Origin of the sequence: Methanothermobacter sp. KEPCO-1, assembly GCF_008033705.1 — an archaeon.
Lineage (GTDB): Archaea > Methanobacteriota > Methanobacteria > Methanobacteriales > Methanothermobacteraceae > Methanothermobacter > Methanothermobacter marburgensis.
In genome coordinates this window covers 996541-1227226 of the sequence record NZ_CP042937.1, presented here as the reverse complement: position 1 = coordinate 1227226, position 230686 = coordinate 996541, and the positions used below count along the sequence as shown (strand labels likewise).

At 48.1% G+C, this 230686-nt stretch carries 236 protein-coding genes, 7 tRNA genes, 3 pseudogenes and 1 CRISPR repeat array (1 of these 247 cut by a window edge); of the genes and pseudogenes, 117 read left to right on the top strand and 129 right to left on the bottom strand.

Going from position 1 to position 230686, the window contains the following annotated elements; all coding sequences use genetic code 11:
* The first annotated feature begins 54 nt into the window (after positions 1-54).
* Entirely contained in the window at positions 55-1170 is a 1116-nt protein-coding gene (locus FVF72_RS06555; RefSeq protein WP_147671596.1) for an AAA family ATPase, read from the top strand.
* 165 nt (positions 1171-1335) lie between these two features.
* On the opposite strand, the gene hemA is transcribed toward FVF72_RS06555, so the two are convergent.
* The 14 genes from hemA to FVF72_RS06485 all read right to left on the bottom strand — a co-directional run bounded on the left by hemA (position 1336) and on the right by FVF72_RS06485 (position 13015).
* A complete protein-coding gene (hemA, locus tag FVF72_RS06550) occupies positions 1336-2532 on the bottom strand; it encodes a glutamyl-tRNA reductase (protein WP_147671594.1) in 1197 nt (398 codons plus the stop codon).
* Entirely contained in the window at positions 2522-3139 is a 618-nt protein-coding gene (locus FVF72_RS06545) for a bifunctional precorrin-2 dehydrogenase/sirohydrochlorin ferrochelatase (RefSeq protein WP_147671592.1), read from the bottom strand. Before FVF72_RS06545 ends, hemA begins: the two co-directional genes overlap by 11 nt.
* An 11-nt stretch (positions 3140-3150) precedes the next feature.
* Positions 3151-3618, bottom strand: a complete 468-nt coding sequence (locus FVF72_RS06540; RefSeq protein ID WP_147671591.1) for a methanogenesis marker 9 domain-containing protein — start codon at positions 3616-3618, stop codon at positions 3151-3153.
* Positions 3619-3751: 133 nt separating this feature from the next.
* Positions 3752-5344: a methyl coenzyme M reductase system, component A2 gene (gene atwA, locus FVF72_RS06535; RefSeq protein WP_147671589.1), complete on the bottom strand. Its 1593-nt coding sequence runs from the start codon at positions 5342-5344 to the stop codon at positions 3752-3754.
* Positions 5345-5438: 94 nt separating this feature from the next.
* Positions 5439-6200, bottom strand: coding sequence for an MJ0144 family RNA dihydrouridine synthase-like protein (locus FVF72_RS06530; RefSeq protein ID WP_370511825.1), 762 nt, complete (start codon positions 6198-6200; stop codon positions 5439-5441).
* A 44-nt stretch (positions 6201-6244) separates the two neighbouring features.
* A complete protein-coding gene (locus FVF72_RS06525; RefSeq protein ID WP_013296198.1) occupies positions 6245-6994 on the bottom strand; it encodes a GTP cyclohydrolase III in 750 nt (249 codons plus the stop codon).
* Positions 6991-7896, bottom strand: a complete 906-nt coding sequence (cofD, locus tag FVF72_RS06520; protein ID WP_147671587.1) for a 2-phospho-L-lactate transferase — start codon at positions 7894-7896, stop codon at positions 6991-6993. The genes FVF72_RS06525 and cofD overlap by 4 nt, the downstream gene beginning before the upstream one ends.
* A gap of 8 nt (positions 7897-7904) precedes the next feature.
* The gene (locus tag FVF72_RS06515; protein ID WP_147671585.1) at positions 7905-8663 is read right to left on the bottom strand and encodes a coenzyme F420-0:L-glutamate ligase; all 759 of its coding nucleotides are present in this window, start codon (positions 8661-8663) and stop codon (positions 7905-7907) included.
* 14 nt (positions 8664-8677) lie between these two features.
* Positions 8678-9286: an IMP cyclohydrolase gene (gene purO, locus FVF72_RS06510; protein WP_147671583.1), complete on the bottom strand. Its 609-nt coding sequence runs from the start codon at positions 9284-9286 to the stop codon at positions 8678-8680.
* Between the two features lie 16 nt (positions 9287-9302).
* Complete coding sequence (locus FVF72_RS06505) at positions 9303-9689, bottom strand: biopolymer transporter ExbD (protein WP_147671581.1); 387 nt, start codon at positions 9687-9689, stop codon at positions 9303-9305.
* A 4-nt stretch (positions 9690-9693) separates the two neighbouring features.
* The gene (locus FVF72_RS06500) at positions 9694-10533 is read right to left on the bottom strand and encodes a MotA/TolQ/ExbB proton channel family protein (protein ID WP_147671579.1); all 840 of its coding nucleotides are present in this window, start codon (positions 10531-10533) and stop codon (positions 9694-9696) included.
* 127 nt (positions 10534-10660) lie between these two features.
* Positions 10661-11284, bottom strand: a complete 624-nt coding sequence (rnhB, locus tag FVF72_RS06495) for a ribonuclease HII (protein ID WP_147671577.1) — start codon at positions 11282-11284, stop codon at positions 10661-10663.
* 17 nt (positions 11285-11301) lie between these two features.
* Complete coding sequence (locus FVF72_RS06490; RefSeq protein ID WP_147671576.1) at positions 11302-12375, bottom strand: rod shape-determining protein; 1074 nt, start codon at positions 12373-12375, stop codon at positions 11302-11304.
* A gap of 1 nt (position 12376) precedes the next feature.
* On the bottom strand, positions 12377-13015 hold the full coding sequence (locus FVF72_RS06485) for a hypothetical protein (RefSeq protein WP_255503667.1): 639 nt from the start codon (positions 13013-13015) through the stop codon (positions 12377-12379).
* Positions 13016-13277: 262 nt separating this feature from the next.
* Between FVF72_RS06485 and FVF72_RS06480 the strand changes: the two genes are divergently transcribed.
* From FVF72_RS06480 to sucC, 11 genes are all read left to right on the top strand, one after another.
* Positions 13278-13958 carry an archaetidylserine decarboxylase gene (locus FVF72_RS06480; RefSeq protein WP_013296207.1) on the top strand — a complete coding sequence of 227 codons (681 nt, stop codon included), beginning with the start codon at positions 13278-13280 and terminating at the stop codon, positions 13956-13958.
* 41 nt (positions 13959-13999) lie between these two features.
* Positions 14000-14683, top strand: a complete 684-nt coding sequence (locus FVF72_RS06475) for an archaetidylserine synthase (protein WP_147671574.1) — start codon at positions 14000-14002, stop codon at positions 14681-14683.
* Positions 14676-15986 (top strand): DUF515 domain-containing protein, encoded by a 1311-nt coding sequence (locus FVF72_RS06470; protein ID WP_013296209.1) that lies wholly within the window; start codon positions 14676-14678, stop codon positions 15984-15986. Before FVF72_RS06475 ends, FVF72_RS06470 begins: the two co-directional genes overlap by 8 nt.
* Before the next feature lie 53 nt (positions 15987-16039).
* The gene (locus tag FVF72_RS06465) at positions 16040-16966 is read left to right on the top strand and encodes a hypothetical protein (protein WP_013296210.1); all 927 of its coding nucleotides are present in this window, start codon (positions 16040-16042) and stop codon (positions 16964-16966) included.
* 33 nt (positions 16967-16999) lie between these two features.
* Positions 17000-17722: a class E sortase gene (locus FVF72_RS06460; RefSeq protein WP_013296211.1), complete on the top strand. Its 723-nt coding sequence runs from the start codon at positions 17000-17002 to the stop codon at positions 17720-17722.
* A 20-nt stretch (positions 17723-17742) separates the two neighbouring features.
* Complete coding sequence (locus FVF72_RS06455) at positions 17743-18108, top strand: dihydroneopterin aldolase family protein (protein ID WP_147671570.1); 366 nt, start codon at positions 17743-17745, stop codon at positions 18106-18108.
* 170 nt (positions 18109-18278) lie between these two features.
* Entirely contained in the window at positions 18279-18482 is a 204-nt protein-coding gene (locus FVF72_RS06450; RefSeq protein ID WP_147671569.1) for a ferredoxin family protein, read from the top strand.
* Positions 18475-19602 (top strand): 2-oxoacid:acceptor oxidoreductase subunit alpha, encoded by a 1128-nt coding sequence (locus tag FVF72_RS06445; RefSeq protein ID WP_013296214.1) that lies wholly within the window; start codon positions 18475-18477, stop codon positions 19600-19602. Before FVF72_RS06450 ends, FVF72_RS06445 begins: the two co-directional genes overlap by 8 nt.
* 65 nt (positions 19603-19667) lie before the next feature.
* On the top strand, positions 19668-20525 hold the full coding sequence (gene korB / locus FVF72_RS06440; protein ID WP_013296215.1) for a 2-oxoglutarate synthase subunit KorB: 858 nt from the start codon (positions 19668-19670) through the stop codon (positions 20523-20525).
* Position 20526: 1 nt separating this feature from the next.
* Complete coding sequence (locus tag FVF72_RS06435; RefSeq protein WP_013296216.1) at positions 20527-21087, top strand: 2-oxoacid:ferredoxin oxidoreductase subunit gamma; 561 nt, start codon at positions 20527-20529, stop codon at positions 21085-21087.
* A complete protein-coding gene (gene sucC / locus FVF72_RS06430; RefSeq protein WP_013296217.1) occupies positions 21084-22184 on the top strand; it encodes an ADP-forming succinate--CoA ligase subunit beta in 1101 nt (366 codons plus the stop codon). The genes FVF72_RS06435 and sucC overlap by 4 nt, the downstream gene beginning before the upstream one ends.
* Positions 22185-22252: 68 nt before the next feature.
* Here the strand turns inward: sucC and cdhB are convergent, their stop codons facing one another.
* On the bottom strand, positions 22253-22762 hold the full coding sequence (gene cdhB, locus FVF72_RS06425) for a CO dehydrogenase/acetyl-CoA synthase complex subunit epsilon (RefSeq protein ID WP_147671567.1): 510 nt from the start codon (positions 22760-22762) through the stop codon (positions 22253-22255).
* Between the two features lie 81 nt (positions 22763-22843).
* On the opposite strand from cdhB, the gene FVF72_RS06420 reads away from it, so the two are divergent.
* Genes FVF72_RS06420 through FVF72_RS06410 form a run of 3 tightly spaced genes read left to right on the top strand, consistent with a single transcriptional unit; the run spans position 22844 to position 25582 of the window.
* Complete coding sequence (locus FVF72_RS06420; protein ID WP_187239621.1) at positions 22844-24031, top strand: hypothetical protein; 1188 nt, start codon at positions 22844-22846, stop codon at positions 24029-24031.
* Positions 23916-25196 (top strand): 4Fe-4S dicluster domain-containing protein, encoded by a 1281-nt coding sequence (locus FVF72_RS06415; RefSeq protein WP_147671563.1) that lies wholly within the window; start codon positions 23916-23918, stop codon positions 25194-25196. Before FVF72_RS06420 ends, FVF72_RS06415 begins: the two co-directional genes overlap by 116 nt.
* Before the next feature lie 5 nt (positions 25197-25201).
* Positions 25202-25582: a 4Fe-4S dicluster domain-containing protein gene (locus FVF72_RS06410; protein WP_147671561.1), complete on the top strand. Its 381-nt coding sequence runs from the start codon at positions 25202-25204 to the stop codon at positions 25580-25582.
* A 60-nt stretch (positions 25583-25642) separates the two neighbouring features.
* Here FVF72_RS06410 and FVF72_RS06405 read toward each other — a convergent pair whose 3' ends face one another.
* From FVF72_RS06405 to twy1, 3 genes are all read right to left on the bottom strand, one after another.
* Complete coding sequence (locus tag FVF72_RS06405; RefSeq protein WP_147671559.1) at positions 25643-26728, bottom strand: hypothetical protein; 1086 nt, start codon at positions 26726-26728, stop codon at positions 25643-25645.
* A gap of 140 nt (positions 26729-26868) precedes the next feature.
* Positions 26869-27729: a DUF1002 domain-containing protein gene (locus FVF72_RS06400; protein WP_147671557.1), complete on the bottom strand. Its 861-nt coding sequence runs from the start codon at positions 27727-27729 to the stop codon at positions 26869-26871.
* A 175-nt stretch (positions 27730-27904) separates the two neighbouring features.
* The gene (twy1, locus tag FVF72_RS06395) at positions 27905-28816 is read right to left on the bottom strand and encodes a 4-demethylwyosine synthase TYW1 (RefSeq protein ID WP_147671555.1); all 912 of its coding nucleotides are present in this window, start codon (positions 28814-28816) and stop codon (positions 27905-27907) included.
* 587 nt (positions 28817-29403) lie between these two features.
* On the opposite strand from twy1, the gene FVF72_RS06390 reads away from it, so the two are divergent.
* The 22 genes from FVF72_RS06390 to FVF72_RS06285 all read left to right on the top strand — a co-directional run bounded on the left by FVF72_RS06390 (position 29404) and on the right by FVF72_RS06285 (position 46587).
* The gene (locus tag FVF72_RS06390; RefSeq protein WP_147671553.1) at positions 29404-30042 is read left to right on the top strand and encodes a transglutaminase domain-containing protein; all 639 of its coding nucleotides are present in this window, start codon (positions 29404-29406) and stop codon (positions 30040-30042) included.
* Positions 30043-30355: 313 nt separating this feature from the next.
* Positions 30356-31024 (top strand): triose-phosphate isomerase, encoded by a 669-nt coding sequence (gene tpiA, locus FVF72_RS06385; protein WP_147671551.1) that lies wholly within the window; start codon positions 30356-30358, stop codon positions 31022-31024.
* A 10-nt stretch (positions 31025-31034) separates the two neighbouring features.
* Positions 31035-32255 carry a phosphoglycerate kinase gene (locus FVF72_RS06380; protein ID WP_147671549.1) on the top strand — a complete coding sequence of 407 codons (1221 nt, stop codon included), beginning with the start codon at positions 31035-31037 and terminating at the stop codon, positions 32253-32255.
* Positions 32256-32344: 89 nt separating this feature from the next.
* Positions 32345-32418 (top strand) — tRNA-Thr (locus FVF72_RS06375).
* Positions 32419-32425: 7 nt separating this feature from the next.
* Positions 32426-32500, top strand: a tRNA-Pro gene (locus FVF72_RS06370).
* A 44-nt stretch (positions 32501-32544) separates the two neighbouring features.
* Positions 32545-32617 (top strand) — tRNA-Tyr (locus tag FVF72_RS06365).
* Positions 32618-32745: 128 nt separating this feature from the next.
* Positions 32746-32817: transfer RNA gene (locus FVF72_RS06360), tRNA-Asp, on the top strand.
* A gap of 8 nt (positions 32818-32825) precedes the next feature.
* A tRNA-Lys gene (locus FVF72_RS06355) sits at positions 32826-32899 on the top strand.
* A gap of 42 nt (positions 32900-32941) precedes the next feature.
* A complete protein-coding gene (locus tag FVF72_RS06350) occupies positions 32942-33175 on the top strand; it encodes a DNA-directed RNA polymerase subunit H (RefSeq protein WP_013296229.1) in 234 nt (77 codons plus the stop codon).
* Between the two features lie 61 nt (positions 33176-33236).
* On the top strand, positions 33237-34781 hold the full coding sequence (locus FVF72_RS06345; protein WP_147671547.1) for a DNA-directed RNA polymerase subunit B'': 1545 nt from the start codon (positions 33237-33239) through the stop codon (positions 34779-34781).
* A gap of 23 nt (positions 34782-34804) precedes the next feature.
* Positions 34805-36616, top strand: a complete 1812-nt coding sequence (gene rpoB, locus FVF72_RS06340; protein WP_147671545.1) for a DNA-directed RNA polymerase subunit B — start codon at positions 34805-34807, stop codon at positions 36614-36616.
* Between the two features lie 38 nt (positions 36617-36654).
* A complete protein-coding gene (gene rpoA1, locus FVF72_RS06335) occupies positions 36655-39267 on the top strand; it encodes a DNA-directed RNA polymerase subunit A' (protein WP_147671544.1) in 2613 nt (870 codons plus the stop codon).
* 9 nt (positions 39268-39276) lie between these two features.
* The gene (gene rpoA2, locus FVF72_RS06330) at positions 39277-40632 is read left to right on the top strand and encodes a DNA-directed RNA polymerase subunit A'' (protein ID WP_147671542.1); all 1356 of its coding nucleotides are present in this window, start codon (positions 39277-39279) and stop codon (positions 40630-40632) included.
* Positions 40633-40642: 10 nt separating this feature from the next.
* Positions 40643-40939: a 50S ribosomal protein L30e gene (locus FVF72_RS06325; protein ID WP_013296234.1), complete on the top strand. Its 297-nt coding sequence runs from the start codon at positions 40643-40645 to the stop codon at positions 40937-40939.
* A gap of 6 nt (positions 40940-40945) precedes the next feature.
* A complete protein-coding gene (locus tag FVF72_RS06320) occupies positions 40946-41377 on the top strand; it encodes a NusA-like transcription termination signal-binding factor (protein ID WP_147671541.1) in 432 nt (143 codons plus the stop codon).
* 21 nt (positions 41378-41398) lie between these two features.
* A complete protein-coding gene (locus tag FVF72_RS06315; protein ID WP_013296236.1) occupies positions 41399-41824 on the top strand; it encodes a 30S ribosomal protein S12 in 426 nt (141 codons plus the stop codon).
* A gap of 5 nt (positions 41825-41829) precedes the next feature.
* Positions 41830-42390 (top strand): 30S ribosomal protein S7, encoded by a 561-nt coding sequence (gene rpsG / locus FVF72_RS06310; RefSeq protein ID WP_013296237.1) that lies wholly within the window; start codon positions 41830-41832, stop codon positions 42388-42390.
* 17 nt (positions 42391-42407) lie between these two features.
* A complete protein-coding gene (locus tag FVF72_RS06305; RefSeq protein ID WP_147671539.1) occupies positions 42408-44600 on the top strand; it encodes an elongation factor EF-2 in 2193 nt (730 codons plus the stop codon).
* Between the two features lie 110 nt (positions 44601-44710).
* On the top strand, positions 44711-45952 hold the full coding sequence (tuf, locus tag FVF72_RS06300) for a translation elongation factor EF-1 subunit alpha (protein ID WP_147671537.1): 1242 nt from the start codon (positions 44711-44713) through the stop codon (positions 45950-45952).
* A 35-nt stretch (positions 45953-45987) separates the two neighbouring features.
* Positions 45988-46296, top strand: a complete 309-nt coding sequence (gene rpsJ / locus FVF72_RS06295) for a 30S ribosomal protein S10 (protein ID WP_147671535.1) — start codon at positions 45988-45990, stop codon at positions 46294-46296.
* Between the two features lie 82 nt (positions 46297-46378).
* Positions 46379-46463: transfer RNA gene (locus FVF72_RS06290), tRNA-Ser, on the top strand.
* 39 nt (positions 46464-46502) lie between these two features.
* Positions 46503-46587 (top strand) — tRNA-Ser (locus tag FVF72_RS06285).
* 200 nt (positions 46588-46787) lie between these two features.
* Here FVF72_RS06285 and mtrA (FVF72_RS06280) read toward each other — a convergent pair.
* Positions 46788-47333: a tetrahydromethanopterin S-methyltransferase subunit A gene (gene mtrA, locus FVF72_RS06280; protein ID WP_147671533.1), complete on the bottom strand. Its 546-nt coding sequence runs from the start codon at positions 47331-47333 to the stop codon at positions 46788-46790.
* Positions 47334-47475: 142 nt separating this feature from the next.
* Here mtrA (FVF72_RS06280) and FVF72_RS06275 point away from each other — a divergent pair, with 142 nt between their 5' ends.
* From FVF72_RS06275 to FVF72_RS06260, 4 genes are all read left to right on the top strand, one after another.
* Entirely contained in the window at positions 47476-48129 is a 654-nt protein-coding gene (locus tag FVF72_RS06275; RefSeq protein ID WP_147671532.1) for a TetR/AcrR family transcriptional regulator, read from the top strand.
* Between the two features lie 81 nt (positions 48130-48210).
* On the top strand, positions 48211-48684 hold the full coding sequence (locus FVF72_RS06270) for a TIGR00288 family NYN domain-containing protein (RefSeq protein ID WP_147671530.1): 474 nt from the start codon (positions 48211-48213) through the stop codon (positions 48682-48684).
* Complete coding sequence (locus FVF72_RS06265) at positions 48684-49130, top strand: universal stress protein (protein ID WP_255503665.1); 447 nt, start codon at positions 48684-48686, stop codon at positions 49128-49130. Before FVF72_RS06270 ends, FVF72_RS06265 begins: the two co-directional genes overlap by 1 nt.
* 17 nt (positions 49131-49147) lie before the next feature.
* The gene (locus tag FVF72_RS06260; protein ID WP_147671529.1) at positions 49148-49555 is read left to right on the top strand and encodes a transcriptional regulator; all 408 of its coding nucleotides are present in this window, start codon (positions 49148-49150) and stop codon (positions 49553-49555) included.
* Between the two features lie 80 nt (positions 49556-49635).
* Here the strand turns inward: FVF72_RS06260 and pscS are convergent, their stop codons facing one another.
* From pscS to hypD, 6 genes are all read right to left on the bottom strand, one after another.
* Positions 49636-50772 carry an O-phospho-L-seryl-tRNA:Cys-tRNA synthase gene (pscS, locus tag FVF72_RS06255; protein ID WP_147671527.1) on the bottom strand — a complete coding sequence of 379 codons (1137 nt, stop codon included), beginning with the start codon at positions 50770-50772 and terminating at the stop codon, positions 49636-49638.
* Between the two features lie 2 nt (positions 50773-50774).
* Positions 50775-51284 carry an NTPase gene (locus FVF72_RS06250; protein WP_147671525.1) on the bottom strand — a complete coding sequence of 170 codons (510 nt, stop codon included), beginning with the start codon at positions 51282-51284 and terminating at the stop codon, positions 50775-50777.
* Positions 51285-51294: 10 nt separating this feature from the next.
* Positions 51295-52287 (bottom strand): radical SAM protein, encoded by a 993-nt coding sequence (locus FVF72_RS06245; RefSeq protein ID WP_147671524.1) that lies wholly within the window; start codon positions 52285-52287, stop codon positions 51295-51297.
* Between the two features lie 403 nt (positions 52288-52690).
* The gene (locus FVF72_RS06240; RefSeq protein WP_147671522.1) at positions 52691-53983 is read right to left on the bottom strand and encodes a TldD/PmbA family protein; all 1293 of its coding nucleotides are present in this window, start codon (positions 53981-53983) and stop codon (positions 52691-52693) included.
* On the bottom strand, positions 53983-54654 hold the full coding sequence (locus tag FVF72_RS06235) for a phosphoglycolate phosphatase (RefSeq protein WP_147671520.1): 672 nt from the start codon (positions 54652-54654) through the stop codon (positions 53983-53985). Before FVF72_RS06235 ends, FVF72_RS06240 begins: the two co-directional genes overlap by 1 nt.
* A complete protein-coding gene (hypD, locus tag FVF72_RS06230; RefSeq protein ID WP_147671518.1) occupies positions 54654-55709 on the bottom strand; it encodes a hydrogenase formation protein HypD in 1056 nt (351 codons plus the stop codon). The genes FVF72_RS06235 and hypD overlap by 1 nt, the downstream gene beginning before the upstream one ends.
* A 125-nt stretch (positions 55710-55834) precedes the next feature.
* On the opposite strand from hypD, the gene FVF72_RS06225 reads away from it, so the two are divergent.
* Positions 55835-56773, top strand: coding sequence for a calcium/sodium antiporter (locus tag FVF72_RS06225; RefSeq protein ID WP_147671517.1), 939 nt, complete (start codon positions 55835-55837; stop codon positions 56771-56773).
* A gap of 21 nt (positions 56774-56794) precedes the next feature.
* On the opposite strand, the gene FVF72_RS06220 is transcribed toward FVF72_RS06225, so the two are convergent.
* Positions 56795-61231, bottom strand: coding sequence for a carboxypeptidase regulatory-like domain-containing protein (locus tag FVF72_RS06220; RefSeq protein WP_147671515.1), 4437 nt, complete (start codon positions 61229-61231; stop codon positions 56795-56797).
* Between the two features lie 229 nt (positions 61232-61460).
* On the opposite strand from FVF72_RS06220, the gene FVF72_RS06215 reads away from it, so the two are divergent.
* Complete coding sequence (locus tag FVF72_RS06215) at positions 61461-62120, top strand: class I SAM-dependent methyltransferase (protein ID WP_147671513.1); 660 nt, start codon at positions 61461-61463, stop codon at positions 62118-62120.
* A 29-nt stretch (positions 62121-62149) separates the two neighbouring features.
* A complete protein-coding gene (locus FVF72_RS06210; RefSeq protein WP_147671512.1) occupies positions 62150-62503 on the top strand; it encodes a hypothetical protein in 354 nt (117 codons plus the stop codon).
* A gap of 45 nt (positions 62504-62548) precedes the next feature.
* Positions 62549-71689: direct repeats of the CRISPR family, unit length 30 nt; unit sequence ATTTCAATCCCATTTTGGTCTGATTTTAAC.
* A gap of 1112 nt (positions 71690-72801) precedes the next feature.
* Here FVF72_RS06210 and FVF72_RS06205 read toward each other — a convergent pair.
* From FVF72_RS06205 to cas6, 15 genes are all read right to left on the bottom strand, one after another.
* Complete coding sequence (locus tag FVF72_RS06205; RefSeq protein WP_147671509.1) at positions 72802-74004, bottom strand: TIGR02710 family CRISPR-associated CARF protein; 1203 nt, start codon at positions 74002-74004, stop codon at positions 72802-72804.
* On the bottom strand, positions 73997-75073 hold the full coding sequence (csm5, locus tag FVF72_RS06200; protein ID WP_147671508.1) for a type III-A CRISPR-associated RAMP protein Csm5: 1077 nt from the start codon (positions 75071-75073) through the stop codon (positions 73997-73999). The genes FVF72_RS06205 and csm5 overlap by 8 nt, the downstream gene beginning before the upstream one ends.
* Positions 75074-75985, bottom strand: a complete 912-nt coding sequence (csm4, locus tag FVF72_RS06195) for a type III-A CRISPR-associated RAMP protein Csm4 (RefSeq protein ID WP_147671506.1) — start codon at positions 75983-75985, stop codon at positions 75074-75076. It abuts the gene before it with no gap.
* Between the two features lie 5 nt (positions 75986-75990).
* Positions 75991-76695 (bottom strand): type III-A CRISPR-associated RAMP protein Csm3, encoded by a 705-nt coding sequence (gene csm3 / locus FVF72_RS06190; protein ID WP_147671504.1) that lies wholly within the window; start codon positions 76693-76695, stop codon positions 75991-75993.
* Positions 76696-76705: 10 nt separating this feature from the next.
* On the bottom strand, positions 76706-77116 hold the full coding sequence (gene csm2 / locus FVF72_RS06185; RefSeq protein ID WP_147671502.1) for a type III-A CRISPR-associated protein Csm2: 411 nt from the start codon (positions 77114-77116) through the stop codon (positions 76706-76708).
* On the bottom strand, positions 77113-79545 hold the full coding sequence (cas10, locus tag FVF72_RS06180) for a type III-A CRISPR-associated protein Cas10/Csm1 (RefSeq protein ID WP_187239620.1): 2433 nt from the start codon (positions 79543-79545) through the stop codon (positions 77113-77115). Before cas10 ends, csm2 begins: the two co-directional genes overlap by 4 nt.
* Before the next feature lie 217 nt (positions 79546-79762).
* Positions 79763-80026: a CRISPR-associated endonuclease Cas2 gene (cas2, locus tag FVF72_RS06175; protein ID WP_147671499.1), complete on the bottom strand. Its 264-nt coding sequence runs from the start codon at positions 80024-80026 to the stop codon at positions 79763-79765.
* 1 nt (position 80027) lies between these two features.
* Positions 80028-80996 carry a type I-B CRISPR-associated endonuclease Cas1b gene (gene cas1b / locus FVF72_RS06170; protein ID WP_147671498.1) on the bottom strand — a complete coding sequence of 323 codons (969 nt, stop codon included), beginning with the start codon at positions 80994-80996 and terminating at the stop codon, positions 80028-80030.
* A gap of 102 nt (positions 80997-81098) precedes the next feature.
* Positions 81099-81629 carry a CRISPR-associated protein Cas4 gene (gene cas4, locus FVF72_RS06165; RefSeq protein ID WP_255503664.1) on the bottom strand — a complete coding sequence of 177 codons (531 nt, stop codon included), beginning with the start codon at positions 81627-81629 and terminating at the stop codon, positions 81099-81101.
* Between the two features lie 48 nt (positions 81630-81677).
* Positions 81678-84161 carry a CRISPR-associated helicase Cas3' gene (gene cas3 / locus FVF72_RS06160; RefSeq protein WP_147671497.1) on the bottom strand — a complete coding sequence of 828 codons (2484 nt, stop codon included), beginning with the start codon at positions 84159-84161 and terminating at the stop codon, positions 81678-81680.
* Positions 84161-84970, bottom strand: a complete 810-nt coding sequence (cas5b, locus tag FVF72_RS06155) for a type I-B CRISPR-associated protein Cas5b (RefSeq protein ID WP_147671496.1) — start codon at positions 84968-84970, stop codon at positions 84161-84163. Before cas5b ends, cas3 begins: the two co-directional genes overlap by 1 nt.
* Before the next feature lies 1 nt (position 84971).
* The gene (gene cas7i, locus FVF72_RS06150) at positions 84972-86144 is read right to left on the bottom strand and encodes a type I-B CRISPR-associated protein Cas7/Cst2/DevR (RefSeq protein WP_147671495.1); all 1173 of its coding nucleotides are present in this window, start codon (positions 86142-86144) and stop codon (positions 84972-84974) included.
* Position 86145: 1 nt separating this feature from the next.
* Positions 86146-86463 (bottom strand): hypothetical protein, encoded by a 318-nt coding sequence (locus FVF72_RS06145; RefSeq protein WP_147671494.1) that lies wholly within the window; start codon positions 86461-86463, stop codon positions 86146-86148.
* A complete protein-coding gene (locus FVF72_RS06140) occupies positions 86463-88277 on the bottom strand; it encodes a hypothetical protein (RefSeq protein WP_147671493.1) in 1815 nt (604 codons plus the stop codon). Before FVF72_RS06140 ends, FVF72_RS06145 begins: the two co-directional genes overlap by 1 nt.
* On the bottom strand, positions 88274-89044 hold the full coding sequence (gene cas6 / locus FVF72_RS06135; protein ID WP_255503663.1) for a CRISPR-associated endoribonuclease Cas6: 771 nt from the start codon (positions 89042-89044) through the stop codon (positions 88274-88276). The genes FVF72_RS06140 and cas6 overlap by 4 nt, the downstream gene beginning before the upstream one ends.
* Before the next feature lie 673 nt (positions 89045-89717).
* Here cas6 and FVF72_RS06130 point away from each other — a divergent pair.
* Together FVF72_RS06130 and FVF72_RS06125 are read left to right on the top strand one after the other, a co-directional pair.
* Complete coding sequence (locus FVF72_RS06130; RefSeq protein WP_147671492.1) at positions 89718-90041, top strand: hypothetical protein; 324 nt, start codon at positions 89718-89720, stop codon at positions 90039-90041.
* Between the two features lie 25 nt (positions 90042-90066).
* Positions 90067-90264: a hypothetical protein gene (locus FVF72_RS06125; RefSeq protein WP_187239619.1), complete on the top strand. Its 198-nt coding sequence runs from the start codon at positions 90067-90069 to the stop codon at positions 90262-90264.
* Positions 90265-90277: 13 nt separating this feature from the next.
* Here the strand turns inward: FVF72_RS06125 and FVF72_RS06120 are convergent, their stop codons facing one another.
* Both FVF72_RS06120 and FVF72_RS06115 read right to left on the bottom strand, forming a co-directional pair.
* Positions 90278-91042 carry an ABC transporter permease gene (locus FVF72_RS06120; RefSeq protein ID WP_147671490.1) on the bottom strand — a complete coding sequence of 255 codons (765 nt, stop codon included), beginning with the start codon at positions 91040-91042 and terminating at the stop codon, positions 90278-90280.
* Between the two features lie 4 nt (positions 91043-91046).
* Positions 91047-91985, bottom strand: a complete 939-nt coding sequence (locus FVF72_RS06115) for an ATP-binding cassette domain-containing protein (RefSeq protein WP_147671489.1) — start codon at positions 91983-91985, stop codon at positions 91047-91049.
* An 18-nt stretch (positions 91986-92003) separates the two neighbouring features.
* Here FVF72_RS06115 and FVF72_RS09535 point away from each other — a divergent pair.
* The 7 genes and pseudogenes from FVF72_RS09535 to FVF72_RS06085 form a co-directional block, all read left to right on the top strand.
* Positions 92004-92902 (top strand): annotated as a pseudogene (locus tag FVF72_RS09535) (ATPase domain-containing protein); the annotation flags it as partial.
* Positions 92903-93028: 126 nt separating this feature from the next.
* Positions 93029-93673 carry an ATPase domain-containing protein gene (locus FVF72_RS09425; RefSeq protein ID WP_255503818.1) on the top strand — a complete coding sequence of 215 codons (645 nt, stop codon included), beginning with the start codon at positions 93029-93031 and terminating at the stop codon, positions 93671-93673.
* The gene (locus FVF72_RS06105; protein WP_147671488.1) at positions 93670-93927 is read left to right on the top strand and encodes a circadian clock KaiB family protein; all 258 of its coding nucleotides are present in this window, start codon (positions 93670-93672) and stop codon (positions 93925-93927) included. The genes FVF72_RS09425 and FVF72_RS06105 overlap by 4 nt, the downstream gene beginning before the upstream one ends.
* Positions 93924-95951 carry an MEDS domain-containing protein gene (locus tag FVF72_RS06100; RefSeq protein ID WP_147671487.1) on the top strand — a complete coding sequence of 676 codons (2028 nt, stop codon included), beginning with the start codon at positions 93924-93926 and terminating at the stop codon, positions 95949-95951. The genes FVF72_RS06105 and FVF72_RS06100 overlap by 4 nt, the downstream gene beginning before the upstream one ends.
* Positions 95952-95984: 33 nt before the next feature.
* Entirely contained in the window at positions 95985-96332 is a 348-nt protein-coding gene (locus FVF72_RS06095) for a hypothetical protein (RefSeq protein ID WP_147671486.1), read from the top strand.
* Positions 96333-96483: 151 nt separating this feature from the next.
* Positions 96484-97830: a rhodanese-like domain-containing protein gene (locus FVF72_RS06090; RefSeq protein ID WP_147671485.1), complete on the top strand. Its 1347-nt coding sequence runs from the start codon at positions 96484-96486 to the stop codon at positions 97828-97830.
* Positions 97831-97833: 3 nt separating this feature from the next.
* On the top strand, positions 97834-98310 hold the full coding sequence (locus FVF72_RS06085; RefSeq protein ID WP_147671484.1) for a pyridoxamine 5'-phosphate oxidase family protein: 477 nt from the start codon (positions 97834-97836) through the stop codon (positions 98308-98310).
* Between the two features lie 248 nt (positions 98311-98558).
* Here the strand turns inward: FVF72_RS06085 and FVF72_RS06080 are convergent, their stop codons facing one another.
* Complete coding sequence (locus FVF72_RS06080; protein ID WP_370511823.1) at positions 98559-99425, bottom strand: UbiA family prenyltransferase; 867 nt, start codon at positions 99423-99425, stop codon at positions 98559-98561.
* Between the two features lie 84 nt (positions 99426-99509).
* On the opposite strand from FVF72_RS06080, the gene FVF72_RS06075 reads away from it, so the two are divergent.
* The 5 genes from FVF72_RS06075 (at position 99510) to FVF72_RS06055 (ending at position 103653) form a co-directional block, all read left to right on the top strand.
* Complete coding sequence (locus FVF72_RS06075; RefSeq protein WP_255503661.1) at positions 99510-100190, top strand: diacylglycerol/polyprenol kinase family protein; 681 nt, start codon at positions 99510-99512, stop codon at positions 100188-100190.
* Positions 100187-100789, top strand: coding sequence for an AAA family ATPase (locus tag FVF72_RS06070; protein ID WP_242451244.1), 603 nt, complete (start codon positions 100187-100189; stop codon positions 100787-100789). The genes FVF72_RS06075 and FVF72_RS06070 overlap by 4 nt, the downstream gene beginning before the upstream one ends.
* Positions 100761-101540 carry an MBL fold metallo-hydrolase gene (locus FVF72_RS06065; protein WP_147671481.1) on the top strand — a complete coding sequence of 260 codons (780 nt, stop codon included), beginning with the start codon at positions 100761-100763 and terminating at the stop codon, positions 101538-101540. Before FVF72_RS06070 ends, FVF72_RS06065 begins: the two co-directional genes overlap by 29 nt.
* Positions 101541-101576: 36 nt before the next feature.
* A complete protein-coding gene (locus FVF72_RS06060; RefSeq protein ID WP_013296277.1) occupies positions 101577-102437 on the top strand; it encodes a hypothetical protein in 861 nt (286 codons plus the stop codon).
* Positions 102438-102555: 118 nt separating this feature from the next.
* A complete protein-coding gene (locus FVF72_RS06055; RefSeq protein WP_147671480.1) occupies positions 102556-103653 on the top strand; it encodes an inositol-3-phosphate synthase in 1098 nt (365 codons plus the stop codon).
* Between the two features lie 94 nt (positions 103654-103747).
* Here the strand turns inward: FVF72_RS06055 and FVF72_RS06050 are convergent, their stop codons facing one another.
* On the bottom strand, positions 103748-103933 hold the full coding sequence (locus FVF72_RS06050) for an ATP-binding protein (protein WP_013296279.1): 186 nt from the start codon (positions 103931-103933) through the stop codon (positions 103748-103750).
* A gap of 174 nt (positions 103934-104107) precedes the next feature.
* On the opposite strand from FVF72_RS06050, the gene oadA reads away from it, so the two are divergent.
* Complete coding sequence (oadA, locus tag FVF72_RS06045; RefSeq protein WP_147671479.1) at positions 104108-105814, top strand: sodium-extruding oxaloacetate decarboxylase subunit alpha; 1707 nt, start codon at positions 104108-104110, stop codon at positions 105812-105814.
* A 723-nt stretch (positions 105815-106537) separates the two neighbouring features.
* Here the strand turns inward: oadA and queC are convergent.
* The 3 genes from queC to FVF72_RS06030 all read right to left on the bottom strand — a co-directional run bounded on the left by queC (position 106538) and on the right by FVF72_RS06030 (position 108838).
* Positions 106538-107209, bottom strand: coding sequence for a 7-cyano-7-deazaguanine synthase QueC (queC, locus tag FVF72_RS06040; protein WP_147671478.1), 672 nt, complete (start codon positions 107207-107209; stop codon positions 106538-106540).
* Between the two features lie 68 nt (positions 107210-107277).
* Positions 107278-108489, bottom strand: a complete 1212-nt coding sequence (gene larC, locus FVF72_RS06035) for a nickel pincer cofactor biosynthesis protein LarC (protein ID WP_147671477.1) — start codon at positions 108487-108489, stop codon at positions 107278-107280.
* Positions 108490-108505: 16 nt separating this feature from the next.
* A complete protein-coding gene (locus FVF72_RS06030; protein WP_013296284.1) occupies positions 108506-108838 on the bottom strand; it encodes an MJ1244 family protein in 333 nt (110 codons plus the stop codon).
* Between the two features lie 124 nt (positions 108839-108962).
* On the opposite strand from FVF72_RS06030, the gene cobZ reads away from it, so the two are divergent.
* From cobZ to upp, 4 genes are read left to right on the top strand one after another with little or no spacing between them, the layout of a single operon-like run.
* Positions 108963-109796 carry an alpha-ribazole phosphatase CobZ gene (gene cobZ, locus FVF72_RS06025; RefSeq protein ID WP_013296285.1) on the top strand — a complete coding sequence of 278 codons (834 nt, stop codon included), beginning with the start codon at positions 108963-108965 and terminating at the stop codon, positions 109794-109796.
* Between the two features lie 12 nt (positions 109797-109808).
* Positions 109809-110552, top strand: a complete 744-nt coding sequence (cobS, locus tag FVF72_RS06020; protein WP_013296286.1) for an adenosylcobinamide-GDP ribazoletransferase — start codon at positions 109809-109811, stop codon at positions 110550-110552.
* A 26-nt stretch (positions 110553-110578) separates the two neighbouring features.
* Positions 110579-111139, top strand: coding sequence for a tRNA (cytidine(56)-2'-O)-methyltransferase (locus FVF72_RS06015; protein ID WP_048901304.1), 561 nt, complete (start codon positions 110579-110581; stop codon positions 111137-111139).
* Positions 111120-111749, top strand: a complete 630-nt coding sequence (gene upp, locus FVF72_RS06010; protein ID WP_013296288.1) for a uracil phosphoribosyltransferase — start codon at positions 111120-111122, stop codon at positions 111747-111749. The genes FVF72_RS06015 and upp overlap by 20 nt, the downstream gene beginning before the upstream one ends.
* A 283-nt stretch (positions 111750-112032) precedes the next feature.
* Here the strand turns inward: upp and FVF72_RS06005 are convergent, their stop codons facing one another.
* The 4 genes from FVF72_RS06005 to rplJ form a co-directional block, all read right to left on the bottom strand.
* Positions 112033-112530, bottom strand: a complete 498-nt coding sequence (locus FVF72_RS06005; RefSeq protein ID WP_171770415.1) for a fumarate hydratase C-terminal domain-containing protein — start codon at positions 112528-112530, stop codon at positions 112033-112035.
* A gap of 104 nt (positions 112531-112634) precedes the next feature.
* Complete coding sequence (gene mfnA, locus FVF72_RS06000) at positions 112635-113780, bottom strand: tyrosine decarboxylase MfnA (protein ID WP_013296290.1); 1146 nt, start codon at positions 113778-113780, stop codon at positions 112635-112637.
* A gap of 35 nt (positions 113781-113815) precedes the next feature.
* Positions 113816-116086 (bottom strand): phosphoenolpyruvate synthase, encoded by a 2271-nt coding sequence (gene ppsA / locus FVF72_RS05995; protein WP_147671475.1) that lies wholly within the window; start codon positions 116084-116086, stop codon positions 113816-113818.
* A 58-nt stretch (positions 116087-116144) separates the two neighbouring features.
* Entirely contained in the window at positions 116145-116627 is a 483-nt protein-coding gene (gene rplJ, locus FVF72_RS05990; RefSeq protein WP_013296292.1) for a 50S ribosomal protein L16, read from the bottom strand.
* 169 nt (positions 116628-116796) lie between these two features.
* On the opposite strand from rplJ, the gene FVF72_RS05985 reads away from it, so the two are divergent.
* From FVF72_RS05985 to FVF72_RS05970, 4 genes are read left to right on the top strand one after another with little or no spacing between them, the layout of a single operon-like run.
* A complete protein-coding gene (locus FVF72_RS05985; RefSeq protein WP_147671474.1) occupies positions 116797-117579 on the top strand; it encodes an AAA family ATPase in 783 nt (260 codons plus the stop codon).
* A 37-nt stretch (positions 117580-117616) separates the two neighbouring features.
* Complete coding sequence (locus tag FVF72_RS05980) at positions 117617-117853, top strand: KEOPS complex subunit Pcc1 (protein WP_147671473.1); 237 nt, start codon at positions 117617-117619, stop codon at positions 117851-117853.
* 31 nt (positions 117854-117884) lie between these two features.
* Positions 117885-119426 carry a serine--tRNA ligase gene (gene serS / locus FVF72_RS05975; RefSeq protein ID WP_147671472.1) on the top strand — a complete coding sequence of 514 codons (1542 nt, stop codon included), beginning with the start codon at positions 117885-117887 and terminating at the stop codon, positions 119424-119426.
* 14 nt (positions 119427-119440) lie between these two features.
* Complete coding sequence (locus FVF72_RS05970; protein ID WP_147671471.1) at positions 119441-119797, top strand: hypothetical protein; 357 nt, start codon at positions 119441-119443, stop codon at positions 119795-119797.
* Here the strand turns inward: FVF72_RS05970 and FVF72_RS05965 are convergent.
* From FVF72_RS05965 to FVF72_RS05955, 3 genes are all read right to left on the bottom strand, one after another.
* Positions 119794-120936 (bottom strand): sensor histidine kinase, encoded by a 1143-nt coding sequence (locus tag FVF72_RS05965; protein WP_171770400.1) that lies wholly within the window; start codon positions 120934-120936, stop codon positions 119794-119796. The genes FVF72_RS05970 and FVF72_RS05965 overlap by 4 nt on opposite strands.
* A 188-nt stretch (positions 120937-121124) precedes the next feature.
* Positions 121125-121856 carry a peptidylprolyl isomerase gene (locus tag FVF72_RS05960; RefSeq protein ID WP_013296298.1) on the bottom strand — a complete coding sequence of 244 codons (732 nt, stop codon included), beginning with the start codon at positions 121854-121856 and terminating at the stop codon, positions 121125-121127.
* Entirely contained in the window at positions 121847-122944 is a 1098-nt protein-coding gene (locus FVF72_RS05955; RefSeq protein ID WP_147671469.1) for a nucleotidyltransferase family protein, read from the bottom strand. Before FVF72_RS05955 ends, FVF72_RS05960 begins: the two co-directional genes overlap by 10 nt.
* A gap of 35 nt (positions 122945-122979) precedes the next feature.
* Between FVF72_RS05955 and pyrC the strand changes: the two genes are divergently transcribed.
* Positions 122980-124281 (top strand): dihydroorotase, encoded by a 1302-nt coding sequence (gene pyrC / locus FVF72_RS05950; RefSeq protein WP_370511822.1) that lies wholly within the window; start codon positions 122980-122982, stop codon positions 124279-124281.
* 65 nt (positions 124282-124346) lie between these two features.
* Positions 124347-124529, top strand: a complete 183-nt coding sequence (locus FVF72_RS05945) for a CooT family nickel-binding protein (protein ID WP_013296301.1) — start codon at positions 124347-124349, stop codon at positions 124527-124529.
* Between the two features lie 157 nt (positions 124530-124686).
* Here FVF72_RS05945 and mcrA (FVF72_RS05940) read toward each other — a convergent pair whose 3' ends face one another.
* From mcrA (FVF72_RS05940) to FVF72_RS05880, 13 genes are all read right to left on the bottom strand, one after another.
* Positions 124687-126348 (bottom strand): coenzyme-B sulfoethylthiotransferase subunit alpha, encoded by a 1662-nt coding sequence (gene mcrA, locus FVF72_RS05940; protein WP_013296302.1) that lies wholly within the window; start codon positions 126346-126348, stop codon positions 124687-124689.
* On the bottom strand, positions 126348-127145 hold the full coding sequence (gene mcrG / locus FVF72_RS05935) for a coenzyme-B sulfoethylthiotransferase subunit gamma (protein WP_013296303.1): 798 nt from the start codon (positions 127143-127145) through the stop codon (positions 126348-126350). The genes mcrA (FVF72_RS05940) and mcrG (FVF72_RS05935) overlap by 1 nt, the downstream gene beginning before the upstream one ends.
* Before the next feature lie 15 nt (positions 127146-127160).
* The gene (gene mcrD / locus FVF72_RS05930) at positions 127161-127646 is read right to left on the bottom strand and encodes a methyl-coenzyme M reductase operon protein D (RefSeq protein ID WP_013296304.1); all 486 of its coding nucleotides are present in this window, start codon (positions 127644-127646) and stop codon (positions 127161-127163) included.
* Between the two features lie 19 nt (positions 127647-127665).
* Complete coding sequence (gene mcrB, locus FVF72_RS05925) at positions 127666-128997, bottom strand: coenzyme-B sulfoethylthiotransferase subunit beta (RefSeq protein WP_147671468.1); 1332 nt, start codon at positions 128995-128997, stop codon at positions 127666-127668.
* A 452-nt stretch (positions 128998-129449) separates the two neighbouring features.
* Positions 129450-130688, bottom strand: a complete 1239-nt coding sequence (gene mvhB, locus FVF72_RS05920; protein ID WP_147671467.1) for a polyferredoxin protein MvhB — start codon at positions 130686-130688, stop codon at positions 129450-129452.
* Positions 130689-130712: 24 nt separating this feature from the next.
* Entirely contained in the window at positions 130713-132131 is a 1419-nt protein-coding gene (gene mvhA, locus FVF72_RS05915) for a F420-non-reducing hydrogenase subunit MvhA (protein ID WP_013296307.1), read from the bottom strand.
* Positions 132132-133058, bottom strand: a complete 927-nt coding sequence (mvhG, locus tag FVF72_RS05910) for a F420-non-reducing hydrogenase subunit MvhG (protein ID WP_013296308.1) — start codon at positions 133056-133058, stop codon at positions 132132-132134.
* 12 nt (positions 133059-133070) lie between these two features.
* Positions 133071-133496, bottom strand: coding sequence for a hydrogenase iron-sulfur subunit (locus FVF72_RS05905; protein WP_013296309.1), 426 nt, complete (start codon positions 133494-133496; stop codon positions 133071-133073).
* Between the two features lie 168 nt (positions 133497-133664).
* Positions 133665-135182 carry a 5,10-methenyltetrahydromethanopterin hydrogenase cofactor biosynthesis protein HmdC gene (gene hmdC, locus FVF72_RS05900; protein WP_013296310.1) on the bottom strand — a complete coding sequence of 506 codons (1518 nt, stop codon included), beginning with the start codon at positions 135180-135182 and terminating at the stop codon, positions 133665-133667.
* A 114-nt stretch (positions 135183-135296) separates the two neighbouring features.
* Positions 135297-135707 (bottom strand): hydrogenase iron-sulfur subunit, encoded by a 411-nt coding sequence (locus tag FVF72_RS05895; protein WP_013296311.1) that lies wholly within the window; start codon positions 135705-135707, stop codon positions 135297-135299.
* A 10-nt stretch (positions 135708-135717) separates the two neighbouring features.
* Positions 135718-136866, bottom strand: coding sequence for a Coenzyme F420 hydrogenase/dehydrogenase, beta subunit C-terminal domain (locus FVF72_RS05890; RefSeq protein WP_201751529.1), 1149 nt, complete (start codon positions 136864-136866; stop codon positions 135718-135720).
* The gene (locus FVF72_RS05885) at positions 136862-137887 is read right to left on the bottom strand and encodes a molybdopterin-dependent oxidoreductase (protein WP_147671465.1); all 1026 of its coding nucleotides are present in this window, start codon (positions 137885-137887) and stop codon (positions 136862-136864) included. The genes FVF72_RS05890 and FVF72_RS05885 overlap by 5 nt, the downstream gene beginning before the upstream one ends.
* Before the next feature lie 4 nt (positions 137888-137891).
* Complete coding sequence (locus FVF72_RS05880) at positions 137892-138251, bottom strand: hypothetical protein (protein ID WP_147671464.1); 360 nt, start codon at positions 138249-138251, stop codon at positions 137892-137894.
* A gap of 608 nt (positions 138252-138859) precedes the next feature.
* Here FVF72_RS05880 and hmd point away from each other — a divergent pair.
* The 9 genes from hmd (at position 138860) to FVF72_RS05835 (ending at position 146484) form a co-directional block, all read left to right on the top strand.
* Complete coding sequence (hmd, locus tag FVF72_RS05875; protein WP_147671463.1) at positions 138860-139894, top strand: 5,10-methenyltetrahydromethanopterin hydrogenase; 1035 nt, start codon at positions 138860-138862, stop codon at positions 139892-139894.
* A 100-nt stretch (positions 139895-139994) separates the two neighbouring features.
* Positions 139995-141023, top strand: a complete 1029-nt coding sequence (gene hmdB, locus FVF72_RS05870; protein ID WP_147671462.1) for a 5,10-methenyltetrahydromethanopterin hydrogenase cofactor biosynthesis protein HmdB — start codon at positions 139995-139997, stop codon at positions 141021-141023.
* Positions 141024-141149: 126 nt separating this feature from the next.
* Positions 141150-141629 carry a DUF3236 domain-containing protein gene (locus FVF72_RS05865; RefSeq protein ID WP_147671461.1) on the top strand — a complete coding sequence of 160 codons (480 nt, stop codon included), beginning with the start codon at positions 141150-141152 and terminating at the stop codon, positions 141627-141629.
* Positions 141626-142387 carry a DUF1188 domain-containing protein gene (locus FVF72_RS05860; protein ID WP_147671460.1) on the top strand — a complete coding sequence of 254 codons (762 nt, stop codon included), beginning with the start codon at positions 141626-141628 and terminating at the stop codon, positions 142385-142387. The genes FVF72_RS05865 and FVF72_RS05860 overlap by 4 nt, the downstream gene beginning before the upstream one ends.
* A 189-nt stretch (positions 142388-142576) precedes the next feature.
* Positions 142577-143308, top strand: coding sequence for a Nif3-like dinuclear metal center hexameric protein (locus tag FVF72_RS05855; protein ID WP_255503814.1), 732 nt, complete (start codon positions 142577-142579; stop codon positions 143306-143308).
* 23 nt (positions 143309-143331) lie between these two features.
* Complete coding sequence (locus FVF72_RS05850) at positions 143332-143970, top strand: ThiF family adenylyltransferase (RefSeq protein ID WP_147671458.1); 639 nt, start codon at positions 143332-143334, stop codon at positions 143968-143970.
* A complete protein-coding gene (locus tag FVF72_RS05845) occupies positions 143967-144446 on the top strand; it encodes a UPF0254 family protein (RefSeq protein WP_013296322.1) in 480 nt (159 codons plus the stop codon). The genes FVF72_RS05850 and FVF72_RS05845 overlap by 4 nt, the downstream gene beginning before the upstream one ends.
* A gap of 68 nt (positions 144447-144514) precedes the next feature.
* Positions 144515-145270, top strand: coding sequence for a Fe-S cluster assembly ATPase SufC (gene sufC, locus FVF72_RS05840; protein ID WP_048901230.1), 756 nt, complete (start codon positions 144515-144517; stop codon positions 145268-145270).
* Positions 145252-146484 (top strand): SufD family Fe-S cluster assembly protein, encoded by a 1233-nt coding sequence (locus FVF72_RS05835; RefSeq protein WP_147671457.1) that lies wholly within the window; start codon positions 145252-145254, stop codon positions 146482-146484. Before sufC ends, FVF72_RS05835 begins: the two co-directional genes overlap by 19 nt.
* A gap of 134 nt (positions 146485-146618) precedes the next feature.
* Here FVF72_RS05835 and FVF72_RS05830 read toward each other — a convergent pair whose 3' ends face one another.
* The 18 genes from FVF72_RS05830 to mcrB (FVF72_RS05745) all read right to left on the bottom strand — a co-directional run bounded on the left by FVF72_RS05830 (position 146619) and on the right by mcrB (FVF72_RS05745) (position 160408).
* Positions 146619-146885: a PRC-barrel domain-containing protein gene (locus tag FVF72_RS05830; RefSeq protein ID WP_010876775.1), complete on the bottom strand. Its 267-nt coding sequence runs from the start codon at positions 146883-146885 to the stop codon at positions 146619-146621.
* On the bottom strand, positions 146839-147474 hold the full coding sequence (locus tag FVF72_RS05825) for a TIGR00454 family protein (RefSeq protein WP_147671456.1): 636 nt from the start codon (positions 147472-147474) through the stop codon (positions 146839-146841). Before FVF72_RS05825 ends, FVF72_RS05830 begins: the two co-directional genes overlap by 47 nt.
* Positions 147471-148955 carry a methanogenesis marker 14 protein gene (locus FVF72_RS05820; RefSeq protein WP_147671455.1) on the bottom strand — a complete coding sequence of 495 codons (1485 nt, stop codon included), beginning with the start codon at positions 148953-148955 and terminating at the stop codon, positions 147471-147473. Before FVF72_RS05820 ends, FVF72_RS05825 begins: the two co-directional genes overlap by 4 nt.
* Before the next feature lie 107 nt (positions 148956-149062).
* On the bottom strand, positions 149063-149494 hold the full coding sequence (locus tag FVF72_RS05815) for a universal stress protein (protein ID WP_147671454.1): 432 nt from the start codon (positions 149492-149494) through the stop codon (positions 149063-149065).
* Between the two features lie 5 nt (positions 149495-149499).
* Complete coding sequence (locus tag FVF72_RS05810) at positions 149500-150456, bottom strand: calcium/sodium antiporter (RefSeq protein WP_147671453.1); 957 nt, start codon at positions 150454-150456, stop codon at positions 149500-149502.
* Between the two features lie 185 nt (positions 150457-150641).
* Positions 150642-151574: a tetrahydromethanopterin S-methyltransferase subunit H gene (gene mtrH / locus FVF72_RS05805; RefSeq protein ID WP_147671452.1), complete on the bottom strand. Its 933-nt coding sequence runs from the start codon at positions 151572-151574 to the stop codon at positions 150642-150644.
* Between the two features lie 15 nt (positions 151575-151589).
* Entirely contained in the window at positions 151590-151850 is a 261-nt protein-coding gene (gene mtrG, locus FVF72_RS05800; RefSeq protein ID WP_147671451.1) for a tetrahydromethanopterin S-methyltransferase subunit MtrG, read from the bottom strand.
* Positions 151850-152056, bottom strand: coding sequence for a tetrahydromethanopterin S-methyltransferase subunit F (gene mtrF / locus FVF72_RS05795; protein ID WP_013296331.1), 207 nt, complete (start codon positions 152054-152056; stop codon positions 151850-151852). The genes mtrG and mtrF overlap by 1 nt, the downstream gene beginning before the upstream one ends.
* Before the next feature lie 12 nt (positions 152057-152068).
* Complete coding sequence (gene mtrA, locus FVF72_RS05790; RefSeq protein WP_013296332.1) at positions 152069-152785, bottom strand: tetrahydromethanopterin S-methyltransferase subunit A; 717 nt, start codon at positions 152783-152785, stop codon at positions 152069-152071.
* Positions 152786-152797: 12 nt separating this feature from the next.
* Positions 152798-153100, bottom strand: coding sequence for a tetrahydromethanopterin S-methyltransferase subunit B (locus FVF72_RS05785; RefSeq protein ID WP_147671450.1), 303 nt, complete (start codon positions 153098-153100; stop codon positions 152798-152800).
* An 11-nt stretch (positions 153101-153111) separates the two neighbouring features.
* Positions 153112-153915 (bottom strand): tetrahydromethanopterin S-methyltransferase subunit MtrC, encoded by an 804-nt coding sequence (gene mtrC / locus FVF72_RS05780; RefSeq protein ID WP_147671449.1) that lies wholly within the window; start codon positions 153913-153915, stop codon positions 153112-153114.
* Positions 153915-154616 (bottom strand): tetrahydromethanopterin S-methyltransferase subunit D, encoded by a 702-nt coding sequence (gene mtrD / locus FVF72_RS05775; RefSeq protein WP_013296335.1) that lies wholly within the window; start codon positions 154614-154616, stop codon positions 153915-153917. The genes mtrC and mtrD overlap by 1 nt, the downstream gene beginning before the upstream one ends.
* Positions 154617-155504, bottom strand: coding sequence for a tetrahydromethanopterin S-methyltransferase subunit E (gene mtrE, locus FVF72_RS05770; RefSeq protein WP_013296336.1), 888 nt, complete (start codon positions 155502-155504; stop codon positions 154617-154619). It abuts the gene before it with no gap.
* Positions 155505-155587: 83 nt separating this feature from the next.
* Positions 155588-157240, bottom strand: coding sequence for a coenzyme-B sulfoethylthiotransferase subunit alpha (gene mcrA, locus FVF72_RS05765; RefSeq protein ID WP_147671448.1), 1653 nt, complete (start codon positions 157238-157240; stop codon positions 155588-155590).
* A 19-nt stretch (positions 157241-157259) separates the two neighbouring features.
* The gene (mcrG, locus tag FVF72_RS05760) at positions 157260-158009 is read right to left on the bottom strand and encodes a coenzyme-B sulfoethylthiotransferase subunit gamma (protein WP_147671447.1); all 750 of its coding nucleotides are present in this window, start codon (positions 158007-158009) and stop codon (positions 157260-157262) included.
* Between the two features lies 1 nt (position 158010).
* Positions 158011-158607 (bottom strand): methyl-coenzyme M reductase I operon protein C, encoded by a 597-nt coding sequence (mcrC, locus tag FVF72_RS05755; protein WP_147671446.1) that lies wholly within the window; start codon positions 158605-158607, stop codon positions 158011-158013.
* Entirely contained in the window at positions 158608-159045 is a 438-nt protein-coding gene (gene mcrD / locus FVF72_RS05750) for a methyl-coenzyme M reductase operon protein D (RefSeq protein WP_147671445.1), read from the bottom strand. It abuts the gene before it with no gap.
* Positions 159046-159076: 31 nt separating this feature from the next.
* A complete protein-coding gene (mcrB, locus tag FVF72_RS05745; protein ID WP_013296341.1) occupies positions 159077-160408 on the bottom strand; it encodes a coenzyme-B sulfoethylthiotransferase subunit beta in 1332 nt (443 codons plus the stop codon).
* Between the two features lie 305 nt (positions 160409-160713).
* Here mcrB (FVF72_RS05745) and mmp10 point away from each other — a divergent pair, with 305 nt between their 5' ends.
* Positions 160714-161961 carry a methyl coenzyme M reductase-arginine methyltransferase Mmp10 gene (mmp10, locus tag FVF72_RS05740; RefSeq protein ID WP_147671444.1) on the top strand — a complete coding sequence of 416 codons (1248 nt, stop codon included), beginning with the start codon at positions 160714-160716 and terminating at the stop codon, positions 161959-161961.
* Positions 161958-163250: a methyl-coenzyme M reductase glutamine C-methyltransferase gene (locus tag FVF72_RS05735; RefSeq protein ID WP_147671443.1), complete on the top strand. Its 1293-nt coding sequence runs from the start codon at positions 161958-161960 to the stop codon at positions 163248-163250. The genes mmp10 and FVF72_RS05735 overlap by 4 nt, the downstream gene beginning before the upstream one ends.
* A 269-nt stretch (positions 163251-163519) precedes the next feature.
* Here FVF72_RS05735 and FVF72_RS05730 read toward each other — a convergent pair whose 3' ends face one another.
* From FVF72_RS05730 to FVF72_RS05715, 4 genes are all read right to left on the bottom strand, one after another.
* Positions 163520-164089 carry a DUF134 domain-containing protein gene (locus tag FVF72_RS05730; RefSeq protein WP_147671442.1) on the bottom strand — a complete coding sequence of 190 codons (570 nt, stop codon included), beginning with the start codon at positions 164087-164089 and terminating at the stop codon, positions 163520-163522.
* A gap of 132 nt (positions 164090-164221) precedes the next feature.
* Positions 164222-165268, bottom strand: coding sequence for a metallophosphoesterase (locus FVF72_RS05725; RefSeq protein WP_147671441.1), 1047 nt, complete (start codon positions 165266-165268; stop codon positions 164222-164224).
* A 4-nt stretch (positions 165269-165272) separates the two neighbouring features.
* Positions 165273-166187 carry a methanogenesis marker 7 protein gene (locus FVF72_RS05720; protein ID WP_147671440.1) on the bottom strand — a complete coding sequence of 305 codons (915 nt, stop codon included), beginning with the start codon at positions 166185-166187 and terminating at the stop codon, positions 165273-165275.
* The gene (locus FVF72_RS05715) at positions 166172-166702 is read right to left on the bottom strand and encodes a hypothetical protein (RefSeq protein WP_147671439.1); all 531 of its coding nucleotides are present in this window, start codon (positions 166700-166702) and stop codon (positions 166172-166174) included. Before FVF72_RS05715 ends, FVF72_RS05720 begins: the two co-directional genes overlap by 16 nt.
* A gap of 69 nt (positions 166703-166771) precedes the next feature.
* Here FVF72_RS05715 and comB point away from each other — a divergent pair, with 69 nt between their 5' ends.
* From comB to FVF72_RS05695, 4 genes are all read left to right on the top strand, one after another.
* Positions 166772-167425 (top strand): 2-phosphosulfolactate phosphatase, encoded by a 654-nt coding sequence (gene comB, locus FVF72_RS05710; RefSeq protein ID WP_147671438.1) that lies wholly within the window; start codon positions 166772-166774, stop codon positions 167423-167425.
* Positions 167426-167440: 15 nt separating this feature from the next.
* A complete protein-coding gene (locus FVF72_RS05705; protein WP_147672004.1) occupies positions 167441-168133 on the top strand; it encodes a TraB/GumN family protein in 693 nt (230 codons plus the stop codon).
* Between the two features lie 163 nt (positions 168134-168296).
* Positions 168297-168512, top strand: a complete 216-nt coding sequence (locus FVF72_RS05700; protein WP_147671437.1) for a DUF1922 domain-containing protein — start codon at positions 168297-168299, stop codon at positions 168510-168512.
* 8 nt (positions 168513-168520) lie between these two features.
* Complete coding sequence (locus FVF72_RS05695) at positions 168521-170110, top strand: GTPBP1 family GTP-binding protein (RefSeq protein ID WP_147671436.1); 1590 nt, start codon at positions 168521-168523, stop codon at positions 170108-170110.
* Positions 170111-170136: 26 nt separating this feature from the next.
* Here FVF72_RS05695 and FVF72_RS05690 read toward each other — a convergent pair whose 3' ends face one another.
* Positions 170137-171009 carry a TIGR00269 family protein gene (locus tag FVF72_RS05690; RefSeq protein ID WP_147671435.1) on the bottom strand — a complete coding sequence of 291 codons (873 nt, stop codon included), beginning with the start codon at positions 171007-171009 and terminating at the stop codon, positions 170137-170139.
* 11 nt (positions 171010-171020) lie between these two features.
* Here FVF72_RS05690 and FVF72_RS05685 point away from each other — a divergent pair, with 11 nt between their 5' ends.
* Complete coding sequence (locus FVF72_RS05685; protein ID WP_147671434.1) at positions 171021-171323, top strand: MTH1187 family thiamine-binding protein; 303 nt, start codon at positions 171021-171023, stop codon at positions 171321-171323.
* 158 nt (positions 171324-171481) lie between these two features.
* On the opposite strand, the gene FVF72_RS05680 is transcribed toward FVF72_RS05685, so the two are convergent.
* Positions 171482-172570: a DegT/DnrJ/EryC1/StrS aminotransferase family protein gene (locus tag FVF72_RS05680; protein WP_147671433.1), complete on the bottom strand. Its 1089-nt coding sequence runs from the start codon at positions 172568-172570 to the stop codon at positions 171482-171484.
* Positions 172571-172701: 131 nt separating this feature from the next.
* Entirely contained in the window at positions 172702-173601 is a 900-nt protein-coding gene (locus FVF72_RS05675; protein WP_147671432.1) for a CPBP family intramembrane glutamic endopeptidase, read from the bottom strand.
* 291 nt (positions 173602-173892) lie between these two features.
* On the opposite strand from FVF72_RS05675, the gene FVF72_RS05670 reads away from it, so the two are divergent.
* Complete coding sequence (locus tag FVF72_RS05670) at positions 173893-175038, top strand: tRNA (guanine(10)-N(2))-dimethyltransferase (protein ID WP_147671431.1); 1146 nt, start codon at positions 173893-173895, stop codon at positions 175036-175038.
* 38 nt (positions 175039-175076) lie between these two features.
* On the opposite strand, the gene FVF72_RS05665 is transcribed toward FVF72_RS05670, so the two are convergent.
* Positions 175077-175763, bottom strand: a complete 687-nt coding sequence (locus FVF72_RS05665) for a hypothetical protein (protein WP_147671430.1) — start codon at positions 175761-175763, stop codon at positions 175077-175079.
* A gap of 126 nt (positions 175764-175889) precedes the next feature.
* On the opposite strand from FVF72_RS05665, the gene FVF72_RS09530 reads away from it, so the two are divergent.
* The 8 genes from FVF72_RS09530 to cofG all read left to right on the top strand — a co-directional run bounded on the left by FVF72_RS09530 (position 175890) and on the right by cofG (position 181660).
* A complete protein-coding gene (locus FVF72_RS09530; protein WP_370511821.1) occupies positions 175890-176303 on the top strand; it encodes a DUF4013 domain-containing protein in 414 nt (137 codons plus the stop codon).
* A gap of 5 nt (positions 176304-176308) precedes the next feature.
* Positions 176309-176563, top strand: a complete 255-nt coding sequence (locus FVF72_RS09525) for a DUF4013 domain-containing protein (protein ID WP_370511820.1) — start codon at positions 176309-176311, stop codon at positions 176561-176563.
* 153 nt (positions 176564-176716) lie between these two features.
* A complete protein-coding gene (locus FVF72_RS05655) occupies positions 176717-177190 on the top strand; it encodes an Lrp/AsnC family transcriptional regulator (RefSeq protein ID WP_370511819.1) in 474 nt (157 codons plus the stop codon).
* A gap of 31 nt (positions 177191-177221) precedes the next feature.
* Positions 177222-178217, top strand: a complete 996-nt coding sequence (locus tag FVF72_RS05650) for a histone deacetylase family protein (RefSeq protein WP_147671429.1) — start codon at positions 177222-177224, stop codon at positions 178215-178217.
* 12 nt (positions 178218-178229) lie between these two features.
* Complete coding sequence (locus FVF72_RS05645) at positions 178230-178898, top strand: DUF2100 domain-containing protein (protein WP_147671428.1); 669 nt, start codon at positions 178230-178232, stop codon at positions 178896-178898.
* Between the two features lie 264 nt (positions 178899-179162).
* Positions 179163-180119 carry a GTP cyclohydrolase MptA gene (gene mptA, locus FVF72_RS05640; RefSeq protein WP_147671427.1) on the top strand — a complete coding sequence of 319 codons (957 nt, stop codon included), beginning with the start codon at positions 179163-179165 and terminating at the stop codon, positions 180117-180119.
* 8 nt (positions 180120-180127) lie between these two features.
* The gene (locus FVF72_RS05635; RefSeq protein WP_147672002.1) at positions 180128-180565 is read left to right on the top strand and encodes a DUF2120 domain-containing protein; all 438 of its coding nucleotides are present in this window, start codon (positions 180128-180130) and stop codon (positions 180563-180565) included.
* Between the two features lie 21 nt (positions 180566-180586).
* A complete protein-coding gene (cofG, locus tag FVF72_RS05630) occupies positions 180587-181660 on the top strand; it encodes a 7,8-didemethyl-8-hydroxy-5-deazariboflavin synthase subunit CofG (protein WP_147671426.1) in 1074 nt (357 codons plus the stop codon).
* A 114-nt stretch (positions 181661-181774) separates the two neighbouring features.
* Here cofG and FVF72_RS05625 read toward each other — a convergent pair whose 3' ends face one another.
* The gene (locus FVF72_RS05625) at positions 181775-182341 is read right to left on the bottom strand and encodes a DUF429 domain-containing protein (protein WP_147671425.1); all 567 of its coding nucleotides are present in this window, start codon (positions 182339-182341) and stop codon (positions 181775-181777) included.
* Between the two features lie 9 nt (positions 182342-182350).
* A complete protein-coding gene (locus tag FVF72_RS05620; RefSeq protein ID WP_147671424.1) occupies positions 182351-183076 on the bottom strand; it encodes a class I SAM-dependent methyltransferase family protein in 726 nt (241 codons plus the stop codon).
* 144 nt (positions 183077-183220) lie between these two features.
* Between FVF72_RS05620 and FVF72_RS05615 the strand changes: the two genes are divergently transcribed.
* The 7 genes from FVF72_RS05615 (at position 183221) to comE (ending at position 190274) form a co-directional block, all read left to right on the top strand.
* On the top strand, positions 183221-184312 hold the full coding sequence (locus FVF72_RS05615) for a formate--phosphoribosylaminoimidazolecarboxamide ligase (RefSeq protein WP_147671423.1): 1092 nt from the start codon (positions 183221-183223) through the stop codon (positions 184310-184312).
* 207 nt (positions 184313-184519) lie between these two features.
* Positions 184520-185152, top strand: a complete 633-nt coding sequence (gene psmB / locus FVF72_RS05610) for an archaeal proteasome endopeptidase complex subunit beta (RefSeq protein ID WP_147671422.1) — start codon at positions 184520-184522, stop codon at positions 185150-185152.
* Between the two features lie 71 nt (positions 185153-185223).
* Positions 185224-187134: a beta-CASP ribonuclease aCPSF1 gene (locus FVF72_RS05605; protein ID WP_013296370.1), complete on the top strand. Its 1911-nt coding sequence runs from the start codon at positions 185224-185226 to the stop codon at positions 187132-187134.
* 46 nt (positions 187135-187180) lie between these two features.
* On the top strand, positions 187181-188197 hold the full coding sequence (gene purM, locus FVF72_RS05600; protein WP_147671421.1) for a phosphoribosylformylglycinamidine cyclo-ligase: 1017 nt from the start codon (positions 187181-187183) through the stop codon (positions 188195-188197).
* A gap of 10 nt (positions 188198-188207) precedes the next feature.
* Positions 188208-189233 carry an L-sulfolactate dehydrogenase gene (comC, locus tag FVF72_RS05595; protein ID WP_147671420.1) on the top strand — a complete coding sequence of 342 codons (1026 nt, stop codon included), beginning with the start codon at positions 188208-188210 and terminating at the stop codon, positions 189231-189233.
* Positions 189230-189727 carry a sulfopyruvate decarboxylase subunit alpha gene (comD, locus tag FVF72_RS05590; RefSeq protein WP_147671419.1) on the top strand — a complete coding sequence of 166 codons (498 nt, stop codon included), beginning with the start codon at positions 189230-189232 and terminating at the stop codon, positions 189725-189727. The genes comC and comD overlap by 4 nt, the downstream gene beginning before the upstream one ends.
* 4 nt (positions 189728-189731) lie before the next feature.
* Positions 189732-190274 (top strand): sulfopyruvate decarboxylase subunit beta, encoded by a 543-nt coding sequence (gene comE, locus FVF72_RS05585; RefSeq protein WP_147671418.1) that lies wholly within the window; start codon positions 189732-189734, stop codon positions 190272-190274.
* Here the strand turns inward: comE and polB1 are convergent.
* Positions 190271-192040 carry a DNA polymerase PolB subunit 1 gene (polB1, locus tag FVF72_RS05580; protein WP_147671417.1) on the bottom strand — a complete coding sequence of 590 codons (1770 nt, stop codon included), beginning with the start codon at positions 192038-192040 and terminating at the stop codon, positions 190271-190273. The genes comE and polB1 overlap by 4 nt on opposite strands.
* A gap of 772 nt (positions 192041-192812) precedes the next feature.
* On the opposite strand from polB1, the gene FVF72_RS05575 reads away from it, so the two are divergent.
* From FVF72_RS05575 to FVF72_RS05535, 10 genes and pseudogenes are all read left to right on the top strand, one after another.
* Entirely contained in the window at positions 192813-195317 is a 2505-nt protein-coding gene (locus tag FVF72_RS05575) for a pseudomurein-binding repeat-containing protein (protein WP_147671416.1), read from the top strand.
* A gap of 131 nt (positions 195318-195448) precedes the next feature.
* Positions 195449-195838 carry a hypothetical protein gene (locus tag FVF72_RS05570; RefSeq protein WP_255503654.1) on the top strand — a complete coding sequence of 130 codons (390 nt, stop codon included), beginning with the start codon at positions 195449-195451 and terminating at the stop codon, positions 195836-195838.
* A gap of 94 nt (positions 195839-195932) precedes the next feature.
* The gene (locus FVF72_RS05565; protein ID WP_013296378.1) at positions 195933-196169 is read left to right on the top strand and encodes a hypothetical protein; all 237 of its coding nucleotides are present in this window, start codon (positions 195933-195935) and stop codon (positions 196167-196169) included.
* A gap of 77 nt (positions 196170-196246) precedes the next feature.
* Positions 196247-196870, top strand: a complete 624-nt coding sequence (locus FVF72_RS05560; protein ID WP_147671414.1) for a hypothetical protein — start codon at positions 196247-196249, stop codon at positions 196868-196870.
* The gene (locus tag FVF72_RS05555; protein ID WP_222705856.1) at positions 196845-197495 is read left to right on the top strand and encodes a tetratricopeptide repeat protein; all 651 of its coding nucleotides are present in this window, start codon (positions 196845-196847) and stop codon (positions 197493-197495) included. The genes FVF72_RS05560 and FVF72_RS05555 overlap by 26 nt, the downstream gene beginning before the upstream one ends.
* Positions 197496-197522: 27 nt before the next feature.
* The gene (locus tag FVF72_RS05550; protein ID WP_255503652.1) at positions 197523-197882 is read left to right on the top strand and encodes a hypothetical protein; all 360 of its coding nucleotides are present in this window, start codon (positions 197523-197525) and stop codon (positions 197880-197882) included.
* A 125-nt stretch (positions 197883-198007) separates the two neighbouring features.
* A pseudogene (locus FVF72_RS05545) lies at positions 198008-198871 on the top strand (tetratricopeptide repeat protein); the annotation flags it as partial.
* Between the two features lie 85 nt (positions 198872-198956).
* Positions 198957-199019 (top strand): annotated as a pseudogene (locus FVF72_RS09420) (tetratricopeptide repeat protein); the annotation flags it as partial.
* 132 nt (positions 199020-199151) lie between these two features.
* The gene (locus tag FVF72_RS05540) at positions 199152-199538 is read left to right on the top strand and encodes a hypothetical protein (protein WP_255503650.1); all 387 of its coding nucleotides are present in this window, start codon (positions 199152-199154) and stop codon (positions 199536-199538) included.
* An 84-nt stretch (positions 199539-199622) separates the two neighbouring features.
* The gene (locus tag FVF72_RS05535) at positions 199623-199880 is read left to right on the top strand and encodes a hypothetical protein (protein WP_010875709.1); all 258 of its coding nucleotides are present in this window, start codon (positions 199623-199625) and stop codon (positions 199878-199880) included.
* Positions 199881-200812: 932 nt separating this feature from the next.
* On the opposite strand, the gene FVF72_RS05525 is transcribed toward FVF72_RS05535, so the two are convergent.
* Genes FVF72_RS05525 through FVF72_RS05515 form a run of 3 tightly spaced genes read right to left on the bottom strand, consistent with a single transcriptional unit; the run spans position 200813 to position 203540 of the window.
* Entirely contained in the window at positions 200813-201820 is a 1008-nt protein-coding gene (locus FVF72_RS05525) for an AI-2E family transporter (protein ID WP_147671412.1), read from the bottom strand.
* A 12-nt stretch (positions 201821-201832) separates the two neighbouring features.
* Positions 201833-202627, bottom strand: coding sequence for a dihydroorotate dehydrogenase electron transfer subunit (locus FVF72_RS05520; RefSeq protein WP_147671411.1), 795 nt, complete (start codon positions 202625-202627; stop codon positions 201833-201835).
* 4 nt (positions 202628-202631) lie between these two features.
* The gene (locus FVF72_RS05515) at positions 202632-203540 is read right to left on the bottom strand and encodes a dihydroorotate dehydrogenase (RefSeq protein WP_147671410.1); all 909 of its coding nucleotides are present in this window, start codon (positions 203538-203540) and stop codon (positions 202632-202634) included.
* Positions 203541-203591: 51 nt separating this feature from the next.
* On the opposite strand from FVF72_RS05515, the gene FVF72_RS05510 reads away from it, so the two are divergent.
* A complete protein-coding gene (locus tag FVF72_RS05510; RefSeq protein WP_147671409.1) occupies positions 203592-204701 on the top strand; it encodes an NOP5/NOP56 family protein in 1110 nt (369 codons plus the stop codon).
* Between the two features lie 21 nt (positions 204702-204722).
* Positions 204723-205388: a fibrillarin-like rRNA/tRNA 2'-O-methyltransferase gene (locus FVF72_RS05505; protein WP_370511818.1), complete on the top strand. Its 666-nt coding sequence runs from the start codon at positions 204723-204725 to the stop codon at positions 205386-205388.
* Between the two features lie 189 nt (positions 205389-205577).
* Here FVF72_RS05505 and coaBC read toward each other — a convergent pair whose 3' ends face one another.
* The 15 genes from coaBC to FVF72_RS05430 form a co-directional block, all read right to left on the bottom strand.
* Positions 205578-206735 (bottom strand): bifunctional phosphopantothenoylcysteine decarboxylase/phosphopantothenate--cysteine ligase CoaBC, encoded by a 1158-nt coding sequence (coaBC, locus tag FVF72_RS05500; protein WP_147671407.1) that lies wholly within the window; start codon positions 206733-206735, stop codon positions 205578-205580.
* Between the two features lie 10 nt (positions 206736-206745).
* Entirely contained in the window at positions 206746-207243 is a 498-nt protein-coding gene (locus FVF72_RS05495) for a transcription elongation factor NusA (protein ID WP_013296391.1), read from the bottom strand.
* Positions 207244-207457: 214 nt separating this feature from the next.
* Positions 207458-207982 carry a PsbP-related protein gene (locus FVF72_RS05490; RefSeq protein WP_147671406.1) on the bottom strand — a complete coding sequence of 175 codons (525 nt, stop codon included), beginning with the start codon at positions 207980-207982 and terminating at the stop codon, positions 207458-207460.
* 15 nt (positions 207983-207997) lie between these two features.
* Positions 207998-208600: a hypothetical protein gene (locus FVF72_RS05485; RefSeq protein ID WP_147671405.1), complete on the bottom strand. Its 603-nt coding sequence runs from the start codon at positions 208598-208600 to the stop codon at positions 207998-208000.
* A 145-nt stretch (positions 208601-208745) separates the two neighbouring features.
* Positions 208746-209567, bottom strand: coding sequence for a prephenate dehydratase (gene pheA, locus FVF72_RS05480; protein WP_147671404.1), 822 nt, complete (start codon positions 209565-209567; stop codon positions 208746-208748).
* Positions 209567-210703 carry an RNA ligase gene (locus FVF72_RS05475; protein ID WP_147671403.1) on the bottom strand — a complete coding sequence of 379 codons (1137 nt, stop codon included), beginning with the start codon at positions 210701-210703 and terminating at the stop codon, positions 209567-209569. The genes pheA and FVF72_RS05475 overlap by 1 nt, the downstream gene beginning before the upstream one ends.
* 59 nt (positions 210704-210762) lie before the next feature.
* Positions 210763-211581, bottom strand: a complete 819-nt coding sequence (locus FVF72_RS05470; protein ID WP_147671402.1) for a CBS domain-containing protein — start codon at positions 211579-211581, stop codon at positions 210763-210765.
* A gap of 9 nt (positions 211582-211590) precedes the next feature.
* Entirely contained in the window at positions 211591-212427 is an 837-nt protein-coding gene (locus FVF72_RS05465; protein WP_147671401.1) for a CBS domain-containing protein, read from the bottom strand.
* An 8-nt stretch (positions 212428-212435) separates the two neighbouring features.
* On the bottom strand, positions 212436-213377 hold the full coding sequence (locus FVF72_RS05460) for a CBS domain-containing protein (protein WP_147671400.1): 942 nt from the start codon (positions 213375-213377) through the stop codon (positions 212436-212438).
* A gap of 121 nt (positions 213378-213498) precedes the next feature.
* Positions 213499-214317 (bottom strand): CBS domain-containing protein, encoded by an 819-nt coding sequence (locus FVF72_RS05455; RefSeq protein WP_147671399.1) that lies wholly within the window; start codon positions 214315-214317, stop codon positions 213499-213501.
* Complete coding sequence (locus tag FVF72_RS05450) at positions 214310-214873, bottom strand: CBS domain-containing protein (RefSeq protein WP_013296400.1); 564 nt, start codon at positions 214871-214873, stop codon at positions 214310-214312. Before FVF72_RS05450 ends, FVF72_RS05455 begins: the two co-directional genes overlap by 8 nt.
* Positions 214874-214884: 11 nt before the next feature.
* Positions 214885-215619, bottom strand: a complete 735-nt coding sequence (locus tag FVF72_RS05445; protein ID WP_147671398.1) for a 7-carboxy-7-deazaguanine synthase QueE — start codon at positions 215617-215619, stop codon at positions 214885-214887.
* Between the two features lie 5 nt (positions 215620-215624).
* Positions 215625-216101 (bottom strand): 6-carboxytetrahydropterin synthase, encoded by a 477-nt coding sequence (locus FVF72_RS05440; protein ID WP_147671397.1) that lies wholly within the window; start codon positions 216099-216101, stop codon positions 215625-215627.
* Between the two features lie 38 nt (positions 216102-216139).
* Entirely contained in the window at positions 216140-216706 is a 567-nt protein-coding gene (locus tag FVF72_RS05435; RefSeq protein WP_147671396.1) for a DUF366 family protein, read from the bottom strand.
* A gap of 122 nt (positions 216707-216828) precedes the next feature.
* A complete protein-coding gene (locus FVF72_RS05430) occupies positions 216829-217194 on the bottom strand; it encodes a PPC domain-containing DNA-binding protein (protein ID WP_013296404.1) in 366 nt (121 codons plus the stop codon).
* Between the two features lie 135 nt (positions 217195-217329).
* Here FVF72_RS05430 and FVF72_RS05425 point away from each other — a divergent pair, with 135 nt between their 5' ends.
* Positions 217330-218349, top strand: a complete 1020-nt coding sequence (locus tag FVF72_RS05425) for a DNA polymerase subunit beta (protein WP_013296405.1) — start codon at positions 217330-217332, stop codon at positions 218347-218349.
* Positions 218350-218401: 52 nt separating this feature from the next.
* Here the strand turns inward: FVF72_RS05425 and FVF72_RS05420 are convergent, their stop codons facing one another.
* A complete protein-coding gene (locus FVF72_RS05420) occupies positions 218402-220012 on the bottom strand; it encodes an Ig-like domain-containing protein (RefSeq protein ID WP_370511840.1) in 1611 nt (536 codons plus the stop codon).
* On the bottom strand, positions 220009-220530 hold the full coding sequence (locus FVF72_RS05415) for a nitrous oxide reductase family maturation protein NosD (protein WP_013296408.1): 522 nt from the start codon (positions 220528-220530) through the stop codon (positions 220009-220011). Before FVF72_RS05415 ends, FVF72_RS05420 begins: the two co-directional genes overlap by 4 nt.
* Positions 220531-220809: 279 nt before the next feature.
* On the opposite strand from FVF72_RS05415, the gene FVF72_RS05410 reads away from it, so the two are divergent.
* From FVF72_RS05410 to FVF72_RS05400, 3 genes are all read left to right on the top strand, one after another.
* Entirely contained in the window at positions 220810-222081 is a 1272-nt protein-coding gene (locus tag FVF72_RS05410; RefSeq protein ID WP_147671394.1) for a homoserine dehydrogenase, read from the top strand.
* 139 nt (positions 222082-222220) lie between these two features.
* Complete coding sequence (locus FVF72_RS05405; protein ID WP_147671393.1) at positions 222221-222991, top strand: Dna2/Cas4 domain-containing protein; 771 nt, start codon at positions 222221-222223, stop codon at positions 222989-222991.
* Between the two features lie 151 nt (positions 222992-223142).
* The gene (locus tag FVF72_RS05400) at positions 223143-223412 is read left to right on the top strand and encodes a hypothetical protein (RefSeq protein ID WP_013296411.1); all 270 of its coding nucleotides are present in this window, start codon (positions 223143-223145) and stop codon (positions 223410-223412) included.
* Positions 223413-223444: 32 nt separating this feature from the next.
* Here the strand turns inward: FVF72_RS05400 and FVF72_RS05395 are convergent, their stop codons facing one another.
* The 12 genes in view from FVF72_RS05395 to ehbF are tightly spaced (at most 21 nt apart) and all read right to left on the bottom strand, a layout consistent with a single transcriptional unit that may run on beyond the window.
* Positions 223445-224101 (bottom strand): DUF5612 domain-containing protein, encoded by a 657-nt coding sequence (locus FVF72_RS05395; protein ID WP_013296412.1) that lies wholly within the window; start codon positions 224099-224101, stop codon positions 223445-223447.
* 17 nt (positions 224102-224118) lie between these two features.
* On the bottom strand, positions 224119-224370 hold the full coding sequence (locus tag FVF72_RS05390) for an energy-converting hydrogenase B subunit P (RefSeq protein WP_013296413.1): 252 nt from the start codon (positions 224368-224370) through the stop codon (positions 224119-224121).
* 10 nt (positions 224371-224380) lie between these two features.
* Positions 224381-225370, bottom strand: coding sequence for a respiratory chain complex I subunit 1 family protein (locus tag FVF72_RS05385; RefSeq protein WP_147671392.1), 990 nt, complete (start codon positions 225368-225370; stop codon positions 224381-224383).
* 5 nt (positions 225371-225375) lie between these two features.
* Complete coding sequence (locus tag FVF72_RS05380; RefSeq protein WP_147671391.1) at positions 225376-226506, bottom strand: nickel-dependent hydrogenase large subunit; 1131 nt, start codon at positions 226504-226506, stop codon at positions 225376-225378.
* 18 nt (positions 226507-226524) lie between these two features.
* Positions 226525-226971, bottom strand: a complete 447-nt coding sequence (locus tag FVF72_RS05375) for an NADH-quinone oxidoreductase subunit B family protein (protein WP_013296416.1) — start codon at positions 226969-226971, stop codon at positions 226525-226527.
* Between the two features lie 10 nt (positions 226972-226981).
* A complete protein-coding gene (locus FVF72_RS05370; protein WP_013296417.1) occupies positions 226982-227491 on the bottom strand; it encodes a 4Fe-4S dicluster domain-containing protein in 510 nt (169 codons plus the stop codon).
* Between the two features lie 15 nt (positions 227492-227506).
* Positions 227507-228850 carry a 4Fe-4S binding protein gene (locus FVF72_RS05365; protein WP_147671390.1) on the bottom strand — a complete coding sequence of 448 codons (1344 nt, stop codon included), beginning with the start codon at positions 228848-228850 and terminating at the stop codon, positions 227507-227509.
* 21 nt (positions 228851-228871) lie between these two features.
* Positions 228872-229099 (bottom strand): hypothetical protein, encoded by a 228-nt coding sequence (locus FVF72_RS05360; RefSeq protein WP_013296419.1) that lies wholly within the window; start codon positions 229097-229099, stop codon positions 228872-228874.
* A gap of 13 nt (positions 229100-229112) precedes the next feature.
* Positions 229113-229574: an MnhB domain-containing protein gene (locus FVF72_RS05355; RefSeq protein WP_013296420.1), complete on the bottom strand. Its 462-nt coding sequence runs from the start codon at positions 229572-229574 to the stop codon at positions 229113-229115.
* A complete protein-coding gene (locus FVF72_RS05350) occupies positions 229571-229867 on the bottom strand; it encodes an energy-converting hydrogenase B, subunit H (protein ID WP_013296421.1) in 297 nt (98 codons plus the stop codon). The genes FVF72_RS05355 and FVF72_RS05350 overlap by 4 nt, the downstream gene beginning before the upstream one ends.
* Positions 229860-230195 (bottom strand): hypothetical protein, encoded by a 336-nt coding sequence (locus FVF72_RS05345; protein WP_013296422.1) that lies wholly within the window; start codon positions 230193-230195, stop codon positions 229860-229862. The genes FVF72_RS05350 and FVF72_RS05345 overlap by 8 nt, the downstream gene beginning before the upstream one ends.
* A gap of 11 nt (positions 230196-230206) precedes the next feature.
* Positions 230207-230686 carry the end of an energy conserving hydrogenase EhbF gene (gene ehbF / locus FVF72_RS05340; protein ID WP_013296423.1) on the bottom strand. The gene runs 1017 nt beyond the window's last position, so 480 of the gene's 1497 nt are visible here — the last part of the coding sequence; its start codon lies beyond the right edge, outside the window; it ends in the stop codon at positions 230207-230209.

The window sequence follows — 230686 nt, the reverse complement described above, 5'->3', positions numbered from 1 at the left end:
ATTTCTTGATTATATCACAGTATCAGAACTTGTTTCTGAAGAACAGGTGATGTGGTGAAATTCAATAACATAGTCTATGACCCCCAGCTAACAGATAAAAAGTTCCCTGTGAAGGCCTCTGATCCTGAAAGGGAGGCAAAACTTGTTGTTCTCCAGCCGGTTGGATACCCCTTCGTATGCAACCTGATGGAGTCCCCGAGGATAGACGCCGTTAACAAGGAACTCTTTGAGATCTATGCAAGGGACCAGTGGGAGGGTTTCAGTGCAACTGAGGGTTCCTATCTATTTGACCAGAAACTGCTCCCTGACTATGCATTCAAAATAATAAGGGCCCACCCTGACGGTTCAAAGATAACCAGGAACACCTCCATTATACTGCTGGAGAACGAGAGGGAGGAGTTCCATGAGGTGAAAAGTGATATCACCATGGACGATGTTATCGGTCAGGAGGACGCCAAGATAAAGTGCAGGATAATCATGAGGTACCTTGAGGACCCGGACAGATTCAGGGACTGGGCGCCCAGGAACGTCCTCTTCCATGGAAGCCCGGGTACAGGTAAGACAATGCTTGCAAAGTCCCTTGCAAATGAACTCAGGGTACCCCTCTACCTTATAAAGGCCACAAGCCTCATAGGTGAGCATGTGGGTGACGGTGCAAGGCAGATACATGAACTCTATGAACTGGCATCAAAAACTGCCCCATCAGTTATATTCATAGATGAGATGGACGCAATTGGCCTCGACCGGAGATTCCAGTCCCTCCGTGGGGACGTCTCAGAGGTGGTTAACGCACTCCTGACAGAGATGGATGGTATAAATCAGAACTGGGGTGTTGTAACCATAGGCGCCACCAATAACCCTGAACTTCTTGATAATGCAATAAGAAGCCGTTTTGAGGAGGAAATAGAGTTCAGGTTACCTGGGGATGATGAGAGGCGGATGATGCTTGAGAAATACATTGAGACCATGCCCCTGGATGTGGATTTCTCTGTGGACAAACTTGTTAAACTGACAAAGGGAATGTCAGGAAGGGACATAAAGGAAAGGGTGCTTAAAACAGCCCTCCACAGGGCACTGGCAGATGAAAGTCCAAGGGTGGAGCGTGAACACATAGAATATGCTCTTAAGGAGCGTGAACTGAAGGGCGAACCCAGGCACATGTTCGCCTAGATCAATTTTTTAATTTATAAAATCCGTTTAAACTTTAATTTTTTTAGTGGTTAAAGAACTCCATGAGCACAAAACCCAATTCTCTACAGTCTTTTCCTGGTTAAAGGACTCCATGAGTACAAAAACCAGATTCTCTACATGAAGAGATCAGAAAATCCAAAAAACCTAAGATTCCTCACAATCAAAGAGCTCAGAACACATCCTCAAGAACTCTTTATCATCCCTCTCTGCAGCATCCCTGATTTTCAGAGCGATATCATGGAATATCTTATCAACTATTGACCTTGTGAGGCCCTCAACAACCCTCTCAGGGTCCCCGCGGTTTTCAATTTTCTTAATTGCCTTACCTGCCTCCCTCTGCCTGAGGGACTCCATGCGCCCCCTTATCTCAGCAAGAAGTGGCTCCACCTCCCTGTGCTTCATGGCCCTCAGGAGGAGTTCAAGTTCAGACCTCACTATTTCCTCGGCCTCTCTTGCCTCAGCCTCCCTCCTCTTCCGGTTCTCCTCGGCCACGCCCCTGAGGTCATCGATTGTGAATAGCCTGACTCCAAGTTCCCTCACGGATTCCTCTATATCCCTGGGGTTGGCTATGTCCACCATTACAATTCTGGACCTCCTCTCAGGTGGTATCGCCTCCATGACACGCTCACGGGTGAGTATGTAGTGGGGTGAACCTGTGGCACTTATAACAACATCTGCATCCCTGAGGGCCCTGTTGAGCTTGTCGAAGTGTATTGCATCACCGCCGAGTTCACATGCAAGCTGGTAGGCCCTTTCATATGTTCTGTTTGCAACCATTATTGCCTTGAGGTGTTTTTCGGCGAGGGCGCGTGCAACCAGTGTCCCCATTTTACCGGCCCCTATAACAAGGACCTTCTTGCATTTTAGGTCCCCATGTATTGACTCTGCAAGATCAACAGCCGCTGATCCTATTGAGACGGAACCCCTGTTTATCTTCGTCTTCCGCCTCACGGTCTGTCCCACATGCACCGCCTTGGTGAACACCATATCAAGTAGGGGCCCACAGGTGCCCTCACGCAGGGCCTGTAGCCTTGCAGCCTTTATCTGTCCAAGTATCTGGTCCTCCCCGATTATCATTGATTCAAGACCTGAAGCCAGCCTCAGAAGGTGCAGAAGGGCATCCTCATCTTTTTCAACTGTAAATCCATTAAAATCAAATTCAGGTGGGACCCCTGTGACATGAAGGTAGTACTCGACCCTGTTGCAGGTCATCAGGGGCACCTTCTCGGTCACGGCTCCAAGGGCCTCAAGTTCACCCACAATCTCCTCTATCCTGCCTGATGCTGTCTCCATTGTCTTCACATCAGAGGTCTTGTGGTCAAGCCTTATGTTAAGAATCACCTGAAGCCCCCCTATCCATGATTATGTCCCGCGCCCTTCTTATGGCACCCTCCAGATCACCAGCTTCAAGTTTTTCCTGTACCATTTTATCCTCTGAGATCTCATAGAGAATTCTGCGCCTCTTTCTGTGATCCGGGACCTCTTCCATTAGCATGCGGCGGGATACATCCTGAACCTCAATCATTAGTATATCCTCTGGTTTTATGACCTCCTGGATCCTCCTGCGGAGGTATTTTGCCATAAGTGGACTCTTTTTTCCTGTAAATACTGAGATTGAAACATCCGCTATTTTGAATGTCGATGGGACAACCACGTTACCCCTTGATGGGTCATCTGCCCGGTTAAGGAGTTTGCCCCCTGCAAGTTCAGTTACCCTTTCATTGAGGCTTCTATCGGGACTTGCGGCAACTATGAGGTCTGCCTTCTTAATCCACTCCTCAAGTTTTTCCTCGGCTATTGAAACAGCGCCTTCAACTTCCTGTCCAAGAACCGCAACCTCTGCGCCGGCATCGATGAACCTCATCGCCCTTCTTCTTCCAACTTCACCTGAACCCACCACGAGTACCCTCTTACCTTCCATGTCAATGTAGAGGGGTGTGAGGGACATTTTACCATCCGTCAGAGGGATTTCATTCTGAGTATCTTCATGGCTGTTCTGAGGTCATTGTCTGCCTCGGCAAGGGCCTCCCTGGCCTCATCAAGGGATACCTCAAAGGCTTCTGCCAGGGCCTTCACGCTGTCGGTGTCAGGTTCAGATGTGCCCACAAGTTCCTCTGAGAGCCTCTTTTTGAGTTCCATGTACTCCTCGGTTGTCATGTTGATCCTCTTCATGGCCATGTCCCTCAGTGGACAGGGCTTTGAGGGCTTGCAGCACCAGACAAGTGAACCGAAGCATGTCCCCTGGCCCTCTCCGAGCCTTGTATTTCTTGCGAATGACTCCTTGATTTCAATGTAATCCTGTGGTGTCAGTCCCGCCTCTTCGAGTGCTATCATTATGGGGCAGGGCTTCACCGGTGGGCAGCAGAATGTAAGCGCCCTTTTATCACCACCCCTGCAGACATGGGATGGTGCGTCGCTCCATACCAAATACAGTCCTCCTTTATTAATTATGTTTATTCTGTTAATAATGATTCATTACATGGTGGCTGAAATAACACCACGTAATGCCTTTAACAGCTTTTTTGATAAATAAATTGTGGTTTGCAGATAATAAAGGGGGTTATTCCCTGAGCATCCCCCTCTTCTCATCGGGTGTGAGGTCCCCGACGATTGACTCGGGCTCACCCGTCTTGAGGATTCTGCCTCCCCTCATGAGGGATGCCCTGTCACAGACATCAAGGACGAAGTCCATGTCATGTGAAATTATCAGGAAGGTCTGATTCAGTTCCTCTCTGGCCTTAAGTATTGAATCTGTAACCTGCACCCTGGTTATGGGGTCCATGGTACCTGTGGGCTCATCAAGTATTATTATCCTTGGCTCCCTGATGAGGACCTGGGCAAGGGCGACCCTGTGTCTCTCACCACCTGAGAGCTCGTCAGGGTACTTGCCAAGGAGGTTCTCTGCGTACTCCTCATCAAAGCCCACGGCCTTGAGGACATAGATTGCCTTCATCCTGGCAAATTCTGCCGGAAGTTCAAGGCTGATGGCCTCTGTGAGGTTACCCAGCACATCCCTGTGGGGGTAGAGGCTGTACTCCTGGTGGAGTATCCCAAGGTAGGGCGTTACACGGCCACGGCCAAGGGGCCCCTTCTCGGTCATATCTATCCATTCATCACCCAGCCTCACGCAGACCTTCCCGCTGCTTGGCTCGGTTATTCCTATTATTATCCTTGAGAGCGTCGTCTTACCGGCCCCGCTGAGTCCCACGACACCAAAGATTTCCCCCTCATAGACTGTGAGGTCAACACCGTCAACCGCCTTTACAACACCCCTGTCAATGGAGTAGTAGTGCTTCTTAACATCAACCATCTTTATGATGGGGGTTTCCCTTTCAAACTCCTTCACCTTCTCAGGTGCGGGCACCTGTTCCATGAACCTGGCAACCACGTCATCAGGGTCTCCCTCCTCGATTATCTCACCCTTCTCGATCCATATGGCATAATCAGAGAGGTCCCTCATGACCTCGGGCCAGTGGGAGGTTATGATCATGGTTATTCCCTTATCCTTGACACCCTCAAGGAGTGCGTCGTGTATGAGCTCAGCTGTCTGGGGGTCAAGGGTACCTGTTGGCTCATCAGCCAGGAAAACCATTGGTTCCTTGGCCAGCTGCCTTGCAAGGACAACCCTCTGCTTTTCACCACCACTGAGATCCCTTGCAATGTGGGTTATCCTGTGGCTCATCTGAACCATTTCAAGGAGGTCAAGGGCATGGTAGAGGGCTGTTTCATATTCAAGATCTGGCATTGACTTTATGACGTTATCGATTACCGTGTCGTCCTCATAGAGGGCAAATGTCCTCTGGAGCATTATGGCTATTCTTCTCCTGACGGCGGCGAAGGTCTTCTTGTCACAGTTCCAGAAGTCCACCTCCCGGACTGAAAATTTTGAGCCGCATCCACATACCTTACCCTCAAAGGAGGGGGGTTCAACTCTGAGGCATTCAGGGCAGATTGCCACATTGTAGATGACACGGCCGCTGTCGGGCTTGTATTCCTTCATACCCCTCAGCATGTTTATGAGAACAGATTTTCCTGCCCCACTTCTTCCCAGTATCCCCAGGACCTTGCCCTCATCGATTTCAACGCTGATGTTTTTTAGAACCTCGACACCCTTAAACTTCTTTGTGACATTTTCCAGCTTTATGAAAGACATGTGCTCACCCTCAGTTGCTAAAATTAACGTTACCCGTGAAAGATGAATCTGTATTATTCTTTTGATAAAGGAACTATTAAAATTTTCTAAATTTTTAGTCTGGATTAAATCTGATTTCCCTGAGATTGAAGTTTATTTTACCAGAGATGGCGGCCCTTGCAATTGATACTGCATCTGCACCAGCAGCAAACATTTCAAAGGCAGATTCAGGGTCTCTCACTGAATTGTTACCTATTAGGACCGCATTCCTTAAGCTCTGTGAAACTTCACCCACAAGTTCAAGGTCGGCCCTGTCCTTACCGGGCTTCATGGCGTCCAGGTGAATGTAGCCTACCCCAAGGTCATCAAGCATTCCCGCAATTGCAACCGTATCAACTCCAGGCACATTTCCCCGTATCTTGACAGAGACCTCTGCATTGGCACCCTTCACGACCTCAGATGTGAAGTCCTCCATGAATTCATGGTCATGGAGCATCGCCTGTCCGGCACCCAGAGAGGTTATCTCTGGCTGCCTGCAGTGTGCATTTATCTCAACAATATCCACTTCCCTGATGGATGATATCTCCATGATGGGTTCAGGGTCAAGGGCCCTGAGGTTCACAGAGACCAGCACCTCAAAACTGTCCTTTATCCTTGATGCCTCAGATTCTACTATGGATTTAAGTTCAGAAGAGTCAAAATCAAATTCAGGTCTGCCCCTCTGGGCTATTAGCCTTCCAGCCCTGGATGTTTCCTCATCTGCATTGTAGCCGCCCAGTGTAACAGCATCGAAACCATAGGGGATAAGTTTCATGCAGAATTCTGCATCGGTTATACCTGCCATTGGGGCCAGGACAATTATGATATCAGCAACCATAGGTTTTTGGTTAGAAAATCTTGATAATGCGGGACCTCATCCACCTATTCCTTCATCACATGGACCAGGTCATATGTGAAGCCGCCCCTTATCTCCTCGAGGGCCAGGTCTGCCAGGTTGGCTGCCTTCTCAGCTGTTGGTGCCTTACCGATACCTGCCTTGAGTGCAACGTTTATCTCGTCATCTATTTCATTGAGTATGCGAAGCAGACCCTGCGGTTCGAGGCCGTTGCAGGGGGACATGAAGTTATCCCCACCTATGAAGAATAGAAGGGCGCCCTCCTTTATGAGTTTCTTCATCAGAAAGTGCTGGACTCGGTTAACAATGAATGATGTGTCATAGGCTGGCACAATGTCGGTCATGGTCTCTGTGATGCCATTTATATCAATATGTGCAATCTGCACATAACCCTCATCCACAAGACCATCTATGGCAAGGACCTCCTTCCTGTCCTCTGACTGGGCTCCCCCATGGCTCTGAAGAGCCCTTGAAGCGTTTCTCTGGGCATCATAGGGTGTCTCAGCGGCCCCTACACCCATACTCACGGTTATGGGGTAACGGTTACCTATGGACCTCTGTATCCTTCTGTGGTCCTCCACTCCTATACCATTGGTGATGGCGAGCATATTATCGAATCTTGTGAAGAAAACAAGTCCCTGACGGGCAGCAAACTGGCGCTGAAGGTCAGCGTAAAGTTCTGCCTGGAGTATCTGAAGATCAGCCTCATTACGTGGGGCTGGTGTGACTGTCCATGGCCCATAATTGTCTATCTGAATTAAGGTCATCTGTATCATAATATTTCACCCAAAAGTATTCTGGCCAACATTATTTTATCCCCTATGTTTTCCATGATGGTCTTTGTTATCGTTACCTCTTTTATTAGTTTTTCTATTTCCGTCTTGAGGTTTGAGTCGACCTCATCAATCACCAGCATGTCAAGAAAATCACTGTACATCTCTGCAAGGCCGAGACTTGAGGCCTCATAGCCTTTAGCTTCCATGAATTTCCCTGCTGGCCCGCTGAATGGCCTCCTGCCTATAAATGGTGATACTGCAGATACCTCTGCATCTCTGAGGGCATCCCTAACACCCTCTGTTTTGAGGATGGGTCCTATGGATGTCACAGGATTGGATGGTCCCACTATGACCCTTTCGGCAGACTCAATCGCCTCTAAAACACCAGGTGCCGGTTTAACCCTGCTGAACTGAACATCCAGGACCTCAGGCTCTGACCTCCTCTCCACAAGGAACTCATGGAACCCCATCTCACCCTCATCTGTAATTATCCTGATATCGGATTCCTGGTTGCTCATGGGGATAACCCTTGATTTCACACCCAGGGCCCTGCACTGGTGTTCCACCGCCCTGTGGAGTGGCATTTCCCTTAAAAGGAGGGTTTTCTGTATCTTGAATGCCCGGTCAAGGTCGCCTATCCTCAGGAGCTCCGGGCATCCAAGTTCATGGAGCCTCTCATGGGTTATGAATGTGTCGTCCCGGACCCCATACCAGGTCTCCTCGTTTATTATCCCTGCAAGGGTGTAGATAACTGTGTCGATGTCAGGTGCGACGTAGACTCCCGAGAAATAGTCGTTCTCAACCGTATTAACTATCACCGTAACCTCAGAGGGGTCCACAACCCTCACAATGCCCTGCAGGAGTTTTGGTGTGCCTGTACCCCCAGAGAGGACTGTTATCATTGAACCACCTAATCCCTGAAGACGTCAAGTTTCCGGGGCCTTAAAAGTTCCATTGCGCTGCCAGTGGCGCGGAGGTGCCCCCATGGGTAACCCCTTACTATGACGGCGGGTACGCCCTCATCTGCCTGTCCCATCACAAGGGAGGCTGCGGCTGCCAGCTCATCTGCAACCGCCACCCTGGTTGTCTGGAGGCTCCTGCCATAAAGGTCCAGTTCACCCTTCCTGTCCCACACCGGTGAAATGCCAGCGACTCCAACTGCAACACCGACAGCCCCCTCCCTGAAGGGCCTTCCCTGTGTATCAGAGATTATGACAGCCACTTCCCTCCCTGTGAGTTCCTGAAGACCCTCAAGTATCCTTCTGGCGCTTCTGTCAGGGTCCTCTGGGAGTGGGGTTGCCAGTCCATCCTCAACATTTGACTCGTCAATACCTGCATTGGCGCATACAAATCCGTGCCGGGTTTCGGATACTATGAAGTCATGGCCAACCTTCAGTATCTCAGTGGACTCCTCAAGGATTGCCTCAACGAGTCTGGGGTCCTTACCTGTCCTTGATGCTATTTCAAGTGCCTTTCTGGATGGTTCAATCCTCCTGAGGTCAACGGTGTTGCCCTCTGCCTTTGCCACCAGTGTTTCAGCGATTACTACTATGTCACCATCAAGGAGTTCCATGTTCGAGGATTTCAGGGCGTCCACTATAAGGGCTGCTATGTCATCACCCTCTGAGACAAGTGGTAGACCTTCCACTCCAGTTAGGGTTATCTGCATTTAAGCACCGGAATTCATTTTTCTCCTGTCGCCAGCTTCCAACCGTCTCCTCTGTTGAATGCCGCTGCCGAGGTAACAGGGTGTGTGAATGCCGCAAAATCTCCGCCGCCCAGTATGAACTCTGCAGCCTCCTCTGCATTTCCAGCTTCAAAGGTGGTTTCTGCTGGTTCTGTCTGCTCATAGGTTGATATGTACATTGAAACGCCTTCAGGGACCCTTCTGACATTTATCCCATCCTCTGTAACTATTCCTATGAACGCATCCGAGTCATTGATTGCCGCCGCGATTCTTGGGGTGTTGAGTTCATCCTTCTCATAGTCCATTGTAAGGAGCGAGAAGCCCAGGGCATCCTTCAGATTCATCCCGAGGGATATCTTATCTGCAATGGTATCTGTATGGGAACCGTTGGATACAACCGCAGTCCCATCAACTATCCTTATGCAGTTGTATGCTATGTAGGGGTTTTTGAATACGTCACCCTCACAGCCCTCAACTGGTACAATCGCAACCCTCTCGTCAAGGAGCCTTGCAGTCCTGTTTGGGAAGGATCTGCTTGAGACCCTGTAAGCCACGAAGGATCCGCTGCTGTTTCTTCCAACTGCCAGTATTCTTCCAAGATACATCATATCACCTGCAAAATTATGATGGTGTTTTAACCGCCCTGTCGACCGGAAGGTCAGGTGGTGCTGTTATGATTATTGCCCCCTCCCTGGGCCTTATTATTATTTCACCCTCATCTATGACCCTGGTGTGGACCGCCACCGCACTGTTCTTTATGTGGCTGGACATGTCAATGCCATTAACCGTTACCCGCCTCAGGCCTGCGACAGGTATGAGGTAGTACTCTGATGGCCCGGTGTTTTCACTTATCTGGGGCTTTCCTGATGCCTCACCTGCCCCTCCTGAAAAGGTGGTTGTTACCACAAGGAAAATCAGTATTGTGAAGAGTATATCGATGAAGGGGACCATGTTAAACTTTGGCCTTCCATGGACCTTGTTCCTGTACCTCTCTGTATCCAGGACCATTTTATCACTGCCGCAGCTTACTTTCAATGATCTCGGCGCTCTTACCGCACCTTTCGAGTATTATGTTGTTTATGCTCTTCTCAAGCATGCTGGGCTTGAATGCCACCACAAGGTTTGCCTCAGGGTCATCAACCGTCCTCACGCTGACAACACCATCCGATTCCATGAGGGCCTCGACCACATCATCGACGTCTCCATCAACCCTTATCCTCATGATGGCGTACCCCCAGTTTGTCATCTTCTTTATGAGTTCAATCTTGTCTATCTCATCGTCTATCCTGCCTGTTATGTAGGAGTAGAGGGGCATGAGGATTATGGCAACTGCCAGTCCAAGTATCGTGGTTATAAGTGCAACATAGATCCCCTCAGCCATTGCAGCAGGATCAGCGTTAACACCCAGGGCCCTGAATGTGTACCATATCCCTATGACGGTCCCTATAAGACCCAGCATTGGGGCGACCTCTATTATTGTCCTGAGAGTCCCGAGACCCTTTGTCATGTTGCTCATCTCAACAATGAAAACACGTTCCATCGCATCCTCAACCTCTGAACGGTTCCTGTAGCCTATCTTAAGGGCCTCTGATATTATCTTTGATACTGGATTCTGGTACTGCCCTATCTCCCTGAGTGCCTCAAGTGCTCCGCCCTTCTCCATGGATTCATTGACCTTGCCTATTATCTGGGGTGTGCTAACACGCGAAATCTTCCTTAGGTAGTGTATTTTCTCAATGGAAGTGATAAAACCATAGATGCCTGTGATTGCTATTATGTATGTTATTACACCGCCACTGCGGAACATTTCAAGTACTGTCCCAAAGAAGTTGAAGACTGGTTCGAGAAACATTTTTCTGCCTCACCTGATGGGTATTTACCGGAGAGGATATATTTAAAAATAGTGGTCTGGCTGTATTATGATTAAATCAGTTTTTTCTCCTCTTCTGGACCGTGGCCCATGACTTTCTCTGATTAAATCAGTTTTTTCTCCTCTTCTGGACCGTGGCCCATGACTTTCTCACGAAGTCCGGGAGTTCATCGTAGCTGAGTGATTCCAGAAAAGCCCTGGTGCGGGGGTCGCTGGGATAACCGGAACCCATGTCCCCCAGTTTTCTGTTCAGCTTCTGTATCCTCTCTATTTCAAGGTCCCTTTCAACCTTGGCGATTATTGAGGCCGCTGCAACGGGGTAATACTTTGCATCTGCACCGTGCTCGGCCTTCACCTCGATGTCCCCGAAGTGGGACCTTATCTCCTCAGCCAGCCTCTCTGGTTTAACATCCACTGAATCTATTATGACAGAGTCCGGCTGTGCCTCGGCTATTATCCTCTTTATTGCTATCTTCTCTATCTCATTTAGGTTGAAGCCCTTCTCACGCATCGTGTCAATATCCGATGCCGATATCTTAACCGTGAACACCCTTGAGATCCTTCTTATCTTCCGGGCAAGAAATTTTCTCCTCTCGGGTGTGAGCTTCTTTGAGTCCCTTATACCCATTTTCCGGAGTATCGAGAACTTCCTCTCAGGGACCATAACACCCGCCACGACAAGGGGACCTATTACAGGACCCCTCCCCGCCTCATCAATTCCAAGAACCTTCATCAGATCAGAAAAAATAATTATTTCATTGCCTTGAGCCTTACCTCAGGTTCAAGTGCCCTTGGTTCTGCAGCAACTATTGCGGCTCCCTTGGCAACCACTGTCATGGGGTCATCTGATATCTCGGCAGGAATGCCAACCTCGTCCAGTATCCTCTCCCTGAGGCCCCTGAGCTGTGAGGTTCCACCCACAACAACAGTCTTGTTGTAGACCCCTGAGATGAGTTCAGGTGAGAGCCTTTCAAGTACCGCTGCTATGGAATCCACTATACCCTTTACAACAGGCTCGGCAGCCTCTGCAACCATTTCAGAGTCAATTTCAACCTTTTTAGGTTTGTTTGTCTCCATGCATTTGCCTATAACCACTGTTTTGAGGTTTTCAAGGTCCTCATTACACTTGACCATCCCAACCTCTATCTTTGCCTTCTCTGCCTCATGGATGCCTATCTCAACATTGTACTTCTCCTTCACCAGTTCAACAAGGTTGGTGTCAATATCATCCCCGCCGACCCGGATTGTCTCAATGTCGGTTATGCCTCCAAGGGATATCACGACAATGTCACTGGAACCGGCCCCTATGTCAACAACCATGGTCCCTGACGCCTCTGCTATGGGCAGCCCGGCCCCTATGGCAGCTGCAAGGCCCTCACTTATAACCAGGACATAATTTGCCCCTGCCTTCCTTCCTATCTCCTCAACGGCGTTTCTTTCAACCTCTGAGGCATCCCCGGGTATACCTATAACTATCCTGTCAATGGAATCAGAATCTCCTGCCCCCATCTCCATTGCATATACAAGGAGTGCCTCTGCCTGTGCAACGCTCTCAATAACACCCTTCCTCAGTGGTCTCACAGCAATTATGTCCTCGGGAGTTCTTCCGAGCATCATCTTTGCCTCTTCACCCACTGCAAGGACATATGATGGGTCCTCCTTCTTGACGGCCACCACAGAGGGAATCTTGTAGATATCAAATTTATCCCCTGCGGGTTTGGCAACCACGGTGTTGAGGGTACCCAGGTCTATTCCGAGTGTATTGGTGATTGCACTCTTCCTTTCCTGTTTTTCTTCAGATTTCTTCTTCCCAAATGAAAACATGCTACTCCTCCTCAAATATGTCTCTAAAGTCAACTGCAAATATGTTGTTGCGGGATGCTATCTCATTTATCCTCTCAACATCCCCTGATTCATGAACAGAGATAAGCAGTGTCACTAGGACAACGTCTGTAACCTTGAAGAGGGGGTCGATTATGTTCCTTATAAATCCCGGGAGCCTCTCTGTAAGGTAGACATCTGTCTCTATAAAACCGCTCGTTCTGTCCTCAAGGATGAAGGAAAAACCTATTTTATTCTTTTCAGCCTCCCCTGCAAACCTTTTCATATAGTTCTCAGGGGCGACAAGAAGCACAAGGTTGGGCTCGTTCTCAACGTAATATGGGGCTATCTTTATATAGGCCCCTCCCTTTTCCTTGCATATAAGTGAAAGATCTCTTATTTTGTTGCTTTCGCCATAAAGCATTATCAAATCAAAGCGTTTTCTTAAAAAGGAATCCTTGATGGTAACGTGTTCCCTGAAGAGTATCTTTACAAGATCCCTGGATGTGATTGCTTCATATGCCACAGAGTTGACCATCTCCTCATTACCTGCAATCACACACCACAGCCTGTCTGAACTCTGGGCTGTTGAAACCTGTGCTGCCTTTCTGAGAACCTTTATCTTACTCTCTATCATCACCATCACATCTACTCTAAAAGGAACTTAAAAGAAAGTTCCCCTGCTCCAGAGGAAAACACATGCATATCAATCACAGATTACATTTAATCTTCAGCACATGACTATATATATGTTTCACTAATAATTATTCAACATCCAGTGAGGTGCTGATTTCCTGAAATACCACAGCCCTGTGAGGTTCATTACAGTTACTGATGAGTGTAAAACAGAGTGTTACTCTGCAAAAGGGTCTTCATGCGCCTCTACAACATAATAGGTGAATTGTGTGTTTGTGAAGGGCGTTGCAAAAAGAGCCAGTTTCCTCATAAGTGTGGCCACCATTCCATTTCTCCTGGGCTACCACGCGGTCAGTATACTCATGTTCAGCCTCATAGCATTCATGATGCAGTTCTTCAGGGACCCTGAAAGAAATATTCCCTCTGAAGATAACATCATCGTTGCCCCCGCAGATGGTAGGCGTTTATCCGGCAAGATAGACCGTATAAAAAGGGTAGGGTCCGATTATCCCCTCATTGACAGGATATTCCCCAATGGTGGTGAGGCTATTCTCATAAGCACCTTCATGTCACCATTTGATGTTCATGTGAACCGGGCCCCTGTTTCGGGAAGGGTGATATACACAGAGCATACTGACGGTAAATTCAGGGTTGCACGTTCACGTGTCCTCACCGAAAATGAAAGGAACCTGATCGTGATAGAAACAGAGCATGGCAATGTTGGGGTGGTGCAGATAGCAGGGTTCATTGCACGGAGGATCGTTCAGTACGTCAATGAGGGAGACTATGTTGAGCGGGGGAGCCGTATAGGTATGATAAGGTTCGGCTCAAGGGTAGACCTTATACTGCCAGAAAACTGTGAGGTGCTTGTGAAGACCGGTTCAAGGTCTGTTGCCGGGGAGACCGTGGTAGCAAGGTTCGTAAAGCCTAAATCAGACCGCAAAAATTAATTAGTCAGACACAACCATATACAACTCTGCAGGTGGCGCTGATGAATGACAAGAAGATAACATCCTTCATATCATTACCTGATGTTTTATCGATTTTAAATGCCTCTTCAGGCTATTTTTCCATTTTAATGTCCATTCAAGGGGCTTTTAGTGCTGCATCTATTCTGATGCTTTCGGCTGTCATTTTTGATTCACTTGATGGGTGGGTCGCACGCCGAACCGGTAGAGTTGATATTCATGGATTTGGCAAAAACATGGACTCCCTTTCAGATGTAATCTCATTTGGTGTTGCTCCAGCCATTTTTATCTACCTAACAAGTGCCCATTTTCGATATATTAATATATTAGTAGGTCTCTTAATAGTAATATGTGGCATACTGAGACTCTCAAGATTCAATGTTCTCACAGGGGGTGGGAAGAACTTCACGGGACTTCCAATACCCGTGGCGGCGGTTGTTGTATCATCATTTTATCTCACAGGATTCTACAGTGAGAAGGTTGTGGGGGCAATGCTGCTCGCTGTCGGTATCCTCATGGTCAGTAGCATTGAATACCCTCGTGTGGGGGGTAAAATGGCCTCTATTGCTTTCATACTCATAACAGCAGCAATTGTAACAGGCATAACTGAAATTCTCACTGTTCCCACAGCAATCATGCTTTTTATGGCCACTGTGGCATACATTGCAGTGCCTATAACACCAATGAGACGTGATCTGAATGCTTGATAAGATTAAAGGTAATGAAAAGGGGAATAAGAATAATCCTCCTGATCTCCGGAAAAACAACAGAAAAGGTGACTCAAAAATTGGAGACAAACTCAAGGGACTTGTGGGTAAATTCGGTGGCGGTGAGGGCTCGGACAAGAAAAAACCCAGACCCATGCCAAAACCCAGGCCCCGGCTGAAAACCCCTGAAGAGCCAAAGGCCAGAAAAGCCCCTGAAAAACCTCTCAGGGGTGGTGAACAGCCTAAGCCCAGACTTACACCACCACCCAAACGACCTGGAGGCCCATCAGGAGGTATAGGTCGGAAAATTCCAGATGAGGACCAGAAAACCCTCGTTGGTGCCCTTGTCTTTGGTGTTATTCTAATGGTCCTTGCTGGTGCAGGCTACTACTTCTTAGTCTACCAGCCATACCAGGAGGTGCTGCAGAACGCCAAGGCCACAAAGATCGCTGAGGTGGACGCACTCTTCAAGGGCCCCCTTGCAACCGACCCCCAGAAGCAGGCCATACTTGCACAGATAGATGCCGCTGTTACACCCGAGGAGGCCCTGGCGGTTGATGTTGTGGGTCCCGCAACACAGTCATGGCGTACCTATCAGAACCAGCAAATAAATATAAAAAAGGACCGTGTTGGCAGGGTCATGGTTAATTACACAGATAACGACCAGCAGAAGCGTGTGATAATGAAGGTTGCTGATGCAAAGAAATTTGTGAGCCAGGCCGATGCAACCGTGCTTGCAAATACACAGATCCAGACCCCTGATACCGTTGCTGTGCCAATAATGATCACGAGACTGCAGGCGGCAGGCGGCCTTATAAGTGTGGGTAACATGGTCGACGTCTACCTCAACCAGAACGCCACCGAGAACAATACATCAGCTGCAGCATCAACACCAAGAATAAGCGGGGCTACTGTACTTGCAATTCTTAGATCCAAGGACAGCGGTACAGTGGACGCGCGCATACTAAACACTCAGCGGTTAACACTAAACACAATAACCTCACAGAGCGAAAATGAAAGAACATCATCAACAGATGTGGAGCAGCTCCTGCGGGCGGCTGCCTCAGGTGGTCTGAATGAAGCCGAGATCAATGCCATACTCCAAAACTACGGTATAAGGCTGTCCAACTATGAGAGGTCATCAAATCTGGGAGAGCTTGATGCCAACTACCTCATAATACTCGAGGTCCCAAGGGAGGATGTCCTCTTCCTGATACAGAACATGAACAGCATCGTTCTGACTGTGCCAACACAGAACGCCCCTGACTGGATGATCAGGGAGCTTCAGAGCATATACGGCTGACTAAGCCAAAAAATTTATTAAATTTTTATTTAATATTCTAGGTGGGGATGTTTATGAAAAAATGGGTGTATGTTGTTATAGCTGCTGTGTTCATGCTTTCCATTCTGGGAGTCTCTGATACAGGGTCAGCTGCCAAGGAGACATGGGTTTCTGAAAAACCATCTGCAACCAGTTTCAGGTTGAAGGACCTGACCGCTGTTATAACCGTAAAGATAAAGAACAATGACAACAACGTCCAGTACTTCAAGATAGGGCAGGTATACCAGGGAAGCCTTTCAGAGAACAGTACAATTAAATGGCTCATCCAGTGGACGAATCCAGCGGCGGTTAAAATGGTCAAGTCAAGGACGCCTGAACTGGGGGGTGACTACGGCTGGAAGGTGAAACCTGGGGAGACAAAAACAGTGTCATTTGGCCTCAGGGCCACGGGGGATATGGGTGAGATACCCAGTTACATCGTTAATGTTGAGTCAGATAACAGCAATTACTGGCCACTTATAAATGAGCCTGGCCTCATGTCCTCATGGTTCATGCCCAATGAGATAGAGGTCCTAAACCCATCACTGGATCTCAGATACTGGAAGGGGACCTTTGGGTTCACTCTGATCAACATCGATGAAGAGAAGGTTTCAGGTATCGTGAGGGCCCCCATTGCCCCTGCAAACTCAAAACTAGTGTACAGTTCACCCAAGGCATTTGTGGATGATGACCTCTTTGTGAGCACACAGGTTGCTGCATGGGATGTCACAATGGACCCGGAGACCTCACAGAGGTTCGTATACACCTACGAATGGCCCGCTAAGGTAAGCGGAGGTAACGGTTCAACCAGTGGTGGAGGCTATTACCCGCCAGGCACTCTTCAGGGGACAACCGGTTCATCATCTGTTCCAGGTGCTAAGACAGGTGCCCCCTACGGTCCACTGGTGATAGGTGTGCTTGTGACTGCAGCCGCAGTTGCCTACACAAAGATCATACGTTAATCATCCCACCTTAACTTTTTTATGGGGACATTCATGAGGCTGGCAACTTTTCTGATAATTGCAGGCATGTTCATAGTGTCGCTCTACGCCCTTCTTGAGGTGAGTTTCTATTCCTCACAGGTAATTGTTCAGAACCCTGACATCAGGGCTCCGGTCATTGAGATACCATCCATTAACCTTGAGGAGACCATCAACAACCGATCCGTTTTCTATGGAGTCTACCATGAACCCATGTCCTACCTCCCTGGTAACAGAACCGTCATACTCTTCGGACACAGGACACTCTACGGCTCACCCTTCCTGAACCTTGATAAGTTGAAGCCGGGGGATGAGGTCAACCTTAACTGGCCAGGGGTTGGCCTTGCGACTTACAGGGTTAATCGATCATTCATCGTGCCAGCATCCTACCAGATATCCGTGAATCAGGGGGCGAGGCTATTTCTCATCACATGCCACCCCCTTGGATCAACAAGGGAGAGACTGATAGTTGAGTGTAAACTTGAAGGCATAAAGCCCTACCAGAGAAACCTCAAGGTTGAGAACCCCAAGAGGTACTATGCGCTACTCATAATACTCGGATTCCTTGGGGCTGGTCTTCTGATCACCAGACTCTATCCTGTTTATGAAGATAGGAGACTTCTCCTTGCAGCGGTAATCAGCCTCACACTCTTCCTGCTGCTGGGTTACATCTTCCCGATCCCCCCAGAGTTCATATCAGAGAAACTCATTGAATTCAACAGCATATTTGGACTTTAGTGAAGCTTAAGGTGTTTAAAATGAGAGAACCTGGAGAAGAGTACTTTTCAAATCTGTCAGACAGGGAAAGGGCCATATTTGAGGGCGGCATAAGTATGGGTGCCCTCTTCCACCAGTTCGTTGGAACCCCTGTTAACCTTGAAACCGTTGAAGTCCTTGAGGGTGCAATTGCCGAATCAATAAAGCTCCAGCCGGCAATCAGGGATGCAGAGGTCCATATAGACAGAGGCATGGTAAGGGAGGCTACTGGAGAATTTGGTTATGTCTCCCTCACCGGTGAGATGCTAAGGGTGAGGTTAGACGTTGAATATGGTTCATCAAGGATAACGATCTGCCTCGAGTACCTCGATGAACTGAGGTATCCCCTCATGTATGTGAAGGATTGATGTTGTAATGGCTGCGAATCTGCATCCAGCTGCATGAGGTGTCCCTCATGTATATAAAGGATTGATAGTGAAACTTCAGGGTCCGCACTGATGGACCAAAAAATCTATCTTGATTAATTATTTAAATTCTGAAAGCAAAGCTATGATAAGAACATTGATGGAAGATTACCATGATAAAGATAGATTCAGATCTCTGTAAGGGATGTGACATATGCAGGGAGTTCTGCCCTGAAGGTGTCTATGTCAGGTCAGAGGAACTCAACAGGAAGGGAGTGCATGAACCCATCCCTAAAAATCTGGATAAATGTACGGGATGCAAGCTATGCATGCTAATGTGTCCTGATCAGGCGATAGTGGTGTATGACGATGACTGAGGAGTACTTTATTCAGGGAAACGATGCCTGCGCCCGTGGTGCCATAAGTGCCGGCTGCAGGTTCTTTGCAGGTTATCCCATCACACCATCAACAGAGATAGCTGAAGAAATGGCTGTTCTCCTTCCAGGGGAAGGTGGAGTCTTTGTTCAGATGGAGGATGAGATAGGTGCCCTCGGGGCAGTTATAGGTGCTGTGTGGGGTGGTGTTAAGGGAATGACCGCCACCTCAGGGCCGGGCTTTTCCCTCATGCAGGAACATGTGGGATACGCTGCCATGACAGAAACCCCCCTTGTGATCGTTGATGTCCAGAGGGGTTCACCCTCAACAGGACAGCCAACAATGGCATCCCAGAGTGATATGATGCAGGCACGGTGGGGTTCACATGGGGACTATGAAATAATAGCCCTCTCACCATCCTCTGTGCAGGAGTGCTTCGATTTCACTGTGAGGGCATTCAACCTTGCAGAGGAATACAGGGTGCCTGTGGTGGTCCTCAGCGACGAAATAGTTGGCCATATGAGGGAGAAGATAACCATACCCGACAAGGTGGAGATCAGAAAGAGAAAGTCGCCCACAAGTCCCCCCGGTGAGTTCATCCCATTCAAACCCCAGGGAGACTTCGTCCCTGAGATGCCAGCCTTTGGGGATGGTTACAGAGTACCTGTGACGGGACTCACGCATGATGAGAGGGGTTACCCTGATGCTTCAAACCCTGAGGGCCATGAGAAACTCGTGAAGAGACTCTGTGACAAGATACTGAATCACAGAGATAAAATAGTGGATGTCCAGAAGGGCTGGACAGATGATGCAGATATAACAGTCATCTCATATGGTGCCCCCTCACGTTCAGTTGCAACCGCAGTTAAGATGGCAAGGTCCGAGGGTGTGAGGGCAGGTTACATCAAGATAAACACGCCATGGCCGTTCCCTGAGACTGAAATTCGGGAAGCCGCTGAATCATCAAGGAAGCTTCTGGTTGTTGAAATGAACCTGGGGCAGATGTTCTATGAGGTTCAGAGAGTTGCCTCAGGCATGGCCGAGGTGGAACTGCTTCCAAAGATTGGTGGTGAGATCCACCGCCCCGATGAGATCCTAAACAAGATTATGGGGATGAAATGAAGGGTGCGCAGATGAATGTAAGAAACAAGCCCACCACTATAATGATGAAATGAAGGAGTGTCCAGATGAATGTAAAGGAAAACCCATACCTCAAGTACCTCAGAAGGGACAGGCTCCCCCACATATTCTGTGCAGGCTGCGGTAACGGGATAGTGCTCAACACTTTCTTTAAGGGCATGGAAATGGCTGGAGTTGACTTTGACAGCATTGCAATGGTTTCAGGTATAGGCTGCTCATCAAGGATCCCTGGTTATGTTAAATGCGACTCGCTCCACACAACCCATGGTCGGCCCATAGCCTTCGCAACCGGACTCAAACTTGCCAACCCCTCCCTGAATGTTGTGGTGTTCACAGGGGATGGTGACGCCGCAGCCATCGGCGGAAACCATCTCATACATGGGGCAAGAAAGAATATTGACCTCACAGTGATCTGCATAAACAACAGCATATACGGAATGACCGGGGGGCAGATAAGCCCCACATCCCCGGAGGGGAGTTTCGGTACCACAGCCCCATACGGTGCACTTGAGGACCCATTTGATCTCTCTGAACTCGTCAGGGCCGCAGGTGCAAGTTACGTTGCAAGGTGGACAGCTGCCCACCCGCTGCAGCTTGCAAACTCCATAAAGAAGGGACTCAAGAACAGGGGTTTCTCATTCATAGAGGCTGTTTCACAGTGCCCAACCTACTTCGGAAGAAAGAACAGGATGCGTTCCCCGGTTGAGATGATGAAATTCATGAAGGAAAACAGCATAAACCGGCGGAAAGCCCTCAAAATGGATCCCGAAGAGGTCGAGGGAAAACTCATCATCGGTGAATTTGCTGATGCCCCACGCCCTGAACTATGCGACAGGATCTATGGAATGATTGAAGAGAAATCAGGAAAAATTGATATAATCAAATCAGCCTACAGAGATGATTGAAGTGAGGAAGGAAATCAGAATTGCTGGATTCGGTGGTCAGGGGGTCATACTTGCAGGAATAGTTCTGGGTAAAGCTGCAAGTTTATATGATGGCCTTTACGCTGTACAGACCCAGTCCTATGGACCCGAGGCAAGGGGTGGCGCCTCAAGGGCTGAGGTTGTTATAAGTGACGAGGAGATAGACTACCCCAAGGTCCAGAGCCCTGACATACTCGTTGCAATGTCACACCAGGCACTTCTGACCTACATGGATGATCTCAAAGCCGGCGGAACCCTCATCGTCGACCCTGACATGGTCATCGAGAATGAAATCCAGGACTTCGTGGAGGAGAGGAACATCAGTTACTTCCGTGCACCTGCCACTAGGACAGCCGAGGAAAAGGTCGGTATAACCATCGTGGCCAATATGGTGATGATAGGGGCCCTCACAGAGGCCACCGGAGTTGTAAGTGTCAGGGCAGCTGAGGAGGCCATAAAGAACAGTGTGCCTCCAGGTACTGAGGAGAAGAACATCATGGCATTCCAGGCAGGTCGTGAACTCATCATGGAGGGACAGAAATGAAGTTTTACGAGTACAGCGCCAAGGAACTCTTCAGGAGTGAGGGCATACCCGTCCCAGAGGGATCCGTTGCCAGGACCCCCCAGGAGGCATCGGAGGTCGCTGAGAATATTGACTCAGAGGTGGCCATTAAGGCACAGGTCCTAACCGGTGGCCGGGGAAAGGCGGGGGGTATAAGATTTGCAAAACCAGAAACTGCGGCTGATGTTGCTTCTGATCTCCTCGCATCCCGGGTTAAGGGTGAGGAGGTTAAATCTGTCCTGGTTGAAAGGAAGATTTCCATCGACAGGGAATTCTATGTGAGCGTCGTTATTGATAGGGCGGCCAGGATGCCCCTTATAATGGCAAGCAGTGAGGGCGGGGTTGATATTGAGGAGCTTGCAGCAGAATCCCCCGATAAGATAGTGCGTTACCATGTAAACCCCCTTGACGAGTTCCTCCCCTACGAGGCAAGGGAGATCGCAAGGAAGATGGGTCTTGAAAGTGAACTCATACCAAAGGTGGGGGCTGTGATATGGAAGCTCTACCATCTCTTCAGGAAGTACGATGCGAGGCTTGCCGAGATAAACCCTCTTGTACTTTCAGGTGATGATGTTATTGCAGCAGATGCAAAGCTTGAGGTGGATGATGACTCCATCTACCGTCACCGTGAATTCATGGAACTGGATGAGTATGAACCGGAGGAATTCGCCTTTGTTAAACTTGACGGTGATATTGCAGTGATAGGGAATGGTGCTGGCCTTACCCTCACCGCCATGGACCTCATAAAACTGAAGGGGGGTGAACCCGCCACCTTCCTTGATATAGGTGGTGGTGCCTCAGAGGACATCATAAGGAGGGCCATAAACCTGGTAATATCCCACCCTGATGTGAAGGTGGTGTTCCTGAATGTGCTTGGCGGTATAACAAGGGCAGATGATGTTGCAAGGGGTGTTGTGAATGCCCTGAAGGATGCCGAGAGGGATGTGCCCCTTGTAATAAGGCTCACAGGAACCAATGAGGAGGAGGGTCAGAGGATACTCAAGGATGCGGGGATTCCCTTTGAGACTTCCCTTGAGAGGGCCGCTGAGAAGGCTGTTGAAATATCAAAGGCCCTCTGAAAGAATATTTAATTTTTCATGACCAGGCTGCAATATTCAGATACACCATCTAATTTAATTTCCATGAGCTACTGCTCCAGGGCATCTATGAGTTCATCGAGCCATCTGAGCCATTCAGTGTACTTCATGCTGGGGTATGACATGTCTGCATTTGGATGCATGTACCTGCAGAGGGTCACTGTTTTAAGGTGGGGTGCAAAGGCCTTGAGGGTTGAAAGGCCCTGTGAACCTATGTAATATGGGACACCTATGAAGCATACAAGGTCATAGTTGCCATTTCCATCGAAGCCCTCCCAGTCAGGATTTTTGAGGTTGTTTACAAGTTCGATTACCCCTATTATGTTTTTCCTTCTCAGTTCATTTAGCCTGAGACCTGATCCTCCGGTTAGGGCAACATCCATTTTCCCTTTTTTTATTATTTTAACTATCCTGTCCAGTATATCATGGGGAAGGTCATTTACCAGTGACCCCACCACCATGAGTGGTCTTTCAGACTTTTTTATGGCCGATGCAACCATTTCAGGGGGCATGACGGTCGCATTCCTTATTGATGTTAGAGCTGGATTCCATGCGGTCATGCTTTCACAACATTTAAATACTTCCTTTACAATTATAATGATTAATAATGATATTTATAGTTGATGGCATATGGTGACAGCATGCCCAGAGCATCAAAGGATATAATAAATGTTAAGGGATTTCACCTTGAATTCGGTGAAATTGACGAGTACCTCAAAAGAAAGTCATACTATGGCAAGAGGGTATCTGTGGACTACGATGAGCTTAGAAAATGGGACCTCAATCTCCTATCCTATTTCAAGCCATTCTATGCACCCCTCTGTGACCTATGCTGCATGTGCACCTACGGCAAATGCGACCTTCTAGGTAAGAAGGGTGCCTGCGGTATAAACCTCGAGAAACAGCAGGCAAGGGAGGCCCTATCAACTGCAGTTATAGGTGCATCGGCCCATGCAGCCCATGCAAGGCACCTCGTTGACACCCTTATCGAGAAAAAGCCCACATCAGAACTCCATTATGATAGTTCAATAGACATAAAGACACCAATATCCACCACAGTAACCGGTATAGAGCCTGAAACACCAGAGGACCTCGACAGGATAATGACATACATAGAACGGGAGCTCACAAATCTCATTGCCTCAGTTCATACCGGCCAGGAGGCTGAAGTAACCGATTTCGAGTCAAAGGCCCTCCATGCTGGTATGTTAGATACCATGGCGCTTGAACTGGCCGATATAGCACAGATAAACCAGTATGGACTCCCCACAGGTAAAGCAGATACACACATGCTGGAAATTGGAATGGACGTTATAGACAGCACAAAACCTGTCATACTCTGCATAGGACACAACATAGCGCCCTCAGCTGAGATAATAGACTACGCAGAGGATATCGGTGCTGAGGAGGAAATAGAGATCTGTGGCCTCTGCTGCACAGCCATGGAGATGGGAAGGTACTCAAAATCATCGAAAATAGTTGGGCCCATATCAAGGCAGCTCACCTTCCTCAGATCAGGCATTCCAGATGTGGTTGTACTGGATGAACAGTGCATACGCTCAGATGTATATGAGGTGTGCGGTGAAATGGGGATGGTTGTGATCGCAACAGGTGACAAGTGCAGTATGGGCCTTGAGGATATGAGTGAAGAGAACCCCTACAGGATAATAAACCGGATACTGCAGGAAAAAATACCAGGGGTTCTTATAAAGGATGGAAAAAAAGGTTGCCATGGTCGCTGTGAACCTTGCACTTCAGCTTACCCGTGGCAGGGACCCCGAAACATCAGGCCGTTTCAGGGTGAACTGTGTGAGGTGCTCGCCCTGTGATTCAAACTGCACGCCATCCAGGAAACCCGAAAAACAGAAAGATATTGACCTGAATTCAGTGCTGGGATACTGTGAACTCTGTGGGGAATGCAACCGTGTCTGTCCGGCAATGCTGCCCATCATGGAGGCAATAGATGATGCAAAGAATGGTGGCCTCCGCGCCATAGGGACCCTCTATGAAAGCTGCAGTGGCTGCGGCCGGTGCATGGAGGTATGCCCTGTGGGAGTGCCAATCCTGGATATCATAAGAGAATCACGTGGAGAAACCCCTGAAAGATTCCTCATAAGGGCCGGCAGGGGGCCGGTACAAGATATAGAAATAAGGAGGGTTGGTGCCCCTATAGTTTTCGGTGATATACCCGGCGTCATATCACTTGCAGGATGCTCCAACTACCCCTCAGGTGAAAGGGATGTGCAGATAATCGCTGAGGAGTTTCTTAAGAGGGGCTATATAGTACTTGCAGCAGGATGTGCGGCCATGGATATAGCCCTCACACATGATGATGAGGGCAAAACACTCTATGAAAAATACCCTGGAGACTTCGATAGGGGAGGACTTCTCAACCTCGGCCCATGTGTCGGGAACTCCCATGCAATTGGAAGCGCCATAAAGATAGCCAATATATTCGCAAGGGTGCCCATGAAGGGAAACACCGTTGAAATAGCAGATTACATACTCAACAGGATAGGTGTCTGTGTGATAGGATGGGGTGCCATGTCACAGAAGGCATTTGCAATAGTCACAGGTGCAAACAGGTGGGGAATACCCGTCGTCCTGGGACCCCACGCATCAAAGTATCGCAGGCTTTACCTGGGTGAATCCAGCCCAAGGGTGATAAGGGATAAATCTGATGACAGCATGGTCCCATCTGAACCGGCCCCACCCCACCTCACCTACGCGGCGGAGAGTATCAACGAATGCCTTGTAATGGCTTCAAAGATGTGCATAAGACCCAACGACACACCCCGAGGGCGAATGGTGAAGCTAAGCAACTACGTTGACCTCCACCTGAAATATTACGGCGATCTACCCGCAGATATTGACCTCTTCGTAAGGAATGAGAGGGAGATCCCCTACAAGCATAAAGATGATATACTGGAGATACTGAGGAAAAAGAACTGGAAACCACGTGAGCCGGTAAAGGAGCCCACAATCATCAGGTGAATCCCATGGGCGGAATAGTAATTAAAAATGAGCTGATGTGCTCAGGCTGTGGCCTCTGTGTCAGGGCCTGCCAGCAGGTTCATGGCAAGAAAAAAATGAAGTACGCAGAAAAACCTGTGTTCTGCAGACAGTGCAGCGACGCCCCCTGTTTAAGGGCCTGCAGGGTTGGCGCCTTTAAGATAATAAATAAGATTCCTGTCATTGACCCTGAAAGGTGTGTTGGCTGCAGGCTCTGCCTTGAGGCCTGTCCTGAAGGATGCATAATATTTGAAGATCTGGTGGCAGACAAGTGCGTCCTGTGCCTTGATGCTGACGTTCTGATTCCGGCATGTATTGAGGCATGCCCCAGCAGTCTTCTCAGAGTGGAAATCAGCAAACACCACTGAATGATCCTCTTCACAGCCTCATGGGAGTTGAATGATAGGGGGACCATGTCATCGCAAAGATCACTGAATGGTCCTCTTCACAGTGACGGTATGTGCCATTACCAGGGCGGATATTATTATATAGGTGAGCAGGGCCGATGAGTTAAAGGACCTGTTGAATATGAAAAGGCCCACCAGGCTCTGTGAGAGAAACGCTGCGAGTGAACCTATGAGAAGGGCCTCCCTTCCCAGGTACATTCTGCTCCCATTGAGCCTCTGCTCCTGGTATTTTTTAAGAACCCTGAGGCCAGAGAAGGTGACTATCATGACCCATCCTAGGAGGAAGAGCAGACCAAAGAACCCTGCATCAAAGGCCACCGCAAATATACCTGGCAGCATGTAGTCTATGTAGTCCTTCTTTACAACCAGAACACCATAGAATATGTGGTAGGGGAGGCCAAGGTTCTGTATCATGGTAACTGGAAGTGTGATGTAACCATCGGCGCCACCAAGGCAGGCTGATTTCCAGTAACATGACCCCTGGACATGCCCCCAGAATGTGGTATTCTTAAGTACCAGCGAAAGGCTTGGGATGGTGTTCTCCTCAAGCCTTGTGATCCTGAGCATGGGGCTTAGAACACTTTTATGGAGAACCTTCGATAGGAACTCCATCAGTGCAAATGCTCCTGCACCTGCAAGAACAAATGATAGAACCGATTTTTTGGTTATCCTTGTGCTTCTCCTGAAACTCTTTGACATGAGCAAGTACCCGAAAGCCCATCCGAGGAGCCATAAAACCAGGAAGGAGCGGTGCATGAGTCCCCCTGCAATTGCTATTATGAAGAAGAGGAGCAGGGAGAGTTTCTTAACCGATGTAGACCTTATACCTGCCTCTGTGAGGAGATTTGATGATGCCACCATTGTAACCCAGAATAGAACCGCAAATGGGCCAAAGGGGTGTGTGAACTCGTGGTGTGAGAGGAATGGAAGGAGGAGAAAGGCGGCGTCAAATGAGAATATTAGAGCCAGTATAACCGTTATTACCGTTCCAAGGAACATCACAAGACTCAGAGGCACTGCAACCACATTGAAGAGGAGTATTATGCCAACGTGGATTATCACTGCAACTTCAAGTATGAACTGAAGGTTATTCTGAGCTATAAACATGATATGGATATTGTATTAACCTACAATATATATCATTCTCCGATGCGGCCATCTGAATTGATGGATCACCAGGCCATGGACAGAGAAAGTAACTGAAATGATGCCATCCCCTTGATCAGTGAGCATGAACAAAAAAGAGTTTATGGGGACGTCATCCCCACAATGTAGTCATAGATGCTCTGGAGAAATGCATAGATCTGATCAAGGATCCCTGATCCTCCAAACTGCTGACTCACACTTTCAAGCCTTTGTTTAAATTCCGTGAGGTTTCCCTGAACCCTCTGGGATGCTGAAACCGAATCTGCAACCTGCTGAACTTGATTTTCTGTTAGGTTGATATTCATCTGCTGTGAAACATCAACGACAATGTTCTTTATCTCATCAGGGTTCTGAAGGTTCTGATCCTGTGTTCTGTTCTTGACCTCATCAAAGAGCTGTGCCACCTCATCACCGGTTGCGTTGGTTTCATTCACAAGCCTGCTCTGGAGGTAGATCTCCTCAACAGATGCCTTCTTGGCCTCTTCAGGTATTTTTTCACCCACAGCAACCTCATATGACTTCAGGACACCTGCAAGGGCTGCCTCCCCTGAGGCAGGTACCGGGGATGTTACAACCACGTAGCCGCGGTCAATACCAGATGACCTTAGGGCACTGGCATACATCTCAGGGGTCACGACCCTTATTTTACTGGTATCCACAGAAACCTTGATTCCCTCTGAGTATGAGAGGTCAACCATGGCACAGGAAAGTATCTGTGATGGCGAATATACACGACCTGTAACTCCTTTAGAAACCTCATTTACCTCAGATGCTGTTACAATCTTTATATTTGCGCTATTGATATCCTTATCGGTCTTTGACTTGAAGTAGTCCATCACCGCGTTCCGGTATGATGGGTTGCTGTCTGTTGCCTCCCCGAGTGTCACAGAGAACCCTGAGACCGCGAACACCGGTGCGGTTACCATGAATGTAACCAAAAGCGCAATTATAAGTCGTCTCATAACAATACCTCCAGTTATTAATTAATACCTGAGGAGATATTTATATGTATTAATCTGTGGCCACAGCAAGCACTTACTACATAACAAGCGCCAAATAAAGCAAAAACGCCAAAAATAAAAATAAAGCCCTTATTACACGATAAGCAAAAAAGTCAAAGCAGAAATGTAAAAACCACTATGCCAGGAGAACAACCCTGCTCTCCCTTGACTCATCAACGATCTCCATTCCACAGCTCTCTGCAATGCTATCTGCAAATTCATGAACCTCATAGAAGAGGGGCATGTTGTCAATTTCAAGTCTTTTCCTTGAGTACCCGATATACATGTAGGCCTTGACCTCAACAAAATCTGGCTGGGCCCTTTCTATCATCCTGGCGAACATTTCAGGTTTCTTCATGTTGATGTCCCTGACAGCTGTTATGCGCAGAACCTTCCTGCAGTTAAAGGATGGCATGATCTCAAGGGACCTGTTGAGAAGATCCCATGCGTCAGGGATCTGGGGTCTGCAGAGTTTCTCATAGGTTTCCCTGTCAGGGGCGTCAAGTGATATGTAGAGCTGTGTTGGCTCAACAGAGAGTGCCTCAAGATTGCTGGATGCAAGGCCGTTTGTTACAAGGAACGTTGTGAAGTTCCTCTTATGGAACTCTGCAAGGAGCCCATCCATGTCAGGGTAGAGGAGGGGTTCGCCTGCAAGGGATATTGCAGCGTTCGTGGGATCCTGCGCCTCAAGGACCTTTATCTTATCTGCCCTTTCATTGCCAAAGTAACCGCAGAGAAGTTTCCTCTGGGCCTCAATCGCCCCCTCAATTATATCTGCCGGCTCATCATGGGGGCCATTCCATGCCGTTTCTGTTGAAGAGAGGTCCCTCCAGCAGAAAAGACATTTTTGCTGGCAGAAAGGTACACTGGGAGACATCTGAAGGCATCTGTGACTTCTGATACCATAGAACTTCTCCTTGTAGCAGACCCCCTCATTGATTATGCTTTTCTTTGTCCAGAGGCAGGTTTTAACTGCTGAATGCCTGTTCTCACCTACAAAACGGTATCCCATTTTTTCCATTCTTCTCTGAGATTTTTCCGCATACATTGCCAACCCATCTCAAACGATCCTTGCTGGTACAATGTTAATTTTCGTTGTGATTTATGTAATATATATTATAAGATTGATCCTGGATGTGGGTCACATGAACTGATAGAAAAATGCTTCATAACTTAATACTTGTGCCCACATCAATATTAAATATCTGTGATCTTTAACAGTATCTTAAAATTCCATTCATACATATACGCCTTTTTAAGCCGTTTTAAGAGTACTGAATGGTTTAAAAGAAGCATATTCCCTCTAAAATTATTGAACAGATTTAAAAGCCATTCAATCATTTTTAAGCCATCAGAATTCCTTTTTGGATGAAATAAAACATTTAAGAAAAGAATTGGAGACCCGCAATCAATTCTTTACCAGATGCTCCCAAATCCAGAAATAAGCCATATATAAGCCTTTTTGTCTTATTCGGGAAACAAAAGTTTATATATATGCTTGATGTGATTAAGGTCCATGGTAAGGTCCGGCGGGTATAGCCTGCCATTATCGGAGGCGGTAAAATTAAGAGACACTCGCGTTATCTCGCTCTACTTGCACTTGCAGTAGCAGTGAGTACCATACCATTTGGACAGATGGAATTTCTGGAATCCGGTGGCGAAAAGATAAAGACAAAATCAGCATCCACCCCAAAGGTTGATGCGGCCTCAAAGTACAGTAAATACAGTAAGGTCTACGCCAAATCAAAGAAAAAGATAAAGAAGAAGTACAGGACAAAGGCAACCTACACCACAACAACAAGGAAAAAGTACAGGACAAGGGCTACCTATAAAACCACAAGTCACAAGAGGTACCGTACAAAGGCAACCTACACCACAACAACAAAGAGGGCATACACAAGGGCGGCGAGTTCCGAAGATCTGGATGATCTCCAGGGCGATGAGGGACTTGAAAAACTTGCATCATACATCAACAGAAACTTCAACCATCGATCTGGAGGTCCTCACACCGCTGAGGGTGTTGAAAGGACAGGATACGGAGACTGCTGGGGACTATCTGACTGGTCAGCAAAGAAACTTGCTGCAAACGGCTACAAGGTGAAGGTAGTCCAGGGAGCCACATCTGCATCATCAAGACACAGATGGTTGCACGTATACTCTGAGGGAAGGTGGACAAGCTTTGAACCGTCACTGGTAACCAAACGTTATGGAAGTAAACATTATACTGCAACCTGTGGGCGCGCAACAACTGTTGTGAAAACCTACAACATGTAGTATAATGTTTACTGCCTTTTTTTATTCCCGGCAACAATTTCTAAACCAAGATCCATCATGAGCTCCACATACCCCTTTTATTCCCGGCAACAGTTTCTATGTAATTTCTAAACCAAGATCCATCATGAGCTCCACATACCCCTTTTATTCCCGGCAACAGTTTCTATGAAACCTGAAGATTCATTTATACATTCTACCCTGCTCTTTCATTCCAGAACAGAAGTCCCCAGCAAAATCCATGGATGGCATATTTTTATAACACATCAACCATACCTATGAAACATCAGGAATCATAGCGGAGGATTTGGAGTTGATGGAAACACCTATCGTCATACTGAATTTTAAGACCTACATTGAGTCCACAGGTGAAAGAGCCCTTGAACTTGCAGGTACCTGTCAGGAGGTTGCAGATGAAACAGGCGTTAACATCGCAGTGGCACCCCAGCATATGGACCTCCAGCGGGTGGCTGAGGCCGTGGATATACCTGTACTGGCCCAGCACATCGACCCCATAGACGCCGGGGGGCACACCGGAGGCGTCCTTGCAGAATGTGCCCTGGAGGCAGGGGCAGCGGGTACCCTCATAAACCACTCAGAGAAGAGGATGAAGCTTCCAGACATTGAAGGTGTCATATCCAGGACGAGGAAACTTAAAATGGCTTCAGTCGTATGCACCAATAATGTAAACACCACAGCGGCCGCAGCAGCCCTCAAACCCGATTTTGTTGCTGTTGAACCCCCTGAACTCATAGGGTCAGGCATACCTGTTTCAAAGGCAGAACCCGGGGTTATAACAGGAAGCGTCAGTGCAGTGCGTGATATAAACCCGGATGTCAGAGTCCTCTGTGGGGCAGGAATATCCACCGGTGAGGACATGAGGGCAGCCCTTGACCTTGGGGCTGAGGGTGTTCTTCTTGCATCTGGCATCATACTCGCAGAAAGCCCCGGGGACGCACTACGGGACCTTGTAAGCAAACTGTGACGGTGATCCTGTGTCCTTCAAATTCAGAACCATGGATGACCTTGAGGTTGAGGGGAAAACTGTGCTTGTACGTGTTGACATAAACTCGCCGGTGGATCCCCAGAGCGGCTCAATACTTGATGACACAAGGATGAGGCTCCATGCTGAGACCATAAGGGAGCTTTCAGATAGGGGTGCCAGGACAGTCATAATGGCCCACCAGAGCCGGCCAGGAAAGAAGGACTTCACAACCCTTGAACAGCACTCCCATAAGCTCTCAGAGATACTTGGAAGGCATGTCAGGTACGTGGAGGACATATTCGGATCCGCAGCAAGGGAGAACATCAGAGATCTGAGGAACGGCGAGATACTCCTCCTTGAAAATGTAAGGTTCTACTCAGAGGAGGTGCTTAAGAGGGACCCCGAAGAACAGGCTGAAACCCACCTTGTGAGGAAACTCACACCCCTCATTGATTACTTCATAAATGACGCCTTTGCAGCTGCCCACAGATCCCAGCCATCACTGGTGGGCTTTGCCCTTAGGGTACCATCAGCGGCGGGCAGGGTTATGGAGCGTGAACTCAGAACACTCAGGAGTGCCCTTGAAAATGTTGAAAGACCCTGTGTCTATGTGCTGGGTGGTGTGAAGGTGGACGACTCCATCATGGTCATGAAGAACGTCCTTGAAAATGGCAGCGCAGACCTTGTACTCACAACGGGCCTTGTTGCCAACATATTCCTTGCAGGCTGTGGTGTTAAAATCGGGAAGGTGAACATGGAGTTCATCAGAAACAGGGGCTACTGTGACTTTATAAAGGTGGCGAAGAAGCTGAAAAAGAGGTTTCCCGATAAAATACTGGTTCCCGTTGATGTTGCAATCAGCAGGAATGGAAAACGGGTGGATGTGCCTGTGAAAAAGATACCCAATCATCCCATACAGGATATAGGTATGGAGACGATAAAACTTTATGCTGAGAGGATACGTGAGGCCAGGACCCTCTTTGCAAATGGTCCTGCAGGTGTATTTGAGAACCCTGACTTCAGCATAGGCACCGAGGATATACTCAATGCCATCTCCTCATCTGAGGGTTTCTCAATAATAGGTGGGGGTCACCTTGCCGCTGCGGCTGCCAAGATGGGCTTTGAGGATAATATAGGACACATAAGCAGTGGTGGGGGTGCCAGTATAAGTCTCCTTGCAGGTGAAGAACTGCCTGCTGTGAGGGTGCTTGAGGAGTCCGCACCACCATAACCCCTACGGGAGGTGGTGGACCTCCCCTCAAGGGCGCCCCGGCTATCAACCACAAACTATATAAATGAGTAGTTACTAACATTGGAAATGCCTCGGTAGCTCAGTCTGGTGGAGCGCGAGACTTGTAATCTCGTGGTCGCGGGTTCAATTCCCGTCCGGGGCTTCGTAAGGGGACCATAGGGTAGCTTGGTCGATCCTTTGGGCTTTGGGAGCCTGAGACCCCGGTTCAAATCCGGGTGGTCCCATCCAAAAAGCTTAAATATACATCACCCCCAATGATGTATATCAACCCGCCTTAGCTCAATTGGCAGAGCATCGGACTGTAGATCCGAGGGTTGCTGGTTCAAGTCCGGCAGGCGGGACTTCACCAACAGTGTGAAAGCTTTAAATACTAGAAAAATAGAACTCATAACATGTATGTCATACAGCAACAGTAAAGTATATAAGCAGGCAACGAGAGAACACAGTAATGCTCTCATTCTGGAGACCTGCCCTGGTGGTGTAGGGGCTATCATGCGGGCCTGTCGAGCCCGCGACTCGGGTTCAATTCCCGGCCAGGGCGTTCCTTCAGGGCCCGTAGCTCAGTCTGGCAGAGCGCTTGGCTTTTAACCAAGTGGTCGCGGGTTCAATTCCCGTCGGGCCCGCTATCTAATTTTACGGTGACTTTTTATCTGGAGGACTAAATTGTGAAGAGGGAAATCTTGAAACACCATCTGGTTCCGGAACACGTGGTTTTAAATGATTCTGAAGCAAAAAGGGTGCTGAAAGAACTGGATGCGCATCCAGAACAGCTTCCAAAAATAAAAACAACAGACCCTGTGGTGAAGGCCATAGGTGCTAAAAGGGGGGATATAGTGAAAATAATCCGTAAGAGTCCAACTGCCGAAGAATTCATTACATATAGACTCGTGCAGGACTAGTTTTTCGGGTAAAAACCGTAAGCTCATAACTCAACCATCTAATTTGTTTTGGAGGAAGTCCATGAAAAAAAGTGCATGGGGATTGGTAGACGCGTTTTTTGATAAATACGACCTTGTGGACCACCACATACATTCCTACAATGACTTCGTGAGTAACCGTATACAGGAGATAATCGACACAAGCGAACCCATAGAGCTGGAACAGGGAAAGTACCGTGTCGAGACAGGCAAGGTGAGCATAGAAAAACCCTTCATCAAGGAGGCAGACGGCTCAAAGAGCAAAATATATCCAACGGAGGCAAGACTCAGGAATTTGACCTACTCGGCCCACATGAGCCTCGAGATGAGACTCATAAAGGAGGGGGGTCCTGAAACAGAATTCGAAAAGGTCTACATCGGGGAACTGCCTGCTATGCTGAAATCAGAGATATGCCACCTGCATGGCCTCAGCAGAAATGAACTCATTGAAAAGGGCGAGGACCCGGCTGACCCTGGCGGCTACTTCATAGTCAACGGTTCAGAGAGATCAATAGTCACCATGGAGGAGATAGCCCCTAACAAGATAATACTTGAGAGGATCGGGGAAGAGGATGAAAACAGGGCCAGGGCAATAGTTACATCTATAAGAAGTGGTTTCAGGGCCAGAATATCCCTTGAATACAGGAAGCCCCGGAAGAGCGGAGTGTTCCTGAGAATATCATTCCCATATGTCCCCGGAGAACTCCCGCTGGTGATACTGCTAAGGGCCCTTGGGCTTGCAACTGACCAGGACATCATAACCAGCATATCAGATGACTTCAACTACCAGATGATCGCCGCCGACGACATACAGGTATCGCTGGACAAGCTGAACCTCAAAAAGGATGAAATGGAGAAACTGGACGAGGAGGGGAGAAGGGAGTACCTTGTAAGGAGCGCCATAAGATACATCGGTAACCGGGTCGCCAAGGGCATGACCGAGGACTACCGCATGAAAAGGGCTGAGGATGTCATAGACCGCTACCTCCTCCCCCACATAGGGACAGAACCAGAAAAGAGGCTGGATAAGGCAATATACCTGGCTGAAATGACCGAAATGCTCCTCCAGGTTATATCCGGTGAGCGGAAGCCCCACGATAAGGACCACTACACCAACAAGAGGCTCAGGGTTTCAGGTGACCTAATGGAGGACCTTCTGAGGGTGGCCTTCACAAGTCTCAGCAGGGACATGAGCTACCAGCTGGAGAGAAGCCTCGCAAGGGGTAAGGAGCCCTCAGTCAAACAGGCTGTGAGGTCAGATGTCCTCACAGAGAACCTCAAACACGCCATAGCGACAGGTAACTGGGTTGGTGGAAGGGCAGGTGTGAGCCAGCTCCTGGATCGGACAAGTTACATGGGTACACTATCCCATATGAGAAGGGTTGTCTCCCCCCTCAGCAGGAGTCAGCCACACTTCGAGGCAAGGGACCTTCACCCGACACAGTTCGGTAAGATCTGCCCCAACGAGACCCCTGAGGGTCCAAACTGTGGTCTTGTTAAGAACCTCGCCCTCCTTGCAAAGATATCCGAGGGTTCAGATGGAAGGGATGTTGAGGAAGTGATCAGAAAAATGGGGGTTCTGAACTAATTTTTCCACCGGGAGGCTGTTAAGTGAGCAAAACCAAGATTTACATTAACGGGAAACTTATAGGGACCTGCGAAAACCCTGAAGAATTCGTACAGGAGATGAGGGAGAAGAGGAGATCTGGAGAGGTCTCACCTGAGATGAACATAACCCATTACCCTGAAAACCATGAGATATATATATTCACAGACCCTGGAAGGGCCAGAAGACCCCTCATCATTGTAAGGGAAGGCGAACCTCTTTTAAAGGAGGAACACCTTGAAAAGCTTGAATCCGGGGAAATGGAATGGGATGACCTCATAAAGGAGGGTATAATAGAGTATCTGGATGCCGAGGAAGAGGAAAACGCCTACATAGCAATGAGTCCAGAGGACCTCACAGATGAACACACCCACCTTGAGATAGACCCCTCCACCATGCTGGGGATATGTGCAGGTATCATTCCATTCGCAAACCACAACTCATCACCTAGGAACACCATGGAGGCAGGGATGACCAAGCAGGCCCTTGGTCTCTATGCATCCAACTACGACCTCAGGACAGATACACGTGCACACCTACTCCACCACCCACAGGTCCCCATAGTCAAGACAAGGATAATAGATGTGACAGGCTACGATGAGAGGCCATCAGGCCAGAACTTCGTTGTGGCCGTAATGTCCTATGAGGGCTACAACATGGAGGATGCACTGATACTCAACAAGGCATCCCTTGAGAGGGGACTTGCAAGGTCATCATTCTTCAGATCATACGAGGCCGCAGAGCGGAGATACCCCGGTGGTCAGGAGGACCGCTTCGAGATACCCGAGAAGGGGGTCCGGGGCTACAGGTCAGAGAGCGACTACAGGCACCTTGACGAGGACGGCATAATAAACCCCGAGGCAGTGGTATCATCCGGTGACGTCCTCATAGGTAAAACATCACCACCCAGGTTCCTGGAGGAAATCGATGAGTTCGGAACCGTGGCAGAGCGTAGAAGAGAAACCTCAGTAACCGTTAGGCACGGTGAGAAGGGCATAGTTGACGCTGTGCTCCTGACAGAAACCGTTGAAGGCAGCAGACTCGCCAAGATAAGGGTGAGGGAACAGAGACAGCCAGAACTCGGTGACAAATTCGCATCAAGGCACGGTCAGAAGGGTGTTGTGGGCCTCATAGTATCACAGGAGGACATGCCCTTCACAGAGGACGGTGTTGTGCCAGACCTCATAGTCAACCCCCATGCCATACCATCAAGGATGTCTGTGGGGCAGGTCCTTGAGATGCTCGCAGGCAAGGCCGCGTGCATGGAGGGCCGCCGGGTGGACGGAACACCATTCACCGGAGAGGACGAGGGGGACATAAAGAAAGCCCTCAGAGACAATGGATTTGAAAGTGCCGGTGTGGAATCACTCTACAACGGAATAACCGGTGAAAGGATAGAGGCGGAGATATTCATAGGAGTGGCCTACTACCAGAAACTCCACCACATGACAACAGACAAGGTATACGCAAGATCAAGGGGTCCTGTACAGGTCCTCACAAGACAGCCAACCGAGGGAAGGGCCAGGGAAGGAGGTCTCAGATTCGGTGAAATGGAAAGGGACTGCCTGATTGCCCATGGAGCAGCGCTTGCCCTTAAGGAAAGGCTTCTTGATGAATCAGACAAATACGAAGCACTGGTATGTACCGAGTGCGGTATGATAGCAATCTACGACAAGATAAGGGATAAGAAGTACTGTCCAATATGTGAGGACTCAGAGTCATTCCCTGTGGAGATATCATACGCCTTCAAATTACTCCTTGATGAGCTTAAGAGTCTATGCATCTTCCCGAAACTCATACTGGAAGACAAGGCATGATTACGGATTTGAGGGAATAAATCAAAGGAGAGAATACCTTGAGTGGAATTTTAAAGAAAATTTCCCGGATAAATTTTGGTCTCATGTCCCCTGAGGATATAAGGAAGATGTCCGTTACCCAGGTCGTGACACCGGACACCTATGACGAGGACGGGTACCCCATCGAGAACGGGCTCATGGACCCGAGACTTGGTGTCATAGACCCCAGTCTCAGGTGCAGGACATGCGGGGCCAAGGGCGGTGAGTGCCCGGGACACTTTGGAAGCATAAACCTGGCAAGACCTGTTATCCACGTGGGATTCGCGGATACAATACACAAGATCCTCAGGTCAATCTGCAGAAAATGCAGCAGGGTACTGCTCACAGAGGTCGAGATTGAAGAGTACAGACAGCGGATACTCGAGGCCATGGAGAAGGAGGAGAGCCTCACACCCATAATAAAGGAAATATACGCAGAGGCCAGACGCGAGAAGTGCCCCCACTGTGAGGAGGAACAGGAGGAAATAAAACTGGATAAACCCGTCTCCATCGTTGAGGGTGACTACAAACTAACACCCAGCGAGGTGAGGGAGAGGCTTGAGAAGATAACCGACGACGACGCACTCATCCTCGGAGTCAACCCGGAGGTTGCAAGGCCCGAATGGATGGTCCTCACGGTCCTCCCGGTCCCCCCGGTCACTGTGAGGCCATCGATAACCCTTGAAACCGGTGAGAGATCAGAGGACGACCTGACCCACAAACTCGTGGATATCCTCAGGATAAACCAGCGCCTCAAGGAGAACATGGAGGCAGGGGCACCCCAGCTAATCGTCGAGGACCTCTGGGAACTCCTCCAGTACCACGTGACAACCTACTTCGACAATGAGGCCTCAGGTGTCCCGCCTGCAAGGCACCGCTCTGGAAGACCCCTCAAAACCCTCGCCCAGAGACTCAAGGGTAAGGAGGGGCGTTTCAGGAGCAACCTCTCAGGTAAGAGGGTTAACTTCTCTGCCCGTACAGTCATCTCCCCTGACCCCAACATAAGCATAAATGAGGTGGGAGTCCCTGAGATCATAGCCAGGGAGGTCACAGTACCGGTCTACGTTACAGAATGGAACATAGACCAGATGAGGGAGTACATAGAAAACGGCCCCGACATCCACCCCGGAGCCAACTACGTTATAAGACCAGACGGCCGCAAAATAAGGATATACAATGAAACCAAGGATGTTGTCCTTGAGAACCTCAAACCAGGGTACATAGTCGAGAGGCACCTCAAGGATGGTGACATAGTCCTGTTCAACCGTCAGCCATCCCTCCACAGGATGTCCATGATGGCCCATGAGGTCCGTGTACTGCCATACAAGACCTTCCGTCTCAACCTGTGCGTCTGCCCCCCATACAACGCAGACTTTGACGGGGACGAAATGAACATGCACGTATTCCAGACCGAGGAGTCAAGGGCAGAGGCCAAAACACTCATGCGCGTCCAGGAACACATACTCTCCCCAAGGTTCGGCGGCCCCATCATAGGCGGAATACACGACCATATATCAGGCGCATATCTCCTTACAAGAAAAAGGGCTGTTTTCAGTGAGGATAAGGTCTTCCAGATCCTCAAAAAAGCAGGACTACCCCTACCTGACAGGAAGGGCCGCGACTGGACAGGTAAAGAAATATTCAGCACGGTCCTCCCTGATGACCTCAACATGGTCTACCGGGCCGAAATATGCAGGAAATGCGAAGAATGCCTTGAAATGGACTGCGAAAACGATGCCTATGTCGTCATAGAAGACGGGAACCTCATATCAGGCGTTATTGATGAGAAAGCCTATGGTGCATTCGCCGGTAAGATACTTGACCATATCGTCAAGGAATACGGCACAGATGAAGCCAGAAAATTCCTTGACTCCGCAACAAAGCTTGCGATTGCAGGTATAATGCATGCGGGCTTTACCACAAGTACCAACGATGAGGAGATCCCTGAGGAGGCCCGTGAAAGGATAGAGGCCCACCTGAAGAACGCTGAGGCCAGAGTCGACCAGCTCATCGAAGCCTACGAGAACGGAGAACTCGAACCCCTCCCCGGTAGAAGCCTTGAGGAGACCCTGGAGATGAAGATAATGCAGGTTCTGGGTGAGGCAAGGGACAAATCAGGAGAGATAGCAGAGAGCTACTTTGACATGGATGAAAACCACGCAGTCATAATGGCACTCACAGGTGCAAGGGGGTCAATGCTCAACCTCACACAGATAACAGCCTGTGTGGGGCAGCAATCAGTCAGAGGTGGACGAATAAGCAGGGGATACGATAACAGGACACTTCCACACTTCAAAAAAGGAGAGCTCGGCGCCAAGTCCCGCGGGTTCGTACACTCAAGTTACAAGGAGGGCCTCGACCCCATAGAATTCTTCTTCCACGCCATGGGGGGAAGAGAGGGGCTTGTGGATACAGCTATACGTACAGCCCAGAGCGGTTACATGCAGAGGCGTCTTGTCAACGCCCTCCAGGACCTCACAGTCAACGAGGACGGAAAGGTCGTTGACAACAGGGGAGTTATAATACAGACAAGATTCGGTGAGGACGGCGTTGACCCTGCCAAGAGCGACTACGGAAAGATCGTGGACCTCGATAAACTCGTAGAGGAAATAAGGCTCAAATCAAAGGGGTAAGGTGATTCTGTGCAGGAAATTACAGCTAAAATAGAGGATTACTCCTCAAAGAACGGGATCCTGCTTCCAGATCCTGTGATGGAATATGTTGCCAGGATCGCTGAGGAGGAAAAACTGAAGGAAGCGGATCTTTATGAAATGGTGAGGCTCTTCAGCAGGATCTCAGAGAGAAACCGGGGTCTTGAAGGAGACGAGCTCCTCGACGCAGTTGAGGACGAATACCAGCGGATCCTGAAGGTCCAGGAACTTGTTAAAAGGAAGAGGGCGAAGTTTCCGCCGGGGCTCATTGAGGAAATAGCCGAGGCAATGAAAAAACACAACCTCAGCGACGATGAACTGGACGAACTCATAAGAAGGGTCAGAAGGGCCTATGAGAGGGCAAAGGTTGAGGCCGGTGAGGCGGTTGGGACAGTTGCAGCCCAGTCAGTGGGTGAACCAGGTACCCAGATGACAATGCGTACCTTCCACTACGCAGGGGTGGCGGAACTCAACGTTACCCTGGGTCTCCCAAGGCTCATCGAAATCGTGGATGCCAGGAAGAAGATATCCACACCAACCATGAGCATCTACTTTGAGGGTGACCTCAGATATGATGAGGAATTTGTGCGCAAAAAGGCCAACAAGATAGGTAAAAGCACCCTCAACGATGTCCTCAAAAACTTCAGCATCCAGTACGCAGATATGGCAGTGGTTGCAGAACTGGACGAGGAGAAAATCCTTAAAAAACACCTTGAATATGATGATATAATAGCAAAGGTGGAAAAAACTTTTAAGAAAGTAGAAATAGATAACAGCATACTGAGATTTGAACCCCAGAAACCCACCATAAGGGAGCTCAGGTTACTGGCTGATAAGGTGAGGAAACTCCAGATAAGCGGGGTTAAAAATATAGGAAAGGTGGTTATCCGTAAAGAGGATGATGAATGGGTAATCCATACAGAGGGTTCAAACCTTGGAGCTGTTCTTAAAGAAGAGGGTGTGGATAAGGTCCGGACGACGACAAACGACATACACGAAATAGAAACCGTTCTGGGCATAGAAGCAGCGAGAAACGCAATAATACACGAAGCAAAGAGAACCATGGAGGAGCAGGGTCTCACAGTGGACATACGTCACATAATGCTTGTTGCAGATATGATGACTGCTGATGGTTCTGTTAAATCCATTGGAAGACATGGTATAAGCGGTGAAAAGGCAAGCGTTCTTGCAAGGGCTTCTTTTGAGGAAACAGGTAAGCACCTTCTGAGAGCAAGTATCAGGGGAGAGGTGGATCACCTCACTGGTATCATAGAGAACATTATTATAGGACAGCCTATACCCCTGGGTACAGGTTCCGTTAGTGTTGTGATGAAAGAAAGAAAATAGGAGGCAGTAGATGGACATAGATAGAGGAATACGAGTCGCTGTAGATACTGGTAATGTTATCCTTGGATCAAAGAGGACAATTCAGGGCCTCAAACTGGGTAAGGGTAAGCTGGTGGTAATGGCCAGTAACATTCCAGAGGACCTCAGAGAGGACATAGAATACTATGCAGAGCTATCAGATATTCCGGTTTACACCCATGAGGGCACCAGCGTTGAACTGGGATCTGTCTGCGGTAAACCCTTCACAGTGGGGGCGCTCTTAATCCAGGATCCGGGTGATTCAACAATACTGGAAATGGTGGGGTAGGTTGCTGTGACCATCAAATTTACCACAAACGAGATAAGATACATTGCACTCTTTGAGAGCATGACCGGTGCAATGGTGAAGGACTGCATTGTGGATGACGAAAACGGCAAGGTAACATTCCTTGTGAAAAAGGGTGATATGGGCCTTGCCATCGGTAAAAAGGGAAGTACAGTGGCCAAGGTTCAGAAGGCGCTCGACAAGGGTGTTGAGGTAATCGAACACTCCAGTGACCCCGTGGAGTTCATAAAGAAACTCATGGCGCCCGCCAAGATAAGGAGCATCAGGATACTCCAGAAGGAAAACGGTGAAAAGATAGCCACAGTGGAAACCGATCCAAAGAATAAGAGAATCGCCATTGGACGCGGCGGACAGAACATTGAGAGGGCCAGGTTACTGGCCAGAAGACAGCACAACATAAGCAATATTATAATAAAATAAATCTTATAGGAGGAATCTTATTTGCCAGGATTATTCGCAGCAAAAAAACTCAAAAGCAAGAGGCAGAAATTCAGATGGAAGGACACCCACTACAAGAGGAGATCACTCCGCCTTGATGTTAAGGCCGACCCACTTGAAGGCGCACCCCAGGCAAGGGGTATAGTGATTGAGAAGGTGGGTATAGAGGCAAAACAGCCAAACTCAGCAATAAGAAAATGTGTGAGGGTCCAGTTAATCAAAAACGGTAAACAGATCACAGCCTTCGCACCTGGAGACGGCGCTATTGGTTTTATTGATGAACACGATGAGGTCGTTGTTGAGGGTATTGGTGGACCATCAGGAAGGTCCATGGGTGATATTCCCGGTGTCAGGTGGAAGGTTACAAAGGTCAACAATGTTTCCCTGCAGGAAATGGTTAAAGGGAAAATAGAAAAACCTGTGAGGTAATCCTTATGAGTTTAGTTTTTGATAAATGGGAACTTGAGGAAGTCAAGGTTGAGGATATGGGCCTTGCAAAGTACATATGCCTTGACAGTATCCTGGTTCCCCATACAATGGGAAGACACGTTAAGAGGCAGTTTGCAAAATCAAAGGTTTCAATAGTTGAGAGACTGATAAACAAGGTTATGAGGACCGAGAGGAACTCAGGTAAAAAGAACAAGGCCTACAAGATAGTGAAGGAGGCCTTTGAAATCATAAACCGGAGGACCAAGGAGAACCCGGTCCAGATCCTTGTAAAGGCCGTTGAAAACACCTCCCCACGGGAGGAGACCACAAGGATCAAGTACGGTGGTATAGGTTACCAGGTTGCGGTTGACATATCCCCACAGAGAAGGGTGGACCTGTCCCTCGGATTCATAACCAAGGGTGCAATGCAGGCGGCATTCAAGAACAAGAAATCCATAGAGGAGTGCCTGGCAAACGAGATAATGCTGGCTGCAGAGTACGACACCAGAAGCTTCGCAATCCAGAAGAAGGAAGAGAAAGAAAGGATAGCCAGATCCGCACATTAAACTTACAGGTGGTTTTAGTGAGCAGACGTGCAAAAATGATTAGCAAGATTAAGGAGCTCATGTACCAGCCGGAATACATCCGTAACATCGGTATAGTGGCGCACATCGACCATGGTAAAACAACCCTCTCAGACAACCTCCTGGCTGGTGCAGGGATGATCTCCGCCGAACTGGCAGGGGATCAGCGTTTCCTTGACTTCGACGAACAGGAACAGGCAAGGGGGATAACCATTGACGCTGCAAACGTTTCAATGGTCCACTCCTATGACGGAGAAGAATACCTCATCAACCTCATAGACACCCCGGGTCACGTGGACTTCGGTGGTGACGTTACAAGGGCCATGAGGGCTGTGGACGGTGCCGTTGTTGTCGTATGCGCAGTTGAGGGTATAATGCCCCAGACAGAAACCGTGCTCAGACAGGCCCTCAAGGAAAACGTTAGACCCGTCCTCTTCATCAACAAGGTTGACAGGCTCATAAATGAACTCAAACTGGACGCCAGTGAGCTCCAGGAGAGGTTCATAAAGATCATTGCCAACGCAAACAAACTCATCAAGAACATGGCCCCTGAGGAATTCAGGGAAAAATGGCAGGTCCGTGTGGAGGATGGAAGCGTTGCCTTCGGTTCAGCATACCACAACTGGGCCATAAACGTCCCTATAATGCAGGAGACAGGTATAAACTTCAACGACATCTACCAGTACTGTACGGATGACAACCAGAAGGAACTCGCCCAGAAGGTGCCCCTCCACCAGGTGCTCCTGGGAATGGTGGTTGAGCACCTCCCAAGCCCTGCCAAGTCCCAGGCATACAGGGTGCCCATCATATGGTCAGGGGACCTTGAAAGTGAGGAAGGACAGGCCATGCTCAAAACAGACCCGGACGGCCCCCTTGCGGTTATGGTTACAGATGTCAGTATAGACAAACATGCAGGGGAAGTTGCAACCGGACGTGTCTACGGTGGTACAATAGAGAAGGGAAGCGAGGTCTTCCTTGTTGGTTCACACAGCAAGGCACGTGTCCAGCAGGTCGGTGTCTACATGGGACCCGAGAGGGTCAACACCGACAAGGTTCCTGCAGGTAACATAGTCGCAATAACCGGTGCCAAAAATGCTGTTGCAGGTGAAACCATCTGTGACACCGGAAGGAAGATAAAGGCCTTCGAGGGCCTCGAGCACATATCAGAACCTGTGGTTACAGTTGCGGTTGAGGCCAAGAATACCAAGGACCTTCCAAAACTCATAGAGGTCCTCAGACAGGTTGGTAAGGAGGACCCAACGGTAAGGGTTGAGATCAACGAGGAGACCGGTGAGCACCTCATATCAGGTATGGGTGAACTCCACCTTGAGATCATAGCCTACAGGATAAACGAGAAGGGTGTTGAGATAGAGACCTCAGAGCCCATAGTGGTGTACAGGGAAACGGTTTCAGGAACCGCAGGCCCGGTTGAGGGTAAATCACCCAACAAGCACAACAGATTCTACATAGAAATTGAACCCGTCGAAGAATCAGTGATGCAGGCGATACAGGAAGGTAAGATAAAAGAGGGCCGCGTCAAGGGTAAAGAAGCCGCGAAAGACTTCATAGAGGCAGGTATGGACAAGGAAGAGGCCAGAAGGGTCTGGGACGTCTATGAGAAGAACCTCTTCATCAACATGACCCGTGGTATCCAGTACCTCGACGAGATAAAGGAACTCCTCCTTGATGGTTTCGAGAGCGCAATGGACAACGGCCCCATCGCCAAGGAAAAGGTTATGGGTGTTAAGATAAAGCTCATGGACGCCAAGATCCACGAGGACGCAGTCCACAGGGGTCCAGCCCAGGTTTTACCCGCCATAAGGAAGGGTATATTCGGTGCCATGATGTCTGCCGAGCCCACAGTGCTTGAACCCATACAGAAGGTGTTCATCAACGTGCCCCAGGACTACATGGGAAGCGCAACCCGTGAAATACAGAACAGGCGCGGGCAGATCGTCAACATGACCCAGGAGGGTGACATGGTAACCGTTGAATCCGTGGTGCCTGTGGCAGAGATGTTCGGATTCGCAGGTGATATCAGGTCAGCCACCGAGGGGAGATGTCTCTGGTCAACAGAGAACGCTGGATTCGAGAAACTGCCAAATGAACTGCAGCACACAATAATAAGGGAAGTGAGGACCAGGAAGGGTCTAAGTCCTGAGCCATACAGGGCAGACCACTACCTGGGTTAACCCCATTAAACTTATATAATTAAAAAGAATATAGGAAATTACCTTAGACAAACAACACGTGTAGGTGTTGAATCTAGATCAGGCTAAATCATCACATATGGAGGTATAATATGGCTAAAGAAAAAGAACACATGAACCTGGCGTTTATTGGACACGTAGACCACGGAAAATCCACACTAGTGGGACACCTGCTCCTCCAGGCAGGGGCAATCGCCGAGCAGCAGCTGGCTGACGGTGAGGACAAGTTCAGGTTCGTCATGGACAGGCTCTCCGAAGAAAGGGAGAGGGGAGTTACAATCGACCTTGCACACGCAAAATTCGAAACAGACAAGTACGAGTTCACCATCGTGGACTGCCCTGGACACCGTGACTTCGTTAAGAACATGATCACAGGTGCATCCCAGGCAGACGCCGCAGTCCTTGTGGTGGCAGTTGACGACGGTGTAATGCCCCAGACCAAGGAGCACGTCTTCCTATCAAGGACACTGGGTATAAACCAGCTCATAGTGGCCATCAACAAGATGGACCTTGTCAACTACGACGAAGAAAAATTCAACGCCCTCAAGGATGAGGTTGCAGCCCTCATCAAAACAGTTGGTTACAAGCCAAGCGACGTTGAATTCATACCACTCTCAGCCTTCGAGGGTGACAACATAACAACCAAGAGCGACAACACCCCATGGTACAAGGGTAAAACACTCGTTGAAGCACTCGACGACCTTGAAGCACCTGAAAAACCTGTGGACCTTCCACTAAGGATACCCATACAGGACGTTTACTCCATCACAGGTGTGGGTACAGTCCCTGTTGGACGTGTAGAGACAGGTGTACTCAAGAAAGGTGAAAACGTCATATTTGAACCAGCAGGTGTCAGTGGAGAGGTCAAATCCATCGAAATGCACCACGAAATGATCGACCAGGCAGAGCCCGGTGACAACATCGGTTTCAACGTCAGGGGTGTAGGTAAAAACGACATCAGAAGGGGAGACGTTGCAGGACACCTTGACAACCCGCCAAAGGTTGCCAAGGAGTTCACAGCACAGATCGTCGTTCTACAGCACCCGGGTGTCATAACAGTCGGTTACACACCTGTATTCCACTGTCACACAGCACAGGTTGCCTGCACATTCCTTGAACTTGTGCAGAAAATGAACCCTGCAACAGGTCAGGTTGAAGAGGAAAACCCTGACTTCCTCAAAACAGGTAACGCTGCTGTCGTGAAGGTCAAACCAACCAAGCCACTGGTCATTGAAAAGATAAAGGACATCCCACACATGGGAAGGTTCGCCATAAGGGACATGGGACAGACAGTGGCTGCTGGAATGTGTATAGACCTTGTACCAGCAAAATAAACCCCATCCCTTCCCTTTTTTAAAGGAGGATTCAGATGCACAAAGCAAGGATTAAACTCACAGGGACAGACCCTGAAAAACTGGCATACGTCTGTGACCAGCTTAAGAAGATCGCTGAGAGGACAGGCGTGGACATGTCAGGTCCAATACCCCTCCCAACCAAGAAACTTGTGGTCCCAACAAGGAAATCACCCGATGGTGAGGGAACCGCAACCTGGGAGAAGTGGGAGATGAGGATTCACAAGAGACTTGTGGGTATAGAGGCCGATGAAAGGGCAATGCGTCAGGTCATGAAGGTCAATGTACCTGACAACGTCAGCATAGAAATAGAACTCAGGAGTTAAGTGGGGTGAAAACCCCTATAACCAAATTCAGGGACCAAAAACTATATAAATAAGAGTTTATCAATCTCTTTTATCTGATGCTGCCGGGATAGCCTAGCCAGGTAAGGCGCGGGACTTGAGATCCCGTGGAGATTCTCTCCGCCTGGGTTCAAATCCCAGTCCCGGCGCTTAAAAACCTTTTTCTGATGAAATTAAAAGCTTATTCTGCCGGGATAGCCTAGCCAGGTAAGGCGCAAGACTGGAAATCTTGTGGAGCTATGCTCCGCCTGGGTTCAAATCCCAGTCCCGGCGTAGAATAAGGATCTAAAATAAAGGAGGAAGAGACCGCCTTAAGGGTGACGGTCCGGACCCCATAGAATAAGGATCTAAAATAAAGGAGGAAGAGACCGCCTTAAGGGTGACGGTCCGGACCCCATAGAATAAGGATCTAAAATAAAGGAGGAAGAGACCGCCTTAAGGGTGACGGTCCGGATCCTTAAAAAAAAAAATAATCAGGTGTTTTCATCGGGTTTCTTTTTATCCAGATCCTCAGAAGGTCTTAAAATGAGGGGCTCCTCATCAATCGCCCCTGAGTCATGCAACACACATTCCCCTATTCTCTCTCTTATTGCAGCGGGATCCTCAACATCCACCATGTCAACAAGTTCCACCTGCCTTCTGAACCTCTCTATGGCCTCATCAGGCATGTTCTCTATGTAGGGGATGGCACCTGTGGCCCCGATTATCCTCCCGGTTTCTCCATCAACCCCGTTGCTATGGAGGGCCTTCATGGTCTGGCCCGTGATGTGACCCATGACCTCTGCACCGCATACAAGGAGGAATCTGAGGTTGGGATTTGCAATCACATTACCAACGACCTTCTCTATTCCAAGGTTCTCTGTGTGCAGTGGACCTGAAATAGCTGCGCCTGCCCTTACAGGCTCATCTTCCATGTGGGACCCAAGGGTGACAACCGCAACCGGACTTTCGGCATCACCAACCACATAGTCCCCAACTATGTGTGGCCAGTCCCCGGGTACCGGTTTCTTGTCAGCCATATAAACACCTCCTTTAACCATCGGTTAATTTTTAACTTCTGGTTAAAATTTAACTTGTAGTTAAACATATATAAATCTTCCGGTAAAAGTCTTTTAAAGCTGCAGAACAGATATCCTACAGATACAGAAAAGGTGAATCAAGATGGCCCCGACTTCCAGGAGAGAACGTGAAAGGCAGAAAAGACAGATGCAGATAATAAGGGCTGCTGAGAAGGCATTCTTCGAGAGGGGCTACGACAATGTGACCATGGATGAAATAGCAGAAAAGGCGGAGGTCAACAAGGCACTCCTCTACTACTACTTCAAAAATAAGGAGGCCCTTTTCTTCGCCGTTAACCTCTACGGTGTAAGAATACTCCACAGGATGTACTCAGAATGTTCAAAACTTGAAACAGACGGTTACGGCAAGGTGAAGGCCATGGTAGACGCCCTTTACAGATTCTCAAAGGAACACCCCGACTACTTCAGGATATACTGCTACAGTGGCACAGAAAGATTCGAGATGAGCGAAGGTGAGGATGCAAGGGAGATAGTGGACCTCCGCACTGGGATGTGGCGGCTCATGGTTGAGGCAATCATAGAAGGTATGAAGGACGGCAGCATTCGCAGTGACCTTGACCCGGTTGAGCTATCCATATACATTCATACACTGGCCATAAATTCCCTGAACCTCGACCTCACATCAAGGATGGTTCTTGAGGCCAGAGAAATCGGGAGGGACAGATTCTGGAGGGACCTTGAGATATTCCTTGAATCGGCCCTGAAAAATCAGAAGCCAGAAAGCAGAGAGCCATGAATAGCAGCCACGACATAAATAACTATATAAGGTTTTAGATACAATCTGTATTTAAAGTAACGATAAGATGTGAGGAAAAGAATGAATATGGATGATGAAGTTAACTTCGTGATAATAGATAACAGCCAGGAAGATAAGAAGAATCTTGGACTCCTGGTGGATGGTCCAAACATGCTCAGAAAGGAATTCTGCTCAGACCTTGACTTTGTTAAGAACCTCCTGGTTGACAGGGGAAACCTCAGGGTGAGTAAGGTCCTCCTCAACCAGTACGCCTCAGATAAACTCATCGAGGCAGTTGTAAACCAGGGATTCTCACCCATGATAGTCGCCGGGGACGTGGATGTCCAGCTTGCAGTGGAGGCCTTTGAACTCATACACAACCCCCATATTGATGTGGTTGCACTGATGACACGAAATGCAGATTTCCTCCCCCTGATAAACATAGCAAAGGAGAACGGAAAGGAAACCCTTGTTATAGGTGCAGAGCCCGGGTTCAGCATAGCACTCCAGAACTCGGCAGATGACTCCATAAAACTCATAAGTGAAGGTGTCTGATGGTGTACCGGAGAATACTGATACCCACAGATGGCTCAGATGATGCCAGGAGGGCAACAGAACACGCATTCAGAATTGCAGAGATGAGCGGTGCAGACATCCTCGGGATAAGTGTAGTTGACACATCCTACAGGAAGGTCTGGGATGAAGATATCAGCAGACGCATTGAAAGGATACTCAGAAAACAGTCAGAGAAGGCAATATCCATCCTCAAGGACGAATTTTCATCAATGCAGGAAAATGGTAGAATGAAGGAGTGCAAACTCGATACCCAGATACTTGAGGGCAACCCTGCAGAGGTTATCCTTGAGACAATGGAGGACGAGGATGTGGACCTGGTCGTCATGGGCAGTTCAGGTAAACACGGCCTCGACCGTATAATATCCAGAAGCATAACACGAAAGGTTCTTAAATCTGCAGAAACCCCCATACTGGTCGTTGGTTAAAACGTGAAGGTGATTCAATGATAGGAAAAAAGACATTAAGTGATGAGAAGCTGGCGCTTATAACCTTCAGCGGCCCCCTAAGCAAAACCCGTGAACTCATTGAAGAGGTGAGAGACTTCATCTCAACAGAGGACCTTGAAATAGCAGGTGACCCGCTGGTGATATTCTACACAAGCCCCCTCAAGGATGATGGCCGATATGATGCCGGAATACCCGTAAAGGGCGAATCAACGGGGGCCGATGACATTAAAATTGTTACGATCCCCGAACACACCGTCATATTTAAAGAATACACCGAAAATCGAAATGAAGCCTATGAGGAGCTCATAGCTTACGCAGAGGAGAACGGAATTGACATAATAGGGGCTCCACGGGAGATATACCGTGAAAAGGTAAGGGAAATACAGTTCCCTGTTATACTATAGGAATCCCTGTTTATTGATTCAATTCCTGTTCTTCTTAAGTAAAATGAGTATGATTTAACTGGATTTCCCATGACAAAAATTCAATTCCTGTTTTTCTCGATGATCTCCCTGAAGGAGTCAATGACATACTGAACCTGCCCATCTGTCATCCCATAGACACTGCACTTGAACCACTTGGTCTGACCCCTTTTTATACCAACAATCCTCCTCTTTTTAAGTTCCTCGTAGAGGAAGAAACCCTTCCTGGGATGTGAAGATGCAATATCATGGAATACGGGGGTTTCAAACCTCACAAGGTCGTGTTCCTTGGGCCTCTTACCAATCTGCCTTATACCCCCCATCTCCTCAAGTTCAGAGACAAGTCTCCGGGTTTTTCTAATCTCATCATCCCACCGGGAAACCCTCTCCACCACATGTGGAAGGGAAGCCATGAGGGTGGCAAGTGGTGCTCCACGTGATGTGCAGCCCAGCATCTCAATCTCCTTCTTCTCATGCCTCTCTGACCTTCTGAGAAGGGTGTCCTCCCATTCAGACCTCATCCCAAGAACACCTATAGGTCCAGAGGCCGCCATGCTCTTGTGCCCGCTTCCAACAACAAAGTCCGCTCCGATTTCTCTGAGTTTAACAGGAAGACGACCCATAGAATAGGCGCAGTTCAGAAGGAGGGGAATACCCATCTTTCTGCATATCCTGGCTACCTCAACTGCATCGGTGAGGTTACCGTAATTACCATCAACGTGTGTTAGAACCGCAAGTTTAACATCAACCCTGTCAGATACCTCCTCAAGGACCTCCCTGTAGGCCTCAGGTTTTATCTCATAGTCAGGGTATCCTGTTGATGGGACCTCAACAATCTCAAGGTTGTTTCTCTCTGCAGCGAGGTGTGTTGTGTAGTGTGCGTTTCCATCTGCAACGATGGTATCACCAGCCTCGCAGAGGGCATGCATCACCGCAAATTTACCCTCCCTTGCCCCATGAACCGTCCTTACAGCATCGGCTTCTATGAAATCTGCAAGGTCCTCCAGGAAGCTGTTCACAGCTGGCCTTGTAACCTGGTCCAGTCTTCCAGCGCAGTAATCACAGACACTGTAGCCATCCCCAAATTCATAGAGGGCCTTCCTGGCGGCTGCAGGTAAAACACCGCCTCTCTGGAGGGGGTTGAGGTTGAGGTTGTCCCTCTCAAGTTCCCTTGTAATACCATAATCAGCGCATTCCATAATCAATCACCCAGTAAATCAATGATCCTCCGATAAACATGATCACGACTCTCAGGAGCCACAACAAATACTCTTATGTCACCCCTCTTTCTTATACTTTGAACAAGTTTTCTGTGGACCGCTGCAACCACAGGAACTTCTGAATCCAGCGCCTCCTCCACAGCCCACCTGAACTCCTCACTCTTAAGTTCCATTGGCGCTATCTCATCTATCAGGACCCAGTCGTCCTCCCTAAGAGCCCTCATTATCGCCGGAACAGCGATTTCATCAATCACATCAACGTTCACACCGTACCTTCCAACCCGCGGCCCCCTGCTATCCACTGAGGCAAGAAGACCCCTCCTACCTGATTTTATGTCCACGACCTCAAAGCCAACCCTTGATGAGCCTTCCCTTACCTCCGGGGTGAATATGCCCCCAGTAGAAAAACCTGAAAGTTCCAGGTGATCCTTTATTCTCTCAATAAGGGTGCTCTTCCCGCTTCCAGGCCTTCCTGTGATTAAGATCTTCAATGAAATCCCCTCAGATAAGGTTTTCAATACCCTCCCTCAAGGCCCATCGCCTTGCCCCTTCAAGTTCCTCCATGGAGGGGTAGCGGTTCAGTTCAGGGTACCGTGATGCCCTGTAGAGGGGCCTGTACTGGCCCATGATGTTCATTACGGTGTCTTTTCCCAGGTTATCTGCGACCCACGATATGATGGGTTTTGTGCAGCACTCAAGGTGCCCTGGAATCACCAGGTGCCTTATTATCATATCCTCACCCCTTATTCTGAGGTGATTCTCTGATACGACCTCAAAGTAGTTCCTTACGCCGGCAAGTTTCAATGCGCAGTCACTGTTGCCAAATTTGAAGTCGGTGAGGTAGAGGTCCACGATGCCTTTCAGGAGCCTCATGGATTCCTGTGAGAGGTACATGTTGCTGTTCCATACCACGGGTACGCTGATGGAAATTTGCTGAAGGACGCGTAAAATGTAGGGTAGTGCGGGTGTCGGGTCTCCCCCAACGAAGTTGACGTTGGCTGAACCCATCCGCCTCCTCTCCTCTATGAGGGCTGCGAGTCGGTCCTCAGGGATGCTGACACCCACAGATGGGTTCTGTGATATGTCCCAGTTCTGGCAGAAGACACAGTTCATTGTGCAGCCAGAGAAGAAGATCGTGTGACTGGGCACCAGCGGTGCCTCCTCACCGTAGTGCAGGAACTCCGATGCAACCCGGGGTGATGTGACACCGCATCTTCCAGGTTTCAGGTTACGATCAACACCGCATCTCCAGTGGCACAGTGAACATTTCCTGAAAATCCTCTCTGCAATTTCAATTTTCAGATCAAGGAATGATTTCCTGCACTCCCCTGAACACTCAAAGCCCTGCTCTATTCTTTCATGTTCCCGCCAGAGTTCACTGGTCTCTGACTCCCTGCTGAATGATGCTGGAGTGGCCTTTGCCTTAAGAAATCTTGCATCCTTCCTTCCATCCCTCACCTCAAGGTAGTGGCCAAGAGCATCTTTCAGTGACATCTTAACACCGTCAACCCCACCAGACCGGATGAGAACCCTGATGGCCAAGAGCATCTTTCAGTGACATCTTAACACCGTCAACCCCACCAGACCGGATGAGAACCCTGATGGCCAAGAGCATCTTTCAGTGACATCTTAACACCGTCAACCCCACCAGACCGGATGAGAACCCTGATGGCCAAGAGCATCTTTCAGTGACATCTTAACACCGTCAACCCCACCAGACCGGATGAGAACCCTGATGGCCAAGAGCATCTTTCAGTGACATCTTAACACCGTCAACCCCACCAGACCGGATGAGAACCCTGATGGCCAAGAGCATCTTTCAGTGACATCTTAACACCGTCAACCCCACCAGACCGGATGAGAACCCTGATGGCCAAGAGCATCTTTCAGTGACATCTTAACCTGTTACATGGATACCATCAACAATGAGGGGTGCTGTTACAAAGTCTCCAATCTGCCTTCTCCCAAGGTCTGTGGATGAGACGTTCTTCATGAGCTCGAATATGTTACCAGAGAGCATTGCCTTCTTTATCGGCATGAATTCGCCACCCTCCACAAGGAAGGCGTTGTTGGCCTCAACCGAGAAGTCACCTGAGATTGGGTTTGCTGTGTGGGCACCCAGCACATCAGTCACGTATATCCCGCTGAAATCATCAGCCGAAACCTCATCCCCAAATTCAAGTACGAAGTTTGTGGTTGAAACCAGGGGTATGTCAGAGTAGCTTCGCAGCCCATTACCTGTGCTCTCACATGAACCCCTCGATGCAGTGTAGATGCTGTGTATGTAGCCCTCAAGGACTCCATCAGCGACAAGGAGTGTTCTCTGGGATGGTGTGCCCTCCCCATCAAAGGGTGAGGATCCAAGACCCCCCCTCAGTGTACCATCATCGTATATGCTGAGGTCAGGGGATGTTATCTCAGTGCCGATCCTATCAGCCAGGATGGATCTCCCCCTCTGAACGTTATCTGCACTGAATGCAGCGGCAAATGTGCCAAGCAACCCTGCAGCTGCATGGTAGTCAAGCACAGCTGACATCCTTCCACTCTCAACATTTTCACCGCCAAGGGAATCCCTCGCTATCCTGCAGGCCCTTCCCGCTATCCATTCAGGGTCTATGTCCATGCTGCATGATGAATCAGACTCATATGCTGTTGTCCTATACCCGTTTTTCTCGGCATTAACCGATATATATGCTGAGAATCCCGTTGACTTTGATGAAGCCTCAACGCCCTCCGAGTTCATGATGAATGTTTCAACCAGGGATGCTGAAAACCCCCCACTTGTTGGTCTGCAGCCCTCATCAAGTGTTTTATCAACCATCACCTCTGCGATGCTGGCAGATTCCCCGACGTCCAGTTCCATGAATGATCTGTCAAAGATCTCCTTCACCGTGGGGTAGCTGGCTGGCGCGGAGAATCCAAAATTTTCATCTGGATCAGCCAGCCTGAGATTCTCTGTGGCCATTTGAACGGCTAGCTGAAGATTCGATGGATCTGAGGTGTATGCAAAGCCCATCCTACCCCCCTTAAGTACCCTTATACCTATACCCGTCATGGACTCTATCTTTCCAAAGTCTATGAGGTCCCTCTGAACCTGCACCTCAATGGTATGTTCCCTTTCAATGTAGACCTCAGCCATCTCAGCATTCCTTAAGGCCATCCTGAGGGCCTTTTCCGCAAAATCAAACATCAGATATCCACCCCTGCAAATTTATGGATGGCTTCCCTAACTCCATCGCCATATTCCCCTGCAGTAACATAATCTGCCATTTTCCTGAGCTCAGGGGCTGCATTGGCAACTGCCACGCTTAAGCCCGCCCTTTCAAGGAATTCCATGTCGTTTTCACTGTCTCCTATGGCCATGACATCAGACATTTCAATTCCCATTGACTCTGCCACAATTTTGAGGGAAGAGCCCTTATTTACCTGGGGGTCTGTAAGGTGCACCGCAAAGCCCGTGTCATAGACCTCAACATCAAATCCATCAAGGGCATCCCTGATTGCCTGAACAGGAATCTCCCTGGTGATTGCAACCTCAGATAACCTTAGATCAGAGAACTGGACCTTCCTGACAGGGTAAATCTCTCTGAGGTGATTGTAGGCTGCTTCGGCCTTCCTGATATCACCCAGGACCTTTATGTCTCCATCAGAGTATATCACGCCGCCATTTTCAGCCACAACACCACCACCTGTCCCTATAAGGACTGATGCTGCCATTGCAAAGCACAGGACATTCCCTGTCACGATTATGACAGGTATTCCTTTTTTTTCAGCGCCCCGAAGGGCCCTGAGAGCGCTAATACAAAGTTTTCTGGAGCTGTCGGTTATGGTGCCATCTATGTCAACTGCAATGGCCCTCATCACTGCACCCTGAATGAACTGTAGCGGTAGGCTATGTTGCAGGTCCCCTCCCTTGAAACCATACAGGCTCCCACGGGGTTTGTGGGCGTGCACCGGGTCTTAAAGAGTGAACATTCCTCCGGCCTTGCAACGCCCCTCAGTACTGCGCCGCATATGCAGCCAGTGGGCACCTCAACGGCATCAGCAACATCAATATCAAATTTTTCCCTTGCATTGAACTCTGAAAATTCATCCCTGATCTCATATACAGATTCAGGTATGACAGGAAATCCCCTCCACTCCCTCTCGGTTATGCGGAAAACCTCATCCATCGCCTGCTGGGCCTTGATGTTACCCTCAGGTTTCACCGCCCGCCTATATTCATTCTCAACCTTTGCCTCGCCCCTTTCGATCTGCCTGAGTATCATGTACACCGCCATGAGTATGTCAAGGGGGTTGAAGCCCGCTATGACCTGAGGTATTCCGTAGTCCCTTGAGAAGGGCTCATAGGGTTCCATGCCGATTATGGTTGATACATGGCCTGGCTCTATGAGGGCGTTGAGGTTAACCTCCCCTGATTCTATGAGGAATTTGAGTGCTGGAGGTATCAGCCTGTGGCAGGATAGGACTGAAAAGTTCTCTGGTGGCCCTGCCAGTATCTCCGATGCTGTTGTTGGTGCGGTGGTCTCAAAGCCGGCAGCCATGAAGACGACCTCCCTGTCAAGTTTCCTTGCTATATCCACAGCGTTTCCCACTCCGTAGACTATCCTGACATCGGCGCCCTCTGCCCTGGCATCAGCAAGTGACCCCTCTGAACCAGGGACGCGGAGCATGTCACCGAATGTTGTGATTGTAACGCCCTGCCTTGCAAGTTCAATGCACTCGTCTATCTCCCTTGCAGGGACGCAGCAGACAGGGCATCCCGGTCCGGCCACCACCTCAACCTCATCCGGGAGGAGTGATCTTACTCCATGCTGCATTATAGTATGTTCATGTGAACCGCAGACATGCATTATTTTAACAGGACGTGATATTTCATGTATCCTTGAAACCAGTTCCCTTGAAAGATTTTTCATAGGCTACCACCAAGTTACAGTTAAGGTCTATTTATCATGATCCATATATATAACTGGCAGTCAGTGAATGAAATGATGTCAATGATAATACTGATATTTCTCAATCAATTAAGGACGGGAAAACCATGTCACCTATCATATTAACATTAATCTTCTGCGCCTCACTCATTGGTGTTATAAGATCCGCGGACATCTTTGTGGACAGAATCGTTGACATCGGGAGGGCGCTTGGAATATCCCAGATAATACTGGGGGTTACGGTTGCAGCTGCAGGGACATCTCTCCCGGAATTCGGATCCGCCATGATATCCGTCCTTACAGGTAGCCCTGAGCTCGGTGTGGGCGTGGTGATAGGTTCAAACATATGGAACATAGCAGGTATCATAGGGATATCTGCCATTCTCTCCTGTGCTGTTACAACAAACAGGGACGAGATCCGAAGGGATGGATTATTCGGGCTTCTCAGCATCCTGATACTTTCATCTTTCATGCTCATGGGGTCCATCGGTCCACTTACAGGTGCCGTTCTCATCAGCCTCTATGGTGTTTACCTTCTAATTCTTATAAAGAAGCAGAGGAAATATTACACAAGCCACATAGATGGTGGTGATGCTGGCTGGAAGACCATTGTAACTGCAGTTTTAAGTTTCGCCGGACTTGTGGTGTTCTGCAGGGTACTGGTTTACAGTGCAGTTGAAATTGCCGTGGCTCTCCACATTCCTGAGATGATAGTCGGCCTGTTTGCCCTCGCCATTGGAACAAGCCTTGCTGAACTTGTTGTCGCTGTTAACTCCGCAAGGAAGCACATGTGCAGCCTCTCACTGGGTACTGTACTTGGAAGCAACATATTCAATATCCTCATAGGCATAGGGGTTCCCTCATTATTCGTGAAAATCCCTGTTGAGCCCCTCTCAGTGGTACTTGATGCCCCCATTCTGATAGCTGTGACTTTTATTGTAATGTACTTCATGTGGACGGATATGGAGCTTAGAAGAGTGGAAGGGGTCATTCTTATCATTATATACATAATTTATGCTGCCTTAAGAATAGCAATCACAGGGTAAATAAAAAAAATAAGAAATGGTTTATTTTCTTCTGGATATAGCTGAACCTGCTGCCACAAGAAGCAATCCTGCAACAAGTGCAGCTAAAGGTGCTCCTGTTGGCTTCATCGGTACAGTTCCCGGTCCTGGTTGAGGTCCTGGTTGAGGTCCCGGGGATGGTTCAACATCGATCTCAACTTCTGTCGTGTTGTTGCCCCCGCTTGATGAACCTGAACTCACGGTTGCAACGTTCACAAATGTGCCGCGCCTTATGAGCTGGACCACCATTTCAAGGACAGCGCTTGAGCCTGCTGGGAGGTCGCCTATCATCCAGACACCGGTTGACGGGTTGTATGAACCGACGGTGGCGCTGGAGGATATGTACCTCATGGCATCTGGCAGTCTGTCGGTAACCATTGTGTTGAGTGCTGTGTCGGGTCCATTGTTGGTTACTGTTATGGTGAACCTGACGTTCTGACCCACGCGCACAGCCCTTCGATCCGCTGTCTTGTTAATTGTAAGCTCCGCCCTCGGGTTCACTGTTACGGTGGCATTTGCACTCGTATCAGGGTTCGGGTTGTAGGTATCCGCCTTTACATCCGCAACGTTGATTAGGGTCGTGTTACTCACAGCAACCCCTGCAACAATATCCAGAGCAGCAACAGCACCCTTAACCAGTGAACCAACCAACCAGACACCCGTCAAGTTATCATAGGTTCCCTGGGTGGCACTGTAACTCAGATACTCAAGACCAGCTGGAAGCAGATCCGTAACAACAACACCCACTGCAGTATCAGGACCCATATTCATCACTGAAACCGTAAACCTCACAGTATCAGTGGAGTTAACCACTGTAGCATTGGCCACCTTATCTATCACAAGGTAGGCTGCAGGTGGTATGTTAACCGTCACCTCTGCAGTGTTGTTCTCAGGATACGGATCAAACTCTTCACCAACAGCAAGGACCCTGTTTACAACATCACCCGTTGTATTCACAAGCATGGTGAAGTTCAGAGTCGCTGATGAACCAGCTGCAAGATCCCCGACTATCCATATGCATGCAAGTGGATAGCATACTCCCTGTGATATCACATGGGACACATATACAAGTCCCTCAGGTGGTTTCTCTGTTAAAGTGACCCCTGTCGCATTATCAGGTCCATTGTTCCTAACAGTCACATAGAAGGTTATCTGATCACCGAAATTCGGTGATGAGTTACTTACCGTCTTCGTGACTGAGATGTCCGCAGATGGGTTCACATTGAGTACCGCTGTGGCATTGTTGTTTGAGATTACGGGATCAGACTGGTCGGCTGAGGCATTGACATAATTTGTGAAGATACCTGCAGCATTTGCGAGTACCTCAAGCATGAGAGTTGCTGATGCCCCATTTGCCAGGTTGCCCACTGTCCAGACTCCGCCAGCGAAGGTTCCCTTGGATGGAGTTGCGCTGATCAGTGAGAGTCCTGCGGGAAGAATATCCTCCACAGTGACACCCGTCGCATCGTTTGGCCCGTTATTTGTGACTGTTACCGTGAAGTTGGTGCTCTGCCCATTGTTGATGGGTGTTAAGAGGACCGTCTTCTGAACCGCGATATCTGCAATTGCCTGTCCATTAAGGGCGCATGCTGCGTGGTTGTTGGTCATGTCAGGATCATATTCATTGGATGTTACTGATACTGTGTTTATGAATTCACCGGTACCGTTAACAAGGACCGTAAGGTTTAGTGTCTCTGATGCGCCCGGTGCAAGTGAATCAACCGTCCAGACGTTGAACTCTGGGAAGTAGATCCCCGCAGATGCCTCATGGGACTGATAGACAAGGCCTGCCGGTAGTGTATCAACTGTCCTCACAACTGTGGCCGTGTCCGGTCCAAGGTTCGTTACTGTGATGTAGAAAACGACGGTTTCACCGAAGTTCGGTGATGTGTTGCTAACGGTCTTGGTGATCTTAACATCCGCTGATGGCCTCACATCGACTGTCACTGCATCCACGTTGTCCTGGGGCAGTGGGTCAGGAAGCTCTGATGATACATTGACAATGTTGGTCTGGAATCCTGTCTGGGTTGCCCTGACAACGAGCGTCAGGGTTGCCTGGAATAGCTCTGGAAGTGATCCCACATTCCATGTTCTGGTTGCCTCACTGAAGGTTCCCTGTGTGGCCGTGTAGGATATGATGGATAGACCTGCAGGGAGAAGATCCGTTACAACCACGTTGGATGGTGTGTCAGGACCAGCGTTCTTCACGGTTATGGTGAAGATTGCTGTTTCCCCGTTATTTATAACGGGCCTGTCAACGGTCTTCTGGATGTTCAGATCGGCTGATACCGCATTCAGAAGTGATACTGCATCATTATTTGTCCTATCAGGGTCTTTTTCATTGCCGGTTACTGATACCGTGTTGTTGGAATCTCCTGTAGTATTAACAAGGACCGTGAGGTTCATCAGGGCTGATGCAGCTGCATTAAGCGTTCCTATCGTCCATACACCTGTCAATGGGTTGTATGAACCCTGTGTAACCGTGTGGCTCAGGTAGACGAGTCCAGGTGATAGGACGTCAGCGACATTCACTCCGGTGGCCGTGCTCGGACCAAGGTTCGTAACTGCAACTGTGAACGTTACATTGGATCCGAAGTTGGGCCTCGGGTTGTTGACGTTCTTTATGATACGGAGATCCGCCACGGGGATTCCGGTCACGTCGCAGGTATCGTTGTTGTTATCCGGGTTGGGGTCAAAGTTCGGTGATGTTATATTTGCAAGGTTTGTTAGCAGGCCTGTGGCATTGACCTTTGCAAGTATTGTTAGTGTTGCCACCTCAAGGTAGTTGAGTGTCCCAACATACCATGTGCCGGTGGTGTAGGTACCCTTGGATGGTGTCGCGCTGACCAGTATGAGTCCGGCTGGTAGTATATCCTCCACCAGAACTCCAGCTGCATTATCAGGACCCCTGTTGCTCACCGTGATTGTGTACTGGATGGTATCACCCACATAGGGTTCAGGATTGTTCACGGACTTGTCGATGGTAAGGTCTGATGCTGGTGGAGAATTCAGTGCTGCTGATGCATAGTTGTTCGCCATGTTGGGGTCAAAGATGTCACCGGTCACATTGGCATTGTTGACAATGGTTCCAGTTGCGGTGACCAGTGCTGTGATGTTGAGTGTCACTGTTTCAAAGTAGTTTAGGTTTCCTATGGTCCAGATGCCGGTGTTATTGTTGTAGGTACCCTTTGATGCCACTGCTGATATGAATTCAAGGCCCGGAGGCAGGTTGTCAACCACATAGACTCCTGTTGCATTGTTTGGTCCATAATTCACAACTGTGAGTGTGAATCTGACGGTGTCCCCTATGTTGGTTGCCGTGTTATTGACGGACTTTGCAATTGCAAGGTCAGCCTTCTCAACTGCCCTGATGGTGATATTCTCACCGAAGTCTGAGTTGTAATGGTAACTTGAACCGCTCCTGTCTGTTATAAGCCCAAAGAGCCTTGTTACGCCAGCGCCAGTCACGTTAAATAGCCAGACTGATACAAAGTTCGTCTGACCCGGTGAGTCAAGGCGCACATTGTTGCTGGTGTTGGGCCCATATGTTACTGTTACATTCAGCGGCTGAAGAATGGCGGGGTTGTAGTTTGTAAGTGGAAGGTTAACAACATCATAGGTGGCTGAAGCCGTCGTGGATACAACGGTGACAGCGATCACATCCCCTATGGCTGGTGTGGGATTGCTCACGGTTATGGAGACCACATCGTTACGGTTCTGTGATACAAGTTTCTCCACGTATAGCGTACCGTTTATCGTGTCTGCTGATCCTGTATTGGTGCCCCCAACTGTTACCGTGTAGTTCCTTGATGTTAGATAGGCCAGGCTATTTCTTGAAATCTCCACGAGGTAGAACACGTCCACAGTGGCCCCTGGGGCTATATCCCCAAGGTACTTATTTGCGGTCTCATTTGTAGCCAGATAAATGTATGGATTGGTTGAAGTGAAGGTTAAATTTGCTGTTACATTGTTTGCGGTTGTTAGGGCATTATTCTTAACCCTGATCTGGATGAGGTACTGGTTTGGCCCGACATTCACATTGTTGTGGTCAAGTCCAGTGATATCCCATGAACCCATGGTCAGCTCAAGTGTGCCGAGTCTGAAGTCAGCTGTGGCCCTACCAGATTCATCAAGGGTCACAGTCTTTGATGGTATCACATGCCCTGGAGCAACCGCTGATACCACAAATGTCCTATCAGGTGACTGGAGACTGACAGAGTATCTCCCATCAGCACCTGTTACACCTGAAGCAAGATTAGAACCATTCATGGACGCTACATTTATAACTGCACCCTCAAATGGTTCTGTACTGTTACAGTACGTCACCGTACCGGTTATAACTGAATCTGAGTCTGTCTGGTTGTCAGTGTCTGCGGCGCTTGCAGTTCCAGCTGCAACCATTAGAATAAGAATCGCTAGTGTCAGTGTAAATTTTCTCATTTTTCACCCCCCTTCAGTTTTTTTACACAATTTCTTTATGTAATCCAAGGTATTTATAATGTGCTAAATGATCCCCATTATTACATGAAAATCCTTAAGGTATGGCTTCAAGGTGTAGCTGAAGAAAAATTGGCAGAAAGCACGCATTTCGATTTCATGGTATATATGGGCACGTCAAAATCAGACGATTTTGCATGAATATTTATATAATAAAATTGAACACATATTTATGAAATCAGTACTTCTCCTTGGAAGGGGGCTCTCAGAGTACATCAACATGTTCAACCTTAAGCATGATGAACTTGCAGGAAAGAGAATACTTGACTGTGCCGCCGGTGTGAGTTCCTTCAGAAGCGAAATGAAGAGAAAGGGTTTCGATGTAACTGCAGTTGACCCTATCTACAGTAGAAAACCAGATGAACTTGAAAATCTGGCAGAAGAGAGTTTTAAGAGGCACAGAAGATCCCATTGTGAGTTCTTCAGGGACATTAAGGTCAAGGGTCTGCCACTTGAGGATTACAGGAGGGCGGTCTTCAGGGAATTTATGAGTGACTACCGGGAAGACCCATCGGGTTACATTGCCGGGGAGCTACCTCATCTACCATTCAGTGACCTGCAGTTTGATCTTGTGCTTTCCGCAAATCTTCTCTTCCTCTATGAGGATAAACTGAGTTACAGATTTCATGTTGAGGCGGTGCGTGAGATGCTGAGGGTGGGACGGGAGGTGAGGATATTTCCAGTTACCAACATTCACAGGAGGAGGAGGTCCATATACCTTGAGGGGATACTGAGAGAATTTGCTGATCATGAAATACTTATCCAGCGCGTCCCACACCATGAGGAGACGGGCTGTAATGAAATGTTGATTATAAAATCAATTGCGAGTTGATGATCTGATTCATTAAGGGATGTGTTTCTGTGAGAAGAGTTATCATTGCTGCTTTAATTGTAGCGATTGTTTTCGTGGGGTCTGTGGCCTTAAGTGGATCTTCCTATGGCCTTATATCCTCATCAAAGGCCATCAAGATTGTTAAAAAATCCGTTCCCGGAGATTACAGTAGGTTAAAGCTGAAGGCGAAGCTAATAAAGAAGCCCCCAGGGTACATCTCAGGTTTTAATGCGAGGGGGAAGATTGTCCGTCTTAGAATTAAGAGGCCTGTCTACCATGTCCTGGTGTATGACTGGAATCCCTCCAGTTCCACCTACAGAATGGTGATTGGTGAGGCATGGGTTGACGCTGTAAGTGGAAGGTTTCTCTGTGGGGCCGGATGACCCCCTCTTTTATTCGTTATAGCTATATATTACGAACATGAACCCATTTCAATCCCATTTTGGTCTGATTTTAACTTACAGGTACGGCGTGGACGCCACCCTCACCCACCATGATTTCAATCCCATTTTGGTCTGATTTTAACAAGGAACTCTACCGTATCGTCTCACTCCTCTTCATGATTTCAATCCCATTTTGGTCTGATTTTAACATATAATTATAAAAAAATTTAGTGATTTTAAACAGGAATTTCAATCCCATTTTGGTCTGATTTTAACCCTCAGCGGGGCCTGGCACAGCCTCGCGCCCTACAAATTTCAATCCCATTTTGGTCTGATTTTAACTAGGTTTAGGGTTGATGGCGAGGTCTTCCTAATCAGTATTTCAATCCCATTTTGGTCTGATTTTAACAGGGATGGTGGTGTACCCTCCTGTGAACCATTCCCTCATTTCAATCCCATTTTGGTCTGATTTTAACTTTGTATTATAAGTTCATTTACATAATTTTCATATGTATTTCAATCCCATTTTGGTCTGATTTTAACACACAGACAAAGAGCACAACATCAACTGCCGAACCTGATTTCAATCCCATTTTGGTCTGATTTTAACGTATTCTCGGCGCACTGCTAATGCGACATATGAGTATTTCAATCCCATTTTGGTCTGATTTTAACCGTCCAGGAGGAGATACAGAACCCGAAGAAGACAGATTTCAATCCCATTTTGGTCTGATTTTAACCTCAAGCGGAGGATATGGGGGGGAATATGGTACTATCATTTCAATCCCATTTTGGTCTGATTTTAACAAAGATCATCATTCATTATATTTTGTTTATAAAAAACATTTCAATCCCATTTTGGTCTGATTTTAACTTTTTTTGAAGATTATGACGTCATTGAAATTATTTTTGATTTCAATCCCATTTTGGTCTGATTTTAACTTTTTTTGAAGATTATGACGTCATTGAAATTATTTTTGATTTCAATCCCATTTTGGTCTGATTTTAACGGGGTAAACACGGCCAGACACTTCAAAGTCCCCATTATTTCAATCCCATTTTGGTCTGATTTTAACCTAACCCACACAGAACGACCATAAGCATCATAACGCATTTCAATCCCATTTTGGTCTGATTTTAACAAGTACAATGATAACATGATACTCCGCCGTTTCTTCCTATTTCAATCCCATTTTGGTCTGATTTTAACTTCAGAGAGGAACATGATTGTCTTTGTGTCTGCGTAGTATTTCAATCCCATTTTGGTCTGATTTTAACGCGGCTAGGAGCGCTGAAACCACCACCACAATTGCCCCATTTCAATCCCATTTTGGTCTGATTTTAACTTTAACGTGTAGAGGAGGTAGGACTCCTCGTAGAAGTTAACATTTCAATCCCATTTTGGTCTGATTTTAACGTACCTGTGCGCTGCGGGGAGACGAAGAATTTGGTCATTTCAATCCCATTTTGGTCTGATTTTAACTAGGAGAGAAGCCGCCCGAATTTATATTGATAATTTAAATTTCAATCCCATTTTGGTCTGATTTTAACATGCTCACAGTTGGCAGCTCTGTGGCTTCACTGGCCTATTTCAATCCCATTTTGGTCTGATTTTAACAGACGACGAAGTCCAATTCCGTATCGATGAGATACGCATTTCAATCCCATTTTGGTCTGATTTTAACGCTATGCGGATGAGATTGAGAGACTGGCAGCTGCAGATTTCAATCCCATTTTGGTCTGATTTTAACAAAGCCAGCGGCAGTTACAGTCAGAGCCAGACACAACATTTCAATCCCATTTTGGTCTGATTTTAACCGATTTGAAAGAGTGCATATACAAATTGAGGAACTTATTTCAATCCCATTTTGGTCTGATTTTAACTAATTTAAATAGATGCCAAAGAGGCGGAAGCTACCTAATTTCAATCCCATTTTGGTCTGATTTTAACATGTAATCTGTGAGAAAGGCCTGCAGAACTCCTGCAATTTCAATCCCATTTTGGTCTGATTTTAACGATCATGTCATGGAGGTAGCATCGCCCAGATTCCCCCATTTCAATCCCATTTTGGTCTGATTTTAACCGAAGCCTCCCGGAGGTATCTCGAGAACTTAAAGAGAATTTCAATCCCATTTTGGTCTGATTTTAACCTACCAGGTCCTAGAGGCTGCATGGCACGACCCATGATTTCAATCCCATTTTGGTCTGATTTTAACACATCCCCCTCCCCATACTTCTCCCTGAGAACATCCATTTCAATCCCATTTTGGTCTGATTTTAACGGTTGGTTCTGGCGGTAGTACTTGAGCAGATTTCTAATTTCAATCCCATTTTGGTCTGATTTTAACATGATGTCAAGGAAGTAGAGCTTGTCTAAGAGCTCCTATTTCAATCCCATTTTGGTCTGATTTTAACTCATATCCTCCTCTTCTTATTCACCATCCACATAGCATTTCAATCCCATTTTGGTCTGATTTTAACATGTGTTCGATGCGCTGCACATGCACATCTGTGAGATTTCAATCCCATTTTGGTCTGATTTTAACCCCTGGAAGACAGGGCCTATGAGATCATGGAAGATCATTTCAATCCCATTTTGGTCTGATCTTAACGATAGTACTCGAAGGCTTTCTTCTGCACTGCGCTTTCATTTCAATCCCATTTTGGTCTGATTTTAACCCTGATGAATTGATGACCTGGCGGAGAACATCATTATTTCAATCCCATTTTGGTCTGATTTTAACGAGGCCCACGCCCAGAAACTCATCCAGAGGATTCTGATTTCAATCCCATTTTGGTCTGATTTTAACGCATCAACCCCTCCACTGAAACGCTACTTCCAAGATTTCAATCCCATTTTGGTCTGATTTTAACGGGGTTGGTTCTGGCGGTAGTACTTGAGCAGATTTCTAATTTCAATCCCATTTTGGTCTGATTTTAACTTAGCGTCGAAGACGTTAAATCATTCGCAAGAGACAAATTTCAATCCCATTTTGGTCTGATTTTAACCAGTCCTCCTCCATGAACTCCTGGAGGGTGGTGTGAACATTTCAATCCCATTTTGGTCTGATTTTAACCATATAAAGGATAATCAAAAACAAACCGAAAATCCTATTTCAATCCCATTTTGGTCTGATTTTAACAGAAATGGAGGTGGAATAAATGATACCACTAACCAAAATTTCAATCCCATTTTGGTCTGATTTTAACCTGCTGGGTGGGGTGGTATCCCATTCCCCCTGATCAAATTTCAATCCCATTTTGGTCTGATTTTAACTTATAAGTCACATGGGGGGGATGTGAAGAAACAGAGATTTCAATCCCATTTTGGTCTGATTTTAACCCAAGTAGAGAGGTTATGAAATCAGTAATAGCCTCAATTTCAATCCCATTTTGGTCTGATTTTAACAAACCCGCAGACCCCGCAAGAAAAGGCCTGGGAAGAATTTCAATCCCATTTTGGTCTGATTTTAACATGATATAGAACTCATTCCTTTCTGCTATCTCATCATATTTCAATCCCATTTTGGTCTGATTTTAACTTTTCGGGGTGGTCGGGTGGTATCATGTGGATGATCATTTCAATCCCATTTTGGTCTGATTTTAACAAGCAAATTGGTAGTATTTACATACAAATTCCCCTTTATTTCAATCCCATTTTGGTCTGATTTTAACACACAAGTACCGGAAGACTGTGGATGATGTGCTGAAAATTTCAATCCCATTTTGGTCTGATTTTAACTCGCCTGGGAGATGGCGAAGTCATACGCACTAACATATTTCAATCCCATTTTGGTCTGATTTTAACAGGGCTTGGAGGGTTTCGCTGCGCTTCTCAGCCTCTTATTTCAATCCCATTTTGGTCTGATTTTAACCATTGGTGACATATACGCAGACAAAGCCCTCTACCAATTTCAATCCCATTTTGGTCTGATTTTAACCTAATCACCAAGAACCCCCCAAGCGTCTACTATGAAGATTTCAATCCCATTTTGGTCTGATTTTAACATGTCAGAGGGGGGGTGTGAGGGGATGAACAAACCATTTCAATCCCATTTTGGTCTGATTTTAACCCTCCGAGAGGACCTGAAGGAGAGGATATAGATGATCATTTCAATCCCATTTTGGTCTGATTTTAACGAATTAAGCTGAATAAGTGAATCAATATCTTCACTCATTTCAATCCCATTTTGGTCTGATTTTAACTGGGGGGAGCCTGTGGAAGGTGGAGACCCTCCAGATGATTTCAATCCCATTTTGGTCTGATTTTAACCTACTACGAAAAAGAAACCATAGAAGGCCGCGTGGAGAATTTCAATCCCATTTTGGTCTGATTTTAACACCGTGTACCCGATCTCGCGGAGGATGACAGTGAAGATTTCAATCCCATTTTGGTCTGATTTTAACTGACTCTAGAGGTTTTCAAGGACATGGAGAGGAGATAATTTCAATCCCATTTTGGTCTGATTTTAACATATGCACGCAGATACCAGCTCATGAGCCTCCTCGCTGATTTCAATCCCATTTTGGTCTGATTTTAACTCAAGCACCTGGATTGGGATGGTGTGAAGTGAAAGAATTTCAATCCCATTTTGGTCTGATTTTAACATTTTGGGTTCGCGGTTGTTCTCTTTCTTGAAGAGGTATTTCAATCCCATTTTGGTCTGATTTTAACAATGGGATTGAAATGTGTGTCTGTCTTCGTGTCCGTATTTCAATCCCATTTTGGTCTGATTTTAACTCATCACCGCCCTCAAGGGCTTTTTTTTCTTCTATGAATTTCAATCCCATTTTGGTCTGATTTTAACATGGGCAGTCATTGAACTGCCCATCGACAGCGCAGAATTTCAATCCCATTTTGGTCTGATTTTAACATAAATAACGTAGTATTTCATCAGAGAAACTATGAGATTTCAATCCCATTTTGGTCTGATTTTAACGTTCACCGGTCTGCGGGAGAATGATTTTTCCATAAGATTTCAATCCCATTTTGGTCTGATTTTAACCTTCCTCTGCATCCCTGACCTCCTCTTCTATCAGTATTTCAATCCCATTTTGGTCTGATTTTAACCAAGTCACTGGGGCGGCGTCCGACTCCACCCCGACATTTCAATCCCATTTTGGTCTGATTTTAACTCGATGCGGACCATAGCAGCTTTACGAACGGTTTAAGATTTCAATCCCATTTTGGTCTGATTTTAACACATGGAGCCCCACAGGGGTCCCATCTGATGGAGATAATTTCAATCCCATTTTGGTCTGATTTTAACGAGGAGGAGGCCAAGAAGAGGAGGCGGAACCCCTTCATTTCAATCCCATTTTGGTCTGATTTTAACGGTTTAAGCATCTGGGGTGGGGTATAGTCTCCCCCATTTCAATCCCATTTTGGTCTGATTTTAACCTCTCTGATCTGGCTGCGAGGGCCTCGGTATCCCGTATTTCAATCCCATTTTGGTCTGATTTTAACCCCCTCCCAGCCCTGAAGTATGACTATAAGGGTAGTTATTTCAATCCCATTTTGGTCTGATTTTAACTAAATTAGATAAGAGCATCGTGAACCTGTTAAAAGAATTTCAATCCCATTTTGGTCTGATTTTAACATAACAGTAAAGGCGAGCTATTCGGGTTAGCCCCAGATTTCAATCCCATTTTGGTCTGATTTTAACAGACGGGAATTGATGGGTACACCCTCAAAAAAATAAAATTTCAATCCCATTTTGGTCTGATTTTAACGGAAGGCGAGGACCTCAGTGATGAACTCCCTCCGCCATTTCAATCCCATTTTGGTCTGATTTTAACCCCACTTGTTGTCATTCTCATGACTGCAACATGATTATTTCAATCCCATTTTGGTCTGATTTTAACCGTCGAAACAGAAAATAAAAAGACAGTGACATACAGATTTCAATCCCATTTTGGTCTGATTTTAACGGGTTAAGGTTCATCAGCAGGGCCCCGTGCAGGCGTTATTTCAATCCCATTTTGGTCTGATTTTAACTCTCACGCCTTTATACTCGAATTCATTCAGAAATACATTTCAATCCCATTTTGGTCTGATTTTAACATAGTGGAAGCCCAACCCCCCGTTGCACTATCCAGATTATTAAATTTCAATCCCATTTTGGTCTGATTTTAACTCTGCCTTGCGAGTGCCCCTGAGAGTAGCTGATTTAATTTCAATCCCATTTTGGTCTGATTTTAACAATGGGCGGCACAGCAGCCAGTATAATGCTTTCCTATATTTCAATCCCATTTTGGTCTGATTTTAACGTACAACTATGCACCCTAACGAAACGAAAAAGAATAAATTTCAATCCCATTTTGGTCTGATTTTAACTCATTGAAGAGGAAATCAGAGAACACAGCCCCTATACATTTCAATCCCATTTTGGTCTGATTTTAACAACCTCCTTGTATAGTTTCCTGCTGTAGATCACCAATTTCAATCCCATTTTGGTCTGATTTTAACTGAATATTGAAACGTTCAAGGACATGCTGAAAAGATAATTTCAATCCCATTTTGGTCTGATTTTAACCCCTGAACCCTTGAATGCGAGCTCAACCCGTTTCCATTTCAATCCCATTTTGGTCTGATTTTAACCGGAACCGCCTTGAAGACTGATGATATGCTGAACTATTTCAATCCCATTTTGGTCTGATTTTAACCTGAAACCGGTGCTGGCCTGCCGTGTTCCTGTGCTGAATTTCAATCCCATTTTGGTCTGATTTTAACGTTACTAGGCAGTCTAGGATAATAGCATCCCTGCAGATTTCAATCCCATTTTGGTCTGATTTTAACCCTCTGATTTAACCGTGAATGTCTCCTTAATCGCCCTATTTCAATCCCATTTTGGTCTGATTTTAACACTATGTTGAACTCAGCAGTTTCAACCCGAAAATTGAATTTCAATCCCATTTTGGTCTGATTTTAACCCCGTCTCCTCGACGAGGAGACGGATACATTTGAGGATTTCAATCCCATTTTGGTCTGATTTTAACTAACCACCGGGGGCCTCATCACCTTCAAAATCTCATTTCAATCCCATTTTGGTCTGATTTTAACGCAACTCTTCATATGGTACCCGTACATCACCTTTTAATTTCAATCCCATTTTGGTCTGATTTTAACTAGAACATGATCCTTCACCTTCTCCTGCAAGTCCTATTTCAATCCCATTTTGGTCTGATTTTAACACTTCACTGATTACCTTGGAGTATTCCCTTGCCTGTGATTTCAATCCCATTTTGGTCTGATTTTAACACTCATCAGGCTGTTGCTCATCTCACGTGATGCTGATTTCAATCCCATTTTGGTCTGATTTTAACAAGACGAGGTGGTTCATGATGGATGCAACTGAAAACATTTCAATCCCATTTTGGTCTGATTTTAACCCTCTGCAATCCACGTGTCGCCTTATCGACTATCATTTCAATCCCATTTTGGTCTGATTTTAACATATCAGCCACATGCCTGTACAACCCCCCTGCAGTCATTTCAATCCCATTTTGGTCTGATTTTAACTTAGGAGGGCCTCCCTGAGGCCCTCATCATCATATGATTTCAATCCCATTTTGGTCTGATTTTAACGTAGGGGTAGGAGATGATGTTACCCTCCTGTTTTTGATTTCAATCCCATTTTGGTCTGATTTTAACAGGATAGGATCAGAGTCTCGGAGAAACTGCTCAGGAATTTCAATCCCATTTTGGTCTGATTTTAACGAAATCGGGCTGTGCCCCTGACTTCCCATCTTCTTTATTTCAATCCCATTTTGGTCTGATTTTAACAGGATTTTGAGGGCTTCGGCGTCGTCACCGAAGACCTCAATTTCAATCCCATTTTGGTCTGATTTTAACGAAACTGCTGAGTTCAACATAGTATGACACCGTTGACATTTCAATCCCATTTTGGTCTGATTTTAACTAAAAAGGGGTGATGCACACCATTTTCATTGATTTTTTATTTCAATCCCATTTTGGTCTGATTTTAACCCACGGGCTTCGTTGACACTCCACTCGCATTCTATGATTTCAATCCCATTTTGGTCTGATTTTAACAAGGAGAAGTTATTCGTTAAGGATAATCCGTTTTTAATTTCAATCCCATTTTGGTCTGATTTTAACAATCGTAGCAGTGAGATCGATACTGACCCGTTTTTCAATTTCAATCCCATTTTGGTCTGATTTTAACCAAAAACAAACCGAAAATCCTGCAAAGAACAATAAACATTTCAATCCCATTTTGGTCTGATTTTAACAGAATGATCTTGCCAACACCACGTATTCTGAGTTGAATTTCAATCCCATTTTGGTCTGATTTTAACACAGACGAAAGAAAAGTAGAGCTCCCATACGAAGTAATTTCAATCCCATTTTGGTCTGATTTTAACCCTGGCAAGAACAGGACTGGGGGAGCATACTCATATATTTCAATCCCATTTTGGTCTGATTTTAACTGGATCACGAGGGGAGAAAATACCTCACAGTGATCCATTTCAATCCCATTTTGGTCTGATTTTAACTTATTCGGGTAAATAACCCCTCTTAAATCATTTTCAATTTCAATCCCATTTTGGTCTGATTTTAACATTTGCGTATCAACTCTTCAAATGCAACATAATAACATTTCAATCCCATTTTGGTCTGATTTTAACTCAACCGGATCAGGGACTCCAAGATTCTACACAATAACATTTCAATCCCATTTTGGTCTGATTTTAACCAATATTTTTAGAATAATTTACATTTAATATCCAATATCCATTTCAATCCCATTTTGGTCTGATTTTAACATGCAATAAAAACAGACATATCAATAATAAAATACATATTTCAATCCCATTTTGGTCTGATTTTAACGCTCCACAGTGCATCCGCATCATTCTTATCAGCATCATTTCAATCCCATTTTGGTCTGATTTTAACCAGGAATTGATCAGCGATATAATTGATAGTATAAACATTTCAATCCCATTTTGGTCTGATTTTAACTAAATGACAGCAATAAATATTTAATTAGATTTAGCATTTCAATCCCATTTTGGTCTGATTTTAACTTTTGTTTTTGTTGGTTTTTATTGGTTTTTGTTTTATTTCAATCCCATTTTGGTCTGATTTTAACAGATGACTATTAAGATGCCATCCGCCATCCTTGAGGATTTCAATCCCATTTTGGTCTGATTTTAACAGGGCGGATTTTTTCTTTATTTGACCCCTATCGTTCTGAAATTTCTCCTCTCAGACTTATAAATCTGTCGATCCCCAATAATGCAGTTCATTTATATTGACAGACGACTCCCTGTAAGGCTTCATAAGTAAAAAATAAAGATCATAAACTTTTAAAAAGATTATAATCGAAATTTTAACAGGATAAAAATTCAAAAATCAAATATAAAGTCTTTTAATGATAAAAGAAGCTTAAAATAACATATAGTTATTATAAGACAACGTTGAAAAACCTGTGAAAAACGAACCTCTAAAAAGGCTCTGAATGGAAATAAAAAAGATATAAAGTATTTAAATGATAATTTGAAATTTTATAGCGTGATATAAGTACGATAAAATTTTTAATGTCTAATTTTTATAGTTAAATCTATAAAAAATCATTAAAAATCCTGAAAAAGCCTTATAATGTCTCAAATTATAAATCAGATGATTTAAATGCCCTTAAATAATTAAATGAGATACTGAACCGCTTGAAAGATACGCTACAATAAAAAAGAAGTTTGATGCCTATAGATTCTTTCAAGATGGGCTGTAAATCTACAATGCAAAAACTAAAACTTTCATAGGCCCTCAGAAGCATCCTCATCCATCAGAGCCTACAGATTGATTTTGCATCTACAGTCAGTCACTATGCAGCTTGCCATTGCAGGAAAGCGTTGGAGACTTAATTTTGCATCTACAATGAATCTCTGAGTGCAGCCTTAAACTAAAAGACGTCTTAGATGCCCTGATAGCGTTACCACTACAATGAATCCCTATGCAGCCTAAAACCTCTGCAGGAATAACTGACAAATCATAATCTTGAACTGTGGGTGAATTCTTCTCCGGAAGCCTTTCAACTGCAGGAATAACTGACAAATCATAATCTACAGGTTATATCGACTAATCAATGATACACCATATTATAAATAGCACCAGTAGAATAAGGGCGCCCAGAGGGTTTAAAATAAGAGCAATCAGAAACCCAATTACAAGAGCAGTTTCGGTTTTCACCAACTGGAAATCCTCCAAAAAATTGAATGTATAAATAAACCTCATTCACTTTCTGACCACAGGACCCCCATCAAAAAAATATCAAAGTTCAGGGAAAGTGGCATCCTCTATCTTTGAGTCTATCTTATCATCAATGACGCGTGCATATCCAAGTACCCTTTCATAAAACCTCAGGTAATCATCCTCTGTAACCGAATCAAGACCATGGGCCATTATGGAGTAATTACGTATCTTAAGGAGATCCATTATCTCCTTATCCTCCTTGAAGATCTTCCCAATCTCATGACCTTCACATTCAAGTAACCTGTAGGCATTCTTAAGGGCCACCTGGTTCTTAGCGCCAAGTTTAAGTGTTGACCTTGTACTCAGGCTGTAATTTTCAGGGTTCAGGCTGTCGGTTTCATCACCATACTTTTCCTCAATGACTATCTGCGCTATCAGCTCAAGTGCACGGTAGAGTCTGGCTGCAGCATCATCATAACGCCCCTCAGAGGCTCTGCGCTTAGAATTAGCAAAAAGATCCGGGAGGAATGGTCTGTACCTGAATTTTCTCCTACCGTTACGTGAACTCACAATCGGACCCAGTATCTTTTTATTCCTTTTCAACACATCCTCAAGTTCCTCAAGTTCCTTTACCTCCTCACTTTCGAGGCACTCCATTGCCCTCTCATGATTAAAGAGGTCCCAGTGCAGATACGCCTCTGTCAGCTTGATGTAGGCATCCTTTCTCTCATGCTGAACAATTTCATTGAGGACATCAAGGGCTGTTTTAAACCTTCCAAGGTTGAAGAGTTCCCTGAACCTTCTTATTCTGAGTTTATCATAGATCTGGTACACATTCTGTTTTATCATCGTCTCTGTGCCGCTCTGTACTGTCCCGTTTTTATCCCTGAAACCTGATATCACTGAAAGTTCCTTTTCATAGAGGACTGCCATTATGAAGGCTATTGATGTCATCGTCTTGGTTCCAGAGGTATAGTCGACTATTATCTCATCATCACTGTATTTTTTCATCTGCTGGTCGATACTGCTGAACCACTCGTCCACACGGTCAATATCATTAACCTCAATGAACTCATATTCTGGTAGGTCCTTACCCTCCCGCTCTGCTTCCTCTGATATGTATTCAACTGTTTTTCTGCTCTTATCAGATCCAAAGAAGATGACCCTGTCCGGTCTGTTGTAGTGTATTGAACTTAGAAGTCCATGTGCCAGGCTTCTCACCCTATCCTCAGAGTCCCCGACACCGGTCCCCACTGTCATGAAGAGTATCCTTTTAGTCATTGAAGATCACCTTAACCCAGCCTGGAGGTATTTTACCGTTTATAAGTTTCCTTGTTTTTGGGAATTCGTATGAATATGTTCTTCTTCCTGCAAGTTTCCTTATTGAGTCATAGGTTGATGGGTCCTCCTCCTTGAACCTCAGGGCAATTGTGGTTGCAAGGAATCCGCTACCGTAACCTATCCTCATGAGGGGAGTTTTGGGGGAGTTGATCTTCCTAAGTTTTCTGTAAAGTTTCTCAAGGAAATCTATGCTGTATTTTGACGCAAATTCGATTTCATGTTCAATGTAGTCCCTGCTGAAGTCATATAATGACTCAATTACTGTTTCTGGATCTGCAAGCTTCTTACGATCCCCCAAGCCGATGTCATCATATATCCCTGTGTAAGTTGACCTAATCTCAAATTCCAGTTCTTTGCGGGGGATAAATTCAAGATGGAGCGGGAAATTTTTATATCCAAACGAACCCCTTCCAGCATTTAGAACTTTCATTTCATGTAGATAGGGAGTTTTAACTGTGCTGGTATCAGTGACCTGCAGGAACCTCATTACACTCTTCTTTGCAGCATCTCTGGATTCCGCTGAGAAGAATCCGTTAATGATGCTCTTTAAATCACTGTATCTTCTTCTATTGATGGCATCTGAAATTCTTTCAAGATCCGAGTTCCTGATGTGGTGGTAAAGTATTGCTGTTCTTATGGATCCCTTGATTGATGAGCCTGGAATGTAGAGTTTATCAGAGGTTTTGATGTGTTCATTGACCTCTTTTATCTGACCCGTTTTTGTCTTGAGAATTCCTTTGTATCTTACAGACTCTTTTCCCGCCTTTTTAGCCGCTGGAAATCCTTTAAAGAATCCATCAAGGTTGAACTCAGGTGTTGTCAGATTATGAAGGAACTTCTCACGTGTTTTCTCATCAAGTTTGGAGTATAGCTTGGTGGTATCGACCCGTGTGAAAATATCAAGTTTCCTCTTACCGGACTTACCCTTTCCTGTGTAGAATTCCTGTGGCCCGTATTTTAAACCGTTACCGATGTGAACAGGGGTTATCACCTTAAGAGTGCATTTCAATTAACCACCACCCACTGTAAGCTTGTATGCCAGTCCATATTCCACTGCAGACTTCCCTGCCCTCACTATGGTCCCATAGTACTCCCTTCCTGTGTCCCTGAAGGTTGAGCCCTCCCTGAAGAATCTGACCCGTCTTCTTATCTCACCGTCAGGGCCCCGCCCCCTTTTTGATCCGAGTTCAAACCATGCGTCAGCACCCAGTGCCTTGACCTCATCAGGGGATGGTATGAACCTTGAGAGGGTCAGGAACCTGTCGCCTCCGTTGTCCTGGAGTCTGTTTTCGGCAATTTCAAAGGAGAAGTGTCCCTTCCCTGTTGAGACATCCGGTCCCATACCCCTGTCAGAGAGAAATTTCAGGGCTGATTTAAGGTATGGTCTGAATGATTCATCCCTGAACTTCACAAGGAAGAATCTTCCCATGTTATCATAGAACACCCTTGTCATGTGGAAGATGTTCTCTGTTTTTCTCTCGATTCTGTTTACAACGTTGTGTGGCTCCTCGAATTCCTCTTCACCGAATTTAAGGTCCAGTTCACTGTCAAATAGGAGGCCCCTGTAGACCCTGTAATCATCGATTGACTCCACAATATCTGCCTCTCCGATTTCCCCTGATATCCAGTCAAGAAAGATCTCCTCCTGGATGTGGGACGTCTTTTTGTATTTCTTGAATTTCTGGGGGTCGTATCTCTTCTCTGGTTCTGTTATGATTTTAGGGTAGAATCGCACCCTTTCATCGTCATCGATGTAGGGGAAACTGGATGATACCAGGAAGGGTGGGTCGGAGGTGAAGAGGTCCATTATGTCATCCAGCTCGTCTGGATACAGCTGGCTGAAACTGTGGATGATGGCGCCGAATATGGTGTCCGATGAGAGCTCAGGAAGGGAGGATTCTGGTTTCAGGTAGACGAGCATTTAACTCACTCTTCAGGAAGCTGGATATCTGCAAGGGTTTTGAAGTTCCCCAGGGTGTTTTCACCGGCCTCTCCACGGTAGTATTCAGAGGGTCTTTCTGTGATTGTTATGTCCCTGAACTCCACCTTACCGTAACCCCTGGTTCCGCTACCACCGAGGTAACTATCCTCAAGGAGCCTGAGTCCCTCAAGGACTACGCCAAGGTTGTCACTGTCTCCCTCATATTCGCTTACTATTATCTCAAATTCAAATTTGGAGCCCCTTGGAACCCGCTCCTGGTTTCTGGGATTTGCCCTTGAGGTTATCCTGTCAAGTGAGTTCTCATACTTAAGTTCAGCCCCCTCAACAACATCACTGCTTTCATCCCACATTTTCAGGGTTTCCTCTGTTGGGAAGGAATCCCTTACTATTATCCTTGTAGGGCCTGAAACGCTGATGTTATCTGCGGCACTTCCAAATACCCTGCAGACCTCGCATTTTCCACACTTGCATGGACCCCCATTGGTCACCCTGTCAAGTGCAAGCTCAAGGAGTGCCCTCATCTTTCCCTTGATTGATGAACCTGGTATGTAGGGAAGTCTTGTTACCGGGTCCCTAATTATGACGTTGTCTGAGCCGCCAATTTCAATTGAGTCCTTTGAGCCCCCGATATGGAGACCGGTACTGCAGATGATTTCTCCGGAGATCACATAATTTTTCTGGAATTTCATTTAAACACCCTCATGATGTGTAAAATTTATGATAGGCCACTATTGATTCGAGAAAACTTACAAAGACCCTGAAGTTTTCGAGTTTTTCCTTATCATCTCCCCTGTCAACCTTATCCATGATACTCATCATTATATCATAGAAGCCCTTCGGTATTAGGTCCCTTCCACGGGCGTTTGCAAGCTGGGGCTTTAGCAGGTAGAAGTCAGCCTCTATATTCTCCCAGGAAGAGGCATTTTTCTCCATGTTCCTTATAGCCCCGAAAAATTTTCTGAGCTGTGTGGTCTTGAGATTTTTATTTGCCTGGGCTATGATATCCGCATAGCCCCCTGTATCTGCGTATTTTTTCACCTCAAGGTCGCTGAGCTTTTCAAGCGTACTTATATCTCTTTTAACATCCTCAATGCTCATTGAATTACTCATGGCCTATCACCACTTCTTGTTCTTAAACTGACCCATGAAACGGGTATCCTGATCCATGGGATGAAATTGATGCCCTCCCTGAAGAGCTCCCTTCTGAGCTCCGCATCGGATATGTTTCTGAGTTTATAGACATAGTAGGGCACATAGTCCTTTCTGGAGAGTCTTATCTCCTGGCACCTCAGCCAGCTCTCATCATCCCTGATATCCTCATGGAATGTGGAGTCCCACAGTTTCAGGAGGGAGTATATGAAGCTCTTGGATAATTTACCGTCTTCATGGAGTTTTTCAAGTTTCAGGCCAAATTCAAGGAGGTCGTTGAATCCCTTAAACCTGTCTGTGTCCCACTGGACCGTCTCGCCAAAGAGGGATATTTTACCCCTCCCCAGGTCCTTTGATGTTTTAAGCTGCCTCTCTGCAATTTCAGCTGCCTTTCCTGCAGGGAATTTATGTCCGCCCATGAATATTCCGGCTGAAACATCTATGGATGGATTGGAGCATGTCCACTCCCTGAATTCGTTTCTGAGTCTCCCTGCGAATTCAACAATGTCATCGTACGGCCCGAATACCAGTACATCGTCCCCTCCAGAGTAGGTTATATAAATTGATGGAATGGAGTTTTCCTGGCATCTTTCACATAGACCCCCCCTGTATATTGTCCCGAGAGAACTTTTTATCTCAACGAGATTACCCCTGCAGCTGTCACATGGATCCATTGTGAAGGAGAACTCGGATGCAACCTGGTTTATGTAGCCAAGAAAGAAGATGTCCAGGAATGAACTCATGGTTGAGATCCTTGATACTGACCTGTCCGGGAGGCCCTCTGCGAATATCCTGCCGAGGTTGTCCACGTCCATCTTGAGTGCTGCCAGTTTATCTACGCCCCTGGCTGTGGATGCTATCTCTGTGAAGTCCAGTGCCCTGAATCTCGAACCCTCACTGACAGCCGGGACCGTGTTACCCATTAGGCTGAACCCGAATGACACGTTATCTGCCTGGATTCTATCCCTGATTTCAAGGAAGTCTGTGCTGTTGAGTCTGAGAACATCGATTCTATGATTTTTGGATGCAAGTTCATCTATCCTTGAAATCACTGTTTTGGAGTTTTCAAAGAAGTAGGATATTCCTGCTTCACTGAAATCCGCGTCCACTGTACTGTAGACCCGTATCATGTAATCTGCATTGGCTATCCTCGCCCCGAGTTCCTCATGGGATCTGCATGAGCTACATATTGTGGCGGCTGATGGTAGGGCGCATACAGCGCAGGTACCCTCAGGTGGTTCGGCTTCCGTCCTGAAGTACTCCTCAAGAAGTCCCCTGAACTTTGACCTCTTATTTTTAAGGTTCTCTGCTGCAAGATCATCCAGCACAGCCCCGAAGTCCTTGAGTTCCTCAGGGCCCGTTTCCCTCACCGCAAGTGCAAGGTAGAGTTCCCCGTTGAATGCCTCTATGAACCTCCTGTTAACATCAATGGAAACGTTTTCAATTATCTCCTTCATCCTTTCAGTGTTGGGGAGGGCCAGTGTGAAGTGGCCGCCACCGCAGAACAGTATGTTTGCCTGGGAGAGACCAGCATCAGAGATTATCCTGTTTGCAGCCGCATCTGTTATCAGGCTTATTGAGAGGGATCTTCCCCTCAGCCTCTTGCTCATACCCTTCTGGGCCTCCTCAGGTGACGCCACGCCTGTTATGAAGTTCTGGATACCTGATATATCCCCTGATACTATGAGGTATGGTTTCCCTTCCCCGCCATCCTCTCTGTGGAGGTAGAGGCAGCCAGCCAGTGCAGCGGTGGTTTTGAGGTGGTCGAAGAGTGATATGTCGGGTACGCTCATGTAGACTGCTGATGGCATGAGTGAGGTGTATTTTTTCAGTAAATGGTACATGGTGTTAATATCCATTTTCCCGTGTTCAGCCATCTCCTCCGTGAAGAGGTTCCATAGGCGCCTGTATTCCTTTTCAAGGTTCCAGCCCGACATCACGGCCTTTCTGAATCTCTTGGGTTTTATCATGTCGAGGTTGGAGGGTCTGAGTTCCATGAGAGGAAGATAGTATTCATCCTGTGTTTCCCTTTCCTCTTCTATGCTGACCTGTGAAAACACCGATATGAGGGGGTGTTCCTTAACCTTCCTTTTTGATTCTGATTTACGCCTTTCACTTGCCGAGTGGTGGTCCGCATCCCTTATTATCCTCGCGTACTCTGAATTTCCTGATTTTGATGGGTTGTGGTGGTAGAGTACAAGGTCCTCTATGTCCTTCCCTAATCCATTTTCATCCACGAATGTCGCCGACCACTTGCCATGTGCCCCTGTCTGTCCAAAATCGGACTGGGTGAGGCCTGCATATTTTTCACTGTGAGGTAAAGATGTTCTCTGATAAAATTTACCTATATCATGTAGAAGGGCAGCTAGCTGTATATCCTCAAGTTTCATGTAGAACACCGGAAAGGAACATTTTAATGTAGTTGAAATTATGATAAATATATACTTTCCCATTACACATTAAATGAAAAAGTTTATAAATGGTTTTGTATGGTGCCTTAATCCAGCTGAGACCGGGACCAGCAGATAACCCCCAATTTAACTAAAGTATCACATCAAGCCTGGGCTGTTGCCTACCGTCGGGGCTACAAGCCACCCCCCAATTTAACTAAAGTATCACATCAAGGGGAGATTTTTCCACACCAAGAACATTTCTCTTGACCGCACTCTCTGACCTGAATGAGTATATGACCACTGAGTCCCTATCCTCATCTATGATCCTCTTAAGGTTCATCTCTATGCGTCTGAACTGGCTCCCGGTAACTTCACCCTCAAATACTGAGTTCTGGACCCAGTGAAGTTCTGTCCTCAGGTAAGACTTAACCCTGTTAACCCTCTCCACTCCAACATCATACACTATCAGAAGATACATCCTACCACCACATCACGAAAGGCTCATAATTCTTCTGGCCTATGAGGTGCTTTATCAGTTTATACGCCTCTAGTCTTATGAGGCGCCTGTAGGATACCTTTCTGCCAAGTTCCCTGTGTTTAACCGTTTTTCCGAGTCTCCTGTCATACTCTGCAAGGAATTTCCTTTTTCCTGAGTCGTTGAGAAGACACTGATTCATCCCATGTTCAAAGTCCTCAATCTTAATCGCCCTCTTCTTGATTAAGGAGATTATCATCCTGTCAATTATGGTTGGCTTGAATATCTCACTGAGGTCAAGTGCCAGTGAATACCTCCGTTCAAAGGGTTCGTGGAGATAGGAGATGGTTGGATTTAACTGTGTATTGTAGAGTTCAGTTATGACGGTTGAGTAGAGGAGGGAATTCCCGAAGCTTATCATTGCATTAGTCATATTCTCAGGGGGCCTCCTTGTCCTCCTCTCAATCCTGAATCCCTCAGGGAGTATCCCGTCGATGGCCCTGTAGTAGTCTGATCGTATCCTTGCCTCGACATTCATGACCTCTGTGATTGAGCCTGCTGATTCAAGATCCCCCAGTGTATCGGATATGCCATTCTCAAGGCCGTAGTACCCCAGAACCCTCTTCATGTTGAGTGCGGCCCCGCTTACAAATGATTTTGCAAGTTCCATTCTCCTCTCATGGTCAAGGACGTGTTCAGCCTGTTTAATGATGATGTCCCCTGAGAGCAGTGTTTCACGGGGGTAGAAGCTACCGGTGTAGAATCCATAGCGGTTGAAAAAGTGTACAGGTATTCCCTCCCTTGACAGAAGGTTCAGAACCTGGGAGGAGATGCTGAGAGCCCCATATGCGTATATGGAGTAGATCTTGTTTATTGGCAGGGGTCTCTTTGAATCCTTGTTTAAAAAATACACTGTATTCTCCTTTCTTTTAAGTAACCCGTCCGTTGTCAGGTAATAGTTCCTTCTTGTCATGATACCTCCAGCAGGATCAGAGATAATCCTGGTTATATTCAGATTCAGCTGATAGGAATCAGATCAGCTATTCCTGAGGTTATATTCAAATTTCAGTTGGGATCAGATCCAGCAAAGTTCAAAGTAGGCACAGCTCCTGCAGATGGGTTTCCTCTGGGGCGCTGGAGGCGGCCCCCTTATTATCCCATCGATATCCTTAATCACACTTTTAAGTTCCTCTTCGTCCTCATCACTTAGCGAAACCTCTGTTCTCTTTTTGAGGGCCGGATAATCAATGAATCCCTTCAGATTCTCTATCCCCTTCACATGTTTAAGGTAGAAAAGGTAGTAGAGGAGCTGGAACCTGTGGGCATCCTCCATGGTGTTGCTCTTTTTAACCTCATGGACCTCAAGACAGTCCTTCCTTTTAACGAAGTCGGCGGCTATGAGGTCGTCTATTATGAGTTCCTTCTTCTCACGGCTATATGATTCCTCATGGAGGAGCCTCCCAAGTTTAACGAGCTCAGATTCCCTCTCCATCTGAATGTTGTGGGAGAAGAACCAGAGTTTTGTTCTGCAGATGAAGTAGTAGTTTATCTGCAGCCCCCGAACAGCTGGATCCCCTTCCAGTTCAGAGATCATGGTCATTTCCATCACTGGAATATGATGATTCTACCTGCCAGGGCCAAACTCAGTGGATCACTAGAATATGAATGATGATTCATCCTCACCGAACACACTGTCAAGTCCAAGTTCACCTATGAGTTCAACTTCCTCATCGTCAATATTGCCCCATATGTAGAATCCCTTGAATTCCCCGGTCGTCCTGCTCCAGAAGTCGCTCTTTTCCTCATAGAATACCGGTACATTGATGGAGTACTCATAGAGGACCCTCCGGAGGTCCCACATGGTGGTTTTCTCACCTGTTCTCTCCTCAATCTCAGCCAGTATATCCTTCCAGAGCCTGTAATCTCCCTTTATGAGTTCAGCGAAGGCCAGTTCTATTTCAGATTCTGAGTAACGGAGGACAGCCTCTGGTATGAAGACCTTGTAGCCTGCCATGTTCCTGAAAAGGCGCTGTGCCTGGGTTCTCTTCTCAACCGTGAAGTAGTCCAGATCAGATAGTATCTCATCTATCCTGTTTTCGTAGACCTCTCTGAGGCTAAGGCCATTGAATTCCTCCCTGAAGACGTCTTCAATCATGTTTTTTTCCATCTGATAGTCAAGGGCCCTGCCCTCATATCCCCTGAGAACCCTCCGGGTTGCATCCACAACCTTCTTATCGTATATGAGTGATGTCCTCCTGTCTGTACCTGTGAAGACGATTATGTTGGGCTCAGTGGAGTTATAATCCCGGTCCCTGTTCCTGTAGATCCTGCCCCATCTCTGGATCTGGCTGTCTATGGTTGAGATCTCTGTTATCATGACATCGAAGTCCAGGTCAACCGAGGCCTCTATGATCTGGGTTGATATCACCATGAGGCCCTTATCTTCCCTCTGTTTTTCCTTTATTTCCCTTATCCTCCGTGATTTTTCCTTCTCAAGGAGTCTTGAGTGGAGGAGGTAAACGTGAGGGTCATCGGAGTATTCCCTGTAAAGTTCAACCGCCTTCTGAACATTGTTCACAACTATCAGGATATTTTTACCTGCGTTTTCCTCAATTAGTCCATCAAGTTCGCCTGAAACCTCCAGTTCGTCACTGAAGAGGGGTTCGTCCATCAGTTTGAGGACGTGCCTCCTCATGCTGAGGTTCTTTATTTCATCCTGCCTGTTGATGGTTGAGACGTCAAGTACCTGGAAGTCCATGGCATCAAGGAACCTCCTGAAGTAGGGTGGGAGGGTGGCTGTCATGACCAGTATGCTGCCGTCGAGTTCACTTATCATCTGCAGGGTCTTGATGATAACAGCGGCCATTTCCTCATTGTAGGTCTGCACCTCATCTATAACAATTGAACTGAATGGATAGGCTGAGATCACCTTGTCTGAGCCGAAATAGTTGAGGGAGGTTATCAGGACCTGGTCTGGTGTTGTGAGGAGTACGGGGGATGCCAGGAGCCTGGCGGAGGTGAGCATTCCATCAAGGTCCGTGTCCCGTCCCCTCCTCTCCTCCCGGAGGTACTCTATGAATGCTGTTGAATGGAGTATATCAATCTCATCAGGACGGAAGTATCCGTCGGAGTCCCTCAGTCTCATGAATATATCGTTGAGGGCAACCCTCAGTGGGAGGGTGTAGATGAATTTTCTTCCCCGGCGTGAGGCCCATAGGAGTGAGAACTCTGTTTTCCCGGAACCAGTGGGCGCCACCAGAACAAGTCTCCCTGAATCTCCGAAATCGTTAATTAAACCTATCTGCCAGGGTTCTCCCCCTATTCTTGATTTTATTTTCTCCTCAATATCCTGGAAAACCTCTTCAGTGAACATTTCAATGTCAACGCCGGCACTTGCTGAGTAATCCGCCTTTCTGAGCAGCCCTGATATTACAAGAAAATCCAGAGAGTTTTCTTCAGGTTCATAGAGAACCGCAAAGTCGGATATGTCATCGTCATATTCCCTTATCTTTGTGAGGAGGATCTCTGGCTTATCAAAGTCCATTGTAGTTTTTATCCTTGCCACCGCTGAACCTATGAGGTAAGACGGGATTGAATCCTGAATGTAATCCAGCAGGTCCTCCAGGAACCTCTCAAGTTCATCTCTCCTTTCAATTATGAATGAGAGGTAGGTCTCAAAGGCTTCCCTGTATGTGAATACGAGTTCCATGAGGTCCTTCTCGTTAATGAAGTATTCATTATAGTGGTGGAGCAGTATTGCTGTCCTCATCACAGCGTCATTTTCATCATTCCCCATGAGAAATGTGCTCCATATTATGGAGATTATCTCATGTCTCGGGGACCTCTTCAGCTGTTTGAGTGGTGAGAGGAATTCCTCTAGGACTTCCCATTCACCCTTTTCATCGCCCCTGAGTTTCTTCTGGAAGTTGTAGTCTATCTTTCCAAGGTCATGTATTATTGCAGCCGCCGCAAGGGCCTCAAAGGTTTCCCCTTCAATCCTGTGGGAAAAGTTCTGCATGTTTTCCCGGTAAAAGTTATGGAAGGCGTCCACCCGGGCCGCTGTCTCCATTAGATGATCCTTTAAGAGATAGGAGGGCTGGTCATCAGATTTTGCCCTTATCAGGTCTATCAGTTCCATTATAGCCACCCGAAATCTGCCGGTATTTTGAAGATTGGTCCATCATCAAGTCTGTAGACCTCAGTCCTTATTGTGTCCCTTAAAAAGAGGACCTGATTCATCCCCGTGTAGATAACTGTCTGGAATGAGGGTATCCTTTCGGTTTCAGGACCCAGTTCAGCCTTATTTGATATTATATTATCACCATTCCTGAAGAGGACCCTCTCCGGGATCGAGTAAACTGGAAATTTCTCATTTCTCAGGGGAAAATGTTCATCGCCACTTCTGAGCTTTATATATGTCGGGTATGTGAGCCAGAGGCTCTTTTTAACCTTCTTATCTTCAGCCTCAAAGTCCCTGTGGATACCTTTTATGAATATAATGTCCTCTGATCTTCCAAGGTAAAGCGTCCTGGAGGGTTTCAAGAGGGCCTCCTCTACCTCCTCAAGGATATCCCCGTCACCCCTCAGAAATATATAGTAGTGACCGTTGAAAAGCTCCTGCTGATATGATGGACTTCTCTGTGATTTTTTATTTTCATTGTAGAGTGGATAACCCTTATTCCATAGTTTAAGTTTACTTCTGTGGGATTTAAGTGAGATATCCCCCATTATGAAGCTCTGGTAGTTCCAGAAGGTGCTCTCAAAGAGGCCGTGGATGCTCATGCTGATCCTGCTGATTTCCTGGTCGTAGTATCTGCCTGTCGCATTCTGCAGCATCCCTATTACAGTTGACTTCGGGCTCAGGGGATATGTCTGGGCGTAGTCAAATGTGAAGGGGTTTCTGAACTGGGCGAAGGGCTGAAAGATCTCAACTGCAAGGGTATCCATCCTAATCCCCTGAATTTCTCTTTAACTCTATGGCGGGATCTGTGAAGACGGCCACCTCAGATAATTCACCTTCACCGAATATTTTCTCTACGAATTCCTCCACATTATCCATTTCCCGTGTTTCTGCATCAAGACCGCTTACTTCAAAAACAGGTTTCCTCTGTTTGTTTGTGACATGTTTAACCCTGAGTATTCGGCCCTTATCTGTTTCCTGCTCCTCTATTTCATCGTACTCTTCCTCTGTGTACTCATCGAGAAGGGCTATCCTGTCCTTGAATGTCCTGTAGGGTGAATCCCTGTAGAGTCCAAGGACCAGCAGTTTGGGGGATAGATCCTCATTACGGGCCTTTATTGTTCTTTTAAGATTCATCACAGTCTTTAAAAGGCTCCTGATACGTTCCTTTATCTTTTCCTCATCCTTGAGTCTGTATCTTACCCTGTAAACCTTATCTATCTTCTCAAATTCAAGTAATTCGACCTTTTCTGACTGGAATATCTCCTTTTTATTCTTCTTTCCCTTTTTAAGCTGGATAAGGAGACCATCACCATCGAGGCCTGATATCCTCTCAATTCCTTCAAGTTTGTATTTGCCCTCTGCAAGTGTTACGTCGCTGCCCTCAGCAATGTAAATTTCAATCTCACCTATACTGTCAACATCAACAACAACTGAGTACTGGTAGAAGGTTTCATGTTCCTCTGCTGTGAAGGGGTTGGGCTTCATTTCACCGTGGCGCTTGCGCATGCGGTTCGCAAGACCTATATTGGCGTTGAAGTGGGCATCATACATGAAGGGTGTCATTGAAACCGCGTGACTCACCTTCACCGGGGCCGTCCTGAAGTTCTGTGGGGTTGTTTCGGTTATGAGGTAGCCGAAGAGGTCAAACTCAGGATACTCAAGTATGTCCCCGGTTAGTAGGAATTCTGTGGCTGGCTGTATAACCGTGCTGTCTCCCTTACCTGATTTAATCAGGTTGCTGGCATCTGCAAGTTCAAATAATCCCACCTTCTCTGCGGTATCCAGCATGCTGTACCTGAGGGCATACCTGCTCACCAGTGTGTACTGGCGTCCATCCCACTTAGTTATCTTCTTGAGTTCCTGGTAGTTTCCGCTCCCCTGGTCATAGTTGAGGGAGTTTCCATAGAATACAAGATCCAGTACGATGTGCCTTGACATTTTATTCACCTTTATCTGCTGCCATAATACCAATGATTATTGAGTATGCCACCTTCTCAAAATTTTCAGGATTCAATGGGTAGACCCATTCAAGTTTTCTGCAGAGTTTTCTGACATTTTCATCTCCTTTTTTTGAGTTCAAAGTCCTCAGAAGGAACGAGAAAAAATCTGACTGGTTATTGACCCTTGCCGTGTTCAGAAGTTTATAGACCAGGCGCTGTCTGTAGCTTTCAGAGCCTATATTCTCAAATGCAGACCTTGAATATTTCTTTATCTGCCAGTAGTCCACCTCAGAGAGGGGTTTTAACTTTTTATGCATTATCTGCCTCCTAAAAATCCTGTTAAAAGAGCTGCAGCGTAAATATCCCATGTCTCATCATTCTGAAGGATCCTGTTAAACAGGTAATTCTTGAGCCTGTGAAATGCCTCGTTTTCCTGCATCAGGATCTTCAGAAGAGTATTCACAAAGAGGTACCTGTTATTTCTCCTTAGAATTGACATTAGATGATTTAAGGTATTTTCCCTGGTGTTCCTGGGGATAAGTTCAGTAACATTTCTTCGGGCCGTATTCATCTCCCCATATGCTTCCTTTATCCTTAAGACAACCTCTTGCATTCTCGGTGAAATTTCAATGGGATCCTCGAATATCCTTGGGTTTAAGCCAGAGAACACCTCCGAGTCTATCGCCAGAGCATAGATGAGTGGCTTGATGCTCCTCTGGCTTGTCCTGCCGCTGGCCCTCATCACAAGGTGGCGAATTACCAGTGGCTTCAGCGGTTTATTCTGGATTAAATGCTCAAGAAGCCACACGTACTCTGACTTGCCCAACTGCAATGTATGGTTGATGTTCTCCCTTATCACATCATCAAGAAGGATTGCTGCATGCATCTTTGAGATCCCTATGTACTCAACATCCATGAATCGCTGGGTCTGGCTGTTAACGTCCCTGTACTTTATGATGTACATATTTTCAAGGGCCCACTCAGATTTCAGTTCAATGAGGGAATCTATGATCTCCTGCCATGTAACCCTCAGGAGGACACTCTGGTCTTCTATCTTTGATTTTCTGATTCTGAGTTTCCTGTTGACCCTGTAGGTTACATCAAGGTCGTTTGAATAGAACAGGACATAACCCAGTCTGTTGAAGAACTCGAATGCCCTGTCAAATGATATAAGGTACACAAAGAGGTATTCGCTGAAACTTTTCAGGTGCCTGCTTGTTAAGGGGGCGTAGTAAGTGTTTTCCGCCTTTTTGTAGGATGTTAAAAACTTGTTGATGGTCTTATCCACCTTTTTAAGTACTTCAAGGTCTTCGACCCTGAAACTTATGATATCAAGGAGGCTCTCCTTCTGTTTCTGGTGTGTGGCCGAGTACTGGAAGAACAGGAAGTTCTTATAGAACTTGTTATCTATGGGAAGCCTGTAGAATAGATCAAGGTCCTCTGGAACCCTCTCCTTACCAACAACGTCCCTTTTCCATTTTTCCTCAAGCAAGCCCCTGAGATTCAGAAGACAATCCCTGTACTCCTTAAATGAATATGAAAACTCTTCAGAGAATTCCCTGAGGTCATCATCAGTTACTGAAAGGACTTTAGCAATATCATCAGGTTTGAATCTTTTGGATCTGTGTCCAAGAATCTTATTTAAATCATCTCTGTGCTTCTCAACCAATTTCTTCTCAAGTTCATCAGTATCCTTTTTAATTGAAGTTACAGAATTTCTTAAATCTGGGGGTAATTGATCAACGCCATTCTTCTTGAAGAGCACTGCTTCAACCTTTCTCTCAACCCAGACCTTCATTGCAGCCCTTGTAATATAATTATTCCATGTGAATTCAAAGACTTCCTCTCCAGATTCCCAATCAGAGTTCAGGATTTCACCTTTGAATTCGTTTATCAGATCTTTTGGGACCCTGGAGTGATCTGTGGCCTTCCTGTTTATCTCGCTGCAGATATATGCAAATGGAAAGAGGCCAAAATACAGTATTTCCTTCCTTCTGGCAATTTCCCTGATTTCCTGAAGTTCGATGCCGTATATGTCCTCAAGGACCCTTATAAACCCCAGTATCCCTGAGTCAATGAACCAGTTACCTGTAAATTCAAGTCCGGATTCTTCTCTGAATTCAAAATTCATGATGGAACCACCATTCCAAAACCCATACTGTTCTTTTCACCAAATCCACAATCATAGCCGAACTCTATAAGTCTTGGATCGCCCTCTATCCTGAATTTCATGTGATATGCCCTGTGGTAGGTCTCGGCGTCCTCCTTGGGTATCATGATCCTCTTCCTTTTTATGGACCTCTGGTATGGGATGACCCTGAGGTACTCGTCACCATCGTAGCCGCCATGAAATTCTGTGTATTTTCTCAAAAGGTTTTTCTGGAGGTTATCATAGAATTTCAGGTCATTGGGGTTCACGTCCCACTGCCTCAGCACCCCATCCTCCTCCTTCACCGTCTTTACTATGATTGGTGAGAGTGTCCTGAACTTCATGTTCCTCTGAAATTCTGGTGGATTCAGAAATTCAACATACTCAACATTAACCCTCCTCCTCAGGAAATCAATCTCCGGTTTATCTATGAAGCCCTCCACAAGGCTCTTGATAAGCTCAACATTGGGTGAGGATATGAAGAAATAGAACCGCCCATCCTCTGATAGAAGGAAATTTTTGAAGGCCTTCCTTCTGGGTATGCTGAGCTGGGAGAAGGTGAAGAACTTGAAGCCCCTGCCACCGTGAAGCTGACTTGCAAGGTCAAGATCAGCTATCCTCCTGTAGATGATCGCAGAAACAACATGATTGTAGTTGTAGGGAATCTTAAATGGCCTTTTATCTGATTTTAACTCTATTTTGATCCTTAATTCAATACCCCCTTTGATGTCAATGTCTAGTGTTGACATTATAGTATATAAATTTATCCATTTTTGTTTTGGTAATAATCTCTATGTATGGAATCAAGGACTAACAGAGAGGCTGGACAGACAATGATCAGCTCATGGTAACAGCCTGAAAAGCCAGTATATTTACTGAATTAAAGGGATGTTAGATGTCTTCATTCTATGATCATCCAGAATAGCATGGCTACTGGTTATTCACATCCAGGGTCGACCGTTACTCTGAGCTTAAAAAAATGATGAAGTATTGTGGAGCGCTGATGAGAATGTCAGAAGGGGCGATCTGATTTTTCTTTGCATGGCTGCGCCCCGAAAGGTACTGAATTCATCATGAATGTGACCACAGACCCCTACGATGATCCCGGTATCAGGAAGAGGTGGGGTGACCCTGCAGTAAAACTCAAAAAGATTATAGAAATTCCGAATCCTGTGAAAATATCTGAAATGAAGAAAAGGCAGTTCTAAGTGAATGGATCGGAGTCAAAATCAATATGAGGCGATCCCACTTTAAACTTTCAGAAAAACAGTTTCAAGCAATCGAAGACCTCATTATAGAAAAGAATCCTCAACTGAAAGATGATATAAGACTGGCAGACAGGAGAATATGGAAGGCATCACCCGGTAACTCGGACCTGAGGGAAAAGTTATGGCCAGCCCTTAAAAGGAATGGATATAGGGGATGCTGGCTATAAAGAATTTCGGGAGAAATCCTATACCCGAATATAAAACCTTTGAGTCCCTGAGAAAAAATTCAAGGAGTTTCTGGGAAGACAAGCTGTGGGTACTGTTACAAGAATACAATTTTGTACATGTGATGAGTCCCTTGGACATTATTGTGGCCAGTAATGGTGCCAGCGGTGTTCTGGGAATAGGGATTGTGAGGGGAGATTATATACCCTCCTACGAATCCGCAAAATTGGGTCTCCATGAAATATATGGAATTTCAAGCCACCTGAGGAAGTGGAATGGGTTATTACAGATCCTATATAACCGTTCTTTATGAATCTGAAGGTCGTGAGGGGGCTCTGGTGGGGGATGTTAAGTTCTCACTTACAGATACCGGACTTCCCCAACTTGAATCCGTCTATAATGTTCTGAGTTATGTGGAGGATCCTGGGAAATCCCCCTTGTTCAAAGGATGGGATCCTGAGGGGCTCCTGGTAACCCCGGAATGGTGGACCCTGTTACTGTTCCCCCTCCGAGTGACAGCCGTATCAATAATTTGATGTCTTTAGTAAATTACATTAAACTCTGCTCCTTCCTGTTGAAGAGGAAGGCCGATGCAAGGACGGCTGCAACTGCAAAAACCGATATCACTGCAACGTTAACCTCAAGTGGAAGCACCGAATTTCTCAGTATTGTGAATCTGAGGGCGTCGACTGCATATGTCAGGGGGTTTATATAGACTGCGCCCTGAAGCCATGCAGGGAGTCCGGTTATTGGGAATAGGGCCCCGCTCAGGAGGAATATGGGGAGCACTATGAAACTCATGATGAGATTGAAACCCTCCATGCTGTCTGTGAAGGCCGCTATCATGAGTCCCAGGCCACCGAGGCCCATGGATATTATCAGGGCTATCACCATGCTCACAATGAAACACAGGGGCGACATTGTAACTCCAACTATGAATGACAGGGCCAGGAGGATGGCCGCCTGTATCATCGAGGCAGTGCTTATACCCAGGGCCTTCCCAATCACTATGGAAGGCCTTGATATGGGTGCAACCAGTATCTCCTTGAGGAAGCCGTACTGGCGATCTATGATCACAGAGACCCCTGAGAATATGCTTGTGAAGAGGATGGTCTGGCCTATGATGCCCGGGTAGATGAAGGCCTTATAGCCCCCCTGAACTCCCCCAAACCTCACAGCCGCCCCCAGACCCGTCCCGAATATTATGAGCCAGAGGAGGGGGGTCACCACGGAGGTGACTATCCTGGAACGGTAACGGAAGAACCTCTTCATCTCACGAAGCCATATTGTGTATATACCCTCAATTTCAGCCATGCTATCATGCCTCACTTATAGTCCTTCCGGTGTACCTTATGAACACATCCTCAAGGGTCGGGTGCTCAAGCTCCACAGCCCTCACATAGAAGCCCCTTCTTGCTGCGAGGTTAACTATCTCGGGGACCAGGTTCTCACCCCTCTCAACCATTAACCTGACCTGGTCATCCATGAGGTGTGCCTCCTTAACGTACTCCTGGTTTCCAAGGATATCATGGAATTCCTCTGCACGGTCCACCCTCACGGTGATTGTGTCTGCCCCAAGCTCCCTCTTGAGGTTTGCAGGGCTGTCAGCCTTTATTATCTCTCCACGGCTCATTATGGCCACCTCATCGCAGAGTTTATCTGCTTCCTCCATGTAGTGGGTGGTGAGGAGCACGGTAACGTCCTCCTCCCTGTTGAGCCTCTCTATGTACCTCCAGATACTCTCCCTTGTCTGCGGGTCGAGTCCAAGGGTTGGCTCGTCAAGGAAGAGTACCCGGGGGTGGTGTATCAGGCCACGGCCTATCTCGAGGCGCCTTTTCATGCCCCCTGAGTATGTCTTCACATACTCATCGGCCTTATCACCCAGTGCTATGAGTTCAAGGACCTCATCTATCCTCCTCTCCCTTACATCCCTGGGGACCCCGTAGAGGGCGGCGTGCATTTCAAGGTGTTCCCTCCCTGTTAGTATGTCATCCAGGGCCCTTGACTGGAAGACTATGCCTATGGACTCCCTCACCCTCCTGGCCTCCCTCACTATGTCGTAGCCGTTTACCGTGCCACTCCCTGCTGTGGGGTGGAGTATGGTGCAGAGCATTGATATCAGTGTGGTTTTACCTGCGCCGTTAGGCCCGAGGACACCATAAATTGAGTTTTCAGGGACCTCCAGATCCACGGAATTAACCGCCAGGAAATCATCATATCTCTTGCTTATACCCTCTGTTTCAATTATATTATCCATAGGAACCCCCTTCAGTTGATGCTCAGATCCGATCGTCACAAGTATTTTATGCCTTCAGTGATTAATATAGTATTAAGTGGAAATCCAGAGTGGATCACATCATGGATTGCCCATGAACTTCTACGTGTTCAGAGTCCAAGAGGAGGTCAGAATCCAGCCTGGATCACATCATGGATTGCCCATGAACTTCTACGTGTTCAGAGTCCAGGAGGAGGTCAGAATCCAGCCTGGATCACATCATGGATTTCCCGTGAACTTCTACTCATGAGGGGTGGTTGGTTGAGGTTCAGGTCCATTGAAAAGTCGCCTACCGGCATAAAGGGCCTTGATATGATAACAGGGGGTGGTTTCCCTGAGGGCAGAAACACACTCATCTATGGCGGCCCAGGTACAGGAAAGACATTCATTGCAGTTGAGTTCCTTCTTAACGGTGCATCCTACTATGGAGAACCGGGTGTGCTTGTGAGCTTTGATGAGCCGGCAGAGAATATAGTTGAGAACTTCCAGTCCGATGACAGGGCCCTTGAAAAACTGATTAAGGATGGAAAAATATTTATCGAGGACGTTTCAGGGGCTCCAGATCCCAGTATAGGATCCTACAGTCTGGATGCCCTTAAGATAAGGATCGAGGATGCTGTTAAAACCACCAGGGCCAGGAGGGTTGTCCTTGATAAGGTTGACAGCCTCTTTGATGGTGTATCAGATAGGGGGCCCCTCCACATGGAACTGCGCCACATCATATCCTGGCTGAATTTGATGGGGGTTACAAGCGTATTCACCGCAGGGACTCTGGGGGCAAGCCAACACATGGACTTGAGGACTACATCTCTGACTGTGTCATACACCTCACCCACACCTTCGATGGGGAGGTTGGAACAAGACACATGAGAATAGTCAAGTACCGTGGTTCCAGCCACGGCCTCAACAGGTACCCCTTCCTCATCAATGAGAGGGGAATCTCAATCTTCCCTATAACCTCCCTCAAACTGGATTACAGTGTCAGCAGGGAACTCGTATCCACAGGAATACCCGACCTTGATGATATGCTGGGTGGGGGCATATACAGGGGTTCAAGTGTCCTGATATCAGGTACTACAGGGGCCGGTAAGACCACCATTCTTTCAAAGTTTGCCTATGAGGCCTGCCGCCGCGGTGAACGCTGCCTCTACTTTGCCAATGAGGAGCCCGCAGATCAGGTCATCCGTAACATGGAATCTGTGGGGATCCACCTAAAGGACCATATCGGTGATAAACTCATGATACACGCTGACAGGCCCACATCACTGGGACTTGAATCCCACCTCACTGAAATGCAGGACCTTGTAATGGACTTCAAACCTGATACCGTGCTTGTGGACCCTGTTACCGGCCTTGCAGCTGCAGGTGGCCCCTCCCACAGGGCCAGCAATGCAAAGAACCTCTTCATAAGGTTCACTGATTTCCTGAAGTCACGGGGCGTGACCTCACTCTTCACGTACCTTATAAGGTCACCGGTCACAGCAACCCAGACCGAACTTGAAATCTCATCACTGATCGATACATGGATCGTCCTGGAGCATGTGAGGGCCAACGGTGACTACAAGAGGCTCCTCCGCATACTCAAGAGCAGGGGGATGAACCACTCAAGCAGCGTCGCAGAGCTTAGATTCAGTGAAAGGGGGATTCTCCTCAAGGGGGGATCCTGGTGAGGCTTCAGCTAAGGCTCTACGTTGTGGGTGGGGATTACCTCTCAGACACAGCACTGAAAAATGTCAGGAAGCTTCTGGGGGACGACGCTGATATCGATGTGGTTGATGTTGCAAGATGCCCCCAACTTGCAAGGGAGCATGGTGTTGTGGCCATCCCAACCCTTGAAAGAGTGAGACCGGAACCCAGAAAGAGGGTTATAGGTGACCTCTCAGACAGAGAGGCCCTCAAAAAATTCCTCGGGTGCGGGCAATGAGACGCCTGAATTCAGGGGACAATGTTTATAAAGCCTTTAATCTTGAGTCGACTGGCTACCGGGCTGAGTGGCTTTCCTGGTTAAATCACCGCGACCTCAAGTCACTAATACTTGACATGAAGCAGGGGGATCACCTCTGCCTCATCTATGAGGATGAGGATGAGTGGCTTGGAGTTATGGTCCCCTTCATCAGGGCCGGTCTTGAAGCTGGGGAGAGATGCATGTACATAACATCAGAACATGATGCCCCGCACGTAAGGTCTGTCCTCTCCGATGATATCCCATCCCTTTCTGAGGCAGAGAAGTCCGGCCAGTTTATCATGGTATCTGCAAGTGAAGTTTACACCGCTGGAGGTGTCTTTGATCCCCAATCCATGATCAGTTTCCTTGAATATGAGGTAAGGAATGCCCTGGCCGATGGTTTCAGTGGCCTTAGGGCCACCGGTGAGATGACATGGATACTCAAGGGTGCCCCCGGGAGCGAGAGGATAATAGAGTATGAGGCCCTCCTGAACGATTTCTTCAGTGAAAACGAGTGCATCGCCATCTGCCAGTATCACAGGCCACGATTCAAGGCAGATATCATGAAGGGTGTGCTGCTCACCCATCCACTGGTTCTATGGAACCACAGCGTATACATCAACCCCTACTACATAGACCCCGACACCCTCCTCAGTGGTGGTGGCGATGATGTGGAAGTTGAAAACTGGCTCAAAAACATGGACCGGGAAAACAGACTCATAAGAACCCTGGAAAACCTTGAATACATATATGAGAGCTTCATAAACCACAACCCCAACATAGTGTTCCTTAAGGACTCCAGACTGCGGTACATCGTTGTTAACCGAAAGTTCTGCGACTTTGTCGGAATGGAACCCGAGGAGATCATTGGTAAAACAGATTACGATATACTCGATGAAGAGGTGGCGAGGACATGCCACGATTCTGACCGGAATGCCCTCAGGAATGGCGTTTCACAGACAGAGGAGGTGGTTCATGGAAGAGTATATGATGTACATAAATTTGCGGTTGACCTCCCTGATGGAACCAGGGGCGTGGGTGGATATGCGGTGAATGTAACATCCAAGAGGCTCTATGAGCGAGAACTTGAAATGTCAAGGAACAACTTCATGGGTGTAGTTGAGGGTAGCCCTGGCCCCATAGTAATAGTTAACAGGAATGGGGAGATCCTCTACCTGAACCCCGCGGCAGAGGAATACCTCTCACTGACACCAGGAAATATTGGCATGTCCCTCGGGGTTCCACTCGAAAATTCCATGCAGGAGATACAGGTTTTATCCAAGGATGGATCCCTGAAGACCGCCGAGATGAGTGTAAACCCTGTTACCTGGGAGAGTGAAGAGGCCCTCCTCATAAGAATCCACGATATCACCCGCCTAAGGGAATATGAGAGGTCCCTCAGGAAGTCACTTAAGGAGAAGGAGGTGATGCTCAGAGAGATACATCACAGGGTCAAAAACAACCTCCAGATAATATCCAGCCTCCTTAACCTCCAGAAGTACTGCATTAAAGATGAGAGGGCTGCTGAAGTATTCACCGATAGTGTTAACCGTGTCAAGTCCATGGCCATGATACATGAGAAGCTATACCAGTCAGAGAGCCTGGCTGATCTGCCATTTTCCGATTACATAGTTGACCTGGTATCTGAGATCAGGTCAAATTATCCTGAAAAAAGGATATCTGTGAGTTATGACATGGAGGACGTTCACCTGGATATAAACAGGGCCATACCTGCGGGTTTAATAGTCAACGAGGCCGTCACCAACGCCATGAAGCATGCTTTCAAATCAGAGGGCGAACTCATCATACGCCTCTTTTTGAGGGAGGGCAGGGTCCATGTGGAGGTTGAGGACGACGGACCCGGTCTTCCAGCCGACTTTGATACGGATACCGGCGGTAGCCTTGGTATGGATCTTATGAGAAACCTTGCGGGGCAGCTTGATGGTGAACTCAGAATCAGCGGTGATGACGGCGTGCGTGTGAGCCTTATTTTCCCGCTTTAGAAACTGAATTTTAAGGGAGCTGGTAGTTTGAAGATGGAAGCTGATACTTACACTGCAACCATGGCCTGTGGCCTCGTCGTGATACTCCTAGCGGCCTTCAGTGTGGTGGCCGGGATCCGTGATGTCTCTGCAATACTGTTCCTTGTCGGCGGACTTCTTGTAGCAGGTGGCTTCATGCCCCAGAGATCAGTTAAAGATGAGCCGGCTGTGATGGGGGCGGCATACGGGTGGTATGTGAGCCTTGTTTTCATCTGTTTCTTTGCCTTCGCCATTAGTTACACTGGAAGAACCTTCACTGCTGCTGAGTTACTGGGCCTTACTGCATCCCTCATGGTTATCACAATGCTCCTATCATGGGCGTACCTTTCATGGAGGGGGTGATCTGTGGACCAGAAAGACTTCTTCTGTCCTTGAATAAAAACTGAGCCCTGAAAAAACCCGTTAAAACGCCACAGAGCACTTCACAGAACTATCTGCTTCTTCTGGAAAATGATAAATAAGCCGGTTTACATATTATTATCCGGTGAGGTGCATGATATTTGAGATAATAAAGTCGGAGGGGCTATCCCATAATTCCTATTTTCTTGCATCTGGTGGTGAGGCTGCTGTTGTGGATCCAAGAAGGGATGTGGATGTGTACCTTGAACTCGCAGAGAAAAACAGCGTGAACATCAGGTACATATTTGAGACCCACAGGAACGAGGACTACACCATCGGATCCATGGAACTTGCGCGGTATGTGGATGCTGAGATACTCCACGGGGCGAATCTGGATTTCAGGTATGGTACCTCTGTTGTGGAGGGTGACACCTTCAGGCTGGGAAACCTTGAACTGGAGGTCCTGGAGACACCGGGCCACACCTATGAGAGTATCTCTGTGGCTGTGAGGGACCGGAGCGTTTCAGATGATTATCTGATGGTATTCGTGGGTGATGTGCTATTTGCAGGTGAAACAGGGCGTGTTGATTTCTTTGGACCTGAAAAAATCCCTGAAACCGCCGGGTTACTCTACGATAGCATGCATGAGAAGATACTGCCACTGGGGGACCATGTTGTGGTCTGCCCCGCCCATGGGGCGGGGTCGGTCTGCGGTGCGGACATAAGGGACATGGACACAACAACTGTGGGGTATGAGAGGCTCACAAACCCCTACCTCCAGATGGGAAGGGATGAGTTCATTGAGCACAAGATGTCCGAGAGGCTCTACACACCCCCATATTTCAGAAGGATGGAGGAGAACAACCTTAGGGGTGCTCCTGTGGATAACCCCCACCTTGAGGCCCTCCCTGTCCCTGACTTCAGGGAACTCCTGAATGAGGGGGCCCAGGTGGTTGATGTCCGGAACCCCACAAGCTTCTCATCTGGCCACATACCCGGAAGCCTGAACATCTGGCAGGACGGCTTCGCGGCCTTTGCAGGGTACTTCCTCAACTACGACGACCCTGTACTGGTGGTGGATGATGGGCGTGGCGTTGAATCTGTTAGAAGGTCCCTCATAAGGCTCGGCTATGATAACATGGCAGGTTACCTTGCAGGGGGATTCCCCTCCTGGTACATGGCTGGACTCGAGTTCAATGCCCTAAGGGCCATGAGCGTCCATGAGCTCAGAGAACTCAGGGGTGACCTCTTCCTGCTTGATGTGCGTAAGATCACAGACAGGGAGAGGTTCTACATTGAGGGCTCAGAGCACATCTGGGTGGGGGATCTCCCTGATAATATCGACATGATCCCCGAGAAGGGCGTGGTTATATACTGCGATTCAGGTTACAAGTCAACGATAGCCGCCAGCATACTCGAAAGGCATGGATTCAATGCCACAACTGTACTTGGGGGTATCGAGGCCTGGCTGAGGGCAGGTTACCCCGTCGTGGAGGTGTGAGTGATGGGTATAGTTAAGATTCCCCTCATGAGCAGGGAGGAATATGATGAGTTCATAAGGGACAACTTCATGAGCAGGATAGCCTTCAACGGTGACTATCCATACATAGCCCCCTTCCTCTATGTATTCGATGGGGAGCACATTTACTTCCTATCAACAAGGTATGGCAGGAAGATAGAGCTCCTCAAGAAAAACCCCTATGTCGCAGTGGAGATAGAACACTATGAGGAGGACCTATCAGATTACCGCTTCGTTACACTGCAGGGCCAGATAGTCGAGGAGAAGGACCCATCAACCAGGAAGAGGGTTAAGGGGATGTTCGCTGACCTCATAGAGAAGCACGGCCTATCAAGGAACATCCTGAAGGCCCTCGGTCATTCGCCTGAGGATCCCCTGACATGCCTTGTGGAGATGGACCGTTCCTATGTATGGAAGCTGGTTGATGTGGTTGATATTGTGGGTATAAAAAGCGGGGAGTAGGCCTCAATAAGAATGAAACCTCCTTGGGGATTCTATCGCGTCAATAAGTAATGTGGTTCCAGGTGGCTGGCCACCTGGAACAGGTTAGGGGGGTTAAATGTAGAAAAAGTTTAGGGTGTTGAAGGAGTTAAATGAAGGTTGGGGGGATGAACATCTACTCCTTCACCTACCCTATCCTTTCCTACCATTCACATACACTAAAGGTTTTTTGTGAATAATTTCACCCATTCGCATCTTTTTTGTGACACCTAAAGTAACATGCCAGCCATCCCCGTTACGGTGCCGCTTCCGGCAGCGAATGCCAGGAAAGTCACCGCCATCCCCACCTTTATGAGTCCTGAAACACGTGATGCTGTTTCCCTATCCTGTGCTCTGAGTATCATGAAGGCTGCCCTCAGGAAGAAAAGCACTGCAATAGCAAGGACAGGGATGTAGAGGATTGAGAATATCCCTGTAATGTAAAGGCTTGGGCTTGTGAGGCTTGCTGATAACATGAAAACGGCTGCAAGGATCCCTGAAACCCTCATACCATGTGTTATGGGGAGTGTGGTTGCACCCTCAACCAGGTCCCCCTCAACGTCCTCCATGTCCTTGACTATCTCCCTGGCCATGGTCATGAGGAAGGCGTAGATTCCAAGGTAGATGGACGCAGAGATCTCATCGACAACTATGCCCCCAAAGACGAAGCTCATCCCTGTGAGGAAGGATATGGTTATGTTGCCAACAAGGCACCTCTTCTTGAGGCTCCATGCATAGTATACCATAAGAAGGGAACTTGAAGCCACCACAAGACCCGGTATAGGGCCCAGGTAGAATCCCAGTGCTGACGCCAAAACAAAAAGTAAGGCAGAATAGATACCAGCAACCCCTCTTGTGATCCTCCCTGAGGGTATGGGGCGTGATGGCCTGTTAACTCTGTCAATTTCATGGTCAAAGTAGTCATTTATCACATTACCTGCGCCTGTGGCGGTGAAAACAACGACGCATGCGAGGAGAACATCAACATCAAACCTGCCGGCAATGAGGGCCATGAGTATAACAGTTATTACAGCCATGACAGCGTTTACGGGTCTCAGTATTTCAATGTAAGGGTTCATGCAGAAAACCTCCATCATCTCTTCATATAAAAGGCCACCATACTTGAATTACTCCCAGCTTTTACATGTATCAATCATGATAAATCAAAAGCCACTTATACCTTGAACTACTCCATAATTCCTATGAGCGGCAGTGACATTCTTGGACTTCTGATGGTGTATCTGTATGTTGCGGTTTTACTGATTGTATCTGAGAGGCTCCTCGGTGATAGACCAAACCTGAGCCGGAAATTTGTACATATAATGGTTGGTAACATCCTATTTATATTACCCCTCTTTGATAGCCGCCTGGTTATAACATTCCTGGCGGCGGCGCCATTCATACCCCTCACATTCCTCATAAGCCCCTACTCCCCACTGAAGATAAAACACAGGGCCTCCTCCTATGGCCACGGCCTTGGCCTCGTCTACTACTCCATATCCTGGACCGTGCTGGCCTACCTATTCTTTAACACCCCCTGGGTCACAGGTATAGGGATAGCAGCCATGTCCTATGGGGACGGCCTTGCAAGCCTGATAGGTGAGAGATTCGGCAGGACAACCTTCAGTGTGCTGGGGGATAGGAAGAGCCTGGAGGGCTCCCTGGGTATGTTCCTGACACTCCTTGTGACGCTGCCCGTCGTCCTCCTCTACTACTCACAGAACATAGCCCCGCTGGTCATAGTGGTGGTTGCCCTGGTATCAACGGTACTGGAGGCCCTCACCCCCAGGGGCCTTGACAACCTTACAGCATGCTTCGGGGCAGTTGCAGCCTACATAATCCTCGGGGGAATGGCTGTTTGAGGTTCATAGTCATTGATGGACTTGATGGGGCAGGAAAGGACACCCACGCCGAACTCATAAGAAAGAGGTACCTTGAGCGTGGTGAGCGCGTCATATTCAGGTCCCACCCTGAGGAGGATAACCCCTACGGTAGAAGAGCCAAGAAGGCCCTCCTCATGGGCGGAAAGGTCAACCATATAAAGGCCGCAGTGTTCTATGCCCTGGACGTCATAAGGTCCCTCTGGAAGTACCACTGGCGCTCCAATCCCGGCCCCGACACCCTGATATTCTCAAGGTACCTCATGGGTGTGGCCTACCTCCCGGGGCCCCTGGCATCAATACTGTACCGCCTCCTCTCAAGGGTCCTTCCCACCACGGAGTACATGTTCTTCCTTGACGTATCCCCTGAGGAGTCCCTGAGAAGGTTAAGGGAGAGGGATGAGCATGAAATGTTCGAGAACCTGGAGGACCTCACAAAAACAAGGGAGAAGGCACTCAGACTTGCCAGTGGCTGGTACATAATAAACACAGAGGACCCCATAGCTGATGTGCAGCGAAGGATAGACGAGATACTTGACCTCCTGGATGGTGATGCTTCTGAAAATTATCTGCCTTGTTGAGGACACCCCAAAGGATCCCCTGATGGGTGAACATGGCCTCTCACTGTACATCGAGTCTGACATCAGAATACTCTTCGATATGGGGCAGAGCAGACTCTTTGCAGAGAATGCCAGAAGAGTGGGCGTTAACCTCAGGGAAGTGGATGTGGCAGTTATATCACACGGCCACTATGACCATGGAGGTGGACTCAGGCATTTCCTCGAAATCAATGACTCTGCAGATGTTCTCATGGGGGAGGGGGCATTCACCCCACGCTATGCCATTAATGGTCACTGGAGGTTCATAGGCATTGAGGAAATCCGCGACGACAGGATAAAGTTCATCTCTAAAACTGAGAGCTTTCCGGGTTTCACGGTGATCCGGGACTTTGGAGATCTTTTCGAGAGACCCCCTGGCAACAGGACTCTCTTCGCATGTTTAAATGGCGAACCTGTTCCTGACAGCTTTTCCGATGAACTGGCCATTGTCATTGAAGATGAGGGTCATCTTAACCTAATAACGGGTTGCTCCCACAACGGCATACTCAACATTGTCAGTAAGGCCTATGATATCTTTCATAAACCCGTGGATCTTCTTGTGGGTGGTTTCCACCTTGAGGGACCCTCAGAGGGGGTTGCATCCAGGCTTGGAGAATTTGTTAGAGGTCCAGTCTACACTGGTCACTGCACATCAGAGGAGGCACGGCTCAGTCTTGCTGAGGGTCCAGTTAATGTCAATCCACTCCAGACAGGGACGGAAATCATCACATGAGAGATCTTATTAAAGGAGACGTGCAGATATAATACCATGAAGCGGGCCATCATCCTCATCATACTCTTAATACTCATTCAGGGCGCATATGCACACCAGCCCCGCCTTGTGAGTGATGATGAGGTTACAGTCAAGAACCCAGAGGTGTCACAGGCATTCTATGGTGAACTTGAGGGGGAACCCGTCTACTTCAGGGTTGATTCAGGGAGCCCCTTTAGACTGTATGTTAATATTCTGGTTCCGCTCTCACCTGATGCAGAGGCCGTCTCTGTGGATATAATAAAGGATGGTAAGGTTATAGGGACACTTGATGGTAACCTGAGTTCCTGGAGCCCCTACTTCGAGGAGTTTGGTGGTGACAGTTACTTTAAGGGCCCTGAATTCAACAGGACCGTTGGGGCGGGCACATACTACCTCAGGGTGAGTAATCAGAATAACAGGGGGAGTTACGTCCTTGCCATTGGGGAGGAGGAATCCTTCCCGCCGGATGAGGCCCTGAACGCCATTTTCCTTCTCCCCATCCTGAAGTCAGAGGTGTTCGGTGTTCCCGTACTCCTCAATCTCCTCCAGTTTCTGGGCATGGCCATGGGGATGGGGTCATTCATTGTGCTTCTCCTCCTCTCATGGCGCGGTTACCTTTCAGAGAACGAACACAGGGACATCAGATGGATTCTATGGGCAGGAATTCTTTTAATCGTTACAGGGTGGATACCCACCCACCTCAGAAACCCGCTAAATATAATGGGAAACCTCATTAACCTTTCACTAATTTTAATCGTTATACTTACCTGGAGGTTTGATAGGGGGCTTCCAGAACACAGTAAGTTCAGGGAAAGTGTCCTCCTTGCCTCATGGATAATCCTGATTATTCTAAAGGCCTCAATCGTGAATTGGTGATTCCCACCAGAAAAGGGGCGAAACATTTAATAGTTTAATATGCAAATCTTAAAAAGTAAGTTGATCAATTTATAGCCTTGATTTTATGATTATCACAAATCTCTGAAAGGTGTTTCAATTGGATAAGATAAAGATTGCAATAGTCGGTGTGGGAAACTGTGCCAGCTCCCTGATTCAGGGGATATACTATTACCGTAACAAGGATGCCCGTGATTCAATAGGACTCATGCACTGGGATATTGGGGGTTACAGGCCAGGGGACATTGAGGTTGTGGCGGCCTTCGATGTGGATAAAAGAAAGGTCGGGAAAGACGTGAGTGAGGCCATATTCGCACCCCCTAACTGCACGACGGTATTCTGTGATGATATACCACGGATGGGTGTTGAGGTATCCATGGGACACGTCCTTGATGGTGTGGCGCCCCATATGAAGGATTACCCTGAAGACCAGACATTCGTTGTAGCAGACGCCGAACCCGTTGATGTTGTTGAGGTCCTCAGGGATAGCGGGGCTGAGATACTACTCAACTATCTACCCGTGGGATCAGAGGAGGCTGCAAGGTTCTATGCTGACTGCGCCCTCGAGGCCGGGGTCGCCTACATAAACAACATGCCTGTCTTCATAGCCAGTGACCCTAAATGGGCCGCCAGATTTGAGGACAGAGGGATACCAATTGTTGGTGATGATATAAAGGCCCAGCTTGGAGCCACCATAACCCACAGAACCCTCGCAAATCTCTTCAAAAAGAGGGGTGTCAGGCTTGATCGGACCTACCAGATAAACACCGGTGGGAACACGGACTTCCTCAACATGCTCAACCGTGACAGGCTTGACTCAAAGAAGGAATCCAAGACTGAAGCAGTTCAGTCAATACTGGGTGAGGAACGGCTGGATGAGGAGAACATCCACATAGGCCCCAGCGACTACATACCCTGGCAGAAGGACAATAAGATCTGCTTCCTCAGGATGGAGGGCAGGCTCTTCGGGGATGTACCCATGAACCTTGAGCTGAGGCTGAGTGTTGAGGACTCACCCAACTCTGCTGGATGCGTCATCGACGCAATAAGGTGCTGCAAACTCGCCATTGACCGTGGCGTGGGCGGAACACTTACATCAATATCAGCCTATACCATGAAACATCCGCCGGTGCAGTACACAGATGATGTTGCCGCCGGTATGGTGGATGAGTTCATTGAGGGTAAAAGAGAGAGATAACCCAATAATCTCAATTTCTGGATGGATCCAGAAAAAATCCTCAATCAAACTATTTTTATAAAAGGTTTATAAAAAGGAGTTATCTGGTTGAGGATCAGTCCTCCTCAACCTCTATGCACTCATTGGGGCATACGTCCATGCATACCTCACATTCATTGCACTCCTCAGGGTGCTGGACCTTGAGTTTACCGTCAACTATTATGAGTACCTCCATCGGGCATACATCGACACATTCTCCACATGCATCACATTCATCATAATCTATGATTATCTTTGCCATTTTGATTCTCCCTTAAAATTCGTTGTAAATTTAATGGTTAGGATTAGTATCTCATTCCTTATAACCATTTCCAGCCGTGGGATAAATTCATGGAGAATTAATACATCTGCTGTGTATTTAAGGAAGTTCCTACTATGTATATAAAGAATTAACTGATCTCATGAGAGGGTCACGATGAAAGGGATAAAGGTCGTTGAAACAGCATTCAGGGATGCGCACCAGTCACTTCTTGCAACTCGTCTCCGGACAAGGGACATGATACCCATCGCAGAGGAGATGGACAGGGTTGGCTTCTTCTCACTGGAGGCCTGGGGTGGCGCAACCTTCGATACCTGCATACGTTACCTGAACGAGGATCCATGGGAGAGGCTGCGGGAACTCAAGGAGCACATAAAGAGGACTCCCATACAGATGCTCCTCCGTGGTCAGAACCTGGTGGGTTACAAGCACTACCCCGATGACATCGTAAGGAAGTTCATTGAGAAGTCATATGAAAACGGCGTTGATGTGTTCAGGATATTCGACGCCCTTAATGACCTCCGCAACATGGAATATGCCATAAAGGTTGCCAGGGAACAGGACGCCCATGTCCAGGGGGTTATCTGCTACACCATAAGTCCCTACCATACACTTGAAAGTTACGTGGACTTTGCAAGGGAACTCGAGGCCCTTGAATGTGACTCAGTTGCCATTAAGGATATGGCAGGTTTAATTTCACCCCACGATGCCTACGAACTTGTAAGCACCCTTAAAGAGGAAACAGACCTCATGGTAAATCTTCACTGCCACTGCACAAGCGGTATGACACCCATGAGTTACTATGCGGCCTGTGAGGCGGGGGTTGATATCCTTGACACCGCAATATCCCCCCTATCATGGGGTGCATCACAGCCTCCAACCGAGAGCCTCGTTGCTGCCCTCAGGGACACCCCCTATGATACCGGACTCGACCTCAAGATCCTGAAGAACATCAAGAAGTACTTCGAGGAGATCAGAAAGAAGTACAGCAGCATCCTGGACCCCATCGCCGAGCAGATCGACACCGATGTCCTCATATACCAGATACCGGGGGGCATGCTATCAAACCTTGTTGCCCAGCTAAAGGAACAGAACGCCCTTGAAAGGTACGAGGAGGTACTTGAGGAGATGCCCCGTGTCAGGAAGGACATGGGTTACCCTCCACTTGTAACCCCAACAAGTCAGATAGTGGGTATACAGGCTGTTATGAACGTTCTGAGCGGTGAAAGATACAGTATGGTCACCAATGAGGTGAAGGACTACTTCCGGGGACTCTACGGTAGACCACCTGCACCGGTAAATGAGGAGGTTGCAAGGAAGGTTATCGGCGATGAGGAGCCCATCGACTGCAGACCCGCAGACATCCTAAAACCCCAGTACGAGGAGTGCAGGAAGAGGGGTGAGGAGATGGGCATCATAGGGAAGGAGGAGGACATACTGACACTCGCACTCTACCCTGCAATAGCACCCAGATTCCTGAGGGGAGAGGTGGAGGAGGAACCACTCGAGCCCCCTGTGGAGGAGAGGGCATCCTCCGGTGATGTGCCAACTGTCTTCCATGTTGAGGTGGACGGTGACGAATTCAACGTCAAGGTTGTACCCACAGGGTACATGACCATAGAGGAGGCTGAACCGGAACCCGTGGATGTTGAGGGTGCCGTTAGGTCAACGATGCAGGGCATGGTTGTGAAGCTGAAGGTCAGTGAGGGTGACCATGTGAATGCAGGGGATGTTGTGGCTGTTATTGAGGCCATGAAAATGGAGAACGACATCCAGACACCCCACGGTGGCGTTGTTGAGAGGATATACAAAGTTGAGGGTGAAAGGGTTGAGACAGACGACATCCTCATGGTCATAAAATAAAAATTTTTTTTTAATTGTGCTGTGGCCATAGACACCCCGGGTTCTGCCGCAAGACCTGGGCCACATACCACTGTGAGGTCAGGGGGATTCGCTCTCGTCCCCTTCACTGGCCTTTGGGATTGCACTCATCTATCCCTCAGGACACTCTCTTCCTTTTTATCCTGAACCCAGATATCAACCGATAATTTAAGGACTCATTCTGCCAGAAGACCAGAAGTTTAACCCAACCGATAATTTAAGGACTCATTCTGCCAGAAGACCAGAAGTTTAACCCTAACCCAGCATATCAACCGGTGCTGCAAGCCCCCACAACATCCCATATCCTGAACTCAGCTACGCCAAAGCCCCAAGAATATTCCCTGTACAGGCATGATATCTGATATGGGGATAAAGGCCAGGAGGTTTTTAAGGATTTCTGAAGCACCAAAGCCCCTTTAAGGGTAATTGGCACGCCGCAGGTAGATTTATGCAGAAACCTGGATTAAAGCGGTTAAAATGATAAGAATATAAAATTCAGGTTTCACATCATGCTCCCTTCTCCATCCCCTGACCAGAAGAGCCCCCATCACTGCAATGCCCGGGACTGGTACCACAGTTGCAGAAGACCGCCTTCCATGCTGTCTTCATGATACCTGATGAGAGCATTGAGGACGTATTCCATTGTGCTCCTTAAACCCATACTCAACGCCTTCATGATACCTGATGAGAGCATTGAGGGGCTCTCTATTCAAGGTATCCTGTTGGATCCTCAACACCTGCAAGTCTGAAGGCCCTCCTCCTCCTCATACAGGACTCGCAGACACCACAGTGGACCTCACCTCCACTGTAGCATGAGTAGGTTAACTCGAAGGGCAGACCCAGAGCGGAACCAACCTCAACGATCTCCCTCTTGGTCATGCCTATAAGTGGTGCCCTCACCTCAACGCCCCTCAGCGTACCTATGCCCAGGAGCCTGTTGAATGCATCAAGAAACTCAGAGGAGTTATCAGGGAAGGTCTCGGCCTCCTCAAGATCCCACCCCACGATAACAGCATCTGCATCCAGGGCCTCTGCAAAGGAAACGCCAATGGCTGTGAAGACTATGTTCCTACCGGGTACCCAGACCCTCCTTGCCGTCTCAAGGCACTCCTCCCTATCATCAAGATCTGAAGGTGATGGTATCTCACCCCCCGCTGTGAGGGCAGAACCACCAAGCCTTCCAAGCCATGGGAGATCAATGGTTGTATGCTCAATTTCAAGGTGCCTCGCAAGTTTCCTGGCGTGTTCAATCTCCATTGCAGCACTCCTCTGGCCATAATCGAATGTTAAAGCGTGGATCTCATATTCAGATGCCAGCAGTGCTGTTGCAACTGCAGAGTCCATGCCAGCTGAAAGTATGCTGATCGCCCTACTCATCAGAATCCTCCCTGTGTTCCACCGGTATGGTGATTAACATTATCATCTCAGACCTTCCCCTATCAATGTTATTCTCCATCATTTTCCTCCATGAAGTTTCTGAACTGTTTTTCCGCCATTTCAATGACATCCCTGAGGGGTATCCCTGTTTCAAGGGATATGCTCCTTGCATCCTCGTATTCTATCCTTGCATTCATGACCCTTGACCCCAGGAAGCCAACCTTGAACCTTGCCCTTCTTCTACCCTTTATATCAACCTCGGCCTCAATGACCCTCCTCTCAAGGACGCCCCTGTGAACCTGGGGGAATATCCTCACGCCAAGGGTCCCGGTCTCAGAGAATAGGCGTTTAAGTATCATTTCATGGTCATTTTCCCTGCATATAACCCTTATTAGTTGTCCAGGACGGTTTTTCTTCATTATAACGGGTGTGAGTGTTACATCGAGTGCCCCTGCATCCATGAGGCTCTCGAAGAGGTTGCCAAGGACCTCACCGCTAAGGTGATCCACGTTGGTCTCAAGCAGCGTTACCGTGTCATGGTGCACCGCCTCCGAACCCCTCACCACCCTCAGAACATTAGGGAAGTCTGGATCCATGTCCCCTGCACCGTAACCTGTGGCCTGGATCTCCATTGGAGGGTAGAACCTCCTGTATTCCCTCACCATGTTAACAAGGAGCGCGGCGCCTGTGGGTGTTGCAAGCTCCAGCTCAACCGGGCCTCCGGTCACAGGAAACCCCCTGAGTATCTCAACAGTGGCCGGTGCAGGGAGAGGTATCTTTCCATGGGCACCGCTCACTGTCCCTCCCCCAAGCGCCACAGGTAATGTGTAGACGGTATCCCTGTGAAGGTTGAGGTCAAAATAGGCAAATACCGTCCCCAAGACATCTGCAACTGCATCTGCAGCTCCAACCTCATGGAAGTGGACCTCATCCAGTTTCAAACCATGCACCGTGGCCTCTGCCTGTGCCATGGTATGGAAGACTGCCCTTGCCATTGATAGCATCTCCCCATCAATTGAGGGGTTATCTATCCTCTCAAGGCGTTTTAAAAATTCCATGTAGCCTATGCTTAGGGATTCGTCTGTCCTCACATCCACATGGGTTGCCCGGAGGCCTGACCTCTTAACCTCTGACACCTCCACGCTGGCCCCGCCAAAGTGGGATGCTGCCTCCTCCATGACCTCCGCTGTACGCTCAGGGTGGGCCCCCAGGTCTATGAGGGCCCCCACCATCATGTTACCTGATACCCCTGCAAGCTGGGGGTCTATGACCGTTACCATTCAAGCACCGTTCGGATCACTCTGGTGGTGAATTGACTATTATTCTCCTTATGGGTATCTCTATTATGGTGTACTTCTCATCACCAAGTTCCCTGCTGAACCTCGCCACTATGGGGTCAACGAGCTCCTCGTCAACCACCGAGCATACCAGGACCGCGTCCCTTGCATAGTCATGTATGAGTGAGATTGCTGATTTGGGGTCCTCCTTGATTGAGAATCCCTTCCACTCTGTTGGGGAGACACCCTTGTATTCAACTATGTAGAAACCTGTGACGCCCTCATCTGCCAGTATGTTCATGACGCGACCAAGGTTCTCAACCTCCACGAATACCCGTAGATGCACCTTCATTAATATCACCCTATATAGATATGTGGTGTGTAGATAATAAATCTGATGAGGAATAAAATGGTGCCGGTACCGGTGTCTGGATGATCCCGCTGAGAAAAGGTGCCTATATCTGAAGGTGAAACCCTTGAATGAAAAGTTAAATCTTAACGGTGCAGAAATTGTAATAGAATCTGATCTTGTGAGGGTGAGGGCAGAACCAGGCCTTGTAATTGCCTCCAGAACCATGAAAAAGTCCTCTGATGTTACCCTTGAGCTTTCAGGACCCCCTGAGGTTGCATGTGCCGGTAAAGTGCTCTCGGTATTCTCTGCTGGAGATTTCCCCCATGTAATTGTGGTTTGTGGGGAGCGGTGCGGTGACCGCATACCTGAAATCCTGCAGCTTGCTGTGAGTGAAGTAACATCAGCCCTGGGGTTACTCAGAGAAATCCTGGAGCCCCGGGTAACCGTGGTCTCCATGCCCGGTGATGATGGATTCAGTGCGCCTGACCTGAGGAAGTCCATCAGGCTTTCATCTCAGAACATGCTCCTTGAGGGGCCTGGGGTTGAGGAACTCCTGGCGGGGCATGGTGTGACAGCTGATGCCATGATCGATGCTGGTATGGAGCTAGTGGTTGGGGTTGAGGTCACGGATGAACTGAGGGAGAGGCTGGGGTCAGAGATAAAACGTGCGCTGGGGGATCTGAACGTCCGCGTGCTCCTCGCCGCGGCACTGCATATTGAGGATGACATCAGAAGAAGGAGGATACTTGGAGTGGACCTGACAGATGATCCCGCCTACCTCTACAGTGATGAGGTGATCGGGATGGCGGTTGCGAATCAGGTGGCCGGCACCAAGGCAATATTCAACTTCAAACGCTACGATGAGGAGAAACCCGGGGTGATAGGGGAACTCGGACCCATGGTGGATGATGCGGTGGCGGGGCTCATAGCAGGCTGCATGTCAAGGCTTTTTGAGTGATGGTGGTTTTTAATGGATTTTCTGAGGAAATTCGCTGGTCTCATATCATTTTCAACTGTCTTTCCTGTGGGTTCAGATGCCACCGTTGAGGAGGTGGCCTCCATCACACTCCACTGGCCACTTGTTGGTGCCCTGATAGGGGCCGTTGTGGGTTCAGGAGGTCTTCTAGCGTCACTCATACTCCCCTATCCCGTGGTTGCCTGTGTCGCCTATGCCCTTGCCATATGGTTCACCGGCTTCCACCACCTTGATGGCCTCATAGACATGGGGGATGCCCTCATGTCCCATGGGAGTTTCGAGAGGAAGATAGAGATAATGAGGGATCCCCGTATCGGTACCGGTGGACTGGGACTTCTCATCATAGTCTCCTCACTGACAGTGGCATCAATATACTCCATTCCATCAGATATCATATTCCAGGGCCTTTTAATTTCAGAGGTCTCTGCAAAGATATGCCTGACAGGCTGTGCACTGGTCTCAAGGCCCCTGGACAGTGGTACGGGAAGGCACTTCATAGCTGCAGCCAGGAGCCCCCTGATCGCCCCTGTGTGGGTTATCTGGTCAGCCGCAGCCTACCTTTTACTGGGGATCCCTGGAGCTGCTGGTGTTGCCGTGGCTGCTGCCTCTGGAGTATTCATGGGATTCACTGCAAGGAGAAACTTCTACTGGAGCACAGGTGATGTTCTTGGTGCCTCAAATGAGATTGGGAGGATGATGGGTCTCCTGGGAATTGTTGCAGCCATCCAGTTAACATGATTATTATACTGATTTATGGAGGTCATATAATGGATATCAGGGTTTTAAGGTTAGGTCACAGGAGGTCAAGGGATGCAAGGATCACAACACACGTGTGCCTCACCGCAAGGGCCTTTGGGGCATCTGAGGTTATACTGAGCGGTGAGGAGGACCCGAAACTCATGGAGGGCGTCGATGATGTTGTTAAGAGGTGGGGCGGACCCTTCAGGGTGGGTTACAGGAGAAACTGGCAGGGCGTCATTGAGTCCTGGAAGCAGATGGGTGGGGAGGTTGTGCACCTCACAATGTACGGGCTTCCTGCAAGGGACGTTATACCCGATTTAAGGGAAAGTCCAGCAGGTAAACTCGTGGTGGTTGGAGGTGCCAGGGTCCCCGGGAAGGTCTACAGGCTTGCAGATTACAATGTTGGGGTGACGAATCAGCCCCACTCGGAGGTTTCATCCCTCGCGGTCTTCCTCCACATGCTCCTTGATGGGGGCGAATTCGACCTCAAATTTGAGAACCCCATGATAGAGGTTGTGCCCCAGGCCCACGGAAAGAAGCTGATTGAGAGGGGAGGTGATATCAATGCTCAGGGTGATAGATAACCTTGTTGTAAGGGAGATTCTAACAGGTATAAGGAGGAGGGGGATTGACCCCGCCGGTTTCAGGAAGGGGCTCTCTGATATAGGCCGTTACATGGCCTATGAATTCGCAGATACCCTCAGGTGGCGTAATGTTGATGTTGAAACGCCACTGGGGATTGCCTCAGGTGTTGAGATCACAGATAGAAGCAGAATCGTTGTGCTGAGCATCCTCAGGGCATCATTACCATTCACAGAGGGCGTTATGAGGGTCTTCCCTGAGGCAGAACAGGGTATTGTAGGGGCCTGCAGGTCCGATGATCCCCCCTTCAATGTTTCAGTCGACTATCTGAGGGTTCCTGAACTGGATGGTAAGGTAATGGTAATAGCAGACCCCATGCTTGCAACCGGTAACACGATTATGGGGATACTTGAGGCTCTTGAGGCACACGGCACCCCTGAGAGGACCGTCCTCTTCAATGTTATATCCTCAAGGCCCGGCATTGAGAGGATCCTTGAAATGGATATGGAGGTCTACACCTGCAGTGTTGAGGATGAACTCAACGACAGGGGCTACATAGTCCCCGGGCTGGGGGATGCCGGGGACCTTGCATTCGGAAGACCATCAGAATAGATAAAAATAGATGGCCATGGTGGTGCCAGTCACCTCCCACCACCTGAACAGCTAACAATGAACCGATCAGGGACCAGCCACAATACCAGTACTCCAATGACAATACTGGGTGTGTGGGGACCTGCAAGGATCAGCTGCAAGGCCACAATACCAGTACTCCAATGACAATACTGGGTGTGTGGGGACCTGCAAGGATCAGCTGCAAGGCCACAATACCAGTACTCCAATGACAATACCAGAATGAACCTATCACGGACGAAGTAATGGCTGGATTAACTGATCATCAATCGTGGACTGACCTTCCGCCGGCTGCCGCCACTATACCAGGTATCCCCTCAACCCTGAGCTCAAATATGGCCTCCATACCCTCCTCCTCGAATGCCGCGATTCTCCTTGATTTAATGCGGCTTGTGAGGAGTGCTGCAACAGGTGGTGTTACAATGAAAACCGCCCCAGCATCACCGAGTGCCCTGACGGTTTCATCCTTAAGTTTTCCCTTACCTATATGGACCAGCACCCCCCTTGATGCCAGGTAGGGCATGCTCTCCTCTATGTCCTCCTTGTTGCTGCTTGTGGGGGCTATCCCCGCCTGACTTACGGCCGTGTGCATTATCGCAGCACCCCTCACATCAAATGGCTCCTCACCCCTCTTAAGGGCATCCACAAGTTTAGGGAGCGCGGCATCCCTTCCAGTGTATATGATGCCATCTATGATAACACGGTCCCCGGGGCTGAGCCCCCCAAGTTCACCTCTGGTTGTGGGTGTAGATATCCTCATAATTACCACCATCCAGGATCCATTCTTTAACCAGCTGCAGATATCCTCATAATTACCATCAGGAATCCGCTTTAAGTTTCAGATCTTCAAGATCTGGTTTTAAATTCCTAAATAAGGGTTTTGAGATCATCAAGGAAGAGTTCAATGTGTTCCACCTTGATGTGGGGCATGACAACAACCCTTATGGCTGGTGGGCATGCTGATACAGAGACAGCCCATCCCATCTCCTCAAGTCTGGAGGCAAGTTTCTCTGGACTCATGGATGGGTGATTGAATGCGACTATGTTGAGTTCCGGTTCAATTACCGGTTCATAGCCCAGATCCTTAAGGCCCTCATTCAACCTGGAGGTCACAGCCATCACCCTCAGAGCGAGTTCACGGTAACCGCTGCGTCCCATGTGCCTGAGGACCGCCCATGTTGCAGCTGCAGAGGCCCCCGTCCTTGTGCCGACTATCGTTGACTGCTGCTTCTCTGTGAGGTAGGGGGTCTCTATGCTCATGGCATCGAGGTAGGTTTCGTCCCTGAAGAGTATGCAGCCACTTGGTATCGGGGCAAGGCCCATCTTATGGGGGTCTATGGTGATGGATGAGACACCCGGTAGTTTAAAGTCAAATTCAGGGAGTTTGAAACCTGCATCCCTTAAGAAGGGTATTATGAATCCCCCGAATGCAGCGTCCACATGGAGATGGACGCCCTCCTCAATGCAGATATCTGAGAGCTCCGCTATGGGGTCTATCCTCCCGAGTTCAGTGGTCCCTGCAACCCCAACGATGGCCACGGTGTTATCTGATATCATCTCCCTGACAGACCCCACATCAACACGGTAGTCCCTGTCCAGCTCCGCCTCCCTGAGTTCAAGACCCATTATATCCGATGCCTTTCTGAAGGAGAAATGGGCGGATTTAGGGACGATTACCTCGGGTTTATCCGCTCCCGCCATGTTCCTGGCAGCCCTCATGGCCATGAGGTTGGCCTCGGTGCCCCCTGTTATTATGTGGCCAGCTGCAGCGGGTTCTGACAGGAGCTCCCCCAGCATCCCTATAACACAGGATTCCAGCTCCCTGGTTCCCCTGAAGAGCCCGGGGTCGCCAAGGTTGGACTCCAGGAAGTCACAGTAAACCCTTCGTGCAAGGGGGTGTGATGATGTGCACATGGATCCAAGTATTCTGCCTGAGGTGTAGGTCATGTCCCTTGACCTGAATTCCTCAAGAATTTCGAGGACCCTTTCCTCAGGGAGGCCCTTTTCATCCATTTTTACGCCCAGCAAAATTATGTGAAAAAAAGGTTTTAGAGAAGTTTTCTTGCCGCCTTAAGGAGTAGTCTCTGTTCTGCCCTTGCAACCGTCTTCCTAACCTCGGCAACCGCATCTGTGTTGGCGGATACACTGCTTATCCCGAGCTCCACCAGTTTCTCAACTATCCGCGGGATGCTTCCTGCCTGGCCACAGATGCTGGTTTTAACCCCGGCCTCATTGCATTTCTTTATAACCCTCTCAATGAGTTTGAGGACCGCAGGGTGACCCTCCGTGTAGAGGTCTGCCACATGCTCGTTGTTCCTGTCTATTGCAAGGGTGTACTGGGTGAGGTCATTTGTACCGAAGCTCACAAAGTCCACACCCTCTGCAATGAAGTCCTCGATTATAAGTGCGGCTGCAGGTGTCTCCACCATGATACCGAATTCAACGTCCCTGTGGGGCCTGAGACCCGCCTCCTCTGCTATCCTCTTGGCCTTCCTGAGTTCATCAGGGTGCTGTACGAGGGGTATCATTATGCCTATGTTGGTGTAGCCCTGCTCATGGAGTTTCTTTATGGCCCTGAACTCTGCCCTGAGGATCTCCGGCTCATCCAGCTCCCTGCGTATACCCCTCCAGCCCAGCATTGGGTTGTGTTCGTAGGGTTCATTCTCACCACCCTCAAGGGTTTTGAATTCATCTGTGGGGGCGTCAAGGGTCCTGTACCATACGGGGCGTGGGTAGAATTCATCTGCAACCTTGAGGATGTTCTCTGCGAGGATCCTGACAAGTTCATCCTCACGTCCGTCCTCTATGAACTTCCTTGGGTGGACGCCGGTTGTGAGCATCATGTGTTCGGTCCTCAGAAGTCCAACACCATCTGCACCTGTTGCTGCGGCCTTCCTTGCAGCCTCGGGCATGCTCACATTAACCTTGACCTCTGTAACCGTGAGTATGGGTGATTCCACGGTCACGGATTCCGGGGCAGACTCCTTCTTCTCCTCCTCCACAACGCGGCCCTCGTAGACGAGTCCCTTATTACCATCGATGCTGACAACCTGGTTCTCACTGAGAACCCCGGTTGCATTGCCTGTACCAACAACACAGGGTATTCCAAGTTCCCTTGATACTATCGCAGCATGACAGGTGACACCACCCTCATCTGTTATTATACCGCTGGCCCTCTTCATTGCAGGCACCATGTCAGGGGTTGTCATGACCGTGACCAGGATGTCGCCAGCCTGTATCTTGTCCAGTTCATGGATCTCCCTTATTATCTTGACCTTGCCTGATGCAAGGCCAGGGCTTGCCCCGAGACCCCTGAGTATCACATCCCTTGATTTGACCTCTCCTTCCTCCACGGCTTCCCCGAGGGTTGTTATGGGCCTTGACTGTAACATGTAAACCTCCCCATCCATTATGGCCCATTCGGTATCCTGTGGTGAGCCATAGTGATCCTGTATCCTTCTGCCCATCTCTGAAAGGGCAGCTATCTCCTCATCAGAGAGGACCCTCCTGTTTCGAAGTTCAGGGGGGACCTCCTTTTTCACTGTCCTTCCATCCTCCCTTGTGAACATCACGTTCTTCTCACCAACAGTGAACTCAAGGAGTTTACCTGTGTTCTTATCAACCCAGTAGGTATCGGGGGTCACTGAACCTGAAACAACAGCCTCACCGAGACCCCATGACCCCTCAATGAGGATCTTATCCTCCCCTGTTGATGGGTGGACGGTGAACATGACCCCTGCCTTTTCAGCGTCAACCATCTCCTGGACAACAACCGCTATGTAAACCCTGGAATGGTCGAAGTTGTTCTCCTCCCTGTAAAAGATGGCCCTTGCCTCGAACAGGGATGCCCAGCACTTCCTGACATAATCCATGACATCCTCGGCGCCCCTTATGTTGAGGAAGGTGTCCTGCTGACCAGCGAATGATGCCTCGGGGAGGTCCTCTGCTGTGGCTGAGGAACGTATGGCAACGTACACATCATCCTTTCCTATTCTCTGGCAGAGTGCATTGTATGATTCTATAATGAGTGTCTGTATATCCTCGGGTATCTCTGTGGATGTTATTATATCCTTTATCTCAGCGGATACCCTCTGCAGTTCCTTTGTATCATTGACGTCAAGGCTTTCAAGCATGTCCATTACAATGGGCTGTAGTCCCGTGTCTGTCATGAACTTGTCATAGGTTGCCGCTGTCACCACGAACCCCGGGGGAACCGGTATGCCCGCCTGTGTAAGTTCACCCAGGTTTGCACCCTTTCCGCCGGCGATTCCCACATCATCCTTACCGAGTTCCTCAAAAAACGCCACATACTTAACCATTTTATCCCCTGAACTAGTTGGTGTCTTAAAAATGTGAATGTGAAAAAAAATTAGAATTTTATTTTACGAGTTCCTCGCCCCTGTCAATCACAATCCTGCATGGAACAGGGAACTTCATTGCAGCCCTTCTTAGGGCTTCCTTGGCATCCTTGAAGTTCTTCTTGTTTGTCTCGATTGTGATTATCTTCTGGTTTTTCTTAACAAGGGCCACAGTGCTCACCGGTTTCCCGAATGCCTTCCTCATACCGTCCTGGACACGGTCAGCCCCTGCCCCTGTCGCCATGGGGTTTTCACGGACTATGTGATGGGGGTAGACCCTTATCTTGAGGTGGTAACCCATCCTACCGGCCTTCCTCTGCATGTAACGGTTTGAGGCTATCCTGGCTGCCTCCAGGGCATTGTGGGTTATCTGGGTTGGTGCCTTAACAGCAACGCTCAGTGAAATCGGGAATTCAGCTGAGAGGTTACCCATATCATATTGAACTATCTTTGAACCTGGAATCTTCTTGATGTACTCTCTTCTCGTGTATGCACGAACCATGAATAATCCTCCTGTAATCATGTCCATGAGAATAACTATGAAATGAGTATCTCGGTAACCATTAATAAATATTGTCTTGAAAGCCAAACAGTTAATAAATCCAACCTGAAAAATATAAGGATACATATAATTAGCAGGGATGGTTTTTAAAAGTTTCCATGGTGTCATCATGAAGATAGCCATAACCGGTAAGGGTGGGGTGGGCAAGACAACCATAGCCGGCACCCTTGCCTGCATATTCTCTGGGAAATTCAGGGTCTTTGCCATTGACGCCGACCCCGACATGAACCTTGCATCCAGCATAGGTATAAGTGAGGAGATAACACCCATATCCCGGATGAGGGACATTATAAGGGAGCGGACTGGAGCAGAGCCAGGTTCATCCTTTGGTGAGGTTTTCAAGCTCAACCCAAGGATAAGTGACCTTCCAGATTCACTCTCCATCCAGCACCCCCGGCGACCCAGCCTCCGGGTGATGGTGATGGGTACAGTGGAGCATGGTGGCGATGGGTGTGTCTGCCCTGCATCAGTGCTCCTCAAGGCCCTGCTCCGTCACCTGATACTCAGAAAGGATGAGATGGTGATCCTTGACATGGAGGCCGGAATAGAGCACCTTGGAAGGAGGACCGCAGAGTCCGTTGATCTTATGGTGGTGGTTGTTGAACCCGGCCTCAAATCACTTGAAACAGCATCCCGGATAAAGAAACTCGCAGCCGATATCGGGGTTAAGAGAATAATGGCCATAATCAACAAGGTCTCGGGAAAGGAGGATGAGGAATTCATGCGTGAAAGGCTGGAGGCGGCTGGAATTGACGTCCTTGGCTGTGTACCCTCGGATAAAACCGTTGTGGTGGCTGACATGAGGGGCGAGCCCCTTGCAATGCATCCAGAATCGGCTGCCTTCAGGGCCATAAGAGAAATCTCCGAGAGGATAGCCTCAATGGAGAGCTAAGTGGAATGAGAGTATAGCGTCAGTATGGAGGACTGGAATGAGGATATCAGTAACCATAGAAGCGGAATACGAATCAGGGGAGGAAGCCAGGATAGTTATGAAGGCACTTGAACCCGAAAACAGATCATACGTTGAATCTGAAATTGAAGGATCAAAGGTAAGATTCACCATGGAATCAGATTCCATCGGAACAGCCCTGAACACGGCAGATGATCTCATATTCTCCGAGATGATAGTCGAAAAAATGATGGGCTTTAAATCAGAGCATGAATGAACCGGTTGAATCAGAAGCATGTGGTGATTGGATGAAGTTCAAACTTAAGGGAATAATAAAACTCAGCAAAGAGGTTCCAGAGGCAGAGAAGGACATTGAAGAGTTTCTGAAAGATGCGGAAAAAGACCTTCTCAGGAGGGGAGTCCCTGAGGGTCAGGAGGATGAGGCTTCACATGTAAAATCATGGGAGCTCAGTGGAGACACACTGAAAATTGAGATGGAATCAGGAAGACGTGTCAGGGCCCATGATGGTCTTCTGAGACTCAAAAAGCCCCTGGGACAGCTCCTAGGGCCCCGTTACAGGGTCGGTGTGAGGGGTGTGAAGGTGGAGGACTACACCCTTGAAATGGACGCCCCTGGGGTATCAGAAATCCCTGGCCTCAGGGAGCTGCCATTTGTGGAGGACGCAGATATCTCAGAGGGCACCATAAGGGTGAGGTTCCAGCCCCTTGATGAGTCAGAGCTCAGGAAACACGTTGTGGATAGGGTTGTGAAGCACGCCCTCAGCCTCGTTGAATCCTCACAGGACCTCACAACCAGGGTCACAAGGGCAACCCCCGGGGAGATAGTTGCAAGAAGCGAAAAAAGGGATTTCTTCTTTGATGGAGACCCCACAGAGGAGGCCATGAGGCTGGGGTGGGTTAAGAAGTTTCCAGGGCGTGGACAGTGGTTCTACGGGCCCAAGATAACCGCCCTACACCGTGCCCTGGAGGAGTTCCTCATTGAAAGGATAGTGAAGCCCCTGGGATTCGTTGAGTGCCTCTTCCCGAAGCTCATACCCCTGGATGTTATGAACAGGATGAGGTACCTTGAGGGCCTGCCTGAGGGGATGTACTACTGCAGCGCCCCAAGCAGGGACCCTGAAACCTTTGAGGAATTCAAGAATGAACTCATCATAAACAGGGAGGTGCCAATGGACCTCCTCAAGAGGGGTCTGAAGGATCCCGGTTACGTTATTGCACCGGCCCAGTGCGAGCCATTCTACCAGTTCCTCTCACATGAGGTGGTGAATCTGGATGACCTCCCCATAAAGTTCTTTGACAGGAGCGGCTGGACCTACAGGTGGGAGGCAGGGGGAGCCAAGGGCCTCGACAGGGTCCATGAGTTCCAGAGGATAGAACTTGTGTGGCTGGCATCACCACGGGATACCGAGGAGATACGTGACCGCACCGTTGAACTCTCATATGACGCCGCCGATGAACTGGAACTTGAATGGTACACTGAGGTGGGAGATGACCCATTCTACCTTGAGGGCAGAAGGGTTGAGGAGAGGGGAATAGAGTTTCCTGATGTCCCCAAATATGAGATGAGGCTCTCACTGCCAGGGCAGGAGAAGGGTGTGGCAGTTGTATCTGCCAATGTCCACGGGACACATTTCATTGAAGGATTCTCAATCAGGGAGGCCCGTAACATGAACATATGGACTGGATGCACGGGTATAGGTCTTTCAAGGTGGATATACGGTTTCCTGGCCCAGAAGGGCTTTGATACTGAGAAATGGCCAGAGTTCATAAGGGAGCGGGTTGAGGGTGTTGAGGCCCCCCGTATAGTTACCTGGCCCGGCAGGGACTGATCTGAGGTGGTCATTTGAACTGTGACAGGCACCCTGAACGTGAAGGTGTGGCGTCATGCATAATATGCGGGAGGATACTCTGCGAGGAGTGCCGTCTGAAGCTTGGAGGGAAGAATTACTGTGAGAGGTGTGCCGATAAACTGTTCAGGGAGCGGGTTGAGGTCGGTGAAGAGAAAAGGAAGGGGATGGGTCTCGGGGTTAAGATACTCATTGCCATCCTCATAATCCTGGCTATCCTCTCTGTTCTATCATACCTGATTTACAGTGTGTACCTTGCACCATACTATGGCAGCCCTGAAAACGTGCTCAGGATACTCATGAATGACCCTGAGAGGATAATCAGATTCCTGGGGACAAGGATATCCACCTAAACCCTCCTGGGGTATCTGGGCTCCCTGAACTCTATCATGAATGATGTGCCCCCGGCCGACTCAAAGGTGAGTGTACCGTCAAGCTGCCTCACAAGGCCCCCAACAAGATCCAGACCAAGACCCGCGTTTTCCTTAAGGCTGAAGCCCTCTGGAAGGCCCCTCCCATTATCACTGACCCTGAGAAGGAAGGCATTACCGGTATCCTCGAGGGATACCCTGATGGTTCCGCCATCATCGAATGCATGCCTCAGGCTGTTTGATACAAGTTCATTTAGAATGAGTCCCAGCGGGACTGCCGTTTCAATGTCGAATTTCACATCAACAATGTCCACCTCAATCTGGACACCGGAACTGTGCATGTCGCGCAGGTAGGATAGGAGCCTTTCTGTGTAGGATGCAAAGTCTACTGTGCTGGCCTCTGGATTGGAGAGAAGGAGCTCATGGACCAGGGCCATCGCCCTTATCCGAAGCTGCAGAGCCCTCATGAGTTCACAGAAATCCTGATCCATTCCCCGTGCCTGGAGGTTTATGAGGCTTGAGATGATCTGAAGGTTATTCTTGACACGGTGGTGGAGTTCTGATAGGAGTGTCCTGTTGGCCTCGAGGGACCTTCTTGCTGTCTCCTCTGACCTCTTTATATCGGTGATATCCTCAAAGATTCCCAGGAAATACCCATCAATCCTTCTTATGAGTACCCGTATCCATCCACCCCCCTGCCTTATCATGAACTCCTGACTTTTTCTGAAAGCTGCAAGGTCCTTGTGGAGTTCACCTATAAATCTGTTGTCTGCCGGTTGCCTGAAAATCTCCAGGATGGTGGGATTCGACTCCAGTATCTTCCCATCGGCATCCATGAGGACCACCCCAACCGGGAGTTCCATGAACAGTGACCTGAACTTCCTTTCACTGATCCTCAGTGACTTCTCCTTATCACTCAGTGATCGCAGGTAGAGGCGCAGAACCGCAAAAAGAAAAAGTGATGTCAGTAGTATGAAGAGGGATCCCTTGATGATTGAGAGCTGGACAAGCAGAGGGGGCTTTGCTATGAGATAGAGGATGTGGTCTGATGAGAGTATCCATAGAAGGCTGAAGATTGCATAATAGAGTGCTATCCTGAGCGCATCTCTCTCGGGATCCATATATACTGTTATCTTCAGGGGTCCTAATAATTTTTGGGAAAAGGTGAGTTCTGATACCGGAACATCAGTGAAATGGGGTAGAAGAAGCAATCCAGTCGGGAATAGAAGAAGCAACCCAGTCAAATCCAGAATCCCAGGTGCCCTGAAAGGATAGTTAAGGGAAACAACCATGGTGGATTCTGAGGAGGTTATTCCTCTGAATCCTCCGCAGTCTCTTCCTCCCTCTTCTCAAATACATCAGAAAATTCAACCTTACTGACACCCTCAATGTTCTCCCAGATGTCCTTAGCTATCCTGAACCTTGTGAGGGTAACATCCATGTAGGGCCTGTTATCAAATCGGGTCATCTCATCCATGCAGATCCTCACACGTCCATCATCTATTTCAACCTCTGTCTTGTCGATGTCCATGTTCTGGGAGGGGTAGTGGAGCTGGATCATGCTCTTTACCTTTTCAACATCATCTTTGATTATCTCCTTAACCTTCAGATCGTATTCGAGGGTTTTGCCTGCAAGTTCATGGTTGAAGTCCACCCTCACGCGTCCACCTGAGACGTTAAGGACCCTGCCCTCATGTCCCTCAACGGTCAGTGGCATCCCCGGGTAGGGCTTTATTCCCTGCCTCTTGAATTCGCCCATGGGTATGAGCTGGACAAGTTTAGGGTCCCTGTTACCGAATGCGTCCTCCGGTTCAATCTCAACGTGTTTTTCCTCGCCTTCCTCCATTCCAATAACGGCCTCGTCAAGACCCTTTATGAGGTGTCCACCTCCAACAACGACTGGTATGGGGCCAAAGGTCTTCTTTATCTGAAGTCCGGCCTCCTTAGCCACTTCCTCGTCTGTTGTGTCAAAGACCTCACCGGTCTCCTTGACCTTGCCTGTGAATTCAATTTTTATAAAGTCTCCTTTATTCACTGCCATATCTCTAGCCTCCTGTGTGGTATTCTATCCTTAAATTCTTCAAGGATCTCTTTATCCTTAAATGCAAGAATTCGAATTACAGATGGATAATTTTCTATATATTTATGGACCAGTCCCTTATGAACCTTTGCCTCAAGAACCGAGATTATGCGCTGCCTGTGGTGTCTGCTGAATGATGGGGGTATGGCCTCCTCGACCTCAGCAAGTGAACGGTATGGTCTTTTCCTTACGATTGCAGATGCTGTTAAATCATCCAAGAGGTTGAGAACCTTAAGTTCATCAATTTCAAGGCTGTTTGCGTTTCTGAGTATCCCTGTCGAGAGCCTCAGATCATGCAGGGGTGCCCTTCCCTCCGAGATTTCCCTTTCAAGGACCTCAACCGTCTCAGGGGGAAGCATATGTGTGACTTCACCAATTTCGCCCCTGGATACTGCATCCCGTATTCTGGTTCCGCTCACACCCTCAAGTCTCCTTATGAACATGAACCTGTTTCTGAAGTTGAATCCAATCCTCCCGAGGGCCCCCGCAAGGGATGCTATGACATAGTTGTCCTCCTCAAGTTTACCCTCAAGTACGGTCTCAGAGGTGTCAAGGTCCACTATCCTGTAGGGCCTTGGCACAACCCTGTGGCCCCTTCTGATCCTTTCAAGGACCTCATCAAATCCATCAACCGGCCTGTAGCCGCGGGGTATCCAGTCAGTATCGAGGGCCCTGAACATCCTCGCAAGGCAGAGGGAGTACTGACCTGAACCCATAACACCCATTGGGGGGCCCTCCACCACTATATCAGCCCCCGCCCTGATGGCTATCTCTGCCCTTGCCTGGCGGGTCATTATGTAGGGTACGCCCCTTCCACTCCTCTCAAGGGGCCCCGGTATGATAGCCACAAAGAGGGCGTCTGGTCTGAGCTTCCTGGCCTCCAGCATGCAGTGCCTGTGGCCCCTGTGAAAGGGTGAGTACTCTGTGAAGTCTGCCATGATGCCGGGTTCAGATGCATGGTCACCGTATTCCGGTTTATTAATAGCATCCGCCCTGATGAGTTCAAGGTCCCTCTCAATTACACTCCCTAGAAATTTCTCTGAAGGCATGTTAATTAATATAAAGCCGGGGGTAAATAATTTAAGTGGATGATAGCATGCCAGTTGACCTCTTCATTGAGAACTGCAGAACCGAGAGGGGAACCTTCAATATAGGTGTTGATGATGGTAAGATAGTGAAGATAACCCGTGGGAGAATTGATGCATCTGAGAGGATTGACCTTCGGGGTTATCATGTGCTCCCTGGGCTCATAGATGCCCATGTGCACTTCAGGGACCCTGGGCTGGAGTACAAGGAGGACTTCAGGACAGGTTCAATGGCCGCAGCTCATGGAGGCTTCTCAACAGTTATCGACATGCCCAATACACTTCCACCCACCGACACAGCATCTGAGTTCAAGAGGAAAATACAGATAGGTGAGCGTAAGAGCATAGTTGACTTTGGCCTGCATGCGGGTTACTCTGACCCATCAGAGGTTGAGGGAATACTCAGATTGGATCCGGCCTCATTCAAGGTATTCATGGATTCCCTTACCCTGGATAAGGTTGATGTTCTTTTCAGGAGACTCAGGGATCTTGGATCAATGGTGCCAATCACCCTGCACTGTGAAAACCGTGAAATAATAATGCATTACTGTGAAAATATTGGGGGTGTGGAGGACCCCTACGCCTACTCCATGGCAAGGCCACCCCTCGCAGAGGAGGTCTCGATTGCAGAGGCCACAGCACTCGCATATCATTACAGACACCCGGTCCACATATGTCACCTCAGCACCGGGAGGGCCCTTCGGCTTATTGAACCCTTCAGGGAGTATGTGACCTGTGAGGTTACACCACATCACCTTCTCCTGGACTCAGGGTATCTGAGGAGGTTCGGTAATCTTGCAAAGACTAATCCCCCACTGAGGTCAGCTGGAAGCGGATTATCCGTCGGGGATCTTCCTGATATAGATATAATTGGAACCGACCATGCGCCCCATACACTTCCTGAAAAGAAGAGAGGTGTCTGGGAGGCACCGCCCGGTATACCCAACCTTGAGGTCGTGCTAAGAGTGCTTCTCACTCTGGTTTCAGAGGGCAGGATGAACATTTCAACCATAAGGAGAATGCTGGCTGAGGGGCCTGCGAGGATCTTCGGACTGGGTTCCAAGGGATTCATAAGGGAGGGGATGGATGCTGATTTTACTGTTGTTGACCTTAGGAGGGAGGGAGAGATACGCGCCGATGAATTCTACAGCAGGGCCCATTACACGCCATTTGAGGGTTTCAGGTACAGGGGGGATGCTGTGATGACAATTGTCCGTGGGGCGGTTGTTATGGATGATGGTGAGGTCCTTGAAGGGAGGGGGAGGTATATAGCATGTCACAACCAGAAAGAACATGATTAATAATGAAAAAATTTATATTGGAAAATCAATATACTCCCAAACTCAATACCAATGGAGGCCATGATATGTGTGAATCAAACCTATACTCTGAGGATGGAGACCTCCTAATGGAGGATGTTATACTCATCGAGGTCCTTGAAGATGGAATTAAAGCAACCGATGTCCTCAACTCAACGAAGAAGTTTGAAGGAAAACTCACAAGGCTGGACCTCGATAAACACAGAATTTACATAAAGCAGAAAAAATAACCTTTTTCTTAAATATATATTATTCAATAGATCCACCCAACCAGGTCAGTTAAACCACAGGAACAGGGAATTAGTTTTTGAAAAATTTCTAAATACAGAATTCTCTATCAGTAACTTCTGAAACCTGTTTTTAAAAATAAAAGGTTTTATGCTGGAATTATTTTCCAGCTGGTATGATGAGGTCCCTTTCACCCTCTGGCATGAACTCCCTGAGGGCACCTGCTGCGATTGACTTCCTTGGTGATGTGAAGTCAAAGGCGAGGTCCTTATCTGCAAATGCAACCTTTATAAGTGGGTTTGTACAGAAGGCGTCTCCCCTTGCAGCGTGAGGTGCCTGGGCTATACCAGCGTACTCTGGCTGGTGACCCACGTTCATTGCGTAGTTCGGATAGTTAGGTCCACGGAGTTCGTGTATGAGTCCCTCGTCGCTCCTGATTGAGAGTGAATTGGATGCGCCGCACTGGTCCTGCAGGTCGTATCCGTAGAATCCGAGCCTGCTGTGGGCCTCCTTGTGGAGTATCTGGCTGAGGTACCATCCGTTGATACCTGCGTTTGAGTTTCCGGTTGCAAAGGCTGTTGAACATCCTGCTGCTGCGGCTGCAACAGCTGCCCTCTGTGATCCTCCGAAGTGGTCCTCCAGGAGGGTTGGGTATTCCTCGTACTGTTCGAGGCTGTAGAGTGTGACCTCTGTTGAGATGTCCCTGACGACATCCATTGTTGGTTTAGTTCCGCAGATGCCGTACTTGTCATCCACGTACTCCATACCGTAGTAGACGAAGTCGTCAAGGATGTCGTCGGTGTAGGCTGCTGTTGCGTACTGGGTGAATCCGACACCACCTGACATGTAGGATCCGAGCCAGACCTGGTCGTAGAGTGCTGCTGCACCTGCTATGACCTCAAGTGAAACGTTTGCAGGGTCATCTGAAACCCTTGAGGTCTGGACTATGTCTGCGAATGTTCCGAAGGCAACTCCACCTGGCTCGTTTGGTCCCCTTGCCCTCCTTGCAGGCATTATTGTACCCATCTCGATAACGTCTGCGTGTTTTGCGGCGTATGAGAAGTCAGCGATCGCAGCTTCACCTGCACAGAGTTTGTAGGCGGATATGAAACTCATACCGATCTGCATTGCAGACCATCTTGAGACTGTACCGCCGTCACAGGTCCTCACGACTATTGTTGGGACCCTGTTAACCTGGTATGTCCTGTTTCCAATGTAGCTTTTGAGCTGCTCGGCCTGCTCTTCAGGGAACTCCTTGTTTATGTCTATGAGTATCCTCTTGTCCAGTTCATCTGCCAGGTTGTCGTCTCCTGTGAAGATCTTGGCGTAGCAGTCCTCCACGAGTCCCGGGTGGACCTCCACCATGTGCTCCTGGACCACGGCACCGCCTGGGAGTGCGTGGTTGATTGCCTCCATGTACTCGTTGATTGTCTCAGGGGTTACCTCCACACCCAGCCTCTTCTCAAGGACGGCGTGTGCGGTGTCCATACCCACTATAACTGTCCTTTTTATGTCGTCCACCATCTGCTGGATGGCTGCGTTGTTCACGAAGTGGAGGTCGTCACCTTCAACGTAGGCGTCTGTTCCTGAAACCCTGTATGCCATGAGTTTCCTCTGACCCAGTGGCACACCTATGTCAGGGTTGTAGAATGGTATTCCGCCCCTCTTCTCTGCTGCCTTCTTGGCGTACTCTGTGAATTCTTTTTTACGTGCGGACTGTTCCCATCCGCCGAAGCAGTAGAAGTTTGTATATTTTTCGTCAGGGTCTTCCCCCTCAAACTTCTTCTTTAAAGCCTTAAGGAATAGTTTCTTTTCATCCATTAATCATCACCTAGCCTTTTTCTTAGGTCATCCTTGAATACGTCCATACCGAATCCGCCCAGGGTACGGCCGGTGTGTATGTTTTCAACAACCTCAATTGCCTCTTTATCATCCCTCATAGCGATGTTGTCCTTCCTGTAGATTGTGGTGATCTTCTTGAGTTCATCCTCACCGAGGGGCTGGCCCATGTCCACTGGCTCGTCAAGGGGCCTTCCTACCTGGTCCTTGACGTAGACCACATGGCCCTTCTCCTCATCGAAGACGTACCTCTGGAGGGCGTCGAACATTAGACCGTTTTCATCGAGCCTCAGGGAGTGTCCGTGAACTGTTGCACCCCTTATACCGGTTGTTGCAGGGTCAAAGAGCTCGGTTTCCACCAGTTCCTTTGAGACTCCCTCAAGGTCAAGTTCCCTCATCTCAATGACCTGCCTTCCTGAGAGCGTACCTGTGTCAACACCACGGTACCTCCACATGTAGGTCCTTGCCCTGTCATAGGGCTGGGCAGGTGCATTGTACATGGAGTCTGCAAACTGGATGTACCTGACCCTCACACCTTCCTTTGCACCCTGTATGGGTTCAACCATGTCCCTTACGATGTCCTCCTCGAAGTCCATCTCATCCAGTGGTGGGTGCACTGACTTGTAACTTTCACCGGGGTTTCTGTGTCCCAGGACCTTGACCAGGTCCTCGTCTGATACTTCCCTTAATTTACGGAATTCGTAATCAGGGTCCATGTGTTTTCTTCTGTTTTCAGCTATCTGGGTTTCTCCAGGAGTGTACTGGGCTTTGTAAGACATATCATAACCTCACAATCATTTTATGTTAATAACGGTGTCCTTCACCCTTGAACTTGGATCAGCCATACCTATTATCCTGGGGTCGATTTTGTCCTCAAAGTTGAGACCGTATTTGAGGTAATCGGATATGGTGATGTCCTTCTTTGTGAAGGCACCTATGAATAGCTTATAGGGACAGGGGAGCACTTCCCTCAGGATTTCATCGATTTTCTCCATGTTATCCTCCAGGGCCTCCGGGAGTATCCCGACTATGAGCTCTCCGACCTTAACGCGGAGTTCAACCTCCTCTCCACGCACCCTTATTCTTCTCCGGTCACTGTGTTTAACCTCTGTGCCCCTTGCAGGTCCATAGTAAACCCTGTCGGGTATCGACGGTCCATGAACCAGTACCCTGACTATACCCTCAAGGGCGTAGATGCTGTTCAGCAGTTTCTCAACGGTTTCCGGTTTCAGGAGCCTCTGGGGAAATATCTTCACATCGACGAATCCTGTTTCTGGCATTTCAACTCCCCGTTTAAGCCTATAACTGGTCCTTTACCTCTGCAGCACCTTTTGCAACGTTGACTATTGGTTCTCTGAAGTAGTCTATTTCACTGTAAACTGATCCTATGAGTCCTGATGTCTTTTCAACTGAGAACATCTGTGTTCCTGCGTCAAGACACATGGCTGCAGCCACGCATGGGAGGGCGAATCCCTTACTGTGCCTTGTTACGACGTGGTTTCCGTGGAATATACCTGGACCTCCTCCACCATAGATGGAGTGGCTGAAGAATGAGAATCCCACTGCTGTACCCATGGCCCTTCCGAAGTCCACGCCCGGGAGTCCTGTTTCGTATTCAAGGATGTCGTTGTAGTAGAGCACTGTTGATGCAACGCCCTGGGCTGCCCTTGCTGCTCCCACGTTGACTATTGTTGCTGCAAGGAGTCCTGTTGCTGCGTAGGCATTCCATAGTGCCCAGTCGGCTGGTTCGTAGACCTTGTAGCCTGAGTTCATCTCCCTGGCCACTTTAACGACTCCGTCCTCAACTGCCCTTTCCACCAGTGAAGCTATTACTGTACCTACTGTGCCCTTACCGTTCTCCTTAACCAGGTCAAAGAGAAGGTTGTTGGCGTTGAGTCCCTGGTATGCAAGTCCAAGGAGGTGCATCCTTTCGAATGCCCCGACAGCGTCACCTGTTTCGAACATTGCTGTCTGTTCGAGTATGGATGATAGTGCTGATGCGTTGAGTGTGTTCTTTCTTGTGATGGCAACGACGTGGTTTGCCATTATGTTCCTGAGACCGTATCCAAGTCCCTCAAGGAGCACAGGTGGTCCGAGGAGTGTTGAGAGGTTGGCTCCTGTGAAGTCCACTGTCTGTGGGTATCTTCCCATTACAGCTGTTTTAACTGCATTTGCATCGAACATGTCCACGTCGAATTCGTCGATGATTGCCTGTACAACTGCTGCCCCTGTGACAAGTGCTGAGACGGTGTAGTCTGCTGCTACACCCATCCTTGTTGTTGGGACCTGTACCAGGATCTGCTGGCCGTTGTTTATGAGGCGTATGTTTGTGTCGTCGTCCTCTGAGGTCTGGACGAGTTTTTTGACCTTTTCAGCGATTGCCTCTGCGTTTTCAACAATTGGCAGTTCAACTTCCCTTCCAGGGATGAAGTTGGACTTTCCTCCAAGAGCTGCCTTCTTGAGGCTTCCCTCAATTCCGGCCAGGTTCACTGCAACTGACCTCTTCACGTCGCTTACCAGGTTTGCTATTGTCGGGTTTTTAAGGGGGCTTATGGCTTCAAGAGGAACATCCTCCTCAAGGAGCTTACCATCTGCCCCATAGAGATCTATTCTGTCTTCATACATTGGCATGGTATTCACACCTCTTGGTTTTTATTTATTTATTAATAAAATTTATTAATTTATTATTGAATGTGAGGGGGTTATGGAATCAGGCTTTTAAGTGACTTAAGAGGGTCTCATGGTTTTAACAGTGTTCATCTCAGATCCGATGTCTCGAAATGGACCTTCAGGTTATACCGAAGTTCATCCTCCAACCTCCAGAGCATAGCTCATTATAGAACAAGCCATACTGCACATATCGGTATTAATCTGTATTAATCCAGATATAACCGCTTATGCTTCATTTTCTGGACATCTATGACTCTATTGAATAAGAAAGAAGGATAATATAAATGTTTTCAAAAGAAAAAAAAGAAAAATTTTAAATATGAAAAATAATTTTTCATAAAAATATTATTCTGAATAATAATATGTGGCATGTAAAGTCCAGGATAATCCTGAAAACAAAAAAAGAAGTGGGTTTATTTCAGTGACAGTGCACCCTTCGGACAGGCAGGTATGCACTGGTCACAGAGTATACAGAACCCTTTAAGTGGAACCTTTTCATCGGTGAGTTTCAGCATGTCGTATGGACAGGCTTCTATACAGTCACCGCACTGGTCACAGAGGGCAGGGTTGTACTGGATCCTCTTCCTCTTGACAACCTCACCATCAATGACCTTGTCCATATCCACAAGGCTGAGGGCGCCCTTTGGACAGGCCATGGTACATGCACCGCAGCGTGTACACATGGCGAAGGATGGTTCCTCATCCACCTTCTCATTGTCAGGGAGCTTCATGCCCTCCTTCGTTACAACCCTTATTGCATCGTTGGGGCAGATGTTGGCGCATGCGCCGATGAAGTCACATTTTCCTTCATCCCAGACAAGGCCCTCCTCACTTGCAGGTTTGGCGGGTCCGAGTTCCACCTCAAGGTCTATGGCATCCACTGGGCAGAGCTGTTCACATAGTCCGCAGGCTGTACAGATGGCTGGAAGGTCTACTGTAAGGTTTGATGACTTTGGAACTATGAAGTCACCTGGACAGGCCTCCACACAGGTGTTGCAGCCTATACATGCCTCTTCATCCAGCTCGAATTTCTTGATTTCCTTGGCCCTCTTCTCTGGTTTTTTGCCTGAGATGTAGACAGCGTTCCATGGGCATGTCTGTGCACAGACACCGCACTTTATGCAGGTGTCCTCATCGATCTCTATGACTCCACCTACCTTTTCAAGGGTTATGGCGTCCACAGGGCATTCAGGGACACACATTCCACAGCCAACACAGTCAGCAATGAATATGGGTCCTTCGATTTCCAGTTCAATCTTAGCTGGTTCCTTGATGCCCTCAACGCCTATGACACCCACAGGGCAGATGTCAACGCACTTCTGGCACATGACACAGAAGCCCTGGAGCGGAATCTTCTTGACCTTGCCTTCGTCAAGTTTGAGGATCTGTGGAGGGCAGACCTCCACGCAGTCCCCGCACTCATTGCACTTGTCAGGGTTGAAAACTATCCTGCCCTGTGTGTTACCAGCCTCGTCAACCACCAGATCCTCAATTTTGAGGGCGCCTGTTGGGCAGGCATCGACACACTTGGGTTCCCCGCCGCAGATGTCACAGTAGATAACATCCTCCGGTGTTACCTCAATGGCTGCGGTAGGGCAGGTCCCCTGGCAGGCACCACACCTTATGCAGTCCTCTTTGTTGACAACTATCATTTTACCACCTTTACCCGGGTGAAATTAGATCCTTTTTACAAGGTCGCCTTCACTGTCGTATACTTCCAAGGTGGCAAGTCTCATCTGACTGTCAATGGTGTGTGTTGCGCAGGAGAGACATGGGTCGTATGCCCTTATGACCATCTCCATGAGGTTGAATATCTTATCATCCACTTCAACACCAGGTTTGATGTAGTCCTGGGCAACCTTCTGGATACCCATCTCCATGGCAGGGTTGTTCTGGATTGTTGCAACCACGATGTTTGCCTTGGTTATGAGGCCGTTCTCATCACAGGTGTAGTGGTGTGTGAGTGTTCCCCTTGGTGCCTCAACTATACCCACACCGTCGCCTGCCTGCCTTTCAAGTGAATCAGGGAATTTTTCTCCGGATAGGTCTCCTTCAAGTGCATCGGCTGCACATTCGGCACATGCGAGGACTTCTATGAGCCTTGCCCAGTGGTACAGGAGTGTCTGCTGTGCGTATCCAAATTTGTCCTGGAACTCCTTGAAGTAATCCTGTGCCTTTGGAGCTGCATCAGGCATCTTATCTGCGACGTTGAGCCTTGAGAGTGGTGAGACACGGTAGACACCATCAGGGTATCCAAGGTCCTTTATGTATGGGAATTTGAGCCAGGAGTATGGTTTAACATGTTCAGCGATGGTGTCAGCGTAGTCTGCTGGTTTGAACTCCCTGAACAGGTTTCCTTCCTTGTCCTTTATCCTCACTATACCATCGTAGACGTCCCATACGCCGTTTTTAACAAGACCTGTGTGGTATGTCTCGATGTTGCCCAGTGAGTTCACGAGGTCAATGTTCTCCTCGAATATTGGAACTGCAAGTTCCAGGGTGGCCTCTGCCAGTTCAACGTTCCTCTGGGCCTTCTGAAGGAGGTCCTTCTGTGTTTCATCGTCCAGTTCTGTTGATATACCTCCTGGTGTTGAGGAGGTTGGGTGAATTGGCCTTCCGCCTGTGGCCCTGACGATTTCCAGAGCATTTTTACGTAACTCTATGGCCTGAAGAGCAACATCAGGGGCGTCCTTTATTATCTGGAAGACGTTCCTTGTCTTTCTGTCCTTACCTGCTATGAAGTCAGGGGCTGCAAGGAAGTAGAAGTGCAGACCATGGGAGTGCATGTATGAGCCCCAGTTCATGATCTCCCTCATCTTGTAGGCTGCAGGAAGGACATCATCTGGTTCAAAACCAAAGCAGGCGTCAACAGCCTTTGCGGCTGCCAGGTGGTGCTGCACGTCACAGATACCGCAGATCCTTGGAACTATCCTTGGGGCTTCCTCTATGGGTCTTCCCTGGAGGAACTTTTCGAATCCACGGAATTCCATAACATGGAGCCTTGTGTCCTCAACATTACCTGCATCATCAAGGTGTACGGTAATCTTGGCGTGACCTTCAATACGGGTCACAGGTTCCATTGTGAGTTTAACCATCTATTTACCCTCCTTCTTTATTTTCATTGGTATGAGTGCTGCTGGAAGTGTGAATGTGTAGAATGTTCCAACAATGTCATCCAGCTGTTCAGCCACTTCCTCAGGGTCGACGGTTTTGTCCTCTTCGACCTTGTAGTCAGAGGCTATGGCACTTATCATTTTGGCACCCTGGTCCTCGACACGTGCTGTTGGACCATAGCAGCCACGGCATGGTATGGCTATGCTTGGGCACTCTGCACCGCAGATTGATACAGTTGCTGGGCCCATGCAGATGAGTCCCTGTGGTATGAGACAGAGGTCATCCTCTGGTTTACCAACCTCGAACTGCCTCTTTATGAAGTCCATTGCAAGGCCTTCTGGTGGTTTTTCCCTTGGGCAGACTTCACAGAGGTTTGTGCTTGGCAGTTCTATTTCTTCACCTTTGAGGAGTGCCATAACGACCTCAGCAGCAACATCTGACCTTGGTGGGCATCCTGGAACTTCAAAGTCAACGTCTATGACTTCACCCAGTGGTTTGACCCTTCCCTCAAGGTGTGGTACGTCTTCAGATGGTATGACGCCCTCTTCGTTTGGTGTTGTTATGGAGTTGATGTAGGCTTCCTCTATGACCTCATCCTTGTCCCAGAGGTTCCTGAGACCTGGTATGCCGCCGTATACAGCACATGTACCGTAACTTATGACAAATTTGGCCTTTTCCCTTAGTTCCTCTGCGAATTCCCTGTTTTCATCGTTTACGATTCCTCCCTCAATGACCACAACATCGAGTTCAGGGATTTCATCGTATTTTGTGTCCATTAAAACAGGGCTGAACTCGAAGTCAGCGTGTTCCATGACATCAAGGAGCTTTTCATGGAAGTCTGCAATGGACAGGTGACAGCCGGAGCATCCTCCAAGCCACATTGTTCCGATCTTTATTTTTTCAGCCATTTAACATCCTCCTTATGCTTCAGCTAGCTGTTTCTTGATTGGTGATGGACCAAGGGCCCTTATCCTGTCAACCATCATCTTGACGGTTTCGGCGAATTTTTCACCTTCTGATGCGGATATCCAGTCGTGGTGGATCCTTTCCCTGCCAATTCCAAGTTCATCTGCCAGTTTGTAGATCAGTCTCATTCTCCTGTCGAGCTTGTAGTTTCCTGCGTCGTAGTGGCAGTCACCGTGGTGGCATCCTGTTACGAGAACACCGTCAGCGCCTTCCCTGAATGCCTTGAAAACAAACTGTGGCTCTATCCTTCCTGAGCACATCACACGGATAACCCTAATGTTTGTAGGGTACTGCATCCTTGCTGTTCCCGCAGTGTCCGCTCCACCGTAGGAACACCAGTTACAACAGAACATCACAATTTTTATGTCATCTTCAGCCATAGAGTTTCCTCCTTGCTTGGGTTGTACTTATAATTGTACTTGGTATATGGTTTAGGAGTGGCAAGTATAAAGGTTACTTATGAAACAATTTCGAAAATTTTATATGTGTGGTTAAAATTTTTATTATTTTTAATACTGCCATCCCCCCATTAAACCGTTAAATGACGTTCATACAAGGGTCACAGCGTCTCTGAATTTCCCAGAAATTTTTGCAGCGATCTCCGGGATGGTTGTGGACACTATGGCTGAATCAGAATCCCTGTATGCATCCGCGTCACTGGAACCGCCGCATCGGACCTCGGTTTTAATTTCTGATCTGAGGTTGTCCACGCTAACCCATTCAACCCACGGGTCGCTGTCCACAAGTACGAATTCATCCACCATTCCATCAAGTTTCTTTGCAATCACCCATGATACGAATCTTGCGCCGAAGATTGCCACTGTTCCATGTATGTCGCCGTTTCTGGTCATCTCAGCAAGCGTATCCACGTCCCTCTCTATATTCACCCTTTCATAGAGTGGAGTTGAGGGGAGGCATGCCCAGTGGGCGTCACCCACATATGTATGCCCGATGGTTTCTGGATAAACATTCTCTCTTCCTGAAGCCTTCACTGCAGCTGCAAGGGCCTCAAGCTGGGGCTTCTGTACTGGAACAGGTGTTAGAGCAGCCTCAACCTCCTCCCTCATTATCTTCATGACCCTTGGGAGGCCAAACTTACCCCTTCTTGCTGTGCCTGGACTGTAACCACACATGTAACCATGGTGGTTCTTTGGGAATCCTGTTATTATGGCGTTCAGCCCTGCCCTTAGTCCTATGCGGCACTCGTCCTCATATGCACCGTTGGTTGCAACAATTCTGCCTGGTGTGAGGATCCTTGCTGCAGCAACGGCCCCTGCAAAGGCGTCAAGTCTATCAGATGCAAGGTTGAAGGGGCCGCCCTCCAGTACGAAGACATCGACACCCATATCAAGTCCTGCCTCAAAGCCAGATATGAGGTCATCGTATCCGTCTCCAACGAACATTATGGCCTCAACACCCTTACCATGCTTTCTAGCAAGTTCAAAAACCTCGCGTGCCTCATCAAGGGGTGCTGCATGGGTTTCAGCCCCCTGAACCGGTGTCAGGTTAACCGCCACAGAGGAGGCGAGTTCAACCCATTCGTCCCTGTCAGGCAGGCCCTCCCTTTCCTTTTCAAGGAGTCTTGAATGTATTCTTTCGCGGGGACAACCCTCAAATGGGGGTCCCTCAAGGTAACACTGTCCTCCGCATCCGGTTATTGATCTGGGGAACCTCATGGGACCGTATCTTCCAAAGTGGTCAAGGTCCAGGGGGACCTCTGTGGTCTCCCGCACCTCCCTCATGAGCTCCACAGGCCTCATACCGTAGTTCTCGGCTATATCTGCGAATGCATAGGCACATACGTGTATTGTTGCACCTATCGTGTCTGAAAGGATGCAGTTTCCAATAAGGTCCATCCTCTCAAGGTCAGATGCGCAGGTGCCCACGATGATCTCTGTGAGGTCACAGCCCAGGGGGAACCTCTTGAAGGTGGCCCCCAGCTTAATCTTATCCTCCCTTGAAAGGTCAGAAATTGCATCCACCACCTCGGTGACATCCCTGTCCATTTTCATGATTTCCCATGCAGCTTCAGGATTATCCACTGCTTCCCTGATGATATCGTGCATATTGTTTCACCTTTTAGGTCACTGTGATTCACTCTGATACTGGATGTTATAAATTTTGACAAAAATTATGGGTTAATAAGAAAATGCTGCTTTAACCCATAATTTTAATACCCGTTATTTTCCTGCCCTCTTCAGTGGCCCAAGGTATTTTACAGTCTCATAGAACTCCTGCATTGTCTTCTGAAATTTTTCACCCTCCGATGCCGATATCCACTCCCACCTGAATCTTTCCTTATCTATGCCAAATTCAGGGAGTATGTCCTCAATGAACCGGGCCCTTCGTTTCCATTTGTAGTTACCTGAATCATAGTGGCAGTCCCCTATGTGGCATCCTCCCACAAAGACGCCGTCTGCACCCTCACTGAAGGCCTTTAGTATCATCGAGGCGTTGACACGGCCTGAACACATCACCCTTATGATACGGACGTTGGGTGGGTACTGCATCCTCGCTGTTCCCGCGGTGTCTGCTCCGCCATAGGAGCACCAGTTGCAGCAGAATCCAACTATCTTTGGCTCGAAACTCATCATATCACCCCTAATCCTTCTCCCCGCTGTACATTGGGGGCAGTTCTTGGCTCACCCCTGCTGTGAATCCTGTTCTGTCACGGTATTTTTTCTGTATCCTGTGGTAGATTCTTGCAATGGGTATGTCCATTGGGCAGACATCCTCACACTGACCGCAGTTTATACAGCTGAAACCCATGTGCGAGAGCCTCACTCCCTGGAATGTAAGGGGGTCCGGTGCCTTTTCATCTGATTCCAGGAGGTAGTCCTTTTCAAGTTCACATTCCCTGCAGAAGCATACCGGACAGGCATCCCTGCAGGCAAAGCAGTTTATGCAGCGCTTCCAGTACTCATCCCATTCATCCAGTGAGGGGTATTCCTCATCAAGGTATTTATCCTGAAACTTCCTGGCCATGCTGATCATTGCATTTTCAATTTTCTCCCTTATCTTCACCATCTTCTCAGAGGGTTCCCTCGCCTCAATGTATCCGCTGCTGCGGGCACCTTCAATGATCTCCTGACCTCTTTCAGTGTTAACCTCTATGAAGGTCCATCCGTCATCTGCACCCCAGTTTCCACAGGCTAGGTCAGCGTTGCGTGGGACCATTATTTCGCATCGCTGACAGTTTTCCCGTCTGCCGAAACCCTCCTCCTCAAGGTAATCGATTGATATCTCCCTGTGACTTCCGTCCCTGAGTTCCACTATGAATTTACCCCTGTCGATCTCCTCACTCACAACATCATCAGGGTCCATCTCATAGAAGGTCTCTATCATCTCCCTGGCAGATACAGGGGCAAGGGTTCCGCCGCAGTTCAGTCCTATCTTATACACCTTATCCGGGTCTATCTGGTGCCTCTTCTCAAGTTCCCTTATGGCCATTGCATCACAGGGTTTTACAGCGACAGCCAGCCTCATGTCACTTAGATAGCGGGAGATGAGGTCCCCAAACATGGTGGGTGCGCAGTGAAGGGAACCGCACGTTGACGCTATGCCTGAAGAATCCTCAAGCAGGACTGGGACTCCATCGTAAACATCATCTCCCCTTTCCAGTGTTAGCACCGCATCCACGACTCCCTTATCCAGCATGTATTTGAATATGGCGGTCACCGCTCCGCCACATTCTCCTCTTCTCTGAATCTCCTCATCTGTAGCCCTTGCAAGGAGGTACTTCATCCTAATCACCTGCCGTGAGTATTCTTTCAAATATTTCCATGTCTGCGAGGACCCCTTCGGGTGCCTGCAGTGCGGGTTCCAGTTTCACCGTGTATCCCGCTGTGCTGGTGTATGAACCCGATTTTTCACACCATGCTGCCGTTGGAAGGAAAATATCAGGTATCAGACCTTCGGTTCTTATGGACTGGAGAATGAGTTTTCCTGATACCTCCACTGGCTCTGCAGCTGCACCGGGATCTATTAACCAGACAGAATCAAACTCTACTTCATGAACCGGGGGGAGGTGCTGCATCACACCCCTTGTGTTGAAGTCCTCAAAGATGGGTAGAACATCAAATTCATTTTCAGATGAGACCTCAAGAACCGGCCCTATGATTTCCGGTATTTCATGTGTTATTATAATCAGAGACCCTCCTGGAAGTTGCTGGAGATCATCCAGGAGCTCCCTGTCCTCTGGAAATGTTCTGTGAAACCCTGAATTTACCGCCATCCTTGTGTCATCCCTTCTGTCATATGATCTCACCTCTGCCCCGGCGGCCATCGCATGGAATATCCTCCTACCTATGAGTGGGGCGCAGTTTATGGCATCTCCTATGACTGCAATGTTATCATAGTCTCTGATCTTTCTGATATCAATTTCAGGGTAATCAAATTCAGGGAATACTGTTATTAAACCTGATTTTTTTACATCAAATTTTTCTATGATTTCCCTGAGTTTAAGTGCCTCCTCATTGGTGAGGGTTCCCGTTGTCAGGATGGATATGTCTGATGAAAGAAGTTCCTTTAGGTTATCCAGTGCCTCATCCCAGTTCACTCCACTCAGTTTCCCTGATTTTTTAACTCCAGGGGATGTTACTCTGTCCCTCAATGGGATTTCATAGCAATCCCTGCCACTCCTGCAGGTCTTTCCCTCATTGACCGGGTGTCTCCTGTAGGGGTAGGTTCCCACAGGTGTTCCGCCCACATCCACAAGATTCACGCCACAGCCTGCACTGCAGGAAGGGCATAAAGTGTGTTTCACCATCATTTATCTACACCTCCAGATTTTTCACCTTGCCCCGGAACTCGTCAATACTGAAAAGCTCATTCTGGACGCTGACGATCCTATCACGGGTTATGTTGAACAACTCAACCATGATGTTAAGCCCCCGATCGAGCAGAAGTTCTGATAGGTTTCCGGGCAGTTTTTCAGAATCCTCAAGAACAACCTTTCCCTCTATTTTGAATTTCAGTGGTATTCCGCTCCCTGATTCCACATAAAATATGTATCCCACCGAGTTATTTCCAAAATCTGTGTAGTCAATTTTCCAGTCCATGTCAAGACTCAGGGTACACGATTTTGGATTTTTCTCAGGGCGAAAAAGTCCAATCCTCTGAATCTGGATTTCCATACTTTCACCACAACCTCCGGTTTTATGTTTATCATAAGTATCTGCTAATAAGTATTACATATATAAATGTTTCTAAAATAAAAAAGTGTTTAAAATGGCTCAAAAAGGATTATATAAGATTTTAATGTTTATTTTTTTAATTGAATACTTTTAAAACGATTAAAAATCATAAAATAACGTTTGAGTGAGTTATAAACCTGGAATTAATATTTAAATCCATTTAATTAATTCATAATAAATGTTTATTTTTTATTATTTATCCTGTTAGCGAGTAGAATACTGCAAAATAAGGGTTCAGCACCCCACTTTAACCTTAAGGATGCCTTTTTGATCTTCTGAATGAAATTAGAACCCAGGATTTAGAAAATTCTAATATTAATATTTTAATAATTATGAATACCGTTGGTCTGCCCCAACTAAAAAACACTGAATAACGTTCCTGTGGAATTTAATCTGGGACCCACAGGTAACGGTTGCCCCTCCAGATAAAATAATTCTACTTATAAGCTTTTTGGTTTAAAAATTATCAAAAAATATATTTATAGTGGGAACCGATTAATCTGTACTACTAATAATATGAGTAGTATTACAGAAATGGAGTGATAGATATGAAACTTGCAATACTAGGTGCAGGATGTTACAGGACCCACGCGGCCAGTGGAATAACAAACTTTTCCAGGGCCTGCGAAGTCGCTGAAATGGTTGGAAAACCAGAAATAGCCATGACCCATTCCACAATAACAATGGGTGCTGAGCTTAAAGAACTCGCAGGTGTCGACGAGGTCGTTGTTGCAGACCCTGTATTCGACAACCAGTTCACAGTCATAGACGACTTCGCCTACGAGGACGTCATAGAGGCCCACAAGGAGGACCCTGAAAAAATAATGCCACAGATCAGGGAAAAGGTCAACGAAGTCGCCAAGGAGCTACCAAAACCACCAGAAGGTGCAATACACTTCACACACCCTGAAGACCTTGGATTCGAAATAACAACAGACGACAAAGAGGCCATCGCAGACGCAGACTTCATCATGACCTGGTTCCCAAAGGGTGACATGCAGCCAGACATAATAAACAAGTTCATAGACGACATAAAACCTGGCGCAATCGTCACACACGCCTGCACAATTCCAACCACCAAGTTCTACAAGATATTCGAAGAAAAACACGGCGACCTAGTAACCAAACCTGAAACACTCAACGTAACATCCTACCACCCAGGTGCCGTTCCTGAAATGAAGGGACAGGTATACATTGCAGAGGGCTACGCCTCAGAGGACGCTATAAACACCCTCTTTGAACTCGGACAGAAGGCCAGGGGTAATGCATACAGGCTACCAGCAGAACTCCTCGGACCTGTCTGTGACATGTGCTCAGCACTGACAGCAATAACCTACGCAGGTATACTCTCCTACAGGGACTCAGTTACACAGGTACTCGGCGCACCAGCAGGTTTCGCACAGATGATGGCCAAGGAGTCCCTCGACCAGATAACAGCCCTCATGGAAAAGGTTGGAATAGACAAAATGGAGGAGCACCTCGACCCTGGTGCACTCCTTGGTACAGCTGACTCCATGAACTTCGGAGCATCAGCAGACATACTCCCAACCGTCTTTGAAATCCTTGAGAAGAGGAAGAAATAACTGGGCAGCAGCCCAAAAAATTTATTTATTTTTTTAACCAACTGATTTATACTGATCCAACTGACTTTTATATTCCCAAGCAGCTGAAACTGGTGTTAAATTGATGGATGAAATACTCAAAAAGGCGGCTGAGGGATACCCCCTCGATGATAACGAGATTATACAGCTATTCCAGATAAATGACCCGAAAGATTTTGCCCTTCTCATGGAAACAGCATTCAGTATCATGAAGGAGCACAGGGGGGTTATCAAGCTCACATCCACAGTCCACATAACAAATATCTGCCAGGTGAGGCCAAGGTGCAGCTACTGTGGCTTTGCCGCTGGAACATCACGTAGTGGATACTACACTTCATTCTTCAAAACCGATGATGAAATCCTTGAAGCCGCCAGGATAATAGAAAAATCTGGAATACCCAGGGTCAGCTGCTCAGGCGCCCATGGATTCAAGGGTGAACACGCCGTCAAAGCGGCGGAAATAGTGAAAGAGAACACCTCACTTGAACTGCTCATAAACGTTGGATCCGACCTTAACAGGGCTTCAGTGGAGAAACTTGCGGATTACGGCACTGATACTGTATGCTGTAACCTTGAAACAGTCAACAGGGAACTTTTCAGGCGGGTTAAACCAGGCGAGAGGATAGAGGACAGGATAAGAGTCTGTGAACTTGTATGTGAAAGTGGAATAGAATTATCAAGTGGTCTGCTTATAGGTCTTGGTGAGAGTTACGCTGACCGCCTTGCGCACCTAAGGTTCCTTGGTGAATTTGAAACACTTGGAGAGATACCTATCATGGGATTCAACCCCTACCCCGGCACTCCCATGGAGAACCATCCTCCCTGCCCCCTTGAGGAACAGATGAAGACCATAGCCATCACACGTATCATGTACCCGGATATAAGGATAACGGTTCCAACACCCACCATAGGTCCCGAAAATGTCCGCTTCTCCCTCATGGCAGGGGCAGATAACCTTGCAACGGTTATACCCGACGGTTACCCCCATGATGTTAAGGGGGTCGGGTCCCCAAGGTACGGAAACCTCAATGATGTGCTGAGGGTTGTGGATGAACTGGGACTGAAGCCCCAGATATCAGCGAACCCCGCGGCTGATGGGGTTGCGATCTGATTTATTAATACGAACGGGTTTAGTCATCAGATAGCCTGTGCATACCCTTAATCTTATCAATACAGTGGTCTGGTCTTTAATAGCCCTTGAATACCCCTTAGTCTTATCATATACAGTGGTGTGGTCATGTTAGAGGATATAATAGCCAGTGCATACCTTGAGTCTGCAGAGGATCGTCGCAGAGGAGACCGTGAGGAGGAAGTTAAAGCTGTAAGAGACTATATCCGTGGCGCTCAAAGGATTGTAGTGCCAAATTGGAACCGGGAAAAGGTTGATGTGATAAATGAGGTCCTAAGATCCTTCAACCTAAGGGAAGCAGAGCACCTTCAGTTCAACACCAACTGTGCGGACCTCACAAGGATGCCTGCCGTTACAAAGGCCCTCATGGCACTGGACATATCAGGGGCAGATCTTGTTATTGCCCGCGGACGGCTGGGGGTTCCGGGTTCTGGATCTCTCCTAGTGATCATGGACTCACGGGGAAGGATCCTTTCAGCAGCCATGTCCCCTCCACACGTTATACACGAAATGGAAGTTCAGGATGCCGTTAGATCCGAGATGACCCATGCCCTTGAGCGTATAGGCTTCAGCAGAGGATCAGAATGAAACGCCATGAAACCGGTATAACCGAGACGGTTAGAACATTCTTCTCAACCTACAGGGTACATGACATAATCATGCACATATCAGCAGTTAAATCGGCCGCTGTTATCGAATGGCTCACTGAAATCGACATAAACCCTGAAAGTGCCCTTATAATCGGCTCATACTTCACAGGTGCAGCGATTGCAGGTTCACTTGACTGTGATGTGACCGTTGCAGATATAAACCCCCAGACACGTTTTATCCTAGATGATAAAGTGAATTTCCAGGAAGGCATTATGGACCTCAGGGGTCACTGGGACCTCCTGGTTGATACAACGGGTCTCGGGGGTGTCACCGAGGGTGAACTGGGGGGCATCACTGCGGAAGCGTTCATCGTTGAGGACCCAACATCGGATGGCAGCGATGATACGATAAGGAAATTCAACAGGACATATGAAAGGCTCAGGATGGTTGAATCTGACATTGCAGGGGCCCTCCACACCTATGGCATTGGCGCCAAGACCTCGGGTACAATGACGCTTACAGTGGAGGTTCTGAGGAGGTCGATGGCCGATGCACTTGAATTTGAGGGCGTGCTCTATGCGACAGCAACCCTTGAATTCTTTGAGAGGATACTCTTTAAGGACAGGAACCCTGAGAGATTTCTGAGGCGTCTTGAATCGCCTGCCCTTGTGGTTTCATCACTTGAAGATCTGGACTGTGATGGGATCATAGAAGGGAACCTTGAGATGATAAAATCAAGGATAATTCCTGAATAACAGGTGATACCTCTTTAGCCTACTTGAAGGTGATAGAGACTAACCCGATCCAGACCACATACTTCCACCCATCATGTTCAAAGGTGATAATATCAGAATAGAATCAACGACTTCCTCAGTGCATCCATAAGCACCTAAAAAGGTCCAAAGGTGATAATATCAGAATAGAATCAACGACTTCCTCAGTGCATCCATAAGCACCTAAAAAGGTCCAAAGGTGATAATATCAGAATAGAATCATTTATAGAGTTCATGGAGAGCCTGGCACCGCCTGAACTTGCACTTCCAGATGACAGGATAGGGTACCATGGCCCTGAAGTTGAGGTTGAATCTGTCCTGGTGCTCATGGATTACCTGGCTGATGTGCCTGTGGATGGATATGACCTCCTGGTCCTCCACCACCCACCCCAGGTTGAACCTCCACTTCCCTACTATGTTGCACATTCCAACTGGGACGTTGCCGATGGTGGTGCCTGTGATACCCTCGCAGATGCCCTTGGACTGGACGTTGAATCCTTCCTTGACCCTGAAACCGGGCTGGGACGCATATGTCGTGGGGACCTTACACTCGAGGAGCTCATGGAAAGAATATATGATCTGAGGCCAGGGGTGGTGAGGGTCGTAAACCCCAGAGAATACCTGGACAGGGTGGCGGTTGTATCAGGTTTCGGTCTCTCAGACAGGGACCTCATAAAAAGGGCCTTCTCTGATGGAGCCCCTGTTTACCTATCAGGTGACCTCACCCATGCCTCAGCGGTTCTTGCAAGAAACCTCAACATGACACTCATTGATGCAGGTCACCATGCAACGGAAATGCCGGGACTCCTGAGGCTTCGCGATATGATAGAGGACCTCGGCTTGGTGGTGGACATTATTGATACAGGTACTCCCTGGACAGAGTACCGCTATGAAACATTCTAGTAGTGCACAAGCGGGTGATATGATTGGAGATTTCTAAACTTGAAGATAAAAAGGTGCCCCGTGGAGAGGTCACACTTGTCGGTGCAGGGAGGCTGGGCTTTCGCACCGCCCTCAACCTCATGCAGATCCACCGTGGGGGCCCTGAAAGGATAAAGGTCATCGACGGCCAGAAGGTATCTGCAGATGACCTGATATTCCGCCTCATGGGGGCGAAGATAGGTGAATACAAGGTGAAGTTCATTGAATCCCTCGCCTGTGATGGCTTTTCAAGGACCGTTCAGGGCATACCCGAGTACATCACAGGGGACAACCTTAGACTCATAGGAGGGGATGTGGTCTGTGTGGAGATTGCGGGGGGTGATACCCTGCCCATCACCACAGAGATAATCCGGTATGCCCAGGAGAGGGGGGCAGCCACCATCAGCACCATGGGAGTATTTGGGATAGGTGAAGAGGACGTCTCAGTGGTGGATATAGATGAAGCTGACCCTGAAAACCCCATTGCAGCATATCTGCAGGCTGAGGGTATCCACGAGCACGTCCTTGTGGGTACAGGTAAACTCATAAGGGACTGGGAGCCTGTAACACCCCACGTCCTGGACAGGGTCTCAGAGGTTATGACGGCAGAGATACTCAAACTCCTTCGGGGTGCTCAGAGATGATAAGGGTTGCCACAGCAGAGTGCTTCACCCATGGCATCGTTGCAAGGGAGATACACGCCTACTCCATGGGTTACCCCATGAACTACCTGTGGAGGGTTGACGCTGAGGTCTCACTCGTGGCTGGCCTCTTCATACCCACACTTTCAGGTGTGCGGAGCATCCTCAGATTTGAGCCTCCAGAACCCTCTGCCACCCTCAATGACATAAAGGTTTACACTGAAAAGGAGGATGAAAGGGTGGCCCTCATGATGGCCCGCTCTGTCAGAAGGCTGACAGGCGCGGATATAGGTATAGGTACAACCGCTGGTACAGGGAGGGGTGGTATTGCTGTTGTATCAGATGACAGGGAGGAGGTTATAAACTCTGATGTGGAGGCAGACCTCAGATTTTCAGGGGCAAATGAGATTCTTGCAAGACAGGAATCAGGGATAAGGAGGGCGCTGGAGTTATTTGAATCCTTTATCAGCCCCCCATAATATCAGAAAGTTATTTATTGTATCCACGTTATACTATCCTAAGGGAAAAATAATAGGTGGTGGTTTAACTGCTTCTTGAAATAACCGACCTTGCGGTCGAGGTTAGCGGAAAACAGGTCCTCAGGGACATAGACCTCTACATCGACAGGGGCGAAACACATGTCCTTCTGGGACCCAACGGCTCAGGGAAGAGCACCCTCTTTATGACAATCCTCGGCTTTCCAAAGTACAGGGTCACAAATGGCCAGATACTATTCAAGGGAAAGGATATAACCGATATGAGTACAACCGAGCGGGTGAGGATGGGTATCGGTGTGAGCTTCCAGAACCCCCCATCCATAAGGGGTGTAAGGCTCATGGACCTCCTCAAGGTTGAAAGTGGCCTCAACACAGAGGATGATCTGACACCCGAACTCAGGGAACTTGCAGCGCGGATGAAATTCGATGAGAGCTTCCTTGAAAGGGATGTTAACCTTGGATTCTCAGGGGGTGAGGTGAAGAGGTCCGAGATCCTCCAGCTACTTGCACAGAAACCCGACTTCATAATGTTTGACGAGCCCGACTCAGGTGTGGACATAGAAAACGTTGAACTCCTTGCAGAGGAGATCAACGTCCTGCTGGACAAGGACAAGAAGCCGGGTATGAGGGAAAAGGCGGGGCTCCTAATAACCCACCTGGGCTACATACTGAACTTTGTGAATGCCGACACCGCCCATGTCCTCATGGACGGCCGTATTGCATGTTCAGGTAACCCCCGGGAGATAATTGATGATATAAGGAAGGATGGATTCAAGGGGTGTGTTGAATGCTGCGGGATACACTGAAGAAGGCTGAGAAGGCAAAGGACAAGAAGGCGCTCTACGGTGAGGACATCGACCTTGAAAGGTTCATAAGGGAAGAGGCTGGTGAACACGAGGAGGTGACAAGGGCCAAGGAGGTTCCAAAGGAGGTCCAGGAGACCCTCCTGAGGGTTGGTGTGGACCCTGAGGAGAGGGAACGTGCAGGTACATTCATACAGATTGACCAGTCAGGCATCTGCACAACATGCGCCTCAGAGTCAATCGAGATCATGGGCATGAATGTTGCCCTCGATAAGTACAGCTGGCTCAAGGACTACATGTGGAAGGCCGTCGCAGTTGACACCGACAAGTACACAGCCACAACGGCCCTCAGGGAGGCTGAGGGAGAGATGGGGGGCTACTTCATAAGGTCAAAGCCCGGTGCACGTGAGGTATTCCCGCTTCAGGCATGCATGTTCATAGGCGACGAGCGGGTCATGCAGACAGCCCATAATATAGTGATTGCCGAGGAGAACTCTGAGCTGCACATAATAACAGGTTGTGCCACCGGTGAGGATGTTAGTTCAGCACTGCACGTTGGTGTATCTGAATTCTATCTGAAGCCGGGTGCCAAGATAACATTCACAATGGTACACAACTGGGCTGAACAGGTTGAGGTACGCCCACGTACCGGTATAATGGTGGGTGATAACGCAACCTACATAAACAACTACATACTCACAAGCCCTGTGAAGAGCATCCAGTCCTACCCAACGGCCTACTGCAGCGGTGAGAACTCAAGGGTTGTGTTCCAGTCAATACTTGGGGGGCAGAAGGATTCTGTCCTTGATGTGGGATCAAGGGTCATCCTTGAGGGTAAGGGCTCAAGTGCAGAGATAGTTTCACGTGCAGTCTCAAAGGATTCATCCCAGATATACTCAAGGGGTCACCTGGCTGGTCGTGTGCCAGAGGTCAAGGGGCACCTTGAATGCCATGGCCTTGTACTCTCAGATGACTCCATGATATACGCGGTTCCTGAACTTGAGGGAAGTGCGACGGACCTTGAGATGTCACATGAGGCCGCAGTGGGTAAGATAGCCGAGGAGGAAGTCATGTACCTGACCTCAAGGGGTCTTACAGAGGAGGAGGCCGCTTCAATGATTGTGAGGGGATTCCTGAGTATGGATATAACTGGCCTTCCACCTGAACTGGCGGCTGAAACAAAGAGAATGCTTGATATGAGCCTCAAGGGTATGTGATATTGCTGGATCTGTGTCCGGCGATATAACTCATTTTTTAAAGAGTAAATTAAGAGACGAAACGGATAATAAAAACTATCTATTTCTTAAAGAATAAGTTAAGATGGAGGGCTAACGAATCAGATAATATCAACTTATTCTGCGATTATTATGAACTCGCCAACCTTCTCAACCTTCCCGAACGGGACAAGGAGGTAGTCGCCCTTCTTCTTGGCGCCCTTGACTGTCACGTTTCTCCCGCTGTCAACCTTAATGACAACGTCTGTTATTTTTCCTGTTTTATCGTTGATTATGAGCTCCTCAAGCTCCCCAAGGATACGTGCATTGTTGGTTGCAACCTGGTAGCCCTTTATTTCACTCCAGTACTTCTCTTCCCCTTTTATGAGTTTCTTCTCTTCCATCATTCTCACCTAATTTTTCCAGGACATGCAGATCACTGCAGCTATTTATGTTCACTGCCAGCTCCAGCATGGAAACCTCAAGGATCCTCTGATCTTGTACTCTGTTTTTACTCATTAATATATTTACCCCGCAGGGTACTAATCCATCCATTGAATCTGAAAACTCGAGCCCATGCGTTCTGCAGAGTTTTTCAGGTACAGCCACGCAGAGGGCCTCCTCACCACCCGCCAGGTACTCCCCTATTATCCAGTCAATGGTTGATGGGGAGATCAGCGGTAGATCCGCATTTATAACCAGAACAGGTTCATTACGGGATTCCTCAAGGTACGAGAGAACCTCCTGGAGGTCATCAACGTAACCCCTCCCTGATGTCCTGAATACAGCGTACCTACCCTCTACATGTTCCTCTGTGAGGGGTGTATTTGGGCTCGTTACAACCATTATCTCATGGACGCCCCTGGAAGAATCAAGGCTATCAAGGACATAATCTATCATCGGCCGTCCAGATATCTCAAGGAGGGGCTTTTCACATTCAAGTCCCAGACGTGTTCCCTTCCCACCAGCCATTACAAGGGCCAGCATGATCATTCAATCCATTTATCCTCTTTCTTTGACTGGAGCTTTCTCCTCATTCCCAGTATGCATGGGCCGTTCTGCCTTCCGCCGAGTGGAGTGTGGGGTGTTCCCATGGAGTTCATGCACCTCGCCATGACAGCCGCCCCGAGTGCAAGGGCATCGGATACAAATATGCAGTCCTTGAAGCGATTGCCCACATATTCCAGTATGAGTTTGGGTTTTGTGCCTGTTATACCTGCCCTTCCTGTAACCCCAAGGACCGAGCCCTCCTCGATGACACCCTCATCAAATGCCTCATCTATCAGCCTCTTGACTATCAGTGCACTCACATGGTCCAGTGTGGCAAAGAGTGTATGTATGCCGTCCTCCTGGTATATGTTATGTCCAATCTCTGTCAGTTCCTGAAGTTTATCCCCGTTCTTACCGGCGTCGCACCCTATCAGAGTTGTCCCTGCGCTGTATGCAGCCTCTGTATCCACAGGGACTGTACCGAACCTTTTCCTGTTTACGGGCACCTTTCTTATATCGATTATTTCATCGTGTATCATCTCGGCGTGTTTCCTGGCATTCTTCCAGTTGGCTCCCTTCAGCACGGATTTCTTGTAGAGGTCAAGTGCGGCCCCACCCCTGCAGTCCACCATTTCGGTTCCCCTGATTATGGCGTCGGATATTGCACCTGCGAGGCCGCAGAAGTTTCCAATTGTCCTTGCGTAGGGTTCATCGGAATTGACTATTCTGCCTGCAAGGGTTGTCCCGAAGTCCAGGGAGACGCAGGGGTTTCTGTAATCAACAGTTGTCCACTTTGAGCCCACCTTGATACCCGCGGTTACAAGTTCGCCCTCCATCTCATTTGCAACGACCTCCCTTCCTGTTGGGGGTATGACACTTGCAACCGCGCCATCGAATATGACCCTGTCAAGGTATGAGAAGTCCCTGAGGCGTTTGGGGATGTTCTCTATGGAGAGGGCTGGGGCCATTTTCCGTGGGGGTATTCCTGCTGCGAGACAGCCATCTGCAAGGGCTATTATGAGTTTACCCACCTCCTCAGGTGATCCAAAGCCGGCTGTAACACCAGTTGACCTCACCACGAAGTCAAGGTCCTTTTCTATGTCAACCTTAGCCCTTCTGAGGGACTCATGTATTGTGTCCCGCACCAGTTCAGAGACAGATTCCTTTGTGAGTTCAACACCCCATACCGTCTTACCGAATACCTCCTCGCCCTCCTTAGGGGGTCTTATGTCACGGGTCATCTTCACGGTCTTATCAAGGAGGTATGTTCTGCTTGTGTTGAGGTTGGTGGCTATCAGTATACACTTGGTTGTTGTGTTACCCAGTTCAACCGATGCCACGATGTAGTAGACGTCCGGGCGCATTGAGTAACCGGACCCCACGGTTTTCTTTGTGAATGGTGCTGTTTTTGTATCCTCTATGCTTATGAATCTGCTCTTTGCAATAATTGGCTTTGGACCAAATAGTCTGCTCAAAAATGACAACTGATTACCCCCTGATTTAATGTAATATTGTATCTGGGGGGATAATATAAATTTTATGAATAAATCCAGATGAAAAATAATAAAAGGGAGTGTCCTGTGGGATTTAACTAAACCGTCCTCACCAGGTGTATGGTGCAGGGTGCGTAATGTACCACCTTCTCTGACACACTGCCAAGGAGGTGCTTGTCAACCAGACTCTTACCTGTACCCATTATGATGACGTCCACGTCCTCCTCCTCTGCAAGTTTAACTATTTCATCTGCGGGGTCTCCCTCGAGCATGACCCCCCTGAACTTCACGTTGGGGTTCTCCGGAACTGTGAGTCCCTTCTCCATGTCCCTGAGGATCTCCTTACCCCTCTCTGTTAACTCCTTAACCATCATCTCCTTAACCTTCTTTGGGGTGAGGAAGGGTACAGAGGTATCAACCACGTAGAGGCATATAACCTCCGCCTCCCTTCCATGGAGGAGGTCCAGGGTGTGCTCTATGAGTTCGTCCATGTATTCTCCCATTGTTGGAACCAGAATTTTTCTGTACATTTCAATCACGCCAGTACAAAGAGTCTCATGACAACGTATGATATGTATACTGCAAGTAAGATTATGCCTCCACTCCTTTTAAGTTTCATGTCCCCCTGCTTTATAAGTAGCACCAGGAGTGCCGTCACAAGTATCATGATTGGTGCGTCAAATCTGAGTGAGAGAGGTTCAACAGGCACCGGGGCTATGAGAGCAGGGACACCTATACCCACAAGTATGTTGAAGGTGTTGCTTCCAAGTACCGTGCCTATTGAGAGCTCATGGAGGCCCTTCACTGCAGATGAGAGTGTAACCACAAGTTCCGGTATACTTGTACCTATGGCCAGTGTGAAGAGACCCATTATCATGGCTGGTATCCCTGCAATGTCTGCAAGTTCCACACCACTGTATACCAGGATTCTGCAGCCTATAACAAGACCAGTGAAACCTACAACCGTAAGGGCAAGTTTTTTAAGGTCAAGTGGTTCCCTCTGAGTTTCATGGGAATTCTCATCAGAATATGATTTCTGGGCCTTTAGGAGTCTCCAGAGGTAAACAGAGTAAAGAAGCACCATTGCAGCCGCTGCAAGCCTCCCTATATTCCCGAAGAACATGAAAAAGAGTAGTATCAACCCTGTCATGAGGGTGGCGCTGAAGTCCCTTTTCAGTCCATCGGCGTTTGTCTCTATGACCCCTGCAACCAGTGCAGATATCCCGAGTATACCTGCAATGTTCCATATGTTTGAACCTATGACACAGCCAACCCCTATGTCTGTACTGCCTGAAAGTGAGGCTATGAGTGCCGAACCAAATTCAGGCAGTGAAGTTCCAATGGCAGATGCTGTAACACCAAGTATAACTTCAGATATGCCCAGTGAGGATCCAAGATCCACAAGGTTGTCCACAAAGACATCTGCAGATTTTATAACCAGAATCAGTGAGACCACCAGTGCAGCTATAAGAATCAATACATTTCCAAGCAAGTTATCACCACTGAAAAACTTTCTTCCATTCCCTCAAGACCAGTATATTAATTGCATATTGACACTTAAAACTTTGTGTCGGAAATATGTTGCCGTTTTCTTCTATTTAAAACATTCCATTATAATAAAAACAAATTATTTAGTAATAACAACAGTTGAAAAAAAATAATAATTTCTGGCTGCTCCTAGAGCAGCTTGAAGAATGGGTGGTCTTCCACAGCCTCGGTGCCTATGTCCTTGGCTGCTTCGCTTATGAATATGTCGGCCATTGCACAGGCTGGGAATGCCATTTTGGCATTTTCTATTGGGCCGTACAGTACGAAGTCACCACCGGCCATCTGCTGGATCAGGTTGGATCCAACGTCACATACAGGCCACGCTTCTTTGTGTTCCTTCTTGTACTCACGGAGCCAGTCCCAGGCTGATGGCACGTTGTGGATACCGCTACCAACAGGGTATCCCCATTTGCTCTTAACTGCAAATGAGGTCCTCACAGCAACACCTGCACCCTGACCGAGTGGTGTAACTGCAACGTCCATGAGGTACTTGTCGATACCACAGTCGGCGGCCATTTCAAGAAGACCCTTGTCTATTGTACCTGCACCGTCTTCCCAGATTCCAATTTTACCCTCAACTGTGGGGTCCATTGGGTTGAATCCCAGGACGATTGAAGCTGAGAGTTTTGTGTTCTTGAGTGCTTCGAGTTCTGACTCGTCGGCGGCCATGTTGACTGAGTTGTAGATGGCCCTGTCTTCAAGGCCAACTTCACTGGCGTACTCTGCACCGGCGATCCTTGCCTCACCGGATGTTGAGTCTATGAAGAATGGTGCGTCGGTGATGTCACCCACGAATTCAAGGTACTTGACTATTGCCTCAGGTGTCTGACCGAAGGTCTGTACGATGTGTGGGTTACCTGTGACATCTGACATCTCTTCCTGTGTCTTTATGAGGGTCTCTGCCTTGTCCTTGTCAAAGACACCTGCCTTTTCATCTTCAATGATGCTGTGTCCACCATAAAATATTGTTCCTGCTAATACGGTTGGGTACTCTCCTGGCTGACCACCAATTTTGGTTCCAGCTATGTCCAGTACGATCTGTTCCTTATCAAACCTAAACATATGTAAACCTCCAAGCTATAGTCCGAATAGGGATTTTAAAAGTCCTTTTAACAATCCTGCAAACAGTATGTTGGTTACTGCAAGGATAATCAGACCTATCACAATACCATATAAAATACCAATATCTCTACCGATCTGCTGTCCTATGCGCTGTGAGTACTCACCGACAGTGAACTCCACCTTTTCCTCTATTTCATCCAGTTTATCATTGGCCTTGTTGAATTCATCAGCAGAGACAAGTACGCGGGGTATTGTGGTTTTTTCTTCCTCTGACATCAGATCACCCCTAATATGCTCATCATTGCAGGCACACCAACAAGGAGGACAGCCAGGAGGAACCCTATGGCTATACCTGAAATCCTTGTGGCTATGAGACCTGCAAATAACCTGCCATCTCTACCGATGAGCTGGTTTCGGTATTTTATGTCCTCTACAACGTTTTTAATGCCACGTATATTTGGTTTGTTGGATAGTATAATCATCTGGAAGCCTCCCTAGACCAGTAGAAGTATACCCAGTGTCAGGGTGAAGGCAAGACCTATCATTATACCCTGAACCTTACCTGAGTACATACCGGCGAACATTCTGTTGGTGGAACCTATCATTTTAACCTGTGTCTGGATGTTCCTCATCCTGGCCTCAATAAGGGCTGTTTCTGGTGCCACAGGTTTGACCTCTTCGCCTTCCTCTTCTTCTCCGCCTTCCTCGACCTTTATGATCATGGCCTCTTCTTCGAATGCACCTGGGTCCTTCTCGATGCATTCCTTGACCTTGGCCTTGATGGCGTCGGCGTCCTCAACGTCTATGAGGTTGACGATCTCCAGCTGTTTCTGGAACCTCTCAATACCCTCATCAGGTATGTTTTCAATGTATGGAATGGCACCGGTTGCGCCGATGATGTTCCTCTTATCAGGGTCCACACCGTTCTGGTGCAGGGCCTCTATACTCTGACCTGTGATGTGTCCCTGTACCTCTGAACCGCAGAGTATAAGGAACCTGATGTTGGGGTTGGATATGAGGTTTGCGATCATCTTTTCGATTCCGAGGTTCTCTGTCTTGCATGGCCCTGCGATGGCAGCTCCTGCCTCAACAGGTATGTCCTCAATGTGTGAGGCGAGGGTGGTGGCAGCCACAGGACTTTCAGGGTCGCCCACGATGTAGTCACCGTTGACCACAGGCCATCCTTCAGCAGGTGATTTCTTTTCAACCACTTATAACACCTCCTATAAGAGCAGGGCAAACAGGATGATCAGACCAAGTATGAACCCGTAAACCATGTTGGTGAGTTTACCCGCTGTCAGGTATACGCCTTCCCTTCCAGGGTAGGAACCCTCAGGGATGGTTGTGGGGTCCAGTGAGTTAATCAGATCATCTGCTGTAGCCTCTAATGCAGCTATCTGTTCGTTTATTTCGTCCATGGATAATATTATGACTTCCCTTCCAAGGGCAGCCCCTATCATACCGGTGGAAGGATCAAGGGTCAGGTTGTATTCCGGAGCGATCTTAACAAGTGGTAACATTTCCATTTTTAAGCCTCCTAGTGCTCTTCCTCCTTAGGCCAGAGACCTGACCATTTCACGGATGCTGCTTCCTCGAAGGATGCGCTCACGAATGCCCTGAATGCCAGTATCCAGCATAGTGCACCGACAAGTGAAACAACCCACCAGCCAGGGTTGAGCCCTATTCCAAGTAGGCCCACGATGGCCATTGATATGAACCCTGTGGATGCTGCAAGTTTCAGTGTCCTTGTCTGGTTCTCATTTGGTCCAAGACATGCGTTGAATGGGTGCTGGATTGCCATTGTGTTGAGGATGAATAGCAGCCCTATGAATCCTGTTGTTATGACTGATGTGAGCATTGCCTGAAGTGTGTAGCTACCTGCAATGGCTGCTGAGAATCCAAGGACTGAAAGTGCTGCTGCGCCTGAGATCTCCGCGGTGCACTTCTCGAGGATTGGGATTTTCATCTTAACTATCTTCTTACCCAGTACAGCCACAACCACACCGAGTATCATTGCCAGTATCAGTGCAACAACAGGTACTGCGATGGCGGGTACCACAAACACTGATGCAAGACCAGCGACCACGCCAACTATACCTATTGCAACTGACATGTACCCGATTGATGGTACACCTGTACCGAGACCGTAACTTGCAACCCTCCTTATGGCGTCTGCACCCCATACTATTGCACAGACGGCTCCAAGGGATGCCAGGACGGGTCCTATGACCGGGTTAACTGCGGATGCGTATATACCTGCAAGTCCGCCCAGTATTCCAAGTGCCATGAGCCTGCTCTCAGGTATGGCTGCGCCGGCCGGTCCTCCAGCTGCTACTGACATTAGAAGACACCTCCGTATACGAGTAATGTTGAAAGGGCCCCTGCAACAATGGAGGCTATGAGACATGCAACTATTCCCCTGCCGATCCTCTTGAATTTAGGATCGTGGAAACCTTCTATTGTACCTCCAATGTTGTATGATGCAATAACCGCGTTTATGAAGAATATACCCACGGCAAAGATTGCTGCAACACCTGCAGCACCCATTGCACCATATGACAGGGTCTTGAGGGCCTCGTTGAGTGCCCAGTAGATGAGCCCACCACCAATTCCACCGAGGGCTCCTCCTATTATACCGCTGACAAAACAGACCGTTGGAAGACCATGCCCCTCGGTACCTGGGGTGACGTATTTTTCCTGTTCCATGCCTGTGATTGGGTCCACACTGACCTTTGCAGATACCGGGACGGTACCCACACCAAAGACGTAGATCAGGTTACCCACCAGCATGGTGATACCTATCATGAGCATTGAACCAACTGCACCGGCAGCCATTATCATGAGGGGTGACTGTCCGGTCATAGCTGCGGCGGTTATGAGTCCTGTGAGACCCGCACCTGCAGCAAGCATTGCTGTACCGGTACCCACACCTGTGGCTGTTGCCATAGCTGCTGGCGCACCACCCACAGGTACGAAGTGAACACCTCCACCTATGAGTACTCCTCCAGCGGTTATAGCTCCTATCAGTAGTAATGGATCCATTTATTCTTCCTCCTTGTATGGTCCATATCTGTTTCTTGCAAAGACTTCAAGTCTGTTGTTGAGGATTATCAGTAACAAGACTATTATGAGACCGGATATTATTCCGCCGGTTATGCCGAAGACTATTGTGTTCCAGAAGCTGAGGAATACTATTGCACCGAATGCGAATCCTGTTAGGGGTCCGCCGTACTTTGCACAGAAGTGAACAACGTCCATTGAGTTTCTTGCTCCGAGCTCTGCCTTTGTTGTTATGTCACCGTGAATCGCAACAGGTATACCTCCACCGAATGGGTACTGCTGGTACTCCCTTTCAGCACCGTAGTGGACGTCCCCTGTTGATGAACCGATTGCACCTATTGTTATACCCCAGAGCACTGCAAGAAGTGGCAGTGGGAATGGGTGTGCAAATCCAGGGATCGGTAATGTCATGAGATATGATAATCCTACAGTACAGAATGTCACAATAAAGCCATGCCCTGCAATTGGGCCTAAATGCTGAACCAGCATGTCCATGAAGAGTGGCTGGTTGAACTGGGACTGGCTGACAATTCGTCCCATGTGGGATGTTACAGCGTAGGTTGTGTGTACCATTGCGGCAATTACAGCACCGATTGCAATGGCCATTATCACAGGTAGCTGCATTGAATTCATAAGGACAAATGCAACTGAACCAGCAATTCCGCACCAGGTTCCGTAGGCAACGGGTTCCCCTGAAACGGCCTTGTTGATTATTCGGTGCAGGTGTCCCATCTGTGGTGCCAGCTGAACCTGTGAGTTGGGGTTACTCTGGGATCCTACGTCAGACTCTAAGTCCTCTGCGGCTCCTGCTATGGTTGCAGCTGCACCCATGAGAGCTACAACACCTAAACCTGTTATCATAGGGTCCATATTTCTTCCTCCTTTTATTTTTTTGAATAAAAAAAATTAGGTGCATTACACTTAAAAAGTTTGTGTAATGCACCTTCGTTAATCTATTTTGCGGGTGTTATGAGTGCTCTTTCACCGGCTGGTTCGAACTCTCGCAGAGCACCTTTGGCGAATTCGCCACGGACGTTGGTGAAGTCGAAGACGAGGTTGTCGTCTGCAAAGGCTATTTTCACCAGTGGGTTGAACACGAAGGCGTCTCCACGGACGGCGTGTGGTGCCTGTGATATACCTGCGTATTCACCCTGGTGTCCCACGTTCATGGCGTAGTTTGGATAGTTAGGTCCACGAAGCTCCAGTGGCAGTCCCTCGTCGCCCCTTATTGAGAAGACGTTGGATGCACCACACTGGTCCTGGAGGTCGTAACCGTAGAATCCGAGCCTTGAGTGCTGTTCCTTGTGGAGGTACATTGAGAGGTACCATCCGCTGAGACCTGTCTGGGCGTTTGCTGTTGCGAATGCTGTTGAACATCCTGCTGCAGCTGCAACGACTGCTGCCCTCTGTGATCCACCGAACTGGTCCTCGAGGAGTGCTGGGTATTCCTCGTACTGTTCAAGGCCGTAGAATGTGACCTCACTTGCAACGTCCAGGACGGTGTCCATGTTGTTTGGTGCCTCACAGAGTCCATACTTGTCTTCCACGTACTCCTTACCGAAGTAGGTGAAGTCGTCAAGTATGTTGTCTGTGTATGCTGCTGTGGCGTACTGGGTGAATCCGACACCACCTGACATGTATGATCCTAGCCAGATCTGGTCGTAGAGCATTGCACCGGTTGCCACAACGTCCAGTGTCACCCTGACAGGGTCATCATAGTTGACCCTTGAGCTCTGACAGATGTCTGCAAGGTAACCGAATGGTACACCACCAGGCTCGTTTTCACCCCTTGCACGTCTCACAGGCAGGTATGTACCCATGTGTATGACTTCAGCGTGTTTTGCAGCGTATGCGAAGTCACCTGTTGCGGCTTCACCTGCTGCCTGTTTGTAGGCTGAAATCATGGACATACCGATCTGCATGGCGGACCATCGTGAGGTTGTTGCACCGTCACAGGTCCTTGATACTATGGTTGGGATCCTGACGACCTGCCAGATTCCGTCACCAACCTCTGCCTTGAGGGTTTCTGCCTGGTCTTCTGGGAACTGTTTGTTTATGTCTATGACGAATGCAGGGTCGATTTCGTCTGCTATTTCGTCGTTACCTGTGAATACTTTGACGTAACTGTCTGCCACCAGTGCAGGGTGGGTTTCCACCATGTGCTCCTGGACGACAGCTGCACCTGGCATTGCGTGGTTCACTGTTTCAAGGTAGTGGGTTATGGTCTCAGGTGTGACCTCCTTACCCAGCCTCTTTTCTATAACAGCGTGGGCGTGGTTCAGACCGACAATAACGGTCCTCCTTATGTCGTCCCACATCTGCTGCATGGCAGCGTTGTTTACGAAGTGGAGGTCGTCCCCTTCAACATAGGTATCTGTTGTTGAAACCTGGTAGGGCATGAGCACCCTCTGACCAAGTGGGGTACCTATGTCAGGGTTGTACTGGGGTATACCCCTCTTTGCTGCCACTTCTTTACCAGCGTTCACAAACTCGGTTTTTCTTTCTGACTGTTTCCAGCCACCAAGTGTGTAGAATGTGGTTTTCTTCTCTTCAGGGGATTCTTCAAATTTTTTCTTTAAAGCATTTATGAACAATTTGTCAGCCATAATCTACACCTCCCCCGGATTATTCTGGGTTGAACCCTCCTTGTGATCTTAAAACGTGGATTCTCTGCATGATCTCCACGGCTTCCACATCATCACGGTAGGCTTCACCATCCACGCGGTAGATGGTTGTTTTTTCCATCAGGGTTTCTTCATCCAGTGGTTCACCAAGATCCACGGGTTCGTCGAGTTCGTCACCGATCTGGTTTTTGACCATTTCGACTCTGCCGGTGTCTTTGTTGTAGATCTGCCTTCTGAGCATGTCGAACATCATACCGTCCTCATCGAGACGCAGTGAGTGTCCGTGGACAGATTTACCCCTGACACCTGACCTTGCAGGGTCAAAGAACTCTGTTTCAAGGAGTTCCTTGGATATCTTCTCAAGGTCCCTCTCCCTGGTCTCTATGATCTGACGACCTGAGAGTGTACCTGCGTCTGCACCCCTGTACCTGCATAGGTATGCCCTTGACCTCACATATGGCTGGGCTGGGGCGAAGTACATTGAGTCTGTGAACTGTATGTATCTGACCCTGTCACCGGCCTTTGCACCGTCTATTGGTTCGACCATTTCTCTTATTGCGTCCTCTGGTTCATCCATCTCTTCAAGTGGTGGGTGAACACTTGGGTATTCTTCCCCTGGGGCCCTGTGACCCAGAATCTTTACTACATCTTCATCTGAGATTTCTCTCAGTTTTTCAAGTTCGTATTCAGGGTTACAGAAATTCCTTCTGTTCTGAGCAACCTTAGTTGTTCCGGGATAGTATTGTGCCATATCATGCACCTCCTAAAGCTAACTTAACCTTTCTTATAATCTCATCCAGTTTTTCCTGGGGACAGGTTTCTCCTCTAATAACTCCACTCACGATGTCAACGATTGTTCCCTTGGTTTTTGGTTCATCCGGCATTACGGCCCTGGTTTTGACACCTATCTTCGCAAAGTCCTCAAAGTCAACAGGGTATTCGCATATGATTATGCATGGGCGGTCAACGTTTCTGAGTATGAGGCGTGCCTTGTAGGTGATGTGGTTCTTGACTCCGCCAAGGTGCACCACAAGGAGTCTGTGCCGCTTCATCTGCTCGACTTCAGCAGGTGTTAATCCAAAGAGGCTCCCTGCACCGGCACTTGGAGCGTCCTGTGGAACCCCTGCGCCTGCGTTGAGTACCAGGGTACTGGTCATTATGTTTGCTTCCCTCAGGGCAAATGTTATCTCGCAGACAGGCTTGGTTATGTGGCGCCTGCCAGGTGACATTGCCACTGCCAGAACTTCACTTCCGCACTGGGCAAAGGTGCCCCTCTGGGCTATTCCTCCACCTTCACCCATGCCCATTGTCTCTCTACAGTCAACCACGTGAGTGCACTTTCCGATCATCTAATGCTCCTTCTTTCTTTTTATTATTGTGGCCCTTTCACTGAGCCTGGCGTTCTGATCCGTGAGACCGATGAGTTCATCAGGAATCTCATCAAGGTTCTCGCCGTACTTTATCTCGTCTGTGACGGTTTTCTGTGTTCTTATGTACTTGCCGGGAGTAACATCATATCCAAAGGGCAGGAGATCCTCGCAAACCCTCTTGATATCGGTTATTGTCTCCTCGTCCTCCACTTCAAGCAGCACACGGCCAGTTTTAACCTGAAGTTCAAATTCCTGGCCTTTAACGTTGATTATGCGCCTGTCAGGGTGGTCCTCTGGTGGTAGTCTCTGTCCGTGGATCACCATTCGTTTAACGCCGTGGATGTCCTCAAGGCGGTTAAGGAGTTTCTCTGTGGTGTCGGCCCCTAGCAGCCTGTGAGGAAATATCTGAACGTCCATTGGTTTTTTGCCCCCAGTTCTGAGAGATTATTTAGATTTCGTTTTTAATCTCAGCTGCTGCCTCCACAACATATTTGAGTGGTTCTCGGAACTCGTCAACCTGGCTGAATACTTCTTTTATGAGTCCAGAGGTTGCTTCTGGTGAGAACATCTGGGTTCCTGCATCCAGTGCCATTGCGGCTGCCACGCAGGGTATAGCGAATCCCTTACTGTGCCTTGTAACGATGTGGTTTCCGTTGAAGATACCTGGTCCACCACCACCGTAGATGGAGTGGCTGAAGAATGAAAATCCTACAGCTGTACCTTCCACTTTACCGAAGTCAACGCTTGGCAGTCCTGTTTCGAATTCTATGAGGTCGTTGTAGTAGAGCAGAGTTGATGATACACCCTGAGCTGCCCTTGCTGCACCCTGGTTAACCATTGTGGCTGCCATGAGTCCGGCTGCTGCGTAGGCGTTCCACATTGCAAGGTCGTCTGTGCCGTAGACCTTGTAGTCTGTGAGTTCCTTCTCAACCTTTATGACACCGTCTTCCAGGGCCCTTTCAACCAGGTCTGCTATGACTGATCCAACTGTACCTTCTTTACCGTTGGCCTTAACAAGGTCAAAGACCAGGTTGTCAGCGTTCATTCCCTGGTATGCAAGTCCAAGGAGGTGCATCCTCTCAAATGCTCCTACAGCATCACCCATCTCGAACATTGCTGTCTGTTCAAGTATGGTTGATAGTGCTGCTGCCTGGAGTGTGTTTTTGAGTGTGGCTGCAACAACATGGTTCACCATGATGTTCCTGAGTGCGTATCCTGGGCCTTCCAGTTTCTGTGGAATGTCCAGCATTGTTGCTATGTTTGCCCCCATGTACTCCACAGACTGTGGATATCTTCCCAGAACGGCTGCTTTAACCATGTTAGCATCGTACATGCTAACATCAAACTCGTTGATTATGGCCTGGACAAATGCTGTGGCGGTTACGAGTGGTGCTGCAGAGTATTCTGCTGCAACATCGAACCTTGCACTTGGGACCTGTACGAGTGCCCTTTTACCTCCGCCAAGGAGTTCGACGTTGGTGTCGTCGTCCTCAGTCACCTGTATCATTTCCTTTGCAGCGGCTGCTATTGACTCGGCGTTCCCGACAATGTCGAGGTCGAGTTCGCGGCCCATTATCTTACAGGCAGGTCCACCGACCTTCGCTGTCTTCAGGGCGTTTTCTATACCTTCAAGGTTCACAGCCACTGTCCTTTTAATCCCCTGCACTATGCTTTTAATGGCGGGGTTCCTTAATGGACTTAGAGCTTCTAATGGCACCTGTTCTTCGACGAGGTTGCCTCTGTCGTCGTACAAGTCGACCTTATCCTCAAACTTCGCCATTTTTTCCCTCCTAACAATCAGTTCCGTATACTAAACATCCAAGACCCCCCTTTTCAGGAAAGGCAAGAAGGCCCTTGGAGGGTGTTAAAACACCCGTTTTAGTATACGGTGCATATTTAACTTGATCATAATTAATTAAGATTTCTTTCTGAATCAAGTCGAAAGATTTATATGTATCAACACGTTTTCTTCGGGTTTTATGGATTTTTTGTACGGCTGCGTTGATTTTTATGATCATGCACACCGCAGGTATGATGGCCGCAGGGTAATAAATTATATTTAAGGCGCGGCACAGAAAGAGGCACATGCAGATAATAGCAGATTTGGGTGGTATACCTGGCAAGGACTGCAGGGGATTCTGCAGGTACTGTTACTTCAGAAAGGTGGGGGAATTTGAACCCTTCGGCTGCAGGAACTGCTCCCCAGGGAGGGTGGGCTGTGAAACCTGTGGAACTGATGTTGCAGAGAGGGGAAGGGAATTTTTACCCCCATTTCTTGTCATGGGTAATGTGCAGACAACACTTATGATGCAGAACCTTCAGGATAAGGACCTGAAGATAAACATCAGCGGCGGGGGTGATGTGAGCTGCTACCCCCACCTTGAGGAACTGACAGCAGGGCTTAGTGAGTTTGGGATCCCCATACACCTGGGATACACCAGCGGTAAGGGCATGGATGACCCTGAACTGGCATCCAGGCTCATTGGAAATGGTGTGGATGAGGTAACCTTCACGGTGTTCTCAGCGGACCCCCTCCTGAGGAGAGAGTGGATGCGTGATAAGAACGCTGAAAATGCACTGGAAGCCCTCAGGATATTCTGTGAATCCTGTGAGGTCCACGCTGCGGCAGTGATCATACCCGGTGTGAATGATGGTGATGACCTCCTTGAAACCTGCTCCAGACTTGAGGAGTGGGGGGCCAGAGGATTCATAATGATGCGGTTTGCAAACTATGAGCACCAGGGGCTGATACTCGGCAATGGGCCAATAATTGAGGGTATAGAGCCGCACACAGTCCAGGAATTTGAGGACCTTGTCAGGATGGTTGACCGGGAGTTCAATCTAAGGGTTACAGGGACACCTGTCTGTGACCCTGAAAACGGGACTCCATTTGTCCTTGCAGATGACTCAAGCAGGGAGTACCTTGAGATCCTCCCTGAAATCAGGGGCGAGGCAACCATAATCACAGGATCCATTGCAGCCCCCTACATAAGGAGGATAATAAGGAACCTTGGGGCAGAGGACATGGTGAACGTTGTTGGTGTTGAGAAGGACATAGCATGCCTCATCACCAGGAAGGACCTAGAGGGTGTGGACCTCAGCGAACTTAAGGAAACAGTGATAATCCCTGGCAGGGCATTCGTACATGAAATGCAGGCAAAGGAGGTTCTAAGCCGCGACGGTACCGACCGGATAGTCATAAGGGGTCCTGAAAGGCTCACCGTTGATGGGGAGATGAGCGGTACGCTGTCCCAGTATGATGTTATAGAGCGGGAGATGGAAGCATTCTATGAACTTATACAGGCCATAAATTTCTTCGGTGCTTCTGAATGACTCGTGTGGTTGTTTTAACACCAGAGCACTACACCTACGGTTCAATGCTCATTGCCGGTGTTTTGAGGGACCTTGGATACAGCGTTGAACTCAGGAAGGGCCTTGATGGTACCGGCGCAGATGTGGTGTTCATAAGCCTCCAGTCGACCATCCACCTCCTGAGGTACAGGGATATTATTAATAATATAAGGGGCTTCAGGGTGGTGGGGGGTCCCGTGAGCATGGACCCTGAACTTGTACTCCGCCACCTCGACGTTGACCTTGTAATTCAGGGTGAGGGTGAGGATAAGGTGGGGATGGCCATGGAGGTTGCATCTGGAAGTTTGGATGCATCTGAAATGTCTGGAGCAGCATTTAAATCCCCTGAAGGGTTTATAATCAATGACCCGACCCGCTGCTCCATGAAAAGGGCCCTCCCACTTGTGCCTGCAGATATTTCACAGGAGAACATAAGGGGTGCCAGTGTCTACATTGAAACCCACAGGGGCTGCCCCGGTAACTGCACATTCTGCCAGGTCCCGGAATTCTTTGGACGTGAGGTCCGCAGCAGGCCCATGGAGGATATCATAGTGGAGGTCAGGGAACTGAGGAAATCCGGTGCCCGAAGGTTTGCAATAAGCGGGGGAACCGGAACACTCTACGGGAGCAGCAGGTTCAGGGGTATTGATGAGGATGCATTCACTGAGCTCCTCAGGGAGATAAGTGGAATCACAGGGCCCAGGAATCTGACTGTACCTGATATAAGGGTTGATATGGTGACCCCTGAGATCCTTGATGCCATATCAGAGTACACCAATGGCTGGGTGTTCTATGGTATAGAGTCGGGGAGCAGAAGGATCCTCCGAAGGATGAAGAAGGGCATCAAACCCGGGGATGTTATTGAGGCTGTTGAACTTGCCAGGGAGCATAATCTGAAGGTTGCAGGGTCCTTCATAGTGGGGTACCCCGGTGAAGATGAAAGGGACTATGAGGAGACCCTGGAACTTGCAGATGAGCTAATGCTCGACGACTACTTTGTGAGCATCGCTGAACCGATACCCGGCACGGAACTTGGTGATGAGGTTAAGGGCCTTGAAGATGAGGATAACCCTGTATTCATGGAGCCATCAGACAGGAAGTTCAGGAGTCTGGCTGAGGAGAGGGCATTCGGTTTCATGCTTGATTCATACGTATTCAGGAGTATGCCCATCCCTGTGACCGATGAACTCCTGAGGTCACTTAAGAAGGAGGCCAGGGATCAGCAGGAGCATATAGAAACTGTTACACATATGTTGAAGAGGAAACTTTAGGCCACATAACCATGTAGTTTAATTCCTGAGAAGAATAATCTGAGGCATTTAATTGAAAATTCTGGTGCTAGATCAGCTTCATTCGAAATGCGGGTTTTTCTATTATTAATTTTGCAGACATGACATGCTGTTTTTCTAAATAAGAGTTAAATCATCTGCTAATAAAGCGTCAAATCATATATAAAACAAGTTTTTATGTATATCATAGATAAAGGTGGTATTCAGCGTAATTTGATAAATCGCTGAATACGGGTCTTCGCATTAAAGTTTCAGTCGGCTCCACACATTGGTGCGCCGCACTCTGGACATTTCTCCATTCTGCATGGAACTCCAGGTGTTTTTGGTGCCTCGTATCCGCATTCAATGCATTTGCAGACACGTGGTGCCCCACGTCCAGCACCAAAACCTCTTCCGAAGCCGCCCCTTCCCATCCGGGGCAGTGTATCTGCTGATACCAGCGTTATATTTTCTGAATCACAGTCGGGGCACTTTTTGTATTCCTTTTCAGGTGAGATCCACTCAAACTGGCAGTCCATGCACTTGTATCTTCTTCTGTCTGTGATGTAATCACCTCCTTTCAGTATTATTGGTCTGCCCTCGACCAGTGCCTCTGCTATCTTGGCCCGTGCGGATGTCAGTGTCCTGTGAAATGTTGGCTGTGATATACCCATGATTTCAGCAGCCTTTTTCTGTTTTATGTCATGGTAGTCCCTTAAACGGACAGCCTCAAATTCATCGAGGGTTATCTCAACCTCAACTCCTTCTTCGCTGACTTCAGGCGAAAATGCAACCACACGGGGTTCTCCCAGGATTCTTCTGTATCTTCTTGGTCTAGGCATGTTTTGAATATATATTCAAAACTTGTATTTAAAGTTTTTCATCAGGGGTCAGAGACCATGGAAAGCCAGTCCCCCAACCAGACCAGCAATCACCAAAAAACAGCAAAATAATAAATTACATCCAATTCATCCTTAATCCCCATTGAAACCAGGATCAGAGGGTATAAGCTCAATAACTGTGACCTCAGAGGATGATCCTATACGGATAGGGGGCCCCCATGTGCCTGTACCCTGTGAAACATACAGAAAGCGTCCTGAATCCTCATAAAGGCCCCTGATAAAGGGAAACATCATGCCAACAAGGAGGTTGAAGGGATAAAACTGCCCGCCATGCGTATGGCCGGATAGCTGGAGGTCAACACCCCTTTCCCTGGCGTAATCCCAGTCAACAGGAAGGTGATGAAGAAGTATGAGGGGCCTCTTCGGGTCAAATTCCATTATATCAAGGATCGCAGAAAGCGAATGCCTTTCCATCGAATAACCCACACCTGCAACCTGCAAACCCCTGAAATCAACAACACGCTGATCAATACACATTATACCCGCCCCTTCCACTGGAGATCTGAAGTCCCCTGAATAGGTGTCATGGTTGCCAGAAACAAAAAATATGGGCACATCTGCCTGAAGCTCGGAGAGTGTTGACGCTTCAACAGACCTTGAACCATCCAGGAGGTCACCTGTTATGAGGACGGCATCAGGTTCAATTTCAGAAATAAGAGAGGAAACCCTCCTTAGGAAACCACCGGACCTTACAGTCCCCACATGAAGATCTGAAAGCTGCACCAGCCTCAGTTCATCGCTGCAGGGAAATGGGATCCTGACAGCCCTGACCTCAATATTCCAGCCCTTCAACAGCCCATAGGAAACCATTATGATAGATAAGGCCGCCGCAGGGATAGGGGAGAACGGAATGCCTGGAACAAGTGATGCTGCAAAGGTTACCCCCAGGCCAATGAGGATGTAAACAGCCATTCCCACCCATATCATGGAGACCACATAGGCAGCCCTTGAGATAAAGGATGGGTATACCCTCTCGGAGATTATGGCTGCCGGTAAAAGAAATGTAAGCGGGAGGCTCAGAATTCCCATACCAAGAGATTCCAGGACAGGAAAATTAAGAAGATAGTATCCTGAGGAGAAGATCAGGATAAATATCAGGACCTGGAACTCCCTCCTCATGGGATCACAGTATGGAGCTTTCAGGTAGTAACTTAACGAGGATGTAGTCGTACATCATCGACTTCCTTATCTCAGATATGTCGCCCAGCCGGTAATCAGAAACCCTCACATCTGCTATCTCGTCATGGTAGCGGTCATAGTTGAGTTTCACACGGACCCCATCAAGCTGGCTTGTTACAGGTGTGGGGGAGTAGACCTCCTTAACGGCAGGCACCTGGTTCTCAATCTCGGTCTTAACCAGTATTGAGGGGACCAGAGGTGGGTCCGCAGCCATTTCACGCCTCCTCCTGTCAAGTATATCCTCGACCACCTCAACAAGTTTCCTTAGGGCCCTTATATCCTCACCCCTCTTCAGCCTCCGGGGTATCCTCCCAAGGCCCCCAACATAGGCGTCGGCACCTGGAAGCTCGCTGAGGTCAATCTTCTCAGGGGACCCTGTAACCACCACCGGGATGTTTATGTCACTGAAAAGATGGGCCTTATCCTTTATGCACTGCTCAAAGCTTCCAAGGGCAAAAACTGCCAGGTCATGTTCCTCTATGAGCCTCTTTTCATCCTCTGATATCCTGGATATACCCTTACCTGCCCCGCGGGCAAGGCCTATCATGTTATCCTTGGCACCGTACCTCCTGAGGTACTCGGATATATCACAGGCCGAATGGGGTAAATGATGCCTTGCCAGGGTCGGTGAGACGATAGCTATCTCGGTACCCGCCATAGGGGCAACCTTAACCTTCCCCAGGAGCTCCTTGGCCTTTTCCCTCACCTTATCCACGTCCTCGATTGGGACGGCCAGTGTGAGTATGAGGTCCATCTGAAGCATGTTCTCCTGGAGCACAAATCCGCCGAGGTCCTCAATCAGTTCCTTCATCTCCTCATGGCGGTGCACACCGCCCTGATAGGTTAAAGTTTCGTACATAATTTCCTCTCCAGATACATGTACCTGAATAAAGCCCTCTTAACCGGGTCAACTGGAAGGTTTCTGTGTGAGGGGACCCTGATGCAGTCAAGTTCCATGTAATCGGGGCATACAGTGAAATCTTCATTCAAATCAACAATGGTGAATCCCATGTCCTCAACGATCTCTCTTAAGAAATCTGAATAAACCCTTACTTTTATCTTGCTGTTCATCTCCCGCAACCCCGCAGGGTCATGCCACCAGGGGGAGCAGACCTCAAAGTCTATCTCATCAACCGAGGAGTGCCTGAGGCTTGCAGGATCCACCTCCTGAACAGTCCTGAAAACGGTTCCTATGGCTTCCCTTATCTGGGGGAATGTGTTGAGTTTAAGTTTAACCGCCCCGCTAACTGGTGTCTCAGATAGCACAAATAAAATGTCTGCATCCTCATCCTCAGGTTTGCGGGTCACATGGTACCCAATGACGCCTGCAATCCTCAGTATGCCCTCACACATTGGTGTTGTAAGAATCCTCATTGAGTCACCGGTGAAGTCTATAAATACCTCATATGTAAATCTCTCTATAATCATTTATAAGGTGTGCTGATGAGGGTAAGTCTCAGCTTTGAAAAACCGGAGGGCAGTGGACTCTGTATAATGGTGGACCTTCTGAGGGCAAGTGCAACCATAACCGCTGCCCTGGACAGTTTCAGGGAGGTCATCCCTGTTGGAGATGTTGAGGAGGCAATGGAATACTCCAGGATGGGCTATGTGGTGGCAGGGGAGCGTGGTGGTGAGACCCTGCCGGGATTCCTGGCCAACTCTCCCCTTGAGGTGAGGGAACATTCAGGTGATGCCCTTGTGCTAACCACCAGTAACGGTACAAGGATCCTTGAGTCAGTTGAATCACAGGCCCTCGTGGGGTGCCTCAACAATCTGGATGCGGTAGCCTCAGCTGCAAGGAATCTTTCGGATGAAGTTGAGGTGGTCATGGCCGGTGTTAATGGCCGATTTGCAATAGAGGATTTCCTCTGCGCCGGTGAAATAATACGTGCCATTGGTGGTGAGTTTGAAGAGTACGCTGAGGCCTCAGTACTTGCAGTTCGGGACAGGTCCATGGTTGATGATGCCATAAGAAAATCCAGGTCAGCCAGGAGGCTCAGGGAACTTGGTTTTGCCGGTGATATCGAATACTGCCTCAGAAGGAATATAACAGAAAACGTACCCGTATACATGGACGGCAGGATATCGCTGATCTAGGAGGCTGCAGTGGACATGAATCTGGAGGAGCTGAAGATAATAGGTACCGCACACGTATCTGGAGAAAGTGTGGATGAGGTGAGAAGAACCATACTCGAGATGAAACCGGACGTCGTTGCAGTGGAACTGGACCCCGGAAGGTACAGGAGGCTCATGGAAGAAAAAATGGGGATCAAAAGGGATGAACCTTCCCTCAGGGATGCCCTCAGAAGTGGAAACATTGGTGTCATCCTTGCAGGCTGGTTTTTAACCTATTTCCAGAGGAAGATCGGTGAGGATATAGGTGTCAAGCCAGGCAGTGAGATGCTTGCAGCGATAGATGCCGCCCATGAGGTTGGTGCAGGGGTGGCCCTCATTGACCGTGACATAGGGGTGACCATGCAGCGGGCGATCGGGTCCATGAGCCGGCGGGAAAAGCTGAGGTTCTTCCTTGCAATCATGAGATCCTTCATTGGGGGGGAGGATGTGCAGGATATTGAGAGCCTCAAAAGTGACGACACCCTTCTGGAGGTTATGGGGGAATTCCGCGAAATATCACCCTCAGCATACCGTGTGCTTGTTGAGGAGAGGGATGCCTTCATGGCCCACAGGCTCCTCTCCATTGAGGAGGACCGGGTTGTTGTCGTTGTGGGTGCAGGCCACAGGAGGGGGATAGAGCATTACCTCAGAAACCCGCATGAACTCCCCCCACTTGAAGAACTCATGTGAATATCCGGTGATACATCATTCAGACTAATGTCCAGGGCACACCCACAAGGCCCCGAATAATATTACAAGACATCATTCAGAGTAATGCCATGACAGGGAAAAAAATATTCATTAAATACCGGTCCAATAAATATTTACTGTGGAAAGAGCAGTGTGATATGCAATGTACGTCATATTCAGATGTGACTGTGGAAGGGCCCTCTACTCAAAGGAGGGCGCAGATACCCGAAAGTGCGTCTGTGGAAGAACCCTGAAGGTTAAAAAAAGGCGCATATTTGGAAAGGCCGGTAGCTTCCAGGAAGCAGCAGAAATCGTGAGAAAACTCCAGGAAGAAAGGTATGGTACCTGCCATTTCACAAATCCAGTGAAAAGGGAATAGAACGAGATATGATAGAAGATATCCGATCATTCACATCACCCGGTGAGAGGAGAAACATAGAATTCAAGAAGGCACTCTCACCCGGGTATCATCTGAAGATGGACCGGAAGAAGAGCCTCATCTCCCAGATGAAGTACCGTATGGAGAGGGGTGGTGGAAGGGCCGTATACCTCCTTGGCGTGGAGGACAGCGGTGAACCGGTTGGCCTCCCTGATGAGGAACTGAAGGAGTCAGTTGAGGTCCTCAGAAAACTGAGTCAGGAGATAGATGCCATTGTGGAGGAGGTTAACCTCCATGAGGGAACCCACGGCAGGGTTGCCGAGGTGATAATCTCAAGGAAACAGAAAACAGAAAGGGAACACCTCCTCATAGGTGTCGCCGGCCATGTTGACCATGGAAAGAGCACACTCCTAGGTACACTCACAACGGGAACCCCCGACGATGGAAGCGGTAAGACAAGGATATTCCTTGATGTCCAGAAACACGAGATAGAAAGGGGCCTATCAGCGGATCTATCCTTCGCCATATATGGATTCAGGGATGGAAGGGTCATAAGACTCAAAAATCCCCTGGACCGGAAGGAGAAATCAGGGCTCATGGATAAGGCCGACAGGGTAATATCCTTCGTTGATACCGTTGGACATGAGCCATGGCTGAGGACAACAATAAGGGGGATTGTGGGGCAGAACCTGGACTATGGCCTCCTGACCGTTGCCGCTGATGAGGGCCCAACACATATAACAAGGGAGCACCTGGGTATAATGATTGCAATGGAGCTTCCTGTGATCGTTGTGCTCACAAAAACCGACATGGCAACCCCCTCCCAGAGGAGGGGTGTGCGGGCGAAGATATCTGAACTCCTTAAACTGGTTGGGAGGATACCCTTCCATGTGACCGGAAGGGACTCTGCACGGGAAATAGCCGGCAAGATGAACCAGCATATAGTACCCATAATAGAGACATCCTCTGTCACAGGGGAGGGCCTTGAAGTCCTGGATGAACTCTTCCTCAACCTCCAGGTTAAGCGTGACGTCAACGGGGACGAGAAGCCGTTCCTCATGTACATAGACAAGGTATACACCATCAGGGGTGTTGGAACCGTTGTCAGTGGAACCATCCAGCAGGGCCTTGTCAGGAAGGGTGATACCCTGCTCCTTGGCCCCATGAATACCGGGAAATTCAGGGAAGTCACCGTTAAATCCATCGAGATGCACCACTACCGTATAGGCTGTGCAGAGCCAGGACATATAGTTGGAATATCCATCTCAGGGGCATCCGCCGATGAAATAGAGAGGGGTATGATACTGGCCCACCCTGACTATGAACCAGAGGCGGTCAGGGAATTTGAGGCCGACGTGGCCATACTGGTGCATCCCACAACCATAAAGGCGGGCTATGAGAGCGTAACCCACATTGAAACAATAGCCGAGACCACCATACTGGAACCCCTTGATGCAGAGTTCATGTCAGCCGGTGACAGGGGCAGGGTGAGGATGAGGTTCAAGTACAGGCCCCACCATGTGAAGGAGGGTCAGAAGATAATCTTCCGTGAGGGAAGGAGCAAGGGTATCGGCTCAGTTACCAGAATCCTGGAATAAACAGTTTATCAAACAAAAGCCTCTGCCTAACGATCCGCTTCTCCTATAATTTCAAGGAACTCACAGGCCTTACATTTAATCCCTGACGCTGGTTCTCCGCAGATTGAACACTCTCCAATCCCATAATCCTCCGCCAGAGGCTGGAATGTGACCTTTAATGATTTCATGATCATCTCCTTTACACCGGGACTATCTGATTCTATCCTGTTAAGGAAATCCCTTATCCCTGCCCTCATTGATCTGCTGGAGTAGGGACAGGGGGCACTGTGAAATTTCACATCATTGAGCTCAGCCCAGAGCCTGACATCCTCCTCAGGTGTGCTCCAGAGGGGTTTTATCCTCGGTACCATCCGGGGATGTATCCTCTGAAGTTTCGGGCCGAACTTGGAGAACTTCCTCACATCCCCCCTTGCAAGGCTCATGATGAATGACTGAACCTCGTCGTCCATGTTGTGGCCCGTTGCAATCTTTGATGCTCCTATTTCCCTGGCTGTCCTGTTGAGTATCCACCTCCTGAAGACACCGCAGGGGATGCAGGGGCTTCTGAACCCTTCCAGAACATCGTCAAGTTCAAAGTTGAATTCATCCCTGAATGATTTCTCTATGAGTTCAACCCGCCTTATACGGGCGTTTTCCCTTGCTGCGAGAACCCCCTCCCCCCTGTAGCCCTCTATACCCTCATCAACCGTGATGGCTGTGAGTTCAAAATCCAGTTCCTCCCTTAAATCTGAGAGCACATGGAGTGTCAGCACACTGTCCTTGCCGCCTGAAAGTGCCACTGCAACGTGTTCTCCCCTCTCTACGAGTTTATGTGATTCCATGAGACCTCTTATTCTGGCCATGATTCTCCGGTTGAATTCCTGAACATCCATGGAACCTATATATAAAACAGCCGACATATATATCCACCATGATAACCGCAGAGCTCACCATAATACCTCTCGGTACAGGCAGCACTTCCCTCAGCGGTTACGTGGCCGCTGCAGTCAGTGCCCTCGAGAAAATGAACGTGAGGTATGAGATCTCAGGTATGGGGACTCTTGTTGAGGCCGGTGACCTGGATGAACTCCTTGAGGCTGTTAAGGCGGCCCATGAGGCCGTCCTGGAGGCAGGCTCAGAGAGGGTCTACACAACAATCAAAATCGATGATAGAAGGGACACCGGCAGGGGCCTCAGTGACAAGGTTGAATCTGTAAAGAAAAAGCTCCAGTAAGGAAAAATGTTCCTTAATAACGGCTGAGTCTCTGAAACTCCCTTAAGTGTTATTCAGTAGTTTAATTTTTAAATGTACATCCTCATGGGGCGTTACATATAAAAAATAGAATTATGCCAGGTTCTCAACACCACACTGCACCTGAGATAATAAGAATGTTAGTCCTGCCCGAAGAAATCCCTGACAGAATCCACAATCCTTTCAAGGTCCTCATCAGTAAGGGCAGGGTGTACCGGTAGCGATAGGACCTCCTCCGCAGCCTTTTCACTGACCGGACAGCTGGCATTGAAGCCCATCCTCCGGTAGAGTTCCTGCCTGTAGATGGGTTTCGGGTAGTGAATCCCGGTACCTATGCCCCCCTTGTTGAGGAATTCCATGAGCCTGTCCCTTGAACCCGGAACCCTCAGGGTGTACTGGTGGAAGACGTGTTTAACCCCCGCTGCAACGTGGGGTGTTGATACTCCCTCAAGGTCCCTGAGGCTATCTGTGAGGTACTCTGCATTTTTGATTCGCCTTCTGTTGAAGTCTTCAAGTTTTCCTAGCTGGGCTATGCCAATGGCCGCGGCAATATCGGTCATCCTGAAGTTGTAGCCAAGGTAAGCGTGATTGTAGCGCTCTGTCTCCCCGTGGGCCCTCAGAATCCGTGCCATTTCTGCAATTTCCTCATTATCAGTTGTTATCATCCCGCCCTCGCCTGTTGTGATGTTCTTTGTTGGGTAGAAACTGAAGCATGCGGCATCCCCCATTGAACCCACCATCCTCCCATGATACTCTGCACCATGGGCCTGGGCAGCATCCTCAATCACCAGGAGGTCATGATCAGCAGCCAGGTCCAGGATGGGGTCCATGTCGGCGGGCTGTCCGTAGAGGTGTACGGGTATTATTGCCCTTGTGCTGGGTGTTATGAGTTCCTCGATCCCCTCAGGATCTATGTTGTAGGTTTCGGGATCTATATCTGCAAATACAGGCTCAGCACCAACGTATAGGGCTGCGTTTGCCGTTGCAGCGAAGCTGAATGGTGTTGTTATAACCTGGTCCCCTTTTCCAATCCCTGCGGCCAGGAGGGCGAGGTGGAGGGCTGTTGTCCCTGAACTTGTTGCAACAGCGTGTTCCGTACCCACGCAGGATGCAAACTTCTCCTCAAATTCCGCCACCCGTGGTCCCTGGGCAATGAATCCCGATTTAAGTACCTTCACGACTTCCTCTATTTCCTCTTCATCGATTATGGGAGTAGCAACCGGTATCATGTGAACACCTGAGTAAGAGTTACTGAGTTATTAGTTTCTCACTGGAACTTAAAAAGTGATACCCTAACCCTGCAATCAGTTAAAATGTGATAACCCAACCAGGTTACTCCGATTCAGTGGGTTATTAATCCTCATCCACGGTACCTCAGAACATCCAGCACATCCCCATAGCGTCCCCTGAATAGTATGGCCACAAGAAGAGCCGATGCAAGGATCAGTGCCAGTGGGGAGGCGTAGGGATCCGATGGGCTTACCATCAGGGATGGAAGGTTTCCAAGACCGGCCTCCGGGGAGCTGTGTATAACACTGACATAGAGGTTGTTTGCAATATGCACCCCCATGGCGAGTTCCACACCATCATCTGCGAGTGTTATGAGTGCAAGTACCAGCCCAATGATGAATGTGCTTGCTGTTATTGAAAGGCTCATTGTAAGGTTCGTGCCATTCCACCAGTGAAGGATTGAGAATATAAGTGAATTCATGATCATCAGTGGGATGGGCCTCTTAATGATCATCCACATCCCCTGCATGAGGTATCCCCTGAAGAATATCTCCTCAAAGGAAGCCTGCACAGGAAATGCAAGTAATGCAAGTATCAGAAGCCACCAGAATGCTGGTGTGAACTTAAGTCTGACGGAAGACGGATCCATCACAATCGAGATCAGGTCAAGGATCCCGACAATAATAAACCAGGCCACCCCTCCACTGAGTATCCGCCTCCACTCGACACTACCCCTTGAGTTCACGGCTGATATGAAATCACGCCTGTGGATGAACTTCAACCCAACGTAGAGAAAGAACATTGAGGTAGAAAAGGCCACTGCCACCATGATGAGTAAAGCTGGCCAGCTGAAGCCCGGGATGTCCCCAAATGCATCCATTCTCCCTGTGATTATGAGGATGGCCACCAGGAATAACCCCACCATAAAACCGGCGCCCACATTGGACACCACGAAGCTAAGGAGCACCGTCAGCATATAACGCCATGGCTCATTTCTTCCAGTGTAGACTCTGTCCAGAAAATCCCTCATTGATTCACCGGCCCTCCTACTAAATCCTGTCTGAGTATCACAGTAATCACTAAATCATCCGGCACTAATAAACATATTGATGTTAGTCGGGTTGGATGCTGATCCCTGGTATGTAACTGAGATTGATGTGAGTCTCAATGTTGGATGCTGATCCCTGGTATGTGACTGCGTTTCATTAGGGTTGCTCCCAGAGTATAAGAATGTGAATGTTAATCGAGTTTCATTTATTGGATGTAAGTCCCGAACTATAACTGTGGATTATTATCGTGTTTAGGTAGGGAAGTGTTGAATATGATAACCATAAATGAGGGTTCAGTCACAATTGAGGTTCCGGATTTCAGTAAGGTATCATCCAGGGCCCCTGTCTTCTATAACCCTGTGATGGAGTTCAACAGGGATGTGTCGGTGCTTGCGGTTCAGGCCTTTCAGCGGATACTTGATAGGGAGATAAGTGTAGCGGATACATTCTCAGGGAGCGGCATAAGGGCCATAAGGTACCTGGTGGAGGTTGATGGTGTCTCTGAGGCCGCTGCAAATGATATAAACCCCCTTGCAGTTGAATGCATAGAGCATAATTCAGAGCTGAATTCTGTATCCCCCCTGGTCAGCAGGGAGGATGCTGCTATCTTCCTCAGAGGGAACCCCGGCCGCTTTGATGTTATCGATGTGGACCCCTTCGGGACTCCGGCGCCATTCATGGACTCTGCGGCGGCATCCGCCAGGAACAGGTCACTCCTTGCTGTTACCGCCACGGACACCTCGGGTCTCTGCGGAACCTATATAAAACCCTGCCTCAGGAAGTACTCGGCAAGGCCCCTCAAAACAGAGTACTGTCATGAGACAGGGCTGAGGATACTTGCAGGTTTCACTGCAATGAACCTTGCCAGGTACAGTAAGGGTGCATCATTCCTTCTATCACACAGCAGCCAGCACTACATGAGGATCTATGCCCATGTGAGGAGGGGTGCCAGGAGGGCCGATGAAACCCTCAAAAACATTGGCCACATGCTCCACTGCTTCAGCTGCCTTCACCATGAAGATGTGAGGGGCGTGCCTGAAGACAGGAAATGCCCCCTCTGCGGGGCTAAAATGGATGCTGCCGGACCCCTCTGGCTCGGGGACCTGCATGATGAAAAATTCATCGGATCCATGATGGCTGAAGCTAAAAATAAAGCCCTCAATAAATCAGAGGATGTCCTGAAACTGCTCAAGACCTGTATTGGGGAGGTGGGAATGCCGCCCGGATTCTATGACGTCCATGAGATCTGCAGCAAGCTGGGTGTGAGTGCCCCCCCTCTTATGGATGTTATGGGTGGTCTTGGGGAGGCAGGGTTCAGGGTTTCAAGGACCCATATAAGGCCAACCGGCATAAAAACAGATGCAGGGGTCAGGGAGATTGAGGAGATCATAATGGACCTCCACGGTTCCCGTTCGTAGTCCTACAATTCAAATCCCTATTCAACCAAAAACTGTGCTCATTCATAGTTCAGCATGTTGTGGGTGTAGTAGTACTGAAGGGCCCTTGCATTCTTGATTTCAAAGTTCCGGTAGGGGTTGTTGAGGTAAGGGAAGATTATTCCCCTTATAACATAGTAGTATGCTGCGATGGGCCCGTACTCTTCCCTTGCAATTTTGTAGTACAGGGGGAAACCGCACCCCTGGTTTATGAAAATGTCCCCCTCCCTGACAGTCCCGTGGTACACCATTGGTATGGGGCCCGCCTGTCCGTGTTCAGCGGCCCTCTCCTTTATATAAGCCAGTGCCTCATCCAGGGTATCAAATTCCTTACCATCTGAACGGTAGGTCCACTTGTCGTCCGGGACGCCATATATGCCCTCCTGCCAGACCTCATTCCAGTCTATGCCAGGCTTGTACTGCTTTTTCTCTACGTATGCAAGTTCAAGGATGTAGACGTCACCCTCCATGTAGCAGCGGTAATTGGAGCTTCCCCCATAGTGGACCACAAGGATGCACTTTGATCCCCTTTCCCGGGCATAATCTGCAAGTAACTTTGAGTGTATGTGGCCAGGGTACATGTCGGGGTTTGCAATTTTAACGAACCCGAGTCTTCCCAGTGGTTCAAAATCTCCTGAAATGGCTGTGAAGTAGAAGTAGCCCCCAACGATCACCAGCAAAGCAACGATTAGTATCCCCTTCTTCATCCATTCACCCGCTCTTTTGTATTATTAACTGTGCAGCAATTTATATCTTCCTCTAAACAGATTAGGCAGTTTTATATATAATCATTTATATAATTTTAGCTGCGGAAATCCGCGGAGGTGTGAAAATTGGATATAGGTGAAATTGTAAACGACGCCATAAGGTATCCCTCCAGTGACTGGAAGAAGGTCATAATACTCGGTGTCCTTATGATAGCCAGTGTTGTCATAATACCCATCTTCCTGGTCATGGGATACGGCTTCAGGGCCCTCAAGGCCTCAATAGCGGGTTTTGATGAGCTTCCTGAATTTGATGAATGGGGTGAAATGTTCGTTGATGGATTAAAGGTCTTCGTTGTCCAGATAGCATACATGATAGTTCCACTGATAATAATATTTGCAGGTACTTTCGGATCCCTGGCAATGATTTCACCAACCGGCGCTATCACAGACCCCACAGCCTTCACAGGTCTCCTTGGAGGTACTGTGATAATCGGTGTGATACTTGCAATAATCCTTGGGCTCATAGAGACCTCGCAATAGCACACATGGCCTACAATGACAGTGAACTTGGAGCAGCATTCAGGTTCGGTGAAATACTGAATGTGATCTCCCAGATCGGATGGATCGACTACATCATCTGGTACATCGTTATCGGCCTCATCGCAGCTGTTATTGCATTCATTGCGGGTCTCCTGAATTCAATACCCATCATCGGTACCCTAATAGCACTGCTCATAATATACCCATACATCCAGCTCTTCTTTAACAGGGCCCTTGCACTCAGGTACGCCTACGAATAGATTAACCCTTTTTTACTTTTTCCTGTTTCAGCTAAACATTTATAAGGGAATACCTCCTATCTATAAAAGTTAATAACTTCTTCTAAAACAGCATAATTTAAAAAAGTTTATAATATAACTTCCATAGGTATACATTGTTTAGTGGTGATTCCAATGGATGATGATCTAGTCAAAATCGATGATATTGACAAAAAAATAATAGACCTCCTAAATGAGGACGGACGCATGTCCTACAGGAACATCTCAAGGATACTTGATGTCTCGGTGGGTACTGTGCACAACCGTGTTGAGAAGCTGGTCAAGAAGGGCGTTATAAAGAAATTCGTGCCAGTGATAGACCACTCCAAACTTGGATACAAACTCACAGCCATAATAGGTGTGAAGGTGAAAGGTGGAGTTCTGAGGAACTGGGAGACACGGACAGCCTACCACAAAAACGTACTTGCAGTCTACGACGTCACAGGAGAATTCGACGCCATACTCATAGGGAAATTCAAGGATACCGGGGAACTGGATAGCTTCATCAAGGGTCTGCTGAGTGAGGGTGACGTTCAGAGAACCTACACCCAGACAGTCCTCAACATAGTGAAGGAGGACATGACCTCCACCAAGATGATAAGCGATTAATTATTTATTCCCCTGCACCAAAAATTCAACCATGGCCATTATATACTCCAGCACCTATGACCTCCACAACAATGAGGGCCATGTTGAGAACAAAGGGAGGACAGGTGCAATCATTGACGCCCTGGAGTCCTCGGGGCTCCAGCTGAAGTTCATGGAGCCAAGGATGTCAGGTATCCATGATATCCTAATGGTCCACAGCAGCGTCCATGTGGAGTACCTAGAGGTGTTCTCAGGGAGGGGCGGTGGATGGCTGGACTACGACACCTACATGACACCTGAGAGCTTCAGTGTGGCGAGGCTCGCCGCAGGTGGCGCCATGGTCGCGGCTGAGGAGGCGCTGAAGGGTGGATGGGGATACTCCGTTGCAAGGCCCCCAGGTCACCATGCCACCTATGACAGGTCCATGGGTTTCTGCATATTCAACAACATCGCCATAGCCATTGAGCACAGCCGCAGGAACCTCGGGATTTCAAGGGCGGCTGTAATTGACTTTGACGTTCACCACGGGAACGGAACATCAAGCATATTCTACACCGACCCGGAAGTCATGTATGTCTCGGTTCACCAGGACCCCAAGACACTCTTTCCAGGGACAGGCTTCATTGGGGAGATAGGAGAGAGTGATGGTGAGGGCTTCAACCTCAACATCCCCATGCCCAGGGGTTCAGGAAACAGCGACTATATCTGGATACTCTCAGAGGTGCTCCCCCAGGTACTCAGTGAATTCAGGGCAGATATGTTATTCGTATCTGCAGGATTCGATGCCCACAGGCTGGATCCGCTGGCAGATATAATGGTAGATGAGGAGTTCTTCTCATGGATGGGATGGTTCATCCATGAAACAGGGCTGCCCTGCACAGCCGTACTTGAAGGGGGCTATGACCTCCAGGCCCTTGGAAACTCAAATGTCTCATTCATTGAGGGCCTTGAGGGTTCCAGTGTTAAGGTGGGATATGAGAGGTCACCTGCGGTGGCTGAAATCTTCAACGAGATTAGCGATGTGTTTTCACCATTCTTCAATTTCTGAGAGGGTCAGAAGATGGAAAAAATCAGATTTGAACAGGCAGAGGAGCTTATAAGAAAATCATGCACGAATATCAGGAGGGAATCCAGGTTCAGGGACCCCCATGACGGTGTCATAGACACCAGAAAATTTCAGGAGGCCCTGATGGAACTCATTGAAGCCGAGGACCATATATATGCCAGCCTTCCATCCCATGAGCTCACCGGGGAAGATGCATACGATTTCTGCAGGAGGCTCATGGCCGCCAGGGAGGCCATTGACGGCATGCTTGCAGATTTCGGTGTCATTGAACGTGAAGACCCATCTGAAAGGATAAAGGAAGCTTCGAAGGGTAAACTGATACTTGTGAATAATTCCTCAGTTAAAAAGCTCCTTGTTAAGGCCGGCGTTGAGCCGGCGAATATCCTGGTTGCAGGTGTACCCCTCTCAGTGGATGATATGAAGAAGATAAACCCCAGGATCCCTGATGCTGCCCTTAAGGGTATAGAGAAGAAGATAGAGCATCTTAAGAATGACATTGAAAGGAAGCTTGAAGACCTTGGGGAAATCCTCGTTATAGGGGAGCCCGATAAAAGCACAGGCCTCCTTGCATCAAGGGCTGAAGAACTGTATGGTGCCGGTGTGAGACTGGATGAGAATATCAGGGACCTCACCCCTGAGGAGATACTGAAACTCCTCTCATAGATTGATTATTGCCTGAGGTATCTTTTGATGGTAGAATGATGCCTTCAGTCACAGCATGACCCAAGGTTCCGGTACATCCTCCATTATTGCACCATTTCAGAAAAGAATGGACTGCAATTCCATCAAAGAAACCAATCCCCACCTACACTTGACTCCAGTGTAATATTATGTTTCATAGGACTCATAATCACCGGACAAGTATATAAGCAAAGTTTTCATACTATACTTAAAACCTAGGTAACCATTACTTATGGGGTGTAAAATTTGGGTTTAGTTTGTTTTCCAGATACACAGGACAAGATTCCTAGCATCCCCGTTCACCTTACAAGGGTGGGTGTTACAGGTGTTAAGAAGCTTCTGAAGATAGAAAGGGATGGTAGAAGACCCATAATACTTCTTCCAACATTCGATGCATTTGTGGACCTCCCGAGCAGGCAGAGGGGGATCCACATGTCAAGGAACCCCGAGGCCATAAGTGACGTCCTCGAGGAGGTTGTTGAAAACAGTGCCCTTGAACTGGAATCCCTCTGCGCAGAGATAGTCAATGAACTCCTCAAAAAGCATAAATACGCCCGCAGAGCCGAGGTGAGCATGAAGAGCGACTTCATGTTCATGAAGAAATCCCCTGTCACCGCTAAGAAGAGCCAGGAGATGACAAAGATCATGGCAGACGCCATCGGGTACCGGGACGATGACGGTATAGTGATACGCAAGATGATAGGGGCAGAGGTGGTGGGGATGACCGTGTGCCCCTGTGCACAGGAATCGGTTAAGGAAACATCCCGTCAGAATCTCCTGGAATTCCTTGACCCTGAAACAGTTGAAAGGGTTCTTGACTGTGTATCCTTCGCCTCCCACAACCAGAGGGGGCGCGGCATGATAATGATAGAGGTCCCTGAGGACCAGACGATAAGGGCCGAGAACCTCATAAACATCATAGAGAGCTCCATGAGTTCACCTGTCTATGAACTCCTCAAGAGGCCCGATGAAAATGCCGTTGTTGTGAGTGCCCATGAGAACCCCATGTTCGTTGAGGACTGCGTCCGTAACATGGTGCACAGGATAGTCAGCGAGTACCCCCACCTCCCCGACGACACAATAGTCACCGTAAGGCAGATAAACGAGGAGAGCATACACAGACACAACGCCTTCGCTGAGAAGGTTGCGACAATGGGGGAACTTAGATACGAGATAGAGGAACTTAACGGATCAGAGGAGTGATAACCTTGATGAAACTGCACAGGATAGCCGGGGAGATCATGGGTTACTTTGAAGCTTTTGAGGGCTCAAGACCAGCCCTCGACTCAAAGGAGATACTAATAGTTAGGGGAATGTCAAGAAAGAGGATGAACATTGAGGACATGGGCAGGGAACTTGAGGGCCTTATAGAAAAACTGGGTGCAGAGGAACTGGAGCTCATATCCGAGGAGGGCACGGCCCTCATTGGTGTGATGGATGAGCAGATAAGGTCGTGTGTTGAGGTAGGGACAGAAACCGATATCAGAGGCATACACAGACTCAAGGAGGCCCTTGAGGATATGAACTTCAGCGTTGACTACAGGCTCTGCATGACAGAGGATACCGGGCTCTTTGTTGTTCTCTACAGGGACCGGAGTGGTGTGGGACCCTGCTTTGTTGAGGTTGTTGTCTCTGATATTTCAGATTAAACTTATTTTAGCGGTGCTCCCATGGTTCTTGGAAAGGAAGAAATCCTGGAACTTCTCCTTGCTGATGGCCCTGAACTACTGGACCTCATGAAGCGTGTCTGCGAGCCAGGCGAGGTGACCTACTCAAGGAATGTCTTCATACCCCTCACAAGGGCCTGCCGCAACCGCTGCGGCTACTGCACCTTCAGGTCAGATTCCCCCGACCCCCCCATCATTCCCCCAGGGGACGTCCTCAGGGATGTGAGGAAAGCCAGGGATATGGGGTGCACAGAGGCCCTCTTCACCTTCGGTGAGAATGCACATGAGGTCCCTGAGGTGATGGAGAAACTCGAAGAGCTCGGATTCAGTGATATGGTTGACTATGCCCATCACCTCTGCAGCGCCACACTGGACCTCGGTCTCCTGCCACACACAAATATGGGTGTGCTTGGCTACAGGGACCTCAGGAGGCTCAGGGAGGTGAACGCGTCCATGGGGCTCATGCTTGAGTCTGCAAGTCCCCGCCTGATGGAAAAAGAGGCGCACCGTGAAAGCCCGGGTAAGGACCCTGCCTTAAGAATAAAGATGATAGAAGACGCTGGGCGTCTTAAAATACCGTTCACCACAGGGATACTCGTGGGTATAGGTGAGACAGTGGAGGAGCGGGCCGAATCACTCCTTGAACTCAGGCGTATACAGGACAGGTACGGTCACCTGCAGGAGATAATAATCCAGAACTTCCGGGCGAAGCCAGGGATACCCATGGAGAACCACCCAGAGCCCTCACTCCTTGAAATGGTGAGGATGGTTGCGGTGGCAAAGCTCCTCTTTCCCGATGTGAGCATACAGGTGCCCCCAAACCTCAACAGGGAAACAGGTGAGGTCTTCCTGCTTGCAGGTGCAGATGACTGGGGTGGTGTTTCACCGCTGAGCAGGGACTATGTGAACCCGGAGGCCCCCTGGCCAGAGATAGATGAACTTCGAAGGCTCACAGAGTCTGCGGGCTTCACGTTAAAGGAGAGGTTACCGGTTTACAGGAAGTTCATCAACCGTGATTTTTTAAGTCCAAAGGTCATGGAGACAATAGAAAGGCTTTACCCTGAATTCCTTGTATGATGCCTATCTCTGAGAATTTATGGATCACTAAGGGGCTGGTTTATCCAACTGTTTTTAGATTATGGTTCTTCAACCACCGGGGCCTTTCATGCTTAATCTCAAGGTCTGATTTCTTCAAATGTTAGATTGTGTTTCTTCAACATCAGGGAGTATTATGGTTCCCTCAGAGGGATCCCCCAATTCAATGAAATTTCCCTCTGAATAGAGGAGGGCGACCAGTGCAGCCGTGAGGGCGTCCCTCTGGTGTATGCTCATGGTGGAGGTATCACAGAGTTCCATCTGTAGCCCTGCATTTTTCATCATCCCCTCTGCTGTCCTGGGGTGTGTCTCAATAACCTCCACCCCATGGGACTCAAGTGCCTCCCTTATCCTGATACCCCTCATGGTGAGCTCCCTCATCCCCCTCCAGGTCAACGGTAGAACACTGCCATACCTTCTGATCTCAAGGTCAGCCCTTCTGAAGTGGCCATGCCTGCTGCAGCTGCAGTCACTCCTGAGGCAGCAGCGCCCTCTGGGAAGTGAGAGTGGCGCGTCAACCGCCACTGTATCTGCGGATTTCACTGAATGGATTATCTCATCAAATGAGAAGACACTGAACACCTTCACTCTCCTACCATCTATTATGGCAACACCAGTCTCATTTCCATCAGATGCAGCCAGATCAACGCCTGCAACAGACACCGCTACCCCTCAGTGGACCCTTACATCCAGGACAACATGCCAGACACCCGGCGAGTACTTCTTTATAACATGTCTGTCAAGAACAGACACCCTCCGGGGGTGTGCTGCCCTTTCAATCCTCTTAATGGGTCTTGAGAACATTATATTCTCGGGAACAGTTTCATGGTAGTGTAAAACGCCCCCCTCATTGACGCATTCCATTGCAGCTTCAAGGAAGTGATGGGTGGTTCCAACATAACCCATTATAACCCGGTCAGCGTCCAGTTCAGGAGCGATGGAACGGCAGTCACCCAGGTGTGGTTTCACGACCCCCTCAACCCTGTTGAGTTCTATATTGGATTTAAGGAATTCAAATGAGTCAGGGTTTATCTCTATGGAGTGGACCCTCCCGGGGTTTGAGTGAACCGCCACCGGTATCGAAAAGTATCCTATACCTGCAAACATGTCAACAACGGTTTCGCCGTCCTCCACAACTCCAGGTATTCTGGCCCTCTCATTTATGTTACCCCTTGACCACATTACCCTGGAAAGGTCTATCCTGAAAAGGCAGCCGTTTTCCCTGTGTATGGTCTCGGTGCATTCACCTGCAAGGACCCTGACCCTGGGCTTCCTCAGAGGTCCACTTATCTCCTCAACAAGGAGAACACCCCTCACCCCCGGCATTTCAAGGAATCTTTCAGGGTCCTCAACATCCCTGTTTAGAACTATAATGTCCCCTATCCTCACCCATTTCATGTTTTCACTGCTATGGAGGGCTTTCTGAAAAATAAATCCATAAATGTTCTTCTTCATCAAAGTATTTAATGGCTTCTGTTGAAGGCAAAAAAGATAACTAGCATGAAATCCAATCCTTTATATATAAATTTGAGGGGTTTTTTTATGAGTAAGGTAAACCGTGATGAGATACTCAGCATCCTTGATGGATACAGCAGGGAAGACCTAACAGTTGCAACCCTTGGCAGCCACACATCACTTCACATACTCAACGGTGCAAAACAGGAGGGCTTCAGAACCGCTGTGGTATGTGAAAAGGGCCGGGAGGTACCATACCAGCGGTTCAGGGTTGCAGATGAATTCATAATTGTTGATAAGTTCAGTGACATTGTGAATGATGATGTTCAGGACAGATTAAGGTCCATGAACAGTATAATAGTCCCCCATGGATCATTTGTGGCCTACGCAGGCCTTGACCATATCGAAAACGACTTCTATGTCCCCATGTTCGGTAACAGAGACATACTGAGATGGGAATCCGAACGCGACCTTGAGAGGAAACTCATGAAGGAGGCGGGTATAAGGATACCCCTCAAGTACACTGACCCCGAAGAGATAGACAGACCGGTGATGGTCAAGTTCCCGGGGGCCAGGGGTGGCCGTGGATACTTTGTGGCGTCCAGTACAGAGGAATTCAACGATAAAATCGATTCAATGATTGAGAGGGGCTGGATAACCGAGGACGATGTTGATGATGCCCACATTGAAGAGTATGTATCAGGTACGAACTTCTGTATCCACTACTTCTACTCAATCATGAACGATGAAGTGGAGCTAATGGGTATGGACAGCCGCTTCGAGTCAAACATCGACGGCCTTGTGAGGATCCCTGCAAGGGACCAGCTCGAGATAAACCTGGACCCATCATATGTTATAACAGGTAACCACCCTGTTGCAATGAGGGAATCACTGCTTCCCCAGGCATTTGACATGGGCGACCGTATGGTTGAGGCAGCCAGTAAAATCGTGCCCCCCGGTATGAACGGCCCATTCTGCCTTCAGACCATGTGCACAGATAACCTGGAAATCGTTACATTCGAGATGAGTGCCCGTACAGATGGGGGAACAAATACCTTCATGCATGGATCCACCTACAGTTACCTCCTCCATGGGGAGGGGATGAGCATGGGGCGGCGTGTTGCAAGGGAGATAAAGGTGGCCTCAGAGACAGACCGCCTGCCTGAAATCATAACATAGCACCCCCACTTTCATTCTGGATCCATAAAATCCTGAAATGATAACCCCCTTAACCTTATTTTATTATAAAAAAATCGCAAAGTTTAATAAGGACCTCCAATTTATATAAGGTACAGAACTTTTATGTCCTCATGGACAGCCACTTATATCATAAAACACAATTAAGAACTGGAGCTGGTTTTTTATTATTTTTACTGAGGTGTATTTATGAAAGATGAAAAAACGCTGAAAGGCACCACAACTGTTGGCATAACATGCAAAGATGGAGTTGTTTTTGCCACAGAGAGAAGGGCCAGCATGGGCAACCTCATAGCCCACAAGGCCACAGACAAGATCTTTAAAATAGATGAACACATAGCAGCCACAATAGCGGGTTCAGTTGCAGATGCCCAGAGCCTCATGAAATACCTCAAGGCAGAGGCTGCCCTTTACCGCATGAGAAACTCAGAAAGGATAAGCATAGAAGCTGCAGCTGCACTTGCAGCCAACATACTTCACTCATCACGTTTCTACCCATTCATTGTCCAGACACTCCTCGGTGGTGTTGATGAAACAGGTGCAAAGATATACTCCCTTGACCCATCAGGGGGTATGATACCTGACAGGTTTGTATCCACAGGTTCAGGTTCACCTGTTGCCTATGGTGTGCTTGAGGACAGGTACACCGATGAACTCTATGTTGATGATGCGATTGACATCGCCATAAGGGCCATAAAGTCAGCCATGGAGAGGGACACCTATTCAGGCAACGGCATCCTTGTGGCGACTGTCACAGAGGAGGAAGGCTTCAGGATGCTCAGCCCAGAGGAAATCCAGAAAAGGCTTGAAGACCTCAACTGATTTTTTCCTGTTTTTAATCTGCAGTAAACGTCCCGTTTACTGTTGATCCCCTGTTTTTTAGAAGTGATCTTATGGTTTCAGAGATGCTTGAAGAAATCAAAAGGACAATAATGCAGAGACTTCCTGAGAGGGTCCAGGTTGCAAAGGTGGAATTTGAGGGACCCGAGGTCGTCATTTACACCAAGAACCCTGAGATAATAACCGAGAACGGTAACCTCATAAGGGACATTGCAAAGGACATACGTAAGAGGATAATAATAAGGTCCGACCGTTCGGTCCTCATGGACCCTGAGGAGACCATAAGGAGGATCCATGAGATAGTACCTGAGGAGGCGAAGATAACCAACATATCCTTTGACGATGTCACCTGCGAGGTCATCATCGAGGCAAGAAAACCCGGGCTCGTCATAGGTAAATACGGCTCAACATCCAGGGAGATAGTCAAGAACACTGGATGGGCCCCCAAGATACTGAGAACACCGCCAATATCCTCTGAAATAATAGAGAGGATACGCAGAACCCTCAGGAAGAACAGTAAGGAAAGGAAGAAGATTCTGCAGCAGCTTGGAAATAGAATACACCAGAAACCAAAATATGAGAATGACTGGGCACGGCTTACAGCCATGGGTGGCTTCAGGGAAGTGGGGAGATCCTGCCTCTACCTCCAGACCCCCAACAGCAGGGTCCTCCTTGACTGTGGTGTGAACGTTGCCGGTGGGGATGACAGAAACTCCTACCCCTACCTCAATGTCCCTGAATTCACACTGGACAGCCTGGACGCGGTAATAATAACCCACGCCCACCTTGACCATTCAGGGTTCCTGCCCTACCTCTACCACTACGGATACGATGGGCCCGTGTACTGCACAGCCCCAACCAGGGACCTCATGACGCTCCTGCAGCTTGACCACATAGACATAGCCCACAGGGAGGACGAACCACTTCCATTCAACGTTAAACACGTGAAGAAGAGCGTTAAACATACCATAACCCTGGATTACGGTGAGGTGACCGACATAGCACCGGATATACGGCTGACACTCCACAATGCAGGCCACATCCTGGGATCGGCAATGGCCCACCTCCACATAGGCGACGGCCAGCACAACATGGTCTACACAGGGGACTTCAAGTATGAGCAGAGCCGGCTCCTTGAACCAGCAGCCAGCAGGTTCCCGCGAATTGAAACCCTGGTGATGGAGAGCACCTACGGTGGACACGAGGACGTGCAGCCACCAAGGACACGGGCAGAGAAGGAACTTGTGAAAACAATCTACTCCACCCTTAAAAGGGGCGGTAAGATACTCATACCGGTATTCGCGGTTGGAAGGGCCCAGGAACTCATGATAGTCCTTGAGGAGTACATAAGGACAGGTATAATCGATGAGGTCCCGGTATACATAGACGGTATGATCTGGGAGGCCAACGCAATCCACACGGCAAGACCCGAGTACCTCAGCAAGGACCTCAGGGACCAGATATTCCACATGGGCCACAACCCCTTCATCTCAGAGATCTTCCATAAGGTCAATGGTATGGATGAGCGCAGGGAGATCGTTGAGGGAGAACCCTCAATAATCCTGTCAACATCAGGTATGCTGACAGGCGGGAACTCCCTGGAGTACTTCAAGTGGCTCTGCGAGGACCCCAAGAATTCACTGGTATTTGTGGGCTACCAGGCCGAGGGCTCCCTTGGTAGGAGGATCCAGAAGGGGTGGAAGGAGATCCCCCTAAAGGATGAGGAGGACAAGATGCGGGTCTACAATGTGAAGATGAACATAAAGACCATTGAGGGTTTCAGCGGTCACTCAGACAGAAGACAGCTCATGGAATACGTGAAGAGAATCTCACCCAAACCTGAGAAGATACTGCTCTGTCACGGTGATAACTACAAGACCCTTGACCTTGCATCCAGCATCTACAGGACGTACCGCATCGAAACAAAAACACCGCTGAACCTTGAAACGGTGCGTATACAGTGAGGCTAACTATTTAGATGACCTTAAACTATTCTTTAGTGGTGATTGAATGGTAACCTATTCAGAATCCGGCGTGGATATAGACCTGGAGGAGCTGACCGTATCACGCTTAACCTCCCGGCTTAAGGACACACTCAGATACTGTGATGTTATAAGCGGGGCCGGCCACTTCGCGGCCCTGGTCAGGATGGGTGATGTGGCCATAGCCATGAGCACCGACGGTGTCGGTAGCAAGATACTGGTCGCTGAGATTATGAACCGGTACGACACCGTGGGGATTGACTGCATCGCAATGGTGGTAAACGATATACTCTGTGTGGGCGCAAGGCCGGCGGCACTCGTTGACTACCTCGCCGTTGAAGAACCAGACCCTGATGTTGCTGATGAGATAGGTAAGGGCCTTGCAAGGGGTGCTGAAATCGCAGAGGTGGCCATAATAGGTGGTGAGACAGCCTCACTACCCGGTATAATCAGAAACCTTGACCTTGCAGCCACCGGGATCGGTTTTGTGGATGTGGACCGCATAATAACCGGTGAGAATGTGGGGGAGGGTGACGCTGTTATAGGCCTTGAAAGCAGCGGCATACACAGTAACGGCCTGAGCCTTGCCCGTAAGGTGTTCTTTGATGAGCTGAAACTCTCAGTGGACGATGAAATGCCAGGCTCCACTAAAACAGTGGGCGAGGAACTCCTTGAACCCACAAAGATTTACGTGGATCCAGTAATGAGGCTCCTTGATTCAGGGGTGAGTGTCCATGGCCTTGCCCACATAACAGGAGGGGGCTTCGGAAACCTCAAGAGACTCAACAGGGACGCCGGATACCATCTTGATTCCCTGCCAGAACCACAGGAGATATTCAGGACCATCCACAAAGCAGGGGTTGATATAACAGAGATGTACAGGGTTTTCAATATGGGTGTTGGCTTCTGTGCTGTTGTCAGCCATGATGACCTGGACGACGCCCTTGACGTCCTTGGTGACGGCGCCCACCATATCGGTAACGTAACACCCAGGAAAGCGGAGGTTGCCCTTAAAACTTACACCGGTGAATCAATAAAACTTTAGGAGGACTCTTATGAGGATAAGTGCTGAAGAGGAAGTTAGAATCATAAAGGAAATACTCACCGCCATGGAGGTTCCAGAGGAGGTTTCAGAGATAGTGGCTGATGTTACCCTGGACGCTGACCTGAAGGGTTTCAGTTCACATGGAATCGGTCGTTTCCCCCAGTACGTTGAGGGGCTGCGATGTGGGACAATAAAGCCCCACGGTGATATAACCATTGAAAGGGAAACCCCCTCAACGGCCCTCATAAACGGTAACCACATGTTCGGACACTTTGTTGCCTGCAGGGCAATGGAACTTGCAATTGAAAAGGCCAGGGATACCGGCGTCGGGCTTGTTGGTGTCCATGACTCAAACCACTTTGGTGTTGCCGGATACTACTCGGACATGGCGGTCATGAACGACATGATAGGGGTTGTGATAGCAAATACAGAGCCTGCCGTGGCACCCATAGGTGGCAAAACACCCATCCTGGGAACAAACCCCGTGGCCATAGGGATCCCATCAAACAGGCACTATGTCTCGGTTGACATGGCAACCTCAGCATCCGCCAGGGGCAAACTCCTGGAGGCCGCCAGGAAGGGTGAGAGTATACCCGAAAACATAGCAATGGACGCCGATGGAAACCCCACAACCGACCCCGAACTTGCCCTTAAGGGATCCATACTCCCCTTCGGTGGCCATAAGGGTTATGCGCTTTCATTCATGATAGAGATCCTGGCAGGTCCCCTTGTGGGGGCTGCCTTTGGAGCTGCGGTGAAGGGAACAGCGAACCCCCGGGAGATGTGCACCAAGGGTGACCTCATGATGGCCATAGACCCCTCAAAGATGGTCGACCTCCAGGAATTCAAATCCAGCGTGGATGAATTCATCGAGGAGGTTAAATCATCCGGGGACGTCCTCATACCCGGTGACATTGAGGCCATGAACATAAAGAGGGGGCGTGAAGAGGGAATAGAGGTGGATGAAAAGCTCCTTCAAAGGCTGAATGAAATATCAGAGGAACTCGGCCTGGACCTCAAAATTAAGGGGTTATGAAGTTGGATAGCAGCAGGGCTGTTTACGAGGGTATGAAGGAGGCGGGGATAGACTTCGCGGTCAGCGTCCCCTGTGTGAACCTCAGGTTCGTCCTTGAAATGGTGGACACTGATCCGGAAATCAGACACGTGCCTGTTACACGTGAGGAGGAGGGCTTCGGTGTTGCAGCCGGCGCCTACATGGCCGGCAAGACCACAGCCATGCTGATGCAGAACTCAGGTCTCGGTAACTCCGTGAATGTCCTCGCATCACTCTACAGCCTCTACCATATCCCCATAACAATGATTGTAAGCCACAGGGGGACAAGGGGTGAGTTCATGGAGGCCCAGGTCCCCATGGGAAGGGCCACGACCGATATACTGGATGTCCTCAAAATACCCTACAGTACCCCTGAAACACCCCCAGAGGCAAGGGAATCCATAGTGGAACTCACAGAACTTTCACTCAAAAAGAGGCACCCTGTGGCTGTGCTCCTTGAGGTTGCCTACTGGTGATAACATGCTCACAAGAATTGAAGCCATAGAAAGGATCGTGGAGGTCCTTGATGATGAAATCGTGGTATGCAACCTGGGTTTCCCATCAAGGGAGCTCTACAGTATCAAGGATTCGTCAAGACATTTCTACATGCTTGGATCCATGGGTATGGCATCCTCCATTGGACTTGGCCTTGCCCTCTCACAGGATAGGAGGGTTGTGGTACTTGATGGTGATGGATCCATCCTCATGAACCTGGGGGGACTGGTAACAGCCGCTGTCCAGGCACCCAAAAACCTCGTCATAGTCCTCCTGGACAACAGGTGCTACGGGAGCACAGGTTCCCAGTGCACCTACTCCGATCTCATAGACCTGGGGGATGTTGCCGGGTCAATGGGATTCAATGTTATCAGATTCCACGAGGAACCTGACTTTAAAAGGGTCCTTGAGGAGGACGGGCCAGTTTTTGCCCATGCGCCTGTAAAACCTGGTAACGCGGATGTCCCTGTCATAGATTTAAGCCCTGAGGAGATAATTGAGAGGTTCATGGATGAGGTGAGATCCTAGGACCTCCTCCCTGTGTATGTGGCGTAGAAACCATCTGTATCTGCATAAACCGTGTGGAACCCGAATTCCTCGGCTATTTTTATTGTCCTCTTTATGTAATCCCTTCCCCATGCAGTTATGGCCTCTGCACACTCCATTGAATACCACCTGAACCTTGAGTAACCGTAGACCCCGTACATGGTGTTTGCAAGCCTCTTGAGGGCCTCCTGCTGTACATTGAGTATCTTTCGCTCCATGGGGTCATCTGAGCGCTTCATCTCCCCCTTGATTCTGACCCTCTCAGAGAGTATCTCGCCTATAACCGACGGTACAAAACCTGCTGGCTCCTTACGGAACCTGTAACCGTATTCTGGTGCAACGTGGCAGTCACAATCTTTCTCATCGGTGAGTGTGTCCGGGGATATGTTCTTTGAGATTATTATGCTGGGGTATAGGCTGCGGAAGTCGAACTGGACTATGTTCTCATGGAGGCCCCTCTCAGGTTCCTTAACATACCCTCCAACGGCCCTGCGACCCCTTCTCTTTGAGAACTCTGAGTGTGATGGTTTGTTTGGTACGAGTTCGCCGTACTGGTATGCCTTCCTTACAAGGAACCATTCGGCCTGCTGTCCTGTTGCCATGCGGGATATGTCAAAGAGGGGCTGGCCAACTATACGGGTGAGCTCCATGTTGAGGGGGAGGATCTTCTCTGCGATCCGGTAGGTTGCAACGACGTCATCAAGGGAGTACCTGAAGAGTTCATCCCTCAGCTCCTCCCGGTCCCAGTACTCCCAGAGCTTATCGCCGGGAAGGTCCAGCTTCTCCTCCCCGAAGAGTTCCTGGTAGACCCTCTCAAGTGTGTAGCGGTCAAGGTTCATGTACCTCCTCATCACAGGGTAGAGGTCCACGTGCACCGTTCCCTTTATGGCTGTTGCGTTTGCAAATCCCCTCCTCATGGTCTTTATCCTTGAGCCATCCCATCCAAGGTCAAGTTCCACCCCAAGGATCTCGGCCCTCCTTGATAGGTAGGGGAAGTCGAAGTTGTCGGAGTTGTAGCCCACAAGGATGTCGGGTTTTTTCTCCCTGACGATTTCAGCGAACCTCTCAAGGATTGCCGCCTCATCATCAACCATTTCAACGAAGTCCAGGTGTTCGCCCCTAGTTGATATCACCGATTCAACACCCATGTTACCGGCAATTCCAACCATCACTATCTCATCATTTTCAGGGTCAGGCATCCCATGGGGGTTTCTCACCTCAATGTCGAAGCTGAGGATGTCCAGCTGGGGGAAGCCAGAATCGGATGTTTCTATCCCATCGGTTATCTCAATTATCCTCACATCATCTGATGTGACGGAGGGTGCCGAATCCACCTCCACGCCATTGAATTCTATCCCTGACATTGGAACGATTGACCTGTCAATGAGGTACCTCCGGTAGAAGGGGATGTCATGTTCCCTTATATCCGCAACGGATTCAAGGTTCCTTATCCTATCCCTTAACTTCGGAACCTCCTGGGGGTGCCTGAATTCTATCCTTATAACCTCCACCGGTTTTCCAAGGTCCCCTCGCTCTGTGACCTCAAGTTTTTCCAGTCCCAGTTCAGCGAGGTCATCCAGGCACCTCTCTGTATCGGTGGGGATTGCATAGATGTATGGCCTGAATGAACTGTCATATGCGATGATTGGCTCATTTCCTGACTTGTCCTTACCAAAGAGCCTGATGACGGGCATCTCATCGACCGTTAGGTAGTCGATGTCAAGGAGCACCATGCTGTATCTTTCCATGGAGTTTACTCTGTTGTGTGGGACTAATAAAATGTTCTAGGAATGAAGGGGTTATCCGTTTTAACTGGCTTGCCAGACCAGTATGCCATAGTATCAAAAGATATTAAAAAATGTGAACACAGAGCAGTTGACTTGTAAAAACACCTGCAAAATCTCGACTTGAACAACTTCTAAAACAAAACGGAACAAGAAAAAAATCAGATAAAAACTATAGATCCCTTTCATGTCAAAATGAATAAGACACCATTGAGTTAGAGTTTCTGTGAACAGACAATACATCCCATTACAAATCGATAAAGATGTTAAGCCCTTGCTGAAGAATTACAGTAAAGAACGTGAAAAATTACGTGATGTAAGCATTATCGCTTCCTCCTTTGGCAATAAACCATACGCTCCTCCTGGTGGAGTGTAAGTACCGCAGATACAGACTCAAACAAAGACGTTATGTGATGAAATGCCAATTTATCACTGGGAAAATCATTCCAATGCCAATTTAAAGAAACACTCAATGCAATCTCATTTGCATTACAAAGAAAGAGATATTAACACTTCATGCATGCTTTGCATGGATTTTTTGTAAGTTTTTAATGAAAATCATGAACATGGGATGTTAGAGATCTAAGAGAAAATGTAAGTGACGAAGATCTTATCTAATAAATTTTAATATTAAATTTGTGTTATATAATGGGATTTATGTTTTTCGGTCCTCAATTGGATAATAATATTTTTATATGATTTTATAATCAACTTTATTTTGCTGGAGGTGTTTTTTATGAGAAAGTTTCTGTTCTTTATGATGGCTGTCTTGTGTTTCTATCTTATAGGTAATTCTTTCGCTCTAAGTTTATCATATGATGAGGTTTGTGACGCCTCTAAGATGATAGGAAACTATACAGCATCACAGAACCGTATACCATCAATGGTTGTGGTTAATGGGAAGAATATAACATCAGACAATTATTTGTATGCGGCGTCCTCCACTGTCCTGAACCTTAATCAGGGCAAAAGGACCGGTATATCATTACCTGATTATAATCCTCCTACTAATCCGAGTGGGGCGGCAACAGGAACACTCTACAAAAGCGGATATTTGCAGGCGGCCCAGAACATCAAAAACTTCATGGAATCCAATGGCAGGTCGCCGAATTATGCCAACACAGCCATTGGGCAAGTGCGCTACGAAAGCCTGATCTACGCCTATGCAAGGATAATAAACTTCTACAACAGCACAGGCAAACTACCAGACCACATTACAATACAACAAATAACAAAAAAAGAAGGAACCATCACAAGGCCACGGGCCGACTACACCTACAAAATCGAAGGTTACACCACCTATTTCATGGATAAGAGCACAGGTTCCATCCAGTCATGGCAATGGGACCTTGGAGACAACACAACAAGCACTGAAAGGAACCCAACACACACCTACAAAGCAGGAACATACACCGTAACCTTAACCGTCCGGGGTTATGGTGTCACATCCACTAGGACGATGATGTTGGAGGTTATGCTTGCGACAATTCATGTTAATTCAACAGCAGTAACGTTTTTGGGACAAACTTTAAACTTAACCTTTAAAATGCCTCTTAACAATACAGCCAAATGGATTAGTATAGGGGCTATGGCTACAGGCCCATTCAATGAGACAGTATTCCTTGTGGAGGATGGTGTAGCATATAAACTGGCAGAGCTAACCAACCCATTCTATCAGGTGAACAGGCAAAGTCAAAGGGAAATTGTCTGGACCGCCACCGCAGGACTGAACAGACTCATAGAAATCTGCACAAAACTCGGACTCGACGAACTCGAAACAATAAATGAATACCTCAACAACTTCAACCTAACAGAACAAGAAAAGAACTTCATCCTAACAAACCATGGAAGATGCATAGACATCCTCCAAGTCAGCATAGAATATCCTGGCGAAGAAAGTGTCACAATAGCCAACATAACATTCCCAGGGAACCGATCAACAAGGACGCTCCTACTACTCTACACAAACGGCTACTACATACACCCGCCAGGAGAAACCGGGCCCAACATAATAATAAATGACACCCTAACCTGGGAAGCCAGCAACTATGACGCCATTATAACCTACACCATAGCCACCAAAAAAATAACAAACCAGACACTACAATACTGGCTAAACAAAGAATACCCTCCAGGACCATTAAAAGCAGCCTACGGACTATTCCTCGCAGGCCTCGAAACAATATACCTCCACGACACAATCGCAGACCAAGCAGCCGCAAAATACAACACAACATGGACAAGAACCAGGCCAGCGATGGTCTCAGCAGGAGACCACAGCCCAGCGACATGGATAAGCTTGGAATGCAACCACAACATGGGAGTGAAAGCCAACGGAACAACACAAAACCTGAAAGCATTCAACTACGCAAGGACATCCACAATAAACCCAATAGAATACTATGTTATGGAAGCCTTATTCCCAGGATCAGACCCCACAACCGCCCCAATAACAGGAATAGGCCAGAAACTACTCAATGGAGAGCCACTAGACATCCTCGAAACCGAAAATTATACGCTAATCACTGACAACCAAGGAAGATACATCATAATAGACCATAAAACAGGAATGGTCAGAGACATAATCTACAATCTTATGGGAGCATACTGCTACTACCACCAACAAACAGAATGGGCCCAAGAACTTGGCCGAACCATAATGTCCTCTGAAAGGTTAAAGTCACTCTTGGATGGTAATGGCACAGTAAATCTTGAAGGTTTAAGGGATAGTGTGGGAAAAGCCTTCATGGGTCTTATAGTTTCAATGCGACTCGCCCTACATAACCCCATGACCTTTGTTGAAATCATCAGTTATGGCCTGGTGGGTCAGGGCCTCATAGGAGTTAACATAGCAGCATACGCAACAACAATAGCCTACATAAACTCCAAACTCAACAACATTACAGGCAGCATCAAAGAATTTATCGTGGAACATCAAACATACATTTCAAATGATTTTGTTGAATATATGCTTCCAGCAGTAATATATGTATTATCGAAATCTGGTGGTGGGGTAATACTTCAGCCAGTTGGTTTGTGTATGGCTATAGGCAATGGGATACTCGATTTTAGGGATCATTATCTCCCAGAGGAATATTGGAAATATATTGCATATCATCGTACATGGGCTCATGGTTATGAGCTTAGGGCTTATGTTGGTGAGGATCATTGTATACACTATATTGAAATACCGAAGGACCCTGATGGTACTCTACGGTGGGATGAAACAGTATATATTTAAGGTGGTGGTTTGTTTGGATTGATAAGCTTTATGTGCTGATTATCTAGGTGTTGGTTTCAGTGGCAGATCTACTAAGTTGTGTTTGGTTTTGGCTTTAAGGTGATTTGTGGTGGGGTGATTGGAGAAAAAGGATGGGTGGTTCTATGTTAGGTTTAAGAATAATCATAGGCTGTATACTTTTTATGTTAGTATTTGTAGGTTGTATATTACTGATATTAGGAGGTTTAGGAGAACGGGAAAAGAGGTTGGATTTTCTCTTATATGGGGTTATAGGTGGTGTGTTGCTTGCCATTGGATCTTTTTTCCTTGGGGGGGATGTGGGGGCTTTCACATTCCTCATAATCTCTTTCATCTTCTTAAATAAGATAGGGAAACTTAAGATGGAATGGTTAGCCAAATCCTCCATAATACTAGCATACATCTTTGCTTTAACAATGATAATCTTAGACAGAATATTAATAGGTATTTTTGCTCTGATAGTCGCAACCCTTTTAATCAAAGAATCCAAGACTTCAGTATGAAGGATCCCATTGCATACAACATGGAATGCCGAAGAACCCTGATGGTACTCTACGGTGGGATGAAGCAGTATATTGTTAGTGAGGAGGGTCTTTTTTGGATTATGAATCTTTGTTTGGGAAGGTTTATTTTCTTATTTGTGTTGATATTATTTTATATTTTGTTGGGATTAGGCATTTTAATGGTTTGGTTCCAATAGCGGCCCTTTTAGCCGTGTTTATTTATTTCCTTTTATTCTGGTTGCACTTCTTCGTGGATGAGTTGAAGGGAAAAAAAGAAGAAATAAGATGGATGATGGCCATAATCCTTGCATTAATTATATTCGGAACATAAAGAGGAGTTATCATGTTGCCAAGATGAAGGGGGATGTTAAGGTTTTTTCATTTAATAGACCATAAAACAGGAATATTATGGGAGCATACTACCACCAACAAACAGAACTAGCCAAAAAACTTGGGAATGAAATTTTGAATGGGAGTGGTTGGTGGAAATTTATTGGTGTTGCTGGTGTTTCAACAGCCGAGGCTGCTGTGCTTGAACTGGGTGTGCTTTCAGCCCCAGAAACCCTTGGTTTGAGTTTGGCTGTTACCCTGGCCGCATATATTATCATGGAGCATCCTGAATGGCTACCATACATCAAAGACGCCACAATAATGACACTACTACTAACACCAGGTGGCATACCTCTTGCTATGGCGTATGCATGGTTGAGTAAGGATGCTACATACTTTGAATTACTTTTAAAGAAGATAACGGATCCTAATGAAGTCTTGGATAATGTGATAAAAGAGCTTCAGAATAGTTTAGATCCAAATAGTTTAATAGGACCCGATGGGAAAAGAGGAGATATTCTCGGGTTTTTCCGTGATAGATATGTGAGGTTCTATAACTCTCTTAAGAGGGGAGATATTGTGGGTGTTGTGAAATATGGTATTGAGCTTATTGCTGGAGGAATAACGGTTGGTTCGTGGGCGGTGAGTGGCTTTAAGGAATTTGTGAAGGCTGTTCTTGAAAAAGAAACTGGGGGAGATTAAATTGGATTTAAATGCAGTCATATTATTTATATTTCTATTAAGTGTAGTCTTCATTTTCATAGAATATTCTCTAGGAAAAATCGCGTTGGGATTAATTGAAAAAGAAGAGTATGAAAAAGCCATAAATGTCTATAGGCTCCTCATATCAAAAACTGAGAAAGATTTATTCAACATAGGATTCTGTTTCACCCAAAACAAAGAATACCAAAAAGCTTTAAAATATTATGACAAGGCATTAAAAATAAATCCGGAATATGCAGAAGCATGGAACAACAAAGGAATAATACTAAAAGAACTTAAAAAATACAAAAAGGCGCTAAAATGCTACAACAAAGCCCTAGAAATAAACCCTGAACTTATAGAAGCATGGAACAACAAAGGAACAACCCTCCAGGAGCTGGGCAAATATGAAGAAGCACTAGAATGCTACAACAAAGCCCTAGAAATAAACCAAAAAAGCATTGAAACATTAACTTACAAGGGAATAACATTATCCAAAATCGGCAAATACAAAAAAGCCCTAAAATGCTTCGACAAAGCACTCAAAATAGACCCAAAAAACAAACTATTACACAAAACCAAAGCAGCACTTCACAAAAAACTTAAAAACCAAGAAAAAGCCTGATGTTACAACCTCGAAAATGTCGCAATGATGACCATACTACTAACACCAGGTGGTCTGCCAACATTCATCACCTACACATTACTAACAGGAGACACAGAACCAATACAAAACTATCTTGAAATACTATCAAGACAGTCAGACGGATGGACCCGTAGAATGGTAAATGAGTATAGAGAAGCCGTAGATACTCTAAGGGCGGTTAGCAGTGGTAGTGTTGGTGGCGATCCCGACGATATAGAAAGGGCTATAAATAATTTAGGTAAATTCATGAGGGATGAATGGGAGCTGTTCAAGGAGGCTTTAAAGGATGGATGTTGTGGGCGCCATAAAACATGGAGGCACTATAATAGGCACCGGGATGGGCGTTGCGGCCCTCTTAGCATATGAGAATCGCGAGATGATAGAAGCATGCATACTAGGATTCAAAAACTACCTGGAAAAGAAGTTGAGAGAGGCTGGAGCATGAACCCCCTTAAGAAGATAAAGGATTGGATGGCCAGGGAAAAGGCTGGATGGCACCTCAGCGGCGGCAGATCAAGCCTAAAACAGGGAAATACAAAGAAGCTCTTGAGGAGTTTGAAAAGGCTTTTAAGGCATGTCCAAATGACCCAGAAGTTCTATACTACAAGGCACTGACACTATTGAAATTCAAAGGACTTGAAGAGGCATTAAAATTTTGCGATAAAGTGCTCCAAAACAACCCAAAACTTACAGAAGCATGGATAGATAAAGGAATAGTATTAAATGAAATTAGAGAGCATAAAAGAGCATTAGAATGCTACAAAAAAGCACTAAAGATAAACCCCACTGAATACAGAGGATGGTACGGCAAAGGATTTACATTATCCAAACTCAGAAACTTTGAGGAGGCCCTAAAATGTTATGACAAAGCACTAAAGATAAACCCCCAATTTGCAGATGCATGGAACAGCAAAGGAGTAGTCCTTAAAGAACTTAAAAAATACAAAAAGGCACTAAAATGTTTCGAAAAGGCCATAGAGCTAAATCCAAAAAATTATAGAGCTTGGGGAAATAAAGGAATAACATTACATAACCTTAAGATATATGAAGAAGCATTAAAATGTTATGACAAAGTTCTCCAATTAAATCCACAAGATGATAAAGCTTGGAACAACAAAGGAGTAGTCCTTGAAGAACTTAAGAGATATGATGAGGCATTGGAATGCTATGAAAAGGCACTAAAAATAGATCCAGAAGACGATGGAACATGGGCTAACAAGGGAGTACTCCTCAGGAAACTTGGAAAATATGAGGAGGCACTGGAATGTTTTGAAAAAGCCCTTGAAATAAACCTAGAATTCTCAGATGCATGGAAATGGAAAGGAATAATCCTGGAAGACCTCAAAAAACCAGAGGAATCCCTGAAATGCTACAAGCAAGCCCTCAAACTAAACCCCCCAAAACAAAACACTACAAAAACTTGGAAAACACCAAAAAGCCAAAAAATCCTACAAAAAAGCCCTGAAAATAGACCCACAATACAAAAAAGCCAAAAAGCCCTGAAAGAACTCCAAATGAAAGGCTAAAGTCACTCCTGGGTAATAGCACAGCAAACCTTTGAAGGCTTAAAGAACAGCGCGAGAAAAGCCTTCAAGGGACCTTATTAGCCCAATACAACCCGCCCCACACAATCCCATGACCCTTGTTGAAATCATCAGTTATGGCTTGGTGGGTCAGGGCCTCATAGGAGTTAACATAGCAGCATACGCAACAACAATAGCCTACATAAACTCCAAACTCAACAACATTACAGGCAGCATCAAAGAATTTATCGTGGAACATCAAACATACATCCCAAAGGATATTCTAGATGCAGTAGGTGTGGTTGATGGCTGTTATTTTATGTTAGAAGGAGGATCTTTTGTGGCAACTGGATTTAGCCTTGTTTTTTGTATTATTGCAGAAGGGGATTTAATTCTTAATATAAGGGATCATTACCTACCTAGGGAATACTGGAAGTATATCCCTTCATCGTGGCCCAATATATGGATACAAACTGGAGGCATACATTGGTGCGGATAATTGTATACACTACAAGGAGATTCCTAAAAATCCAGATGGTACGCTAAGAGAGAATGAAACAATATGTATTTAGGAGGGGGTTGTATGATTGAAAGGTCTGAAAAAGGTGAAAGAAAATTTGATATACTTTTTATGGTTACTTTCATAATCTTTTTCCTTGAACTGTTATATTTAAACAGCCCAAAGGTTGAGTTGACTGACTGGTTAGTCGTGGGGCTCCTTTTCGTTTTATTGTATTTTTTCAGAAAAAAAGAAGATTGGATAATTCGCCATCAAGAGGCAATCAGAATTTTTGGGCTAATGATGCTCGCAATTCTTACGATTAGAATCCTTAAAACATGAAAAAAACCTTATGTAAACCCTATACTAACAGATAAATAAAGAATCAACCCCTAATAGGTTCCGCTGCAAGCATAGGATGCCTATCAGAATCATGAGACGATAAAAACTTGCATACTAGGACCCAACGATTACATGAAAAAGAAGTTGAGAGAGACTATAGCATGGACGTGATAGAGAAGATCATGGACGGGATAGCCGCTGCAAAGACAGAATGGCACTATAGCGACGGCTATCAACACTCAAACAAGGAGATGCAAAGAAGACGTCAAAAAATTCATCATAGGGCATCAAAACATACATTTCAATGAATATTGGTAATCTTTTGCTTTGGCTTTTGGGAGGTGTGTTAGCCAGGAGTGGTAGTGTAGTACTTCAGCCACTTGGGATGTGTATAATTATGGGTAACGCTATACTTACTGTTAGGGATCATTATCTCCCAGAGGAATACTGGAAGTATGTATCGTATCATCCAAGGCCATTCTATGGTTATGAGGTTAGGTATGTTGGTGAGGATCATTGTATACACTATATTGAAATACCGAAGAACTCTGATGGTAGTTTGAGGTGGGAGGATGCTCGATACATTAGGCTTCTTTATTATATTGCGGTTATTTTGTCATCTTTCACGTTCCAGTAACTTTGCTGGCCATTAGATCATGCAGTGATGAGGCACAGGTCAGATTATTGTTAGTGTTTCTTTTAATGATAAATTTTGTACTCCTATTATCTTAGGTCTAAGAGAGCGTTTAAAGGCGAAGAAAGGGGCAATCGAAACCCTCACGTTTATTTACTACTTATAATTGTTCTTCCAGGTGCTCCTGCTTAACAAAACACGGGAGACATGTAAATGAATTATCATAACTAACATGATGTGCAATTATCATGATGCTGTAATATTACGAAATAACCGGAATAAGCATGACACTTTATGTTCACTGGTTCTCCTCAGCAGCTGATTCTCCAATCCGGTAGGCCTCAAGGGCTGCGTAGGCAAGCCCCAGGACCAGTGGCCCAACTATGAACCCGGCAACACCCCATACAACCGGGCCGCCAAGGAAACCCACAAGGAATATCATGGGGTGTATATCAGCATACTTACCTGAAAGCTTTGGCCGGAGGTATATGTCGATTGTGCTGAGGAATATCCCGAATATGAGGACCAGAACCCCCCTGAGGATATTCCCGGTCACCAAGTCATAGATGGCGAGGGGGGTGTAGGCCGCCCATGGACCTATAACCGGTATGAGCTGAAATATCCCTGTTATTATACCGAGGACTATGGCGTAGGGGTAGCCCAGGAGGTGAAAGCCAACCCCTGCCATGATGCCTATGAGGAGTGCTGTGAGGAAGTGGCCATAAAATATGCTCATGAGAACACGTTCTGTCTCAGAGGCCATCCTCCTCATGAAGGGCCTGGCTTCAGTGGGTATGAGGCCCCTTATATATGAAAGGAGCCTTTCACCATCCCTTGCAAAGTAGAATGTTGATGAGAGGAATATGAAGAGCTGCAGGGCTATCATGGGGACTGACTGTATCACATCAATCACATAGTTGAGGGATCCGCTCAGTACGTCGGTTAGAATACCCCTCAAAGCCCCCAGGGTGCCCCCGGAACTCTGGAGCTGTCCCGGAAGGTAGGGGATATCAAAGCCCCTTGCAAGGGTTATGAGTGAGGGGGTGGAGTTTATGAGGGAATCCACGGTGAAAACCACTATACCAACAAGGGGCATTATAACAAGGATCATGGCGATGATTATGGAGACCGAGAGGTAGGGTATCCTCTCATTTATCCTTAAAGCCACCGGCCTTACAATGTAGGCGAATACAGCCCCCAGGAAGAGCATGGTCCAGATGGGATAGATTACAATGGCCGATAGAAGTATCAGTGCAAGTACAAGGAATGAAGCAGATGTGATGGTGCCCCTGAGCCTCTCAATCATGAAACCACCACATTACCAGCTGATTCTCCGGCCGGCAGCGTCCCTCCTGTACCTGCCAAATTCACCGACACCCCGTAATTCATGGTCCCAGAAGACAGGGCCCTCGGCACAGACCCTCCACCCTGTCCCATCAAGGCAGCACTGGCCGCAGATACCCACGGCACACTTCATGTACCTCTCAAGGGAAAACTGGGCCGGTATTCCCCTCTCATCAAGCACCGCCTTCACATGGAACATCATGGGTTCTGGACCGCACACAGCCGCCATGTCATATTCTCCATCCATTTCAGAAAGGCGTTCATGTGCAAATCCCTGAAACCCGCAGGTTCCATCATCTGTACATGTATGGATATTAACACCTGCATTCTCAAGTCTCTCTGTGAAGAGAAGCTCATCTGCTGTCCTTGCAGCCACAACCGCATCCACATTCATGCCCCGCTCCACAGCCTCCTCTGCAAGGGCTGCCAGGGGTGCCATGCCTATCCCGCCGCCCACAAGGATCAGGTTTCTTCCCATGAGTTCAAAACCCCTTCCATAGGGTCCCCTGACCCCCAGGAGGTCTCCCTCGCCCAGTTCATGGACCGCTGATGTGAATTCACCAACCCTCCTTATGGATATGCCTATCTCAGACCTCTTATGGTCAATGAGTGAGACTGACATGGGTTTCTCGTCTCTGAAATTCCAGACCATGACGAACTGTCCGGGCACTATTTCGCTCCTGAAGTCCCAGTCAAATATGAAGGTCTTGACGGTCTCAGATTCCTCAACTATTCCCCTAATTTCAAGAACCTCTGGAACATTTCCCATGAAATCACACCCCCTCATGGGCCAGGCCAACCATCTCATCAACCGATGAGAAACCCTCCTCAATCATGAACCTTTCAAGGCCCCTGCATATCCTCATGAAGATCTCGGGGCCATCATACATTATGGCTGTACCCACCTGAACGGCCACTGCACCTGCAAAGAGAAATTCGACCGCGTCCCTGAAGTCCCTGACGCCACCGGCGCCGATTAGCGGGATCTCAACATTGCGGTAAACATCATAGACGCACCTTACAGCCACGGGTTTTATGGCGGGACCCGACATTCCCCCAAAGGCATTGGAGATTACAGGTTTTGCTGTTTTTATATCGATCTTCATCCCGGGGCCAAGGGAGTTTATGAGGGTCAGGGCATCTGAACCTGCGTTTTCGGCACTTTTTGCTATCTCAACGATGTCTGTAACGTTTGGTGTGAGCTTGGTGGATACCGGCACGCCCACGGCGTCCTTTACAGCCGAGACCACCCTGAATGTCAGCCCGGCATCCTGTCCTATGGAAGCCCCGCAACCAGCCATGGCATGGGGACAGGAGACATTGAGTTCGATCATGTCCACGTATTCCTCCACTGAAGCCGCCACCCTGGCAAATTCCTCCGGTGAAGACCCGTAGATGGATGCTATGAGGGGCACATCATCATCCACCCCCCTGAGCTCCTCTTTAAATGCCTCAACCCCTGGATTTGATAGGCCTATGGCATTTATGATCCCGCCGGTAACCTCCACTGTGGTGGGATTTTTATAGCCCTCATTGGGTTCCAGTGAAAAGGATTTGGTTACAACAGCCCCTGCACCTGCACGGTAGACCCTGTTGAGGGATGACGCCATGCTCCCCATAACTCCCGCGGCAAGCATGGTTGGATTCCTGAGCTCAATATTACATATCCTGGTCCTCAGCATGAAAAACACCTTCTAAATATATTTATAGTCACCACCTATAGATGTACCCCTATGAAGTGTTATCTCACAGGCTGCGTTGCTGGTTTTGTTGCCTTCAGTGAAGATCTGAAAGTCATAGATTATGAAACTTTCCCGCTGGATGATGTGGCCAGCAGGCTCAACGAATCACAGATGGGAGGTATCACACCTGAGGAGAGGAGGATACTTGAAAGGCTTCTTGGTGAATACGATGAGGTTGTTGTTGAGGCCGAACCATCACCTGCATACTCTGAATTTGGTAAAATCAGGTTTGAAATGTCATCAGCCGCCGGAGTCCATCTGAGGGAGAACCTCGATGGGATACTGGAATCAATCACTGATATCCCCCCATCCAGATTCATACACAGCGCCCTCATGTCGGCAACCCGGGAAAAACTGAGGGAGTCCCTCAGGGAATCCGACAGGTTCCTCATACAGGCCATAAATGCCCTTGATGAACTGGACGAGGAGATCGGGAAACTGATAGAGAGGTTGAGGGAGTGGTATTCCCTTCACTTCCCTGAACTGGATGGTGTGAGGAGCCATGAGCAGTACGTTGAGCTGGTTGCCAGGTACGGTGACAGGGAGAGGATACTTGAAAATTTCAGGATGGATGTGGAGGAAAGCATAGGTTCAGATATCAGCAGCGAGGACCTCCATATCTTCATGGACCTTGCAGAGAATATCAGGAGACTCCAGAGGCTGAGGCAGGACACCGAGAGGTACATTGACCTCAAAATGGAGAAGCTCGCCCCCAACCTCAGGGCACTTGCAGGTGCGAACGTTGGGGCAAGGCTTATTGCACATGCAGGTGGCCTCAGGGAACTTGCCATGCTCCCCTCATCCACTGTACAGGTCCTTGGGGCTGAGAAGGCCCTCTTCAGGCACCTCAAATCAAATGCCCGGCCACCAAAGCATGGTGTGATCTTTCAGCACCCGTCCATACGGTCATCACCATGGTGGATAAGGGGCAGGGTTGCAAGGCTTCTTGCCGGTAAAATAGTAATTGCAGTGAGAAAGGATGTTTTCAGCGGGGAATTCGATCCAGAGATCATTGAAAGTTTCAATGAGAGATTCGAATTCATAAAAAATAAAAATAAGAAACCTCCAGTCAAAAGGAAGAGGTTTCAGAGGAAAAGATGATCAGAGTGGAGGGTGTGTCCAGTGAAACGTGTTAAGGGCCTTGATGGTGTTTTTATGATGAATGATTCTCTCCTCACAGTGAACCCCAATCCAGGTGTGAGGGTCTATGGGGAGAAGCTCATAGAGTGGGGTGGCCGGGAGTACCGGGTCTGGGATCCCAGGCGATCCAAACTTGCCGCCGCCATTCACAACGGCCTCAGAGGCTTCAGCCTGAAATCCGGTTGCCGGGTACTGTATCTTGGGGCTTCGGCCGGAACAACAGCCTCACACATCTCTGATATTGTGACAGACGGCAGGGTATACTGCGTTGAATTTTCACCCAGGATGATGAGAGAGCTTCTGGAGGTGTGCAGTGCCCGTATGAACATGTTGCCACTTCTTGAGGATGCGTCAAGGCCCAGAGATTACCTCAGGATGGTTGAGGCGGCTGACCTTGTCTACTGTGACATTGCACAGCCAGACCAGACCAGGTTGTTCGCCGAGAATATGGAATATTTCCTTAGGGATGATGGCTACGGTCTCATAATGATAAAGGCCAGGAGCATAGATGTTACAAGGAGCCCCCGTAAGATCTTCCGTGAGGAGGTCAGGAAACTCAGGGACTCAGATTTCCAGGTGATGGATCAGGTGGGCCTTAACCCCTACGAGAAGGACCATATGGCTGTCCTTGTTAAAAGAAGTGATTGAAATTCATATGATTTTTTAACAGATTTTTAGTAAAAAAGGTATATATTGGGTTAGTTACATAATTTTAATCCCAACTGAAGGCCATAATTTCACCTCCGGGTTATTGTTGCAACACAATAACCTGGAGTGAATAACTCCATTTTTCCGGTTTCTGCTGAAAATGAGTTAAAACATCATTTTTAAGCTTCATCAAGAATTTCGTTCCTTTTCTTCAAGTTTCACTGCAATTTCATCAACTATGAGGGATGCGAGGTCATCCTTGCTCATTACAGGAAGTTCCAGTGCCTCATCTGAGACTATGATGGCCATGTTGCTGTCTGAGCCGAACCCCTCAACTGAAACGTCATTTGCAACGACGATATCCACACCAGCCTCCTGCATCTGCTTCTCTGCAGATCTGATAAGTTCCTCACGGGGGACATCGTACTCGGCCTTGAATCCAACAATAAGTGCGCCCGGGTTAAGTTCCCTTGCAATTTTTATGATCTTGGGGTTTGGTTTCAGTGTGAGTGTGAGTTCTCCATCTGAGGATATCTTCCTCTCTGTGTAGGTGGGTTTGAAGTCAGCGACGGCTGCAGCCGATACGAATACATCATGTTCCCCTATAAGTTCCCTGACTGCTGATGCCATGGAATCCGCTGTCTCAGTCCCTATAACTGTGAACTGCTGGGGGATATCCACTGAGACGACACCCGCCAGGAGTGTGACGTCGGCACCCTCAATGTATGCCCTTCGTGCAACCGCAAGCCCCATCTTACCTGAACTTCTGTTTGTAATGCCCCTGACTGGATCTATTGGCTCATATGTCCCGCCAAGGCTTACGAGGACCCTTTTACCCTTCAACCTCTGCTTTGAGGTCTGCCTCATCGCCTCAAGTACTATTGTGTTGATGTCCGGGAACTTGGCCTTCCCCTCATCCATGCGGGGCTCAACAAAGACAACACCCTCATCCCTCAGTCTTCGTATGTTCCCCTTTGCAGCGGCATACATGGCCTCATGCATTGATGGGACCATAACTATGGGGGTCCCCATCCCTGATGCCGTGAGGAGAAGGGATGATATGGGGTTGTCGGCCAGCTTAAAGGCAAGTTTACCTATGATGTTGGCGGTTGCAGGGGCCACAAGGATCAGGTCTGCGTCGGCGTACTTAACGTGCTCGATCTCCCCTGTAAGTTCAAGGATGGGTTTGCTTCCTGTGGCAAACTCCATTGCATGGGGGTGTATTATCCTGCAGGCGTCCTCACTCATGAAACAGGTGACACTGGCGCCCTGCCTTCTCAGTTCCCTTGCAAGTTTAACCGCCTCAATGGCGGCAACGCTTCCTGTAACGCAAAGTACGATCTCCATTCCATCCCCATCATGTGTCATCTATAACAACAACCGTTTTCTCTCCGGTCAGCATTTCTATTATCTCATTGAGGGTTTCAAGTTTTCCTGGAACCCTCCTTGCATCCTCCCGCATAACCCTGATCTTGAAGCGTTCCTCACCGTCCTTTCCAAATACTATGTTGATCCCTGAAATCCTTGCAGGTGCAAGGACATCCTCTGCAACTGATTTGAGGTCAGAGTTCTCACCGACCACCCTCACCTTCTTGCCCAGAGCCCTTGATATTGCCCTTACGATTTTACCGCCCTTGCCTATCAGTTTTCCCACCTCATCAGACTCCGTTATGATTATAACTATTCCATCAAGGTCTATGGCCCTTTTAAATCCGAGTTTTCCCTCTCCAATCCTGTATAGAACCTTTGAGATCTCCAGTTCAGTCTGAGTTACCTCCCCTGTTTTAAGTTTATTTTCACAGCCCTGACATAAAATTCCGCTTTTAAGACAGACATCGCATATTGGCAATACCATTCCTTCTTCCTCCTTTTCTTTAGTGATTACCGTGGTTATCGTGAGCAAGGCCACACCTGTAAATCCCGGTTTAAAAACCCGTCACAGTCTTTAAACCTCTGGAGATAAAATAAAAAGAGCCCATTTATCACTGCAGTGACCCTTATAATTTAATAATATTTTGATAAATATAAATTTATAGTTTTGGTGTATCCCTAAAGAAAGAAGAGTGGAGTTAAATAAATCTGAGGCTGTTCACGATAAGGTCGAAGTTCTTCCTTTCAGCGTCGAACCTGTCAGCCGGGGCTGTGCAGAGTATCACATAGACCCTTCTGTTGTTCTGTATCCAGATGGCTCTCTGCTTCTTCTGTACCCCATCAAGGACAAGGTAGACATTCTCTATTGCCTGGTAACCACCTATGGTCGTGTTTGTCTCTGAGACCCTCCTGTAACTGGAGTTGGTGAACAGTGTATCATAGTTGTCCCTGTACATATCATAGAGGTTACCCTTAAGCTCCCTTGACTGGATCACAACTGAGACCTGTGCAAGTCCAGATGAATCAACTGATGCCGGGTCCCCGACGGCTGCGACTGTTTCGTTTGCCAGTGAATTGGCTGTCACCCAGCTGGATGGGTACTCAAATGAAATATTGTTCCCTGAGAACCTCTTGGTCTGGTTCTCCGAGTTACTGTCCGGTGACGTGCATCCTGACACCGCAACAACCATTATTATGAAAAGGATGAGCCAGTGTTTCCTCATGCAGTTTCCTCACTCTCATGGTGATGATGGTGGATTCTCCCCTCCACCGGTCCCCTGATTATCGGGGGTTGTTGGAGTGGTGGGTGTTGAAGGCTTTTCTGGTGTTGCTGGAGTGGTGGGTGTTGTGTTGGTGGGGGTCCTGTTTGTGGTGGAGGTTACGGTCACATTTTTGACGGTGTTGTTGAAGGATGGGAACGCTGTTTCGTTCACGGTAACGGTTCCTGTAACAGGGTTTTCCTCCTTCAGGTTCATGAAGTACAGCCCGAATCCCGTTCCAAAGAAGAAAGCCGCCACAATTATTATGGCACCTATGAGTGACAGGTTCGGACCCCTCTTTTCCTTGACCTCCTCTGTCTTGACGTACCTTCTGACGAGTTCCTCCCTCTCCTCTTCGTCCTTCTTTTTCCGTGATTCCTCCACCCAGTGGTCGAGGGGTTTTTCCGGGGTTTTCTGCCCCTGAAGCCGCCTTATGTTTTCAACTGCCTCAATTGTTTCAAGTTCCTTCGTGTACTGTTCCTTCAGTTCACTGTATTCCTTCCTTGAAATATTACCCTCTTCAAGGTCCCTTTCAAGTTTCTTAAGCTGTCTCAGGAGGATTTTCCTATCCTGACTAATCATAATCATCTCCTGATAAATCAATGATAATCAACTGGATCTATATTGAACAGCCGGGTATATATAATTTATATGGCATGGAACATTCCCGGCACATAGAAAAGTAAGTTTATACTGAAGTCTGCTGAGGTCCCTGAAAAATCAAGAACTATTCATAAACAGTTTCCTCTGGATAGGACCCCAGAATTTTAAAGAAAGGTGTTCTATCAGCTATACAATCAAGCACGTCCATGATGACAGCATCCTTCCTGTGCCCCTCAAAATCTATGAAGAATATGTACTTGCCAAGCCCCCTCTTTGAGGGTCTGGACTCTATCTTTGTGAGGTTCACACCATGCTCTGCAAAGAATCCCAGAACCTCATAAAGCCCCCCAGGTCTGTCCTCTGCCAGGGAAAAGACTATGGAGGTCTTGTCCTTTCCTGTTGGCTCATGATCCTTCTCTGAGAGGACTATGAACCTTGTGAAGTTGGGATCAAAGTCCTGTATGTCCTCTGCGATCACATCAAGGCCATAGATATCAGCGGCTCTCAGGGTACCTATCGCCGCAAGTTCCCGTCTCCCCACTATCGTCCTGGCTGCTGCCGCTGTGCTGGGTGCTGAGTGTGTTGTGACCCCCAGCTTCTCCAGGAACCGCCGGCACTGGGCAAGGGACTGGGGGTGCGAGTAAACCTCCCTGACCTCCCCCAGGGATACACCACTGTTGACAAGGAGGTTATGCCTCACCCTCAGTATTATCTCCCTCTCTATGCACAGATCATATTCCCATGCCAGAAGGTCAAGTGTCACCCCAACCGGCCCCTCAATTGAGTTCTCAATTGGTACAACCCCCCTTGAAGCCTTACCTGATGCCACCGCCCCCAGAACCTCAAGTATGGAGTCAAAGGCCAGAAGTTTCTCACCGATATGGAGTGCTGCCTCCTCGGTGAATGTCCCCTCGGGTCCAAGGTAGGCTATGGATTCCCCCGCCATCAGTAGAGGCCCCCCTCCAGGTAGTTGTTTATCCTGTCTGTTGTTGCCTGGTAGAATCGCCTCACCGTGGCCTTACCGTCCCTGTAATCTGCGAGGGTTGCTGAGACACCGAGATGCACGAGGTGCCTTATGAACTCCTCGGCTGTCTCCCTGTCCTCCACATCGATGACCGTATCCTCGTAGGCGACCTCACCGTCTGCTATGGCCTTTATCCTCTCAAGCATGGGGTATATTATTGCCTCTCCAAGGCGGTGGGCCCTCTCAAGGGTTTCCTCATCTGACTCATCCAGTTCATAGGCCTGGAACCCCTCCCTTATAACCCTGCTGAAGAAGAATGGCCTCCCGAAGTCAAAGGGGTAGCTGAAGGCATATGCCAGTTCCCTTGCATGTGCCTGGGATGATGTGTACTTGAGAGGTGGTAAATCCATGGAGGGGTCCTTCATAACAACCCCCTCCCTTCCCTCCCTCCCCAGGGTTCGTATTATGTCTGCAACCTCCTCTGCAGCATCCTCCACAGGGTAAATTCCAAATAAACGTACGGGTGGAAGACCGTAGGATTCAAGAAGGTCCCTCTTCTCCTGTATTGGGAGGGGTCTGTTGGTGTTCTTCTCCCTGAGGTCAAAGACCCTGAAGCCCAGTGGCCCAACCTCAGGATAGTCCTGTGAAACGTAGGGGTTGTCCCTTCCAACCATCTCACCGCACACAACAAGGTCCGCATGGTCAGAGAAGAACCCGTCAAGGTCCATGAGTTCCAGCGCCTTCCGGGTTGTGAAGGGGCATACGTGACCTCCCCGTGTGAGTGCAACCGTATCCCCGGACGAAAGGCGTGTTATGCGGACATTATAGCCGTTCATCTTCTCCTCCACTGCAACGCTGTCCCTGAAGTGTTCCATCAGTGTGGGGGAGAGCAGAAGTGTCCTCCTGATCTTAGGGAATCCCCGTATAACCTCGACCTCATCTCCAGTGTAGATCACTGTGCCTGCCTCAAGGTCCATGAGGGACTTTTTAAAAATTAAAGCATTAACACCTCCCTCTTCAGTAACCCTGATGGCGCCCCTCTCAAGCCCATCCTTCAACCTTGCAGAGGGAATCCCTGTTTTCTCTGTGACCTCATGGAAAGGGATGTCTGTATTCATCAGATTCACGCTGATCATTCAGTAAGCATGTTTCTTGGGTTTATTCAAAAAATAAAGGATTAGAAGACACCCTCTATCTCAACTATGAGGTCAAGGATGTCCGTCTTTGTAACTATACCCTCAAGTTCGCCGTCCACCACTGGGAAGCCACCGTAACCTGTCTCCATCATCATTGATGCAAGATCAGTTACCGGCGTGTCTGCCTCAACGGTCCTGACATTCTGTTTCATTATATCCTCAACCAGAAGGTTTCTTATCCTTGATGATTTGTGCTTATCCGGGACCACCTTCCTGAAGTTTATAACTGCACGTGTCATGTCCTTTGCGGTGAGGATACCGGCGAGTTCCCCTCCATCCATTACCAGTAGCCGTCCTATGCCCGCATCAATCATCATCCTCCTTGCATGGACAGCCCTCTCCTGGGGGGATACTGTTATCATCTCTGTGCTCATCACATCGCCTGCAGTGTACTTCTCATAGGCCCTTCCCCTGCATATATCAAGGAGGTCTGATTTGGTCACGATTCCCAGTATCTCGCCATCAAGGATAACAGGCAGGCTTCCTATGTTGTTCTCGAGCATGAGACTTGCTGCGTTTCCTGCGTCCATGTCTGGATCCGCGGTTATGAGTTCCCCTGTCATGACCGTTGAGACGTGGAAGTGGGATGGGGCCATGTTTCCATACCTTGATGATCCCAGTTTTATGGCTATATCCTTCTCGGTGACTATCCCCACAAGTTCCCTCTCATGTTCGCTGTTTGTGTTGATGACAAGGAGCCTTGACACGTTTTTCTTGCCCATCAATCGAAGGGCGTCGCAGACGTTCTGGTCCTTATCGATGCAGACAGGATCCTCTGACATGATATTTTTAATTATCATACTCTCCACCTACTGTATCCCGCTTATTATATCTGTTTTTGTTATTATTCCCACCAGTTCATCATCCTCAACAACTGGCAGTCCGCTTATGCAGTTATCAAGCATCACTGAAGCCGCCTCTGACGCATCGGCTGAGGGTTCGACTGTTATGACGTCCTCAGTCATTATATCGCCGGCAGTTAACATTGCGATTGTCCTGGCCCTCCTCTTCTCCTCGGATGCGCGGCTTATGAAGTAGACCCTTTCAACAGGTATGCCCCTCTCAGGGTCCTCGAACGTTGCAAATGAGAGGTTCTCGGAGGTTATTATTCCCTCAACAGCCCCGTTCCCGGTTACAACAACCCTTGATATGCCGTTTTCCTCCATGACATCTATAACATGGGCCAGTGTGTGGTTGGCTGTCACAGTTTTAACGTCCCGGGTCATTAAATCCTCAACCTTCCATCTGCCGGCGCACCTGTCCTTGAAGAATCTGAGAAGGTCCCTCTTGGTTATGATGCCTGCAAGTTCCTCTCCATCCATCACAAGGAGTGAGCCTATTTTCTTCTTGAGCATCAGGTCGGCGGCTTCCCTTGGAGTGGCGTTGATATCCACGCTGATGGGGTTCTCGTTCATGACCCTTCTTATTGATATCTTATCTATGGGCCTCCTCTTCCATGCTGGTCCATCAATTCTCAGCTTCCTTGTTATGTCTGTCTCTGTGACTATACCCGCTGGTTTCCCCTCGGAGTCCACTACGACTACCCTGCTTATCCCATGCCTTAACATGAGGTTCCTGGCGTATGCAACCTGCTGTGTGTCTTCCATGACAAAGACTTCATCTGTCATTATACTTCCAACGTTCATGGGACCACCTAACCTGTTATTGCCCTTAAAAGGTCGCTCTCTGTTATGATTCCCCTGAGGTTTCCATAGTCCACCACTGGCAGACCGCCAATTCCATGTTTCTCCATGATCTCACAGACCTCTCCAAGGGTGGTTGATGATGTGACGGTGCAGACCTCCCTTTCCATGATTTCAGTTACAGGTGTGGCGAGAACCTCCTCGGCACTGTTGGTCTTCATTGAGTTGAATGCCTGGTTCCTTCCAAGGAACTCGAGTATATCGGTGGAGGTAACAATTCCAACAAGTTTTTCATCCTCTGGGTGGGGTGTTCTTCGCTCCTCACCAACAACAGGTATCCTCCTGAGCCTGTTTCTTACCATTATCTTGGAGGCCCCCTCTATCGGTGTTCCAGGTGTTGTCGTTATGACATCGACCGTCATGTGATCCTCCGTGACCTCATCGATGAATACACCTGCCATGAGGAGCACGAAGTCCCTCTCGGATACTATACCTGCTATTCTCCCCTCATCATCCACAACCGGCAGGGCGCCGACACTGTTTTCCAGCATCATGGTAACCGCATCTGATATGGAGTCCCTGGTGGTTATGTGAATGACATCGCGTGTCATTATACTTTTAACCGGTTCGTTGACTGCTGCGAGGAAGTTATCATCATACTTTTTATCTAGGATCTTGAATTTATCTCCCCCTCCTAAAAAGTCCAGGATGTCCATGGTCGTTACTATTCCCTGGAGCTTCCCTGTTCCGGGGTTTGTTATGGGAAGCCTCCTGAATTTGTTCTTAACCATTATCTCCGCTGCTTCCTTGATGGTGGCTGTCTGTGGTATGGAAATTACTTCCTTCCCGGCGATTGTCATGACATCGCCTTCATGGTCGAAGTTTCTGCTCTCGAATTCAATGGGACCACGGTCCCTAGACTTTACCAGGTTTATGGTGTCTTTTTTTCTCATTTACACACCTCTCTGGGAGATATACTTACATGAAGTAAGTATCGTTATTACCCAAACTAATATTTTTAATAAAAATTAATTTCTCGTTGATGGGACTTTCAGGTTTCATCAAGCCACCATTTCACTTGATATATGCTTCCAGGACGTCCTCCCTAGACACTATACCCAGAAGATCTGCCTCCTTCACCATGCTGGGGTCCCTCTTCACAAATACCGGGTTTTCAACCACGGGGATCCTTCCAATATCCTTCTCCAGCATGAGAGAGGCAGCCTTTTCAGAAGGAGTATCCGGTGTTATGGCAACGGGGGGTGTTTTCATTATCTTCTCAACCGCCACGGATTTCACTTCACCTGATTCCCTGTGTATCCTTGCATGGCCGTACCTCAGAAGGTCCTTCCTGGTTATGATACCTATCATTTTACCATTCTTCATCACAGGAAGACCTGAAAACCCTGATTCATCCATAAGATCCCATACAGCTGAAAGCTGGTCGCTGTGTTCACATGTAACAGGGTCTGGGGACATTATCTCACTTACAGGGCTTCTGACCGGCTCATAGCCATTTTCAAGGAAGCCAGATATAAGGTCTATGGCGCTCAGTATCCCCACAAGCTTCATGCTGTCGGTTGACTCAACAACAGGGGCCTGTATCTCACCGACCTTTAAAAGGTCAGATGCTGCCCTCATCGCATCCATCTCAGGGGTCAGGATAACCTTTGGTTTCTCCATTATGCCCCTTGCCTCAAGATTTGACTTGGTTGCTGTGATGTTGAGCACATCACCCCTTGTTATAAGACCCCTCAGTTTCTCTCCCTCAACCACAGGGACGCATCTGAAATCCTCATCCCTTAGAATGGATCTTACTCTCGTGGCGGCAGTTTCAAGTGAGACTGAGACGGGATTTAAAGTCATTACGTCTCTTACAAACAAATCATTCACCCTCTAGGTCCTCTTTACACTCCTCACATATGTATCTACCATCATACTCCTCAAGGTACTCCTCATAGTTACCGCAGACCTCGCACACGCCGGGGACAGACCTCTCATTCTCAGGTGACAGTGCCCTGTTCTCCTCAATCCTTGCATTCTCAACAAGGATCTCGGTGAGTTCAGGGGCGACCATCATGACATCAGAGGATGTCAGTATCCCCACCAGTGCACCGTCCTTAACCACAGGGAGTCTCCTTATACTGTTCTTTGCCATCAGCCTTGCAGCGTCACTGAGTTCCCTCTCAGGTTCTATGCTTATGAGGTTACGGCTCATTACCTCGCCAATTGTAACCTTGCTGGCAGCCAGGTCCTTGGAAACCACCTTCCTTATGATGTCACTCTCTGTGATGAGTCCTTCAGGTTCGGAGTTGCTCTTCACAATGATGCTTCCGACCTTCTTTTCTGTCATTATCGATGCTGCTTCTGCAACGCTGATGCCAGGGTCTGCTGTTATAACATTCGATGTCATGGCATCATGGACTGTAACCTTTGTTTCCATTTCCATCTGACAACCTCCTACCTAAGGCCAAGGGCCCTATGCATCTGTGGTATAACGTAAACATCCATATACTTTCCGGCTTCCTGAGACATTTCCAGCAGGCGAGGAGTGTACAGAGCCCACTGTTCAGGGGGACTGCAGGGCTGTATAACCATTGAAAGTTTTTCAGGGTCATCAACGCCTTCACGGAGCCGCATGGCCAGGGCCCCGATGTATTCAGCCCCCGTTGTGGGCATCACAACCACCTTACAATATGTATTTACACCTTTTGATATTAATATGTTTATGACTTGAATCTCCCGATCAATGAGGTCATCCGAGCCGGATATATCGGATTCTGTAATATTATGGTTGAAATCCCCTGAAAAATGTTCAGATGTTTTAATATCCACCGATGCGTAATCAAAGAAGTGGGATATCCTCCGGGCGCTGGCCGGGAGAGAGCCGTTGGTTTCAAGAAGAGCACTCCATGGGGAATCCTCAAGAAATTCCCTGATAAAATCAGGGTAAAGAAGCGGTTCACCACCTGTGATGCTCAGTGAATGAAAATCAGGGGTCACGAGATTTTCAACCATCCCCAGAAGCTGGTCTGCTGAGAGTTCCTCTCCACAGGATGGGTCCCTGCTCTCTGGGGTGTCGCAGTAGCTGCAGTTAAGGTTGCAGCCTGCGAAACGTATGAAAATCTGCCTCTTCCCTACAAGTAGGCCCTCACCCTGGATACTGCTGAAGACCTCCATAATGGGTGCCCTCATATGGATCACCGGGATATGGTGTAGATGGCCCCCTGTCCTATTCCCTCATTTACGCAGACCTCAACCGAGGATATGTCGTACTTTCTGACAAGCTCCTTAAAGAGGGTGGAGGCAAAGTAACGTGAAAGTTCCTCTGCAGAGCTGGACTCAAGGTCAAGGAGGCAGCAGTCCTCCTCGGGTATACTGTACTCCTTACCACCGATCTCAAATTTGATGTTTCCACTTGTTGATGAGAAATTTATGAGGGGGCTTCTGAGGGGTATGAGGAGTTTATGATCAAATCTGCTGCATAATTCTCTGACCACTGCCTTAACGTCCTTGAAGTCAGCCACGAATCCGTGCCTGCCGCTCCTTTTTCCCTCCACCTTAACGTCAACTATGTATGAATGTCCATGTATGCATCCACATGACTCGTGTTCAGGTATCATGTGTGCCGCTGAAAACCTTAAATTGGCATGTATCCCGTTGATAACTATTTTCATTTTAACCACATCTACTAATCAGAAGTGTCCCTGCCTCTTCAGAAGATCCTGGTCTTGCATATGTCCTCCTCGATGGAGTCAATCTCATGTATGTATGCCATGGCAACGTTCTCCGCTAGCTGCACCACGCCCTCCATTCCAATTTCAGGCCTCTCATCAAGGAGCCCCACGGTATCCACATCATCTGGTGTGCCCTTCTCATGGATATTCACACCGAGGTGTATCTTCATGCTGGATACCGAGGCAGTTGCTATGGAAACCGTTAGCTTGGATGAACCTACGTAGAGGTCATCACCCTCCCTCCGGATCTCGAATCCATGGCCCCGAAGTTCCTCCATGAGGAGCATGACCAGAACCCTTTGCCTGTGATAGGATAAACGCAGACTTGCTGGCTGTTCATCAAAGTGTTCAACAATGAAGTGGAGGACATTCTCAGACTTTATCTCAAGGTCAACGTCCTCGTAGTCCACGATGTTCTTCACATCCATTGGGCCTATCCAGGTTATTATGCTCGAACCCTTTATTCCCAGTTCACTGAGGGCCCATGCAGGTTCTATCTGGCTTCCATCATAGAGGATAGGGTCCTCGAGGTGCTCATATATCATTCAATCACCATCTAAATATTTGGAGGTGATCCTATAAGTAGGATTTGAGTCACGTGAAGAGACCGTGGCAGAGATCCCACTGGGTAATTGATCCCATGTTTGAGCCACCGATGTGATTGAAATCATTCAAGAACCAGTAACTCTCTGTAACCGGTTCTATCATCCATCACCCTTCTCAGTTTACCATGATAGGGTATCACGGCAAGTTCGACTGTTGTCCTTACCCTGCAATAGCCCTTGAGGTGTCCGCCAATTACCCTTCCAGAGGAATCAGCCACTGCAATGTGGATGTGGACACCATCGCCTGTGATTGTCCCCTGCAGGGATATTATCTCAAGGGGACCCTCAACCGTAAGGATGCTCTCATCCGCTGTCCTTATCCTCACACCATTGAGGCTACCTATACCCGATACAACGGCACCCGCAACTTCAAGGGCCTCCATCTCAGCCATGAGATCCATTCCAGGCTCAAGTCTTAGGAGAATCATATTAAATGATTTGCAGATCCGCCCTCATTTAATTAATCCATGGGAATCCAGCTAACCAAGAAGAGATACACCCCCTCTGATACCTCCAGAAGAATATGAAAAGCTTTATAGTTTCATCATGCATTTAATTTACCTATGAAAGCCCGAATCCGTGACTTCATATACACCTCTGATGATCTATTCTTTGCTGTTACATCATACGTTCATCCAGAAGACAGGATACTATCCTTTTTACGCTACATACCCGACAGTGAAGGTGAAAGGTCCCTGAATTCGGCAAGATACTCAAAGGTGAATTCTGAGCTGGCATACACCTTCCTCGAGGAGAACCACCCCACCTACCTCCACCACTATGAGGAACTCGGTGTACTCATGATGGGTGTTCCCAATGAAAGAGTGGATAGTATACTGAGGCCAGAGGAGCGCCTTCTGGATATAATGGAATCCCCAACCGATCAGCTGCTTGCCAGGGTTGTGATGATTGCCGACACCTTGCATGATGCCGCAGGGATTCCCTACAGTTCCATGGGGGTTTCAGGTTCAGTGCTTCCCGGATTGTATGACCCCCTGAACTCTGATATCGACTTTGTGGTTTACGGTTTGAGGAACCACCGGAGGGCCATGGAAGCTTTCGGTGAACTTAAGGGGGACCCTGAGAGTCCGCTGAAGGGACTGGATAAGGAACAGCTCATGAAGGTCTACAGGAAAAGGATCACCGATGACACGCTCTCCTTCAGGGAGTTCTGCTGGTATGAGCTGAGAAAGAACAACAGGGGAATAATCGATGGAACCCTATTCGACATCCTCGCTGCAAGGGACTGGAGTGAAATCCAAGGCTCATGGGCCGATACAACCTATGAGGACTGCGGCAGGGTGACTGTCGAGTGCACAGTATCTGACGCCATCGAGGCCTTTGACAACCCTGCAAGGTACCTTGTGGAGGATGTCAGTGTACTTGAGGGGCCTGAAGCTGAAATCACTGAGGTTGTGTCCTTCACCCATACCTACGCGGGGCAGGCCAGGGAGGGTGAAAGGATAATCGCAAGGGGTAAGCTTGAAAGGTTCAGTGGAAGGGAAAACGGATACCGGGTTGTTGTGGGGACAACAAGGGAGGCCGAGAACGAGTTCATAAAGCTAAAGGAACTCAGATTATAAAATAACAGGTGAAAGACCCGATATACCTTAAATTAAAAAGAAAATGGGTTCATTAAACCGTGGTGAATACTGATCTGAAGTCCGCTGCCATCATGTTACCTGTGCTGGTCTTAACTGCAGTCCTTGGAACAGTGACGATGTATTTTGTACGTGCACGCCAGCTGCCAACAGGTTTTATGTAGAGCCTGTTACCGCTTATTCTCTTACTGATGGACTTCATCCCTCCAGTGGATGTTCTAACCGCTATCCTACTGTAGGCCGGCCCCGCAATTATACTGTTACTGAAGGTTATAACAATAATCTTGGTCCTTGAAACCCTTGTCGCACCATATTTCGGGTCAATGTAGGTCACAGCAATTGCGGATGTGAAGGAAGAACTGAAATCCGAGGTGAGGGTAACCCCATTGACAGTTTTAACTGAGTTCCTGGGCACCGTAATTATGTACCTGACACCGGCGCTCCATCCCCCAACAGGGGTAATGTAGAGCCTGTTACCAGTTATGGTCTTGTAAATCTTCTTGGAGACACCGCTGGATGTTTTGACAGTTATTTTATCATAGGCAGTACCGTTGAGGATATTCTCACTGAAGGTTATAACAATCTTCTTGGTTGGTGAAACTGAAAGGGTGCCGTTGGCCGGGTCAACTGAGAGGACACGTAATGGTTTGAAGACTGTAACATTAAGCGGTGTCATGTTATTTACAGTCACACTGTGGGTTCCATTCTGAAGAAGGACACTAAATGTCACCGTAACCGTTGACTGTCCAGCAACCTCAACAGTCTCCTGATCAACTATAGCGCCATCCACAACCAGCAATACAATCTCATCCTTTGAAAAATCACCGATATTTGTGATCTCAACCGTTACAGTAACATTTAATGGTTCAATTCCCTTCAAAGGTGTTACAGCGAGGTTACCGTAGGTTATAGTGGCTTGTATCAGCTCCCTGTTCACTGTGCGATTGTTGTTGCTTATACAGGCATCCCTTATATTTTTGCCCTCCAGGAGCTGGGTTGTGCCATTGTAGGGGATTGTTATGTTGACAACATGGATACCTGGCCCAAGGCCCACTGGCCTTGTTATGGTCTGTGTCTCGCCGTAATTGAGTGCGTTTATGTAGTGCACCGTTTCATTGCCATCACAGTTTATCTTAACCATGAACTGTCCTGTGGGGTCTATGCGTGTGAGGTTGGCCCTGCCGTTGTTCCTTAGAATCACCTGAATGTTTGTGGGTGTTACTGTGGCATCAATCACCGCAAGGTCAACAATGAGGGGCCTCTGGTCTCCATGGGTTGTTGGTACATCACCCAGTCCATCCCCATTGGTGTCATTCCCTGAGTAATATGACCAGTAGTTACCTATCTCTGTGTTGTTAAGGCGGTTACCTGCTACGAAGGAATACAAACCGTTTATGAGATAGTTTCCGTAGATGCTATTATCGCTACCGGTTAGATAAATATTGGAGCAGATCGAATTAGCTATCCTGTTAGCTGTTATGGTGTTGTTAACACCGTAATTGTAGATTCCGAAATTATTGTCGGTCATGTTATTATCAATTATGCTGTTGAAGGCGGCCCCGTTCATGGAAATTGAATACGTGTTATCTTCAAATGTATTCTGGGATATGGTGTTGTATGAGGAATCCTGAAGGTATACTCCTATCTGAGAGTTATAATGTTTCGTGAGATCAGGTTACCTGAAGAATTTATGAGATCTATTGCGTCTCCGCCACTGGTTATAGTGTTGTATATGATTGTACTGTTGGAGGAACCGTTAAGTTTAATACCTCCAGCTGTGGTGATGTAGTTTCTTGATACTGTGCAGTTGCTGGCATTCACAACTATTCCATAGTCATTGCCACCGGTTATATTGAATCCACGTATACCAACACCTGCTGCCTTTACGCTGATTACGGGCCGATTGGGATCAACTGGATTTATAACAACAGCTCCCCTATTTATTGATGTGAGAAACACATTTTCCTTGTCTATCTGGATATTTTCGGTGTAGGTTCCATCATCCACCCTTATACTATCGCCAGGTCCGCAATCATCCAGTGCCCCCTGAATTGTGTCATAAACCTCTCCCTTCCTCTCATTGTAAACAGCCCCCGAGGCTGTGCCGGAAAGGGCAGCCACAAAAAAAGCAGCCAATAACAAAATAAATACCTTTCTATACATACACCTCCCCCCAACTTTATTCAGATATATTTTGAACAAAAAACAATATATAATTTTCCGCCTTATTAAATAAACCTAAAATATTGGTTAAATGAGCATGTTTTTCGAATGGTGCCACATCTAGCCCTTTCATCAGGAACAGAAAAACCTATGAAAAGTCCTGATTTTATTGGGAAGCTGAACTATTATTAAACTGAAATGCGATAAATCATCAAAGGTGGATGGTGGAGGAACACCAGTAGATGAAGTTATACTGTTCATTAAATTGGAGGTTTTCATGTGAATGTTGGACTCATAGGATTTGGAACAATCGGGGCCGGGGTTGTGGAGATATTCAACACCAACCATGACCTCATAAGAGAAAAAACTGGAAAGGACCTGAAACTCAAGAGGGTGGTGGACCTTGACATAGAAACTGACCGTGGCGTTGATATAGACCCTGAGATACTCTCAACAGACGCTGATGATATCCTCAATGACCCTGAAATCGATATCGTGATAGAGCTCATAGGGGGCTATGAACCGGCCAGGAGCTTCATACTGAGGGCACTGGAAAATGGTAAGCACGTTGTAACAGCCAACAAGGCACTTCTCGCCAGACACTGGGATGAGATAATGGCCACTGCAAGGGAGAATGGAGTGAGGATCGCATTCGAGGCCAGTGTGGGTGGAGGCATACCCGTGCTGAGGGCCCTCAACGAGTCCCTTGCAGCCAACAGGATAAAATCCATTTATGGTATAATAAATGGCACAGCCAACTATATCCTCACAAGGATGGCCTCTGAGGGCATGGAATTTGATGATGTCCTCAGGGAGGCCCAGAGGCTCGGTTATGCTGAGAGAGATCCCACATTCGATATTGAGGGTCATGACACCGCCCAGAAGCTGATAATACTGGCTCTACTTGGCTTTGGCGTTTATGTACCCGAAGAGGACCTCCACGTGGAGGGTATAAGCAAAATAAGGCGTGATGACATTGAATACGCAAATAATGAGCTTGGTTGCAGTGTTAAACTTCTTGCAACGGCCTCTCTGGATGATGGTGAGCTGGAAATGGGTGTCATGCCCTTCCTTGTACCCCATGAACACCTGCTTTCATCTGTAAATGGCGTGTTCAACGGCATATACATCACAGGTGACTTCACCGGACCTGTGATGTTCTATGGTAAGGGGGCCGGGAGGAGGGCCACTGCAAGTGCAGTTGTTGCAGACTGTATGGACATCGCCCTGAACCCTGAAAGTCCACTCCAGCCAGGACCCGGTGTCAGGATGGTTGAATCCATAAGGGAGTTCCGAGAAACCAGATCAAGGTACTATATCAGGCTCGATGCGGTTGACAGGCCAGGGGTTCTCCATGAGATAGCCGGGGCCTTCAGCAGGCATGAAATAAGCATTGAATCGGTTACACAGAAGGGTGCACTTGAGGGCAAATCTGTACCCATATACATAGTAACCCATGAGGCGGCAGAGGGTGACATTCAGAGCGCCATCAGGGAGATATCTGAAATCCAGTGGGTTACAGGTGAACCTGTCCGCCTTAAAATACTCTAATTATTTTAAATCTCCTCTTTTTATTTTTCAGGCTTATATATCACGTAAACCCCATGCCATGAGTTCCTTCATCCATGGGGTTTCCACCACCATACTTAATACTTATTAATAAATTAATAATAATATGGTGGTGAATCCTATGTCCATTGCGGTTTCCATGATATCTGAATTCATGTTCTGTCCCATGAAGGTATATCTCCGTGAACTCCTGGGGATCAGTGAGCCGGGTAACAGGTTTGCAATAAGGTTAAGGGATACTTACCTCGATTTCAGGGCAGCTGCTGAGAGCAGAGCCCGAAAGATTGACGAGGATATCAGGATGGATGAACTGGAATCCATCCTCAGGGAGGACCTCGAGGGGATAATAAGGGGCCTTGATGAAACTGAAAGGGATAAGACAATGGACCTCATGCTCTTTGAGGTTGAAGCCATTGCAAACAGGATAATCAGGGCTATGAGCACCCTTGGGCTTTCAGGGGACATGGTGGCCCATGTGCTGTTTCCCCCATTGATCAGGGATTACCCGATAAACGATCCCTCCCTTGAGATCCATGGACGTGTAACCATGGAGCTGGTTGATGGCTCCTACTACCCCCTGAAGATCAAGACCTCCAAACCTCCCTTCAGGGGTGTCTGGCCAGCCGACAGCCTTGAACTCACAGCACATGCGATCCTGGTTGAGAGGGAATTTGAGACAGAGACCATGGTTTCATTCATAGAATACATACTTCCCGGTGAGAGAAGACCCGTCCTGGCAGATTATGGGAGAAGGGAGTACCTCTTCGATATTCTGGATGACATAAGAAGGATAAAGGATGACGGTGAGGTGCCTGAAGTTCAGGTAAAACCCTCTAAATGTGCCAGCTGCGGTCTTGCAGAGACCTGCTCACGGGAGGGTCCGTTTAAGTGACGGCGTTATAGCATCGCCTGCACAATAAACCCACATGAGATCACAATCCGCTGTACAATAATCATCAACATGTAAAAAAGACCCCGACATCCTGCCACTAAAATGATTAGAATTAAATAAACGTTAAAACATAATAATTCAAGGTGATGATATGAAGGAGGAGCTTCTTAAAAAGTGTGAGGATATTGACAGCCCGGATGTGATGAGCAGTTGCCGTGTTCTCCTGGAACTCGCTGCCAAGAAGAAGGATGAAATACCCGAAGAGGACCAGACCTACCTTGAAATGGCAGAGAACCTCAAGCCATCAGATGTATCAAAGGTCCTTGAACTGGCCCTTAAAATAAGGGAAAGTGGTGATATAAAGGACCCTGAACTCAAAAACGCGGCCAGTAAACTTATAAGGGCCATCGAGATGAGCTGAAGCCCTTATTTTTTTATCTCTTATTCTGGTGGCTAGAATTTTTCACCCCTTACCTTTTCGATGTTAAAAACCGCTGTGTCTGCAACCGCCATTACACTCATAACCCCCGCCTGTATGGGGTCTGTCACCACAAGATCCACAACATCTGTGACGCTCCCTGGCATGTTGAGGCTTATGACGATGATGTCATGTTCACCTTTAACCCTCTCAACAGCCCTTGTGATCTCCCCTCCCATGAGTGAACCGGCAAGTACCAGTGCGGCCACCCTTGGAAGCCTCCCAACGGCGCTGACAGCCTCCGCGAGTTCAGCCTCGCCCACGAGGGGTATGGTGTCGATGCTTATGCGCTCGCCCCTTATGTTGTGCCTGTCGGCCTCGCTGATGGCGCCCATGGCAACCTGGGACACCTGGGCCCCGCCTCCTATTATGATTATCCTCTTACCATAGATCTCCTCAAGTGACCTGTGCACCCTGACATCAACCACGGTTTTCGAGGCTCTGATTTCATCCAGGAGGGACTCCATGTCCTCCACATCCTCAAGTTCCATGTATATGGAGCCATGGCCATCCCTTTCAACATAGAGGTGGGCGTAGGTGATGTTTATGTTCCTTGAGGCTATCATGCCGGTTATCTCACTGAGAACCCCTGGCCTCTCAACCGTCTTTATACTGAGAGCCGCTGAACTCATTTAAACCACGAAAAAATTTAATCTGAAGCCTCCAGGAGGGCCTTCTCCCTCCTCCAGAGGCTCAGGTAGTTATCCTCATCCCTTACAGGTATTATTCTGAGGCCCAGTTTCCTGTGTTCCTCTATCCAGTCCTCATCAAACACAGGGACCTCTATCTTGATGTGCTCGTCGGTGGGATTCACGACTATGAGGTTCCTGTAGGGGAACTCCAGTTCCACTATGTATCCGCCGAGGCTTATCATGTGATGCGGTCTTATAACCATCTTCATGCTATCACCTTCATACGAATGCCACCACCAGTGCCAGGACCCCTATCACCGATGCTGCTGCTGTTACCGGGTAGAACTGCTTGAAAGTGAATACCGGTGCAAATGCACTGAAGACCGCCATGATTATTGGGAATATTACTGCAGCTGCCAGGTTGACGAGTATGCCCCAGCTGAGTATGTTTGGGGGTACCCCGATGAAAAGTACAGAGAACAGACACCCCAGTGTGAACATGAGGAATCCCCTAGTTATGTAGACGAATGCCCTGTACTTTGAAGCGTACTCCATGTATGGCCCCTCTATAACATCGGCCTTGGTCTTGAGTATGGCGAAGGGGTACTCGTTGAGGAGTATCATGTAGCCGATGAAGAATGCCACGGTACCTATAACCCCTGCAAGGGTGAAGAGTACCGGGCCATTGGCTGCCTGGTATGCCACGATGTCCCTAATGGATATGCTTCCAGCCATAACCGCAGGCACGAAGAGTGCGATGTATATGGGGAATGAACCGAATGCAATCAGCCTGAAAGCCCTCATTGCACTTAGATCCTCAAGGAAGTACCTCTGGACATTGGGGTGTTTGGCCCCCTTTGCAAGGTCAGGGAATGGCATTCTGAGGGACATTACTGACCTTGAGAGTGAACCCATGAAGACGTAGATCACCTCCTCTATCTTGAGGAATCCTACAACCGCCACGAGGCTTGCGAGGGCCCCAAAGGTGTACATTGGGGGTATGAGGAAGATAAGTATGAGGAGTGCTGATATGAACCCTACAATGGGGAGTGAGTTGTAGAGGCGTGGGAGTGGTGAGCATGGCTCAATGGTCCTCTTGTAAAAGAACTTGAGTGCAGCCATGAGTCCCGGGCTTGAAACAGGGGGTCCTATGCGCTGCTGTATCCTTGCATGGACAAATTTCCTCTCAATACCTGGCAGCCAGAGGCTTACAATCAATCCGAGTAGGACTGTTCCAGTGACAGATATGATTGAATACGATGCGTCCACTTTGATCACCTTTCAGCATTGAGGTCTATTATTTCAATTGCCCTGTCTGTGCATGTGAAGCAGGGGTCGCACTGCACTATACCGAGCTGTGCATCGGTGATGTGGTGGCCTATGCAGGCATACTGCATGGCACCAATGTTTGACATTGAGGGTGTCCTTATTATTGAACCCCTCACCCTTCCATCCTCTATTGCATAGGAGTGGTAGAGTCTCCCCCTTGGGGCCTCAACGTAGCTCTTCACTATCCCTGTATCCTGCATCTCCCAGTTCCTGTCAACAACCCTTCCATCCGGGAGGTCCCTCAGGGCCTGTCTTATTATATTTATGGATTCAAATATCTCGAGGACCCTCATGAGGAGGTTTGCCCTGACATCTCCACCATCCTGGGTTATGACATCAAATTCAAATGGGTCGTAGCATGGCATTTCAGTCCTTAAGTCAAATTCAACACCAGTTGCCCTGAGTGTTGGGCCTGTTACATGTAATCTGAGGGCATCCTTCCTGCTTATGGGGCAGACCCCTGTTATACGGGACATCACCATTGGATCGGAGGTGAACCTCTCTGCAAAGGCCTCAACCTTCTCCTCTATGAAGTCCATTCCCTCACTTATCCTCTGGGTCTTCATCTCATCAAGGTCTGCCCTCGGTCTTATACCACCAATGATGGGTACACCGTACTGTACCCTGTTACCCCCTATGAGCCTCAGAAGCTCCATGACTGTCTCCCTTATGTAGAATAGCCTCATGGAGAATGTTTCATGGCCAAGGACCTCATTTCCATGGGCCAGGTAGAGGAGGTGGCTGTGGAGCCTTTCAAGTTCCCCAACTATTATCCTTATGTAGGATGCCCTTTCGGGTATCTCCACGCCAAGGCCCTTTTCAGCCACCAGGACTGAATTCCAGAGGTGGACACCTGAACAGATTCCGCATACCTTCTCTGTCAGGCTGTTGGCCTTCTCCACGGGGAGGCCCTCCATTATCCTTTCAATACCCCTGTGGTTGACCCCGACGGTTATCTCGGCGTCTCTGACTATTTCATCCTCAACGAACAGCCTCACACGGTAGGGTTCTATGGCTGCCGAGTGCACGGTACCCATTGTTATTTCTGTCTCAATTATCTCCCTTTTCCCATCCATTGTAAGCACCCTGAATTATCAATCTGCCTCCAGAAGTTTTGGCAGTGCTGCGACTGCCCCTGCAAGGACATCTTCAGGTCTTACCGCGCATCCAGGGACCTTTGCATCCACAGGTATGACCTTATCCACTGGGCCGCAGATTTCCTCTGAGGGGATGTCCCCATGTATATTCTTGTAGACCCCGCCCATCAGAGCGCAGGCCCCTGCAGCTATAACCGCCTTGGGTTCTGGTATTGCATTGTATATCTCCTTAAGTGGCCCCTCGTTCTGTTTTGTGACCGGACCGGTTACTATGAGTACATCGGCCTCCCTGGGGTTCCATGTCAGGAAGATCTTGTACTGTTCGGCGTCATATTTTGGTGAGAGAACTGCGTTCACTATCTCTATGTCGCAGCCGTTGCATCCCCCGGTGTATACGAGCATTGCATGTACAGCTCTTGCCCTTGAAAATGATTTAAGACCCATAATCCATCACCTACATCTTCCTTGCAGCCTCTGCAAGGGTATCGGTCCTCTTTATAACGCTTTTATCCGCCAGAAACTGTGATATGAACTTCAGTTTGTCCTCACTTATCTTAACGGGTTTCTGAAGTATGGATCCGGCGTCAAATTCCACCTCTCCCACATCATTGGGGTGGATGGTCCCTGGTTCCCCGAATAGTGCGTAGAGGGGGCAGAAGTCATGGCAGTAATAGCAGTGAACACACTTTTCACTATTGAGGACCGGTATCTGTTTCTTTATGAGGCCCTCTATGATCTCAACTGGTTCATCCAGGTCCTTCATCTCGATGGCCCCTGTTGGGCATGCATTTGAGCATCCAGCACATCCTATACATGATACCTCCGCAACCTTTGGTTCTGGTTCCACTGTGCCCTCAAGGATCCTTTTTCTCAGTTCCATGTCCGTTACCCTGTCTGCTGCAAAGAGTATCCTCTTGAGGTTTGTGTAGGAACCCTCCAGCATTATCCTTAATATGTTCTTCACCTGAGCCACCATCCATTAATCTGATAAACCGAACTCTCTCTCAAAGAGAACCGCCCTTGCAGGGCATATGTTTGAACATGCGCCGCAGTGTATGCATTTATCCTCATCCACCATCATGAGACCGCTTTCATCCCTTGATATTGCATCCTCGGGGCATATATCCAGGCAGAGGCCGCATCCAATGCACAGGCGGGGGTCTATGAGTGTGAAACCTCCTGTTATCCTTCTCTTCTTCATGGTAGTTTTTGGTATGGCATCTGCGGGGCAGTGGATTCCACATTTCTCACAGAGTATGCATTTATCGGTGTCCACCTCTATGGAGCCCCTCTTAAGGGTTATGGCATCAACAGGACATATCTCTGAGCACACACCACAGGATATGCAGTCCTCTGAAACCGAGCCGTCCCATCTCACCGTCTTGAAGTCACGGGCCCTGCTCACATCACACGCCCTGACGCAGCGGCCACAGGATACGCAGTAGCCCCTCAGTTCCCCGTCAACCATCCTCAGGGTTCCAGCGGGACATGCGTCTATGCAGGGGGTTTCATCGCAGTCCCTGCAGAGGGATGGGTCGTATCTCAGCTTGCCATCAACCATTTTGAGGGCGCCCCTTTCACAGGCTCCGGCGCAGAGCCCGCAGTTGAGGCAGGATACTATGCTGCCCTCAAGCTCTGTTTCTGGCCTCCTTATCTTCACCTCAAAGTCATCCACGTATATTGCTCTGCTCGGGCATTCCCTCAGGCATTTGAGGCAGAGTGTGCACTTCTCAGGGTCTATCTCAAGGTCCTCTATTGCCCCCACAGGACAGACATCCTCGCAGACACGACACTCTGTGCATACTCCCTCATCTGTATCAACGATTATCGCCCCTGTTGGACAGTAGTACTGGCATCTCCTGCAGAGGGTGCATTTCTCAGGGTCGGTGATCACATTTATCCTTGTGGCCTCATGGCTCTGTGGTGTTCTCCTCACAGGTGGTTTCACCGCCAGGTTGAGTGATTCCAGGAAGCGGAGCTGTCTGTCCTCTATGAGGTCAAATGCATCCACCCTTGCCCCAAGTGGGCATTTATCCACACATAGACCACACCTTGCACATATGCCCTTAACGACACCGTCCTCTATCCTTATGCTGTTTACGGGGCACGTCATCTCACAGACACCGCAGGCGTTGCACTTTGCCCTGTCAACCACGTATCCCCCGTATCTGTTCCTGCGTATTGCCTTGTTTGGACAGGCCTCCATGCATGCACCGCAGGTTATGCAGCTGAAGGCCCTCCCATCAATCATCCTTATTGCTTCAGTCGGGCATGCCCTGATGCATTCTCCAAGTCCCTCACATTTTCCTGTTGATATGAACATGATACTAACCCCATGATATTATCAGCGCCCAAGTAAGAGTTTACCCACCACTATACCTGCTGCTGCCGCTGCAAACCCTGTGGCAATGGGGATATCGGTGTAGTACGGGAATGGGCCGATGTTCCATGCCACCAGGATGAGTACCAGGAGCAGCACAATGTAGGTGGATGCAGGAAACTCATCATCCCTTATTCTGCTTCCAAGTATGAATCCAAGTAGAAACCCGAAGATTATTGGACCTGTAAACATTCCTGATTCCCCACTATTCTGTGACCTCTTCACCCCTGAACTCCATGAAGGTTATTACGATTGCACTGAGCCCCACGAGGACCTTGAGGCCCACAACTATGTTGAGGTAGGGTATTATACCTGCATGCGTCGGGTCAGGGTAGTTGAAGAAGCCGCTGACACTCTGTGATATGCCATAAAGGTCAACTCCCAGGTTGTAAAGGAAGAAACCTGAGAATAACAGGCCGCAGAGTCCCAGTGCAACGTATCCAAGTGCCCCTATGCTTTCCATTGCAGACATGAATTCATGTGAAAACTGGAAGGGGCTCTTTTCGATTCCGTATACGACTGCACAGAATATGAACCCGGCTGCAACCATAGCGCCCCCCTGAAATCCTCCTCCAGGGGTTATGTGGCCCCCGAGCACTGTCAGGATCCCCAGGCACATTATGAATATTGCTGCAGGGAATGCGAATATCTTAAGTATTGTACTCATCTCTCTTTCCCTCCATCATCTCTCCCTATCTGGACCTTACCCCTTCCAAATACTAGAAGGGTTACAAGTACAGCCGTGACAAGTATAAGGGCCTCTCCAAGTGTATCGTAGGCCCTCCAGTCAAACACGACAACCGTCACCATGTTGGGGGCTATCTTTGTTCCGAGGTAATTGTAGATAATGCTTATTCCAGGGTTTATCACCTTGCTAAGGTCAATGATGGCATCAAAGAGTGTTACCCCGAAGAGGCCAAGGGCCACCGTTGCCATGAGCCCCCTGATGGATTCAGACACCTGAACCACCCCAGTAGAATATTGAAACCAGTATTCCAAGAGTCATGAGCGCATAGAATATCATCCTGCTGAACTCGTCCCCCTGTTCCCTTCTGAGTCTCACAGAGAGCGGGAACGAGGTCAGGAGGAATACTGCCAGCAGGAGAACCGTGAACACCATGAGGATGAAATTTATCTTCCTCAGCATCACCGCAGCTATCAGGACAGCTGCAGTTACGGTTATCTCTGCTGTGAGTGCTGCTGAGGCCGAAATGTTGCTTACTCCCTTCTCACCATCTTTTTCTGTTAATTCCCTTATCCTGTCTATTACCGTATCATAGAAGCTCATCTCATCCCCTCTCATATTATAAGACCCTGTATCAGTGATGTGAACTGGGATGTTGCAATCCAGGGCGCCAGTCCCAGTGCCGTGCATATGAGAATCAGCACCACAAGTGAGAATACCGTTGACCTGGGGACCGATTCTGATTCCAGTTCCATTCCCTCAGGTTCGGGTCTGAGGTAAACCGAATAGAATGCCCTGAGGAAGGTCATGAAGGTGACTATGCTGAGGAGTATCATCACAACACCCAGCTCAGGGAATCCTGCCTGGATGGATGCCTGTATGAGCATCAGTTTGCTCTGGAATACATTGAATGGTGGTACACCCGCCATTATGAATCCTGAAAGCATCACGAGACCTGCAAGGCCTGGTTTATATGCTATGAGACCTCCTATCCTTTCAGGGTCGGATCTTCCAGTCATGTAGAAGATTGTCCCGAAGCCCAGGAATATGCATGCTGTTATGAGGGCCTCGTTGACAGCCTGAAAGAGACCGGC

Bases quoted from the DNA above. Each gene is read 5' to 3' on its own strand.
- FVF72_RS06545 (WP_147671592.1), bottom strand. From the start codon at position 3,139: ATGTCCCTCACACCCCTCTACATTGACATGGAAGGTAAGAGGGTACTC.
- atwA (WP_147671589.1), bottom strand. From the start codon at position 5,344: ATGTCTTTCATAAAGCTGGAAAATGTCACAAAGAAGTTTAAGGGTGTC.
- FVF72_RS06530 (WP_370511825.1), bottom strand. From the start codon at position 6,200: ATGGTTGCTGATATCATAATTGTCCTGGCCCCAATGGCAGGTATAACC.
- FVF72_RS06525 (WP_013296198.1), bottom strand. From the start codon at position 6,994: ATGATACAGATGACCTTAATTCAGATAGACAATTATGGGCCATGGACA.
- cofD (WP_147671587.1), bottom strand. From the start codon at position 7,896: ATGATAACAGTCCTCTCTGGGGGTACAGGCACACCAAAACTCCTGCAG.
- FVF72_RS06515 (WP_147671585.1), bottom strand. From the start codon at position 8,663: ATGCAGATAACCCTAACTGGAGTGGAAGGTCTACCACTTGTCTCAGAG.
- purO (WP_147671583.1), bottom strand. From the start codon at position 9,286: ATGTATCTTGGAAGAATACTGGCAGTTGGAAGAAACAGCAGCGGATCC.
- FVF72_RS06505 (WP_147671581.1), bottom strand. From the start codon at position 9,689: ATGGTCCTGGATACAGAGAGGTACAGGAACAAGGTCCATGGAAGGCCA.
- FVF72_RS06500 (WP_147671579.1), bottom strand. From the start codon at position 10,533: ATGTTTCTCGAACCAGTCTTCAACTTCTTTGGGACAGTACTTGAAATG.
- rnhB (WP_147671577.1), bottom strand. From the start codon at position 11,284: ATGAAGGTTCTTGGAATTGATGAGGCGGGGAGGGGTCCTGTAATAGGT.
- FVF72_RS06490 (WP_147671576.1), bottom strand. From the start codon at position 12,375: ATGTTTTCATTTGGGAAGAAGAAATCTGAAGAAAAACAGGAAAGGAAG.
- FVF72_RS06485 (WP_255503667.1), bottom strand. From the start codon at position 13,015: ATGGTGATGATAGAGAGTAAGATAAAGGTTCTCAGAAAGGCAGCACAG.
- FVF72_RS06475 (WP_147671574.1), top strand. From the start codon at position 14,000: ATGAATGACAAGAAGATAACATCCTTCATATCATTACCTGATGTTTTA.
- FVF72_RS06470 (WP_013296209.1), top strand. From the start codon at position 14,676: ATGCTTGATAAGATTAAAGGTAATGAAAAGGGGAATAAGAATAATCCT.
- FVF72_RS06465 (WP_013296210.1), top strand. From the start codon at position 16,040: ATGAAAAAATGGGTGTATGTTGTTATAGCTGCTGTGTTCATGCTTTCC.
- FVF72_RS06460 (WP_013296211.1), top strand. From the start codon at position 17,000: ATGAGGCTGGCAACTTTTCTGATAATTGCAGGCATGTTCATAGTGTCG.
- FVF72_RS06455 (WP_147671570.1), top strand. From the start codon at position 17,743: ATGAGAGAACCTGGAGAAGAGTACTTTTCAAATCTGTCAGACAGGGAA.
- FVF72_RS06450 (WP_147671569.1), top strand. From the start codon at position 18,279: ATGATAAAGATAGATTCAGATCTCTGTAAGGGATGTGACATATGCAGG.
- FVF72_RS06445 (WP_013296214.1), top strand. From the start codon at position 18,475: ATGACTGAGGAGTACTTTATTCAGGGAAACGATGCCTGCGCCCGTGGT.
- korB (WP_013296215.1), top strand. From the start codon at position 19,668: ATGAATGTAAAGGAAAACCCATACCTCAAGTACCTCAGAAGGGACAGG.
- sucC (WP_013296217.1), top strand. From the start codon at position 21,084: ATGAAGTTTTACGAGTACAGCGCCAAGGAACTCTTCAGGAGTGAGGGC.
- cdhB (WP_147671567.1), bottom strand. From the start codon at position 22,762: ATGACCGCATGGAATCCAGCTCTAACATCAATAAGGAATGCGACCGTC.
- FVF72_RS06420 (WP_187239621.1), top strand. From the start codon at position 22,844: ATGCCCAGAGCATCAAAGGATATAATAAATGTTAAGGGATTTCACCTT.
- FVF72_RS06415 (WP_147671563.1), top strand. From the start codon at position 23,916: ATGGAAAAAAAGGTTGCCATGGTCGCTGTGAACCTTGCACTTCAGCTT.
- FVF72_RS06410 (WP_147671561.1), top strand. From the start codon at position 25,202: ATGGGCGGAATAGTAATTAAAAATGAGCTGATGTGCTCAGGCTGTGGC.
- FVF72_RS06405 (WP_147671559.1), bottom strand. From the start codon at position 26,728: ATGTTTATAGCTCAGAATAACCTTCAGTTCATACTTGAAGTTGCAGTG.
- FVF72_RS06400 (WP_147671557.1), bottom strand. From the start codon at position 27,729: ATGAGACGACTTATAATTGCGCTTTTGGTTACATTCATGGTAACCGCA.
- twy1 (WP_147671555.1), bottom strand. From the start codon at position 28,816: ATGTATGCGGAAAAATCTCAGAGAAGAATGGAAAAAATGGGATACCGT.
- FVF72_RS06390 (WP_147671553.1), top strand. From the start codon at position 29,404: ATGGAATTTCTGGAATCCGGTGGCGAAAAGATAAAGACAAAATCAGCA.
- tpiA (WP_147671551.1), top strand. From the start codon at position 30,356: ATGGAAACACCTATCGTCATACTGAATTTTAAGACCTACATTGAGTCC.
- FVF72_RS06345 (WP_147671547.1), top strand. From the start codon at position 33,237: ATGAAAAAAAGTGCATGGGGATTGGTAGACGCGTTTTTTGATAAATAC.
- FVF72_RS06325 (WP_013296234.1), top strand. From the start codon at position 40,643: ATGGACATAGATAGAGGAATACGAGTCGCTGTAGATACTGGTAATGTT.
- rpsG (WP_013296237.1), top strand. From the start codon at position 41,830: ATGAGTTTAGTTTTTGATAAATGGGAACTTGAGGAAGTCAAGGTTGAG.
- tuf (WP_147671537.1), top strand. From the start codon at position 44,711: ATGGCTAAAGAAAAAGAACACATGAACCTGGCGTTTATTGGACACGTA.
- rpsJ (WP_147671535.1), top strand. From the start codon at position 45,988: ATGCACAAAGCAAGGATTAAACTCACAGGGACAGACCCTGAAAAACTG.
- mtrA (WP_147671533.1), bottom strand. From the start codon at position 47,333: ATGGCTGACAAGAAACCGGTACCCGGGGACTGGCCACACATAGTTGGG.
- FVF72_RS06275 (WP_147671532.1), top strand. From the start codon at position 47,476: ATGGCCCCGACTTCCAGGAGAGAACGTGAAAGGCAGAAAAGACAGATG.
- FVF72_RS06270 (WP_147671530.1), top strand. From the start codon at position 48,211: ATGAATATGGATGATGAAGTTAACTTCGTGATAATAGATAACAGCCAG.
- FVF72_RS06265 (WP_255503665.1), top strand. From the start codon at position 48,684: ATGGTGTACCGGAGAATACTGATACCCACAGATGGCTCAGATGATGCC.
- FVF72_RS06260 (WP_147671529.1), top strand. From the start codon at position 49,148: ATGATAGGAAAAAAGACATTAAGTGATGAGAAGCTGGCGCTTATAACC.
- pscS (WP_147671527.1), bottom strand. From the start codon at position 50,772: ATGGAATGCGCTGATTATGGTATTACAAGGGAACTTGAGAGGGACAAC.
- FVF72_RS06245 (WP_147671524.1), bottom strand. From the start codon at position 52,287: ATGTCACTGAAAGATGCTCTTGGCCACTACCTTGAGGTGAGGGATGGA.
- FVF72_RS06240 (WP_147671522.1), bottom strand. From the start codon at position 53,983: ATGTTTGATTTTGCGGAAAAGGCCCTCAGGATGGCCTTAAGGAATGCT.
- FVF72_RS06235 (WP_147671520.1), bottom strand. From the start codon at position 54,654: ATGAGGGCCATTGCAGTTGACATAGATGGCACCATAACCGACAGCTCC.
- hypD (WP_147671518.1), bottom strand. From the start codon at position 55,709: ATGAAAAATCTTTCAAGGGAACTGGTTTCAAGGATACATGAAATATCA.
- FVF72_RS06225 (WP_147671517.1), top strand. From the start codon at position 55,835: ATGTCACCTATCATATTAACATTAATCTTCTGCGCCTCACTCATTGGT.
- FVF72_RS06220 (WP_147671515.1), bottom strand. From the start codon at position 61,231: ATGAGAAAATTTACACTGACACTAGCGATTCTTATTCTAATGGTTGCA.
- FVF72_RS06215 (WP_147671513.1), top strand. From the start codon at position 61,461: ATGAAATCAGTACTTCTCCTTGGAAGGGGGCTCTCAGAGTACATCAAC.
- FVF72_RS06205 (WP_147671509.1), bottom strand. From the start codon at position 74,004: ATGACTAAAAGGATACTCTTCATGACAGTGGGGACCGGTGTCGGGGAC.
- csm4 (WP_147671506.1), bottom strand. From the start codon at position 75,985: ATGCTCGTCTACCTGAAACCAGAATCCTCCCTTCCTGAGCTCTCATCG.
- csm3 (WP_147671504.1), bottom strand. From the start codon at position 76,695: ATGAAATTCCAGAAAAATTATGTGATCTCCGGAGAAATCATCTGCAGT.
- csm2 (WP_147671502.1), bottom strand. From the start codon at position 77,116: ATGAGTAATTCAATGAGCATTGAGGATGTTAAAAGAGATATAAGTACG.
- cas10 (WP_187239620.1), bottom strand. From the start codon at position 79,545: ATGAAACTTGAGGATATACAGCTAGCTGCCCTTCTACATGATATAGGT.
- cas2 (WP_147671499.1), bottom strand. From the start codon at position 80,026: ATGTATCTTCTGATAGTGTATGATGTTGGAGTGGAGAGGGTTAACAGG.
- cas1b (WP_147671498.1), bottom strand. From the start codon at position 80,996: ATGACAAGAAGGAACTATTACCTGACAACGGACGGGTTACTTAAAAGA.
- cas4 (WP_255503664.1), bottom strand. From the start codon at position 81,629: ATGGAAATGACCATGATCTCTGAACTGGAAGGGGATCCAGCTGTTCGG.
- cas3 (WP_147671497.1), bottom strand. From the start codon at position 84,161: ATGGAACTGATAGACCTGATAAGGGCAAAATCTGATGACCAGCCCTCC.
- cas5b (WP_147671496.1), bottom strand. From the start codon at position 84,970: ATGGATACCCTTGCAGTTGAGATCTTTCAGCCCTTCGCCCAGTTCAGA.
- cas7i (WP_147671495.1), bottom strand. From the start codon at position 86,144: ATGTCAAGGCACATCGTACTGGATCTTGTATTCTATGGAAACTCCCTC.
- FVF72_RS06145 (WP_147671494.1), bottom strand. From the start codon at position 86,463: ATGCATAAAAAGTTAAAACCCCTCTCTGAGGTGGACTACTGGCAGATA.
- FVF72_RS06140 (WP_147671493.1), bottom strand. From the start codon at position 88,277: ATGAATTTTGAATTCAGAGAAGAATCCGGACTTGAATTTACAGGTAAC.
- cas6 (WP_255503663.1), bottom strand. From the start codon at position 89,044: ATGTCAACACTAGACATTGACATCAAAGGGGGTATTGAATTAAGGATC.
- FVF72_RS06130 (WP_147671492.1), top strand. From the start codon at position 89,718: ATGCTGGCTATAAAGAATTTCGGGAGAAATCCTATACCCGAATATAAA.
- FVF72_RS06120 (WP_147671490.1), bottom strand. From the start codon at position 91,042: ATGGCTGAAATTGAGGGTATATACACAATATGGCTTCGTGAGATGAAG.
- FVF72_RS06115 (WP_147671489.1), bottom strand. From the start codon at position 91,985: ATGGATAATATAATTGAAACAGAGGGTATAAGCAAGAGATATGATGAT.
- FVF72_RS09425 (WP_255503818.1), top strand. From the start codon at position 93,029: ATGCTGGGTGGGGGCATATACAGGGGTTCAAGTGTCCTGATATCAGGT.
- FVF72_RS06100 (WP_147671487.1), top strand. From the start codon at position 93,924: ATGAGACGCCTGAATTCAGGGGACAATGTTTATAAAGCCTTTAATCTT.
- FVF72_RS06095 (WP_147671486.1), top strand. From the start codon at position 95,985: ATGGAAGCTGATACTTACACTGCAACCATGGCCTGTGGCCTCGTCGTG.
- FVF72_RS06090 (WP_147671485.1), top strand. From the start codon at position 96,484: ATGATATTTGAGATAATAAAGTCGGAGGGGCTATCCCATAATTCCTAT.
- FVF72_RS06085 (WP_147671484.1), top strand. From the start codon at position 97,834: ATGGGTATAGTTAAGATTCCCCTCATGAGCAGGGAGGAATATGATGAG.
- FVF72_RS06080 (WP_370511823.1), bottom strand. From the start codon at position 99,425: ATGATGGAGGTTTTCTGCATGAACCCTTACATTGAAATACTGAGACCC.
- FVF72_RS06065 (WP_147671481.1), top strand. From the start codon at position 100,761: ATGCTTCTGAAAATTATCTGCCTTGTTGAGGACACCCCAAAGGATCCC.
- FVF72_RS06060 (WP_013296277.1), top strand. From the start codon at position 101,577: ATGAAGCGGGCCATCATCCTCATCATACTCTTAATACTCATTCAGGGC.
- FVF72_RS06050 (WP_013296279.1), bottom strand. From the start codon at position 103,933: ATGGCAAAGATAATCATAGATTATGATGAATGTGATGCATGTGGAGAA.
- oadA (WP_147671479.1), top strand. From the start codon at position 104,108: ATGAAAGGGATAAAGGTCGTTGAAACAGCATTCAGGGATGCGCACCAG.
- queC (WP_147671478.1), bottom strand. From the start codon at position 107,209: ATGAGTAGGGCGATCAGCATACTTTCAGCTGGCATGGACTCTGCAGTT.
- larC (WP_147671477.1), bottom strand. From the start codon at position 108,489: ATGGTAACGGTCATAGACCCCCAGCTTGCAGGGGTATCAGGTAACATG.
- FVF72_RS06030 (WP_013296284.1), bottom strand. From the start codon at position 108,838: ATGAAGGTGCATCTACGGGTATTCGTGGAGGTTGAGAACCTTGGTCGC.
- cobS (WP_013296286.1), top strand. From the start codon at position 109,809: ATGGATTTTCTGAGGAAATTCGCTGGTCTCATATCATTTTCAACTGTC.
- upp (WP_013296288.1), top strand. From the start codon at position 111,120: ATGCTCAGGGTGATAGATAACCTTGTTGTAAGGGAGATTCTAACAGGT.
- mfnA (WP_013296290.1), bottom strand. From the start codon at position 113,780: ATGGATGAAAAGGGCCTCCCTGAGGAAAGGGTCCTCGAAATTCTTGAG.
- ppsA (WP_147671475.1), bottom strand. From the start codon at position 116,086: ATGGTTAAGTATGTGGCGTTTTTTGAGGAACTCGGTAAGGATGATGTG.
- rplJ (WP_013296292.1), bottom strand. From the start codon at position 116,627: ATGGTTCGTGCATACACGAGAAGAGAGTACATCAAGAAGATTCCAGGT.
- FVF72_RS05985 (WP_147671474.1), top strand. From the start codon at position 116,797: ATGAAGATAGCCATAACCGGTAAGGGTGGGGTGGGCAAGACAACCATA.
- FVF72_RS05980 (WP_147671473.1), top strand. From the start codon at position 117,617: ATGAGGATATCAGTAACCATAGAAGCGGAATACGAATCAGGGGAGGAA.
- serS (WP_147671472.1), top strand. From the start codon at position 117,885: ATGAAGTTCAAACTTAAGGGAATAATAAAACTCAGCAAAGAGGTTCCA.
- FVF72_RS05965 (WP_171770400.1), bottom strand. From the start codon at position 120,936: ATGGATCCCGAGAGAGATGCGCTCAGGATAGCACTCTATTATGCAATC.
- FVF72_RS05960 (WP_013296298.1), bottom strand. From the start codon at position 121,856: ATGGCAGTGAATAAAGGAGACTTTATAAAAATTGAATTCACAGGCAAG.
- FVF72_RS05955 (WP_147671469.1), bottom strand. From the start codon at position 122,944: ATGCCTTCAGAGAAATTTCTAGGGAGTGTAATTGAGAGGGACCTTGAA.
- FVF72_RS05945 (WP_013296301.1), top strand. From the start codon at position 124,347: ATGTGTGAATCAAACCTATACTCTGAGGATGGAGACCTCCTAATGGAG.
- mcrA (WP_013296302.1), bottom strand. From the start codon at position 126,348: ATGGATGAAAAGAAACTATTCCTTAAGGCTTTAAAGAAGAAGTTTGAG.
- mcrG (WP_013296303.1), bottom strand. From the start codon at position 127,145: ATGTCTTACAAAGCCCAGTACACTCCTGGAGAAACCCAGATAGCTGAA.
- mcrD (WP_013296304.1), bottom strand. From the start codon at position 127,646: ATGCCAGAAACAGGATTCGTCGATGTGAAGATATTTCCCCAGAGGCTC.
- mcrB (WP_147671468.1), bottom strand. From the start codon at position 128,997: ATGCCAATGTATGAAGACAGAATAGATCTCTATGGGGCAGATGGTAAG.
- mvhB (WP_147671467.1), bottom strand. From the start codon at position 130,688: ATGATAGTTGTCAACAAAGAGGACTGCATAAGGTGTGGTGCCTGCCAG.
- mvhA (WP_013296307.1), bottom strand. From the start codon at position 132,131: ATGGTTAAACTCACAATGGAACCTGTGACCCGTATTGAAGGTCACGCC.
- mvhG (WP_013296308.1), bottom strand. From the start codon at position 133,058: ATGGCTGAAAAAATAAAGATCGGAACAATGTGGCTTGGAGGATGCTCC.
- FVF72_RS05905 (WP_013296309.1), bottom strand. From the start codon at position 133,496: ATGGCTGAAGATGACATAAAAATTGTGATGTTCTGTTGTAACTGGTGT.
- hmdC (WP_013296310.1), bottom strand. From the start codon at position 135,182: ATGCACGATATCATCAGGGAAGCAGTGGATAATCCTGAAGCTGCATGG.
- FVF72_RS05895 (WP_013296311.1), bottom strand. From the start codon at position 135,707: ATGAGTTTCGAGCCAAAGATAGTTGGATTCTGCTGCAACTGGTGCTCC.
- FVF72_RS05885 (WP_147671465.1), bottom strand. From the start codon at position 137,887: ATGATGGTGAAACACACTTTATGCCCTTCCTGCAGTGCAGGCTGTGGC.
- FVF72_RS05880 (WP_147671464.1), bottom strand. From the start codon at position 138,251: ATGGAAATCCAGATTCAGAGGATTGGACTTTTTCGCCCTGAGAAAAAT.
- hmd (WP_147671463.1), top strand. From the start codon at position 138,860: ATGAAACTTGCAATACTAGGTGCAGGATGTTACAGGACCCACGCGGCC.
- FVF72_RS05865 (WP_147671461.1), top strand. From the start codon at position 141,150: ATGTTAGAGGATATAATAGCCAGTGCATACCTTGAGTCTGCAGAGGAT.
- FVF72_RS05860 (WP_147671460.1), top strand. From the start codon at position 141,626: ATGAAACGCCATGAAACCGGTATAACCGAGACGGTTAGAACATTCTTC.
- FVF72_RS05845 (WP_013296322.1), top strand. From the start codon at position 143,967: ATGATAAGGGTTGCCACAGCAGAGTGCTTCACCCATGGCATCGTTGCA.
- FVF72_RS05835 (WP_147671457.1), top strand. From the start codon at position 145,252: ATGCTGCGGGATACACTGAAGAAGGCTGAGAAGGCAAAGGACAAGAAG.
- FVF72_RS05830 (WP_010876775.1), bottom strand. From the start codon at position 146,885: ATGGAAGAGAAGAAACTCATAAAAGGGGAAGAGAAGTACTGGAGTGAA.
- FVF72_RS05825 (WP_147671456.1), bottom strand. From the start codon at position 147,474: ATGATCATGCTGGCCCTTGTAATGGCTGGTGGGAAGGGAACACGTCTG.
- FVF72_RS05815 (WP_147671454.1), bottom strand. From the start codon at position 149,494: ATGTACAGAAAAATTCTGGTTCCAACAATGGGAGAATACATGGACGAA.
- mtrH (WP_147671452.1), bottom strand. From the start codon at position 151,574: ATGTTTAGGTTTGATAAGGAACAGATCGTACTGGACATAGCTGGAACC.
- mtrG (WP_147671451.1), bottom strand. From the start codon at position 151,850: ATGTCAGAGGAAGAAAAAACCACAATACCCCGCGTACTTGTCTCTGCT.
- mtrF (WP_013296331.1), bottom strand. From the start codon at position 152,056: ATGATTATACTATCCAACAAACCAAATATACGTGGCATTAAAAACGTT.
- FVF72_RS05785 (WP_147671450.1), bottom strand. From the start codon at position 153,100: ATGGAAATGTTACCACTTGTTAAGATCGCTCCGGAATACAACCTGACC.
- mtrC (WP_147671449.1), bottom strand. From the start codon at position 153,915: ATGTCAGTAGCAGCTGGAGGACCGGCCGGCGCAGCCATACCTGAGAGC.
- mtrD (WP_013296335.1), bottom strand. From the start codon at position 154,616: ATGGATCCATTACTACTGATAGGAGCTATAACCGCTGGAGGAGTACTC.
- mtrE (WP_013296336.1), bottom strand. From the start codon at position 155,504: ATGGACCCTATGATAACAGGTTTAGGTGTTGTAGCTCTCATGGGTGCA.
- mcrA (WP_147671448.1), bottom strand. From the start codon at position 157,240: ATGGCTGACAAATTGTTCATAAATGCTTTAAAGAAAAAATTTGAAGAA.
- mcrG (WP_147671447.1), bottom strand. From the start codon at position 158,009: ATGGCACAATACTATCCCGGAACAACTAAGGTTGCTCAGAACAGAAGG.
- mcrC (WP_147671446.1), bottom strand. From the start codon at position 158,607: ATGATCGGAAAGTGCACTCACGTGGTTGACTGTAGAGAGACAATGGGC.
- mcrD (WP_147671445.1), bottom strand. From the start codon at position 159,045: ATGGACGTTCAGATATTTCCTCACAGGCTGCTAGGGGCCGACACCACA.
- mcrB (WP_013296341.1), bottom strand. From the start codon at position 160,408: ATGGCGAAGTTTGAGGATAAGGTCGACTTGTACGACGACAGAGGCAAC.
- mmp10 (WP_147671444.1), top strand. From the start codon at position 160,714: ATGCAGATAATAGCAGATTTGGGTGGTATACCTGGCAAGGACTGCAGG.
- FVF72_RS05735 (WP_147671443.1), top strand. From the start codon at position 161,958: ATGACTCGTGTGGTTGTTTTAACACCAGAGCACTACACCTACGGTTCA.
- FVF72_RS05730 (WP_147671442.1), bottom strand. From the start codon at position 164,089: ATGCCTAGACCAAGAAGATACAGAAGAATCCTGGGAGAACCCCGTGTG.
- FVF72_RS05725 (WP_147671441.1), bottom strand. From the start codon at position 165,268: ATGAGGAGGGAGTTCCAGGTCCTGATATTTATCCTGATCTTCTCCTCA.
- FVF72_RS05720 (WP_147671440.1), bottom strand. From the start codon at position 166,187: ATGTACGAAACTTTAACCTATCAGGGCGGTGTGCACCGCCATGAGGAG.
- FVF72_RS05715 (WP_147671439.1), bottom strand. From the start codon at position 166,702: ATGAGGATTCTTACAACACCAATGTGTGAGGGCATACTGAGGATTGCA.
- comB (WP_147671438.1), top strand. From the start codon at position 166,772: ATGAGGGTAAGTCTCAGCTTTGAAAAACCGGAGGGCAGTGGACTCTGT.
- FVF72_RS05705 (WP_147672004.1), top strand. From the start codon at position 167,441: ATGAATCTGGAGGAGCTGAAGATAATAGGTACCGCACACGTATCTGGA.
- FVF72_RS05700 (WP_147671437.1), top strand. From the start codon at position 168,297: ATGTACGTCATATTCAGATGTGACTGTGGAAGGGCCCTCTACTCAAAG.
- FVF72_RS05695 (WP_147671436.1), top strand. From the start codon at position 168,521: ATGATAGAAGATATCCGATCATTCACATCACCCGGTGAGAGGAGAAAC.
- FVF72_RS05690 (WP_147671435.1), bottom strand. From the start codon at position 171,009: ATGTCGGCTGTTTTATATATAGGTTCCATGGATGTTCAGGAATTCAAC.
- FVF72_RS05685 (WP_147671434.1), top strand. From the start codon at position 171,021: ATGATAACCGCAGAGCTCACCATAATACCTCTCGGTACAGGCAGCACT.
- FVF72_RS05680 (WP_147671433.1), bottom strand. From the start codon at position 172,570: ATGATACCGGTTGCTACTCCCATAATCGATGAAGAGGAAATAGAGGAA.
- FVF72_RS05675 (WP_147671432.1), bottom strand. From the start codon at position 173,601: ATGAGGGATTTTCTGGACAGAGTCTACACTGGAAGAAATGAGCCATGG.
- FVF72_RS05670 (WP_147671431.1), top strand. From the start codon at position 173,893: ATGATAACCATAAATGAGGGTTCAGTCACAATTGAGGTTCCGGATTTC.
- FVF72_RS05665 (WP_147671430.1), bottom strand. From the start codon at position 175,763: ATGAAGAAGGGGATACTAATCGTTGCTTTGCTGGTGATCGTTGGGGGC.
- FVF72_RS09525 (WP_370511820.1), top strand. From the start codon at position 176,309: ATGGCCTACAATGACAGTGAACTTGGAGCAGCATTCAGGTTCGGTGAA.
- FVF72_RS05655 (WP_370511819.1), top strand. From the start codon at position 176,717: ATGGATGATGATCTAGTCAAAATCGATGATATTGACAAAAAAATAATA.
- FVF72_RS05650 (WP_147671429.1), top strand. From the start codon at position 177,222: ATGGCCATTATATACTCCAGCACCTATGACCTCCACAACAATGAGGGC.
- FVF72_RS05645 (WP_147671428.1), top strand. From the start codon at position 178,230: ATGGAAAAAATCAGATTTGAACAGGCAGAGGAGCTTATAAGAAAATCA.
- FVF72_RS05635 (WP_147672002.1), top strand. From the start codon at position 180,128: ATGAAACTGCACAGGATAGCCGGGGAGATCATGGGTTACTTTGAAGCT.
- cofG (WP_147671426.1), top strand. From the start codon at position 180,587: ATGGTTCTTGGAAAGGAAGAAATCCTGGAACTTCTCCTTGCTGATGGC.
- FVF72_RS05620 (WP_147671424.1), bottom strand. From the start codon at position 183,076: ATGAAATGGGTGAGGATAGGGGACATTATAGTTCTAAACAGGGATGTT.
- FVF72_RS05615 (WP_147671423.1), top strand. From the start codon at position 183,221: ATGAGTAAGGTAAACCGTGATGAGATACTCAGCATCCTTGATGGATAC.
- psmB (WP_147671422.1), top strand. From the start codon at position 184,520: ATGAAAGATGAAAAAACGCTGAAAGGCACCACAACTGTTGGCATAACA.
- FVF72_RS05605 (WP_013296370.1), top strand. From the start codon at position 185,224: ATGGTTTCAGAGATGCTTGAAGAAATCAAAAGGACAATAATGCAGAGA.
- purM (WP_147671421.1), top strand. From the start codon at position 187,181: ATGGTAACCTATTCAGAATCCGGCGTGGATATAGACCTGGAGGAGCTG.
- comC (WP_147671420.1), top strand. From the start codon at position 188,208: ATGAGGATAAGTGCTGAAGAGGAAGTTAGAATCATAAAGGAAATACTC.
- comD (WP_147671419.1), top strand. From the start codon at position 189,230: ATGAAGTTGGATAGCAGCAGGGCTGTTTACGAGGGTATGAAGGAGGCG.
- comE (WP_147671418.1), top strand. From the start codon at position 189,732: ATGCTCACAAGAATTGAAGCCATAGAAAGGATCGTGGAGGTCCTTGAT.
- polB1 (WP_147671417.1), bottom strand. From the start codon at position 192,040: ATGGAAAGATACAGCATGGTGCTCCTTGACATCGACTACCTAACGGTC.
- FVF72_RS05575 (WP_147671416.1), top strand. From the start codon at position 192,813: ATGAGAAAGTTTCTGTTCTTTATGATGGCTGTCTTGTGTTTCTATCTT.
- FVF72_RS05570 (WP_255503654.1), top strand. From the start codon at position 195,449: ATGGGTGGTTCTATGTTAGGTTTAAGAATAATCATAGGCTGTATACTT.
- FVF72_RS05560 (WP_147671414.1), top strand. From the start codon at position 196,247: ATGGGAGCATACTACCACCAACAAACAGAACTAGCCAAAAAACTTGGG.
- FVF72_RS05550 (WP_255503652.1), top strand. From the start codon at position 197,523: ATGACCATACTACTAACACCAGGTGGTCTGCCAACATTCATCACCTAC.
- FVF72_RS05540 (WP_255503650.1), top strand. From the start codon at position 199,152: ATGACCCTTGTTGAAATCATCAGTTATGGCTTGGTGGGTCAGGGCCTC.
- FVF72_RS05535 (WP_010875709.1), top strand. From the start codon at position 199,623: ATGATTGAAAGGTCTGAAAAAGGTGAAAGAAAATTTGATATACTTTTT.
- FVF72_RS05525 (WP_147671412.1), bottom strand. From the start codon at position 201,820: ATGATTGAGAGGCTCAGGGGCACCATCACATCTGCTTCATTCCTTGTA.
- FVF72_RS05520 (WP_147671411.1), bottom strand. From the start codon at position 202,627: ATGGGAAATGTTCCAGAGGTTCTTGAAATTAGGGGAATAGTTGAGGAA.
- FVF72_RS05515 (WP_147671410.1), bottom strand. From the start codon at position 203,540: ATGCTGAGGACCAGGATATGTAATATTGAGCTCAGGAATCCAACCATG.
- FVF72_RS05510 (WP_147671409.1), top strand. From the start codon at position 203,592: ATGAAGTGTTATCTCACAGGCTGCGTTGCTGGTTTTGTTGCCTTCAGT.
- coaBC (WP_147671407.1), bottom strand. From the start codon at position 206,735: ATGGAGATCGTACTTTGCGTTACAGGAAGCGTTGCCGCCATTGAGGCG.
- FVF72_RS05495 (WP_013296391.1), bottom strand. From the start codon at position 207,243: ATGGTATTGCCAATATGCGATGTCTGTCTTAAAAGCGGAATTTTATGT.
- FVF72_RS05490 (WP_147671406.1), bottom strand. From the start codon at position 207,982: ATGAGGAAACACTGGCTCATCCTTTTCATAATAATGGTTGTTGCGGTG.
- FVF72_RS05485 (WP_147671405.1), bottom strand. From the start codon at position 208,600: ATGATTAGTCAGGATAGGAAAATCCTCCTGAGACAGCTTAAGAAACTT.
- pheA (WP_147671404.1), bottom strand. From the start codon at position 209,567: ATGGCGGGGGAATCCATAGCCTACCTTGGACCCGAGGGGACATTCACC.
- FVF72_RS05475 (WP_147671403.1), bottom strand. From the start codon at position 210,703: ATGAATACAGACATCCCTTTCCATGAGGTCACAGAGAAAACAGGGATT.
- FVF72_RS05470 (WP_147671402.1), bottom strand. From the start codon at position 211,581: ATGATAATTAAAAATATCATGTCAGAGGATCCTGTCTGCATCGATAAG.
- FVF72_RS05465 (WP_147671401.1), bottom strand. From the start codon at position 212,427: ATGAACGTTGGAAGTATAATGACAGATGAAGTCTTTGTCATGGAAGAC.
- FVF72_RS05460 (WP_147671400.1), bottom strand. From the start codon at position 213,377: ATGAGAAAAAAAGACACCATAAACCTGGTAAAGTCTAGGGACCGTGGT.
- FVF72_RS05450 (WP_013296400.1), bottom strand. From the start codon at position 214,873: ATGGAAATGGAAACAAAGGTTACAGTCCATGATGCCATGACATCGAAT.
- FVF72_RS05445 (WP_147671398.1), bottom strand. From the start codon at position 215,619: ATGAGGGCACCCATTATGGAGGTCTTCAGCAGTATCCAGGGTGAGGGC.
- FVF72_RS05440 (WP_147671397.1), bottom strand. From the start codon at position 216,101: ATGAAAATAGTTATCAACGGGATACATGCCAATTTAAGGTTTTCAGCG.
- FVF72_RS05435 (WP_147671396.1), bottom strand. From the start codon at position 216,706: ATGATATATGAGCACCTCGAGGACCCTATCCTCTATGATGGAAGCCAG.
- FVF72_RS05430 (WP_013296404.1), bottom strand. From the start codon at position 217,194: ATGATTCTCCTAAGACTTGAGCCTGGAATGGATCTCATGGCTGAGATG.
- FVF72_RS05425 (WP_013296405.1), top strand. From the start codon at position 217,330: ATGAAAGCCCGAATCCGTGACTTCATATACACCTCTGATGATCTATTC.
- FVF72_RS05415 (WP_013296408.1), bottom strand. From the start codon at position 220,530: ATGTATAGAAAGGTATTTATTTTGTTATTGGCTGCTTTTTTTGTGGCT.
- FVF72_RS05405 (WP_147671393.1), top strand. From the start codon at position 222,221: ATGTCCATTGCGGTTTCCATGATATCTGAATTCATGTTCTGTCCCATG.
- FVF72_RS05400 (WP_013296411.1), top strand. From the start codon at position 223,143: ATGAAGGAGGAGCTTCTTAAAAAGTGTGAGGATATTGACAGCCCGGAT.
- FVF72_RS05395 (WP_013296412.1), bottom strand. From the start codon at position 224,101: ATGAGTTCAGCGGCTCTCAGTATAAAGACGGTTGAGAGGCCAGGGGTT.
- FVF72_RS05390 (WP_013296413.1), bottom strand. From the start codon at position 224,370: ATGAAGATGGTTATAAGACCGCATCACATGATAAGCCTCGGCGGATAC.
- FVF72_RS05380 (WP_147671391.1), bottom strand. From the start codon at position 226,506: ATGGATGGGAAAAGGGAGATAATTGAGACAGAAATAACAATGGGTACC.
- FVF72_RS05375 (WP_013296416.1), bottom strand. From the start codon at position 226,971: ATGGGTCTTAAATCATTTTCAAGGGCAAGAGCTGTACATGCAATGCTC.
- FVF72_RS05365 (WP_147671390.1), bottom strand. From the start codon at position 228,850: ATGTTCATATCAACAGGAAAATGTGAGGGACTTGGAGAATGCATCAGG.
- FVF72_RS05360 (WP_013296419.1), bottom strand. From the start codon at position 229,099: ATGTTTACAGGTCCAATAATCTTCGGGTTTCTACTTGGATTCATACTT.
- FVF72_RS05355 (WP_013296420.1), bottom strand. From the start codon at position 229,574: ATGAGTACAATACTTAAGATATTCGCATTCCCTGCAGCAATATTCATA.
- FVF72_RS05345 (WP_013296422.1), bottom strand. From the start codon at position 230,195: ATGAGCTTCTATGATACGGTAATAGACAGGATAAGGGAATTAACAGAA.